Annotated in this window: 224 protein-coding genes and 1 tRNA gene (2 of these 225 only partly in view); 91 read left to right on the forward strand and 134 right to left on the reverse strand. The window is 32.5% G+C overall.

Translation table 11 applies throughout. The features are described from left to right. Window positions 1–211, forward strand: partial view of a bifunctional 5,10-methylenetetrahydrofolate dehydrogenase/5,10-methenyltetrahydrofolate cyclohydrolase gene (locus tag LG45_RS07760; RefSeq protein WP_035125902.1) — the 3' end only. Its footprint begins 674 nt before the window's first position; only the last 211 of its 885 coding nucleotides appear in the window; its start codon lies beyond the left edge, outside the window; it ends in the stop codon at window positions 209–211. Between the two features lies 1 nt (window position 212). Further along, window positions 213–710: a GNAT family N-acetyltransferase gene (locus tag LG45_RS07765; RefSeq protein WP_035125903.1), complete on the forward strand. Its 498-nt coding sequence runs from the start codon at window positions 213–215 to the stop codon at window positions 708–710. Here LG45_RS07765 and LG45_RS07770 read toward each other — a convergent pair whose 3' ends face one another. Continuing rightward, window positions 711–1250 (reverse strand): YceI family protein, encoded by a 540-nt coding sequence (locus LG45_RS07770; RefSeq protein ID WP_035125904.1) that lies wholly within the window; start codon window positions 1248–1250, stop codon window positions 711–713. Between the two features lie 34 nt (window positions 1251–1284). Next, a complete protein-coding gene (locus LG45_RS07775; protein ID WP_035125905.1) occupies window positions 1285–1647 on the reverse strand; it encodes a hypothetical protein in 363 nt (120 codons plus the stop codon). 78 nt (window positions 1648–1725) lie between these two features. Here LG45_RS07775 and LG45_RS07780 point away from each other — a divergent pair, with 78 nt between their 5' ends. The 4 genes from LG45_RS07780 to LG45_RS07795 all read left to right on the forward strand — a co-directional run bounded on the left by LG45_RS07780 (window position 1726) and on the right by LG45_RS07795 (window position 4343). Then, window positions 1726–2106 (forward strand): OB-fold protein, encoded by a 381-nt coding sequence (locus tag LG45_RS07780; RefSeq protein ID WP_035125907.1) that lies wholly within the window; start codon window positions 1726–1728, stop codon window positions 2104–2106. Continuing rightward, window positions 2106–2621: an ankyrin repeat domain-containing protein gene (locus LG45_RS07785; protein WP_240471839.1), complete on the forward strand. Its 516-nt coding sequence runs from the start codon at window positions 2106–2108 to the stop codon at window positions 2619–2621. The genes LG45_RS07780 and LG45_RS07785 overlap by 1 nt, the downstream gene beginning before the upstream one ends. Before the next feature lie 6 nt (window positions 2622–2627). Further along, window positions 2628–3407, forward strand: coding sequence for a T9SS type A sorting domain-containing protein (locus LG45_RS07790; protein ID WP_035125908.1), 780 nt, complete (start codon window positions 2628–2630; stop codon window positions 3405–3407). Between the two features lie 99 nt (window positions 3408–3506). Further along, the gene (locus LG45_RS07795; protein ID WP_035125910.1) at window positions 3507–4343 is read left to right on the forward strand and encodes a DUF5777 family beta-barrel protein; all 837 of its coding nucleotides are present in this window, start codon (window positions 3507–3509) and stop codon (window positions 4341–4343) included. 70 nt (window positions 4344–4413) lie between these two features. Here the strand turns inward: LG45_RS07795 and LG45_RS07800 are convergent, their stop codons facing one another. Beyond that, window positions 4414–5031, reverse strand: coding sequence for a hypothetical protein (locus LG45_RS07800; protein WP_035125912.1), 618 nt, complete (start codon window positions 5029–5031; stop codon window positions 4414–4416). 263 nt (window positions 5032–5294) lie between these two features. On the opposite strand from LG45_RS07800, the gene LG45_RS07805 reads away from it, so the two are divergent. After that, a complete protein-coding gene (locus tag LG45_RS07805) occupies window positions 5295–6485 on the forward strand; it encodes a M28 family peptidase (RefSeq protein ID WP_035125913.1) in 1191 nt (396 codons plus the stop codon). A gap of 82 nt (window positions 6486–6567) precedes the next feature. Here the strand turns inward: LG45_RS07805 and LG45_RS07810 are convergent, their stop codons facing one another. Next, complete coding sequence (locus LG45_RS07810) at window positions 6568–7764, reverse strand: pyridoxal phosphate-dependent aminotransferase (protein WP_035125914.1); 1197 nt, start codon at window positions 7762–7764, stop codon at window positions 6568–6570. Between the two features lie 105 nt (window positions 7765–7869). Between LG45_RS07810 and LG45_RS07815 the strand changes: the two genes are divergently transcribed. Further along, window positions 7870–9201, forward strand: a complete 1332-nt coding sequence (locus tag LG45_RS07815; protein WP_035125915.1) for an aspartyl protease family protein — start codon at window positions 7870–7872, stop codon at window positions 9199–9201. Window positions 9202–9231: 30 nt separating this feature from the next. On the opposite strand, the gene LG45_RS07820 is transcribed toward LG45_RS07815, so the two are convergent. Beyond that, a complete protein-coding gene (locus tag LG45_RS07820; RefSeq protein WP_035125916.1) occupies window positions 9232–9657 on the reverse strand; it encodes a DUF1573 domain-containing protein in 426 nt (141 codons plus the stop codon). Between the two features lie 141 nt (window positions 9658–9798). Here LG45_RS07820 and LG45_RS16700 point away from each other — a divergent pair, with 141 nt between their 5' ends. Then, a complete protein-coding gene (locus tag LG45_RS16700) occupies window positions 9799–9924 on the forward strand; it encodes a hypothetical protein (protein WP_255318229.1) in 126 nt (41 codons plus the stop codon). Between the two features lie 57 nt (window positions 9925–9981). After that, window positions 9982–12612, forward strand: a complete 2631-nt coding sequence (locus tag LG45_RS07825) for a valine--tRNA ligase (RefSeq protein ID WP_035125918.1) — start codon at window positions 9982–9984, stop codon at window positions 12610–12612. 39 nt (window positions 12613–12651) lie between these two features. Here the strand turns inward: LG45_RS07825 and LG45_RS07830 are convergent, their stop codons facing one another. From LG45_RS07830 to LG45_RS07840, 3 genes are read right to left on the reverse strand one after another with little or no spacing between them, the layout of a single operon-like run. Beyond that, a complete protein-coding gene (locus tag LG45_RS07830; protein WP_035125919.1) occupies window positions 12652–13044 on the reverse strand; it encodes a hypothetical protein in 393 nt (130 codons plus the stop codon). A gap of 8 nt (window positions 13045–13052) precedes the next feature. After that, window positions 13053–13496, reverse strand: a complete 444-nt coding sequence (locus tag LG45_RS07835) for a DUF1456 family protein (protein WP_035125921.1) — start codon at window positions 13494–13496, stop codon at window positions 13053–13055. 38 nt (window positions 13497–13534) lie between these two features. After that, entirely contained in the window at window positions 13535–14335 is an 801-nt protein-coding gene (locus tag LG45_RS07840; RefSeq protein WP_035125922.1) for an alpha/beta hydrolase, read from the reverse strand. Between the two features lie 60 nt (window positions 14336–14395). Between LG45_RS07840 and LG45_RS07845 the strand changes: the two genes are divergently transcribed. Further along, window positions 14396–14797 carry an excinuclease ABC subunit B gene (locus LG45_RS07845; RefSeq protein ID WP_035125925.1) on the forward strand — a complete coding sequence of 134 codons (402 nt, stop codon included), beginning with the start codon at window positions 14396–14398 and terminating at the stop codon, window positions 14795–14797. Between the two features lie 223 nt (window positions 14798–15020). Here the strand turns inward: LG45_RS07845 and LG45_RS07850 are convergent, their stop codons facing one another. From LG45_RS07850 to LG45_RS16075, 8 genes are all read right to left on the reverse strand, one after another. Next, complete coding sequence (locus LG45_RS07850; protein ID WP_035125927.1) at window positions 15021–15527, reverse strand: hypothetical protein; 507 nt, start codon at window positions 15525–15527, stop codon at window positions 15021–15023. Between the two features lie 2 nt (window positions 15528–15529). Continuing rightward, window positions 15530–16303: a hypothetical protein gene (locus LG45_RS07855; RefSeq protein ID WP_035125929.1), complete on the reverse strand. Its 774-nt coding sequence runs from the start codon at window positions 16301–16303 to the stop codon at window positions 15530–15532. Window positions 16304–16321: 18 nt separating this feature from the next. Further along, on the reverse strand, window positions 16322–16831 hold the full coding sequence (locus LG45_RS07860; RefSeq protein ID WP_035125930.1) for a hypothetical protein: 510 nt from the start codon (window positions 16829–16831) through the stop codon (window positions 16322–16324). A gap of 15 nt (window positions 16832–16846) precedes the next feature. Continuing rightward, entirely contained in the window at window positions 16847–17146 is a 300-nt protein-coding gene (locus LG45_RS07865) for a hypothetical protein (RefSeq protein WP_035125932.1), read from the reverse strand. 12 nt (window positions 17147–17158) lie between these two features. Beyond that, window positions 17159–18652 (reverse strand): hypothetical protein, encoded by a 1494-nt coding sequence (locus LG45_RS07870; RefSeq protein WP_035125933.1) that lies wholly within the window; start codon window positions 18650–18652, stop codon window positions 17159–17161. Between the two features lie 5 nt (window positions 18653–18657). Continuing rightward, complete coding sequence (locus LG45_RS07875; protein WP_035125934.1) at window positions 18658–19674, reverse strand: hypothetical protein; 1017 nt, start codon at window positions 19672–19674, stop codon at window positions 18658–18660. Window positions 19675–19702: 28 nt separating this feature from the next. Beyond that, window positions 19703–20302 (reverse strand): hypothetical protein, encoded by a 600-nt coding sequence (locus LG45_RS07880; protein ID WP_035125936.1) that lies wholly within the window; start codon window positions 20300–20302, stop codon window positions 19703–19705. A 139-nt stretch (window positions 20303–20441) separates the two neighbouring features. After that, complete coding sequence (locus LG45_RS16075) at window positions 20442–23201, reverse strand: response regulator (RefSeq protein ID WP_165570798.1); 2760 nt, start codon at window positions 23199–23201, stop codon at window positions 20442–20444. A gap of 288 nt (window positions 23202–23489) precedes the next feature. Here LG45_RS16075 and LG45_RS07890 point away from each other — a divergent pair, with 288 nt between their 5' ends. Beyond that, window positions 23490–23915: an Hsp20/alpha crystallin family protein gene (locus LG45_RS07890; RefSeq protein WP_035126716.1), complete on the forward strand. Its 426-nt coding sequence runs from the start codon at window positions 23490–23492 to the stop codon at window positions 23913–23915. Window positions 23916–23966: 51 nt separating this feature from the next. On the opposite strand, the gene uvrB is transcribed toward LG45_RS07890, so the two are convergent. Genes uvrB through LG45_RS07920 form a run of 6 tightly spaced genes read right to left on the reverse strand, consistent with a single transcriptional unit; the run spans window position 23967 to window position 33270 of the window. After that, on the reverse strand, window positions 23967–25955 hold the full coding sequence (uvrB, locus tag LG45_RS07895) for an excinuclease ABC subunit UvrB (RefSeq protein ID WP_035125938.1): 1989 nt from the start codon (window positions 25953–25955) through the stop codon (window positions 23967–23969). Between the two features lie 45 nt (window positions 25956–26000). Further along, window positions 26001–26954 carry a 23S rRNA (adenine(1618)-N(6))-methyltransferase RlmF gene (gene rlmF / locus LG45_RS07900; protein ID WP_035125940.1) on the reverse strand — a complete coding sequence of 318 codons (954 nt, stop codon included), beginning with the start codon at window positions 26952–26954 and terminating at the stop codon, window positions 26001–26003. Window positions 26955–27005: 51 nt separating this feature from the next. Beyond that, entirely contained in the window at window positions 27006–27668 is a 663-nt protein-coding gene (locus LG45_RS07905; RefSeq protein ID WP_035125941.1) for a thiamine diphosphokinase, read from the reverse strand. Window positions 27669–27670: 2 nt separating this feature from the next. Next, on the reverse strand, window positions 27671–30028 hold the full coding sequence (locus LG45_RS16080) for a T9SS type B sorting domain-containing protein (RefSeq protein ID WP_052087526.1): 2358 nt from the start codon (window positions 30026–30028) through the stop codon (window positions 27671–27673). A gap of 40 nt (window positions 30029–30068) precedes the next feature. After that, complete coding sequence (locus LG45_RS07915; RefSeq protein ID WP_035125943.1) at window positions 30069–30893, reverse strand: DUF4249 domain-containing protein; 825 nt, start codon at window positions 30891–30893, stop codon at window positions 30069–30071. 4 nt (window positions 30894–30897) lie between these two features. Next, window positions 30898–33270, reverse strand: coding sequence for a TonB-dependent receptor (locus LG45_RS07920; protein ID WP_035125944.1), 2373 nt, complete (start codon window positions 33268–33270; stop codon window positions 30898–30900). Between the two features lie 134 nt (window positions 33271–33404). Between LG45_RS07920 and LG45_RS16085 the strand changes: the two genes are divergently transcribed. Beyond that, entirely contained in the window at window positions 33405–34133 is a 729-nt protein-coding gene (locus tag LG45_RS16085; protein WP_052087527.1) for a hypothetical protein, read from the forward strand. 74 nt (window positions 34134–34207) lie between these two features. Here LG45_RS16085 and LG45_RS07930 read toward each other — a convergent pair whose 3' ends face one another. The 5 genes from LG45_RS07930 to LG45_RS07950 all read right to left on the reverse strand — a co-directional run bounded on the left by LG45_RS07930 (window position 34208) and on the right by LG45_RS07950 (window position 39911). After that, window positions 34208–36427 (reverse strand): NADP-dependent isocitrate dehydrogenase, encoded by a 2220-nt coding sequence (locus tag LG45_RS07930; protein WP_035125946.1) that lies wholly within the window; start codon window positions 36425–36427, stop codon window positions 34208–34210. A 260-nt stretch (window positions 36428–36687) separates the two neighbouring features. Further along, window positions 36688–37044 (reverse strand): 50S ribosomal protein L19, encoded by a 357-nt coding sequence (rplS, locus tag LG45_RS07935; protein ID WP_035125948.1) that lies wholly within the window; start codon window positions 37042–37044, stop codon window positions 36688–36690. Between the two features lie 125 nt (window positions 37045–37169). After that, window positions 37170–38102, reverse strand: coding sequence for a Gfo/Idh/MocA family oxidoreductase (locus LG45_RS07940; RefSeq protein WP_205620517.1), 933 nt, complete (start codon window positions 38100–38102; stop codon window positions 37170–37172). A gap of 85 nt (window positions 38103–38187) precedes the next feature. Beyond that, window positions 38188–38865, reverse strand: a complete 678-nt coding sequence (gene trmD / locus LG45_RS07945; RefSeq protein ID WP_035125950.1) for a tRNA (guanosine(37)-N1)-methyltransferase TrmD — start codon at window positions 38863–38865, stop codon at window positions 38188–38190. 245 nt (window positions 38866–39110) lie between these two features. Further along, window positions 39111–39911, reverse strand: coding sequence for a class I SAM-dependent methyltransferase (locus LG45_RS07950; protein ID WP_035125952.1), 801 nt, complete (start codon window positions 39909–39911; stop codon window positions 39111–39113). 132 nt (window positions 39912–40043) lie between these two features. On the opposite strand from LG45_RS07950, the gene LG45_RS07955 reads away from it, so the two are divergent. Next, the gene (locus LG45_RS07955; protein ID WP_035125955.1) at window positions 40044–41072 is read left to right on the forward strand and encodes a quinone-dependent dihydroorotate dehydrogenase; all 1029 of its coding nucleotides are present in this window, start codon (window positions 40044–40046) and stop codon (window positions 41070–41072) included. Window positions 41073–41111: 39 nt separating this feature from the next. Then, entirely contained in the window at window positions 41112–41975 is an 864-nt protein-coding gene (locus tag LG45_RS07960) for a hydroxymethylglutaryl-CoA lyase (RefSeq protein ID WP_035125957.1), read from the forward strand. Window positions 41976–42182: 207 nt separating this feature from the next. On the opposite strand, the gene LG45_RS07965 is transcribed toward LG45_RS07960, so the two are convergent. From LG45_RS07965 to LG45_RS07975, 3 genes are read right to left on the reverse strand one after another with little or no spacing between them, the layout of a single operon-like run. Beyond that, window positions 42183–44675 carry a cation-translocating P-type ATPase gene (locus tag LG45_RS07965; protein WP_035125958.1) on the reverse strand — a complete coding sequence of 831 codons (2493 nt, stop codon included), beginning with the start codon at window positions 44673–44675 and terminating at the stop codon, window positions 42183–42185. A 54-nt stretch (window positions 44676–44729) separates the two neighbouring features. Then, a complete protein-coding gene (locus tag LG45_RS07970) occupies window positions 44730–45422 on the reverse strand; it encodes a DUF3307 domain-containing protein (RefSeq protein WP_035125960.1) in 693 nt (230 codons plus the stop codon). Beyond that, window positions 45416–46114 (reverse strand): helix-turn-helix transcriptional regulator, encoded by a 699-nt coding sequence (locus LG45_RS07975; protein WP_035125961.1) that lies wholly within the window; start codon window positions 46112–46114, stop codon window positions 45416–45418. The genes LG45_RS07970 and LG45_RS07975 overlap by 7 nt, the downstream gene beginning before the upstream one ends. Before the next feature lie 220 nt (window positions 46115–46334). On the opposite strand from LG45_RS07975, the gene guaB reads away from it, so the two are divergent. Continuing rightward, on the forward strand, window positions 46335–47807 hold the full coding sequence (guaB, locus tag LG45_RS07980; RefSeq protein WP_035125963.1) for an IMP dehydrogenase: 1473 nt from the start codon (window positions 46335–46337) through the stop codon (window positions 47805–47807). A gap of 71 nt (window positions 47808–47878) precedes the next feature. On the opposite strand, the gene LG45_RS07985 is transcribed toward guaB, so the two are convergent. From LG45_RS07985 to LG45_RS07995, 3 genes are all read right to left on the reverse strand, one after another. Continuing rightward, complete coding sequence (locus tag LG45_RS07985) at window positions 47879–50113, reverse strand: monovalent cation:proton antiporter family protein (protein ID WP_035125964.1); 2235 nt, start codon at window positions 50111–50113, stop codon at window positions 47879–47881. An 88-nt stretch (window positions 50114–50201) separates the two neighbouring features. Further along, a complete protein-coding gene (gene purB, locus LG45_RS07990; RefSeq protein WP_035125966.1) occupies window positions 50202–51545 on the reverse strand; it encodes an adenylosuccinate lyase in 1344 nt (447 codons plus the stop codon). Between the two features lie 140 nt (window positions 51546–51685). Further along, entirely contained in the window at window positions 51686–52375 is a 690-nt protein-coding gene (locus LG45_RS07995) for an SIR2 family NAD-dependent protein deacylase (RefSeq protein WP_035125967.1), read from the reverse strand. A gap of 61 nt (window positions 52376–52436) precedes the next feature. Here LG45_RS07995 and LG45_RS08000 point away from each other — a divergent pair, with 61 nt between their 5' ends. Further along, window positions 52437–53099, forward strand: a complete 663-nt coding sequence (locus tag LG45_RS08000; protein WP_035125969.1) for a TrmH family RNA methyltransferase — start codon at window positions 52437–52439, stop codon at window positions 53097–53099. On the opposite strand, the gene LG45_RS08005 is transcribed toward LG45_RS08000, so the two are convergent. Both LG45_RS08005 and LG45_RS08010 read right to left on the reverse strand, forming a co-directional pair. Further along, a complete protein-coding gene (locus LG45_RS08005) occupies window positions 53089–53817 on the reverse strand; it encodes a lipoprotein (RefSeq protein WP_035126720.1) in 729 nt (242 codons plus the stop codon). The genes LG45_RS08000 and LG45_RS08005 overlap by 11 nt on opposite strands. A gap of 2 nt (window positions 53818–53819) precedes the next feature. Further along, window positions 53820–54299: a hypothetical protein gene (locus LG45_RS08010; protein WP_131494644.1), complete on the reverse strand. Its 480-nt coding sequence runs from the start codon at window positions 54297–54299 to the stop codon at window positions 53820–53822. Between the two features lie 170 nt (window positions 54300–54469). Here LG45_RS08010 and LG45_RS08015 point away from each other — a divergent pair, with 170 nt between their 5' ends. Further along, on the forward strand, window positions 54470–54898 hold the full coding sequence (locus LG45_RS08015) for a hypothetical protein (RefSeq protein ID WP_035125971.1): 429 nt from the start codon (window positions 54470–54472) through the stop codon (window positions 54896–54898). A gap of 52 nt (window positions 54899–54950) precedes the next feature. On the opposite strand, the gene LG45_RS08020 is transcribed toward LG45_RS08015, so the two are convergent. The 5 genes from LG45_RS08020 to crcB all read right to left on the reverse strand — a co-directional run bounded on the left by LG45_RS08020 (window position 54951) and on the right by crcB (window position 59504). After that, on the reverse strand, window positions 54951–56234 hold the full coding sequence (locus LG45_RS08020; protein ID WP_035126724.1) for a peptidylprolyl isomerase: 1284 nt from the start codon (window positions 56232–56234) through the stop codon (window positions 54951–54953). 20 nt (window positions 56235–56254) lie between these two features. Then, complete coding sequence (locus tag LG45_RS08025; protein WP_035125972.1) at window positions 56255–57406, reverse strand: peptidylprolyl isomerase; 1152 nt, start codon at window positions 57404–57406, stop codon at window positions 56255–56257. Window positions 57407–57424: 18 nt separating this feature from the next. Then, on the reverse strand, window positions 57425–57976 hold the full coding sequence (gene gldI, locus LG45_RS08030) for a gliding motility-associated peptidyl-prolyl isomerase GldI (RefSeq protein ID WP_035125973.1): 552 nt from the start codon (window positions 57974–57976) through the stop codon (window positions 57425–57427). 89 nt (window positions 57977–58065) lie between these two features. Then, on the reverse strand, window positions 58066–59070 hold the full coding sequence (locus LG45_RS08035; protein WP_035125975.1) for a DHH family phosphoesterase: 1005 nt from the start codon (window positions 59068–59070) through the stop codon (window positions 58066–58068). Between the two features lie 62 nt (window positions 59071–59132). Continuing rightward, window positions 59133–59504, reverse strand: a complete 372-nt coding sequence (crcB, locus tag LG45_RS08040) for a fluoride efflux transporter CrcB (protein ID WP_035125977.1) — start codon at window positions 59502–59504, stop codon at window positions 59133–59135. A gap of 207 nt (window positions 59505–59711) precedes the next feature. Here crcB and LG45_RS08045 point away from each other — a divergent pair, with 207 nt between their 5' ends. The 8 genes from LG45_RS08045 (at window position 59712) to proC (ending at window position 69426) form a co-directional block, all read left to right on the forward strand. Further along, window positions 59712–60173 (forward strand): hypothetical protein, encoded by a 462-nt coding sequence (locus tag LG45_RS08045; RefSeq protein ID WP_131494645.1) that lies wholly within the window; start codon window positions 59712–59714, stop codon window positions 60171–60173. Between the two features lie 205 nt (window positions 60174–60378). Next, complete coding sequence (guaA, locus tag LG45_RS08050) at window positions 60379–61908, forward strand: glutamine-hydrolyzing GMP synthase (RefSeq protein ID WP_035125979.1); 1530 nt, start codon at window positions 60379–60381, stop codon at window positions 61906–61908. A gap of 83 nt (window positions 61909–61991) precedes the next feature. Further along, window positions 61992–63929, forward strand: a complete 1938-nt coding sequence (locus tag LG45_RS08055; RefSeq protein ID WP_035125981.1) for a LysM peptidoglycan-binding domain-containing protein — start codon at window positions 61992–61994, stop codon at window positions 63927–63929. Continuing rightward, on the forward strand, window positions 63929–64333 hold the full coding sequence (locus LG45_RS08060; protein WP_035125982.1) for an OsmC family protein: 405 nt from the start codon (window positions 63929–63931) through the stop codon (window positions 64331–64333). Before LG45_RS08055 ends, LG45_RS08060 begins: the two co-directional genes overlap by 1 nt. 85 nt (window positions 64334–64418) lie before the next feature. Next, window positions 64419–64652, forward strand: coding sequence for a DUF3820 family protein (locus LG45_RS08065; RefSeq protein ID WP_035125984.1), 234 nt, complete (start codon window positions 64419–64421; stop codon window positions 64650–64652). Between the two features lie 185 nt (window positions 64653–64837). Next, the gene (locus tag LG45_RS08070; protein WP_035126726.1) at window positions 64838–66448 is read left to right on the forward strand and encodes a CTP synthase; all 1611 of its coding nucleotides are present in this window, start codon (window positions 64838–64840) and stop codon (window positions 66446–66448) included. Between the two features lie 207 nt (window positions 66449–66655). Then, entirely contained in the window at window positions 66656–68548 is a 1893-nt protein-coding gene (gene yidC, locus LG45_RS08075; RefSeq protein ID WP_035125985.1) for a membrane protein insertase YidC, read from the forward strand. Window positions 68549–68625: 77 nt separating this feature from the next. Next, window positions 68626–69426, forward strand: coding sequence for a pyrroline-5-carboxylate reductase (gene proC / locus LG45_RS08080; RefSeq protein WP_035125986.1), 801 nt, complete (start codon window positions 68626–68628; stop codon window positions 69424–69426). Between the two features lie 54 nt (window positions 69427–69480). Here proC and LG45_RS08085 read toward each other — a convergent pair whose 3' ends face one another. Then, window positions 69481–70458, reverse strand: a complete 978-nt coding sequence (locus LG45_RS08085) for a fasciclin domain-containing protein (protein ID WP_035125988.1) — start codon at window positions 70456–70458, stop codon at window positions 69481–69483. A 333-nt stretch (window positions 70459–70791) separates the two neighbouring features. Here LG45_RS08085 and LG45_RS08090 point away from each other — a divergent pair, with 333 nt between their 5' ends. The 5 genes from LG45_RS08090 (at window position 70792) to pafA (ending at window position 77119) form a co-directional block, all read left to right on the forward strand. Then, window positions 70792–71502, forward strand: coding sequence for a toxin-antitoxin system YwqK family antitoxin (locus LG45_RS08090; RefSeq protein ID WP_035125990.1), 711 nt, complete (start codon window positions 70792–70794; stop codon window positions 71500–71502). 105 nt (window positions 71503–71607) lie between these two features. Next, complete coding sequence (gene mnmA / locus LG45_RS08095) at window positions 71608–72798, forward strand: tRNA 2-thiouridine(34) synthase MnmA (RefSeq protein ID WP_035125992.1); 1191 nt, start codon at window positions 71608–71610, stop codon at window positions 72796–72798. 57 nt (window positions 72799–72855) lie between these two features. After that, window positions 72856–74481: a S8 family serine peptidase gene (locus LG45_RS08100; protein WP_035125994.1), complete on the forward strand. Its 1626-nt coding sequence runs from the start codon at window positions 72856–72858 to the stop codon at window positions 74479–74481. 23 nt (window positions 74482–74504) lie between these two features. Continuing rightward, window positions 74505–75443, forward strand: coding sequence for an NAD(P)H-dependent flavin oxidoreductase (locus LG45_RS08105; RefSeq protein ID WP_035125995.1), 939 nt, complete (start codon window positions 74505–74507; stop codon window positions 75441–75443). A 65-nt stretch (window positions 75444–75508) separates the two neighbouring features. Then, on the forward strand, window positions 75509–77119 hold the full coding sequence (pafA, locus tag LG45_RS08110) for an alkaline phosphatase PafA (RefSeq protein ID WP_035125997.1): 1611 nt from the start codon (window positions 75509–75511) through the stop codon (window positions 77117–77119). Between the two features lie 59 nt (window positions 77120–77178). Here the strand turns inward: pafA and lysA are convergent, their stop codons facing one another. After that, entirely contained in the window at window positions 77179–78384 is a 1206-nt protein-coding gene (gene lysA, locus LG45_RS08115; RefSeq protein WP_035125998.1) for a diaminopimelate decarboxylase, read from the reverse strand. A gap of 384 nt (window positions 78385–78768) precedes the next feature. On the opposite strand from lysA, the gene sucC reads away from it, so the two are divergent. Further along, window positions 78769–79962 carry an ADP-forming succinate--CoA ligase subunit beta gene (sucC, locus tag LG45_RS08120; RefSeq protein ID WP_035126000.1) on the forward strand — a complete coding sequence of 398 codons (1194 nt, stop codon included), beginning with the start codon at window positions 78769–78771 and terminating at the stop codon, window positions 79960–79962. Between the two features lie 57 nt (window positions 79963–80019). On the opposite strand, the gene LG45_RS16465 is transcribed toward sucC, so the two are convergent. Both LG45_RS16465 and LG45_RS08125 read right to left on the reverse strand, forming a co-directional pair. Next, window positions 80020–80187, reverse strand: coding sequence for a hypothetical protein (locus tag LG45_RS16465; RefSeq protein ID WP_165570799.1), 168 nt, complete (start codon window positions 80185–80187; stop codon window positions 80020–80022). Window positions 80188–80293: 106 nt separating this feature from the next. Beyond that, a complete protein-coding gene (locus LG45_RS08125) occupies window positions 80294–80869 on the reverse strand; it encodes a pentapeptide repeat-containing protein (protein WP_035126002.1) in 576 nt (191 codons plus the stop codon). A 110-nt stretch (window positions 80870–80979) separates the two neighbouring features. Between LG45_RS08125 and LG45_RS08130 the strand changes: the two genes are divergently transcribed. The 3 genes from LG45_RS08130 to LG45_RS08140 all read left to right on the forward strand — a co-directional run bounded on the left by LG45_RS08130 (window position 80980) and on the right by LG45_RS08140 (window position 84198). Continuing rightward, window positions 80980–81507, forward strand: coding sequence for an NUDIX hydrolase (locus LG45_RS08130; RefSeq protein ID WP_035126003.1), 528 nt, complete (start codon window positions 80980–80982; stop codon window positions 81505–81507). Window positions 81508–81579: 72 nt separating this feature from the next. Next, window positions 81580–82698, forward strand: a complete 1119-nt coding sequence (locus LG45_RS08135) for a vWA domain-containing protein (protein WP_035126005.1) — start codon at window positions 81580–81582, stop codon at window positions 82696–82698. A 42-nt stretch (window positions 82699–82740) separates the two neighbouring features. After that, a complete protein-coding gene (locus LG45_RS08140) occupies window positions 82741–84198 on the forward strand; it encodes a hypothetical protein (protein ID WP_035126011.1) in 1458 nt (485 codons plus the stop codon). 75 nt (window positions 84199–84273) lie between these two features. On the opposite strand, the gene LG45_RS08145 is transcribed toward LG45_RS08140, so the two are convergent. Then, window positions 84274–84765, reverse strand: a complete 492-nt coding sequence (locus tag LG45_RS08145) for a DUF2059 domain-containing protein (RefSeq protein ID WP_131494646.1) — start codon at window positions 84763–84765, stop codon at window positions 84274–84276. Between the two features lie 42 nt (window positions 84766–84807). Continuing rightward, the gene (locus LG45_RS08150) at window positions 84808–85569 is read right to left on the reverse strand and encodes an NYN domain-containing protein (RefSeq protein ID WP_035126013.1); all 762 of its coding nucleotides are present in this window, start codon (window positions 85567–85569) and stop codon (window positions 84808–84810) included. A 129-nt stretch (window positions 85570–85698) separates the two neighbouring features. Between LG45_RS08150 and LG45_RS08155 the strand changes: the two genes are divergently transcribed. Continuing rightward, entirely contained in the window at window positions 85699–86655 is a 957-nt protein-coding gene (locus LG45_RS08155) for an ion channel (protein ID WP_035126015.1), read from the forward strand. 1 nt (window position 86656) lies between these two features. On the opposite strand, the gene rluF is transcribed toward LG45_RS08155, so the two are convergent. The 4 genes from rluF to LG45_RS08175 all read right to left on the reverse strand — a co-directional run bounded on the left by rluF (window position 86657) and on the right by LG45_RS08175 (window position 90451). Then, window positions 86657–87472, reverse strand: a complete 816-nt coding sequence (gene rluF, locus LG45_RS08160) for a 23S rRNA pseudouridine(2604) synthase RluF (protein ID WP_035126016.1) — start codon at window positions 87470–87472, stop codon at window positions 86657–86659. Between the two features lie 167 nt (window positions 87473–87639). After that, window positions 87640–88479 (reverse strand): alpha/beta hydrolase, encoded by an 840-nt coding sequence (locus tag LG45_RS08165; protein ID WP_089046915.1) that lies wholly within the window; start codon window positions 88477–88479, stop codon window positions 87640–87642. A gap of 94 nt (window positions 88480–88573) precedes the next feature. Further along, window positions 88574–89353 carry a zinc ribbon domain-containing protein gene (locus LG45_RS08170; RefSeq protein WP_035126019.1) on the reverse strand — a complete coding sequence of 260 codons (780 nt, stop codon included), beginning with the start codon at window positions 89351–89353 and terminating at the stop codon, window positions 88574–88576. Between the two features lie 3 nt (window positions 89354–89356). Continuing rightward, complete coding sequence (locus LG45_RS08175; RefSeq protein ID WP_035126021.1) at window positions 89357–90451, reverse strand: Nif3-like dinuclear metal center hexameric protein; 1095 nt, start codon at window positions 90449–90451, stop codon at window positions 89357–89359. Between the two features lie 48 nt (window positions 90452–90499). On the opposite strand from LG45_RS08175, the gene lpxK reads away from it, so the two are divergent. The 3 genes from lpxK (at window position 90500) to LG45_RS08190 (ending at window position 96230) form a co-directional block, all read left to right on the forward strand. Further along, window positions 90500–91504: a tetraacyldisaccharide 4'-kinase gene (gene lpxK / locus LG45_RS08180; protein WP_035126023.1), complete on the forward strand. Its 1005-nt coding sequence runs from the start codon at window positions 90500–90502 to the stop codon at window positions 91502–91504. A 109-nt stretch (window positions 91505–91613) separates the two neighbouring features. Beyond that, a complete protein-coding gene (locus tag LG45_RS08185) occupies window positions 91614–95285 on the forward strand; it encodes a T9SS type A sorting domain-containing protein (protein ID WP_035126025.1) in 3672 nt (1223 codons plus the stop codon). 132 nt (window positions 95286–95417) lie between these two features. Then, window positions 95418–96230 carry a purine-nucleoside phosphorylase gene (locus tag LG45_RS08190; protein ID WP_035126027.1) on the forward strand — a complete coding sequence of 271 codons (813 nt, stop codon included), beginning with the start codon at window positions 95418–95420 and terminating at the stop codon, window positions 96228–96230. 3 nt (window positions 96231–96233) lie between these two features. On the opposite strand, the gene LG45_RS08195 is transcribed toward LG45_RS08190, so the two are convergent. The 10 genes from LG45_RS08195 to recF all read right to left on the reverse strand — a co-directional run bounded on the left by LG45_RS08195 (window position 96234) and on the right by recF (window position 107012). After that, on the reverse strand, window positions 96234–98408 hold the full coding sequence (locus tag LG45_RS08195; protein ID WP_035126029.1) for a tetratricopeptide repeat-containing hybrid sensor histidine kinase/response regulator: 2175 nt from the start codon (window positions 98406–98408) through the stop codon (window positions 96234–96236). A 42-nt stretch (window positions 98409–98450) separates the two neighbouring features. Then, on the reverse strand, window positions 98451–99440 hold the full coding sequence (gene gap, locus LG45_RS08200; RefSeq protein WP_035126030.1) for a type I glyceraldehyde-3-phosphate dehydrogenase: 990 nt from the start codon (window positions 99438–99440) through the stop codon (window positions 98451–98453). A 13-nt stretch (window positions 99441–99453) separates the two neighbouring features. Then, window positions 99454–100323, reverse strand: coding sequence for a lipoyl synthase (gene lipA, locus LG45_RS08205; protein ID WP_035126032.1), 870 nt, complete (start codon window positions 100321–100323; stop codon window positions 99454–99456). Between the two features lie 173 nt (window positions 100324–100496). Next, on the reverse strand, window positions 100497–101303 hold the full coding sequence (locus LG45_RS08210; RefSeq protein WP_035126033.1) for an energy transducer TonB: 807 nt from the start codon (window positions 101301–101303) through the stop codon (window positions 100497–100499). Between the two features lie 308 nt (window positions 101304–101611). Beyond that, window positions 101612–102163: an RNA polymerase sigma factor gene (locus LG45_RS08215; protein WP_035126035.1), complete on the reverse strand. Its 552-nt coding sequence runs from the start codon at window positions 102161–102163 to the stop codon at window positions 101612–101614. Continuing rightward, window positions 102154–103260 carry a glycosyltransferase gene (locus LG45_RS08220; protein WP_035126037.1) on the reverse strand — a complete coding sequence of 369 codons (1107 nt, stop codon included), beginning with the start codon at window positions 103258–103260 and terminating at the stop codon, window positions 102154–102156. Before LG45_RS08220 ends, LG45_RS08215 begins: the two co-directional genes overlap by 10 nt. A 114-nt stretch (window positions 103261–103374) precedes the next feature. After that, on the reverse strand, window positions 103375–104388 hold the full coding sequence (gene murB / locus LG45_RS08225) for a UDP-N-acetylmuramate dehydrogenase (RefSeq protein WP_035126039.1): 1014 nt from the start codon (window positions 104386–104388) through the stop codon (window positions 103375–103377). An 89-nt stretch (window positions 104389–104477) separates the two neighbouring features. Further along, the gene (locus LG45_RS08230) at window positions 104478–105152 is read right to left on the reverse strand and encodes a DUF2461 domain-containing protein (protein ID WP_035126041.1); all 675 of its coding nucleotides are present in this window, start codon (window positions 105150–105152) and stop codon (window positions 104478–104480) included. A 33-nt stretch (window positions 105153–105185) separates the two neighbouring features. After that, on the reverse strand, window positions 105186–105878 hold the full coding sequence (locus LG45_RS08235; protein ID WP_035126043.1) for a rhodanese-like domain-containing protein: 693 nt from the start codon (window positions 105876–105878) through the stop codon (window positions 105186–105188). Window positions 105879–105932: 54 nt separating this feature from the next. Beyond that, window positions 105933–107012, reverse strand: a complete 1080-nt coding sequence (recF, locus tag LG45_RS08240; protein WP_035126051.1) for a DNA replication/repair protein RecF — start codon at window positions 107010–107012, stop codon at window positions 105933–105935. Between the two features lie 142 nt (window positions 107013–107154). Here recF and LG45_RS08245 point away from each other — a divergent pair, with 142 nt between their 5' ends. The 6 genes from LG45_RS08245 to LG45_RS08270 all read left to right on the forward strand — a co-directional run bounded on the left by LG45_RS08245 (window position 107155) and on the right by LG45_RS08270 (window position 113337). Continuing rightward, on the forward strand, window positions 107155–107946 hold the full coding sequence (locus LG45_RS08245) for a tetratricopeptide repeat protein (RefSeq protein ID WP_035126053.1): 792 nt from the start codon (window positions 107155–107157) through the stop codon (window positions 107944–107946). Between the two features lie 93 nt (window positions 107947–108039). Continuing rightward, entirely contained in the window at window positions 108040–108537 is a 498-nt protein-coding gene (gene ribH, locus LG45_RS08250; protein ID WP_035126054.1) for a 6,7-dimethyl-8-ribityllumazine synthase, read from the forward strand. A 146-nt stretch (window positions 108538–108683) separates the two neighbouring features. Then, window positions 108684–110561 carry a DNA mismatch repair endonuclease MutL gene (gene mutL, locus LG45_RS08255; protein ID WP_035126056.1) on the forward strand — a complete coding sequence of 626 codons (1878 nt, stop codon included), beginning with the start codon at window positions 108684–108686 and terminating at the stop codon, window positions 110559–110561. Beyond that, the gene (locus LG45_RS08260) at window positions 110561–111364 is read left to right on the forward strand and encodes a rhomboid family intramembrane serine protease (protein WP_035126729.1); all 804 of its coding nucleotides are present in this window, start codon (window positions 110561–110563) and stop codon (window positions 111362–111364) included. Before mutL ends, LG45_RS08260 begins: the two co-directional genes overlap by 1 nt. A 1-nt stretch (window position 111365) precedes the next feature. Beyond that, window positions 111366–112232 carry a rhomboid family protein gene (locus LG45_RS08265; protein WP_035126057.1) on the forward strand — a complete coding sequence of 289 codons (867 nt, stop codon included), beginning with the start codon at window positions 111366–111368 and terminating at the stop codon, window positions 112230–112232. 55 nt (window positions 112233–112287) lie between these two features. Continuing rightward, window positions 112288–113337, forward strand: coding sequence for an endonuclease/exonuclease/phosphatase family protein (locus LG45_RS08270; protein ID WP_035126059.1), 1050 nt, complete (start codon window positions 112288–112290; stop codon window positions 113335–113337). A 1-nt stretch (window position 113338) separates the two neighbouring features. Here LG45_RS08270 and LG45_RS08275 read toward each other — a convergent pair whose 3' ends face one another. The 7 genes from LG45_RS08275 to LG45_RS08305 all read right to left on the reverse strand — a co-directional run bounded on the left by LG45_RS08275 (window position 113339) and on the right by LG45_RS08305 (window position 119760). Then, a complete protein-coding gene (locus tag LG45_RS08275) occupies window positions 113339–113953 on the reverse strand; it encodes a WbqC family protein (protein WP_035126060.1) in 615 nt (204 codons plus the stop codon). A 65-nt stretch (window positions 113954–114018) separates the two neighbouring features. Further along, window positions 114019–115599 (reverse strand): signal peptidase I, encoded by a 1581-nt coding sequence (gene lepB / locus LG45_RS08280; protein ID WP_035126061.1) that lies wholly within the window; start codon window positions 115597–115599, stop codon window positions 114019–114021. A 64-nt stretch (window positions 115600–115663) separates the two neighbouring features. Then, window positions 115664–116365, reverse strand: a complete 702-nt coding sequence (dapB, locus tag LG45_RS08285) for a 4-hydroxy-tetrahydrodipicolinate reductase (RefSeq protein ID WP_035126063.1) — start codon at window positions 116363–116365, stop codon at window positions 115664–115666. 57 nt (window positions 116366–116422) lie between these two features. Next, window positions 116423–116986 carry a DUF5683 domain-containing protein gene (locus LG45_RS08290; RefSeq protein ID WP_035126065.1) on the reverse strand — a complete coding sequence of 188 codons (564 nt, stop codon included), beginning with the start codon at window positions 116984–116986 and terminating at the stop codon, window positions 116423–116425. After that, window positions 116986–117885 (reverse strand): ParB/RepB/Spo0J family partition protein, encoded by a 900-nt coding sequence (locus tag LG45_RS08295; protein ID WP_035126067.1) that lies wholly within the window; start codon window positions 117883–117885, stop codon window positions 116986–116988. Before LG45_RS08295 ends, LG45_RS08290 begins: the two co-directional genes overlap by 1 nt. A gap of 3 nt (window positions 117886–117888) precedes the next feature. Next, window positions 117889–118656 (reverse strand): ParA family protein, encoded by a 768-nt coding sequence (locus tag LG45_RS08300; protein WP_035126068.1) that lies wholly within the window; start codon window positions 118654–118656, stop codon window positions 117889–117891. A gap of 222 nt (window positions 118657–118878) precedes the next feature. Next, window positions 118879–119760, reverse strand: a complete 882-nt coding sequence (locus LG45_RS08305) for an SDR family oxidoreductase (protein ID WP_035126070.1) — start codon at window positions 119758–119760, stop codon at window positions 118879–118881. A 148-nt stretch (window positions 119761–119908) separates the two neighbouring features. On the opposite strand from LG45_RS08305, the gene LG45_RS08310 reads away from it, so the two are divergent. Continuing rightward, window positions 119909–123100 carry a VIT domain-containing protein gene (locus tag LG45_RS08310; protein WP_035126072.1) on the forward strand — a complete coding sequence of 1064 codons (3192 nt, stop codon included), beginning with the start codon at window positions 119909–119911 and terminating at the stop codon, window positions 123098–123100. A gap of 274 nt (window positions 123101–123374) precedes the next feature. Here the strand turns inward: LG45_RS08310 and scpA are convergent, their stop codons facing one another. From scpA to LG45_RS08345, 7 genes are all read right to left on the reverse strand, one after another. After that, window positions 123375–125504, reverse strand: a complete 2130-nt coding sequence (gene scpA, locus LG45_RS08315) for a methylmalonyl-CoA mutase (protein WP_035126073.1) — start codon at window positions 125502–125504, stop codon at window positions 123375–123377. Window positions 125505–125506: 2 nt separating this feature from the next. Continuing rightward, window positions 125507–126883 (reverse strand): methylmalonyl-CoA mutase subunit beta, encoded by a 1377-nt coding sequence (locus LG45_RS08320; RefSeq protein ID WP_035126075.1) that lies wholly within the window; start codon window positions 126881–126883, stop codon window positions 125507–125509. A 247-nt stretch (window positions 126884–127130) separates the two neighbouring features. Then, window positions 127131–127484, reverse strand: coding sequence for an FtsB family cell division protein (locus LG45_RS08325; protein WP_035126076.1), 354 nt, complete (start codon window positions 127482–127484; stop codon window positions 127131–127133). Window positions 127485–127501: 17 nt separating this feature from the next. Beyond that, window positions 127502–128110: a uridine kinase gene (gene udk, locus LG45_RS08330; protein ID WP_035126078.1), complete on the reverse strand. Its 609-nt coding sequence runs from the start codon at window positions 128108–128110 to the stop codon at window positions 127502–127504. Window positions 128111–128190: 80 nt separating this feature from the next. Further along, window positions 128191–128955 carry a TIGR02757 family protein gene (locus LG45_RS08335; protein ID WP_035126079.1) on the reverse strand — a complete coding sequence of 255 codons (765 nt, stop codon included), beginning with the start codon at window positions 128953–128955 and terminating at the stop codon, window positions 128191–128193. Continuing rightward, window positions 128948–130645 carry an LIC_10190 family membrane protein gene (locus tag LG45_RS08340; RefSeq protein WP_035126081.1) on the reverse strand — a complete coding sequence of 566 codons (1698 nt, stop codon included), beginning with the start codon at window positions 130643–130645 and terminating at the stop codon, window positions 128948–128950. The genes LG45_RS08335 and LG45_RS08340 overlap by 8 nt, the downstream gene beginning before the upstream one ends. A 6-nt stretch (window positions 130646–130651) precedes the next feature. Next, complete coding sequence (locus LG45_RS08345; protein WP_035126083.1) at window positions 130652–131314, reverse strand: ABC transporter ATP-binding protein; 663 nt, start codon at window positions 131312–131314, stop codon at window positions 130652–130654. A 156-nt stretch (window positions 131315–131470) separates the two neighbouring features. Between LG45_RS08345 and folE the strand changes: the two genes are divergently transcribed. Both folE and LG45_RS08355 read left to right on the forward strand, forming a co-directional pair. Then, window positions 131471–132142 carry a GTP cyclohydrolase I FolE gene (gene folE / locus LG45_RS08350; RefSeq protein WP_035126085.1) on the forward strand — a complete coding sequence of 224 codons (672 nt, stop codon included), beginning with the start codon at window positions 131471–131473 and terminating at the stop codon, window positions 132140–132142. 47 nt (window positions 132143–132189) lie between these two features. Next, window positions 132190–132492: a hypothetical protein gene (locus LG45_RS08355; protein WP_035126086.1), complete on the forward strand. Its 303-nt coding sequence runs from the start codon at window positions 132190–132192 to the stop codon at window positions 132490–132492. Between the two features lie 29 nt (window positions 132493–132521). Here LG45_RS08355 and LG45_RS08360 read toward each other — a convergent pair whose 3' ends face one another. From LG45_RS08360 to LG45_RS08385, 6 genes are all read right to left on the reverse strand, one after another. After that, entirely contained in the window at window positions 132522–132836 is a 315-nt protein-coding gene (locus tag LG45_RS08360) for a DUF6787 family protein (protein WP_035126088.1), read from the reverse strand. 31 nt (window positions 132837–132867) lie between these two features. Beyond that, complete coding sequence (locus LG45_RS08365) at window positions 132868–133299, reverse strand: DUF6146 family protein (protein ID WP_035126090.1); 432 nt, start codon at window positions 133297–133299, stop codon at window positions 132868–132870. 119 nt (window positions 133300–133418) lie between these two features. Then, window positions 133419–133988 (reverse strand): hypothetical protein, encoded by a 570-nt coding sequence (locus tag LG45_RS08370; RefSeq protein ID WP_035126091.1) that lies wholly within the window; start codon window positions 133986–133988, stop codon window positions 133419–133421. A 137-nt stretch (window positions 133989–134125) separates the two neighbouring features. Beyond that, a complete protein-coding gene (locus LG45_RS08375; protein WP_035126093.1) occupies window positions 134126–135079 on the reverse strand; it encodes a D-2-hydroxyacid dehydrogenase in 954 nt (317 codons plus the stop codon). 56 nt (window positions 135080–135135) lie between these two features. Continuing rightward, window positions 135136–136227 (reverse strand): 3-phosphoserine/phosphohydroxythreonine transaminase, encoded by a 1092-nt coding sequence (gene serC, locus LG45_RS08380; protein WP_035126095.1) that lies wholly within the window; start codon window positions 136225–136227, stop codon window positions 135136–135138. Window positions 136228–136361: 134 nt separating this feature from the next. Continuing rightward, window positions 136362–137420, reverse strand: a complete 1059-nt coding sequence (locus LG45_RS08385; RefSeq protein ID WP_035126096.1) for an acyl-CoA reductase — start codon at window positions 137418–137420, stop codon at window positions 136362–136364. A gap of 115 nt (window positions 137421–137535) precedes the next feature. Here LG45_RS08385 and LG45_RS08390 point away from each other — a divergent pair, with 115 nt between their 5' ends. Next, on the forward strand, window positions 137536–137886 hold the full coding sequence (locus LG45_RS08390; protein ID WP_035126098.1) for a 4Fe-4S dicluster domain-containing protein: 351 nt from the start codon (window positions 137536–137538) through the stop codon (window positions 137884–137886). 159 nt (window positions 137887–138045) lie between these two features. Then, window positions 138046–139215, forward strand: a complete 1170-nt coding sequence (locus LG45_RS08395) for a hypothetical protein (protein ID WP_035126100.1) — start codon at window positions 138046–138048, stop codon at window positions 139213–139215. Between the two features lie 58 nt (window positions 139216–139273). On the opposite strand, the gene LG45_RS08400 is transcribed toward LG45_RS08395, so the two are convergent. Continuing rightward, a complete protein-coding gene (locus tag LG45_RS08400; RefSeq protein ID WP_035126101.1) occupies window positions 139274–139813 on the reverse strand; it encodes a hypothetical protein in 540 nt (179 codons plus the stop codon). Between the two features lie 222 nt (window positions 139814–140035). On the opposite strand from LG45_RS08400, the gene ychF reads away from it, so the two are divergent. From ychF to LG45_RS08425, 5 genes are all read left to right on the forward strand, one after another. Next, on the forward strand, window positions 140036–141130 hold the full coding sequence (gene ychF / locus LG45_RS08405; protein WP_035126731.1) for a redox-regulated ATPase YchF: 1095 nt from the start codon (window positions 140036–140038) through the stop codon (window positions 141128–141130). Between the two features lie 10 nt (window positions 141131–141140). Further along, window positions 141141–141794 carry a porin family protein gene (locus LG45_RS08410; RefSeq protein ID WP_035126102.1) on the forward strand — a complete coding sequence of 218 codons (654 nt, stop codon included), beginning with the start codon at window positions 141141–141143 and terminating at the stop codon, window positions 141792–141794. 167 nt (window positions 141795–141961) lie between these two features. Further along, window positions 141962–143821, forward strand: coding sequence for a DNA topoisomerase IV subunit B (locus tag LG45_RS08415; RefSeq protein WP_035126104.1), 1860 nt, complete (start codon window positions 141962–141964; stop codon window positions 143819–143821). A gap of 158 nt (window positions 143822–143979) precedes the next feature. Then, window positions 143980–144354, forward strand: coding sequence for a GxxExxY protein (locus tag LG45_RS08420; protein ID WP_035126732.1), 375 nt, complete (start codon window positions 143980–143982; stop codon window positions 144352–144354). A gap of 58 nt (window positions 144355–144412) precedes the next feature. After that, entirely contained in the window at window positions 144413–147124 is a 2712-nt protein-coding gene (locus LG45_RS08425; RefSeq protein WP_035126106.1) for a DNA gyrase/topoisomerase IV subunit A, read from the forward strand. Window positions 147125–147289: 165 nt separating this feature from the next. Here LG45_RS08425 and LG45_RS08430 read toward each other — a convergent pair whose 3' ends face one another. The 11 genes from LG45_RS08430 to LG45_RS08480 form a co-directional block, all read right to left on the reverse strand. Beyond that, complete coding sequence (locus LG45_RS08430) at window positions 147290–149074, reverse strand: cytochrome-c peroxidase (RefSeq protein ID WP_035126107.1); 1785 nt, start codon at window positions 149072–149074, stop codon at window positions 147290–147292. Between the two features lie 68 nt (window positions 149075–149142). Then, a complete protein-coding gene (locus LG45_RS08435; protein ID WP_035126109.1) occupies window positions 149143–150618 on the reverse strand; it encodes a PhoX family protein in 1476 nt (491 codons plus the stop codon). 322 nt (window positions 150619–150940) lie between these two features. After that, window positions 150941–151714, reverse strand: coding sequence for a TerC family protein (locus tag LG45_RS08440; RefSeq protein ID WP_035126111.1), 774 nt, complete (start codon window positions 151712–151714; stop codon window positions 150941–150943). A gap of 31 nt (window positions 151715–151745) precedes the next feature. After that, entirely contained in the window at window positions 151746–152132 is a 387-nt protein-coding gene (locus tag LG45_RS08445; protein ID WP_035126113.1) for a hypothetical protein, read from the reverse strand. Between the two features lie 11 nt (window positions 152133–152143). Further along, complete coding sequence (locus LG45_RS08450; RefSeq protein ID WP_035126115.1) at window positions 152144–152719, reverse strand: DUF1572 family protein; 576 nt, start codon at window positions 152717–152719, stop codon at window positions 152144–152146. Further along, window positions 152706–152933, reverse strand: coding sequence for a DUF6095 family protein (locus LG45_RS08455; RefSeq protein ID WP_035126117.1), 228 nt, complete (start codon window positions 152931–152933; stop codon window positions 152706–152708). The genes LG45_RS08450 and LG45_RS08455 overlap by 14 nt, the downstream gene beginning before the upstream one ends. Window positions 152934–152935: 2 nt before the next feature. Further along, on the reverse strand, window positions 152936–153391 hold the full coding sequence (locus LG45_RS08460) for a hypothetical protein (protein ID WP_035126119.1): 456 nt from the start codon (window positions 153389–153391) through the stop codon (window positions 152936–152938). Between the two features lie 36 nt (window positions 153392–153427). Continuing rightward, window positions 153428–154237, reverse strand: a complete 810-nt coding sequence (gene murQ / locus LG45_RS08465) for an N-acetylmuramic acid 6-phosphate etherase (protein WP_035126121.1) — start codon at window positions 154235–154237, stop codon at window positions 153428–153430. 5 nt (window positions 154238–154242) lie between these two features. After that, on the reverse strand, window positions 154243–154623 hold the full coding sequence (locus tag LG45_RS08470) for a PH domain-containing protein (RefSeq protein ID WP_035126128.1): 381 nt from the start codon (window positions 154621–154623) through the stop codon (window positions 154243–154245). Between the two features lie 51 nt (window positions 154624–154674). Beyond that, window positions 154675–155382, reverse strand: coding sequence for a ZIP family metal transporter (locus LG45_RS08475; protein ID WP_035126733.1), 708 nt, complete (start codon window positions 155380–155382; stop codon window positions 154675–154677). 91 nt (window positions 155383–155473) lie between these two features. After that, a complete protein-coding gene (locus LG45_RS08480; RefSeq protein WP_035126130.1) occupies window positions 155474–156217 on the reverse strand; it encodes a class I SAM-dependent methyltransferase in 744 nt (247 codons plus the stop codon). 132 nt (window positions 156218–156349) lie between these two features. On the opposite strand from LG45_RS08480, the gene LG45_RS08485 reads away from it, so the two are divergent. Together LG45_RS08485 and LG45_RS08490 are read left to right on the forward strand one after the other, a co-directional pair. Further along, a complete protein-coding gene (locus LG45_RS08485) occupies window positions 156350–157522 on the forward strand; it encodes a THUMP domain-containing class I SAM-dependent RNA methyltransferase (RefSeq protein ID WP_035126131.1) in 1173 nt (390 codons plus the stop codon). Between the two features lie 63 nt (window positions 157523–157585). After that, on the forward strand, window positions 157586–157819 hold the full coding sequence (locus tag LG45_RS08490; protein WP_035126133.1) for a hypothetical protein: 234 nt from the start codon (window positions 157586–157588) through the stop codon (window positions 157817–157819). A gap of 21 nt (window positions 157820–157840) precedes the next feature. On the opposite strand, the gene LG45_RS08495 is transcribed toward LG45_RS08490, so the two are convergent. Genes LG45_RS08495 through rlmD form a run of 4 tightly spaced genes read right to left on the reverse strand, consistent with a single transcriptional unit; the run spans window position 157841 to window position 160950 of the window. Then, complete coding sequence (locus tag LG45_RS08495) at window positions 157841–158197, reverse strand: four helix bundle protein (protein ID WP_035126135.1); 357 nt, start codon at window positions 158195–158197, stop codon at window positions 157841–157843. A 26-nt stretch (window positions 158198–158223) separates the two neighbouring features. Then, window positions 158224–158997: a DUF6048 family protein gene (locus LG45_RS08500; RefSeq protein ID WP_373862622.1), complete on the reverse strand. Its 774-nt coding sequence runs from the start codon at window positions 158995–158997 to the stop codon at window positions 158224–158226. Next, the gene (locus LG45_RS08505; protein ID WP_035126734.1) at window positions 158978–159481 is read right to left on the reverse strand and encodes a DUF6452 family protein; all 504 of its coding nucleotides are present in this window, start codon (window positions 159479–159481) and stop codon (window positions 158978–158980) included. The genes LG45_RS08500 and LG45_RS08505 overlap by 20 nt, the downstream gene beginning before the upstream one ends. Before the next feature lie 53 nt (window positions 159482–159534). Beyond that, on the reverse strand, window positions 159535–160950 hold the full coding sequence (rlmD, locus tag LG45_RS08510; protein ID WP_035126145.1) for a 23S rRNA (uracil(1939)-C(5))-methyltransferase RlmD: 1416 nt from the start codon (window positions 160948–160950) through the stop codon (window positions 159535–159537). A 131-nt stretch (window positions 160951–161081) separates the two neighbouring features. Between rlmD and LG45_RS08515 the strand changes: the two genes are divergently transcribed. The 6 genes from LG45_RS08515 to LG45_RS08540 all read left to right on the forward strand — a co-directional run bounded on the left by LG45_RS08515 (window position 161082) and on the right by LG45_RS08540 (window position 165756). Continuing rightward, a complete protein-coding gene (locus tag LG45_RS08515) occupies window positions 161082–161936 on the forward strand; it encodes a tetratricopeptide repeat protein (protein WP_131494647.1) in 855 nt (284 codons plus the stop codon). Beyond that, the gene (locus LG45_RS08520; protein WP_035126150.1) at window positions 161933–162478 is read left to right on the forward strand and encodes a DUF1697 domain-containing protein; all 546 of its coding nucleotides are present in this window, start codon (window positions 161933–161935) and stop codon (window positions 162476–162478) included. Before LG45_RS08515 ends, LG45_RS08520 begins: the two co-directional genes overlap by 4 nt. A 140-nt stretch (window positions 162479–162618) precedes the next feature. Beyond that, the gene (locus tag LG45_RS08525; protein ID WP_035126152.1) at window positions 162619–163029 is read left to right on the forward strand and encodes an OsmC family protein; all 411 of its coding nucleotides are present in this window, start codon (window positions 162619–162621) and stop codon (window positions 163027–163029) included. Between the two features lie 97 nt (window positions 163030–163126). Next, on the forward strand, window positions 163127–163828 hold the full coding sequence (locus tag LG45_RS08530) for a DUF1003 domain-containing protein (RefSeq protein ID WP_035126154.1): 702 nt from the start codon (window positions 163127–163129) through the stop codon (window positions 163826–163828). Window positions 163829–163963: 135 nt separating this feature from the next. Next, entirely contained in the window at window positions 163964–165244 is a 1281-nt protein-coding gene (gene rocD / locus LG45_RS08535) for an ornithine--oxo-acid transaminase (protein WP_035126163.1), read from the forward strand. A gap of 32 nt (window positions 165245–165276) precedes the next feature. Next, on the forward strand, window positions 165277–165756 hold the full coding sequence (locus LG45_RS08540) for a hypothetical protein (RefSeq protein WP_052087530.1): 480 nt from the start codon (window positions 165277–165279) through the stop codon (window positions 165754–165756). Between the two features lie 65 nt (window positions 165757–165821). On the opposite strand, the gene LG45_RS08545 is transcribed toward LG45_RS08540, so the two are convergent. Together LG45_RS08545 and LG45_RS08550 are read right to left on the reverse strand one after the other, a co-directional pair. Beyond that, entirely contained in the window at window positions 165822–166148 is a 327-nt protein-coding gene (locus LG45_RS08545) for a CCC motif membrane protein (RefSeq protein ID WP_035126166.1), read from the reverse strand. A gap of 21 nt (window positions 166149–166169) precedes the next feature. After that, window positions 166170–166445, reverse strand: coding sequence for a DUF2752 domain-containing protein (locus LG45_RS08550; protein WP_035126168.1), 276 nt, complete (start codon window positions 166443–166445; stop codon window positions 166170–166172). A gap of 96 nt (window positions 166446–166541) precedes the next feature. Between LG45_RS08550 and LG45_RS08555 the strand changes: the two genes are divergently transcribed. Together LG45_RS08555 and LG45_RS08560 are read left to right on the forward strand one after the other, a co-directional pair. After that, entirely contained in the window at window positions 166542–166724 is a 183-nt protein-coding gene (locus tag LG45_RS08555) for a hypothetical protein (protein ID WP_035126169.1), read from the forward strand. Further along, a complete protein-coding gene (locus tag LG45_RS08560) occupies window positions 166708–167271 on the forward strand; it encodes a Smr/MutS family protein (protein WP_035126171.1) in 564 nt (187 codons plus the stop codon). Before LG45_RS08555 ends, LG45_RS08560 begins: the two co-directional genes overlap by 17 nt. 74 nt (window positions 167272–167345) lie before the next feature. On the opposite strand, the gene LG45_RS08565 is transcribed toward LG45_RS08560, so the two are convergent. Further along, window positions 167346–168293 carry a hypothetical protein gene (locus LG45_RS08565; RefSeq protein ID WP_131494648.1) on the reverse strand — a complete coding sequence of 316 codons (948 nt, stop codon included), beginning with the start codon at window positions 168291–168293 and terminating at the stop codon, window positions 167346–167348. A gap of 88 nt (window positions 168294–168381) precedes the next feature. On the opposite strand from LG45_RS08565, the gene LG45_RS08570 reads away from it, so the two are divergent. Both LG45_RS08570 and katG read left to right on the forward strand, forming a co-directional pair. Further along, window positions 168382–169503 (forward strand): cysteine desulfurase family protein, encoded by a 1122-nt coding sequence (locus LG45_RS08570; RefSeq protein WP_035126174.1) that lies wholly within the window; start codon window positions 168382–168384, stop codon window positions 169501–169503. Window positions 169504–169637: 134 nt separating this feature from the next. Continuing rightward, entirely contained in the window at window positions 169638–171884 is a 2247-nt protein-coding gene (gene katG, locus LG45_RS08575) for a catalase/peroxidase HPI (RefSeq protein ID WP_035126175.1), read from the forward strand. A gap of 190 nt (window positions 171885–172074) precedes the next feature. On the opposite strand, the gene LG45_RS16400 is transcribed toward katG, so the two are convergent. The 6 genes from LG45_RS16400 to LG45_RS08605 all read right to left on the reverse strand — a co-directional run bounded on the left by LG45_RS16400 (window position 172075) and on the right by LG45_RS08605 (window position 175615). Further along, complete coding sequence (locus LG45_RS16400; protein ID WP_131494649.1) at window positions 172075–172323, reverse strand: hypothetical protein; 249 nt, start codon at window positions 172321–172323, stop codon at window positions 172075–172077. A 340-nt stretch (window positions 172324–172663) separates the two neighbouring features. Further along, window positions 172664–173545 carry a YwqG family protein gene (locus LG45_RS08585; protein WP_035126178.1) on the reverse strand — a complete coding sequence of 294 codons (882 nt, stop codon included), beginning with the start codon at window positions 173543–173545 and terminating at the stop codon, window positions 172664–172666. Between the two features lie 175 nt (window positions 173546–173720). Then, window positions 173721–174215 carry a hypothetical protein gene (locus LG45_RS08590; protein ID WP_131494650.1) on the reverse strand — a complete coding sequence of 165 codons (495 nt, stop codon included), beginning with the start codon at window positions 174213–174215 and terminating at the stop codon, window positions 173721–173723. Between the two features lie 58 nt (window positions 174216–174273). Next, on the reverse strand, window positions 174274–174429 hold the full coding sequence (locus LG45_RS16570) for a hypothetical protein (RefSeq protein ID WP_205620518.1): 156 nt from the start codon (window positions 174427–174429) through the stop codon (window positions 174274–174276). Window positions 174430–174731: 302 nt separating this feature from the next. Beyond that, complete coding sequence (locus LG45_RS08600) at window positions 174732–175127, reverse strand: hypothetical protein (RefSeq protein ID WP_035126182.1); 396 nt, start codon at window positions 175125–175127, stop codon at window positions 174732–174734. A 131-nt stretch (window positions 175128–175258) separates the two neighbouring features. Next, the gene (locus LG45_RS08605; protein WP_035126184.1) at window positions 175259–175615 is read right to left on the reverse strand and encodes a helix-turn-helix domain-containing protein; all 357 of its coding nucleotides are present in this window, start codon (window positions 175613–175615) and stop codon (window positions 175259–175261) included. 417 nt (window positions 175616–176032) lie between these two features. Here LG45_RS08605 and LG45_RS08610 point away from each other — a divergent pair, with 417 nt between their 5' ends. Beyond that, window positions 176033–176977 (forward strand): hypothetical protein, encoded by a 945-nt coding sequence (locus tag LG45_RS08610; RefSeq protein WP_035126186.1) that lies wholly within the window; start codon window positions 176033–176035, stop codon window positions 176975–176977. A 166-nt stretch (window positions 176978–177143) separates the two neighbouring features. Here the strand turns inward: LG45_RS08610 and LG45_RS08615 are convergent, their stop codons facing one another. The 7 genes from LG45_RS08615 to LG45_RS08645 all read right to left on the reverse strand — a co-directional run bounded on the left by LG45_RS08615 (window position 177144) and on the right by LG45_RS08645 (window position 182084). Beyond that, entirely contained in the window at window positions 177144–177641 is a 498-nt protein-coding gene (locus LG45_RS08615) for a YdeI/OmpD-associated family protein (protein WP_035126188.1), read from the reverse strand. A gap of 165 nt (window positions 177642–177806) precedes the next feature. Next, window positions 177807–178289, reverse strand: a complete 483-nt coding sequence (locus tag LG45_RS08620) for a hypothetical protein (RefSeq protein WP_131494651.1) — start codon at window positions 178287–178289, stop codon at window positions 177807–177809. A gap of 149 nt (window positions 178290–178438) precedes the next feature. Beyond that, a complete protein-coding gene (locus LG45_RS08625) occupies window positions 178439–179488 on the reverse strand; it encodes a ligand-binding sensor domain-containing protein (RefSeq protein ID WP_035126192.1) in 1050 nt (349 codons plus the stop codon). A gap of 302 nt (window positions 179489–179790) precedes the next feature. Beyond that, window positions 179791–180648 carry a CPBP family intramembrane glutamic endopeptidase gene (locus LG45_RS08630; RefSeq protein WP_035126194.1) on the reverse strand — a complete coding sequence of 286 codons (858 nt, stop codon included), beginning with the start codon at window positions 180646–180648 and terminating at the stop codon, window positions 179791–179793. A gap of 81 nt (window positions 180649–180729) precedes the next feature. Continuing rightward, window positions 180730–181029, reverse strand: a complete 300-nt coding sequence (locus LG45_RS08635) for a type II toxin-antitoxin system RelE/ParE family toxin (protein WP_035126196.1) — start codon at window positions 181027–181029, stop codon at window positions 180730–180732. Next, complete coding sequence (locus LG45_RS08640) at window positions 181022–181270, reverse strand: type II toxin-antitoxin system ParD family antitoxin (RefSeq protein ID WP_035126198.1); 249 nt, start codon at window positions 181268–181270, stop codon at window positions 181022–181024. Before LG45_RS08640 ends, LG45_RS08635 begins: the two co-directional genes overlap by 8 nt. Before the next feature lie 268 nt (window positions 181271–181538). Further along, entirely contained in the window at window positions 181539–182084 is a 546-nt protein-coding gene (locus LG45_RS08645; RefSeq protein WP_035126739.1) for a hypothetical protein, read from the reverse strand. Window positions 182085–182193: 109 nt separating this feature from the next. On the opposite strand from LG45_RS08645, the gene LG45_RS08650 reads away from it, so the two are divergent. Continuing rightward, window positions 182194–183084, forward strand: coding sequence for a winged helix-turn-helix domain-containing protein (locus LG45_RS08650; protein ID WP_035126199.1), 891 nt, complete (start codon window positions 182194–182196; stop codon window positions 183082–183084). 59 nt (window positions 183085–183143) lie between these two features. Here the strand turns inward: LG45_RS08650 and LG45_RS08655 are convergent, their stop codons facing one another. From LG45_RS08655 to truA, 8 genes are all read right to left on the reverse strand, one after another. Continuing rightward, window positions 183144–185384 (reverse strand): M20/M25/M40 family metallo-hydrolase, encoded by a 2241-nt coding sequence (locus tag LG45_RS08655; protein WP_240471840.1) that lies wholly within the window; start codon window positions 185382–185384, stop codon window positions 183144–183146. 83 nt (window positions 185385–185467) lie between these two features. Further along, window positions 185468–186031: a helix-turn-helix domain-containing protein gene (locus LG45_RS08660; RefSeq protein WP_035126201.1), complete on the reverse strand. Its 564-nt coding sequence runs from the start codon at window positions 186029–186031 to the stop codon at window positions 185468–185470. Window positions 186032–186299: 268 nt separating this feature from the next. Next, complete coding sequence (locus LG45_RS08665) at window positions 186300–187676, reverse strand: alpha-amylase family glycosyl hydrolase (protein WP_081932058.1); 1377 nt, start codon at window positions 187674–187676, stop codon at window positions 186300–186302. A gap of 98 nt (window positions 187677–187774) precedes the next feature. Continuing rightward, a complete protein-coding gene (lpdA, locus tag LG45_RS08670) occupies window positions 187775–189163 on the reverse strand; it encodes a dihydrolipoyl dehydrogenase (RefSeq protein WP_035126203.1) in 1389 nt (462 codons plus the stop codon). 140 nt (window positions 189164–189303) lie between these two features. Next, entirely contained in the window at window positions 189304–189813 is a 510-nt protein-coding gene (locus tag LG45_RS08675) for a hypothetical protein (RefSeq protein ID WP_035126205.1), read from the reverse strand. A 9-nt stretch (window positions 189814–189822) separates the two neighbouring features. Continuing rightward, window positions 189823–190461, reverse strand: a complete 639-nt coding sequence (locus LG45_RS08680; RefSeq protein ID WP_052087533.1) for a DUF2238 domain-containing protein — start codon at window positions 190459–190461, stop codon at window positions 189823–189825. Window positions 190462–190507: 46 nt separating this feature from the next. Continuing rightward, a complete protein-coding gene (locus LG45_RS08685; protein ID WP_035126208.1) occupies window positions 190508–192262 on the reverse strand; it encodes an ABC transporter ATP-binding protein in 1755 nt (584 codons plus the stop codon). A 7-nt stretch (window positions 192263–192269) separates the two neighbouring features. Further along, window positions 192270–193031, reverse strand: a complete 762-nt coding sequence (gene truA, locus LG45_RS08690; protein ID WP_035126210.1) for a tRNA pseudouridine(38-40) synthase TruA — start codon at window positions 193029–193031, stop codon at window positions 192270–192272. 161 nt (window positions 193032–193192) lie between these two features. Between truA and LG45_RS08695 the strand changes: the two genes are divergently transcribed. Further along, window positions 193193–193687: a metallophosphoesterase family protein gene (locus LG45_RS08695; RefSeq protein ID WP_035126211.1), complete on the forward strand. Its 495-nt coding sequence runs from the start codon at window positions 193193–193195 to the stop codon at window positions 193685–193687. 58 nt (window positions 193688–193745) lie between these two features. On the opposite strand, the gene LG45_RS08700 is transcribed toward LG45_RS08695, so the two are convergent. Further along, on the reverse strand, window positions 193746–194345 hold the full coding sequence (locus LG45_RS08700; RefSeq protein WP_035126213.1) for a hypothetical protein: 600 nt from the start codon (window positions 194343–194345) through the stop codon (window positions 193746–193748). Window positions 194346–194644: 299 nt separating this feature from the next. Then, complete coding sequence (locus LG45_RS08705; protein ID WP_035126215.1) at window positions 194645–195055, reverse strand: DUF4293 domain-containing protein; 411 nt, start codon at window positions 195053–195055, stop codon at window positions 194645–194647. 185 nt (window positions 195056–195240) lie between these two features. Here LG45_RS08705 and rho point away from each other — a divergent pair, with 185 nt between their 5' ends. After that, window positions 195241–197016, forward strand: coding sequence for a transcription termination factor Rho (gene rho, locus LG45_RS08710; protein WP_035126216.1), 1776 nt, complete (start codon window positions 195241–195243; stop codon window positions 197014–197016). A gap of 236 nt (window positions 197017–197252) precedes the next feature. Here rho and trxB read toward each other — a convergent pair whose 3' ends face one another. From trxB to LG45_RS08730, 4 genes are all read right to left on the reverse strand, one after another. Then, window positions 197253–198200 carry a thioredoxin-disulfide reductase gene (gene trxB / locus LG45_RS08715; protein WP_035126218.1) on the reverse strand — a complete coding sequence of 316 codons (948 nt, stop codon included), beginning with the start codon at window positions 198198–198200 and terminating at the stop codon, window positions 197253–197255. 144 nt (window positions 198201–198344) lie between these two features. Continuing rightward, a tRNA-Pro gene (locus LG45_RS08720) sits at window positions 198345–198419 on the reverse strand. 80 nt (window positions 198420–198499) lie between these two features. Further along, complete coding sequence (locus tag LG45_RS08725) at window positions 198500–199336, reverse strand: GIN domain-containing protein (RefSeq protein ID WP_035126220.1); 837 nt, start codon at window positions 199334–199336, stop codon at window positions 198500–198502. A 63-nt stretch (window positions 199337–199399) separates the two neighbouring features. Beyond that, window positions 199400–199852 (reverse strand): DUF4442 domain-containing protein, encoded by a 453-nt coding sequence (locus tag LG45_RS08730; RefSeq protein WP_035126222.1) that lies wholly within the window; start codon window positions 199850–199852, stop codon window positions 199400–199402. A gap of 198 nt (window positions 199853–200050) precedes the next feature. Here LG45_RS08730 and LG45_RS08735 point away from each other — a divergent pair, with 198 nt between their 5' ends. The 12 genes from LG45_RS08735 (at window position 200051) to LG45_RS08790 (ending at window position 211566) form a co-directional block, all read left to right on the forward strand. Then, on the forward strand, window positions 200051–200506 hold the full coding sequence (locus LG45_RS08735; protein WP_035126224.1) for a DUF4870 domain-containing protein: 456 nt from the start codon (window positions 200051–200053) through the stop codon (window positions 200504–200506). 94 nt (window positions 200507–200600) lie between these two features. Continuing rightward, a complete protein-coding gene (locus LG45_RS08740; RefSeq protein ID WP_035126226.1) occupies window positions 200601–200930 on the forward strand; it encodes a PadR family transcriptional regulator in 330 nt (109 codons plus the stop codon). Window positions 200931–200935: 5 nt separating this feature from the next. Next, on the forward strand, window positions 200936–202690 hold the full coding sequence (locus LG45_RS08745; protein ID WP_035126228.1) for a PspC domain-containing protein: 1755 nt from the start codon (window positions 200936–200938) through the stop codon (window positions 202688–202690). A 2-nt stretch (window positions 202691–202692) separates the two neighbouring features. Continuing rightward, window positions 202693–203424: a head GIN domain-containing protein gene (locus LG45_RS08750; RefSeq protein ID WP_035126230.1), complete on the forward strand. Its 732-nt coding sequence runs from the start codon at window positions 202693–202695 to the stop codon at window positions 203422–203424. A gap of 223 nt (window positions 203425–203647) precedes the next feature. Further along, complete coding sequence (locus tag LG45_RS08755) at window positions 203648–204553, forward strand: TIGR01777 family oxidoreductase (RefSeq protein WP_035126232.1); 906 nt, start codon at window positions 203648–203650, stop codon at window positions 204551–204553. A 530-nt stretch (window positions 204554–205083) separates the two neighbouring features. After that, window positions 205084–205650, forward strand: a complete 567-nt coding sequence (locus tag LG45_RS08760) for a nucleotide exchange factor GrpE (RefSeq protein ID WP_373862628.1) — start codon at window positions 205084–205086, stop codon at window positions 205648–205650. Window positions 205651–205706: 56 nt separating this feature from the next. Continuing rightward, window positions 205707–206813, forward strand: a complete 1107-nt coding sequence (dnaJ, locus tag LG45_RS08765; RefSeq protein ID WP_035126236.1) for a molecular chaperone DnaJ — start codon at window positions 205707–205709, stop codon at window positions 206811–206813. 162 nt (window positions 206814–206975) lie between these two features. Beyond that, window positions 206976–207896 (forward strand): ABC transporter ATP-binding protein, encoded by a 921-nt coding sequence (locus tag LG45_RS08770; RefSeq protein ID WP_035126238.1) that lies wholly within the window; start codon window positions 206976–206978, stop codon window positions 207894–207896. Then, window positions 207896–209200 carry an ABC transporter permease gene (locus LG45_RS08775; protein WP_035126240.1) on the forward strand — a complete coding sequence of 435 codons (1305 nt, stop codon included), beginning with the start codon at window positions 207896–207898 and terminating at the stop codon, window positions 209198–209200. Before LG45_RS08770 ends, LG45_RS08775 begins: the two co-directional genes overlap by 1 nt. Before the next feature lie 179 nt (window positions 209201–209379). Further along, window positions 209380–210543: a sigma-54-dependent transcriptional regulator gene (locus LG45_RS08780; RefSeq protein WP_035126242.1), complete on the forward strand. Its 1164-nt coding sequence runs from the start codon at window positions 209380–209382 to the stop codon at window positions 210541–210543. Between the two features lie 77 nt (window positions 210544–210620). Further along, window positions 210621–211241, forward strand: a complete 621-nt coding sequence (locus LG45_RS08785; protein WP_035126244.1) for a DEAD/DEAH box helicase — start codon at window positions 210621–210623, stop codon at window positions 211239–211241. Between the two features lie 109 nt (window positions 211242–211350). Then, window positions 211351–211566: a DUF2007 domain-containing protein gene (locus tag LG45_RS08790; RefSeq protein WP_035126246.1), complete on the forward strand. Its 216-nt coding sequence runs from the start codon at window positions 211351–211353 to the stop codon at window positions 211564–211566. Here LG45_RS08790 and LG45_RS08795 read toward each other — a convergent pair. Next, on the reverse strand, window positions 211561–212790 hold the full coding sequence (locus LG45_RS08795; protein ID WP_081932059.1) for an MFS transporter: 1230 nt from the start codon (window positions 212788–212790) through the stop codon (window positions 211561–211563). The genes LG45_RS08790 and LG45_RS08795 overlap by 6 nt on opposite strands. 196 nt (window positions 212791–212986) lie before the next feature. Between LG45_RS08795 and LG45_RS08800 the strand changes: the two genes are divergently transcribed. Continuing rightward, a complete protein-coding gene (locus tag LG45_RS08800; protein WP_035126248.1) occupies window positions 212987–214621 on the forward strand; it encodes an ABC-F family ATP-binding cassette domain-containing protein in 1635 nt (544 codons plus the stop codon). Window positions 214622–214680: 59 nt separating this feature from the next. Continuing rightward, entirely contained in the window at window positions 214681–215769 is a 1089-nt protein-coding gene (locus LG45_RS08805; RefSeq protein WP_035126250.1) for a sensor histidine kinase, read from the forward strand. 108 nt (window positions 215770–215877) lie between these two features. On the opposite strand, the gene LG45_RS08810 is transcribed toward LG45_RS08805, so the two are convergent. The 4 genes from LG45_RS08810 to LG45_RS08825 all read right to left on the reverse strand — a co-directional run bounded on the left by LG45_RS08810 (window position 215878) and on the right by LG45_RS08825 (window position 219488). Then, window positions 215878–216828, reverse strand: coding sequence for a hypothetical protein (locus LG45_RS08810; RefSeq protein WP_035126252.1), 951 nt, complete (start codon window positions 216826–216828; stop codon window positions 215878–215880). 2 nt (window positions 216829–216830) lie between these two features. Then, window positions 216831–217331, reverse strand: a complete 501-nt coding sequence (locus LG45_RS08815) for an RNA polymerase sigma factor (protein ID WP_035126254.1) — start codon at window positions 217329–217331, stop codon at window positions 216831–216833. A gap of 158 nt (window positions 217332–217489) precedes the next feature. Then, complete coding sequence (locus LG45_RS08820; protein WP_035126255.1) at window positions 217490–218491, reverse strand: LamG domain-containing protein; 1002 nt, start codon at window positions 218489–218491, stop codon at window positions 217490–217492. Between the two features lie 160 nt (window positions 218492–218651). Next, window positions 218652–219488 carry a DUF6929 family protein gene (locus tag LG45_RS08825; RefSeq protein ID WP_035126258.1) on the reverse strand — a complete coding sequence of 279 codons (837 nt, stop codon included), beginning with the start codon at window positions 219486–219488 and terminating at the stop codon, window positions 218652–218654. A 132-nt stretch (window positions 219489–219620) separates the two neighbouring features. Between LG45_RS08825 and LG45_RS08830 the strand changes: the two genes are divergently transcribed. The 3 genes from LG45_RS08830 to LG45_RS08840 all read left to right on the forward strand — a co-directional run bounded on the left by LG45_RS08830 (window position 219621) and on the right by LG45_RS08840 (window position 222222). Beyond that, entirely contained in the window at window positions 219621–220499 is an 879-nt protein-coding gene (locus LG45_RS08830) for a PPK2 family polyphosphate kinase (protein WP_035126260.1), read from the forward strand. Window positions 220500–220585: 86 nt separating this feature from the next. Then, entirely contained in the window at window positions 220586–221956 is a 1371-nt protein-coding gene (locus tag LG45_RS08835) for an MATE family efflux transporter (RefSeq protein ID WP_035126263.1), read from the forward strand. Window positions 221957–221994: 38 nt separating this feature from the next. Further along, window positions 221995–222222 carry a hypothetical protein gene (locus LG45_RS08840; RefSeq protein WP_035126265.1) on the forward strand — a complete coding sequence of 76 codons (228 nt, stop codon included), beginning with the start codon at window positions 221995–221997 and terminating at the stop codon, window positions 222220–222222. A gap of 4 nt (window positions 222223–222226) precedes the next feature. On the opposite strand, the gene meaB is transcribed toward LG45_RS08840, so the two are convergent. Beyond that, window positions 222227–223309, reverse strand: a complete 1083-nt coding sequence (gene meaB / locus LG45_RS08845) for a methylmalonyl Co-A mutase-associated GTPase MeaB (protein ID WP_035126268.1) — start codon at window positions 223307–223309, stop codon at window positions 222227–222229. 98 nt (window positions 223310–223407) lie between these two features. Between meaB and LG45_RS08850 the strand changes: the two genes are divergently transcribed. From LG45_RS08850 to LG45_RS08860, 3 genes are all read left to right on the forward strand, one after another. Then, window positions 223408–224316: an AEC family transporter gene (locus LG45_RS08850; RefSeq protein ID WP_035126270.1), complete on the forward strand. Its 909-nt coding sequence runs from the start codon at window positions 223408–223410 to the stop codon at window positions 224314–224316. A 239-nt stretch (window positions 224317–224555) separates the two neighbouring features. Next, window positions 224556–225959: an FAD-binding oxidoreductase gene (locus LG45_RS08855; RefSeq protein ID WP_035126272.1), complete on the forward strand. Its 1404-nt coding sequence runs from the start codon at window positions 224556–224558 to the stop codon at window positions 225957–225959. A gap of 83 nt (window positions 225960–226042) precedes the next feature. After that, window positions 226043–226516 carry an outer membrane beta-barrel protein gene (locus LG45_RS08860; RefSeq protein ID WP_165570800.1) on the forward strand — a complete coding sequence of 158 codons (474 nt, stop codon included), beginning with the start codon at window positions 226043–226045 and terminating at the stop codon, window positions 226514–226516. Window positions 226517–226585: 69 nt separating this feature from the next. Here LG45_RS08860 and LG45_RS08865 read toward each other — a convergent pair whose 3' ends face one another. Both LG45_RS08865 and secA read right to left on the reverse strand, forming a co-directional pair. After that, window positions 226586–227833: an OmpA family protein gene (locus LG45_RS08865; RefSeq protein WP_035126273.1), complete on the reverse strand. Its 1248-nt coding sequence runs from the start codon at window positions 227831–227833 to the stop codon at window positions 226586–226588. A 776-nt stretch (window positions 227834–228609) separates the two neighbouring features. Beyond that, window positions 228610–230686: the 3' portion of a preprotein translocase subunit SecA gene (gene secA / locus LG45_RS08870; RefSeq protein WP_035126275.1), read on the reverse strand. 1277 nt of this gene lie beyond the right edge of the window; only the last 2077 of its 3354 coding nucleotides appear in the window; its start codon lies beyond the right edge, outside the window — the gene reads right to left on this strand; the stop codon is at window positions 228610–228612.

Consider the following 230686-nt stretch of genomic DNA (forward strand, 5'->3'; position numbering starts at 1 on the left):
CGATGCTGTAATTATCGACGTTGGTATTACACGTGTTGTTGATGAAACTTCAGAAAAAGGATACCGAATTACAGGTGATGTAGATTTTGAAATGGTTTCTAAAAAAGCTTCTTTCATCACGCCAGTTCCAGGTGGAGTTGGACCAATGACAATCGCCATGTTGCTTAAAAACACACTTTTAGCAAGAGAACAAAAAAGATTAAAAAAATAAAATGACAATTTCAATTGCACAAAAAAGCCAACTCTCTATTATTAAGGAGTTGGCTTATACAATTTGGCCTGTTGCTTATGGAGAAATTCTTTCCAAAGAGCAGTTGGATTATATGTTGGATTTAATTTATAATATCGAGTCGCTTGAAAAACAAGTCGATAAAAATCACGTTTTCCTTTTGGTGGAAGATGATAATCAATTCATCGGATTTGCTTCATATGAATTAAATTTCGAAAATTCGAATAAAACTAAGATTCAAAAGTTATATGTTTTACCAGAAATTCAAGGTAAAGGAATTGGAAAACAGTTGATAAATTATATCAAACAAATTGCAATTGACAATAAAAATTTAGGACTCATTTTAAATGTAAATCGATTCAATAAAGCCAAAGAATTCTACCTAAAATATGGTTTCGAAATCACGAAGGAAATCAAAATCGACATAGGAAATGATTATATAATGGACGATTATGTGATGGAATTTAATTTTTTTAAATAATTATTTTAAAGTTCCTTCTAATTTTACATTTACCTTTTTAGAAACTTTTTTGCTCACCACACTCGGAATTGTAATATCAAAATCATCTGTATTTACAGTGAAATTGGATACTATAGAAACACCATTAGACGTTTTCTTGATAGAAGCTGTTATAGTAATATCTTTAGATTTTCCGTGAAGTTCTAACTTTCCTTTTACAGTATAACTTTTAGCATCTGAAGTCAATTTGGAATAATCGAAATTTTCAATCTTTCCTTTAAAAGTCGATTTTGGATATTTATCACTTTCAATGTAGTTTTCATTAAAGTGTTCTTCCATTAAAGCTACTTTAAATTTGAATCCTTTTACCAAAGCAAGCGAAGCAATTTCGCCAGTTTTTGTATTAATGATAATTGTTACACCATCATTTTTAGCTTTTATTTCTTCAAATGCCGGAACTGAAGCTTCAAATGCTATCGAACCGTTTTTAGTAACTATCTTATCTTGTGCAACTATAATCGAACTAGTAAGTAAGAAAACTGCAATTAGTATATTTTTCATGATATTTTATTTAAATTTTAAAAGTGTATTGCAATTATTCAGCCAAACCTTCGCTGTTCCACTGACTTATTAAATTAATTGAAGCTTGCGGTAATCTTGGTCCGCCCAATGGCATAGCACCGCTTGCTCCTTCATTTCTGGAAATTCGATCAATTAGTCCTCTGTTTAAAACCGCATCTCTAACATTTTCGTATGTTGTGAGAGACATTGGAGCACCATTCGTTGGTGTAGTTCCATGACATTGAATACAATTGTTGTCAATAATGTTTTTTACAGCAGATGTGTAAGTAATTTCATCAATTGGTTGTGAGTCAATTAAATCATCGGTACTGCTGTCGGTACAGCTTGTAAAAGATAGTACAAGTAATGCTAAAAAAGGTAAGATTCTGGTTTTCATCGATTTTTATTTAAATATGATTTAAATCATTTGTTAAAATTAAAAAAAAATTATTAGTTTTGGTTAATTATTATGAAAATGAAAAAAAAGTTATTAATTGTTTTAGTTGTTGTTGCTCTTTTTGGTTTTGCTGGTTATAAATATGTATACAAAGACCATCGTGATGTGAGCAGTGAAGAGGCTTCTTTTAAAATTACTTTAGCTGAATTAAAAGCAGATTTTGAAAAGAACGATATTATTGCAAACACTAAATACCTAGACAAAGCTATAGCTATTTACGGAGAAGTAACTAGTTTAGATTTAGCAACCAACGAAATTATTGTCGATTCTAATTTATCGGCAACAATAAAAGGTAAGGTAAATGTAAAAAAAGGAGATAAAGTAACAGTGAAAGGAAGATTTATTGGTTACGATGATTTGCTTGAAGAATATAAAATGGATGGTTGCGTAATTGAATAATGATGAAAAAACTTTTAGTAATTTTCTTATTGAATTCTTTTTTAAGCTTTGCTCAAGATAAAGACATTTTTACAATTGCAAGATCAGGAACTGTCGCAGAAGCCGAACTGTTTTTGAAAAATAATAACGAAGCAATTAACAAAGTAAACGAATACGGATTTTCACCATTAATTTTAGCTTGTTATAAAGGAAAATATGAGTTAGCTGAATTTTTTATAAATAACAAAGCTAATTTAGATTACGTTTCAGAAGAAGGAACAGCATTAATGGCAGCTACGGTAAAAGGTGATGTAAAATTAGCAGAATTATTATTAAGTAAAGGTGCAAATCCTAACTTAACCAATTTTGAAGGAATAACGGCATTAATGTATGCCTCGCAATTTAAAAACGAAGCGATTGTCAAATTACTATTACAATACAAAGCCGACAAAACGCTATTAGATAAACAAGGAAGAACGGCATTTGAGTTTGCTGTTTTTTCTAAAAACGAAAATATAATTAACCAATTAAAATAAAACGCTATGAAATTGAAAACTACTTTATTATTAACATTACTTAGTTTGGGTGCTTTTGCCCAAACAAAATCTACTGGGAATATTGCCTTATCGACGAATATGGCAGCGACACTTACTTTAAACAATACTACATCAACTGTCACGTTGACTTTATCTGGACCAAATGACAGATGGTTTGCATTGCAATTTGGTTCTTTTACGGGCGGTATGCAAGCAGGAACAGATGTTGTTTATTGGAACAATACTACTCTGGTAGATGCAAGACATATTGGTATTGGATCGGCACCTTCTGTTGATGCAATTAATAATTGGACTTTGGTATCAAATACGAATAATTCTCCTGCTTCTGGGCAAAGAACAGTAGTTTTTACTCGTCCTTTCAATACAGGTGATGCAAACGATTATACTTTTAATTATGCCGATGCTAATATTGATTTGGCATGGGCAAGGGCAGATACGCCAACTTTTGCAGTGACTGTATATCACGGCGGAGCAAACAGAGGTGTTTTGTTAAATACTGCAACAACTCTTGGAGTTGACAAATTCTCTTTAAACAACGCTCAAATATATCCTAATCCGTCTAATGGAGATTTTAATATTAAATCGGAAACCATTATCACTAAAGTTAACGTATATAGTCAAACAGGTGCTTTTGTAAAAACAGTTGAGGTAGAAAATAATGCTGATAATGCAGCAATCAATATCAAAGGTTTATCTACAGGAGTTTATCTAATTGAATTAGTTAACGACACAGAAAAATCTTGGAAGAAAATTATTGTAAACTAGGTTTAAAGTTTTACAGTTTTCCTAAAATTTATTAAACCGTGTTGTCTTTTTCAAAATGTAAGATAGCACGGTTTTTTATGTACAAATAATTATAAAAATATGAGAAAGATTTTAGTTTTGTTATTGTTTCCTTTTACGCTTTTTGCACAAGATGATTTATTAAAAGAAATCGATTCGGTTGCTACCAATGAAAGAGTAGAATCGGCTTTTAAAGGTTTGAAAATCGTCAATATTGAATCTACAAAATTGGCTGCCAAAGGCGATTTGTATTTTATTGTTTCCCACAGATTTGGTTCGGTTAAAGATGGTTTTGAAGGTTTCTTCGGATTGGACAATGCTGCAACGCAATTAAAGTTTGTTTACGGTGTAAACGATTGGCTTACAATTAGCGGAGCAAGAAGCGAAATAGTTTATGATTTTGCTGCCAAAGTAATGCTTCAACCACAAATAAAAGATGGATTTCCAGTTGCAATTGTCGGATTTTCAAGCTTTGGAATCAACAATACTTTAAAGGAAAGCAATTATCCAAACATGGAATTTGAAGATAGATTAATCTATGTTTCTCAATTGTTAGTTTCAAGAAAATTCAGTAATAAGTTCTCTTTAGAATTGGCTCCGACATATTTTCACGAGAATTTCGTAGAAGATGACAATCAAGAAAACAGCCAATTTGCAATAGGAATGGGCGGACGTTATAAACTTACTAATCGTTGGTCATTGAATGTTGATTATGCAGCTCATTTAAATCGTTCCGCAACATCAAGATTTAAAAATCCGTTATCAATTGGAGTGGATTTAGAAACTGGCGGACACGTTTTTCAAATGCATTTTAGTAGTTCGCAAGGAATCCACGAATCGGGTTTCTTAGGAAATACCACTGGTGATTGGACCAAAGGCGACGTTTTCTTCGGATTTAATTTGTTGAGAGTTTTCTAAAAATAAAAATCCTGCATTTTCTTTTCAGAATTTGCAGGATTAAAAAAAAACCTAATCAACCAATCAATCTTTATTTTTTGTCTTCTATTTTAGCTTTTGTACCATCAGCTTTATAGTAGTAGTAATCGTCGTTGCTGTTGTTGTAAGCATAAGCAGTGTTGTTTGTAGTTGGACCATAATAGTCGTTGGTAAACCCAGCGTTTCTTCTACCTTTTATACTTCCAATGGTGTCAACAATATCACCTCTTCTGTTGTAAACTATTCGCATACCACCAATTTGCGTAAGCGCAGCTCTGTTGTATCTCATGTAAACCGTTCCAATTCTGCTTACTCTATCTTGACTATCATAGTTGATGAAGGTATTTCCAACTCTTCTAACTCTACCAAAACTATCGTGTTCTATTAAAGTTCCGTAGTTTACAGGTCTATTGTTTCTTGCTACTTCGGTACTTCTTCTTCCAGCGCTTTTAAAGAAATAATCTCCTTGAGAATCATCAGGACGTGTGTTAAAGTCGAAATCTCCATTTGGAAAAACAAAGAACTCAATACCGCGTTCTACAAAAGATAATGGCTCATCGTTAAAGCTCGCTCTTGTTATTGTTCCTTCATCAGTACGTTTTAATTCTGATGCGTTCGCTACACTTCCAACTAGTAAAATGCTAGCTACTAATAATGTAATTTTTTTCATGATAATTAGAATTAATGTTTTGTACTTACTCTTTCGATTTTCAGTTTCTTCGACCAGATATTTTCTGATATTTGATACATTCCAAGATGTGTGCCAAAGCCAGTATAATGATTTGTCAACGATTTGTTAACGATTATTAAGTAGTTGAATTACATTTGATTACTATAAATTTTGAATAATTTAAAGTTTACTGTGTTTTATTATTAAGTAGTTATTTTTTTATATTTTTGTTGCCACAAATAAACCAAAATCAAAATTTTGTTATGAATTCTAATTCCAGAAGCACACTTTTATTTGCTTTTACACTTATAAGTTTCTTTACGGTTAAATCACAAACATTTATTCCGGCCTATCAAACAGTGGTGAATCAAACATCACAAACTAATATCACTACAAATCTTACCGAATTTGAAGCTTTAGGTATCAAACGAAGAGGAACTGCACCATTACAAAATACACTAAATTGGTTAAAAAATAAATACTTGAGTTACGGATATACAGCGAGTCAAATGCAAGAAGATTCTTTTACAAATGGAGCGTTTACTTGTAAAAATTTAATTCTAACTAAAGTCGGAACTTTATATCCAAACACCTACGTAATTGTTTGCGGTCACTATGATTCTGTTGTTGGAACAGGAACCAATGATAACGGAAGCGGTGTTGTTTCAATTCTTGAAGTTGCCAGATTATTACAAAATATTCCTACCGAATATTCTATAAAATTTATAAATTTTAGTGGTGAAGAAGATGGACTTGTTGGAAGTCAACATTATGTAGGTTCAGTCGTGAATTCTACAACACCAAAAATGGATATTAAATTGGTTTTTAATCTAGATGAAGTTGGTGGCGTTGCCGGAATGTTGAATAACAATATAACTTGTGAACGAGATACTGGTAGTCCAACTTCTAATAATGCAGCATCAAATACAATGACAAATCAATTGATTAATTGTGTCGGATTATATACTTCTTTAAATACTACATTATCGTATGCGTATGCTTCAGATTATATGCCATTTGAAGATAATAATGAAGTGATAACTGGTTTTTTTGAAACGAATGAAACGTCCCACCGACATACTGCAACCGATTTATTAGTAAATATGGATCCAGTTTATAATTTTAATGTAGCCAAAGCAGCTGTTGGAGCCACGATGCATTTTGCAGTAGCAAGTACTTCGACTTTAGAAATGGAAAGTTTCAATACCAATTTTCAAGTCAGTTTTTATCCAAATCCAACCAAAGAAATTCTAAATATTAGTAAAGGAAATATTCCAAGTCAAGATTACCAACTTTCAATAATTGATATTAATGGTAAAGTTGTTTTAAATAAAAAGTACGATAATGCAAAATATATCGAGCAAGTAAATGTTAGCTCACTTTCTAAAGGATTGTATTTATGCGTATTGAATTTTGATAATCAATCGGTTTCTAAAAAAATCTTGATAGACTAACTAATTTTAAACCTTATAGTATTCAAATAAAAATGCTTCCGTTTCTGGAAGCATTTTTTTATATAAATTATAAGTTTATATCTTATTTTGAATTATAAACTTTAATTGCTTCTTTTAGAATTTCTACAGAACGAACTAAATCCTCTTTTTTCAATACATAAGCAATTCTAACTTCGTTCAAACCTACATTTGGAGTTGAATAAAATCCTGCCGCAGGAGCAACCATTACCGTTTCGCCATTAAAATCATATGATTCTAACAACCATTGTGCAAAAGCATCTGCGTTGTCGATTGGCAATTGGGCAATACAGTAAAAAGCACCTTTTGGAGTAGCGACTTTTACACCTTCAATTTTTTGTAATTCAGCAATTAAAGTATCGCGTCGGTCTTTATATTCTTCAATAACTTCGTCAAAATAACTTTGTGGAGTTTCCAAAGCTGCTTCACTAGCAATTTGAGCAAATGTTGGCGGACTTAATCGCGCTTGTGCAAATTTCATTGCCGTTGCCATTACTTCTTTATTTTTAGAAACAATACAACCAATTCGAGCACCACACATACTGTATCTTTTAGAAACAGAATCAATCATAATGGCATTTTCCTCAATTCCAGGAACGTTCATTACCGAGTAGTGTTTTTCAGTTTCATCATAAATAAACTCACGATAAACTTCATCGGCAATCAAGAATAAATCATGTTTTTTTACAAGATTTGCCAATTGCTGAATCTCCTCTTGAGAATATAAATATCCAGTTGGATTTCCAGGATTACAAATTAAAATTGCCTTAGTTTTTGAAGTAATTAATTTTTCAAAATCTGAAATTGGAGGCAAAGCAAATCCAGTTTCAATGGTAGAAATTACTGGAACAACTTTTACGCCAGAAGCAGTTGAAAATCCGTTGTAATTAGCATAAAATGGCTCTGGAATAATAATTTCATCATCAACATCCATTGTACTTCCCATAGCAAAAAGTAATGCTTCAGAACCTCCAGTTGTAATGATAATATCGGCTACATCTATTGGTAAACCATGATTTTTATAATATTGTGATAGTTTTGTTCTATAGCTTTCAAAACCAGCCGAATGACTGTATTCCAATACTTTGATGTCAATATTTTTAACTGCGTTTATAGCAACTTCTGGCGTTTTAATATCGGGTTGACCAATATTTAAATGATATACTTTATGACCTTTTTTCTTAGCAATATCTGCATACGGAACCAATTTTCTAATTGGTGATTCCGGCATTTGCTTTCCTTTATTTGAAACTTTTGGCATGATTGAAAATTTAGTTGTGCAAATTTGCAATTTTTTTATCGTATTATTTGTTAAAAATACATTTTCACTTATTTTTTTTCTTATTTTTAATCAAATTCTAATTACATGAGATTAAAATTACTTTATGTTTTTATTTTAGTAGTAGTTCAAGATGTCTATTCTCAATCTAGATTCGAATTCGAAGACAACAAAAACAAAGTCACTATACCTTTTAAATTCATCAATAATTTAATCATAATATCTATAGAAGTAAATGGTATTCCGCTAAACTTCCTCTTGGATACAGGCGTAGAGGAATCTATTTTATTTAGTTTGGATGAAACAGATGAAATAAGTTTTGCTCAAGTAGAAAAAGTTAAGATTAAAGGTTTCGGAAAAAAAGAAGCTTTTGATGGCTATAAGTCTACTTTAAATGAAGTAAAAGCTAAAAGTTTCATTGATAAAAATCACACACTATATTTGGTTTTAGATCAAGATATTAATATTTCATCCAATGTTGGCGTACCAGTAAACGGAATCATTGGCTATCATTTTTTTAAAAATAATTTGGTAAAAATTGATTTTGAATCTCAAAAAATCACAATCTTCAAGAATCAAAAAAAACAACTAAAAAAAATCACAAAATCATTCGATAAAGTACCATTAACTCTAAATGATGGAAAACCTTATTTTACAGCATCAATTCAATTTGAAAAAAGTACAGAAGACCTTAAAGCTAAATTGCTTATCGATACCGGAAATAGTGACGCTGTTTGGCTTTTCAAAGAAAAAAATACTCAAATAAAAGTTCCAGAAATTAATGTAGACGATTACCTCGGTAGAGGTTTTAGTGGTGATGTTTTTGGGTGTCGAGGTAGAATTCCCAAATTTTCTATTAATGAAATCACTTTCAACTCGCCACTTATTGCCTTCCCAAATGCAGCTGAAACTACACAAATTGATGCAATAGAAAACCGTTTAGGTTCAGTTGGCTCCGAAATAATGAAACGATTTACCTTATATTTTGACTATCAAAATAGCTCTATGTATTTAAGAAAGAACGATTTTTTTAACGATGAATTTAATTTCAACATGTCTGGAATCGACTTACAACACGAAGGTTTGCAATGGGTTAAAGAAGCTTATGAAGATAAACCCGCAATAGCAAACAATTTGACAGATAGTAATGGAGATAAAATTGCTAGTAATCTTCAGTACAGATTCGAATTAAAACCTGTTTACATCGTTACCAACGTCAGAAAAAATTCACCAGCAGACTTATCCGGAATCCAAAAAGACGACATCATTGTAAAGGTTAATAATCGTCCAGGTTATAATTATTCATTACAAAAGCTCAATGAACTTTTAAAATCAGGTGATGGAAAAACCATCGAATTAATTGTTGACAGAAAAGGAAAACACCTCCGTTTTAAATTCCAACTAAAGAAAATTTTATAAAAAAACGCTCCTATTTGGAGCGTTTCAATATTATTGCATCGGACTTGTTTTCTTCTTCTCTAAAGGATTCACTTCTTGTTTTACAATAACTTCTCCTTTAATTTTCAATGAAACTCTTCCGCCTTCAACATTTGCAGCATTACTTTCTACAGTAATCGTTTTTCTAATCGGACCAGGATTCATATTATATTTCACCTCAATCTTGTCAGATTTTCCAGGCATAATCGGTTGTGTAGGTTTTGTCGGAACAGTACAACCACATGTAGATTGAACATTTGTAATAATCAACGGCTGATTTCCAGTGTTTGTAAATTCAAAAACACGAACTCCGTTATCTTGCTCCTTCGTAACAGTACCATAATCAATAGTATTGTCCTTTGCTTTAAATTCAATTTTGGCTTGAGCAAAACTCACAGCACTCACTAAAACAGAAACAAAAAGTATAATTTTTTTCATTTTTTCTAAATTTGTTATGGGTAAAAATACTTACTTTAAATTAATACACAAAAATTTAATTCTTAATTTTTTATAAAAGCACATAATAGTTACTTTTGCAGTAGTAATTACAAAAAGCATACCACGATTAATAAGAAGCGAATGGCTTGGGCATTATCAGCAATCCATTTTCCTGCTTTCCGCAATATCTTTTCCTTTTTAAAGAAAAAAGAAAAAGGATATTTGCTCCAATCAGGGCTAAATAGTAGTGGTATTGATTACTTGTAATCTAGTTTGAAACAACTTTGAACTAAAATAAACGATAAACATTTTTAAACGATATAAATGATTCCTGCACAATTCAACGCTAAAGAAGTAGAACAAAAATGGTACGACTACTGGATGAAAAACGATTATTTTACATCCAAACCCGACCATAGAACGCCGTATACCATAGTAATTCCACCACCAAACGTCACTGGAGTTTTACATATGGGACATATGTTGAATAACACTATTCAAGACGTATTAATTCGTCGTGCTCGTCTTAAAGGTTTCAACGCATGTTGGGTTCCAGGAACCGATCATGCTTCAATTGCAACCGAAGCCAAAGTTGTAGCCAAACTAAAAAGCGAAGGAATCAACAAAAACGATTTAACAAGAGAAGAATTTCTAAAACACGCTTGGGATTGGACCAATAAATACGGAGGAACAATTCTAGAACAACTTAAGCAATTAGGATGTTCTTGCGATTGGAGTCGTACAAAATTCACAATGGACGAAGATATGTCGGCGTCGGTAATTCACTCATTTGTAGATTTATACAACAAAGGATTGATTTATCGTGGTTACCGAATGGTAAATTGGGATCCAGAAGCGAAAACGACTTTGTCTGACGAAGAAGTTATATTTGAAGAACGTCAAGGAAAACTTTATTTCATCAACTATAAAATCGAAGGTTCAGAAGATTTCTTAACCGTTGCAACAACACGTCCAGAAACTATTTTTGGGGATACTGCAATTTGTATCAATCCTACTGATGAACGTTTCACACATTTAAAAGGTAAAAAAGCCATCATTCCAATATCTGGAAGAGTTATTCCTATTATTGAAGACGAATATGTAGATGTAGAATTCGGAACTGGTTGTTTAAAAGTTACACCAGCTCACGACATGAACGACAAAACATTAGGAGAAAAACACAACCTAGAAATCATCGATATTTTCAATGAAGATGCCACTTTAAATTCTTTCGGATTGCATTATCAAGGAAAAGACCGTTTTGTAGCTCGTGAAGAAATCGCAATCGAATTAGAAAATAATGGTTCGTTAGCTAAAACAGAAACACACCTTAATAAAGTAGGAACTTCAGAAAGAACCAAAGCCGTTATCGAACCTCGTTTGTCTGATCAATGGTTTTTGAGTATGGAAGAATTGGTAAAGCCAGCAATAAAAGCTGTTCTTGAAACCGAAGAAGTAAAATTATACCCAAGTCGTTTCAATAATACTTACAAACATTGGTTAGAAAACATTAGAGATTGGAACATTTCGCGTCAACTTTGGTGGGGACAACAAATTCCGGCTTATTTCTATGGCGATGGAAAAGAAGATTTTGTAGTTGCAAAAAACATTGAAGAAGCTTTAAAACTTGCTCAAGAAAAAACTTCCAACTTCCAACTTCAAGCTTCCGATTTAATACAAGATGCTGATGCGCTTGATACTTGGTTTTCTTCATGGTTATGGCCAATAGCCGTTTTTGGTGGAATTCTTGATCCTGAAAATGAAGATTACAAATACTATTATCCAACTAACGATTTGGTTACTGGTCCAGATATTTTATTCTTTTGGGTGGCTCGTATGATTATTGCAGGTTATGAATATGCTGGTGAAAAACCATTTACAAATGTATATTTAACAGGTTTAGTTCGTGATAAACAACGTCGTAAGATGTCTAAATCACTTGGAAATTCTCCTGAACCATTAGAATTAATAGAGAAATTTGGTGCCGATGGTGTTCGTGTTGGATTACTTTTAAGCGCTTCTGCAGGAAACGACATCATGTTCGACGAAGAATTGTGCAACCAAGGAAAAGCATTTTCTAACAAAATCTGGAATGCCTTTAAATTGATAAAAGGTTGGGAAGTTTCAGATGCAATTCCGCAACCAGAATCGTCTAAAGTGGCTATCGAATGGTATGAAACTAAGTTGCAAAGAACCTTAATTGAAATCGAAGAAAACTTTGATAAATATAGAATTTCAGATGCGTTAATGGCAATTTACAAATTGGTTTGGGACGATTTTTGTTCGTGGTTTTTAGAAATGATAAAACCGGCTTATCAACAACCAATTGATAAAGCTACGTTTGATAAAGCGATTGAAATGCTTGAAAATAATTTGAAATTATTACATCCATTTATGCCGTTTTTAACGGAAGAAATTTGGCAATATATTGCAGAACGAACTCCAGAGCAAGCTTTAATTGTTGGAGAATGGCCAGTTGCAAAATCGTATAACGAAAAGTTAATCAGCGATTTCGATTTTACAATTGAAGTAATTTCGGGAATTAGAACCATCAGAAAAGATAAAAACATTCCGATGAAAGATGCCATCGATTTGAAAGTGGTTAATAACGAAAAAACAGCAACTTACTTCGATTCTGTAATTATGAAATTAGGAAACATTACTTCATTAGAATATGTTTCAGATAAAGTAGACGGAGCGTTATCTTACAGAGTAAAATCGAATGAATATTTTATTCCAATTACTGGAAATATTGATGTTGAAGCAGAAATTGCTAAACTATCAGAAGAGTTGACTTATACAATTGGTTTCCTAAAATCGGTACAAGTAAAATTATCAAATGAGAAGTTTGTTGCCAATGCCAAACCAGAAATCATTGAAAACGAACGCAAAAAAGAAGCCGATGCGCTTGCTAAGATTGCAACAATCGAGCAAAGTATTGCAAGTTTGAAATAAAAATAAAAATCCCGAGTTAGTAAATTAACTCGGGATTTTTTAATTATCAAGAATTTTTTGTAAATCTCCTGTTAATTCCATTCCTTCAAACTTAGTAAAATAAGTCATTACATTTCCTTCAATTTTCAAGATTTTTACTGGCATTTCTTTTCCAGTCATGTTTTTCTTTAATCTTTTAGTACTTGGATTTATTATTTTTTTGTAAGTTAGTGTGTACTCACATTCAGAAATCCAATCGATGTAAAGATGGACTTCTTCTCCGGTTTCTTCATAGCGTTCAATCTGTAATTTTTCAGTTCGAATAACAATAATTCCAGATAAATTAGGATCTGTATATCTAAATTCGCCAGTTCTAAAATCAGTACAATCTAAATCTTGTGAAAAAGCAATAGAGGATGCAATCAAAAAAAATGTAACTAGATATTTGAGCATAGTTTTAATTATCCTTTAGGATTTTTACCATTTTTGTAGTTTACTTTTTCTACAATTTCAATTTTTTTAGTTGGCTTTTTATCTTTAAATTTTGGTTTAGCAGCAGTACTTTTCTTGAAATCACCTGCTTTAAATTCTTTCGGTGGAGCCGTAGCTTTTTCTGATTTTGTAAATTCTTTTGGGCGTGCTTCTTGCTTGTGAACGGCAATTACATCCATAGGTATTTTCGGATTTTCTTTTGTTCCACGCAAGTGAATTACCAATCCATTTAGGAAATTACGCAGTACTTGATCGCCACATTCTACATATTTAGGATGATCGGCATTGCGAAAGAAATTCCCAATTTCACCTTTAGACATTCTAAAATCTACCAACATTAAAATTTGTTCTATTTGGTCGTCACGAAGCATTAATGCTACACGTAGTTTCTTGAAAATATCGTTATTTGTCATTTTTTCTGTATTAAATATTTTGTTTTATTCTTCCAGCTTTAGAAAAGCCAAAGATACGCCTTTTTGAAACCTTCTCGCCATAATTTTTCATTGTGTTGTCCGCCTTCAACAATGATTTTTTTATTTAAATTTTTGCAATAACAACGTTTTGAATTTACTTGTGACTCCATATTATTTAAATCCCGCACCATATCATCATCGCCTTCCTTGTCGCCACACAATAAATATACTTTTGTTTTGAATGTTTCCGTTTTTTCCATCAATTCAAAAATTTCTTTTCTGTTGAACCAAAAAGCAGGTGAGAAGCAACCCACTTTACCAAATACTTTTGGATATTTTAAGGCACCATAAAACGAAACTAATCCGCCAAGAGAACTCCCAAAAAGAGCCGTATTAAAGGCGTTTGTTTTGGTTCTATACTTTTTATCAACATACGGCTTTAATGTTGAAACTATAAAATCTAAATAATTATCGGCATTTCCACCACCATATTTTTCATGTTTAAAAGGCGTCAATTCTTCCATTCGTTTTTCGCCTCCATGTTCAATTCCGATGACAATTACTTGAGCCGAAATACTATCAAGAGTTTCATCAATATTCCATTCGCCTACGTAAGAAGTTTTTGCATCAAATAAATTTTGAGCATCGTGCATGTAAATTACAGGAAATTTTTTATCAGAACTGGAGTAATTTTTAGGAAGGTAAACCCAGATTTTTTTAGTTGTTTTTAATTGAGGTGCATCAATTGTAAATGTTGAAACTTGCTTGCTAGCAGTACTTTGCTGCGCATTGGAACTCCAAAAAAACAAAATTGATAAAAGCGCTAAAATAAATTTCACGAGATTTAATTTTTAAATTTTAACAAAATTTAATATTTTAGCTGAAAATACTCCATTTTGATGAACACAAAGGAACAAAAAATTAGTTTATTATCAGACATGATTGCTTTTGCAATTGTTGATGGTGAATTGCACGAAAGAGAATATCTGTTTTTGTCTATAATTGCAGTGGAATTAGGCATAAATAAAGACGAATTGAACCAGCTTTTTCATGAAGAAAACCGTAGTGAAATTATCAAAAGTGATTTTGAACGAATTCAACAATTTTACAGATTGGCTTTATTGATGCATTGTGACGGCATACTTCATGAACGGGAGTTGAATAAAATTTATGAAATTGGAATCAACATGGGATTAAATCCGTTTGCAATGAAACGCGTTTTAAAAGCTATGGAACAATCGCCAACACGAATGGTTCATCCTGACTATTTACTCGAAGTTTTTCAAGAACAACTTAATTAATATAAAGAAAGGTTTGCTTTTTACAGCAAACCTTCATCTGGTATAAATATCTCGATATCTATTTTTTTTTAAATGTAGTTTTTTTAATTAATTTATTTTGGTTAATAATATTGAGTTCATAATCGCCTTTTTCCATTTGATTTATATTTAAATAAATTTTATTGGATGGTAATTGCTCAATTTTAGACTCATATTTAATTTTCTTTGGTGGCATTAGAAGTAGTTACATCTTTTTATAATAAATTGCTGTTTTATCTTTCAAAAAACAAGTTTTATCTCCAATTTTAACTAGAATTGTAGCTTTTGTTTCAGTTTCATCCTCTGGTTCTATTGCTGTAGAATTGGTATCAAATTCAAATTCATATAGATATACCGAACCATCATCAGCTTTTTCAAAATTTTGTTTTCTCATTGAGGTCATCGGTACCAATCGATGTCCTATCCAGTTGAGACTGAAAAATTTAATTGGGCAATTTTTTTTATTTTCAAAATCAATAAGTTGTAGTTTATATGTTCGTTTGGGTTTGATAGAATTGAGTTTTATAATTCTAATTTTGAAATCGATAGAATTGCAATCGCAAGTAGAATTGGTATTTGGAAGCACTTTAATACCTTTATTTATAGTTGCAGTTTGTGTGTTTTTTTGTGAAAATGAAAGTTGTGTTACTAGTAAAATGAGTAAAAATAGTGTGCTTTTTAGGTTTGATATTTTGATGCTATTTGCTTTCATAGTTATTGTTTCTTTAGATTTTTCATCATTTCTTCTACTGCTTGATCCATTCCTTCCATTTCTTCTTTTTTAAATTCAGATGCGTTGAAGTTTATGGCTACACCTTCAATTTTAGTAAGCGTAATGATATTTCCGTTGTTTTCGATACTTGTACTTAAAACAGTTTTTCCATCTATTTGATAAAATCCTAAACCTGCAAAACTCAATTGATTTTTGAATTGGTTTTTGCCCGAAATGCTGTTGTCGTTGAGATACACAATTACTTTGTCTTTTTCTGATGTTTTGGAGTTGTTGTAAGGATATCCAACAATATTTTGATTCGTGAATTTTTTAGATGGATTGCTGTCTTTCTTAAGTGTAACATTATCCATTTTAAAATCGTTTTTCGGATTTATTGGAATAGACATCACTGTTTTTTTACCTTTTCTATCTGTAGAATAAATATAATTTTTTAGTGAATGACTGTATACCATGAAGTTGAAGTTTTTATCATTTGGATTGAATGTTTCGCTTCCTTTTTTAGAATTTAGAACTCCAAAATAACCATGCTTTGTATTGAAATAAGTTGAGGTTTCAATGGTTTTTCCACTTTTGTCTTTCATAGTGTAAGTTAATTTTACATTGAAAAAAAGTTTTTGTTTCGTAGAAATTTCTTTCGGTTTGAACTTACTAAAAATTCCTTTCGAACCAAGAAGTGTGTCGATTTTTATTGGTTTTGTTTGTGCAAAATTAACGCAGCAAACCAGAGCCAAAATCATTGTAATTAATTTTTTCATGATTTTTAATTTTATAGATTATTCGATTCCTTCGTTGATGCAACGAATTCCTTTGGTTTCAATTTTTTCAAAGCGAATGTCTTTGAGAACGTAAGCATTCTTAACAAACTTGACTATCCTCTTTGATCCAGAAAACACAATTGCAACGATATTTTCGTTTGATTTTCCATTTTTCCTAGAACAATCATAAGTTCTTATTTCGTAATTTTTAGGAATAGAAATTACTTTTAGAACATCTATTATTCGATATTGGTCTGGGTTTGTTTTAATTTTTTTGCTCAGTAAAACAACAGCAGTTTTTCCTTTTCGAAAGACTTCAATTGATGATAAAAACGGACCCTCATTTGGATTTCCAATAACAATTCCTTGTTCGTATTTATAATTTTTTAGTGCTTCAATTTGATTTTCTGATGTATAAGTTTTTCCAATAATGGTTTTGAAATCTGCGGCCAATTTGCCTTGAGCGAGAGCTTTTTGCGTAATTAAAAACAAAGTAATAATTGCAATTACAAATAAATTTTTAATCATTTTGTTTTTTTTAGATTATTTTGGAGTTCTACCTGTATTGTTATTTCGTTCTCTTTCTTTTCTAATTCGTTCTCGCTTAGCTTGTTGACTATTTATGTCGCTATTTTTGTCTCTTTTTTGATTTTCTGTTTCCAATTTTTTGCAATCCAAGTAAGCTCTCATTATTTTTAATTGCTCCTTTTGTGTTTTTCCTTTCATTTCATCCTTTGGATATTTGCACTTTGAAGACGATGCTGGATTATCTGAAGCTTTTTTTTGACCAAAGCAAACCATCACATTAAGACTTAAAACAACTACGATTATTATTTTTTTCATATCTACTTTTATTTATTCAACTATAAATTTTTTGCTTCTGGAATCGCCAGTAAACATGTGAATTGGCGCGCCAACTCGATCAACTAAAATTTTTGACTGACCGTTTTTTGTAATTGTGATTTTTATTTTATCTACGTGCCAATTATCTGCAAACATTCCGCCACCGCCAGTGTGTCTAATTTCTACCTCTTTTATATCATTTATATCAATTTCTGTTGAGTTTGGAATCGCTTTAGTAACTGAATTTTCTGTAAAATTGTTCCACTTTGCAGTATCGTTTATATTGTTTAAACTTACAGTTTTACTAGAATTTTTGAAAGTTAATTTGATATTGACATTATTTCCGCTACCGCCTTCAAGATTATCACCACCAGTTCCAAAAACACAATTTAGAGAGGCATTTTTATTAGAATTTGATGTACTTGCAACGTTATTTTGTGCTGGGCAAAGTCCGTTTATTTTTAAGGATAATGATGTTCCGGTGGTGTTGTTACTGTCTCTGTTTTCATAAACAAATCGGTATAAATTCTCGTTTGAACCGCTGGGACTCATATAATTCATTGTGGCAGATTTCATTATTCCATCGACTTTAATTCTAGAAGTTATTGTTACTTTATTTAAATTCCAGTTGTCACCTACAATTGCAGTTATATTATTTGCAGAACCACCTTTTGGAATTCTACTGACTATGACTTCTTGAATGTCTTGGCAATTGACATCTGCTGGAAGATTAAGCGTAACTCTTCGGATGGAATTGTTTGGCCATTCGCGTCCTTCATTGGCATTTTCCTTTACTAAATCGGTTTTGTTTTTTATTTTTAAAGTAATTTTTACTCCTTCCATAAAATCTTTTGGGTCTAAATTATCGTTACCGGTTTTAAAATCGATGTCCAATTTATTATCTGATTTTGGAGTGACAAAAACCGATGGACTTTTAACAGGTTGTGCGACTTGGGTGACTTGAACTGATGACGTTGTAGCAACTGGTGAGAAAGTAAAAAGTGAACGATGTTGTGTATTGGTTTGATCACCACTAATTTTAAGATACGATTCTGGTCTAGTCAATTCTTCTTCAGATACTGTAAGTTTTGCATCGTAATCCTTATTTGAAACACTAGGTTGGATAAAATATTTCCCAGATGTATATTCTTTAATAATAAATGATTGTGTTTGAATTGATGCTAATGGTTTTTGATTTTCTAGATATAAAAATTCTAAAACACCTTTTCCGTTTGGTGTTAATTTATAAGTAATACATTTTTTTCGTTGTACCGATTGGATGTAATATAAATTATCTGAATTTCTAACCTTTTTTACATCCCAATATTGGTACTCGCAATAGGTGTTGGGTGCGCATGTTTCTTTTAACACAAATCCTTCAAAACCATTTAGCTGCATTGCTTTTTGATTTAAATCAAGTTTGATAATGTATCTTCCTGGAATGATTTGTGAGTGCATCAAACTTTGAAATCCTATAAAAAGAAAAAATATTTTTAAAATTTTCATAATAATTATTTTATTGATGAGTAGTCAACCAACCATTGAATTCGATCATCCATATTATTATCTTGCCATGTTATTGGTGCATCATGTGTACCTCGTTGTCCAGGAAATGTATTAATTCCATTTAGATGAATACCCATTCCTAACAAATGATGGTCAGAATTGTTAAATCGTAATGTGAAACCTCTGTATGCAAGTTGATACCAATTTGGAATTTGACCTTGCATTGCACTTTTAGAGCGACTTGTTCCGCTTACAGAACCATTTGCGATTATCCTAGAATTTGGTATATAAGCATATTGAATTGTTGCTACATATGGTCTTGCAGTGCTTTTATCATTTGACATGCCTTTTAAAATTCCATCAATAGTTAGTCCCGTTTCTATTATTGTTCCGAATGGTGCAATTGCTAATATACCTGTAGCTACTGGATCTACAACAGAACGATAATCTTCTCGTTGGTCGTCAATAAAACTTACTTGAGCCAATGCGTTATCTTGATCCATTTTAATAGACATTGTTCTTATATTATTATCTGTTCCTGCAAGTCTTTCAAATGAAAATCCAGAAATAACAAGAGTAGTATTGGCTGGTTTTGCCGGAAGCTGAATGTTAAATGTTCCTGACCCAGCAGCAGTAATTGTACCACCAGTTGCATCAGGAATATTTAACCATTTCGCCTCAACACGAAATGGATCATCACCATTCTGATCACTATATTTTGCGTTCATTGATCCTTGATCGTGTAAAATACCAATTGTTCTTACTTTGTGATCGCCATTGTTATACCAAAGACGGAAATCACTCAAAGCTGGAGCTGAAGAAATTTTTATATCTGATGCTGTAACCAGATATTCATTACTAGTTCCAGAGGCTCGTGACGTCGTAATCTCTTTTTTTGTAAAAGTTGACGTAAGTTTTGAATTTTTTGCTATTGTTGAAGTTTTTGGCGTTGTCAATTTTGGTGCTTGAGCTAAAATGATGTTTGCAAAAAATAAACATATAGCTAAAATAATTTTTTTCATGATATCAAGGTTTTAGAATTATTAAGTATTAAAGTTTTTCGATTACGATGTTGTCTATGTAAAATTCTGCTCCATCTTTTGTGACATCACTTGCCCATTTCGAATAAATAGTGACATTATCTATTGGGTTTTTATATTCAAATGATAAATATTCCCATTTGCATGTAGTTTGCGAGGTTACTACATTTTGTAAGGCATTATTTCCAGAATTAATTACTCCAAAGTTTACGTTTCCACGAATAACATAAACCCAACAACTGGCTTTAACGCCTTTGTTTTTAGGAAGTGGATTTTGAGCAAATCCCGAATGACCAATTGTACTTGTGATGTGCATTGCGTTTCCGCTTACTAAACTTTTTAATGGAGGTTTAGGAACATTACATTTATTATTCAAATTCACCACTTCCATAATCATACAAGAATTTTCTGTTGGATTATTTATCCATGCGCTCCAATTATTTGCTGGAGTTGCATCTGACCAATGATCTGATTTTGGAGTATGACAATATCCTTTTGGGTTGGGAACAGTTTTACTAATATCATCAAAATTTGAATTGATAATAATGTTTTGAGACTGCAATGCAAATGACACGAATGTTATTGCAATAGATAGAAGTAATCGTTTCATAATGGGATTTGTTTTTGATTGTTAAACAAGTCAAATGTCTAACAAACAAATTCTAATCATTATGAGTAATGTAACAACAGTTATGACTTATGTAACAAGAGGTTATAAGCCAGTGAAATCAATGGTTTTAATGCGTAAATTATTTATTTTCTGCATATTCTGTTGGAGTACAATGATACATTTCTTTAAAACATTTAGAGAAATAAGACACATCATTAAAGCCAACAGAGTAGGCAATTTCAGATATATTTCCGTTGCCTTTTTTAAGTAGTTCGGCAGCAATTTTTAATCGTTCATTTCTTAAAAATTCGGTCGATGTAACACCAAGAAGTGATTTTAGTTTTCGATGCAATTGCATTCTACTCATACCAACTTCTGCTGCAAAATCTTCTGAAGAAAACTCAGAATTGGAAATTTTTTTGTCTAAAATGACTTGAAGTTTTTTAATAAATTTCTCTTCTTGAGAGTTAATGACGATATCAATAGGACGCAAAACTAACTCTTGGCTGTAGCGAGTGTGTAGCTTTTTGCGTTCGGCAATTAATTGATTTACTGTCGATTTTACAATTTCATTATTAAATGGTTTGGTTAAAAAAGCATCTGCATAATTCTTCAATCCTTCTAGATGTGATTCTTGAGATGTTTTTGCTGTAAGTAAAACTACTGGTATAAATGAGGTTAATTCATTAGTTTTTATTTGTTTAGTAAATTCAAATCCATTCATTTTTGGCATCATAATATCAGAAATAATACAATCTGGAATTTCTTTTTGAGCTAATTTTAGTGCTTCCTCGCCATTTTTTGCTTCAAGAATTTGATAGTTATTTTTAAATATATCTTTTAGAATAGTTCTTATATCTGAATTATCATCGACAAGCAATAAAACCGGCATTTCTATTTCTTTATTAATAGCATTTTTATTGGTTATGTTAGTTGATTTTGAACTAATAACAACTGCATTTTCATTTGAAATTGATAAACGTAGTTTAACAATAAACGATAATTTATTGTTTACTAAAGTTGTTTCAATAGTTCCTTTGTATAAATCTACCAATTCTTTTACTAAAGCTAAACCAATTCCAACGCCTTGATTATTATCGTTTTTTTGATAAAATCGTTCGAATAATTTAGGTAAATCTTCCTTTTTTAAATCGCTTCCTGTGTTGGAAATTACTAATATTAAATTTGATTCTTCTGTAGAGGAATTAAATCCGATTGTCTCATTTTTACTCGAATATTTAAAGGCATTCGAAACTAAATTTGTCACAATTTTTTCGATGACATCTTTGTCAAATAAATGATTTATAGTGTTTTTTTGAATAGTTGAAATAAAATGCAATCCTTTATCTTTGGCTTCAAATTCAAAAGGCTCCATAATTGAATTTAAAAACGTACCAATATTTCCATCCTTTAAAATTAGCTTCAAATTGCCACTATCAATTTTAGAAAGTTGTAATAACTGATCTACTAATTCGAGCATTCTTGTTGAATTGGCATCTATTAATTGTAATTTATTTTTCTGATCTTCATCGGTAATTTCGTCTTGTAAGCTTTGAACTGGACTTTTTATCAGTGTTAACGGCGTTCTAAATTCGTGTGAAATATTAGCGAAAAAACGCGATTTTATAGAACTTAAATTTTCTAATATAATTTTTTCTTTAACAAGTTCAGACGACTTAATGTAAAGTGCATAACTGAAAAGTGAGATTTCAATTAAGGTTCCAATTAATATAGATACATTAGTTCTTACAAATAATTTTGAAAAATCTCTACTAAAATAAATTTCATCTAGATAGTCAAGAATTTCCTGTAAAATGTAAGAGCCAATTAGAAAAGAACTACCTATAAAAATGTATTTTATAAATTTAGTTTTTCTCTTTTTATATAATTGAAATACCATTAATAGTATAAAACTTAATGATAAAAATTTGAAAAAAGTAATAATAATTAGCGTTGATTCGTCAAATGTATATGGATTTGTGTAAAATGTTGTGGTTAGGAAAAGTAAATAGATAATTATTAATGAAAAGTATAATTTCATTACTCTATTTAAATTTACACTAACTGATTTTAAAACTGATTTCACAAAGAAGCCATAAAAAAGTATGGATAACATATATGAAACTTCTTTTACTAAATCGTAATGCAGCATTATTTTTGCAATAAAAGTATTTCTATTTCTATCAATAACTAGAAGGATAAATATAAATGTGCATAAAATATAAAGAGAATAATTTAAGTAACTTCGTGCTTTAGATCTATAAAACATTAATAAATTATAGAAAAAAAGAAGTAAAAGACTGCCAGAAAGAATTCCCAATAAAAATCTATTTTCTTGATAATAGCGATAGTTTTTTAAGGTCACAATGTTATAAATGTCTTTTGTAATTAGATTGAATTTAAAGATTAATTCAAATTTTAAATGTACTTCTTGATGAAGAATAATCGTTTTTTCTTCCAATGGCATTATTTTAAAGTTTAATGCATTAACCATTTCCTTTGAAAAAAGACTATCGGTATCTTGAACGTAACCAATCGTTTTTTTTAGGGTATCGTTTTTAGAAATTATATAGGAAGTTACTTCTTGCGAATTGGAAGTGTAGAATACAAAATCAAGAGTATCTTTTGTTTCATTTTTAATTTTTCCAATCAACCAGATATCTTTTGGGAGATTATCCACATCTTTTTTTTCACAACCACAGTATTTTTTTTGTAATTGGTTTTGAATTTTTAAGATCTTATTTGGTGTATAACTTTTATCACTTGTAAATAAATAAGAAAAGTGTTCTGTGATATCTTCGCCAACGTCATTAGAAGTTATATAAAAAGGGACAATTGAATCTTGTTGAGCAAATGAAAATGACGAGTAAATTAGAAAAAGGAAAACTAATTTTTTCATAACAAGAGATTTAGTAAGTAAAATTATACAATAATAGTCAATTATTACTTCCAAAAGTAAAACAATTGTAACATTTTCATGATACATAATTTGTTGCGAAATATAATAAATCTTCCAGCTTACGACTGAAAATTAGTCAGTTAACGAGTTGTTAAATCAGTCATTTTTTCATTTTTCACTTTTTTTTCTGTTAATAAAAATGTCAATTTGACTTAAATTTTACACTGGTATGTAATTTGTTTTTTAGGAAAACATAACTAAAAAATGTTTAATTTAAAATATATAATTATGAACTTAATTAAAAGAAACACAGTACCATTTCCATCAATTATCGATGAATTATTAAAGCCAGATTGGCTAGGCGGAATGCAAAATTTTAATGCAAATGTTCCAGCAGTAAACATCAAGGAAACCGACACAAGTTTTGCTATTGAATTAGCTGCGCCAGGAAAAAATAAGGAGGATTTCAATATCGAAATTGATCACAATGTACTAACTATTTCTTCTGAAAATAAATCTGAAAAAGAAGAAACTGAAGGAAAATATACTAGAAGAGAATTTAGTTATTCTTCCTTTAGAAGAGCATTCACTTTGCCAGACACTGTAAATACTGAGAACATTAATGCTAATTATGAAAATGGAGTTTTACACATTGCACTTCCAAAAAGAGAAGAAGCATTACCAAAACCAAAACGCCTAATTGAAATTGGTTAATTAATTTGTTGAATTGAATGAAAAGCGCAACCCAAAAAGTTGCGTTTTTTTTTATATTTTTTCTTGTAACGATTTAATTTCATCACGATATTTTGCAGCTTGCATAAAATCTAATTCTTTGGCTGCTTTTTCCATTGCTTTTTTAGCTTCACGAATTTTCTTTTCAATTTCTGGTTTGGTTAAGTACAAACTTTCTGGTTCGGCGGCTTTTAAAACTTGATTTTCATAATATTTTGTAGAAACCGAGTTGTTTCCTAACGCGCTTCCTAAACTTTTATTTAATGCTTTTGGTTCCAATCCATGTTTAGCGTTGTAAGCAGATTGTTTTTCTCTTCGATAATTAGTTTCGTCAATCGTTTTTTGCATCGAAGCAGTAATTTTATCGGCATATAAAATAGCTTTTCCGTTTACATTTCTTGCGGCACGACCAACTGTTTGCGTAAGCGATCGATGGCTTCTCAAAAATCCTTCTTTATCGGCATCCAAAATGGCAACCAAAGAAACTTCGGGTAAATCCAAACCTTCACGAAGTAAATTTACACCAATCAAAACATCAAACAATCCTTTTCTTAAATCTTGCATGATTTCTACTCGCTCCAAAGTATCAACATCAGAGTGAATGTAACGGCAACGAATGGAGACTTTCGTCAAATATTTTGTCAATTCTTCGGCCATTCTTTTTGTTAAAGTGGTTACTAGAACACGTTCGTCTAATTCGCATCGTACCTGAATTTCTTCGATTAAATCATCAATTTGATTTAAACTCGGACGCACTTCTATAATTGGATCTAATAATCCCGTTGGTCGAATAACTTGCTCGACATAAATTCCTTCTGATTTTTCCAATTCATAATCGGCTGGAGTTGCAGAAACATAAATAACTTGATTCTGCATGCCTTCAAATTCTTCAAATTTCAACGGACGATTGTCCATCGCTGCTGGAAGACGAAAACCATATTCAACCAAATTCTCTTTTCTACTTCTATCGCCACCATACATGGCATGAACTTGCGAAATCGTGACGTGACTTTCATCAACAACCATCAAGAAATCTTCTGGAAAATAATCTAACAAACAGAAAGGTCGCGTTCCTGGCAATCGTCTATCTAAATAACGCGAATAATTCTCAATTCCTGAGCAGTAACCGAGTTCACGAATCATTTCTAAATCGAAATTTGTTCGTTCTTCCAATCTTTTTGCTTCTAAATGTTTTCCTATTTCTTTAAAATAATCGACTTGTTTTACCAAATCTTGCTGAATATCCCAAATCGCTGCTTGCAAAACATCGGGTGAAGTCACAAACATATTGGCAGGATAAACGGTAAGTTTTTCATATTTTTCTAGAACTTTCGAACTTCTTGCATCGAAAGCTTCAATATCTTCGATTTCATCTCCAAAAAAATGAATTCTAAAAGGTTCATCGCCATAACTTGGAAAAATATCAACCGTATCACCTTTAATTCTAAAAGTTCCCGGAGTAAATTCGGCTTCGGTTCTTGAATATAAACTTTGAACCAATCGATGTAATAATTTAGTTCTAGAAATCACTTGATTTTTCTCCACCGTAACAACATTCTTTTGAAATTCAACAGGATTTCCAATTCCGTAAAGGCAGGAAACAGATGAAATTACAATGATGTCTCGACGACCAGAAAGTAGAGCAGAGGTTGTGCTTAAACGAAGTTTTTCAAGTTCTTCGTTAATAGATAAATCTTTTTCAATATAAGTTCCAGTAACAGGAATAAAGGCTTCGGGTTGATAATAATCGTAGTAAGAAACAAAATATTGCACCGAATTGTTTGGGAAAAACTGCTTAAATTCGGAGTATAATTGCGCTGCTAAAGTTTTGTTGTGTGCCAAAACTAGCGTCGGTTTTTCTACATTCTGAATTACATTGGCAACGGTAAATGTCTTTCCCGAACCAGTAACTCCTAATAAAGTTTGGTATTTTTCTCCATTGAGAATTCCGTTTGAAAGTTTTTCAATAGCTTGCGGCTGATCGCCTGTTGGTTTGTAATCGGATACGACTTGGAATTTCATTTTATAGCAAAAATTTCAGAAAAGCAAAGTTACAAAGATTGTCTTCTAATCAATGTTAAACTTCCATTCTTTCTGTTGCTTTTCGCTGAGAAAAGTCCAAGCTACAAAACGGCTTGTTTTTTGACCTTGAGCCATTTCGATAGTTTTTATTTCAACGGCTCCAACTTTATTTAAGGTTTTATAAATACTTTTTAGATTGTCCTTTTTAGAAACTAAAGTAGTGAACCAAAAAACCTGTAAAGGATATTTTACACTTTCATAAATCATTTGAGTAATAAAACCGATTTCGCCACCGCTGCACCAAAGTTCGGCATTGTGTCCGCTAAAATTTAATAATGGTTTAATGGATTTTTTGTCTTCTAGATTATTTACTTTTCTTAAAGATTGTTTTGTAGCTTCGTCTTGCGATGCATGAAATGGAGAATTACAAATTGTAAAAGCAAATTTATCTTCGGGTAAAATGATATTTTTAAAAATAAATCTTGGTTCAACTTGTAACTGTAAACTGATAGCATCAATCAATTTTGGGTTTTCTGAAATTATTTTTTTACAATTCTGAATCGCTTTTTCATCAATATCGGTTCCAACGAAACTCCATTGATAACTTTCATTTCCAATTATGGGATATATACAATTGGCACCAATTCCGATGTCTAAACCTACAACATTTTCTCCTTCTGGAATAGTTTCGTTGTTGGATTTGGCCAGTAAATCGGCTATGTAGTGAATATAATCTGCTCTTCCAGGAATTGGTGGACATAAATAGTTGGTTGGAATATCCCAATTTTGAATGTCATAATCTGATATTAAAATAGCTTTATTTAATGCTTTTACGGCATCAGGATTTGCAAAATCAATTGTTTCTGAATTGTGTTCATTAGTAAAAACAAATTGTTCTAACTCAGGAAAATTTGGAATTAATTTTTCAAAATTATATCTAAATCGGTGAGGATTTCTTGGATGTAATGTAGTTTTTTCGGAATTTATTTTGTTCTTCATTTTGTCATTTCTATATCAAATATATGAAAATCAATGAAGACTGCAAAGGTTTTAATCAAAACATTCCATCAGAATTAAATCGCCTTGCGAATGTTCGATTTTTACAATTCCGTCTTCTGTTACATGGTTGCTACTTCCAGTTCTGTAACCTATTGTAAGCTCTTCATTATTTAATGAATAAAATAGATTTTGAGTAGTAATTCCAGAAACTTTTCCAATAGGAATTAATGAAATAGGAGTGTTTTTAGTGTACCATTTTTCAAATTTATTGGGCAATAAAAAAATCGTAGAATGGTCGTCAAGTAGTACAATTTTGAGTTTGTTGCGATAACTTACAATATTTGTAATATTTGTAATGGTGTGATCGGCGCGTTTTCCTGTTGCCCAAACCACGTTTACCGCTTTATGACCTTTTTCAATAAGATAATCAAAAGCTTTTTCTAAATCGGTTTTGTCTTGATTTGGTGTATGAACAATTTCAAGCGGAAACTGCTTTTCTTTATAAATTTCGGGATTAAAATCGCCATCAAAATCGCCTAGTAAAACATCAATTTTAATGTCTAATTGCAAAACGCGTTCTATTGCATTGTCTAAAACAACTACGATTGGAGACCATTCTAGAAGTTGTCCGAGTAAATCAAAACTACACGAAGCTCCATTTGCAATAATTAATGCAGGTTCTTGATCGTCGCGAACAATGTGATGTGATGACATTATTATCTTTTTAAACTGAAATGACCTTTAAATTCTCTACCATCAATTAATTTTGCAGAGAACCAATAATCAGTAGCAGGCATTTGCAGTCCATTATAAGTTCCATCCCAACCTGAAGAATAGGGTTTGTGATAGTACAATAGCTTACCAAAGCGATCAAAAATTTTAAGATCTTTTAAAGTTTGAAAACTTCCAGTTATATTCCAGTTATCATTTGTTCCATCTCCATTCGGCGTAAAAAAATTAGGATATCCAATAACTGAAAATGTTGTGTATGCAATTCCACAATCGTTGGTATCTTTAACATAAATTATATGTTGTCCAGGAGTAATATTTTGAAAAACATTGCTTGATTGGTATGTTCCAAATTGATTGTCTAAAGCATAAATGTAATTTCCAAGACCTGTTGTGTCAACGATTAGACTATAATTACCTACATTTCCTTCAATTGTATAGTTTATTGTTGCGGTTTCAGAATTGGTAATTGTTATTGTTCTAATTGAAGAACATCCATTAACATTTGTTGCAGTAACTGTATATATTCCAGCAGCATTTACTTCTATTGATTCAGAAATTTCACCTGTTGACCAAATATAACTTAATGAATTTGAAGGATTTAGGTTTCCAGCTGACAAAGTGATGCTATCGGGATAATTATTTAAACAATAAAATGCGGATTCATCAGACTTTAAGTTTGGGTTATTATTAACAACTAGATTAAAATTTGTGATATCAAAACATTGGTCACTGCTAACAGGTTGAATTCGTGCATAAATTATTTGAGGATTTGAAATGTTTGTATAACTATCGAGAAGTTGATTTTCATTATTGAATGCATTATCATATGATGAAAAATAGGATACTTCATAATTTAATGACGATTGACTTCCTAATATTTCTAAGGTATTGTTTGAAAGTGTAAAGTTTGAAAACGAATCATTTCCACAAGAGACTAAATCTTGAGGTTGATTCGCAATTGGTGTTTCAACTATTGTAACATTTCTAGTGAAGGTCTTAGTTGATGAAGTGGTTTGTAATGTAAGAGTCACAGCATACGTACCAGCAGATGTAAATGAATGAGAAGGATTTTCAAGTGAAGATGTGTTTGAAGCAGATAAAGGATCTCCGAAATTCCAGTTAACAGAAACGATATTGTTGATTTCTGGAATTTCGAATTGGGTTGTACTTCCTTCACAAATGTTTGAATATCTGTATGAAATATCAAATAACGAAGTTATAAATGCAGGTAAGCCATAATAGCAACTTTTGGAACCAAGTGAGAAACCATTTGCATTAAACGCGCAACCAGAACCAGATATGTCTGGATTATTAATAACACCCAAATAATTGACATTATTTCGAGCAAGATATATTTTTTTGTTTGGCGCTAATTGAAGAGCTCCAAAAGTTCCATTAAAAACGTTGTCACTATAGAATTCATCTAATAACAGTAGTGAATTGTTAATTATAGTTTCATTTTGACTTTCAATATTTAATTGAAATAATTGTGATTTCGTATTTTCATTATCAATATTTGTTACGTAAAGTAAATTACTATCATTAGAAAATTCTACTCCATAAATTCCAATTCCAACATTGTCGTTTTCAAAACTTGTAGTGCTTATCAAACTGATAGCACCTGTTGTTGTATTAAAATTAAAAAGCTGAAGATTACTATTGTTTGCTTTTGAATTTGCACATGCTATAAATTTTCCATCAGGCGATGATTTTAAATAACCTAGAGTGTTTTGATTACTTCCATTTACAATTTCACCAACGCTAGATATTATTGGAGAATTTAATCCAGTAGAAGTTATTTTGTAGGCATAAAATTGATTGTTACCAAATTTATGTGATATGAGCCAATAATCATTTTCATTTGAATGTTTAACAACATTAATCTTTTCTAAAGTAGGTGTTAATATTGGTACATTTTTAGTTATTACATCACCATATTCATTATCAAGACTCATGTCTACAATACTGTAGTTTAGTCCATTAGGTTTAGCAAGTTCATCTACAGTAAAAATATAATAAAGTGTTGTGCTATTAGGGAAAGGAACAATAATTGCAGATTGTGTACTAGATGAATCTCCAAATAAACCAGTACCATTTGGCATTTCATCATGGTTTCTATTCCAAACAGTTATACCATCAGTATAAAATAATAACGTTCCAAAATCATTGCATAGTGTTGCACAACCTTCAAAGGTTTTCATTTTGCTATCAAGTAGTACAACTGGATTAGTTCCTAAGTTAAAGTTTATTCCAGCCTCATTTCCAAAATACCAAACACCAGCTGGACTTTGTGAAAAACTTAAATTACTGATGAAAATTAAAATTACTACTATTTGTTTCATAAAAAAATAATAACAAATATAGTTATAAAAAGTTTGTTATTTATTCAATTGTGTAATTTATGCCGTCAATTTCAGATAAATGAAAATAACCTAGAGGATGGTTTTCTTGATCTGTTTGATTTACAATATTTCCACGTAAAGTTGCTGGCGGAGTTGCAAAAGGGCTACCGCCGCTACTTCCAGCAATTGTTATAAGTTTATTCATGTAGTTAAAATAGCGTTCATCAACTCCTTGTAAGCTCATAAATAATTCATCATCAGATTCAAAATCTGCACTTCTATATAGCCCGAACATTTCATTTCCTTGAAAAAATTCATCTTCTACAACCCCATATTCAGGAAAAGTATTAATACTATTTTTAAATCCTATAAGGTAAAAATTATCTACCAATCCGTTATCTTGAAAAAAGAATTTTACTTGAGTTTCTTCTCCTTCAAATCCATCAACAACCGTTTGTTCGATACTTTCAATTACTGGAGTTGCCATTAATTTTTGAGTGGAAGTGTATGTATTTCCACCAACTTGAACGGTTAATACATAAGTTTCATTTATAACAGGGTTAAAATTGGAACAAATATATTCGCCAGTTGAAGGCGTTTCAATAAAATCAAAAACAGTATTTGAACTATCTGTAATAAAGACAATTGCGCCAGAAACAGGTGGAATTACATTACTAAAATAATCGGTAGTTGTTGTAAGTTTTATTTTTTGCTCATTGCCCGATGTTCCTTTCTGCCATTTAATAGAAGCATCAATTACTAATCTTGGAGCAGCTGTATCTAAATCGACATCAATAACATCTTCACAACTTGAAAATGAAATTGTAAAAAGGATTAAAGCTAAATATTGAATTATATTTTTCATATTATTAAAATTTAAAGTTATAAGAAACCGATGGAACTAATCCGAAAATTGATAATCGAAGCGCTTCATTATCACCTGAATCTTGATTTTGTCTAAAACTTATTGAAGCGGCATTTTTCCGACCATATAAATTGTAAATACTAAAAACCCATTCGCCTTTCCATTTTTTAGTTTCGCTTTGTTTTGGTGTTAAAGTGGCAGAAATATCTAAGTGATGGTATAATGGCAAATTGTTTTCATTACGTAAACCATAACTTGGAACAGTGATTCCTTGGTACTCATATTGTCCATTAGGATAAGTTACTGGTTGACCTGTTTGCAAAGTGAAATTGGCACCAAAATTCCATTTTTTATTCAGTTTGTAAGAACTGGTCACTGCCAAATTATGCATTTTATCATAAGCAGATCGATACCAATCACCATTATTAATTCCGGATTCTTCTGGAGTTCTACCCGGTGTTTTTTGCTCCGATCGTGACAAAGTATAAGCAATCCATCCGCTTAATTTACCTGTATTTTTTCTGAATAAAATTTCCAAACCATAAGATCTCATTTTTCCATTTAAAACCACTTGTTCGATGGCTTCATTGGCAATTAAATCGGCACCATCAATATAATCCATTCGGTTTTTAATGGTTTTATAAAAGCTTTCGATTTCTAACGAATAAGCGTCGTCTTTTAAATTTGCAAAATAACCAACAGCTACTTGATCTGCAATTTGCGGTTTTATGAAATTATCACTTGGTGTCCAAACGTCTAATGGAGTAGGCGAAGCAGTATTAGAAACCAATTGTAAATATTGAACCATTCTATTATAACTTGCTTTTACCGATTTATTGTCGCTAATTTCATAAGCAATCGCAAAACGTGGTTCAAAATTATTATAATCGGCTATAGTTTTATTTGAACCAAAATATTGAGTTCCAATTGGGTCAGCTTTTTCGTAAATTTCAAATTCGGTATTGTAGGTAACAGGTTGATTATTCGCATAAATATTTTGTGTAAATTTCCCTAATCTGTAAAATAAGCTATAACGTAAACCATATTCGATATTGATTTTATCAGTTACTTTTTGATCTAAACCAACATAAAAAGCTGGTTCGATGGCATATTTTCTTTCTAGTTGACGAAAATTTATCCCAGAATCACTTCTTGAAGGTTCAATTGTACCCGGATTGAATTCGTAATAATTGGCATTGGCACCATAATTCAATTTGATTTTATCCGATAAATAATATTTGAAATCATATTTTAAATTATAGTTTCTAATGCCAGAATCCCAATTGAATCCAACAAAATCCAGGTTTAATCCGTAGTAATAATCACTATAAATCATTGACAAATTTGAAAATAATTTATCAGAAAATAAGTGATTCCATCGAAGGTTTAAAGTGGAGTTTCCGTAGGTATTTACAAAGCTTTCATTTAAACTAAAAACATCTCTACCAAAATATCCAGAAAGATATAAACTGTTGTTTTTGTTGATTTTATAATTCAGTTTTGTATTCAAATCATAGAAATAAGCAGAATTTTCATTGTTGGATAATTTCAAAAATAAATGTGCATAAGAACCTCTTCCGGCGACAATGAACGAACCTTTATCTTTTACAATTGGACCTTCCGCTAAAAGTCGGCTTGAGATTAATCCGATGCCACCATTCATGTGAAAACTTTTACTGTTTCCGTCTTTTTGATAAATATCTAAAACCGAGGATGCACGTCCGCCAAATCGAGATGGAATTCCGCCTTTGTACAATTTTAAATCTTTTATAGCATCAGGATTAAAAACAGAGAAAAATCCGAAAAGATGGGATGAATTATAAATCGTTGCTTCGTCTAAAAGTATTAAATTTTGATCTGCTCCACCACCGCGAACATTAAATCCCGATTGACCTTCACCAGCATTGGTAACGCCTGGAAGAAATAAAATTGACTTTATAATATCAACTTCACCAAGAACTACTGGCATTTGTTTTATGGTAGCAATCGATAATTTATTGACACTCATTTCGGCTTTCTTGGTGTTGGTAGTATTTTTTTCGGTAATAATTACTTCTTCCAAAACTTCACCCGATTCCGATAATCCAAAGTTTTTCTTTATATTTTGAGTCAATGAGATTTTTTCATCAATAGTTTCATAACTCACATAACTAACGCTTAGTTCGTAGTCGCCTTTTGGCAATGTTATCGAATAAAATCCGTATTCATTGGTTATTGCAAATACTGATGTTCCTTTGACAATTACGTTTACTCCAATAAGTGTTTCGTTATTTTTTGTATCAGAAACTGTTCCACTAATGGTGAATTTTTCTTGAGCGAAAAGTACAGTTGTAGCGAAAAAAAGAAGAAAAGCGACAATAAGTTTGTTTAAAGGCATACTCTTTGATTTAGTTTTACAAATTTGACTATTATATTTTTAATTAGTTACACAACAAATGTTAATGTATGGTTAACTATAATTAGAATTTATGATGTTTTTAGATACTTTTACGCTTTGATTTTAAAATGATTATGAAACCACTATTTTTTTTAACGGTATTATTATTTTCTTTGAAAGGATTTTCTCAGTTTGAAAATTCCAAAAAGGGAATCAAATTTGCACCTGTAAAACAAAAAGAAGCGCCTTTAAAAAAATTAGATACTAAAACTACTCCAGCCGAAATAAAGTATGAATCTACTATAGAAAAAGAAGAAAAACTTTCAAAAAATTTCACTTTATTACCTAAGAAAGAGGAGCGAAGTATAATGGAAACAGATGATCCAACAATAAAACAATCATCTGAGTTTTACACGCAACAGCTTCAAAATCAAATGAAAAGGGAAGGAATCACCCAAGAGATTATGAATAGCGATATGTTTCTTGGTGAGTTTGTGGTTTATACTTCTCAAATTACAACTGCCTGTCGTGATTATGGCGCTATTGATGGAGATAATGTCCGAATTTGGGTAAATGGTGAAATTGTAGTTAAGAGTATTGACTTAAAATCGGGTTTCCAAAGGTATACTTTGAATTTGAAAGACGGATTAAATATCATTCATTTGCAAGCTTTAAATACAGGTGAATTTTTTCCAAATACAGGGCAATTTGTATTTTATGATGGAAATGATAAAATTGTAACCAACCAAAATTGGGGATTAAATCAAGGTTATAAAGCTGTTGTCCGAATTATAAAAGCCAAAGGTTTATCGGAATCGGACAAAGATAAAGATCAGGATACTGTTGAAGAAAAAGAGGAATAAACTCTTTAAAATAGAACTATTTAAAAAGCCTTATCAAATTAATGATAAGGCTTTTTTTATCTGTAAATCTTAAATTAATTTAATTGATCTAAAATTGAATTGAATGTTGTACTTGGTCGCATAGCTTTAAACATTAACTCTTGATTTGGTTTGTAGTAACCACCAATTTCTTGAGGTTTTCCTTGCGCACCAATCAACTCTGAATTGATTTTATCTTCATTTTCAGTCAATTGTTTTGCAATTGGTTCGAATGTAGCTTTCAATTCTAAATCTGTTGTTTGTGCAGCCAAAGCTTGTGCCCAATATAAAGTTAGGTAAAAATGTGAACCTCTGTTGTCAATACTTCCAATTTTTCTTGAAGGAGATTTATCTGTGTCTAAGAATTTTTCGGTAGCGGCATCCAATGTTTCCGATAAAACTAATGCTTTTTTATTATCAAAAACTTGACCTAAATGTTCCAATGAAACTCCAAGTGCTAAAAATTCTCCTAACGAATCCCAACGTAGATAACCTTCTTCAATAAATTGCTCGATGTGTTTTGGAGCCGATCCACCAGCACCAGTTTCAAACAATCCGCCACCATTCATTAAAGGAACGATTGATAACATTTTAGCCGATGTTCCCACTTCTAATATCGGAAATAAATCGGTTAAATAATCACGAAGTACGTTTCCAGTTACCGATATGGTATCTAAACCTGCAATAATTCTTTCTAAAGTAAAGTTAGTTGCTGCAACCGGATTTAAAATTCTGATATCTAAACCTGCTGTATCAAAATCTTTTAAATAAGTAGTCACTTTTTCAATCAATTGTCTGTCGTGTGCACGATTTTCATCCAACCAAAATACCGCTGGCGTATTTGATAATCTTGCTCTATTTACAGCAAGTTTTACCCAATCTTGAATCGGAGCATCTTTCGTTTGACACATTCTAAAAATATCTCCAGCTTCTACTTTTTGTTCCATTAAAACGGTTCCGTTTGCGTCGGTAACTTTTACAATTCCATCGGCATTTAATTGGAACGTTTTATCATGAGAACCATATTCTTCAGCTTTTTGAGCCATCAATCCAACATTTGGAACACTTCCCATAGTTACCGGATTAAATGCACCATGTTTTTTACAGAAATCAATTGTTGCAGTGTAAAGTCCTTCATAGCATCTGTCTGGAACAATAATTTTAGTGTCTTGACCTTTTCCTTCCTTATTCCACATTTGACCAGAAGTTCTTATCATCGCCGGAATTGATGCATCAATAATTACATCAGATGGAACGTGCAAATTGGTAATTCCTTTTTCAGAATTTACCATTGCAATCGCTGGACTAGTTTCATAAACTGCATTGATAGCAGCTTCAACTTCGGCTTGTTCTGGTCTTCCTGCAATTTTTGCATAAACATCACCCAAACCATTTTTAGTATCTATTCCTAATTCAGAAAATAGGGTAGCATATTTTTTAAAAACATCTTTGTAGAAAACATCAACCGCTGCACCAAAAATAATTGGATCAGAAACTTTCATCATCGTTGCTTTCATATGAATTGAAAATAAAACGCCTTTTGCTTTAGCATCAGCAATTTCTTTTGCAATAAATTCTTTAAATTTTGAAAGACTTAAAGCCGAACTATCAATGATTTCTCCTGCTTTTAAAGGTGTACTTGCTTTTAAAATTGTTGTTGTTCCGTTATTGTCAACAAATTCTATTTTAACATCGGTAGCTTCTTTTACAGTTACCGATGTTTCGCTTCCGTAAAAATCGCCACTTTCCATACTCGATACATGAGTTTTAGAATCTGATGACCATGCACCCATTGAATGCGGATGTTTTCTTGCATAATTTTTAACCGCTTTTGGAGCTCTTCTATCAGAGTTTCCTTCACGTAAAACTGGGTTTACAGCAGAACCTAAAACTTTAGCATATTTAGATTTCACCACTTTTTCCTCTTCAGTTTGTGCGTCTTCTGGAAAATCTGGAAGTGCATAACCTTTAGCTTGTAATTCGGCAATAGCTTCTTTCAATTGTGGAACTGATGCCGAAATGTTTGGTAATTTAATAATGTTTGCCTCTGGTGTATTAGCTAATGCACCAAGCTCCGACAAGGCATCACCAAGTTTTTGTTCTTCTTTTAGATATTCTGGGAAGTTTGCGATAATTCTTCCTGCAAGTGAGATATCTCTGTTTTCAACGTCAATATTGGCGATTGCTGCAAATGATTTAATAATTGGTAGTAATGAAAATGTGGCTAACATTGGCGCCTCATCAGTAATAGTGTAGATAATTTTAGACTTTGACATTTTTGTTGTTTGTTAATTTTATATCAAACGATGTTCTCGCTTGTTGTAGTTTAAGTTTATAAAAAATAATTTCGCGGATAGCAAAGATATGAAAATGAGATAATATAGATAATGATTTGCTACGAAATCGATTGAATTATTGATTTGTGATTTAAACGAATTTAAATTATGAATTTGATAATTTGAAGCTAACTTTTTTGCATAAAAAAAATCCTTTTGTTTTATCAAAAGGATTTTTAGTATTAACTTTAAAAAAAGAATTAGTTTTTGTATCTTCTTTCTTTGATTTTTGCTTTCTTACCAGTAAGTTCTCTAAAGTAGTAGATACGAGCTCTTCTAACTTTACCTCTTTGGTTTACTTCAACTTTTTGTAAAGCTGGCATGTTTACTGGGAAGATACGCTCTACACCAACTGCTCCAGACATTTTACGAATTGTGAAAGTTTCAGTTAATCCTGAACCTTTTCTTTGAATAACAACTCCTTTAAAAAACTGAGTTCTTGTTTTTTCACCCTCTTTAATTTCGTAGTAAACTGTGATTGTATCACCAGCTCCAAACGCAGGGAAATCTTTTTTTGTTGATAATTCGTTATTAACGAAATCTACTAAATTTGCCATTTTTAATGCTATTATGGTTTAAAACTTGAGCAACATTCACGGTTTTCGCCAGAGGTTAGTCAAATGTGGGTGCAAATGTAATTAATATTTAATAATTTACAATTAATAATGACAGTTTTTTTATATCAAATCAAAAGTTTTAATTGCTCTATAATTTGTTGATTATCAACTGAAAATGGTTGGTCATTTCTAATATCTTGATACAATTCTTCGAACAAACCATTAAAATTCCCTTTCATCGACGGAATAATTTTGGTTATCAATTCATTTTTATGGTTGTAATAAGTAAGTTTTCCTTCTTTATTAGGCTTTTCAATTCCAAAATTTTCAGCTATAGGAAGTAATCCTTCTATTAATTGATTTTCTTGTTCGTCACAAAATTCTTTTACAAAACTACCTTTTGTTCCGTGAACTATAATTCCGGGTTGGGCATCAGCAACAAGCATACTCGTGGTAATGAAAACATTAATTTTATTTTCAAATTCAATATGCATAAAAGCAAAATCATCTACTTGTGAGTTTTCACGATAACTGTTTTTATAACTGTAATGTTTCAAAGGTTTTCCAAATATAGAAATCGCTTGGTCTATTAAATGCGAACCCAAATCATACCAAATACCACTACTTGGCAACGGTTTTTCTTTAAAATCTTTTGCTCCAATTGCGGCACGATATCTATCAAATCGCAAATGAACTTCTATTATTTCACCAAGTTTTCCAGAATTAATAATTTCTTTGGTCGCCATAATATCGCTGCTCCAACGACGATTATGATATACAAAAACTTTGCGGTTTAATTGTTTAGCTAATTCTAATAATTCAGTAAATTCTTCTGGAGTTGTAGTAGCTGGTTTTTCTATAAGTACATGCTTTCCAGCGTCTAAAACCTTTTTTGCATAGTCAAAATGCGTATTATTTGGAGTGTTTACAACAATTAATTCAATTGTTTCATCAGATAATAATTCCGAAATATTCGAGTAACTTTTTATAGTTGGATAATCCAAATGTGCTTTCTTCTCATTGCGTTCTAAAACAGCATATAGATTAAAACCCTTCATGTGTTTCAAAAAACGGCGCATGAAAAACTTTTCCCGACATTCCGTAAGCCAACAAAGCAGTAACAATAGGTTTTTCCATGCTTATTTATTCTTCTAATAAATCTGGACGACGATTTTTAGTATGCTCATATGCCATATCTTCACGCCATTTATCAATTTTGGCAAAATGTCCGCTGGTCAAAACTTCAGGAACTTTCCAACCTTTATAATCTGCCGGACGAGTATAAATTGGTCCCGAAAGTAAATTGTCCTGAAAACTATCTGTCAACGCCGAAGTCTCATCGCTCAAAACTCCTGGAATCAATCGTATCAAAGCATCGGATAAAACCAAAGCACCAAGCTCACCGCCAGAAAGTACGTAATCGCCAATAGAAATTTCCTTTGTAATAAAATGATCACGAACACGCTGGTCAACACCTTTATAATGACCGCAAAGAATGATGATGTTTTCATACATCGACATTGAATTTGCCATTTTCTGATTCAAAGTTTCACCATCAGGCGTCATATAAATTACTTCATCATACTCACGTTCACTCTTTAAATGCGAAATACAATCGTCAATGGGTTGAACTGTCATCACCATTCCAGCGCCACCACCAAACGGATAATCGTCAACCGATTTTTGCTTGTTGGTCGTATAATCTCTCAAATTGTGAAAATGAACTTCCACCAATCCTTTATCAATAGCACGTTTCATAATCGATGCCTCAAACGGACTTCGCAATAACTCAGGTAATATCGTAATAATATCTATTCGCATATTTTTTCAATTCTAAAATGCAAAGTTACAAAGTTTCTAAGGTTTATTAGAAGCTATTTGCTTCGTCAGTTCGCTTTTTGAAGCTATTTCCAGCTATTCATTACAAGTCCTCGTTAAAAGCTGTGTTTTTCTAAGGTGTAAAAAGAGCTTCCGTTGGTCGCTTTTTTACACCAAGAAAAACTACAACTTTGTAACTCCGGGCTTTTCATTGCTGTCTGGGCTAGGATTTAGCGATAAATAGGCGTTTATTTTTTAGTAGCAACAATAGAAAAAACCATCGGAATTTTATTTTCTAAATGTTTAATTCTGAATTTGTTAGGTTCAAATTCTTCAGTTTCTTTAAAACAGTTGTAAGGAGAATAATCGTATTCGTTAAACGATTTTAGTTCTAATCCGCTATTTATCAACGCATTTAAAACTTCAGAAGTTGGATGATTCCAAGTAACAGTCTGCGCTTTAATATCCGCATATCTATCGGCGTAAGTTCCCGATTCATCTTCAATAATAGTGTCAACATTGAAATAATTATAATGAACTTCCTTAAAATAATCGTCAAACATCCAAACTACAGGATGAAATTCGGCAAAAACAAATTTCCCATCAGGTTTTAAAAAATGCGATACTACATTCGCCCATTTATCCAAATCGGGCAACCAACCAATTGTTCCATAACTTGTAAAAACAATATCAAATTTTTCGTCAAGATGATTCGTTAAATCATAAAGATCACAACAAATAAAACTAGTATCCAGGTTTAATTGTTGTGCAAATTCTTTCGCTTTTTCAATTGCTCTATCCGATAAATCAATTCCTGTTGCTTTCGCACCCATTCTAGAAAAAGTCATCGTATCTTGACCAAAATGACATTGCAAATGCAAAATTTTCTTTCCAGAAATGTCTCCTAATAATTCCAATTCAATAGATTGCAAAGTCGATTTTCCGTTAAGAAATCCTTCATTATCATAAAAATCAGATGCAATGTGAACATCTGTTTTATTGTTCCAAGTGGCTTTATTTATATTAAGGTAATCGTTTTGATTTTTCATATTTGAGGTAAATTAGTATAGATTCAAACTATTGTCTCTTACAAAACTAACAATTTTATTTCGCGAAATTTCACAAATTATAGACTTAACTAATTACTATTTTCTATTTTTGCACAACACAACTAAGCTACAATGTACAAATTACTAATTCGTCCGATACTTTTTTGGTATGATCCAGAAAAAGTGCATTATTTTACCTTTTCTTTAATTCGTTTTTTATCTAAAATACCTGGATTTTCGTCACTTTTCAAAGCGTTATATTTGGTAAACGACAAACGATTAGAAACAGAAGTTTTCGGATTAAAATTCCCAAATCCTGTAGGTTTAGCAGCAGGTTTCGACAAAAATGCAGTCTTATATAAAGAACTTTCCAACTTCGGTTTTGGGTTTATTGAAATCGGAACGCTAACACCAGTTGGTCAAGAAGGAAATCCCAAAAAGCGATTGTTTCGTTTAAAAGAAGATTCGGCAATCATCAACAGAATGGGTTTCAATAACGAAGGCGTTCAAGCTGCTGTGGAACGTTTGAAGAAAAATAAAAACGTTTTAATAGGCGGAAATATTGGGAAAAATAAGCTTACGCCAAATGAAAATGCTACGCAAGATTACGAAATTTGCTTCGAAGCACTTTTCGATTATGTCGATTATTTTGTTGTTAATGTAAGTTCTCCAAACACACCAAATCTTCGAGAACTTCAAGATAAAAAGCCGTTGACAGAACTGTTGCAAACGCTTCAAAATAAAAATCTAGCAAAGCCTAAGCAAAAACCAATTCTTCTAAAAATTGCACCCGATTTAACCGATTCGCAACTTTTAGATATTATAGATATTGTAAACGAAACCAAAATTGCAGGTGTAATTGCAACCAATACAACACTTTCAAGAGAAGATTTACAATCAGAAAACAAGTCAGAAATGGGCGGATTATCTGGTAAACCATTAGCCAATCGTTCTACAGAAGTAATCCGATTTTTATCTGAAAAAAGTAATAAATCGTTCCCAATTATTGGTGTTGGCGGAATCCATTCTGCTCAAGATGCCATCGAAAAACTAGAAGCTGGAGCCAGTTTGATTCAGCTTTATACAGGTTTTATTTACGAAGGACCACAATTGGTTAAAGACATTAATAAGGAAATATTAAAAGCTAAAATTGTAAAATAAGTTTTACGAAAACGATTTCTTTAGTATCTTTGGCTTACAATGGAAAAAATCAAAATCATAGAATGTCCACGCGATGCCATGCAAGGCATTAGGCCGTTTATTCCAACCGACCGAAAAGTAGATTATATTCAATCATTGCTTCGCGTAGGTTTTGATACCATTGATTTCGGGAGTTTTGTTTCGCCTAAAGCGATTCCGCAAATGGTCGATACTGCAGAGGTTTTAGCACAACTCGATTTGTCGCAAACAAACAGTAAATTACTAGCAATTATCGCCAATACTCAAGGCGCAGAATTGGCTTCAGTTCATAAAGAAATTCAATATTTGGGTTTTCCATTTTCTATTTCAGAAAATTTCCAAATGCGAAATACCCACAAAACTATTGCTGAAAGTTTGGTCACTTTACAAGAAATTTTAAACATTGCTGATAAATCCAATAAAGAAGTCGTAACCTATATTTCAATGGGTTTCGGAAATCCTTATGGCGATCCGTGGAACGTAGAAATTGTAGGCGAATGGACCGAAAAGTTGGCCAATATGGGTGTGAAAATTCTATCACTTTCAGATACTGTTGGAAGTTCAACTCCAGAAGTAATTGACTATTTATTTTCGAATTTAATTCCGAAATATCCAAACGTCGAATTTGGAGCTCATCTTCACACAACGCCAGACAAATGGCATGAAAAAATCGATGCTGCTTACAAAGCTGGTTGCCGACGTTATGATGGTGCCATTCAAGGTTTTGGCGGTTGTCCAATGGCAAAAGACGATTTAACAGGCAACATGCCAACCGAAAAAATGTTGTCTTATTTCACCCAACAAAAAGCCAACACCAACACAAGTCCAATGAGTTTTGAAAGCGCTTATAATGTGGCTTCTAGGTTATTTGGTGAGTTTCATTAAAAGCTATTTCCAGCTATCCATTCCAAGATTTTATCAACAATTCTTTTTTTGTAAGCACTAAAAAGAGCTTCCGTTGGTCGCTTTTTTAGCACTACAAAAAATAGAATTCTTCAATAAAATGCTTTCCATTACTATCTGGGCTATTTAGTAGTGTTCATTGTTTAGTATGCAGTGTTCAGTCTTTAAAAATTTGTGACTAACAATAAATCAACGTCTTTTAAAGATCTTATAAATTTCAATCCACATCACAGAAACAAAAGCAATTAAAATACTTAATCCTATCTGAGTGTAATCAACCATTTCAAACAAAAAGAATTTGGAGAAAACTGGCACAAAAAGTAGGAGCGAAGTAACTGCAATTGTAATCCCAATAATCAATAAAACCAAATTGTTTTTATACCGAATAGTAGTAAAAATCGAATAGTAAAACGAACGATTTTCCAACGTCAGAAAAATATTTGAAGCAATTAAGGTTAGAAAAATAGAAGTTCGCGTATACGTTTCTGAAAATCCTTTTTGAATGCAATATTGATACATAAACAACAATCCCAAAGTAATTACCAATCCTTGAATAATACTAATGGTAATCTCTTTAAAATTGAAAAAAGTATTCGTCAAAGGTCTTGGTTTTTCTAGCATCAAATTGCTTTCCATAGGTTCGTTTTCATAAATAATCGAGCAAGTCGGACCCATAATTATTTCCAAAAATATGATGTGAACTGGCGTAAAAATATTTGGATACATCCAGCCCAAAGCCAACGGAATAAATACCACCAAAATTATAGGAATGTGAATCGAAATAATGTATTGAATGGCCTTTTTCAAATTCACATAGATTTTTCTACCCATCGCAATAGCATCGGTCATTTTTGCAAAATCGTCGTCAATCAAAATTAAATTAGCAGCTTGTTTGGCAATTTCGGTTCCTTTTTTACCCATCGCAATTCCAATATGTGCCGATTTTAAAGCTGGTCCATCATTTACACCATCGCCAGTCATCGCCACAATTTGATTATTGTCTTTTAAAGCTTGAATAATTCTCAGCTTTGCTTCGGGAAACATTCTTGTAAAAATTGCAGTTTCCATCACTTTTACTTTTAATGTTGCTTCGTCCATTGCCATTAATTCATCACCATTCAACACTTTATCGGCATCTTTAAAACCTATTTGCTTTGCAATAGTTGTGGTAGTTTGTGCATTATCACCAGTTACAATTTTCACCTGAATTCCGGCTTTGTAAAACATTTCAAAAACTTCTTGAATATTAGCTTTTGGAGGATCGTAAAAAGCAACCAAACCTTTGAAAGCAAATTTAAATTCCTGCTGAGTCTTTGGATAATTAGTTCCAGAAAATTCGGTAACACCAACGCCCAAAACCCGATAACCTTCGTTAGCCATTTTTTCAATAGCAACTAATACTTGGTTCTTTTCGCTTTCAGATAAATGACTGACTGCTATTATTGCTTCTGGTGCGCCTTTGGTAGCAATGATTTTTTTACCTTTTGAATCTTCAAAAACATGCGTCATCATTGGCGGTTTCCCATCCAATGGATATTCGTGTACCAATTTAAAATTGAGTCTTTCGTCAACGGATTCTAATTTGGCGTAAGCTTCATGAATTGCAATCTCCATAGCGTCAAACGGAATTGGTTCGCTTGACCACATAGCATAATTTAAAACTTCTTCGGCTTCTGGATTGAGTTTTTCTTTGGTGTCAATAATAGCATCTGATTTGAAAAGGTACAATTGTGCCAAACTCATTTTGTTTTCGGTAATTGTTCCAGTTTTATCAGTGCAAATTACGGTAGCACTTCCTAAAGTTTCAACGGTTTTTGTTTGTTTGGTTATGATTCCCATTTTCATCAATCGCCATGCGCCAAGCGCCATAAACGAAGCAAAAGCAACCGGAATTTCTTCTGGAATAACACTCATGGCAATTGTTAACGCTTTCAATAAACTATCTAAAATACTATAAGATTGAAAATAATTTATTGCCCACACGATTGCGAAAATTACCAATCCAACAATAGACATTTTGGTAACAAAATTTGTAATCTGAATTTGTAACGGCGTTTTTTCTTCAGCAATGGTTTCAATACTTTTACCAATTTTACCAATTTGAGTTTGGTTTCCAATGGCTGTAACTTCGCAAATTGCTAATCCTGTGGCAACAATTGTTCCTTGAAAAACTTGCTTAATTTTGGATTCTTCATTCTTAAAAACCGATAATGATTCGCCAGTTAAAATAGCTTCGTTTACCGAAAAATCATTCGATTGAATTATGGTAGCATCGGCAGGAACAAACGTGCCTTCTTCCACTTGAATAAAATCGCCAAGTACAATTTCTTCACTCGGAATTTCTACTAATTCACCGTTTCTTATGACTTTGCTTTTAGGTTGGGATAATTTTTTGAGCGACTCAATAGCATTTCTACTTCGTGCTTCCTGAAAAAGCGAAATCGCTGCAACTAAAAAGATGGCAACCGTCATGAAAATTCCATCACCATAATCGCCAGAAATATAGTAAATACTTGCAGCAGCAACCAATAATAGAAACATTGGTTCTTTAATCATTTCTAGCAGTGACATCAAAAAATGATTTTTTTCTTGGTGTTCTAACGAGTTGGAACCGTTTTTATTTCTAGAGGAAATTACTTCTTCATTTGAAAGTCCTGCAATTTTATTTTGTTCTTTCGTCATCACTAAAAGTTTAGTTCAAACTAAAGATACGACTTTTTTTGAAGCTATTTATAATTAAAATTTATTAATTAGTAATCCAATCATCATCGCAATTCCAAAACTGAGCATGGTTCCAATTAAGACATATTCGGTTTTAATGGTGTCGGTATCTTTGTATCTTAAAATTGATTTTGCTGCGATTAAAAAGCCAACAACTTCCAATTTCCCGATGATTACGAAAGTTAAGACTAAAATCCGTTCCAAAATACCAATTAGTTTTCCAGCATTTTTAAGTTCTGCAGAAGTGTCAGAAATGCTTTCAATATTGCCAACAACAAGTGTTTCTCTGATAAAAATATTTGTTGGTTTTATACAAATTAAATAGCCTAAAATAATAACTAACCATTTTATAGAAAGAGGAACATCCCAAATTGTATTCGATTCGAAATAGCGATTAAAAATCCAAACAAAGAATAAAATGACTAACAGATGTAAAATTTGATCAATAAAAAATGCAAATCTACTCGTATTCAAACTTTTTTTCAAACCGTCAATTATATAATGAAGAATTGAAATTGCCAATCCACAAAAGAAAAAGTTGATGTCAAAAGATAAAATCCATGCACAAATAAAAGTAATTAATGCATGTTTCAATAAGAATTTGCTTTTAAAACCATTCTCGTTTTTTTCTTTTGAACTGGCATCCGTTTGAAAGAAATAATCACTCATTACATGAGCAATCACTTGAAGTATAAGTAGTTTTACCATATTTTACGCAATGCTAAAAATGTTGATTTAAAATAGGAAGTTGCTCGTTCAATAGCATTCCAACCTATGCTGCTTAATTGCTTATTTACTGTTGGTTGTTTTATGTTTAGTTTATTGGCTATTTCTTTTTCGCTATTTCCCAGTAAACGAAGATATAAAATTTCACATTGTTTTGCAGTAGCATTGTTTAATAAAACATCAAGCAAACCCAAAATACAATTTATGTTATCGTTTAATTTTTCGTCATTAGAATTAAAGAAAAGTGTATTTTTTATTACTATTCTTTCTTTGTTATATGTTGGTCGCTCTTCACTAATTTTTCTACCCGAATAATAAATTGCTTCACCATCAATGACCTCACTTACTTTATCGTACCTGCTTAATTCGCCGTAACCAAGAGCCAAGCGAATGCCATAATTTTTAAAGTATTTACTTCTTGAAGTTTCAATTTTTGAATCTATAAAAATTGATTTTATATAACATTTTATGACGATTGCAATGGTTAGAGCTTCTTGAGGGTTTTCTACAACCATTTCTAAATAATCACCTTTTATTATTCTTCCATAAATGGAAAAGTCCTTTTCTAAAAGTGAAATTAATGCTTTTAATTCCAACTCTAGAACTGATTTTTCTTCAGCGGTTAAGCTTGTTGAAGCAATGATATCGCCAGATAAAACTATTTTATTATTCATATAAACCTTTTTAAATAAAACAAATATATAGCTTTTTTTTGGTATAAATATATTTTATAGCTTTTTTAATGTATAAATATAGTTTATAGCTTTTTAAAGCTATATTTTAAAATATTTTTTTAGATTAAAAAGAATATTTATAAAACTAATCAGTATTAGGTATTTACTATTCACTTTTTCACTATATTTGCACGCAATTTAACTACAACTATAAATTGCAATGAAAGCACACACTTCCAAAATCGTTGGTGAAGGTTTAACCTATGACGATGTACTGCTAATCCCAAACTATTCTGAAGTTTTACCCCGCGAAGTTAATATACAATCGAAAATATCTAAAAATATTTCACTGAATGTTCCTATCGTTTCCGCAGCAATGGATACCGTTACCGAAAGTTCTATGGCAATTGCAATGGCACAAGAAGGCGGAATTGGTGTTTTACACAAAAACATGACAATTGAGCAACAAGCTGCAAAAGTTAGAAAAGTAAAACGTGCCGAAGCTGGAATGATTATCGATCCCGTAACTTTACCTTTAAATTCGACAGTTGGCGATGCTAAAATGTTGATGAAAGAACACGGAATTGGCGGAATTCCAATAGTGGATGAAAACGGAACTTTAAAAGGAATTGTAACCAATAGAGATTTGCGTTTTGAGAAAATCAATTCACGTTCTATTCTGGAAGTAATGACTTCTGAAAATCTAGTAACTGCAGCCGAAGGAACTACTTTGCAAGAAGCTGAAGGAATTTTACAACAAAATAAAATCGAAAAATTACCAGTAGTTGATTCCAATTATAAATTAGTTGGATTAATTACGTTTAGAGATATTACCAAATTAGCTCAGAAACCTGTAGCAAATAAAGACAAATTTGGACGTTTACGTGTAGCTGCTGCTCTTGGAGTTACTGCCGATGCTTTAGAAAGAGCCACTGCTTTAGTAAATGCAGGAGTTGATGCAGTAATAATTGATACGGCTCACGGACATACAAAAGGAGTTGTTGATGTTTTAAAAATCGTAAAAGCTAAATTTCCAAACCTTGATGTAATTGTAGGAAATATTGCTACTGCCGAAGCGGCTTTGTATTTAGTAGAAAATGGTGCCGATGGAGTAAAAGTCGGAATTGGTCCAGGTTCTATTTGTACTACAAGAGTTGTTGCTGGAGTTGGTTTTCCACAATTTTCAGCAGTTTTAGAAGTTGCTGCTGCGTTACGTGGAACTGGAGTTCCAGTAATTGCTGATGGAGGAATTCGTTATACAGGAGATATTCCAAAAGCGATTGCTGCTGGAGCTGATTGTGTGATGCTTGGTTCATTACTTGCAGGAACAAAAGAATCACCAGGAGAAACAATTATTTTTGAAGGAAGAAAATTCAAATCATATCGCGGAATGGGTTCTGTTGAAGCCATGCAAGAAGGTTCTAAAGACAGATATTTCCAAGATGTAGAAGACGATATTAAAAAATTAGTTCCAGAAGGAATTGTAGGTCGTGTTCCATACAAAGGTGAATTAAACGAAAGCATGCAACAATTTGTTGGTGGACTTCGTGCAGGAATGGGTTATTGTGGTGCAAAAGATATTCCAACATTACAAGAAACTGGAAGATTTGTGAGAATTACAGCAAGCGGAATTGGCGAAAGTCATCCTCATAATGTTACAATTACTAAGGAAGCTCCGAATTATTCTAGATAATTTTTTAGTAATAAAATAAAAAAAAACAAAAGGCATAAGAAATAAACTTATGCCTTTTTTATTTATTCAATTTACACTTTTAAAAATTCTGCAATTTTTTTTCTTTCACCAGCAATCCATAAAATGTCGCTGTCTTCTAAAATTAAATGCGATTCTGGATTTAAAATACGTTTTCCGTTTCGCTCAATGCCAACGATAATGCCGTGTGTTTTTTCTCTGATTTCTGATTCTCGAATGCTTTTTCCGATGCAAACTCGGTTTTTAAGTTCTAGTTTTTGCAAAATAATGTCAGATTGTTCCACTTCTTCCGGAACATCAATTTCGTTTTTATCTAAATAAATTTTGAATTCTTTCACTTGATCATCAGTTCCAATTACACTGATTTCATCACCCGGAAATAATCGTTCGGTTCTAATTGGAATATTTATTAATACATCACCTCTTCGTATAGAAGCAATATTAATTCCGAATTGTTCTCTTATCGATAATTCTTCTAATGTTTTTCCTGCCAAATTAGATTCTCTTGCAATTTCAAATTCAGCCATGTGCCCATCCCAAGGCGACAACGTATTTTGTCTTTTATTTTCTTTCTTGATTTCTCTATCATTGAAGTTGCTAATAAAATGACCTTCAATTTTATAGTAAATGGCATGAAGTTTTTTCGGGAATAAAATATAGGTTCCAATTGCAATTAAAAAAGCAAACGCAGCAACTCCAGACGAAAAAAATGTGTTTAAAATAAATCCGATATAAAATAGAGTTAAAGCAATTCTTAAAAGAACTAGCATAATTATTGGCCCTTGGTGTTTCTTTTCTTCCATTAAAATGGATACTTCATTCACGGCTACTCGTCTAAGTGAAAGTGCCCATAAAAAAGGAGATAGAATAACTAAAGTGATTAAAGCTGCAATTATATGCCCGAATTTAGAACCTTTTACCAAAGGCAAAATAAAATTTGACGAAAGTAAAATAATGGCAACAATAATTATAGAATGGATAACTACTTGAATTAAATAACTTTTCAAGACAATTTGCCAATTACTTTTCGATTTAATTTCTTCCGTATTAGCGCTGTAAAGTTGTATTCGTTTAACCCATTTTTTCGGTAATTTCTTTTCAATAAAACCCGAAAATGGAACGGCAAATTTCACCATAAAAGGTGTAGTAAATGTAGTTACTGCTGAAACAGCCACTACAATTGGATATAGAAAATCACTTGTAACTTTAAGCGTCGTTCCTAACGTTGCAATAATAAAAGAGAATTCTCCAATTTGCGATAAACTCATTCCGGTTTGGATGGATTGTTTGAGTGGTTGTCCCGATAATAATGCGCCAATTGTAGAACTTATTGATTGCCCAAAAATAACTACTAAAGTTAAAATGGCCACAGGAATTGCATACTCAACTAAAGTGTCTAGATTAATCAGCATTCCGACCGATACAAAGAAAACAGCTCCAAATAAATCTTTTACTGGTTTTACTAAATGTTCAATGTGTTCAGCTTGAGTGGTTTCGGCTATAATCGAACCCATTATAAATGCTCCAAGAGCTGGTGAAAATCCAACATTTGCAGCAAAAATAACCATTAGCAAACAAAGAGCTAATGATATAATAAGTATCATTTCATCGGTTAATAAATGTTTGGCTTTTTTTAGAAGGGTTGGAATAAAGAAGATTCCGACTACAAACCAAATCGTTAGAAAGAATATTAATTTTAAAACAGAAAACACCAACTCCATTCCTGAAAATTGCTGACTTACTGCAATTGTTGAAAGTAAAACCATCATTAAAATGGCAATAATATCTTGTACAATTAAAGAACCAATTACATTACCTGCGAATTTTTGTGATTTTACGCCGAGTTCATCAAAGGTTTTTAAGATAATTGTTGTCGAAGAAATGGATAAAATTACACCTAAAAAAATACTGTTCATTTTGTTCCAGTCCATCAATTGACCTACAAAATAACCAATGACTACCATTGTAATTATCTGTGTAAATGCTGTGATTGATGCAGTTCCGCCAACTTTCATGAGTTTTTTAAAACTGAATTCTAATCCCAAGCTGAATAGGAGAAAGATTACACCAATTTCTGCCCAAACTTCTACACTGTGAATGTCTTTTACCGTTGGAAAAAAATCAAATTGATTTCCAGCAAGAAATCCTGCAACCAAATAGCCTAAGACTAAAGGTTGTTTCAACATTCTAAAAAGTAAAACTGCAATTGCCGCAGTAATTAGGATCAAACCTAAATCGCTGATTAAATCGGGCAAATGAACATTAGTTGCAGCTAAAAAGTGTGGCATAAAATTGAATTTTTACTAAAATAACAAAAAATCTGCTTTTATCAAAATGACAAAAGCAGATTTAAAGAATTTATAACAAAAATTACAATTATATTCCCAAATAATTACTCGGAGTAATTTGCATCAATTCGGCTTTAATTTCATTAGAAACTTTTAACGTTTGAATAAAATTATGAATCGCTTCTTTATTGATAACTGTGTTAGTTCGAGTTAAATCTTTCAAAGCTTCATACGGATTTGGATAAGCTTCTCGACGTAAAATTGTTTGAATTGCTTCGGCTACAACTGCCCAATTTTTTTCTAAATCTTCGGCAAATTTAGCTTCGTTTAAAAGTAATTTGTTCAATCCTTTTAATGTCGCTTCAAATGCGATTAAGGTGTGACCAATTGGAACTCCAATATTTCTTAAAACCGTACTATCAGTTAAATCGCGCTGTAATCTTGAAATAGGTAATTTTGCAGATAGATGTTCGAAAATAGCATTGGCAATTCCTAAATTACCTTCAGAATTTTCAAAATCAATTGGATTTACTTTGTGTGGCATTGCCGACGATCCAATTTCTCCAGCTTTGATTTTTTGTTTGAAATATTCCATTGAAACATACGTCCAAATATCTCTGTCTAAGTCGATTAGGATGGTATTAATTCGTTTTAAAGCATCGAAAAAAGCTGCAAAATGATCGTAATGTTCTATTTGAGTTGTTGGAAATGAATGGTGTAATCCTAAAATTGATTCTACAAAATCAGTTCCGAATTTTTTCCAATCGGTGTTAGGATATGCAACGTGATGTGCATTGAAATTTCCTGTTGCGCCACCAAATTTTGCTGCAAACGGAATGTTAAACAACAAACGCATTTGTTCTTCTAAACGTTCTACAAAAACCAAAATTTCTTTGCCCAATCGAGTAGGAGAAGCAGGCTGACCGTGCGTTCTAGCCAATAAAGGAATGTCTTTCCATTCAACGCTTAACTCTTTTAATTTAGAAATTACAGCAATTAATCCAGGTAAATAGGCCTTTTCAAATGCGTCTTTTGTAGAAAGCGGAATGGCAGTATTGTTGATGTCTTGAGAAGTCAATCCGAAGTGAATGAACTCTTTATATTTGTCTAATCCTAATGCATCAAATTTGGTTTTAATGAAATATTCAACGGCTTTTACGTCGTGATTAGTCGTTTTTTCGGTTTCTTTTATCCAAAGTGCATCTTCCGTAGAAAAGTTGGCATAGATTTTACGTAAATCATCAAAGGTTGCTTTATTCACGCCAGAAAGTTGTGGTAAATCGGCTTCGCACAGCGCAATAAAATATTCAACTTCTACTAAAACTCTATATTTTATAAGTGCTTCTTCTGAAAAGAATTGTGATAAAGAAACGGTTTTGCTTCTATATCTTCCGTCAATTGGAGAAATAGCGTTTAATTCTGTTAGTTGCATTTTTGTTGTGTGTTTATTCTGAACTTGTTTCAGAAACTAGTTATTTTGAAGTTGCAAAAATAGTTAAACGATTTTAGAATACAGAATATAGAACAAAGAAAATAGACTATCCACAAAATCTATTTTCTATACTATATATTCTATACTCTTTTCATTAATATCTCTCTTAAAAATTGAACACCTTCTGTAGCATTCATCGGAATTATTTCAACTGGATTTGATAAATTTTTAATCGTTGCCGGATTTGGATCGATATAATAAATAGGAACATTTGGTAGTGTAAATTCTACCAAACCAGCTGCTGGATATACTTGTAATGAAGTTCCAATAACAGCAAAATAATCAGCTTGTTGCGTTATTACTAAAGCTTCTTCAAGTGCTGGAACATCTTCGCCAAACCATACAATATGTGGACGAAGCTGAAACCCATTGGCATCTAAATCGCCAGTTTTTAAATCGATTTTCCAATCGAGAATATTGTTTTTATCTATTATGCTACGAACTTTAAATAATTCACCATGAAGATGTAAAACCTTTGAACTTCCTGCTCGTTCGTGCAAATTATCTACGTTTTGAGTGATGATGTGAACGTCGAAATCATTTTCTAATTCGGCTAAAATTTTATGTCCTAAATTGGGTTGAACTTCATGCAGTTGTTTTCTTCTTTGGTTGTAAAAATCCAAAACTAATTCTTGATTTTTGCGCCAACCCTCAGGTGTTGCAACATCCATAACGTTATGACCTTCCCAAAGTCCGTCACTGTCTCGAAAAGTTTTGATACCGCTTTCTGCTGAAATTCCGGCACCAGTTAAAACAACTAATTTTTTCATTGTATTTAATTTCGATTTAAAGCTAGTCTTTTTTGTTATTTTTGCCAAAATTATTTTTCCAATGGTCGATTTAGATTACTTAGCGTTTTTAGAAAATATACTTACCGATAAAAGAAAGGAACGATTTCAACAGGTTTTGTCGAAAAGGACAAATCATTTTACTATTGCCATGGAAGATATTTTTCAGTTACACAATACAAGTGCGGTGATGCGCAGTTGCGAGGTTTTTGGAATTCAGCAACTCAATGTAATTGAAGAACGTTATACCAAATCTATCGATAAAGAAATTGCGATGGGTGCACAAAAATGGGTTGATGTAAATCGATTTAATAGTATTTCTGGTTGTATTTCGAGCATGAAAAGTAAAGGTTATCAAATAATTGCAACAACTCCGCATGAAAATGATTGTGATTTAGACGATTTTGATATTTCGAAACCATGTGCTTTATTTTTTGGAACAGAACGCGATGGATTATCAGAGGAAGTACTTCAAAATGCAGATGGATTTTTAAAAATTCCGATGGCTGGATTTACTGAAAGTTTGAATATTTCGGTTTCGGCAGCGATTATCATTCAGAATATTATGAGCCGATTGCATAAATCGGATATCAAATGGCAATTATCTGAAGAGGAAATTTTAGAAAAGCGATTACAATGGGCGAAAAATACCATTAAAGATATTAAACGAATTGAAGAAAGATACTATAGCGAAGTTAAAAAATAACTTCGCTTTTAAATTGAATATCGTTGATGTCGTCCGGATTTAGTTCGTATCGGTAAAGTCCGTTTTCTCCAATTGCATAGAACGTGTTTCCGTTGATAATAATATCAAAACAATTTTTGTCGATTGTATTCACCAAAATTGGTTCGATTGGATTTTGAATGTCAAATATTTTAATCACATCATCACAAACAAATAAATAATCATTGTAAAGACTTAGTCCTTTTGGATAGGTTAAATTTCTAGAATGAATTAATAGTGGATTATTGATGTCTGATGTATCATAAACTTGAAGCACATTTAAGTTGTTGCCACAAAACGTTCCTGAATGAAGTGTAACAAATGAATTCGTTGCATTAGCAACCACAGGATCGCAAGATGTAAAATGTTGAGCTTGTGATAAAAGAACTGGATTTTCGGGATTTTCAATCGAATAAATGAACATACCGTTTCTTGATCCAACAAATAAGTAGTTTTCAAAAGAGAATAATGTTTCAATATTAAAACCAATTTCAACTTCGTTTACGCTCACTGGTGTTGAAGGATTTAGCAAGGAAAAAACATTTAATTTGGAATTGTCCACACCATAAAGATAGTTTCCTTTGAGTGCAAAAATTGCTAATGAACCACCTTGACCATCTTTAGTTGAAGCGTTGTCTTGGTCATTCGAACAAGCAGAAATTACAAATGTTATAAGTAAAAAGTATATAATTTTTTTCATGATTAATTTGAGTTTGTCCAATCAATTACTACTTGGTTTTCTTTTGCCTTAGCAGTAAAACCATCAGGAGAGATTTTAGGTGGGAATGCGTTTTTAATTCTATTAGTAACAGTTATTGAATTGGTTAAAACACTATAATTTATACTCACTAAATCTGTTGCTTGATTAATGTATAAAATATTATTTCTTATAGCTACATCAGTTGCTCCAGGTATTTTGATGTAACCAATTGCAATAGGATTTGTTGGATTGGAATAATTGAAGACTTGAAATCCTTTATTTACATCATTAAGATACATTAATTGATCAATTATGTAAATTTTACCAGAATTTACAGAAGGTTTTGCAGGTTCAAGTTGAATTGAATTTTCAAAAGTAGAACGTTTTAAGTAAACTGGCTTAAAACTACTTTTGGGTTCAGGTTCGGTGAAAGAGATGCAACTTGAGGATAATGTGCTAACTGCTAATAGTAAAAAAATCATAATTTTATTCATAGTGTTTTTCTTTATTGGATGCTTTATTTTATAAATGGTTGCGTTACTAAATTGTTATCAAAATAATTTAAAAAAAATCCTACAGCAATAGTACAGTTTTTAAAAGCAGTTAAAGAATTATTTTAAAATAAAACTTACATTTGAAAAAATAAATTAAAATGATACTAAACCCAAAAAACGGAATAGATAAACTACTTTTTGGAATGCAACAAAAAGATGTAGAAGCTATTTATGGTAAGCCAGATAAGGAATTTAAAGACGATGATGAAAACGTAATTTATCTTTACAATAATGAAAAATTTAGGCTGACTTTTTACGAAGATGAAAATTTTAAATTAGGATATATTATTTCTTCTAATCCTGAATTGCTTTTATTTGATAAAAAAATTATCGGTAGAAATTGTATCGAATTAAAAGCCGAATTACCATTTAAATCTTGGGAAGTAGAAGATTTCGATTCAACAGAAAACCATTTTAACGAAAGTAATTGGTTGACATTGCAATCAGAATTCGGAATTGTGATTAGAGTTGAAATAGGAGCAATCATTAACGATAATGATGAATTGGAATGGAAATTTAAAAAATAAAAAAAAGGCGTAAAAAATAATTTTACGCCTTTTTTTATATCTTACTATTAAATTATTTTGGCATTGCTTCCAATAATTCCACTTCGAAAATAATGTTTGCATTTGGAGGAATAACGCCACCAGCACCACGTTCTCCATAACCAAGATTTGATGGAATAAATAAAGTTGCTTTATCTCCAAACGACATTAAATTTAGTCCTTCAATAAAACCTGGAATGAATTGGTATTTTCCAGCTTGAGCACCCATTGGTCTGTAACCACCTTGATTGGCTCTGTTTTGATCGAATTTTCCGAAAGTTTTATTTACTTCTTCGTAGCTACTGTCAAATAATGCTCCGTCTTCTAGATAACCTGCATAATGAATGTAAACATTTGTTCCATCTGCTGGTTTAACTCCAGTTCCTTTTTGTGTTATAACATACTGTAAACCAGAATCAGTTTTAATTGCTTTAGTTTTAACTGCATTTAAAGCACTAGCTTTTTCAGCCATAACTGTTCCAAATTTAGCAGCATAGTCCTTTCTTTTTTGCTCATCAATAACAAGTTGCTTTTTTCTATTTGCTTCGGCTTGTTCTAATTGCTTCTTTTTGTTTTCTGCATCAATTGCTGCTTGTTTTTTATCGTCTTCCGCTTTGTTGGCGAAATAATCTGCAAAAGTTTTAGCAGCATCAAATTTTGATGCTTCAGTTCCTTTTTTAGTGATTTTGATGGTGTTAATTACATCATTTTGCTCAATTGCATTTACAATATCCATTCCTGTTACAACAATTCCAAAAACGGTATGTTTTCCGTCAAGGTGTGGTGTAGCTTTATGAGTAATGAAAAATTGAGAACCATTAGTTCTAGGTCCAGCATTTGCCATAGACAAAATTCCACCACTGTGGTGTTTTAAATCGGTAAATTCATCTTTAAAAGCGTAACCTGGTCCACCAGAACCATTTCCGTCTGGATCACCACCTTGAATCATAAAATCTTTAATAACTCTGTGAAATTTAATTCCGTCATAGAATTTTTTTCCTTTGAATTTTTCAGCAACTTGAGAATTATTTCCTTCTGCTAAAGAAACAAAATTGGCAACTGTAACTGGCGCTTTTTTGTATTCTAATTGCACAACAATCTTACCTTTGTTAGTTTCAATTTCGGCAAATACACCTTCATTCGGATTTGCAACTGGCAATACTACCTGAGGTTTTACTTCAGAAACTGTAGCTTTTGCAACTGGTTTAGTAGCATTGGTTGTAGTTTTAACAGGAGCTTTTGTAACTACTTTTTTCTTTGTTTGAGCATTTACCATTGTTAATCCTAAGAAAAACAAACAAATAATTTTAAATTTCATTTTCATTGTTATTTGATTTATTATTTAATTCTATTATCTTCCATTGATTGAGGCGTAGTTCCTTTTAGCATTTCCACTTCAAAAATTATATTGGCATTTGGCGGAATCACATTTCCTGCACCATTTACTCCATATCCTAAATTAGATGGGATAAATAAAACAGCTTTGTCACCAACGCTCATTTTTGATAATCCTTCTTCAAAACCAGGAATCATAGCACCTTTCGAACCTATTGTAAAAGGCATTGGATTATAACCACCTTGAGCTTCTCTTTGAGCATTGTATTTTCCAAAAACTTTTGAAATTTCAATAAGGTTACTATCAAATAATGTTCCATCTTCTAAATAACCAGCGTAATTAAGTACTACTTGAGTTCCTTTGCTTAACTTTTTTCCGTCGCCTTTAGTAATTATTTTGTAGATTAAACCAGAAGGTAATTTTGTTCCAGAAGCTTTATTCTCTGCAAAAAAAGCTAATTTTTCACTAATCACTTTAGCATATTCTTCCTTATACTTTTTCTGATTTGCTGCTTCAGCTTCGGCTTGTTGCTTCTGATTTTTAGATTCTACTTTGAAATAATCACTGAAAACTTTCACAGCATCAAATTTCTTTGCATCTTCACCTTTAACAATAATTTTAACCGAATTGATAGCGTCGTCCTGAACAATTGCATTTACAACTTCCATTCCGTTTTCTACAACACGTCCAAAAATAGTGTGTAAACCGTCTAACCACGGAGTTTCTTTATGAGTAATAAAAAACTGACTGCTGTTTGTTCCTGGACCAGAATTTGCCATAGCCAATAATCCGCCTTTATCAAATTTTAAATCGGTGATTTCATCTTTAAATTTATAACCACAATCTCCAGAACCATTTCCTAAAGGATCACCACCTTGAATCATAAAATCGGCAATAACTCTATGGAATTTTAAACCATCAAATAGTGGTTTGTTTTTTAAATTTTCAGATACAAACGGATTTGTTCCTTCTGCAAGTGTAACAAAATTAGCGACTGTTACTGGTGCTTTTTTATAATCTAATTCTAATAAAATGGTTCCTTTAGAAGTTTCCATTTCGGCGTATAATCCATCTTTTAGATTGGCGTGATCATCTTTACAAGAAGTGAAAAGAGTTGCAGTTGCAACAATCAATAGGCATAATAATTTCTTCATTTTTTGTTTATTCTACTTTTAGTTTTTGTTTTCTGGTTTAAAATCATTTAATGTTACCGTGCAAATAATTGGTTCGTTGGTTCCTATTTTGTCATCATCACCATGATATCCAAAAGCCATGTGTGAAGGAAATAAAAAAGTAACTTTTTCAGTTTTATGCATCAATTTTATTCCATGACGCAAACCCATCATAATATTTTGTTTATCAACAAGATAATTTTGTGGTTTTAGTTCTTCTTTGGTATAAATTACATTTCCTTTTAAATCTTTTATTTCATAATCAAAGAAAGCAACATCTCCTTTTTTCGGGCGCAATGTATCGGTCTCGTTTTTAACTTCATAATGATACCAATATCCTTTTTGCGAAGCCAAATATTGAATTTTTGGATTACTTTTTATAATAGAATCAATCTGTGCTTCTTCATTCTTTACCAGTTTTTTATTGCGCTCAACCGATTCATTCATGAACTCACCAGACGAACGAGAAACTGGCATTCTAGCTTGTTGTTGCTTACAACTTACGAGTGCAAGAAGGGATAAAATAAGAAAGCTAATTTTTATATTTTTCATATGTAAATATTATTTGATTTTTGGAGCATATGTATCGCTAATTTCATTGGTGTTTGCAAGCAAACTCGTGTTTATGGCGATTTCATATATTAAATTGTAATTTTTGATACAATTTGTTCAAATTTTTTGATAGTATTTGCAAGAGAATCATTCGATTTTCCTCCAGCTGCATTAATGTGTCCGCCGCCATTAAAATGTTCTCTAGCAAATTGATTTACATCGAAATCTCCTTGTGAACGAAACGATATTTTAACGATATTTTCATCTCTGTGTTCGATAAAAATTGCTGTAAAAACAATGCCTTTTATCGTTAAGCCATAATTTACAATTCCTTCGGTGTCGCCTTTTACGTAGTTGAATTCGTCTAATTCTTTTTGAGATAACGAAATGTAAGATGTTTTCTTATCAAAAAACACTTTCATGTTTTGCAAAGCTCTTCCTAGTAATTGCAATCTCTCGTACGAATTATTATCGAAAAGTAAATTTGGAATTTCGGTATTTTCAACTCCCAATTCTATAAATTCTGCCACAATTCTATGCGTTGTTCCTGTTGTTTTTGGGAATCTAAATCCACCAGAATCCGTTAGAATTCCAGTGTAAAGACATGTTGCTATTGTTTTATCGATAAGTGATTTTTGATTTAGAAGTACGATGAAATTGTAAATCATTTCACACGTAGAACCAAAAGAGGTATCAGAATATGTGAAAGTTGCATACGAATCGGGTAATTGATGGTGATCAATCATAATCATTGGAACTGTCAGTTTGTTTAAAACTTGCTCCATTTCGCCAGTTCTGTGCAAAGCATTGAAATCTAAAGTGAAAACTAGTTCAGCATCGTTGAGAATTTTAGTGCAATTTGCTCTGTCATTTTCATAAACTAAAACTGTTTCCGAAGCTGGTAACCACGCTAGAAATTCAGGAAAATCGTTGGGCGCAATTACAACTGGCTGATGATTTAACTTTACTAAAAAATGGTATAATCCTAAAGTCGAACCCATTGCATCTCCGTCTGGACTGCGATGCGGAATAATAGCAATTTTCTTAGGTGTAGCCAATAATTCGGTTATGGCTTGAATGTCTTTTTCGTTCATAGGTTGCGAAAATACTAAAAATTAACACAAATAGTGCACAGATTAACACACATTTTTATGTTTTATTTAGAAACAAAAAGACCAAACCAAACAGCAAATAATCCAACTAGAATACTCAATCCAATGTAAGCAAAAGCTACTAACGAATTATTGTTCTGAAAAAGCGAATAATTTTCGTAACCAAAAGTTGAGAAAGTAGTAAATCCTCCACAAAAACCAGTGATTAAAAACCACTTCAAATTGCTGTTTGCCAGATTATTTTTTTCTAAAATACCAAGAAGTAATCCAATTAAAAAGCAACCCAAAATATTAGTAATAAAAGTTGCCAACGGAAAATGATTGGACCAATATTTATTTACCAAAACCGAAGTTAAATAACGTAAAACACTACCAATGGCGCCACCGATTGCTATGTAGAGAATTGTTTTGAGCATGATTTTAATTTGAATTCAAATGTAATGAAACAAGAATAATTAGTTATAAAAAATAGGAATTTAATTTTTTGAAAGATATTTTATTAGATTTGTTTTGTTGTCAATTACAGATACGTAGTTTTGTAAAGTTAAAATGTGAAAATAAAAATGGCAAGTAAAAAGTTTATTTAAGCGGTTAATTAAATGGTAATAGCATATGATAAAAATATGAAAGAAGACAAATATTTAATTGCAGTTGAGAACTTATTTAAAGCTATAGATATTGCAGTAAATTCACTACATAAATATCCACAGGAAAGATTAGGTGATGATTTTATTGATTTTTATAAAGGTCTAAAAAATAAAATTTTAAATCATGAAATAAAATTTAAGAATTTAAAAAGTCATAAATATAATATTGAAGCTGTTTTTACATATTTTCAAGAATGTTCTGGTCCTGATGTTGAGTACTTTTGGAAACAAATCAAGGATGCCAATTTACCCTTTACAAGGAAAAATAGATTACAAAAAATACTCAAACGTAAAAGAATCATTAATGCAATTGAATACGATTTTGTTACTGATATAATTGTTCCTTACCATCAAGAAGGAATGATAACGGAGGAAGAAGTGATTTTGCTTAATACTTATTTGGGGAATTTTGAGAATAGAAAAAAAAATAAAGTTTAAATTATTATTAGATTAGATTTTAGTTCTTTAAAATCCTAAACTTTATAAAAGACAAAACCTAATTAGCCCTGATTGCAGTGGCACGAAGTAGAGCGAAAAGCAGGAAAGGCGAATCCAAAAAATGCCCAAACCGTTCGCTCCAAAAAAAATCTACTATTTTCTAAATTCCATTTTTTATTTTCCATCATAAATAGTACTTTTGCGCATGCAACACAACGTACTTATTTTAGATTTCGGATCGCAATACACACAACTTATTGCACGCCGCGTTCGCGAATTAAATATATTCTGCGAAATTTTTCCTTACAACAATTATCCAACTGATTTATCGTCTTACAAAGCGGTTATCCTTGGTGGAAGTCCTTACTCGGTTCGCGCTGAAGATGCTTTGCAAATCGATTTATCGCACATTCGCGGCAAAATGCCTTTGCTTGCCGTGTGTTATGGTGCGCAATATTTGGCTCATTTTTCTGGTGGCGAAGTTGCAGCTTCTAACATTAGAGAATACGGAAGAGCGAATTTGTCTTATATTAAGGAAGACGAAGTTTTCTTTGAAAATGTAAATCTCAATTCACAGGTTTGGATGAGCCACAGTGACACCATTAAACATTTACCAACCAACGGTGTAAAACTGGCAAGCACTAACGACGTAGAAAATGCGGCTTACAAAATTGAAGGCGAAACTACTTATGCCATTCAGTTTCACCCAGAAGTTTATCATTCTACTGACGGAAAACAAATGCTTGAGAATTTCTTGGTAAAAATTGCCGAAGTTCCTCAAAATTTTACTCCGAATGCTTTTGTTGACGATTGCGTTAAGGATTTACAGGAAAAAGTTGGTAGTGATAAAGTAGTTTTAGGACTTTCGGGCGGTGTAGATTCTACCGTTGCAGCAGTTTTATTACACAAAGCAATTGGAACAAACCTATATTGTATCTTCGTGAATAACGGATTGTTACGTAAAAACGAATTTGAAAACGTTCTGGAACAATACAAAGGAATGGGATTAAATGTGAAAGGTGTTGATGCTTCGGCACGTTTTTTGGATGCATTAGCTGGAGTTGATGATCCAGAAACGAAACGTAAAATTATTGGTAATGCTTTTATCGAAGTTTTTGATGATGAAGCACACAAAATAGAAGACGTTACGTGGTTGGCACAAGGAACAATTTATCCTGATGTTATCGAATCAATTTCGGTTAAAGGTCCGAGTGCGACTATAAAATCACATCATAATGTTGGCGGATTACCCGATTTTATGAAGTTGAAAATTGTTGAACCACTTCGAATGTTGTTCAAAGATGAAGTGAGAAGAGTTGGAGCAACTTTGGGAATTGATCCTGAGTTATTAGGAAGACATCCGTTTCCTGGTCCGGGATTATCAATTAGAATATTAGGCGATATTACGCCAGAAAAAGTTCGTATTTTGCAAGAAGTAGATGCAGTTTTCATCAACGGATTGAAAGAACACGGATTATACGATAAAGTTTGGCAAGCAGGAGCGATTTTGCTTCCTGTAAATAGTGTAGGAGTAATGGGCGATGAGCGAACTTACGAAAAAGTAGTAGCACTTCGCGCAGTAGAATCTACCGATGGAATGACCGCTGATTGGGTACATTTACCGTATGAGTTTTTGATGAAAATCTCAAACGAAATTATCAATAAAGTGAAAGGTGTGAATAGAGTTGTATATGATATTAGCTCTAAACCACCAGCAACTATTGAGTGGGAATAAATAATTATGAATTTTAAATTGTGAATTCTAAATTATTCTGAAATCATTTAAAATTCACAATTTAAAATTTAAAATAAAAAAACATGTTGAAAAGGATAATTTGCATTTTAGTATTGGTTTTTTCGTGTTCGATTTTCGGGCAAAATGTGGTAAAACATACTGTTGTTGCTGGAGAGACAATTCAGGCAATTGCTCAAAAGTATAAAGTGACTCCTTATGATATTTATAAGTTAAATCCCGATTCACAAAGCGGAATTAAAGTCAACTCAGTTTTGTTGATTCCGAAAAGTGTTGGAAAAACTGAAGTAAAATCGGATACAAAACCATCACAGAAAGCTACTACAAAAACGCAAGTTGCCAAAACGCATGAAGTAAAGCCGAAGGAAACGTTGTACAGCATAACTAAATTGTACAATATAACTCAAGCTGAATTGGAAGCAAATAATCCTTTCCTAAAAACAGATGGTTTGCAACCAGGTCAGATTTTGGCGCTACAAAAAAATGCGATTGCAATAAAACCAGTTTTATCTTCAAACGGAACCGCAGTTCACGAAGTACAACCCAAAGAAACTAAATACGGAATTGCCACGAAATACGGAATGACTGTCGACGAATTGGAGAAATTAAATCCGGAAATCGTAGAAAATCTTCCTATTGGTTTTCAGTTGAAAGTTAAAAAGGGTAATTCGTTTGAAAAAGATTTCGTTAAAGATTTTGAAGCTAAACCACAAGTTTCAGCAATTTCTAAAGTAAATGTTCTTGATTATCAAGTAAAACAAGGCGAAACCATGTACAGTTTGACACGCCAATTTGGTTTGTCAGAAAGCGCTTTGACCAGTTTGAATCCCGAATTGAAAGAAGGTGTAAAAGAAGGAATGACTTTGAAAGTTCCTGCAAATGCTTCATTTTCTAAAGAGGTTAAAAATAATTTGAAAGATTTATCAAAATCTATTTCGAACAACAAAAGAAAAGAATTGGTTTTGTTTTTACCTTTTAATGCTTCTAAAATTCAAAATGACACTGTAACTTCTATTTCAGAACGACTTAAAAAAGATAAGTTTTTAAACATGACTTTAGATTTTTATTCGGGTGCAATGATGGCAATCGATTCGGCTAAAGTTTTAGGAATTAATATGGATGTTCGTATCATTGATTCACAAGAATCGATGTATAATACTTCGGCTGTCAATGTTATATCTAATGGAAATTTCAATAATACCGATGCCGTAATTGGTCCATTTTATCAAGTCAATGCCGAAAAAGTAGCCAGTATTTTAGAATCTAAGAATATTCCTGTGATTTCACCATTGTCGAAAGATGATGGAAAATCGTTTTCAAATTTATATCAATCTATGCCCAATTCTGATGCGGTAAAAAATGCCATGTTTGATTATATGCGAGCCAAAAACGGAAATATAATAGCAGTTATTGACCCCAAAAAGAATTCGATAAAAGAATACATTCAGAATTTTCAAAGCGACACAAAAATAGTTGGACTTACCGATAAATCTGGAATTATTGCCGATAGTATCAAGAAACATTTTGTAAAAGACAGAATGAATTTCGTAATTATGGCATCTGAAAAAACAGGTACTATTTTTACAATTACCAATACTTTGCAGAATGCTATGAAAGAGTATCAAGTGCAACTTGTAATTTTAGAAGAAAATGAAACGCTTGATTTTGAAGAAATTGCATTATCGCGATTAACAAAATTAAAAATGACCTATCCATCGGTTATAAAGGACAACGATTCGGAAGAAGCACTGCGTTTTGAAAGAGCTTACAGAAAGAAAAATAAAGTAGTTCCAAATCAATATGCCGTTCGCGGATTTGACGTAACCTTCGATACCATGCTTCGTTTGGCACAAGAAAAACCATTTGTGGAAACATTAGATTTAGCTTCAGAACAAGTAGAAAGTAAATTTGATTATGACAAAAAACTATCAGGTGGATTTACCAATAACGGAATTTACATTTTGTATTACGACACCGATTTAACTATAAAACAAGCACAATAATGCCAACTTCAAAAGTAACTTATTTAGGCGATTTGCGAACGTCATCCATCCATTTACAATCGGGAACTGAAATTATTTCTGATGCGCCAATTGATAACAATGGTAAAGGTGAAGCATTTTCTCCTACCGATACAGTTGCCAATGGTTTAGCGACGTGTATGTTAACCGTCATGGGAATCAAAGCGCGCGATTTAGAAGTAGATTTCTCTGGTTCAACCGCTGAAGTTACCAAAATTATGGGAACCGAACCAAGAAGAATTACCGAAATTCATGTTGCTTTCAATATGAATTTATTTGCTGATGAGAAAACAAAAACCATTCTAGAAAGAACAGCAATGACCTGTCCAGTTTTCTATAGTTTACATCCAGATATTAAGAAAGAAATTGTTTTTAATTGGAAGTAATATCCAAATAAAGAAAATAGAACATAGAATATAGATGTTCTAAAAAGTCTATATTCTATTCTCTTTAATCTATTTTCTTAAATAAATGGACGACCAACAAAAACTCCTCATAAAACTAGCCCACACCAAAATGCCTTTCGGAAAATACGAAGGTAAATACTTGATTGATTTACCCGAATATTATCTCGTATGGATTCACAATAACCGACTTCCAAATGGGCAACTGGGTGAACAATTAAAACTGGTTTATGAGCTTAAATTAAACGGCCTAGAAGAACTCATTCGTAATATTAAAAAGCAATACCCCAAACCTCTTTAGTTAAATTTCAAATTCCTCTAAATTCTAAATTTGGAACCAAATTATCATGTTGTTATATTTCAGTATTTACATATTGAAATATTTTCACATTGATTAATTAAATCGTACTTTTGCATCGTTTTTTACAACAACAACAAACAACACAACAATTACGGATAACTCAAAGTTGTCCTAAAAAAAAAACAATGAATCAAACGAAATACATTTTTGTTACTGGCGGTGTGACTTCTTCATTAGGTAAAGGAATCATCGCAGCATCTTTAGCAAAATTATTACAAGCACGCGGTTATAGAACTACAATCCAAAAATTTGATCCGTACATCAATGTCGATCCAGGAACTTTAAATCCTTACGAACACGGCGAATGTTACGTTACCGATGATGGAGCAGAAACTGATTTAGATTTAGGTCACTACGAACGATTCTTAAACGTTCCAACTTCGCAAGCCAACAACGTTACAACTGGTAGAGTGTATCTTTCCGTAATCGAAAAAGAACGTCGTGGTGAATTTTTAGGAAAAACGGTTCAAGTTGTTCCGCACATCACAAACGAGATTAAAGAACGAATGCAATTGCTAGGAAATTCTGGCAATTTTGATATAGTAATCACAGAAATTGGTGGAACAGTTGGTGATATCGAATCACTTCCTTACATCGAATCGGTACGTCAATTGGTTTGGGAATTAGGTGAAAATAACGGTATCGTAATTCACTTAACTTTAGTTCCATTTTTGGCTGCAGCCGGAGAATTAAAAACAAAACCTACACAACACTCGGTAAAAACTCTAATGGAAAGCGGTATCAAAGCCGATATTTTAGTATGCCGTACAGAACATGAATTATCAGACGAATTACGTCAGAAATTAGCGCTTTTCTGTAATGTAAAACGCGAAGCCGTTATTCAATCTATCGATGCTTCAACCATTTACGAAGTTCCAAATCTAATGCTTGAAGAAGGTTTAGATGTTGTAGCCTTAAAAAAATTAGACCTTCCTAAAAAAGCAGCACCCGATTTAAAAAATTGGAACACCTTTTTACATAGATTAAAAAACCCAAAACATTCGGTAAACATCGGATTAATCGGAAAATATGTTGAACTTCAAGATTCATACAAATCAATTCTTGAGGCTTTTATTCACGCAGGAGCAAATAATGAAACCAAGGTAAATGTAATCAGCATCCATTCAGAATACATTGATAGTGATAACGTTGCAGAAAAACTTTCGGGCGTAGACGGAATTCTAGTCGCACCAGGTTTTGGAGAAAGAGGAATCGAAGGAAAAATCGAAGCAGTTCGTTACGCACGTGAAAATAATTTACCGTTTTTCGGAATTTGTCTCGGAATGCAAATGGCAGTTATCGAATACTCTAGAAACGTTCTAGGCTTAAAAGATGCCAATTCGACCGAAATGAATGCCAGCACGGCCAATCCGGTTATCGATTTAATGGAAGACCAAAAAACCATCACCGATAAAGGCGGAACAATGCGTCTTGGTGCATGGAAATGCGATCTTAAAGAAGGTACATTAGCGCACAAAATTTACGGAAAAACTCAAATCGAAGAACGTCATCGTCACCGTTATGAGTACAATAATAAGTATGCAACACAGTTAGAAAATGCAGGTTTAATCAGCTCCGGAATCAATCCAGACACTGGTTTGGTAGAAATTGTAGAGATTAAAAACCACCCATTTTTCATTGGTGTTCAGTACCATCCAGAATACAAAAGTACCGTTGCCAATCCACAGCCAATTTTCGTTAGCTTTGTGGCCGCAATGGTGAAAAATAAAAAGTAGAAGGAGCGAATCAGTAGTAATTTTGGTAAACCATATTCCTGCTTTCCGCGTTACACGGTAACTGCTCCAATCAGGGCTAGCTTGCCAACAAAAGGTTACTAAAATAGAGTTTCATTAAAACTTTATTTTTAAAATTGAAACAAAACAGTCACAATCACGACTGATACAAGAACTGAAAATTATCCCATCAATTTTGGGAACTATATTATGGAAGAAAAAAAGTTTGACAAAAATTCGATTATCGGTTTCGCATTAATCTTCATTATTATAATGTGGATTTTTTACAACAATCAACAATCAGAACAAAAAAAATTAGAGGCTAAAGCGAAGCAAGAAAAAATAGACAAAGCCAATAAGAAAAAAGAAGTAGCAACTAAAGAGGTACTTTCTACTGTTGTTGATTCAACTGTTAGTGATACTGTAAAACTTCAAAAATTAGCTGGCGCATTGGGAAGTTTTGCTTATTCAGCAACTTTGCCATCTGCAAAAGAAGATTTTACAACAATAGAAAACGATTTGCTGAAACTTACCATTGCCAATAAAGGTGGATATATTTCTGAAGCGATTTTAAAAAACTACAAAAAATTCGAAAAAAATTCAGGACAATTAGTAGAGTTAATTAAAAATAACAATGCTAATTTTAACCTTGTACTTCAAACCAAAGACAACCGAGTTTTAAATACAAAAGATTTATTTTTTGAACCAACTTTAACTAAAAATGGAGAAGATCAAATTCTTTCTATGAAGTTAAAAGCTGGTGCCAACGAGTTTTTAGAATATAAATATGTTCTGAAAGCCAAAGATTATATGTTAGATTTTGACGTGCGTTCGCAAGGTTTAAGCAAAGTACTAAATTCATCGAAAACTGCCGATTTACAATGGGATTTAAAAACCTATCGTAATGAGAAAAGTATAGCTTATGAAAACCGTTACGCCGAAATTTATTTCGAAAACGACGACAAAGTAGATTATGCAGGAACAGGAAAACAGGAAGATGAAACGTTAGAAAAAGCAACATTTGTAGCTTACAAACAACACTTTTTTAGTTCGATTCTATTGTCTCAAACGCCAATTGAAAATGTAAAAATTAGCTCAACTGATTTAGTTCATAATGATAAAATAGATACTGTTTTTACAAAACAATTCAAATCAACATTGCCATTAGCCTTCAAAAATGGTGAGTTAGATTATAAAATGAATTGGTATTTAGGACCAACAGATTATAAAATTTTAAATACTTACGAGAAAAATATCGAAGACATCGTTCCATTAGGTTGGGGAATCTTCGGTTGGATAAATAAATTAATTTTCATTCCTCTTTTCGGATTCTTGAGTTCGTTTATGGGATTAGGAATTGCAATTATCGTTTTCACTATTTTAATAAAAATAGCGATGTCGCCAATTACTTTCAAATCATTCCTTTCTCAAGCTAAGATGAAAGTACTGCGTCCAGAAATTACAGAACTTGGAGAGAAATTCGCAAAAGATCCAATGAAGAAGCAACAAGAAACAATGAAATTATACAACAAAGCCGGAGTAAATCCAATGGCTGGTTGTATTCCTGCATTAATTCAGTTGCCATTTATGTATGCATCGTTTCAGTTTTTCCCATCAGCAATTGAGTTGAGACAAAAAGGATTCCTTTGGGCAGAAGATTTATCATCATTTGATCAAATTTTCAAATTACCTTTTAACATTCCATTATATGGAGATCACGTGAGTTTGTTCCCAATTTTGGCTGCAATTGCAATTTTCTTTTACATGAAAATGACTTCTGGAGATCAAGCGATGGCGCAACCACAGCAAGAAGGTATGCCCGATATGGCTAAAATCATGAAAATTATGATTTACCTTTCTCCGATTATGATGTTAATTTTCTTCAATAGTTACGGTTCAGGATTGAGTTTGTATAACTTTATTTCTAACTTAATTACTATCGGAATTATGTTAGTTATTAAAAAATATTTCATTGATAGCGACAAAATTCACGCAAAAATTCAAGAAAATAAAACAAAACCAAAAGCAGAAGGTAAATTCCAAAAGAAGATGAGAGAAATGATGGAACAAGCCGAAGAGCAAAAGAAATTGAATAAAAAATAAGATTTTAGTGTTCAATATAAAAGTTCTGTTTTTGAAGTTTAAATTTCAAATTCAGAACTTTTTTATTTTATTTGCATATGAAAGTATTGATTTTAGGTTACGGAAACATGGGGAAAACCTATGCAAATAGTTTTATAAGCTCAAGATTTATAAAACCAGAAGATATTTATTTACTAGTTCGTGATGTTTCTAAAGTTGTTCTTGAAAATGGAATACTTCAATCAAATTGTTACGAAAAGCCAGCACAAGACATTGGTAATTACGATATTCTAATTTTAGCTGTAAAACCCCAAGATTTTGAAAATTTAGCGCAATCGATAAAACCATTTCTGAAAGAAAATCAAATGGTACTTTCTGTAATGGCAGGTGTAAAAATTGCTAAAATCCAAAACGAATTAGGTTGTAAAAAAGTGGTGCGATCCATGCCAAATATTCCAACTCAAATCGGAATGGGAATGACCGTATTTACAGCATCATCTGAAGTTGATAGGAAAGAATTGTTCATTATTCAAAATCTAATAAATACCACAGGAAAATCAATTTATATAGAAGATGAGAATCTTTTAAACGTAGCAACAGCTGTGTCTGGAAGCGGTCCAGCGTATGTGTTTTTCTTCATGAATGCCATGATAAAAGCTGCAGTAGATTTAGGTTTCAATGAATCGGAAGCAGAATTGTTAGTTAATCAAACTTTTATGGGTTCGGTTGCAATTCAAAATAGTTACTCATTATCCAACGAAGATTGGATTAAAAAAGTAGCATCCAAAGGCGGAACTACTGAACAAGCTTTGAATGTTTTCAATTTAAAATCGGTCGAAGAAAATATCATCGAAGCTGTAAATGCTGCCAATAAACGAGCAATAGAATTGGGTTCATAAAAAAAAGCGCAACTTAAAAAAGTTACGCTTTTAATTTCCATAGCAATATTAATGTTAGTTAAATGCAGGTAGTAAAACTTTATCGATTGCATGTACAATACCATTTGAGCATTGAACATCAGTTAGGATAATATTTTTATTTACTGTAGAACCAGCGTCATCTATTGATGTACCAGTTATTGTAAATCCTTCACCTTGGACAGTTGGGATATTTCCTGTTGGAATTGCATTTGAACGAACATTTACTCCGCTTACAACATGATATGTTAAAACCTCAGTTTTCAAATCACTACTTAAACCAGTATACAATGCTAATGTTGCATCATCAAATGCTGTATTGACTGGAGCAAATACCGTAAAAGGAGCAAGTGTACCAGCTTGAGTGTTAGTTTGTTCTAAAGTAGATACTAGATTTTGGGCAACTAATAAACTTGTTAAAGTACTGAAATTTGCGTTTGCTTTAGCGTGATCAACAATATTTGGAATTTGAATAACTCTGTTCACAACATGAATTACACCATTACTTGCATCAACATCAGCAGTTGTTACAACAGCGCCTTTGTTGTTAATTCCACCATTTAAGGTTACAACATTCCCTGCTTTTTGAACATACATGCTAATTGTAGGTGAATTAGCAGCCGAACTAAAAGGAGAAAGTGTTGAAACGTAGGTTGAAGCTGGAATTGCAGAGCTCAAAATTTCACCACTTACAACATGATTTAATAAAATTGCTTTTAAAACATTTACGTCAACATTATTTACATTTACATTAGCACCAAGAGATGCAAAAAAAGTATTGAATGCCTCATTCGTTGGAGCAAAAACAGTAAATTGACTTGTTCCGTCTAGTGTAGACACTAAATCAGTTCTAGTTAATGCAGTTTCCAAGATTGAAAAATCTTCACCAGCTATAGCAATGTCAGCTATTGTTTGTGGTTGCGTAGAGTTGTTGTCATCATCATCACTACAAGATGTTGATAAAATTGCAATGAATGCAAATAGACCAAGAAATTTTAATTTGTTCATTTTCATAATAGTATGTTTTTTTTGTTTATTCAAAGATAACGAGTTTTGTTTAATGTAATTACATATACGTTAAACACTATAATACGATTTTTATAAAATTTAACTATTTTGTTTAACTTTTATAACTCGAATTGTTCTGTATACATTCCATAAATATTTATTTTGTTGTTTAACTACATCGTAATAGTGTTAAACAAAATAGTTGCTTTTTAATAAAAGTTTAACTTCTAAAACATAAAAAAAATCTTATAAATTTGGCATTCTCTAAATTTGGAACCATTTTTGCAACAATAAAATCATTCTATTTTAGTTATAAATACCATTAAATTAATCTCAATTATGAAATACCTATTATTATTTCTTTTATCTTTCAATTGTATTTTTGCTCAAGACGTTAACAAGTTAGACGATAAAGGTTTAAAACATGGTTTATGGAAAGGATCTTATCCAGATTCTAATCGTCCGAGGTATGAAGGTACATTCGAGCACGGCAAAGAAACTGGATTATTCAAATTTTTCGATGATACAAAATCAGGAACAGTAATTGCAACTCGTGAATTTAATCTTGCCGATAATTCGTGCTACACCATTTTTTACAATCAAAGAAAATATAAGGTAAGCGAAGGTAAGCTGGTTAACAAATTGTATGAAGGCGAATGGAAATACTATCATTTTGATTCTCCAGATATAATGACAACCGAATTGTATGTTAAAGGGAAATTAAACGGAGTTAGAAAAGTATATTTCAAAAGTAAACTTATTGCCGAAGAAGCAACGTACAAAAATGGTTTAAAGGACGGCGTTTATAAAAAGTACGCTGAAAATGGTGTTGTTATTGAAGAATGTAATTATAAAAACGGACTTCTAGAAGGACTTTCCATTTTTAGAAATGCAAAGAATGAAGTGGTTTCTAAAGGAAATTACAAGAAAGATAAAAAAGAAGGTATTTGGGAATTCAATAACAATGGCAAACTTACAACAGAAAATATGAGTAAGCCTAAGCAACGTAAATTTGAAAAGAAAGATCCTAAACCCGAACCTAAATATTAGTAAATAGATAAATCTTACCGAAGTATATGTTTTAGTGATTAAAGCATATACTTTTTTTTATTATTTGACGTAAATTTGCAAATTCAAATTAAAGAGGAATAAATAATGAAACGAGTTGTCGTTGGACTTTCTGGTGGTGTAGATTCGAGTGTTGCTGCTTATCTTTTAAAAGAACAAGGTTATGAGGTAATCGGACTTTTTATGAAGAATTGGCACGATGATTCAGTTACAATTTCTAATGAATGTCCGTGGCTTGAAGACAGCAACGACGCACTTTTAGTTGCCGAAAAATTAGGTATTCCTTTTCAAACGGTTGATTTAAGCGAACAATATAAAGACAAAATTGTCGATTATATGTTCAAAGAATACGAAAACGGAAGAACTCCAAACCCTGATGTTTTATGTAATCGTGAGATAAAATTTGATGTTTTCATGAAAATTGCATTATCCCTTGGTGCCGATTTTGTAGCCACAGGTCATTATTGCAGAAAAGGAGAAATTGATGTAGATGGAAAGCCAGTTTATCAATTACTTGCAGGGAAAGATGATAATAAAGATCAATCTTATTTTTTATGTCAGTTATCGCAAGAGCAATTAGCTAAATCATTGTTCCCAATTGGCGAATTAACAAAACCACAAGTTCGCGAAATCGCTACCAAAATGGAATTAGTAACTGCCGAAAAGAAAGATTCACAAGGTCTTTGCTTTATTGGTAAAGTACGTTTACCCGAATTTTTACAACAACAATTACAACCAAAAGAAGGTTTGATATATGAAATTCCTGCTAATAGCGAGATTTACAATCAAGAGAAACCAGTGTTCAGTTCACTCGAAGAGCAATTACAATTCGAATCAACTTCTATAGAATACAATCCACAATCGTCTGGGAAAGTAGTTGGAAAGCATCAAGGTGCACACTATTTTACCATCGGACAACGAAAAGGACTAAATGTTGGCGGTACAAAAGAAGCTCTTTTTATAATTGCAACCGATGTAAAAACCAACTCCATTTATACAGGACAAGGTGCAAATCATCCTGGATTATTTAAAAAAGCATTGCGTATTCAACCATCAGAAATTCATTGGATTCGTCAAGATTTAACACTTAATGATGGAGAATCTATGGAAGTTTTGGTTCGAATTCGTTACCGTCAAGAACTTCAAAAAGCAACGTTACATAAATTCCAATCGGGATTGTATGTTTCTTTTGAGTCACCTCAATCTGCTATAACCGAAGGTCAATTTGCTGCTTGGTATTTAAACGACGAATTAATTGGTTCGGGTGTAATTTCGTAAAATCAAACTTGGTGCTATTTTTTTTCGTAATTTTGATACAACCAAATTTTATTTGCTATGAAGAAAATATTATTTCTACTCATTTTTCTTGTATCAATTTCTTCTTTTTCACAAGAAGATGCTTGGGTTTATTTTACAGATAAACCGAATGCTGCTGCTTTTCTTGCAGATCCACTTACGATGTTAACACAAAGAGCATTAGATAGAAGAACTGCACAAGGAATCCCAGTAACAACTAATGATGTACCAATTCATCAACCTTACATTAACCAAATAACAGCGGCAACTGGAATTACAGTAAAAGCAAAATCTAAATGGTTAAATTGCCTTCACATCAGTGGAAGTGTTACAGATATTAACGCTTTGTCAAGTTTAACTTTTGTTGATCATATAGAATTTGCCAATCCATCTTTAAATACTTCTGGAAAAATTAAAAATCCAAACGTAAGTAATAAAGAACAAGTAATAAACAAACAAATGGATGTTGAAATTACATTCGCATACGGAACTTCTGCCAATCAAATTCAAATGCTTAACGGTCATCTTTTGCATCAAGCCAATTATACCGGAACAGGTAAAATAATTGCGGTATTGGATTCTGGATTTATAAATGTAAATTCTACACAACCATTCGAAAGATTGTTTACCAATAACTTAATTTTAGGTGGTTACAATTACGTAAGTCAATCTACAAATATATATTCGCTTCACAATCACGGAACTATGGTTTTATCTTGCATGGGCGGTTATACCGAAGGTCAATTAGTTGGAACGGCGCCAGATGCACAATATTATTTATTTGTTACAGAAGATATTGCTTCAGAAAATCCAGTAGAAGAAAGTTATTGGGTTGAAGCTGCCGAAGAAGCCGATCGATTAGGGGTAGATATTATTACTTCTTCACTAGGTTATTTTGGCTATGATAACCCAAGTTATAGTTATACTTACAGTGATTTAACAGGGAATTCTGCCTTTGCATCAAGAGGTGCAAATATCGCTTTCTCTAAAGGAATTATTGTTGTGGCAAGTGCTGGAAATTCTGGTGCAACTGCCAATCCATATATTGGAGTTCCAGCAGAAGCTACCAATGTTTTAGCAATTGGAGCTGTTCAAGCAAATGAAAATTATGCTGCTTTTAGTTCGATCGGACCATCGTTTGACGGAAGAGTTAAACCAGATGTTATGGCTCAGGGACAAAATGCGTATGTTGCAACCACCGCTGGAAGTATTACAGCTGCTAGCGGAACATCATTTTCCGGACCAATTATGGCAGGTATGATTGCTAGTTTTTGGCAAGCCGTTCCTTCCTTAACAAACCAGCAAGTTGTAAATTTAGTTAAGCAATCATCCGATAGGTTTAATCTTCCAACTTTTCAATATGGTTATGGAATTCCCGATTTTCAATTGGCTATTGCAAATGCCGCATTAGATGTAAATGAAGCAACTAGCAGTAATTTCGTGGTGTATCCAAATCCAACTAAAGGAACTATCTCATTTTCAATTCCTGACGGATTTTTAAATTCTAAAATTATGATTTATAATTCATTAGGTCAAATTGTTTTAGAGCAAAATATCAATCAGTCAAATCCAACTCTTTCGTTAGAAAATTTAAATTCGGGAGTCTATTTCTATAAAATCGCTTCCGCAAATACTACTCAGACTGGTAAAATAATTAAAAATTAAAACACGGATTTCTTTCGGAAAACATGAACAAAATTACTCAACTTTTCAACATACAATATCCAATTATTCAAGGCGGAATGATTTGGAATTCAGGATATAAATTAGCAAGTGCCGTTAGTAATTCTGGCGGATTAGGACTAATCGGAGCTGGTTCAATGTATCCAGAAGTTTTGAGAGAACACATCCAAAAATGTAAGAAAGCAACCGATAAACCTTTTGGTGTAAACGTTCCAATGTTGTATCCCAATATTGAGGAAATTATTCAAATAATTATTGAAGAAGGCGTTAAAATCGTATTCACATCAGCAGGAAATCCTAAAACTTGGACCTCGCATTTAAAAGCCAACGGAATTACAGTTGTTCATGTTGTGAGCAGTTCTAAATTTGCTTTAAAAGCTCAAGAAGCTGGAGTTGACGCAGTCGTTGCCGAAGGATTTGAAGCTGGCGGACACAATGGAAGAGAAGAAACTACAACATTAACTTTGATTCCGATGGTGCGAGAAAATATCACGATTCCATTAATTGCAGCTGGCGGAATTGCAACTGGTCGTGGCATGCTTGCAGCGATGATTCTCGGTGCCGATGGTGTTCAAATGGGAAGCCGATTTGCAGCATCAACCGAAAGTTCGGCACACGATGATTTCAAAAAAACAATAATTGAAACTGGCGAAGGTGACACACAAGTTACTTTGAAAGAACTGGCTCCTGTGCGATTAATAAAAAATAAATTTTATAATGACGTTCAAGAATTGTATTCTAAATGTCCGTCTAAAGAAGATTTAGAAAATTTATTAGGAAAACGAAGAGCAAAACGCGGCATGTTTGAAGGTGATTTAATCGAAGGCGAACTAGAAATTGGTCAAATTGCTGGATTAATTCACGATATAAAACCAGTTGAAACAATAATTTTCGAAATAATTTCCGAATTTAATTTGGCTAAAAAAGAAGCACTCACTTTATAAAATTCTTAAGATTTGCATCACATTGCTTTGAAATCTTATCCTTACTTTTGTCGAAATACTTTTAAATGAAAAAGATACTTTTAGTTACTGCGTTTGTAATTTTCTCAAACCTTCAAGCCCAAGAACGTCCAAAATTAGTTGTCGGAATTGTTGTAGATCAAATGAAAATGGAATACTTATACCGTTTTCAAAGTGATTTTACGGAGAATGGTTTTAAGCGATTGATGAATAGTGGTTTCACGTTTCATAATGCACATTATAACTATATGCCAACCTATACTGCGCCTGGTCATGCTTCGGTTTATACTGGAACGACGCCAACATTGCACGGAATTGTAAGCAATGAATGGTTCCACAGAACTTTAAAAAAAGACGTATATTGTACCGATGATGCTTCGGTTACAACATTGGTTCCTGGCACAGAAAGTGAAGGAAAAATGTCACCTAAAAATTTACAAAGCACTACAATTACCGATGAATTAAAATTATCTACGAACTTTAAAGGAAAGGTAATCGGAATTAGTATAAAAGATAGAGGTGCGATTTTACCTGCCGGACATTTTGCTGATTGGGCATTTTGGTATTGCAAAACTGGTGAGTTTATTTCGAGTTCATTTTATGGAGAAAAATTACCAACTTGGGTAACTGACTTTAATAACGAGAAAAATTATTTGGGTTACACCAATAAAGGTTGGGATTTACTAAAACCAAAAGAAACCTACAATGAAAGTCTAGCTGATGACAATCCTTATGAAGGAAAGTTGTACAAAAAGACGCCTTTTTTTCCTTACAATATGAAGGAAATGATTGATAATAATGATGCTGGCGTAATTAGAGTTAGTCCTTATGGAAATGATCTTTTAGCAGATTTCGCAAAGAAAGCCATCGAAAAAGAGCAACTTGGTAAAGATGAAATCACCGATTTTTTAGCATTAAGTTTTTCATCTACAGATTATATCGGGCATACTTTTGGACCAAGATCAATAGAAATTCAAGATACGTACTTGCGTCTAGATCAAAACATTGCGGACATTTTAAATTATTTAGATAAAACTATAGGTAAAGATAAATACTTAGTGTTTTTAACAGCCGATCACGCAGGAGCTGAAAATGTTACCTATTTAAAAGATAATAAATATCAAGTAAATAATATCAATTATAAAAACCTTGAAAGTGATTTGAAGGAGTTTTCTAAAGCTACTTTCGGCGAAGATTTGATATTGAATTATTCTAGTTATAATATCCATTACAATAAAGATATTTTAAAATCAAAAGGGTTGGAGTTGGAGAAAGTAAATAAAGCTTTCAAAGATTTTCTTTACACAAAAGAATATGTAAAACGCGTTTACACCGAGCAAGAAATTTTAGCTTCGTCTGGAAGTGATGTGATTTTGGATTTTATCGCAAAAGGTTATGATCCAACTCAAAATGGTGATTTACTTTTTGCTTACAAACCTGGTTACATGGAATATTCAGCAACTGGAACAACACACGGCTCGCCTTACAGTTATGATACGCACGTGCCGGTTATTTTCTATGGTTGGCATATTAAAAAAGGTACGTCACACGATAAAAAAGTAATTACTCAAATTGCGCCAACAGTTGCTCAATTGCTACAAATAACAATGCCAAATTCAACCGACAGTAAAGTTTTAACTGAGGTTTTTGAAAAATAAGAAACAAAAAAAATCCACTAATTATGTTAGTGGATTTTTTATTTATAATTGTCATCAATTTATACTTCAACCAATATCTGATTTTTAATTAAATCTTCAAAGGTTTCTCTTTTACTTATTAAGTGGCCTTTTCCATCTTTCCACAATACTTCTGCTGGTTTAAAACGTGAATTGTAGTTGGAAGCCATTGAGAAACAATACGCTCCAGCATTTTTAAAACTCAAAATATCGCCTTCTTTTATTTCAGAAATTCTTCTGTTGTTGGCAAACGTATCGGTTTCACAGATGTAACCTACAACGGTGTAAAAACGCTCTTTCCCTTTTGGATTAGAAATGTTTTCAATAGTATGTTGTGAACCATAAAGCATAGGACGAATTAAATGGTTGAAACCCGAATCGATTCCGGCGAAAACGGTTGAAGTGGTTTGTTTTACAACATTCACTTTGGCTAAGAAATATCCAGCTTGACTTACCAAAAACTTTCCTGGTTCGAAAGCTAATGTCAATTCGCGTCCGTATTCTTTTTCGAAAGCTAAAAATCTTTTTGATAATTTTTTTCCTAATTCTTCAATGTTGGTTTCGATATCGTCTTTTTTGTAAGGAACTTTAAATCCTGATCCAAAGTCTAAAAAGTCTAAATCTTTAAAGTTTTTAGCAGCGTCAAATAAAATTTCAGCAGCATACAAAAACACTTCAATATCTAAAATATCAGAACCAGTGTGCATGTGAATTCCATTTATATGCATTTTTGTATTTTCTACAATACGCAAAATATGAGGCAATTGATGTACAGAAATCCCGAATTTACTATCAATATGACCAACAGAAATATTAGCATTTCCACCAGCCATAACGTGTGGATTTATACGGATACAAACTGGAACTGTTGGATGTTTCGCTCCAAAATGTTCTAAGATAGAAAGATTGTCAATATTGATTTGAACACCTAATTTTGCTACTTCTTCAATTTCTTCAAATGAAACTCCATTTGGTGTGAAAATGATTTTTTCTGGAGAAAAACCAGCGTGTAAACCAAGTTGTACTTCTTGAATAGAAACAGTATCTAATCCTGAACCCAAGTTCTTCAACAACTTCAAGATCGAAATGTTTGATAAAGCCTTCATTGCATAATTTACGCGTAACTTTTCCACCTTGGAAAAAGCCGAAGTCAAACGATTGTACTGATTCTCGATAGTTGCTGCGTCATAAACGTACAGCGGATTGCCAAATTCCTCGGCAAGAGCTAGTAATTCTTTAGGTTGCATTTTTAAAATTTTTAGTGATTAAAGTTTAATTATTTTTTAAACTTTTATTATTGAATGATTTGCAAATATAGTAGATGTAAAAAGGTTTTGCAAAGCGTTTAACATTTCTACGAATTTGTCAATTATTTTTTGACTTTTATGTACTATCGATAATTTTTTAGCCCTGATGTTGCAATTGTTGGAGCTCTCCCGATTTTTATCGTGAAGCGACTTGCAACAGCAGGAAAATGGATTGCAAAAAATGCCCAAGCGATTCGCTCCTAATTTTTAAAACCCATGCTTAAAACTTTTAATAAATAAAGTTACTAAATTGATATACATTTCTTTTTGGTTTCGTTGAAATTAATTACTTTTGTGACACTTTAAAATCGACAAACTTTTATTATGGACATACACGAATATCAAGGAAAAGAAATATTAGCCAGTTATGGTGTAAAAATTCAACGTGGTTATGTGGCAAACAATCCGCAAGAAGCGGTTGCTGCTGCAAAACAATTGACTGCTGAAACAGGAACTGGATGGCACGTTATTAAAGCTCAAGTTCACGCAGGTGGAAGAGGAAAAGGTGGTGGCGTTAAGCTTGCTAAGAATTTGCAACAAGTTGAGGAATTGGCTGAGCAAATTATTGGAATGCAATTAATTACTCCGCAAACTAGTGCTGAAGGTAAAAAAGTACACAAAGTTTTAGTTGCTGAGGATGTTTATTATCCTGGTGAAAGTGAAACAAGTGAGTTTTATATGTCGGTTTTATTGAATAGAGCGACTGCAAAAAACATGATTGTTTATTCTACTGAAGGTGGAATGGATATTGAAGAAGTTGCTGAGCACACACCACATTTAATTTTCAACGAAGAAATTGATCCAAATGTTGGTTTACAAGGTTTTCAAGCTAGAAGAATTGCTTTTAATTTAGGTCTTTCTGGAAATGCTTTCAAAGAAATGGTTCAGTTTATTGATGCATTATACAAAGCTTATGTTGGATCAGATGCTTCGATGTTCGAAATTAATCCAGTTTTAAAAACTTCTGATAATAAAATTATTGCTGTTGATGCTAAAGTAAATCTTGATGATAATGCTTTATACCGTCACGCTGCATTAGCAGAATACAGAGACGTTCGTGAAGAAAATCCAATTGAAGTGGAAGCGAAAGCTGCAGGTTTAAATTATGTGGATCTTGATGGAACTGTTGGATGTATGGTTAATGGTGCTGGACTTGCAATGGCAACGATGGATTTGATTAAATATGCAGGTTTCGAACCAGCTAACTTCTTAGACGTTGGTGGAACTGCAGATGCAAAACGTGTGGAGTTGGCTTTTAGAATTATCTTGAAAGATCCAAACGTAAAAGCTATTTTGATTAACATTTTTGGTGGAATCGTTCGTTGCGACCGTGTTGCTCAAGGTGTTGTTGATGCTTACAAAAATATGGGTGATGCTATAAAAGTGCCAATCATTGTGAGATTACAAGGTACAAATGCTGAGATTGCTAAAGAATTAATTGATAATTCTGGTATGCCAATTTTATCTGCTGTACAATTTCAAGAAGCTGCAGATCAAGTTCAAAAAGCGCTTTCTTAATTAGATAGAAATTATTTTATATAGAAAATCCCGAGTGTAATACTCGGGATTTTTTTATTACAATTCTTCCGAATCTATTTCGTCTTTTAACGGAATCGATTTATCGTTCTTTTTTAAATATTTTTCATAATTTTTTTCGTCTTTTAAATTTCGTTTTATTAAAAAAGCGACTAAGGCAAGAGCAATTATAATAACACTTCCAACTATATACCAATTTATTTCCATAAGATTTAATTTTCACTAAAATACGAATTAAGTAAGTTCTATTTTGGCAAAGTATATTATCAAATTGAGTGAAAATTGTTAAAAAATAGTGATTACAACTTTTTACTTAGTGCTTCACCACAATATCATATTTTTCCAAAAGACCTTTTAATCCATCTTGCGAAAATATAGCTTTCTTAAGTTTGTTTTTATCTGGATCAATGGAGTAATCATAACTGGTGTAAAAATCGGTTTTGTTGGCAATAGTGTCAATAAATACTGCTTTTCGTAGATTGCAATTATCAAATAAAACTTCGGTTAAATCACTTGCCATGAAATCTACCGAAATCATACTACAATTGATAAACTGCATTTTTTTGAGTTTTAAAGCATAGAATTTCGCATAGTCCAGCAAGCAATCTTTAAAATGAAATTCATAAATAACTTGATCGGTCATGGCAAAATTTACATTGGTGAAATTACACTTTGTAAAAAACACGCCACGTAATGAAACATAATTAATTTTTGTGTCTTGAAAATTACAATCAAAAAAGTTGCAATCAATGAAAGTTACCGTTTGAAAAGTACACGTTCTAAAGTCGCAATTGTAAAAAACACAATTTTCAAATTCTTTAAATTTGGTATTGGAATCATCAAATGTTTGGTCTTTAAACTCTTGATCAAGAATATAATCTACGTGCATAATTTTATTTTAAGATGGTAAAACTACTAAAATATATCGGATGATTTGACTATAATTTCAGGCTAATTTCTACTATTTATAACTATTTTTACAAAATAAATCATGTCAAAATGGAATCTGATAACACCTCTTTTTTTAAATTTTGTCCCAATTGTAGTTCGCAAAATGTGTCGTATGTAAATAATTTCAAATTGCATTGCTACGACTGCGATTTTGTGTTGTATCATAACATTGCTGCGGCTGTCGCGGTAATTTTTACATTTGAAGATAAAATTCTTTTCACAGTAAGAAATGTCGATCCTGATAAAGGAAAATTAGATTTGCCAGGCGGATTTATAGACCCAAATGAAACTGCCGAAGAAGCTACTTGTCGAGAAATTAAAGAAGAATTAGGTTTAGCTATTTTAGCAGATAATTTGAAGTACATCACAACGGCACCAAATAATTATTTGTACAAAAATGTGCCCTACAGAACGATGGATATTTTCTACGAATGCAACCTTGAAGAAGATGCAATTTCGGTTAATGCCAAAGACGAAATTGAGGAATTGGTTTGGATAAAACGCAGTGAAATTGACCTTGATAAAATTGGATTTGTTTCTATTCGAAAAGTGATTGGTGACAAATATCTAAAATAGCGGAGTTACTTTAACTCAAAATTAGTATTCGTTTTGTTCGGTTTTAAAGTTTAAATAGTAATTTTATATGCTATGGAAAAGAACGTTAAAAAAGGATTTTTATTCAAGAACTACGAAGCGCCCAATCTTTCGCCATTTGATAAACTTTTTGAGATTTTCAAGGAGTTAATCACCCATACTTCAGGCGATTTTGACGAGGCAATAGATTGGCTAAGACAATTGGATGTTGAATACAAACTAACCGACGCCAATTACACTATCGATGATTTCATTGAAGATTTAAAGAAAAAAGGATACATCCGTGAAGAAATAAAACCCGACGGAACTTCGGGAACTGGAATCACTGCCAAAACCGAACGTGCCATACGTCAAGCGGCATTAGATCAAATTTTTGGAAATCTTAAAAAATCGGGAACAGGAAATCATAAAACAAAATATTCTGGAAACGGTGATGAAAAAACTGGTGAATTTCGAGAATATCATTTTGGTGATGGTTTAGAAAATATCTCGTTGACGGAAAGTTTGAAGAATGCTCAAATCAATAATGGCGTTGGCGAATTTCAGCTAACCGAGAATGATTTGGTGGTTGAAGATGCACAATTCAAAGCACAAATGAGTACCGTTTTGATGATTGATATCAGTCACAGTATGATTTTGTACGGCGAAGATCGAATTACTCCTGCTAAGAAAGTAGCCATGGCTTTGGCTGAATTAATCACAACTCGTTATCCAAAAGATACCATTGATATTTTGGTTTTCGGGAATGATGCATGGTCCATTTCAATTAAAGATTTACCGTATTTAAATGTTGGACCATATCATACTAATACAGTTGCTGGATTACAATTGGCAATGGATATTTTGCGTAGAAAACGAAATACCAACAAGCAAATTTTCATGATTACCGATGGAAAACCAAGTTGTGTTCGTGAAAAAGATGGAACTTATTATATGAATTCAAATGGTCTTGACGAATACATCGTTGAACAATGTTACAATCAAGCGGCACAAGCAAGAAAATTACATATTCCAATAACGACATTTATGATTGCGAATGATCCTTATTTGCAGAAATTCGTAAATCGATTTACCGAAGCCAATCAAGGAAAAGCGTTTTACACCGGATTGAAAGGTTTGGGTGAAATGATTTTTGAAGATTATGAAACGAATAGAAAGAAGAAGATTAAATAAGAGAATAGAATAAAGAAGCAAGAAAAAGAATATAGAGCTACTATGAAAGATATAAAAACATTAGGCGAATTAAAACAATCAGGATACGTTTCTAGAAGTATTAAGGACGAATTACGGGATAATTTAAGAATCAAAATAAAATCGGGAAAACCTGTTTTTGAAGGTGTTCACGGATTTGAAAATACGGTAATTCCCGAATTAGAACGTGCCATTTTATCACGCCATAATATCAATTTACTAGGATTGCGTGGTCAAGCGAAAACGCGTTTGGCAAGAAAAATGATTGAATTATTAGACGAATACATGCCCATTGTGGATGGTTCAGAAATTAATGATGATCCTTTAAATCCAATTTCGAGATTTGCAAAAGATTTAATTGCCGAAAAAGGCGATGCCACTCCAATAAAATGGATTCACAGAAACGAGCGTTTTTCAGAAAAGTTAGCTACGCCAGATGTAACAGTTGCTGATTTAATTGGCGATGTCGATCCGATAAAAGCGGCCAATTTAAAACTTTCGTATGCCGACGATCGAGTAATTCACTTTGGAATGATTCCGAGAGCGAATCGTTGCATCTTTGTCATCAATGAATTACCCGATTTACAAGCTAGAATTCAAGTAGCTTTATTTAATATTTTGCAAGAAGGTGATATTCAGATTCGTGGTTTTAAGGTTCGAATGGCTTTAGATATGCAATTTGTTTTCACTGCCAATCCTGAAGATTATACCAATCGCGGAAGTATTGTAACGCCATTAAAAGATAGAATTGGTTCGCAAATTTTGACACATTACCCAGAAACGGTTGCTATCGCAAGAACGATTACACATCAAGAAGCAAAGTTAGATAGTAAACAATCAGATTCTGTTCACGTTCCATCATTAGCGAAAGATTTATTGGAACAAATTAGTTTTGAAGCTCGTGAAAGTGAATATATTGATGCTAAAAGTGGAGTGAGTGCTAGAATGAGTATTACTGCTTATGAGAATTTATTGAGTACAGCCGAAAGAAGAGCTTTACTTTCTGGAAATGACAAAACTTCAGTTAGATTGTCTGATTTTATGGGAATTATTCCAGCCATTACTGGTAAAGTGGAATTGGTTTATGAAGGCGAACAAGAAGGTGCTGCTGTCGTTGCGCAATATTTAATAAGCGATGCCATTAAAACCTTTTTTCCAGCATTTTTTCCTAAAATTGAAAAGTTGGAACGCGATGCTGATGCAAGTCCTTATGCTAAAATATTAGAATGGTTTTTTGCAGAAACTGGATTTGAATTGCTTGATGATGCTTCTGATGAAGAATACAAAAATCAGTTGGATGCCATCAAACCATTGGAAGATTTAATTCAAAAATACCAACCCGAATATCCTTTCGAAGATAAGTATTTCTTGAAAGAATTTATACTTTGGGGTTTAGTAGAATTTGATAAACTTAGTAAAGATAGAGTAGAAGTAGGTTATCAATTTAAAGATTTGTACAGTAGTTACATCAATAAGTTGTAATAACTATTTTAAATAAAAATGTATTGATTTCTATAAAACGATAGCAATCAATACATTTTTTATTTCTTCTATTTATTATTTTTTTAATTGTTGTTTGTATATTTCAGTAATTTCTTCTGAAGCTTTTACTGATTTTATCATTAAAATCGGAAGTTTATCAGCCATTTTTTGTCCAGCAGAAGACTTGTAAAATTTTATAAGTTGGTTGATTTCTCTCAAGCTGAATTCATTTCTGTAAATCCAAATGGTGGCATTATCTAACCATTTTTTTCCGTTTCCAGATTTGAAAAAGGCTTCCATTTTATCTAATTCTTCCTTTGGTGCATTTTCCTTGCTGCGTTCTTCAGCGATTTTGTATTCTATGGCTTCGTTGATGTTAAATCCACCACGAATCTTTCTCAAATATTCAATTTTTCTAGAGAGTTTATCTTGCGGAACTGATGTTGTATCTATCTTAAAGTCTTTCATTTCTTTCGAAATTTTTTCAAAAATAGAAGTATCTTCTTTACTTTGAGAATGACTTAGAAATGTAAAAAGCGCAAAGAATAAAATTAAATAGTTTTTCATAATAACTTCAGTTTGATTATTACTTAATATCAATTTTTGACTTTATTTTCTTCTCACGTAAATGTGCTTAATATTGTTTTTTCCGCTGTCACGTTTGTCAATTTCAAATCGGTTCATACTTTCTATAAACGATAACATTTTAGAAAATCCGTAGTTTCTGGAATCGAAATCGGGTTTCTTTTTTAGCATTAAGTTTCCTAAATCGCCCAAGAATGCCCAACCGTTTTCGTCTTCCAAATCTTCAATACTATCAGAAAATAATTTGATTATTTTTGGATCAATTTTACTTATCGGATTGCTATTTTGAACTTTATTATTTTTGTTTGGTTTCGAATTAACATCTGACGGTTGCTCTACATCATGTTTCTTCAAAATTTCAATGTATATGAATTTATCACAAGCCGTTATAAATGGTGTTAGCGTTTTCTTTTCACCAATTCCGATCACTTTCATTCCAGCTTCGCGAAGTCGAGTAGCTAATCTAGTAAAATCAGAATCGCTCGAAACTATGCAAAATCCATCTACTTTTCCGGTATATAAAATATCCATTGCATCAATGATTAGTGCGCTATCACTCGCATTTTTTCCTGTAGAATAACTGTATTGTTGAATAGGTGTGATGGCATTTTCTAATAAAACATTTTTCCATCCAGAAACGGTTGGTTTAGTCCAATCGGCGTAAATACGTTTAAAAGTTGGCGTACCGTATTTTGCAATTTCTTCAAACATTTCCTTGACATTGGCATATGGCACGTTATCTGCATCTATTAAAACAGCTAATTTTAAATCTTTTTTGGTATCCATTCTCTTTTGTTTTTCTTTCTGAAACCAAATGTAGTTAAATTTACACAATTACAATTCTGTAAATCTTTAAATAAAAGGCAACTTATTTAAAAAAAATGGTATTTTTGAAACTCTAAACACTACGATTTAATGGCGTTTCTAAAAAATATAAATTCAAAGGCGAAAGCAATAAAAGATACCGGTTTCGGAACGAATTCATCAAGTTATGGTGGTCGTTTTGTAACTAAATCGGGTAATGCTAATGTACGAAAAACTGGAGTTAGTTTTATTGAAAGTATCAGTTGGTATCATACCATGTTGACTATTCCGAGATGGAAATTTTTCATTATTATTTTGTCATTTTATTTTCTTGTAAACCTTGTTTTTGCCTCAATTTATTATCTAATTGGTTCGGAACATCTAAACGGAATTGTAGCAGATAATGCAGTTGATAGATTTGGTCAAACTTTCTTTTTTAGTATTCAAACATACACTACTGTTGGTTATGGACATATTAGTCCGAGTGGCTTTCTTACTAGTTTTGTGGCATCGGTTGAAGCCTTGTTTGGGTTACTGAGTTTTGCCATTGCAACAGGTTTATTTTATGGTAGATTTAGTAAACCCAACGCGCATTTGTTGTTTTCTGAAAATGCAGTGATTGCTCCATTTCAAGGTGGAACGGCTTTGATGTTACGATTATCTCCATACAAAAACACCAATTTGAGTGATGCCGAAGCTCGAATGACATTGGGAATTCATGTGGAAGAAGGCGGAAAATTGGTAAACAAATTCTATCAATTGGATTTGGAATTTGATAAGGTAAATGCTTTAACTTTGAGTTGGACTTTGGTGCATCCAATAACAGAGAAAAGTCCTTTATATCAACTAAGTGAAGCGGATTTTAAAAATACTATTGGTGAGATAATTGTCTACGTAAAAGTCTTTGATGATATGTACAGTTCAACGGTTGTAAAACGTACTTCGTATACTTTTGATGAAGTGATTTATGGTGCTAAATTTTTACCGATGTTTACCAAAAGCACCGATGAAAATAAAACGCTTTTGCAAATTGACAAACTCAATCTTTTTGAAAAAGTGGATTTGTAATTTAGTTTTGATTGTTGTTATTTCGTGAAATTCTTGGTTTAGAATTGCTATAAAATTTAGAATTGTCTGACTTAATTGGTTTTGGCAAACTCGCTTCTTCGGTTTTACTGGAAGGTTCAATTAATTGGTTTAATTGCGTGATTTCGTCGTTAGTTAATTCTCTATATCTACCAACAGGAACATCGAGTGTGATGTTGATAATTCTTGTTCTTTTCAAGGCAGTAACTTCATAGTCAAGAAATTCACACATCCTACGAATTTGTCTGTTTAGACCTTGCGTTAAGATAATTCTGAAGACATTTTTGCTAATTTGTTCTACCTTACATTTTCTTGTAACGGTATCTAAAATTGGAATTCCATTAGCCATTCTTTCTATAAATCGATCGGTTATTGGTCGGTTTACGGTTACTATGTATTCTTTTTCGTGATTGTTTCTTGCTCGTAGAATTTTGTTTACAATATCGCCGTCATTGGTCATAAAAATTAATCCTTCACTGGCTTTATCTAATCGTCCAATTGGAAAAATACGTTCTGGATAATTGATGTAATCTACAATGTTGTCACGTACATCAAGATTTGTGGTGCATTCTATTCCAACTGGTTTATTGAAGGCAAGATACACACGTTTTTGGGTGTTTTCTCTCACTAGTTTTCCGTCAACGCGTACTTCGTCATTTGGGCTAATTTTTGTCCCCATTTCTGGAACGTTACCGTTTATAGTAACACGTCCTTGCTCAATAAGTTTGTCGGCTTCGCGACGTGAGCAAAAACCAGTTTCTGATAAAAATTTATTGATACGAGTGAGATTGTCTTCCATGATGCAAAAGTACTAATTTGTATTTAAAAACTATAGTTGTTTTTTTAAATGAAACCAAAAGGAAAAATGAATGGCTAAATAGCCCTGATTGAAAGGAAAAACTCCCGATTTTTATCGGGATTTTGGAATGAAAGCAGGAATAAGGTTTGTAGATAAAGCCCGAGCGATTACGCTTCTATAAATTGTACAATGGTTTGGTAAAGATAATTGTCGTGCATGCTGTGACCCAATCCTTTTGTTTCAATAAATTGGGCAGTTTTCCAGGACTTGGCTATTTTTTTTCCTTCTTCAAATAATACTACGGTATCTTCAACATCATGAGCAATTAGTCCCGGAATTGTCGTTTCTTTCAGATATTTTGAAGCTGAAAATTCATCAATTGTTAGGTTAAAACGTTTTTTTGTATAATCAATCAATGCCTTGTTTACACGTTGATTTAAACTTAACATTTTAATGTAATTTTTTAGAATAACGCTAAAATCGGATGGTGCGCCAAGTAGAATTATTTTCTCGAAATTGTGTTTGTAATGTGCTTGAAAATAAGCAATTGCATTTCCGCCAAGTGAATGACCGATGGCAACTATTGGGTTATATTGCTGCACAATTTTATCGATAAATTGAGCGTAAGTAGGTACGTTAAATTCTTTTCCGCTGCTTAATCCGTGAGCTGGACCGTCGATTGCGATTATGGTTTTACCAGTTTTGTTAAGATGACTAAGAAGTTTTTTCCAGCGTGAAGCATTGCTTTCCCAACCGTGAACTAATAAAATTACATCATCATTTCCTTGCCATGTGTAGGTTTGAAATTGATGTTCGTTAAAAGTATGAGTTTCGTGATTTGCTTTTTGAAGCGTTTTCGGAATTTTATCGGTTTTAATTCTACCTTTTCTTGGTTCGCTAAATAATTTGTATGCTAACGCAAATGATTTGTTGGGAGCGACATAACTTAAGATGTTGATGTATAAACCAATTGTCTTAGCTGTGATTGTAGTAACTACTTTTTTCAATTTTATTTTAATTTGATGGAAAATTAAGTAATTTTTGATTGATTGTTTTTAAAAAAGGCATAAAAAAATCCCGATAATTTCGGGATTTTTGATATTACATTTTTGCGAATATTTTTTCCATTTTTTCTCTTTCTTCATCTGCCAAAGCTGCATCAACTAAAATTCTTCCAGAGTGCTCATCGGTAATGATTTTCTTTCTTGAAGCAATTTCAACTTGAATTTGTGGTGGAATTGTAAAGAATGAACCAGCAGAAGCGCCACGTTCAATAGAAACAACTGCTAAACCGTTTCTTACACTTGTGCGAATTCTTTTGTAAGCCGCAATTAATCGATCTTCGATTTGTGCTTCATATTCTGCAGATTTCTCAGTCAAGAATGTTTCTTCTTTTTGAGTTTCTGACATGATATCGCTCAATTCAGCTTTTTTATGTTTTAAGTGAGTTGATTTTTGTTCTAATCTTTCTTTAGAGTTAGCTACAACTTCTTTTTTGTGCTCAATAGAAGCTTTCATTTCTTTAATTTGCTTTTCAGCAAGTTGAATTTCAAGTTCTTGAAACTCTACTTCTTTAGTTAAAGAGTTGAATTCTCTGTTGTTACGAACGTCTTTTTGTTGTTCTGTATATTTTTTTATAGCTGCTTGATGGTTTTCGATAGCTGCTTTTTTAGATTTAATGCTATCTTCAATAGTCACTAAATCGCTTTGTAATTTTTCTAAACGAGTAGTCAAACCAGCTACTTCATCTTCAAGATCTTCAACTTCTAAAGGCAATTCACCTCTTACGTTTCTAATTTCGTCAATTCTGGTATCGATAATTTGTAAATCGAAAAGCGCTCTTAATTTTTCTTCAACGCTCAATTCTTTTGTAGTAGCCATATTTTATAAGTACTTAACTGGATTTGTATTTTCTTCTGATAAAACGATTGCAAAATTAGTAATTTTTTCTTTAAGAAAATCAACAATATAATTTTTTGTATATCTTTCGCTTTCAAAGTGACCAATATCGGATATAAGTATTTGATTTTCAGATTCATAAAAGTTATGATATTTCAAATCGGCAGTTAAAAACACATCGGCTCCAGCTTGAATAGCATTTCTGATAGCATAGCTTCCGGAACCTCCTAAAACCGCGACTTTGCTGATTTTCTTGTTTAAAAAAGCACTATGTCGAATACCTCCGCATTGCATTTTGTCTTTAACAAAGGTAAGGAATTCAGTTTCAGACATTGGAGTTTCTAGCGAGCCAATCATTCCTAAACCAATATTTTGATGTTGATTTTGTAATTCATAAATCTCGTAAGCAACTTCTTCATAAACATGATTAGAGAACAATGCTTTTAAAATTTTAGACTGTAAATATTTTTCAAAGGTGACTTCGATTTTGATTTCATTCGTTTGCGTTAACTCACCTTTTGTTCCAATGACTGGATTACTATTTTCATTTCCTTGATAAGTTGAAAACCCAACAGAATTAAAACTACAATTGTCATAATTTCCGATGGTTCCAGCTCCAACTTCAAACAATGCATTTCTAACTTTATCTGCGTTTTCTGGTACGGTGTAGGTAATAAGTTTTTGGATAAAATTCTGCTTCGGTACTAATACTTTGGTATTTTTTAATCCTAATGCATCACAGAAAATTTTGTTAACACCATCCTTATGATTATCTAATGCAGTGTGAACAGCATAAATTGCAATATCATTTTTAATTGCTTTAATTACAGCTCGTTCTACATAGTTTTTTCCTGTTATTTTCTTTAATCCTGAAAATAAAATAGGATGGAAGCACACTACTAAATTACAATTTTTGGCAATTGCTTCATCGATTACATTTTCTAGAGCATCATGACAAACTAAAACGCCTGTTGCTTCATTATCTTGATTTCCAACTAATAATCCTACGTTGTCAAAATCTTCAGCATACGCCAAAGGAGCCATTTCTTCTAGGATTGTGAGAATTTGTTTTATTTTCATTTAAAAAATTATTTCATTTCAAAGATAAAAAAATGTTACTTTCGTACTATGATTATTTTAAGGTATTTACTTTTTCCTTTTGCGATTTTATACGGATGGATTACAAGCATTAGAAATTTTCTTTATGATAAAGGAATTTTGAAGTCCTATTCATTTGACATTCCAATTATTGCGGTTGGAAATCTTAGCGTAGGCGGAACGGGTAAAACGCCACAAATTGAATATTTAATTCGTTTGCTTTTGCCAAATTATAAAATTGCGACATTAAGTCGAGGATATAAACGAAAGTCTAAAGGTTATGTTCTAGCCGATATAAATTCAACAGCCGAAAATCTTGGAGATGAACCGTTTCAAATGCATCAAAAATTTCCCAGTATAAAGGTGGCAGTTGATGCAGATAGAAAAAACGGAATTGAAAATCTAATTAAACTTGATGACAAACCAGATGTCATTTTGCTTGATGATGCTTTTCAGCACAGAAAAGTAAAAGCTGGATTATATATTATGTTGTCTGCCTACGACGATATATTCTATGATGATTTTATGCTACCAACAGGAAATCTTCGAGAAAGTAGAAGTGGAGCAAAACGAGCCGATATAATTGTAATTACTAAATGTCCGAAGGATCTTTCTATTAGTGAACAAGAAAGAATTAAAGCTAAAATTAAATTTGAGGTTCCAATATTTTTCAGTTTTATAGATTATGACAACAATGTTTATGGTGAAAAGGAAACATTAGAAATAAGCGAAATTATTGATAAAGACAAATTGATAATTGCGGGAATTGCAAAACCCGAGCCATTTTTTAATTTTATTAGAAGAGAAAATGATACCGTTATGATTTTTTCTGATCATCATGATTTTTCTGAAAATGATATAAACACTATTAGGGAGAAATCTAATGGAAAAATTATTATTACAACAGAAAAAGACTATGTAAGATTAAAAACTCAAAATTTGAATAATCTTTATTATTTACCCATAAATAGTACTATTTTGACAGATGAGCAAACTTTTAATAGTTTGGTTATTGAATATTTCATTAGATTTTAACACAAAAAATAGGATTGTTTAGTTATTAATTAACATAAATTATGTTAATGATTTGTATAATAGAAATTCATTGATTAGATTTACAGCAACAAATAACTAAATTTATAATATGAAAAAAACTACTAAACATTTTTTTGGTAAAAGCATCTTGTTGCTCTTTTCCATACTTTTATCGAGTTTGTCCTACGGACAGTGTATCAATTCGACAGCCTATTTAACAGTGACTTCCGATAATTCTGGAACTGTTCAACAGATTGGAACTTGTACTTATTCTACTGAATACAATACTATTAATGGTCTTGTTGTTGGAGAAAATTATATTTTTACAGCTGCTTTAAATTCTGATGGTTCGCCGAGGTATGTTTCAATTACAAATGAAAGTAATGTTTCAATAACTCATGGAATGTCGCCATTAGTTGTTAATGCAATTACAGCAACAACAGTAAGGCTTCACGTTTCAAATGATGCAACTTGTGCTGGAGGAAGTATTTGTCATAATACTACAGTTCAATTTTTAGCAGATTGTCCTGCTCCAATTACTTTGGGAGCAAATACTTTAACAACAACAGGTGCAAATGTAACTTGGGTTCCAGTAGGAACAGAAACTGCTTGGGATATTCAATATGGAGTAACAGGATTTACATTAGGTTCTGGTACAATTGTAACAGATGTAACTGCTGCCAACTATTCACTTACAGGTTTAGCATCTGGTACTGTTCATCAATTTTATGTAAGAGCAAATTGCGCTACAGAAGATAGTTTATGGGCTGGTCCTTTTTCTTTTGCAACAGTTTGTTTGCCAGTTACTGAATTTTATGAAAGTTTTGATACAACTACTGCCTCATTTGGTGGTCCGCTGCCAATTTGCTGGAGTAAAGGAGGAAGTACTTCAAATGTATATTTACAAACGGGCAGTAATATTCCTATGAGTGCACCGAATTATCTTTATATGTTTTCTGATAGTGATGATTCAATTGAAACTTTTGCCAGCATGCCATTGGTTTCAAATTTACAAGCTAATACCCATAGATTAAGATTTACAGCTTTTTGTACAGTTGCAGATAGAGTTATTCAAGTTGGATATTTAACAGATCCTAATGATGTAGCAACTTATCAATATTTGGATGAGTTTTTAATGCCATCAAATCAAGTTGGTTCAGCGGCTCAGTTTGTTTTAGTGCCAGGAGCTTTGCCATCTGGAGTTCAAAGGTTAGTATTTAGAAATGTAACAGCTCCAGGAGAAACTGCAGGTATTTACATAGACGATGTTAGATGGGAATTAATTCCAACTTGTACTGAGCCAACAAATGTTTCAGTAAGTAATGTACTTGGTACATCAGCGTCAGTTGAATGGGTTGCTCCAACTCCTGCTCCTGCTGATGGATATGAATACTTTTTATCTACATCTAATACTGCCCCAACGGATGCTACTGTTGCTACAGGTACAGTTGCTGCTGGAGTTACGACTTTAAGTTTAACTACATTAACACCTGTAAGTGATTACTATATTTGGGTAAGATCTGTATGTTCATCTACTTCAAAAAGTGTTTGGACATTAACTTCAGCTTTTACTACTCCTTGTGCTTCTTTTGTACCATATTATTTAGAGAATTTTTCAACATTTGTCCCAAGTTGTTGGAGTAAATTTAATGATGGAGATGTTACAACAGGACCAACTGGTAATGAAAACACAGGAAGTTGGTTTAGTAGAAATTATTTAAATGGTTCTGGAAATAACGCAGCTGTAATTAATTTATATAGTAATTTCCCTAAAGGTTGGTTGGTTTCACCTGTATTTGATTTATCAGCAGGAGGTTATCAAGTGAAATATAATGTTGGTACTACTCAGTTTTTCTCAACAAATCCAATAAATGCGCCTGGAGTTATGGGAGCAGATGATTTTGTTTATTTCATGATGTCTACTGATGGTGGTACAACTTGGACTACCTTAGAAACGTACAGTGCTACAAATACGCCACCAAATGCAGGTTCAACAGCGATATTTAATGTTCCTACAGTGAATACAAATTCTGTAAAATTCGCATTTTATGGAACTGCTGGTAGCGTCTCAGACGGACCAGATTATGATTTCTTCGTTGATGATTTTATTGTTCAAACAGTTCCAGCAACAGCTCCTGCATGTGCAAGTAATGTTATTGCAACAATTAGCGCTGGTTGTGGAAATTTTCCAACAGTAATTTCATGGGATGCAACATCAGGTTCAGATGGTTATAAACTAAGTATTGGAACTACTCCAGGAGGAACAGATATTTTAAATGCTCAAGCTTTAACAGCATTAAATTATTCTTACACAGGTGCAATAAATGCTACGTATTATTACAAAGTTGTGCCATTTAATGCTATTGGAGATGCTGTAGGATGTGTAGAGCAATCATTTACAACTTCAGCAACAGGTTGTTATTGTACTTCTGTTCCAACATCTTTTGATGGAGATGGAATATCAAACGTTCAAATTGGAACGACAAATTTCCCAACTACTCCTATTTCATACTTTGATCATTCAGCAACAACTGTAACAATGAATCAAGGACTTAATAACAATGTTCAAATTACATTTGAAACAGGATTTACTTACGATACGAACATTTGGATAGATTTCAATAATGATTATGATTTTGAAGATGCAGGTGAATTAGTTCAAACTGGAATTACATCAACAAATATTAATCCTACAACTTTAGATGCTTCGTTTGTAATGCCTGCAACGGCTCCAATAGGTGTTTATAAAATGAGAATTGGTACTGCAGACGGAGGTCAATTTACGCCTAATCCTTGTTATTCTGGTTCTTGGGGTGTTACATTAGATTTTTCAGTTAATATTGTAGTTCCAAGCTGTACTCCTGCAGCTGTAGCTACATCTACTATAACACCAAATTGTGCTACTTCTCAGTATTCAATTGCTATCGATGTTACTTCTTTAGGAAGTGGTACGCCAGCAGTTTCTGATGGAACTACAACTTGGCCAATTACCGCAACTGGAATTATAAATGTTGGACCTTTCGCAAGTGGTTCATCAGTTGTATTAACCTTACTTCATGGATCAGATGCTACATGTAATCTTCCTTTAGGTACATTTACATATGTATGTCCTCCTGCAAATGATGATTGTTCTACAGCTGTAGCTTTAACAGTTGGTGGTGTATTTGCTAACAATGCAGTTGTTGGCACAACGTTTGGGGCTACAGATTCAACTCCGCCAGCACCTGGTTGTGCTTCATTTCAAGGTGGTGATGTTTGGTATTCTGTTGTAGTGCCTGCTTCAGGAAGTGTTACTTTAGAGACAAATGTGAACGGAACTAGTGTTTTAACAGATTCAGGTTTAGCTGTATACAGTGGCTCTTGTGCTTCATTAACTTTAGTAGAATGTGATGATGATGATTCTCTTAATGGTGCTATGTCATTAATTTCGTTAACAGGTCAAACACCTGGTGCAACATTATATGTTAATGTTTGGAGATATGGTGGTGGAACTGGTGATACATTTGCAGTTTCTGCTTATGATGCGTCATTAGGAAATGAAGCATTTGATTCATCAAGCTTTACATTCTATCCAAATCCTGTTAATGATGTATTGAATTTATCATACTCACAAAGTATCAATAAAGTTCAAGTTATAAATATTTTAGGACAAGAAGTTAAAACAGTAACAATGGATGCTAATCAAGCTCAAGTTGATATGTCTAATCTTCCAACTGGAACTTATTTAGTAAAAGTTACTTCAGACAGCCAAGTTAAAACTATAAAAGTTGTCAAAGAATAATTTTTAAGTAATTAATAAATACTAAAACCGTCTGTTAATTCAGACGGTTTTTTTTATTTCGTTTATTTTATTGTAGATGATTATTTATAGCTAAATTTGAATAGAAATATAATAATTAATATAGTCACAATTATGTGGGAAGAAGTTCAAGAAACCGTTAGTTTTATAAAAGATAAAACAAATTATTATCCTGAGTATGGTGTAATTTTAGGTTCAGGATTAGGCAATTTTACAGATGATATTGATATTGAATATAGTTTGCCCTATTCAGAAATTCCAAATTTTCCTGTTTCTACTGTGCAAGGTCATAAAGGTGCTTTAGTTTTTGGTACAATTGGTTCTAAAAAAGTTGTTGCTATGCAAGGTCGTTTTCATTATTATGAAGGTTATACTATGAAAGAAGTTACTTTTCCAGTTCGAGTTATGAAATATCTCGGTGTTTCAAAACTAATTGTTTCTAATGCTTCTGGTGGTGTTAATACAAATTATAAAGTTGGATCTATAGTATTGATTAAAGATCATATCAATATGATGCCAGAACATCCGCTGAGAGGAAAAAACGACGAACGTTTTGGACCAAGATTTGTAAATATGAGTGAACCCTACAGTAAAAATATGATTACCAAAGTAAGAGAAATTGCAGGCTCGTTAAATATAGAAGTACACGACGGAATTTATTTAGGATTGCAAGGACCAACATTTGAAACATTGGCTGAATACAAAATGGTTAAAAATATTGGTGCCGATTGTGTTGGAATGTCTACTGTTCCTGAAGTTATTGTGGCAAGACATATGGATCTTGAAACTTTTGGACTATCAGTAATTACTGATATGGGTGATGAAGAAAACATTGAAGACGTAAATCACTCTGAAGTTTTAAAAGCCGCACAAAAAGCAGAACCAGACGTTCGAATTTTAATTAAAGAATTAATACTAAACTACTAAATTCTATAAAGATTTTAAGTTATCGGCAATTATAGAATAGAAATTATCAGGCTCAAATGGTTTGGTAATTACATCAGTCATTCCATAAGAAAGTAACATTTCTCTATTTTCATTAAGTGAGATTGCAGTTAATGCTATTATTGGTGTTTTTTGATTGAACTCTCTGATTTTTTGTGTGGCAATTGTACCATTAATTCCTGGTAGATGAACATCCATTAAGATTAAATCAAATTCATGTTCTTCTTTCATTAATTCTACAGATTGCTCACCATTATCAACTATATGACAAGACATCCCTTTGTTCTCAAGCATCTTTTTAGTTATCATTTGATTGATTTTATTGTCTTCAACTAACAGAATCTTTTTATTTACAACAAGTGTTTTATCGAATATTTTTTCTGGTTTAAAGAGCGCGCTTTTTTCACCTACTTCAAAAGGTAAAGTGAATGAGAATGTAGTTCCTAAGCCTACTTTACTATTAAGTTCTATTACTCCTCCAAGTAATTCTATAAGTCGTTTTACAATAGACAGACCTAAACCGGTTCCTCCATATTTTCTATTAATTTCTATTGAGCCCTGAGAAAAACTATCAAAAATTTCTAATTGTTTATCATCTGGAATTCCAATTCCGTTATCGGATACTTTAAAGTGTATTTGAACTTTTTTACCCTCACTTGCAACCAATTTTGCGGATAAGTTTACATAACCATTTTTAGTAAATTTAAGTGAATTGTTAACTAAATTTATAAAAATTTGAGACAACTTTGTTGGATCGCATATAAGATTATTAGGAATAGTTTCGTCGATATCCAAAATAAAGTTGTTGTTATTTTCTTGAGCAATTTCTTTAAAAGAATTTTGAATATTTAAAAGCTGTACTTTTAAATCACAATTGATACTTTCTACAGGTACATTTTCAGATTCTATTCGATTAATTTCTAAAATATCATTAATAAAGGTCAGCAGGTAATTTCCCGAAAATTTCAATGAATTCAAATAGTTTATTTGACTAGCCTTAGGCTTTTCTTCTATCAATAAATGTGTAATTCCATTTATTGCATTAAGAGGTGTTCGCAGTTCATGGCTTACTGTGGATAAGAATTCTGCTCTTGCTTTTGAAGCTTTTTCTGCGTTTTCTTTAGCAATTTCAAGCTCTCTATTTTTTTCTTTTAATAAGGTGTTTGATTGTGTTCTTAGAATATTATTCTTGTATAAAGATAAACTCAAAAGTGATAAAATTGAGATCAATGCAATTGCTAAAATACTTATAAGTTTAGCGAAAATATTTGCTTTTTCTTGCGTTTTGTTCTCTTTATCAATTTGTTCAATTAATTTTAACTTTTCAGATTCTTTAAATGAAGCAAAATCTTCTAAACCTATTTTCTTATTATTTTGTGAATTGATACTATCCCTTAGTTTCAAATGTTGCTTTAATAAATCATGTGATTTTACTAAATTCATAGATTTTTCATAAGATTCGCTCAAGGCTAAAATGATATTTGACTTTTGCTCAATATCGATACTTTCTATTTTTAAAGCACGATTAAAATAATTAATTGCAAGGTTAAACCTTTTCTTATCTTGTTCAATTCTACCAATTTGGTAAAGTGCTTCTGATTTTGTTTTTTCCGATTCTTCAGAAGTAGAGTTAGAGATCACCGATTCAAATAGTGGCATAGCTAAATCAATTCTACCTTTTTCCTTTAGAACAATCCCTTTCTGAAGATTGAGCATTTCTTCAGCATTAGAAACTTTAATGTTTTTGTAAATAGTTGATGCAACATTAAAATTCTTTTCCGCCATTTTTATATTATTCTTCTGAATGTAACACACACCAAGCGAGTAATAGGCAAATGCTTGTTCAGAAGATTGTGGTAAAGTTGAATATATAGCAATGCTTTTAATTAATACGTCAATAGCATCATTATATTTTTTTAATTCTAAATAGACAATTCCAAGATTAGAATAACTATTTGCAATAGATTTTTGATTGTTAGTTTTTTTAGCATAGTCCAATGCTTTTTGAGAGTAATCGAGACAATTTCTGTAGTTATTTATATTCTTGTTAAATTTTACTAATTCGATATAATGACTTACACTATCTACTTTCTCAATTGGAATTCTTTGAGAAAATAAAAGTGTTGGAATAAGTAAAAGAAACAACAAATGATGTCTCATATTTGGGGTAAATGACAGATTTTGATTGTCTAAATTAGATAATTATTTTGATATTAAGTTGATTAAATCAATAATTCTAGACGAGTAACCTATTTCGTTGTCATACCAACCTACAACTTTTACCATTTTATCGATTACAGAGGTAAGTTGCGCATCAAATAAGCATGAATTTCTATTGCCAATTACATCTACAGATACAATAGGATCATTTGTATAATCAAGAATTCCTTTTAAATTTGTTTGAGAAGCTTTTAAGAACGCCAAATTAATTTCTTCAATAGTAACTTCACGTGATACATTAAAGGTAATATCAGTTAAAGAGCCATCTGGAACAGGAACCCGAATTCCACAACCTCCAATTTTACCATCCATTTCTGGAAAAATTTTGGTTAAAGCTTTTGCCGCTCCAGTTGTAGTTGGTACAATTGATTGACTTGCGCCACGAGCACGACGTAAATCCTTATGTGGTTGGTCGTGAAGACTTTGGTCTGTTGTGTAAGAGTGAACTGTGGTGATGTAAGCTTGTTGAATTCCACACAAATCGTTAATGACTTTCATCATTGGTGCCGCATTATTTGTGGTACAACTTGCATTAGAAATAATAGTTTCAGACCCATCAAGTATGTGTTCATTTACTCCAAGAACAACCGTCTTTATCTCAGGAACTTCTGATGGCGCTGATAGAATTACTTTTGTGGCTCCATTAAGAATATGCTTGTTTATTTCTTCAAATGATTTATATTTTCCGGTGCATTCTACAACAATGTCAATTCCATTCCAATTTAAATTTGAAATTTCTTTTTCGTGATAAAAAATGTAAGATTTTCCGTCAATAATTATATGATTTTCATCAAATGATACTAAATTGGGAAGTACACCGTGAATGCTATCGTACTTAATTAAGTGCGCCATCGTTTGATTATCGGCAATGTCATTAATTGCAATAACTTCTATTGTTGGATGATTAAGTAGTAATCTAAAGAGATTTCTTCCAATTCGACCAAATCCATTTATGGCTATTTTTGTTTTCAAATTTTGTAATTATTTAAAGAATATGCTTTGCAGCATGATAAGAAGAACGAACTAATGCGCCACTTTCTACATGACGAAATCCCATTTCTTTACCAATTTTTTCATATTTTTCAAATTGTTCTGGAGTGATGAATTCTTTTACTGGCAAATGTTTTTTACTTGGTTGTAAATATTGACCAATAGTAATAATATCAACATTTTGATTGCGGATATCTTGCATGGTTTCAATAACTTCTGCTTCGGTTTCGCCCAAACCTAGCATGATTCCCGACTTAGTTCTGCGAATTCCTTTTTCTTTCAAATATCTTAAAACTTCTAAGCTTTTATCATATTTGGCCTGAATTCTAACCTCACGAGTCAATCTACGAACAGTTTCCATGTTATGGGAAACAACTTCTGGATTGGCTTCAATAATTCGGTCGATGTTTCTTGTGTTTCCTTGAAAATCTGGAATTAGTGTTTCTAATGTAGTTTCTGGATTCATTCTTCTAATGGCTTCAACGGTTTCTAACCAAATGATTGAACCCATATCTTTTAAGTCATCACGGTCAACACTTGTAATAACGGCATGCTTGATGTTCATAATTTTTATAGAACGCGCCACTTTTTCTGGTTCGTCCCAATCTACGTTTTCTGGACGACCGGTTTTTACACCACAAAATCCACATGATCTCGTACAAATGTTTCCAAGAATCATAAAAGTTGCCGTTCCTTCACCCCAACATTCACCCATATTTGGGCAACTTCCTGAGGTACAAATGGTATTCAATTTATATTTGTCTACAAGACCGCGAAGTTCAGTATATTTTTGACCAATTGGCAATTTTACTTTCAACCATTTTGGTTTTCCTACAGGTAAATTATTTTCGGTAGCCGTTTCCATACATGCCTTTTTTTGAACTGCAAAGATACATAAAGTTGGATTAGGATTTTTAAAATACGAATTACAAATTTTTCTTAAAATTGAATTGTAGGCAATAAAAAAACCTGCTTAGTTTTTAGAACTAAACAGGTCACATTTATCAACTTATGGCATAAGTTAATCAAGAATTATCTTTAATTCATAAGAACTTTTATAGGTAAAGTATATTGGGTTCTCATTAATTGGCCTTTTATTTTACCAGGTTTCCATTTTGTGTTAATCGATTTTAGAACTCTAATGGCTTCTTTGTCTAAATTATATCCCGGATTTTTCAATACTTTTATGTCGGTCATTGTTCCATCTTTTTCAATAACAAATGAAACTATTACGCTTACAACTCGTTCTTCATCAAGTTCTGGAGTTACAAATTTTTCGCCCACTTGTTTTCTAAATCTATCAATTCCACCTGGAAATTCTGGTTGTTCGTCTAATGCAGCGGTTACTGTTGGACCTTCCGGAAGTTTTACTTCTGGGACAAAAGTTGTTCCTCCGCCGTTGCTTGGTTCTGGATTTGTGCCAGTTCCACCTGGAATTCCAGTTGGAGTATTGTTTGTTGGAAGATCTGCATTTGTTGGAACATCTGGTTCCGATTGATCTGTTGGTGCTGCAACATAGTTTTTATTTGTTGGAATTTCAACATCTGGAGCGCTACTTGCTGGTGGTTCAACTGTTTTAGGTTCATCTCTTTTTGGTTCTGTATAATTATCTACTTTGATAATTACATCTGTAGGTTCTTTAGGGGTAACCACAGGTTTTGCTCCAAATGAACTTAAAAATAATCCTACTCCAAATACTACCGTGATGAATGCAATGCCAGATATAAAGGCAAGTAATGTGGTTTTTGTGCTCTCTTGACGTAATTGGTAAGCGCCGTAAGCTTTGTTTTTGCCCTCGAATACAAGGTCAATCCACTTTTTTTCAAAGATACTTAAGTTTGACATAATCTATTTGTTTTAATTGTTAAGTATCGGTGTTACATAAGCTAGTTTTTTAGAAAACAGATTTTTTTAAAGTCTTTATTTTAATAACGCAAAGATTATTCCAATATTGTGTGATTTTTGTAAGAAAATGTAATTTATTGTAATGTATTGTTTGTAAATTGAAGTTAGAGATGAGTTTTTATGAATTTGCAGCTCTATTCAATGCAAATACTAGCTAACCCTGATAGAAGCAAACCGCCGTGCGGTGCGAATAGCAGGAAAATGGAAACCAAAATGAACCAAGCCATTCGTTTCTTAAAATAAATAATCTAACGTTTAGTTTGAATGATTTCTGCCAATAGTTTTTTGGCACGAAGGAGTTTGATTTTGACGTTGCTCAAAGGTTCTTCAAGTTGTTCGGCAATTTCTTGATAGCTCATTTCTTGAAAGTAGCGAAGTTGTATAACTTCTTGATAATGAGGCTTTAGTTCTTTGATGAATTGCAAAAGTTGCGATAAATTTTGTTCGGTAATCAATTCATCTTCTGCAGAAGGCGATGTGTCGGCAATGTTGTAGGCTTGTTGGTCTTCTTCGTCGGTGATTTCTACAAAAAGAGTCGATTTTTTTTTGCGAAGTAAATCAATATGCACGTTTTTGGCGATGGCAATTAACCATGTATTAAACTGAAATTCAGGATTGTAAGTGGTTAATTTGTCGAATGCTTTAGAGAAAGTCTCTATTGTGATATCTTCTGCATCGGTTTCATTTTCGGTACGTTTTAGCATAAATCCATAGACCTCGTTCCAGTAATGGTCGAGTAGGTAAGTGAAGGCAACTTGGTCGCCTTTCTTGGCTTTTTCTATGTACGGATTTATTTCCACTGAACTGGTTTTGAGAATGTATTGGTGATAAAAACGTTAAGTTGTGTGAAAATAATTATGATTTCGATAATTGGAAACCAGTACATTACGTCTTTTTCTTTTAATTTTCCAGCAGCAAACCCAAGTGATATCCATGCAAATAGATAACGGAAAGCTATCAAACTTAGTACAATAATCCATTGAAATTGAAACGCTAGAAGGATTATTGGTAAAAGGATGAACAATAATTGTGTGGCATAAAAAAGCGCCAATTGTGTTCTATCAGACGCTTTATAGTGTTTTGCTGTGGCAACATGACGTCTTTTTTGGGTAAACCAATCTTTGAAATTGGTTTTTGGTTTTGAATATGTGAAACTTTCTGGTGTGTAACAAACGGTTGTATTCTCAGAATTTGCAGCTTGATTGATGAACAAATCGTCGTCGCCCGAACGGATTTTCATGTGATCCATAAAACCACGAACTTTGAAAAATTCTTCGCGTTTGTATGCCATATTTCGACCAACGCCCATATAAGGTTTTCCTAATTTTGTCCAAGAAAAATATTGAGTTGCCGTTAATAATGTTTCGAAACGGATGATTTTATTTAGGAACGAATTTGAAATCTTTTCATAAGCACCATAACCCAAAACGATGCTTTTTTTCATAGTAAATTGGGCACTCATTTCCTTAATCCAATCGTTAGATTTTGGGTAGCAATCGGCATCGGTAAAAAGTAAGTATTCGTTTTTGGCAGCTTTGATACCTAATGTTAAAGCGAATTTTTTGTTGCCCCAAAAAGCTTCGTTGTTTTCTACTTTTACTAATTTGATGTTGGAATGTTGTTTTTCAAATACTTCAAAAATTTCTAATGTTTCATCACTTGAAGCATCATCAATAAGCACAATTTCAAAATCTGGATAATTTTGTTCTAATAATAATGGAAGGAAGGTTTTTACGTTTTCTTCTTCGTTTTTAGCGCACACAATTACCGAAATTGGAATTCTTTTTGGTGTAGAAGTTTGCGGTTTAGCAAAAGAAAATTTGCCAAAAAACACTACATAATATAGGAATTGAATAACTACAACAGCAATGAATAAACAAAGTAAAATTAGTAACATAATGGCTTTTTTGTCTTATTTAAAAACGATTGCAAAAGTATGAAATTCAATTTTAGATTTTAGATTTTAAACATTACATTTTTAAATTTAATATCTAAAATCTAAAATTTGATATTATATGACATTGACTTCCGCTTCAATTGCAATTCCGTATTTATCGTAAACCGTTTTTTGAACGTATTTTGATAAGTTTAAAATATCTTGTCCAGTAGCATTTCCATAATTTACTAATACTAACGCTTGGTTTTTGTGAACGCCAGCATCGTCTTTTCGATATCCTTTTAATCCAGAATGTTCAATTAGCCATCCAGCAGGAACTTTTACTTCGGTTGGTGAAACTTCAAAGAATTTTACTTCTGGAAATTTCTGCTGTACTTTTTCAAATAATTCCTTAGAAATAATCGGATTTTTAAAGAAACTGCCGCTATTTCCCAGCTCTTTTGGATCTGGTAATTTACTTTGACGAATGGCAATTACAGCATTGGAAACGTCCTTTAATGTTGGAGTTGTGACGTTTTGGTTTTCCAATTCTTTTGTAATGTCGCCATACGAAGTATTGATTTTATGATTGCGTTTTGTGAGTTTGAAAACTACAGATGTGATCACATATTTATCTTTTGCTTTTTGTTTGAAAATGCTTTCACGATAACCAAAATTACATTCTTCTTTTGTGAAAGTTTTCATTTCTTGTGATAGAATGTTCATCGCTTCGCACGAAACAAAAGTGTCTTTAATTTCGGTTCCGTAAGCTCCAATATTTTGAACTGGAGTTGTACCCACATTTCCCGGAATCAATGACATATTTTCTAATCCGCCAAAGTTTTGGTCGATAGTCCAAAGAACAAATTCGTGCCAATTTTCTCCAGCTTGACTTTCAACCCAAACAAAATCATCGTCTTCTTTTATGATTCGTTTCCCTTTTAAATCAATATGAATGACTAATGCATCTATATCTTGAGTCAACAACATATTACTACCGCCGCCAAGAATAAATTTTTTATCCGAAGCATGATTTTCTAAAATCGATTGTAATTCATCATTAGAATGAACCGCCACGAATTGTTTGGCTTTGGCTTCAATTCCAAATGTATTGAATTTTTTTAGGGAGAAATTTGTTTGAATTTGCATGAAAAATTACGAATTTGAAATTACGAATTACGATTCTAAAAACTGAAATTAAAAATTCGTAATTCGTAATTTTTAATTTTTAATTGATTTTATTCTTCTGTTTCTAAAGCTCGTCTCAAAAAGTCATTCATCGGTTTTAATGCGATTAATTTCTGAGCAATTTTTTTGCTAAAATCGGGTTCAGTGAATAATTTATCGTCAATTTTTTGTGATGCTGTGTAACTTTTTAGTTTTAAAAATTCAATCGCAGGATGATTTGCGTCGAAATCTTTTGGCGCTTTTTTGAGTGTATTATTTTCGTCGCGAGTCAATTCTTTAAATTCTTTTTTGAAGGTTTTATCAGAAACTATTTCTTCTAAATCATCGTGAAAAAACTCTATTTCTTTACGAATTAATTTCAATTCATTTGGCTCTGGACACCAAACTCCGCCAGCAATAAATGACATTCCTTTTTCGTAATGAATATAATATCCCGGACTATTTTTTTTATTTTTATTTTGTGTAAACCAAACGCCCATATTGGTTTTATAGGGTGATTTGTCTTTGCTAAAACGAATGTCGCGATTGATGCGAAACGTACAATTTTTAACTTCTAAAGGTTCTAATGTTGGATCCAAAAGTTTCATTTCTGCCAATATAGAAGCGATGTAGGAATGATAATCTTTCTTATAACTTTCGTAACGTTTTTTATTAGCATGCATCCACTCGGTGTTGTTGTTTGCGATTAAATCTGCTAAAAACTGAAGTGCTTCTTTTGTAATCATTTTTTTAAGTTTCTATAATCAAAAATCGTTAATTTACAGTTGTTTTCTCAAATCTTCCTCAGATAAATACCCCAAACTTCTCCAAGTTTCTTTACCGTTTTCATAGATTAATATAACAGGTAATTCATTCAATTTCATGGTTTCTAGCAAAGTTTTATTCTCATCTGCATCTAATCTAATTAAAGAAATTTTGCCTTTTAATTCGTCTTGCATTTTAGTTAAATACGGAGCCATTTTTTTGCAAGGTGCACACCATTTTGCCGAAAAATTAATGATTACTTTTTTATCTGCATTGATTAGTTTTTCAAATTCTGATGTATTCATTCCGGTTGGTTTTGCATTAGAATTGGCAGTTTTTTTACCTTGCCATTTCATAATTCCGCCTTCCAAATTATAGATTTCTTTGAAACCCAATTCGGCTAATTTATTGGCTGCTTGACCACTTCGTCCACCCACTTTGCAGTACACAAAAACTGGTTTCGATTTGTCTAATTTTTCAGCTTTTGCAACAAATTCATCGCCGTTCCAATTTACATTTGAAGCATTTTCTAGATGTTCAACAGCGTATTCTTCTGGAGTTCTAACGTCCAATAATTGCGGGTTTTTAGTGGTAGATAATTTGTCAGAATAGGTTTTACTGTCAATAGTTTCAATGGTTTTTGAAGTTTGACCTTGACAACTAACGAATAAAAAGGATACAATTAGTAAAGAAAGAATTTTTTTCATAATGTGTTTTTGATGCAAAATTAATTGAGTAAATTTAGAACAATGTAACAAATATTACAAACTAAATATTTTATAACTCTGATGCGTAGTTTTTACAATAGTTTCGGTACGTTCCGGATGCGTATCGGAAATAAATAATTGACCAAATTCGTCCTGGTTGACCATAGCCACAATTTTGCCAACTCGAGTTTCATCTAATTTATCGAAGATATCATCAAAAAGCAGAATAGGTTTCTCACCCGATTGTTTTTTGACAAATTCAAACTGAGCTAATTTCAACGCTATTAAAAATGATTTTTGTTGTCCTTGTGAACCAAATTTCTTGATTGGATAATCATCTATTTGAAACGACAAATCGTCTTTGTGAATTCCCACAGAAGTATATTGCAAAGCTCTGTCTTTGGCCAAATTTTGATCTAATAAAGTCAACATTTCTCCGTCAAATAAATGGCTTTCGTAAACCAATTGTACCTTTTCTGCAGAATCAGTAATGGCTTGATGGTGTTTGTTAAATATCGGAAGAAATTCTGCTATAAATTTTTTGCGTTTTTCAAATATATTCTGGCCAAATCCATTCAACTGCTCGTTGTAGATGGATAAAGTGTCGGTTTCAAAAACATGATTTAAAGCAAAATATTTTAAAAGCGCATTACGTTGACTTATGATTTTTTGATATTGAATCAACTCCTGCAAATAGGTTGAATCCAATTGCGAAATTACGGTATCAATAAATTTTCTGCGCGTTTCGCTTCCTTCAATAATCAAATCATTATCAGCAGGAGAAATAATCACTAACGGAATAAATCCAATATGATCTGAAAATTTATCGTATTGTTTTCCGTTTCGTTTCAGAATTTTCTTTTGACCTTTTTTGAAACTACTTATAATTTGTTCACTTCGATTTGCTTTTTCAAACTCGCCATCAATCACAAAAAACTCTTCATTATGTTTGATATTTTGAATCGCTAGCGGATTAAAATAGCTTTTTCCGTAAGACAAATGATAGATTGCATCGAGCACATTTGTCTTGCCGATGCCGTTTTTTCCAACAAAGCAATTGATTTTTGAATCAAATTCGAACGTTGCTTCCGAAAAATTTTTATAATTGAATAAAGAAATTTTTTTTAAAAACATTTGTAATGGCTTGAAAACACTGTATTCAGAGACTTTGTGAGTATTTTATTTTAAGTGGGTGCAAATTATTGAAAATTATCGACAAAATGACTTTCAAATTAGAATAAAAATTTTATTTTTGCGCACACTAAATTAAATTTAAATGGCAACTTATAATAAGAGAGGTTACAAAGCACCAAAAGAAAAAGAAGAAAAATTAGATAATAATTTTATTGAAGATGTAAATGTAGATGCTCAAGACAGCACAACTGCAAAAGCATTTGACGCTTTAGACGAAACAGCTTCAAGAACAGAGGATTTTGTTGCAAAAAACCAAAAATATATTTTAGGTGGATTGGGTTTAATTGCTGTTTTAACTTTAGGATATTTGTTATACCAAAGATTTGTTGCAGAACCTAACCAAGTTGATGCATCAAATGATATTTTTGTTACACAACAAAATTTCCAAAAAGCAGTTGATGCAGCTGAGCCAAAAACTCAAGATTCATTGTTTACTTTAGTTCTTAAAGGAGCAGATGGAAAACAAGGTGCTGTAGATATTGCAGACCAATATTCTGGAACTGATGCAGGAAACTTAGCTAACTATTATGCAGGTATTGCTTCATTAAACTTGAAAAAATACGATGATGCAATTAAATATTTAGAGAAATTTTCTTCTAAAGATACTTTTTTAAGTGCATTTGCTGTTGGTGCGATTGGTGATGCTTACTCACAAAAAAATGATGCTAAAAAAGCGTTAGATTTTTACGTAAAAGCTTCTCAAATGAATCCAAACGAATTAACATCTCCAAGATATTTATTAAAAGCAGGTCAAACTTCGTTAACATTAGGAAACAAAGCAGACGCATTAAAATATTTCACTGAAATTAAAGATAAATACGAAATGGCTCCAGAAGCTCAAGGTATTGATGCTTTAATTGGAATGGCTCAATAATTCCAATTACGAATTAAAAATTGCGAATTAAGAATTGTTATCAATTTTTGATTCGTTTTTTTTTTACAATTTATTTAAATTAAAATAGAAAAAATGGCTACAGCAAATAAAAACCTATCTCAATACGATAAAACTAAGTTACCCAATGCAAAAGACTTTCGATTTGGGATTGTTGTTTCTGAATGGAACGATCATGTAACCGAAGGTTTATATAATGGTGCCATTGCTGCACTTTTAGATTGTGGCGCTACTAAAGAAAATATTGTTCGTTGGAATGTTCCAGGAAGTTTCGAATTAGTTTACGGAGCGCAACGAATGATTGTGACTCAAGAAGTAGATGTTGTTATCACCATTGGTTGCGTAATTAAAGGAGAAACGATGCATTTCGAATTTGTTTGCGAAGGTGTAACACAAGGAATTAAAGATTTGAATGTTCAAACCGATGTTCCAGTTATTTTTTGTTTGTTAACTGATAATAACGAACAACAATCAATCGACAGAAGTGGTGGAATTCACGGAAATAAAGGAACTGAAGCCGCAATTGCAGCAATAAAAATGGCAGAATTAAGAAGAATTTCTGAAAATAAATAATCATAAACTAGTTTTATAAATATAAATTAGAAACCTACTTTTTTAAAGAGTAGGTTTTTTCTTTTTTAGTAAGTTGTTAACTATAATAACCGATTGTTTTTCCTTAATTTTGCTAACTTTGAAAAACCGATAACTTTAAACAAATAATGTCAAGCATCATTCAATTACTTCCTGATCACGTAGCCAACCAAATTGCAGCTGGAGAAGTTGTACAAAGGCCGGCATCGGTGGTGAAAGAGCTTTTGGAGAATGCTGTAGATGCAAAAGCAACTGACATTAAATTGATTATAAAAGACGCAGGAAAATCGTTAGTTCAAGTAATTGATAATGGTCAGGGAATGAGCGTTACTGATTCTCGTTTGTGTTTTGAAAGACATGCAACATCAAAAATCCGTCAAGCAGAAGATTTATTTTCGCTTCATACTAAAGGTTTTCGTGGTGAAGCTTTGGCTTCAATTGCCGCAATTGCTCATGTTGAAATGAAAACCAAGCAAGAGCAAGACGAATTAGGAACACATATTATAATTGAAGGAAGTAAGTTTGTTTCACAAGAACCTTCGGTTTTACCAAAAGGAACTTCGTTTGCTGTAAAGAATTTATTTTTTAATATTCCGGCGCGACGTAATTTTTTGAAATCGGAAACGGTTGAATTTCGACATATTGTTGATGAATTTCAACGTGTTGCATTAGCTCATCCATCAATATATTTCACAATGTACCACAACGGAAGTGAAATGTTTAATTTACCGAATTCCAATTTTCGTCAGCGAATTGTAAATATCTTTTCGGGTAAAACCAATGAGAAATTAGTTCCAATTCAAGAAGAAACCGAAATTGTAACGATAGAAGGATTTGTAGGAAAACCAGAATTTGCAAAGAAAAATAGAGGAGAACAATTCTTTTTTGTAAACGACCGATTTATAAAAAGCGGTTATTTGCATCATGCTGTGATGTCGGCGTATGAAGGTTTGTTGCCAAATGGTGCGCAACCAACTTATTTTATTTACTTAAATGTGCCACCAAACACTATTGATATCAATATTCATCCTACAAAAACCGAAATAAAATTTGATGACGAACATGCACTTTACGCCATTTTACGTTCGTCAATAAAACATAGTTTAGGACAGTTTAATGTGTCGCCAGTTTTAGATTTTGATAGAGATCCAAATTTGGACACACCATATCAGTATCAGAATAAAACTGCCGAATATCCAACTATTCAAGTTGATAGTACTTACAATCCGTTTTCAAATTCTAATGATAATGAATTTGCTACACAAAAACCAGCAAAGCAATTTTCAGGAGGATCTAATTTTAAAAATAACGAATTTGCTTCTGCCAATTGGGAAAGTTTATATGTTGGACTAAAACAAGATTCAAGTGAAGTAGAAAGTTTTTCTTTTGAAAATGATGAAGTTACCGCATCCTTATTTGATGAAAAAGAAGAGGAACAAACAATTAAAAGAACGTATCAAATTCACAAAAAATATATTGTAAGTCCAATTAAATCGGGAATGGTAATTATTGATCAAGGACGAGCACACCAACGTGTTTTGTACGAGCAATTTTTATCTAATATGACTGTGCATCAGGCTTCTAGTCAGCAGTTATTGTTTCCTTTGCAATTGCATTTTTCTAATAATGAGATGAAATTAATAGCCGAATTGCAACCGTCATTAGAAAACACCGGATTTATTTTTGAAGTTTTTGATAAAGATTCCATTCATTTTTCGGGAATTCCTGTCAATACTTCTGAGAGTCAAGTTTCTATGGTTTTGGAGCAATTAATAACCGATTTACAAGACGGAATACCAGACAGTAGTTTTAGTCAAAACGATACCATTGCAAAATCTATGGCCAAGAGTTTATCGGTTAAAACCGGAACTTATTTGACCGAGAAAGAACAAGAAAATTTAGTAAATAATCTTTTTGCTTGCAAAGAACCCAACGTTTCACCTTTTCAAAAACCAACTTTCATCACGATGCGTGTGGAAGATATTGACAAAAAATTTGCATTATGATGAATAACATCACACCTGTTGTAAAACAACTTTTGATTATTAATATTATCTTTTTTATCGGAAGTCAATTAGTTCCTGTTGCAGATAATTATTTTGCACTTTACTATTTTGAAAATCCAATGTTTAAATTTTGGCAACCACTAACTCATATGTTTATGCATGGAGGAATTTCGCATATTTTCTTTAATATGTTTGCATTATTCTCTTTTGGAAGTGCTTTAGAACATTTTTGGGGCGGAAAAAAATTCTTGTTTTTCTATATTTCATGTGGTTTAGGCGCAGCTTTATTGCATACGGCTGTAAATTATTTTCAAATTCATTCGTTGATGAATTCTGTATCGGAGCTTAACTTTTCTAAGTCGGAAATAACAACATTATTAAATTCAGATTTGAGAAATGTTTTTGATGATAATGGAAAAATGGTGGCTAGTAATTTTCAAGCTATTTTAGAAAGAGTAAATTGTACACAAGAACAATATAATGTAATTGAACAAGCTAATATTATTTCACGAACTCCTGCTGTTGGTGCTTCTGGTGCAATTTATGGACTTTTAGTTGCATTTGCATTTATGGTTCCAAATGCTGAACTATCTTTACTATTTATTCCAATTCCGATAAAAGCGAAATATTTTGTACCTGGAATTCTAGCGATAGATTTGTTTTTAGGTTTTAAAGGTAGCTCAATTTTTGGAGCTGGAAGCACAGGAATTGCCCATTTCGCACATATTGGCGGAGCATTAACAGGATTTATAATGATGTGGTTCTGGAGAAAAAATCAATTTAAACATAATCGCTGGAACTAAGATGAGTAAAATATTTGACGATATAAAATTGCAGTATAAAATTGGCGACATTACTAATAAAATAATTTATTGGAATGTTGGTTTGTTCCTATTGTCTTTGGTGCTTTTTTTTAAGTTTTCAGCATTCCGATTTGAATACCCATATTGGTTGTCACTTTCATCAAATCCTAACGACTTTTTAATTTTCCCTTGGACCTTTTTAACTTATGCTTTCCTTCATTCTGGATTTTGGCATCTGTTTTTTAATATGGTGATGCTTAATTTTTCTGGCCGATTGTTTCTAACTTTTTTCACCCAAAAACAGTTTCTCGGATTGTATATTTTAAGTGCTATTTTTGCAGGTTTAGCATTTGCAATAGCCTATTTATTAATGGGAATTAGCGCTCCAATTGTTGGTGCTTCGGCTGCAGTTTTGTCTATTTTAGTAGCAACAACAGCTTATCAACCATTGATGCAAATTAGATTGTTATTAATCGGTAATGTTAAGTTATGGCATCTTACTGCTGTAATTTTGATTTTAGATATTATGCAAATTCTAATTGAAAATACTGGCGGACATATTTCTCATATTGCTGGAGCAATTTTTGGTGTAATTTACATAAAGGTTTTGCAAAGCGGAACCGATTTAAGTAACATTGTAACTAACATCATCAATTTTTTTGTTAATTTGTTTCAACCAAGTAAATCTAATCCATTCAAAAAAGTTCATGTTAACCCAAAAAAAACCACCGTTAATGCACAAAGTAAAATTGTAGTAAAAGATAAAACGCAGCAGCAAATTGACGAAATTCTTGATAAAATTAGTCAGTCGGGTTATGATAGTTTGACTGCTCAAGAAAAAGAATTTCTGTTCAAAGCAGGGAAGTAAGTTTTCAGATTTTAGATAGCAGATTTTAGATAGCGGTCCTTCGTGGCAATGTATTATGAAGAAACTTTCAGTGTTTAACAAAGTGATGTATTTTTTCAATATAGTATTAACTGTATTGACTTTCATTGCTTATGTTTTACCTTTTTTAGCTCCAAAGTTTTTTCCATTTTTATCGGTTTTAACTTTGGTTTTACCATTGTTTCTAATAGTAAACGGATTATTTTTTATCTTTTGGATGTTACAATTAAAACGTCAGATGATTTTATCCGGAATTGTACTCGTGCTTGGAATTACCTTTGTAAACAAATTCTACAAATTTTCGACTAACGACCAAGCATTTGAAGAAAAAGACTTTGTTGTAATGAGTTATAACGTTAGATTGTTCAACCTTTTTCAGTGGATTGAACGCGAATCAGTGAAAGACGAAATGAAGGCATTTATTGATGAGCAAAATCCAGATATACTTTGTATTCAAGAATATTCTGAAACTGCTAATGTGGATTTACGTGTATACAAGCATAAGTTTATTTTTATGCAAGGCAATAAAATTAAAACGGGTCAAGCGATTTTTTCTAAGTTTCCAATAATTGATCAAGGAAATATTGAGTTTCCAGAATCGGATAATTTAATTGTATATGCCGATATTAGAAAAGGAAGTGATACTATTCGAGTTTACAACATGCACTTACAATCTATAAAAATTTCACCCGATGTAAGCGAAATGCAAGAACATGTTGAAACTATTGATCAGCAAAAATCGCAAATGGTTTTTAAACGAATTGGTGAAGCTTTTACCAAACAACAGTTGCAAGCGGAGATTTTAATGAAGCATAAAAAGGAATGTAACTATCCAATGATTATCTGCGGAGATATGAATAATAGCGCTTTTTCATACGTTTATAGAAGCATAAAAGGTAATTTGAACGATTGTTTTGAAGAAGCCGGAAAAGGATTTGGGGAAACCTACAATTTTAAATATTATCCTGCTAGAATTGATTATATTTTTGCCGATAAATCAATGAAAGTAAAGAGTTTTCAGAACTTTCCTCTATTTAAAAATTCCGATCATTATCCAATAGTGACGCGATTGATGATTGAAAAATAATCTATAATTTTTGATCTTTTAAATACTCCAAAGCATGTCTTCCTTCATTAAAAAGTAAATCTAAAATACTCAAGTTATTTATGAATCCAAATTTTTCTCCAAATACTTGTGTGTAACTTTCAAATTCCGAAGTGTCTTTTTTTCCGTTTGCCAAATGACGAAAATCTTCAAAATTGGTTGCTTCTTTAAAAAATTCTGCAGTTTCTTTATATTCTAATTTCAGTCCCAAACATTTTGAAATAATAGCCATTGCTTCAAAGTTTAAGTCGAGTAGAAACGTGTGCTGTTTTTCGAATATTGGGCGAATGTCATCTTCAAAATATTCAAAAAATGGCGAACTTCTATAAGCGGCATCAAGCGATTTGAAATGTTGTTTTTGCCAATCAAATGCAGTTTCGATTTTGATATCACGTGTTTTTTGATGTGCGTCTTTACTATGTTTTACTGGGATATTTAATAATTGTAATCCGTTTGGGCTGTATATGTACATTCGATTGCGATTGGTTTGTTTCTGGAAATTATCGTCCATTTCAAACGTAATCGTATCGGCATTTGCCATCGCAACAAAATGACTTATTGATGGGAAATAAGTAGGTTGAAGTAAGATATTGTTCATTATTTGATGTCTATGGATTGTAGTTTATAGTTGTAACAACCAACCATAAACTACAAACATTTAAACTATTTTTTATCAGCTTTGCGTTTTTTCCAGAAGTAATCGCCCACAAAATACAAAGCAAGTAATCCTAAAAACCATTTAAAATACGATTGAGGTTGACCTTCGCCACTTACTGTGGTGAATAAACGTTCCCATCGAATTTTATTCATAATTCCCTCGCCATTAGAATCGATACTCATCCAAATAAAAATTGGTTTTCCAACGATATGATCTTCTGGAGTATAACCAAAATAACGAGCATCTAATGAATTATGACGGTTGTCTCCCATCATCCAATAGTAGTTTTGTTTGAAAGTATAAGTTGTTGCAATCTTGTCATTTATATAAATGTCATTACCAACAACTTTTAATTTATTTCCTTCGTATTCATTAATAATTAGTTTGTAAAAAGGAAGAGATTCTTTAGTTAAAGCAACTGTTTTACCAGCTTCTGGAATGTATATGGGTCCATAATTATCACCACTCCATGCAACTTTATTTTCATCAGCACCATCGTGATGCTTACTTGGAAAAATTCCATTTTCACGACCTTTTCTAATATTTCTTTTTACAGAAGTAATTCCTGAAACAGTTTTTAATTTTTCAGCGTTTTCAAATGTAACTGCGCGAATGGTTAATGAATCTTTTTCTGCTGTTTCAAACCCATAACCATCAGTAATGTTTAAATCCTTGAAAACTCTATCAAAATCTGTTGTAGATTTTGGATCCATTGTTATTTTATAGGAATACTGAGGTTTTGCTCTTTCTGGTAAAATCAATTCTTTACCATTTATGAAAACAATTCCGTCTTTAATTTCTAGGCTATCACCAGGAATTCCAACGCAACGTTTTACATAATTAGTTTTTTTGTCAATCGGTTTATCGTATCTTTTATCTGCTGGAAGATACATGTGGAATAAGGTATCTCTAGGCCAGTTAAAAACTACAATATCATTATTTTTAATTTTTTCAAAACCGGGAAATCTAAAGTATGGCAATTGTGGCCAACTTAAATACGACTTGGTTTTTATAAGTGGTAATGTGTCATGAACCATTGGTGCTGCTACGGTTGTCATTGGTATTCTTGCTCCGTAATTTTGTTTACTAACAAAAAGAAAATCACCAATCAATAATGATTTTTCTAAAGATGATGATGGAATTACAAAAGGCTGGATGAAATAAGTATGCACAAATGTGGCTACAATTACTGCAAATAAAAGTGATCCAACCGTGTCGGCAGTTGCATTGGAAGGTTTCAAGCTTCGGTCTGCAATATGTTGAACATTTTGAGTATAATTAATATAATAGATGTAAAATCCTAAAGTTACTACACCTAAAATAGTATCTAAGGTAGATCTTCTTCCAAAACTTCTTAGCGTTTCAACCCAAACAATTGGAAACATTATCAAGTTGATAACCGGCATGAATAATAATAATGTCCACCAAGTAGGTCGGTTTATTATTTTCATTAATATAATTGAGTTATATACTGGAATTGCTGCTTCCCAAGCTTTTCTTCCAGCTTTTTCATATAATCTCCAAGTTCCCAAATAATGAATTAATTGAACTCCAAGAAAAAAGATAAACCATTGATAAATTGACATAGTTTTATTTGTTTAAGGTTTAAAAGTTTAAGGTTTAAAAGATTTATAACTTTAACTCTATTTATTATTTCAATTCCAAAACATCCTTCATAGTAAAAACGCCTTTTTTTCCAATCAACCATTCAGCGGCAATAATGGATCCAAAACCAAAACCGTCTCTACTGTGCGCTGTGTGTTTTATTTCTATTGTGTCTACTTCTGAGGTATAAAAAATAGAGTGAGTTCCAGGAACTGGATCTATTCTTTTTACATCAATGAAAACTTCATCCTCCGCGGGATTTTCAATAGACCAATTATTGTATTTTGTATGATTAATTATTCCGTTTGCCAATGAAATTGCTGTTCCGCTTGGTTTGTCTAATTTTTGTGTGTGATGAATTTCTTCCATCGAAACCAAATACTGATTGAATTTTGACATCATTTTTGCCAAATAATCATTCAGTTCAAAAAACAAATTTACACCTAAACTAAAATTAGAACCATAAATGAATGCAGCATTTTTTTCGTTACACAAAGCTACCATTTTATGATAATCTTCAAGCCAACCTGTTGTTCCAGAAACTACTGGAATTCCTCTATTAATGCATTCAGAAATATTTGTGGTAGCCGAATCAGGAACACTAAAATCTATTGCAACATCGGCATTTTCTAATCCATCAAATGTACTTGAACTCGATTTTCTTAAAACAATTTCATGACCTCTTTCTAAAGCAATTCTTTCGATTACTTTACCCATTTTTCCGTATCCAAGAAGTGCTATTTTCATATAAAGTATTGGTTGCGAATAGTGCTATTTTGTTACAAACGTTAGCGTTAAAAAAAACTAAAAGTTGTAAACGAATGTTATTCCAAGATTGTATTTGTAGTTAAGGTCATTCTGCTGAAAATCGGGTCTAACGCTTAAATCATCATTGACATTAAATTGCATAAGATGCGCATCAATATTGGCGTCAACAATATTTAATATATAAAGACCAGCCGTAACTAATAATGATAAATCTCGATTTTTTTGATAAAAACGTTGTCCTGCAATTAAACGATTGTTATCTAAATATTCTAGATTATCTGGCTGACCTAATAGCCTTTTCTTATACGCATCGCGGTATTCATGATATTTTTTGTTGTTCCATGAGTAAGAATAAATTCCAGTTCCCATTGCTGCATAAACTATTGGAATTTTCCAGTATTTTTTATTGTAAGCTTGTCCTAAACCAGGTAAAATAGCCGAATAAAAAGCTGCTTTGGAAGGTGCTAACGGATTTATTTTTGATTTTTTTATAGTATCTTTTGCTATTAAAACTTCGGTGACTTTTAAATCATTTTGAGCCAATAAAGTCGTGTTTCCTAAAAGGAAAACAACTAAGACTATGTAAATTGACTTAACCACTAACCGTTAATTAATTTTAAAATTCGATTAAAATCTTCTTCAGAATGGAACGGAATGGCAATTTTACCTTTACCATTTCCAGCGACTTTTACATCTACTTTTGCTCCGAAGAAATTGGTAAATGCTTTCTTTTGATCATCAGCAACCGAAAAAGAACTTGTTTTTTTAGCTTTTGCAGGTGCAGGTTTTAACCCGTCTTGATGTTTTTTAACCAATGCTTCCGTGTCACGAACAGATAAATTCTGACTTACAATTGTTTGATATATTTCCGATTGAACGTCTTGATCTTCAATAGTAATCATAGCACGACCGTGACCCATTGAGATAAAACCATCGCGAATTCCTGTTTGAATAATCGGATCTAACTTTAATAATCTTAAATAATTGGTAATTGTGGAACGTTTTTTTCCAACGCGTTCACTCATTTGCTCTTGCGTTAACTGAATTTCATCAATTAAACGTTGGTACGATAATGCAATTTCTATCGGATCTAAATCGTGACGCTGGATGTTCTCAACCAATGCCATTACTAAGGATTCATTATCATTAGCAATTCTAATATATGCTGGAACGGTTGTTAATCCTACTAATTTTGAAGCTCGCAAACGACGCTCTCCAGAAATTAATTGGTATTTGTTAAAGTCTAATTTTCTAACGGTAATAGGTTGAATAACACCAAGTTCTTTAATTGATGATGCTAATTCTTTTAGCGATTCTTCATTGAAATTAGTTCGAGGTTGAAACGGATTGATTTCGATGGCATCGATATCAACTTCTAATATATTACCAACAACTTTGTCAGCATTTTTATCATCTACCGATTTTATGTCGTTATCTGGATCTTTCAACAATGCAGACAATCCTCTTCCTAAAGCTTGTTTTTTTATTGCCTTTGTCATAAACTAGTTACTGTTTTTTTTAATAATTTCTTCTGCTAAGCTAAGATAATTGGTGGCACCTTTGCTAGTTGCGTCAAATGCAATGATGCTTTCGCCAAAACTTGGTGCTTCGCTTAGTTTTACATTTCGTTGAATAATCGTTTTAAAAACCATATCGTTAAAATGTTTCTGAACTTCTTCAACTACTTGATTAGAAAGGCGTAAACGCGAATCGTACATCGTTAAAAGCAATCCTTCTATATCTAAATTTGGATTGTGAATTTTTTGAACACTTTTAATGGTATTCAATAGCTTACCCAAACCTTCTAATGCAAAATATTCACACTGAATAGGAATTACCACAGAATCAGCTGCGGTTAAAGCATTTAGTGTTAATAATCCAAGTGATGGCGCACAATCGATTAGGATATAATCATATTTATCTTTAATGCTTTCCAAGGCTTGTTTTAGCATATACTCACGATTTTCTTTGTCAACCAATTCTATTTCGATAGCGACAAGATCAATATGAGCTGGTATAATATCTACGTTTGGCGACGATGAAGTTACAATAGCATCTTCCGGAATATTGCTGTGTTCTAGAATTTGGTATGTTCCAATTTCCACACTGTCAACATCAATGCCCAAACCCGAACTAGCATTTGCTTGCGGATCGGCATCAATTAGTAACACTTTTTTCTCTAAAACACCGAGTGATGCGGCTAAATTTACCGAAGTAGTTGTTTTTCCTACACCACCTTTCTGGTTGGCGATTGCAATGATTTTGCCCATTATTCTATTCAAGTTTTGAGTGGTAAAAATACGATTTATTATCGTTTATGAAAGTGTTATTTGTTAACAATGTTGTAAAATTTAGTATTCAGTATTCAGTTTTCGTTGTTCTGTACTTAATAGTCAGGGAAAAGTACATTTCTAATAAAAAAGTCAGAAAGAAAATTTCTAACTGACTTTTAAATTATAAAAATCTTCAAGATGCAATCTGCAATCTTAATACTATTTACTTCCTTTATTTTTTATCATTGCTTCGAGCATATCCCACATTTCTTGCGGAATTTTCTCTAAAATATTGAATTGACCTGCACCTTGAAGCCATTCGCCGCCGTCAATAGTAACGACTTCACCATTAATGTAGGCTGAAAAATCAGATACTAGGTAAGCAGCTAGATTGGCCAATTCTTGATGATCACCAACTCTTCGTAATGGAACTTTTTTTGACATATCAAATTTCTCTGCCAAATCGCCTGGTAACAATCTATCCCAAGCACCTTTTGTAGGAAATGGTCCAGGTGCGATGGCGTTCATTCTAATTCCGTATTTTGCCCATTCAACTGCTAGACTTCTTGTCATTGCAAGAACTCCAGCTTTAGCAGTCGCACTCGGTACAACATATCCAGAACCTGTCCAGGCATAAGTTGTAACAATATTTAAAACATTGCAATTGGTTTGTTTGGTTTCAATCCAATGTTTTCCAAAGGCTAATGTGCAATTTTTCGAACCTTTTAAAACGATGTCAATTATAGTATCAAATGCATTTGCAGATAATCTTTCGGTTGGAGAAATAAAATTTCCAGCAGCATTGTTAAGTAAAACATCGACCTTTCCAAAAGTTTTTAAAACTTCTGCAAGCATTGCTTCAACTTGTTCATAATGACGTACATCACATTGAATTGGCAAACATTTACTGCCAGTTTCTTTCTCTAATTCGGACGCTGTAGTTTTCAATTTTTCTATATCTCTTGATGAAATAGCAACATTTGCACCCAATTCTAGAAAATATTTTGTCATTGCTTTTCCAAGACCGCTTCCGCCGCCAGTAACCACAATTGTTTTGCCTTTTAACGCATCATCGCGAAGCATCTTTGCTGAAAAATCCATAGTAATTTTATTTGTTTTTCAAATATAATAAAAATAATTGTTATGCGTGCATAGTAAATAATTTTTTGTGATTCTTCCCAACCTTTTTATAAAAATTACGCTCTTTAATATTATACCGGTTTATTGACATAAATTAAAATTAAAATTCATGAAAAATATAATTCTTATTTCGTTTTTATTCTTTGGCAGTTTTGTTCAAGCCCAAAGTCCACAGTTGAATGTTAAGGGCAAAGATTCTTCGCTCGTCCGATTGAGTCAGCTAAAAGTTTCAGTGAAAGTGGTTGGCAATATTGCTTATACAACTACCGAAATGCATTTTTATAATGGAACCAACCGTCAAATGGAAGCCGAATTGATGTTTCCGCTTCCAGAAGGTGTTTCGGTTTCGCGTTATGCAATTGATATTAATGGTAAAATGCGCGAAGCAGTTCCTGTTAATAAAAATAAAGGTAAACAAGTTTTTGAAGCCATCGAGCACCGTCGTGTTGATCCAGGTTTACTTGAAAAAGTCGAAGGAAACAACTTTCGAACACGTATTTATCCGCTAATGCCCAAAAAAGAACGTATTGTAATTATTGGTTATGAGCAAGAACTATCCAATTTTGATGCTACGCATTTATCCTATCAAATGCTTACAACTTATCCCTATAGTCTAGATGTTTTTGAAATGAATATTGCAATTATTGGTGCAACTTCTTTACCAACAGTTATCAATCAAGAAGGTACGATTGCTTTAGAAAATATGAATCAGAATTATGTAGCGTCCATCAAGCGAAATCAGTATAAGCCTAAAGATAAATTAGTTATTACAATTCCTATTCGTGCTGATATTCCTAATGTTGTGGTACAATCGGTTAATAATCAGCATTATTTTTATGCAAATACTATTATCGAAAGCAAAAATATAAAAAAGAAAAATCCGAATTCAATTGCATTAATTTGGGATGTTTCTTTAAGTTGTAGAAAACGTGATTTGAAGAAAGAATTACAATTGTTGGAAGATTATTTTAAAGCATTAAGTTCAGTTGAAGTGACTTTATATTTTGCTGGTTATAATTTCGAAAAAAAGAATTCTTATTCAATTAAAAACGGAGATTGGAGCACTTTAAAATCTATTTTGGAGAGTGTAAAATATGATGGAGGAACTCGTTTTTCTAAAATCAAATTGCCTTCTCACGATGAATATTTATTTTTCACCGACGGATTATCTTCTTTAAGTTCAAATGTACTTTCGTTGACTAAAAGACCAGTTTACACCATAACTTCGATGGCGTCATCTGATTATGCTTTTCTGAATTTTAACGCAATTAAATCAGGCGGAAATTTCATCAATTTAAACCAATTAAATGGTTCTGATGCTTTGAATAAATTGCAATATCAAAATTTGAAGTTTCTAGGAATTAAAGAAAATTATTTGGTGACCGAAATGTATCCAATGATTGGAACACCAGTTTCTGGAAGCTTTAGTTTGGCTGGAATTTCATTAAAAGAAACCAACGAAGTTACGTTACAATTTGGTTACGATGAAACTCCAATTTTAGAAAAGACCATCACGATTGATGCTGCAAAACAAGCTTCTGAAGAAGTGAATATTGAAAAACTTTGGGCTCAAAAGAAGATTGCTTTTCTAGAAATTCAGTATAAAAAATATGCTGATGAAATTGAATTAATGGGAAAGAAATATGGAATTGTAACTCAAAATACTTCCTTAATTGTTCTCGAAAATTTACACGATTATATTCAGTACGAAATTATTCCACCTGCTGAATTACGAGAAGAATTTGATCGAATTATGAAACAACAAATAGAATCGGCAAAAGCCAAAAAATACAGCAATTGGGAGAATGTAGCACGATATTACGAGCAACTTACGGCTTGGTGGAAAAATGATGTTAAATACAGTATGCCAAAACCACTTCCTGTTACAAATGTTGCAAAAGTTGGAAATATTAGAGGCGTAGTTTCTGATAATTTGGGACCATTACCTGGTGCAACGGTTGTTATTAAAGGAACCAATCGTGGAGTTGCTACAGATTTTGATGGAAAATTTGCTATAAATGCTGCTCAAGGCGAAACATTGTTAATTGATTATATTGGATTTGAAAGAAAAGAGATTCGCATTGGCAGAAATTCTAATTATACCATTCGATTAAAAGAATCTAGTCAGCAATTGGATGAAATTGTTGTTACGGCTAACGGTATGGCTAAAAGTGAACGTAATGAAGATAAAGTGGTATTGGAAGAAGTAGTTGTTATGGGATTAGGTATTCAAAGGAAGAAAGGATCCGTAACTTCATCGATGCAAGTTGTTAGATCACAAGAACTAACGCAATCAGCAAATAAAAATATCGTTCAATCTTTAACAGGAAAAGTTGCTGGACTTAAAGTTTCTGGCGATGAAGAATTAGAATTCAATTATTCCTACAATGATAAAGTAAAAGTAAATTCTTGGAGTCCAGATCGCGTATATTTAAAAGTTTTGGATGGTGTTTCTATGGATAAAAAGTACGGTGCTTATCTGCAATTACGCGAAGATCAAATCAATAATCCGAGTTTTTATTTTGATGTTGCCAATCATTTTTATGCTGCTGGAGATAAAGAAAAGGCGTTGTTAATTTTAAGTAATATTGCCGATTTAGGACTTGAGAATCATCAATTATACAAATCATTAACCTATTTATTACGTCAATGGGAAGCTTATGATGATGCTTTACATACGGCAAATCAAGTGGCAATTTGGAGAGCACAAGAACCACAAGCGCATCGAGATTTGGGTTTGACATTAGAAGATAATAAACAATATCAAGCAGCTTTTGATGAAATGATTAAAGCACTAGAAGTAAATTATTTTGGTGAGATGAGCGGACAATATTCGGGTGTAGAAGATATTATTTTGATGGATATTAATAGAATGATTGCTGAACATAAATCAATTAATACCGATAAATTAGACAAAAAATATTTGAATAAAATGCCAGTTGATGTTCGAATAATTCTAAATTGGAATCAAATGGACACCGATATCGATTTGCATGTTGTAGAACCAACCAATGAAGAATGTTATTATGGTCATCGCGACACCCAAATTGGAGCGCGTTTTTCTAAAGATTTTACGCAAGGTTACGGACCAGAACAATATTTATTGCGTAATGCGGTTAAAGGAAAATATATTATAAAAACAAATTTCTTTGGCGAAAGTGCATTAACAGAAAACGGTCCAACCACAGTTATGGTAGAAATTTACACTACTAAAAATGGTAAAACCGAACGCACATTGCAAACGATTCAGTTAGGAACCGTTCGAGAAAACCAAAATTTGGCAGAAATAACAATAGATTAGTTAATTAGTTAGGTTAAATGAAGAAGCAGCTTTGAGAGAAATTTCAAGGCTGTTTTTTTTATTGAGCGAATGGCTCGGGCTTTATCTGCCATCCATTTTCCTGCTTTTCGTTGCAAGTCCCGAAAAAAATCGGGAGCTTTCCACTACAATCAGGGCTATTTGGATAACCATTTTAACTTTTGAAACTAAAAAAAACTCGTTAAAAAATACTTTTCAGTAAACTAAACTGCATTTTAATGTTACAGATTTTTAAAACTTGCTATTTTTTATGTGATTAATCCTCCAACAAAACCTCCAAAATACTAATAGCAGCTTCACTAATTTTAGTTCCAGGACCAAAAACAGCAACCGCGCCAGCATCAAAAAGGAACTGATAATCTTGAGCAGGAATTACACCACCAACAATTACCATGATATCTTCACGTCCGTATTTTTTAAGTTCTTCAATAACTTGTGGCACTAAAGTTTTGTGTCCAGCTGCAAGAGAAGAAACTCCAAGAATGTGAACATCATTTTCTACGGCTTGTTTCGCAGCTTCTTGTGGCGTTTGAAATAACGGTCCAATGTCTACGTCAAAACCTACGTCGGCATAACCTGTGGCAACTACTTTGGCACCACGATCGTGTCCGTCTTGTCCCATTTTAGCAATCATAATTCTAGGACGACGACCTTCTTTTTTGGCGAAGGCATCGGCTAGTTGTTTTGCTTTTTCAAAACTCTCGTCGTTTTTAATTTCTTTACTGTACACGCCGCTAAAACTTCTAATTTGTGCTTTATATCTTCCGAAAACTGCTTCCAAAGCATCACTGATTTCACCTAATGTGGCTCTATTTTTTGCAGCTTCTACTGCCAAATCTAATAAATTTCCATTAGAGTTTTTAGCACAATCAGTTAATTTTGCTAAACATTCTGCAACTTTGTTCTTATCGCGAGTGCTTTTTATTTGCGTCAAACGCTCAATTTGTTGCTTGCGCACCATATCGTTATCGACATCCAAAATTTGTAATGGATCTTCTTTTTCTAAACGGTATTTGTTAACACCAACAATAATATCTTGACTGCTGTCAATTCTGGCTTGTTTTCGAGCGGCAGCTTCTTCAATACGCAATTTCGGAATTCCAGCTTCGATGGCTTTGGTCATTCCGCCTAATTCTTCTACTTCTTCTATAAGTTTCCAAGCGTTTTGTGCAATTTCGTTGGTCAAACTTTCTAGATAATAACTTCCAGCCCAAGGATCAACGGTTTTGCAAATTTTGGTTTCTTCTTGTAAAAAGATTTGTGTATTTCTTGCAATTCTTGCAGAGAAATCGGTTGGTAATGCAATCGCTTCGTCCAAGGCGTTAGTGTGTAACGATTGTGTTCCTCCAAATGCTGCAGCTGCTGCTTCAATTGCAGTTCGAGCCACATTATTAAAAGGATCTTGTTCAGTTAAACTCCAACCCGATGTTTGACAATGTGTTCTCAAAGCCAATGATTTTTCGTCTTTCGGACTGAATTGTTTTAGCAATTTTGCCCACAACATTCTTCCAGCACGCATTTTGGCAATTTCCATAAAATGGTTCATTCCAATTGCCCAGAAAAAGGAAAGACGAGGAGCGAACTCATCGATTTTCATTCCTGTTGCTAAACCAGTGCGGATGTATTCTAAACCGTCGGCTAAAGTGTACGCCAACTCAATATCGGCGGTTGCTCCAGCTTCTTGCATGTGGTAACCCGAAATAGAAATCGAATTGAATTTCGGCATTTTTTTGCTCGTATATTCAAAAATATCAGCAATGATTTTCATCGAAGGCGTTGGCGGATAGATATAGGTATTTCTGACCATGAATTCCTTCAAAATATCGTTTTGAATGGTTCCCGAAAGTAATTCGGGCGCAACACCTTGTTCTTCGGCAGCAACAATATAAAATGCCATAATTGGTAAAACAGCACCATTCATAGTCATAGAAACCGACATTTCATCTAATGGAATTTGATCGAATAATATTTTCATATCTTCAACAGAATCTATGGCAACACCAGCTTTTCCAACGTCTCCAAAAACGCGTTCATGGTCGGAATCGTAACCTCTGTGTGTGGCTAAATCGAATGCTACCGAAAGCCCTTTTTGTCCAGCAGCAAGATTTCTTCTATAGAAAGCGTTACTTTCTTCGGCAGTTGAAAATCCGGCATATTGTCGCACTGTCCATGGACGACGAACGTACATTGTTGCATAAGGTCCGCGAAGATTGGGCGCAAAACCAGCACCAAAATCTAAATGTTCCAATCCTTGAATGTCTTCTTTGGAGTAGATTTTTTTTAAATCGATGTTTTCTGCGGTGTGGAAAGTTTGTTCCTCACTATTGGTATTTGTATTTTGACTTTTGGAATTTGTCAAAGTGATATGTTGGATGTCTTTTCTCATGGTTATGCTTCTTGAGATAAACGTTCTTGTTCTAATTTCTCAGCCAAACGTTTTTCAATAATTGGAACAATTAATGTTTTTCTCGGATTTTGTTTTACAAAAGGATACAATTCTAAATCGTGTTTCATTTTGTCATTTTTGTTAGGATATTTATTGGTTCCTAATAAAATTTCTTTTCCGCTGTCGAATAAATCTTGTTCTTTTTGAGCGCTTTCGCTGATTTTTTTCTGAATGTTTCCTTCTGATAATTGTTTTATAAATCCACCGTTTGCTTCAATATCTTTAAAAAGAAGTAAGGCTTTTTCTGCTAATTGTTTCGTCAGACTTTCAATATAATAAGCGCCATCGGCAGGATTATTTACTTTGTCAAAATAACTTTCATGTTTTAAAATTAGCAACTGATTTCGAGAAATTCTATCGCCAAATTCATTGTCTTTGTGATATAATGCATCGTAAGGTAAATTCGCAATTGCGTTTGCGCCACCGAGAATTGCAGACATGCATTCGGTTGTGGTGCGAAGCATGTTTACGTTGTAATCGTATAATGTTTTGTTGCGTTTGGTTGGAGTTGCAACGATATGACAATCCAGATTATGATTGTATTCTGATGCTAAAGTTGTGAATAATAAACGCAACGCACGAAGTTTTGCAATTTCAAAAAAGTAATTGGTTCCAACTGAAATTTCTATGGTTATAGGTTGATTTACAGCTGGAATTCTGTTGAAATATTCATTTGCATGTGCTATTGTGTAAGCTAATTGTTGCACAATATTGGCTCCAGCATTTTGGTAAATTTCTGAATTTATGTTTAGAAATGAACTTTGAGAAAATTTGGAAATCTGATTTAGTTTTTCAAAATCTTTTTCTGCGTTTTCAAACCAATTTCCGTCTTTGCAAAGTTGCCCAATTGGATCTAATTGAATGATGAAATTAGCATTGTTTTTTGTAGCAAACTCGTTTAATTTCTTAGCGAAATCGATTGAGAGAAATGGCAAATAAAAAGAATAAGTCACTTTTTCCAATGGAAGATTTTGCATTAAATTTTCTATAGAAATGGTATCATTTTCAATAGTAAATCGAATGCTTTCTGCGCCACGATTTAAGCTGTCTAATGCACGTTCATTGGATTTTTTAACGTCGTGAACGAAGATATTTTGCAGAATTGAGAACGCTTCTTTAGGAGTATTTATAGAAAAATTAGTAGTTGATTCATCCACTTCATCGCTGTGATAAAATGGTTTTACTTTGATGCCTTCTGGACTTTCCCAAACGAGAGTTTCGTTATAGTCGGCGCCTTTTAATTCGTACTGAATTTGTTGTTTCCAATGTTTGGAACTTACGGCTTCAAAATCGGAAAAAAGTGGGTTGTTTGTGCTCACAAGTAGATTGCTTTTTGATACTTCAAATTTAGACAAAAATTATCTTTTTGCAGCGATTTAAATTTGATTTTTTGCAAAATTGGTATATACTTTAACTTGGTCAAATTCTTTCATCGATAAATGATGATTTGTTTTTTTAGATGAATTTCTTTAGAACCGTAATATCTAGTTTAAAGATTACTGTTTAGCCCTGATTGAAGCAGTTACCGTGTAACGCGGAAAGCAGGAATAGGGTTGGTAGCAATGCCTACTGTTTCGCTTCGAACAAACTATCTTTTTCTCTATCTTCTTCAATGTCAATAATATATATGTCTTCGCTGTCTTTTTTCATGTAATATTTTTCGCGAGCATATCGTTCAGTTTGACCTGGATTATTGAGGTTTTTTATACTTTGTTCGTCTTTGGCAATTTCGTCTTGATAGTATCTTTTATTTTCTTCCAATTCGTTGATTTGTTGGTCTAGAATGCGGTGATCAAAATAGGAATAGTTGTCTAAAAATAACATCCAAACGATGAAAAATAGTAAAACCAAGGTGTATCGACTTCCTAAAAATTTAAGAAATGGATAGTTGCTAATAAGGTTTTGGAACCATTTTTTCATTTTCTAAAGATAGTAATTTATGTCAAACGTTGGTTGATTACGGCGCGAACTACGTCGATGGCAACCGTGTTGTATTTATCGTTGGGAATGATGATGTCGGCGAATGCTTTTGTAGGTTCGATGAACTGTTGGTGCATTGGTTTTAGTGTAGTTTGGTAACGGTTTAGCACTTCTTCCATATCTCTACCACGTTCTGCAATGTCACGTTTTAAACGACGAATTAAGCGTTCGTCTGAGTCGGCGTGAACGAAAACTTTGATATCAAACATGTCGCGAAGGTCTGGATTTGCTAGGATTAGAATGCCTTCTACAATCATCACTTTTCTTGGATGTGTGATAATTGTATCGTCGGTTCTGTTGTGTGTTACGAACGAATAAACTGGTTGCTCGATGGTTTTTTCGGCTTTTAGTTCTTTTAGATGTTGTACTAAAAGTTCGAAATCGATGGCGCGTGGATGATCAAAATTGATGTTGCTGCGTTCTTCATAACTCATTCCTACATTTTGTTTGTAGTAGGAATCTTGTGATATTATTCCGACTTCAGTTTCGGGTAATTCGTTCATAATCTGATGAACAACTGTTGTTTTTCCTGATCCTGTTCCGCCTGCAATTCCGATGATAAGCATGATTATTTGTTCTGTTTAGATTTGGACAAAAATAGATAAAAAAATACGAATTACGAATTAAAAATTACGAATTATCAATGTCAGAATTTTTCGAAAACACCTAATCCGAAAAGGGCAAAATCGTATTTTACTGGATCGTTTTGGTCAAGCTCGCGAAGATTTTTATCGAGTTCTGATAAAGCTTTTCCATCGTTTTGCTTTCTTGAAAGAAGTTCCAATTTTCGGGCTACATTGCCAGAATGAACATCTAATGGACAGGATAAAGCGGATGTTGGAATGGTTTTCCAGATGCCAAAGTCGACTCCTTTATTGTCGTTTCGAACCATCCAACGAAGAAACATATTGATTCTTTTGGCTGCTGAATTATTTAAAGGATCAGAAATGTGCTTTTGTGTTCGCGATTGGTGACTGATTTCAAAAAATGTTTTTTTGAATTCTGAAATGCTTTTTTGCATCGAATTAGTTTCGATATTTTTTGAAAATACAGTTTCCAATCCGTTGTGGTTTGTGTAAATGTGCTGTAATCCTTTTATAAATGTAGAAAAATCGCCACCATTGAAAGTTCTGTGAACGAAATTTTCTAATTTTTCTAAATCGTTTTCTGAATGTGACATGACAAAATCGTAAGGCGAATTTCCCATTAAATCCATCATTTTTTTGGAATTATTGATAATCATTTTGCGGTTTCCCCAAGCGATTGTAGCCGCAAGAAACCCAGATATTTCAATGTCTTCTTTTAGTGAAAATTGATGTGGAATTTGGATAGGATCACTTTCAATGAAATTCGGATTATTGTATAATTCCACTTTCTCATCAAGGAATTCTTTGAGTACTGATTTAGTCATTTGACGAAAGTTTTTTGGAGTAAAATCCGTCTTTTAAATCAGTAGTCGTTTGTTGTGGTAGTACTTGAAAATACTTCTCGAAATACTCAATTTGTGCTTTATTTACACTTGGTAAATCACCATTTCCAGAACCCCAAAAAAAGTAGTTGTTCGTTGGTGAATTGAATTTTAGATTACCTTTTTTAATAATTTCAAATGAAGTAGTCCACTTTGAATTGTTATGCGGATAAAGAACATTTGTAATAGAAAATCTACTGTTTTTGCTTATTAATTTGTTTTGAGTTAATGATTTATAACTTATTGGGAAAAATAATACTAAAACAATTAAAGCGATAGATAAATAATAGGAAGCAAAAATGAGTTTTTTATTGGCAAACCAGCAAGCAAAAATGAAGAAACTAAAAAACAGTGTTAAGTGAATGAAAAAGCGATATTGAGGCGATGTAAATAGTAGAATTAGTAATTGAAAAAGAATAACGAAATAGACTATCCAAACCGATTTTTTATTAAAATATTTAGAAATAAAGATTGGGCTGGCGGCCACAATTAGTATAGTTAGACCATTAAAAATTGCATTAATTTTGGACGATAAAAGCCATTTAATTGCAATTTGTGAAAAAGGTAATTGGTTCAATTCGCTTTCTGAAATGAAGTAATTATAACGCATTTGTTCTGAAAAGAAATAGCTAATTACATTTCTCGGAATGATGTGATTGTAATCCAATTCTAATCTTGTGAATGGAAATAATGGATATCCGGTTAACAAACTATTTTTAGCTATAAATAGAGATAAGAATAGCAATCCGAAGATGGTAATTGGAAGTAATTTAGGAGCAAATAATTTGAAATTATTGATTAATAAAATTATAGGAAGAATCAACAATGCAACAGATGTTACTTTGATAAATAGAGCAAATAATACTAAAAGTGTAATTAAATTAAATTTTTCAATTGTTGTGTTTTTGAAATTTTCGATAAAGTAAAAAAAGATGATAAACGTTAAAACGTAAATAGGAATATCTGGTGATGGTGCGCTGATAAACTGAAAGAAAAAGACATTTGCTAAAGGAAGCAATCCTATAATTAAATAGTTTTTATTTGTATTCGAAAAATATTCATTGAGTTTAAAAACAGCAAAAATATTTCCTAGAAGTAAACAAAATCCGCTTAAATCGTTGAAGTTTTTATATAGAAATGAGAAGTTAAAAGCACTTTGAGCAATATGCCAACCGCTAGTTTGTGCATAAAATATGTGCAAATTTCCTAAACCTTTTACAAATCCGTATTCGTTTAGCCATTTTATGGTTTGGATGTAATAAGACTCATTATCAATTACATACGGAATAGACGAACACTGTGCAATGATTAAAGTTGTGATTGCAAAAAAGAAGAACTTTAATGTTGCATTTAGATTTTTAAATTCATGAAAAAACGAATAGTATATCGATTTGATATCGGATTTAAATTTGAAAAAAATAGTCAAATTCAAAATTAGAAGAACGCTGTGAAATTCGATATTTATTCTTCCGAAAATTGCCCAAATACTTGCAAATAATGTTGCGGAAAGTAATCCAAGAAAAGTGGTTATAACAAAGTTATGATTTTTTACACCAACAATTTTATTTGTACAAAGACCAAGGTTAATTGTAATAAATAAAATATAAATCCATGATATAAACACTAACAGCATCGTTTATTATTTAGAAATTAATCCATCAACCATCACTAGTTTTCGGTCGGCCATATTGGCTAATTCTTCGTTGTGTGTAACAATCACAAAGGTTTGTCCGAATTCTTCTCGAAGTTGGAAAAATAATTTATGCAAATTTTCTGCCGATGTAGTATCTAAATTTCCTGATGGCTCATCTGCAAAAATAACCGCTGGCTTATTTATTAAAGCTCTTGCAACTGCAACTCGCTGTTGTTCTCCACCCGAAAGTTCGTTGGGTTTATGATCAATTCTGTGAGATAATCCTAAATATTCTATTAATCGTTTTGCTTCGATTTCGGTTTCTTTTTTTTCTTTTCCTGATATAAACGCTGGAATGCAAACATTTTCTAGAGCAGTAAATTCTGGTAATAATTGGTGAAACTGAAAAATAAATCCAAGATGTTCGTTTCTAAATTTTGAAATTAATTTATCATTCATTTTAAGAACTTCTTGTCCGTTGATGGTTAAAGTTGTTCCATTTTCATTTGATGGTTTGTCTAACGTTCCAAGTATTTGCAAAAGCGTTGTTTTTCCTGCTCCAGATGCACCAACAATAGAGACGATTTCTCCTTTTTTTATATGTAAATCAACACCTTTTAAGACCTGTAAACTATCGTAAAACTTATGAATATTTGTTGCTCTAATCATGCTTCAATTTTTCACAAAGTAACAAAGTATTTTGCTAAATAATGTCGTTATAGAAATTTTTTATCGTTCAATAAATTATAAATTAAAGTTAAAGCAAACTATTTGTTTAATTATTTCGTATTTTTGTTAAACAATATTAATCTCATAAAATTAGCCATGAACACACTAACTGAAAAAGAATTACAAGAATTGATTGGCGATAATCATCAAATGACATCGGCAGAAACACCTTTAAGAGCTGATGCTTTTGAAAAAACGGATGCAGAAAAAATGCAAACGATAGAAAAACACTTTCATATTATTATGGAAGAAATGGGATTGGATATGACGGACGACAGTCTCAGCGGAACGCCGCACCGAGTTGCTAAAATGTTTATTCAAGAAATTTTTTCGGGATTAAATCCTGCTAATAAACCTAAAATGTCTGTTTTTGAAAACAGTTATAATTACGACAAAATGTTGGTTGAAGCCAATATCAGTTTTAATTCTACTTGCGAACATCATTTTTTACCAATCGTTGGAAAAGCCCATATTGGTTATGTGTCTAGCGGAAAAGTAATTGGTTTATCTAAGTTAAATAGAATTGTAGATTATTATTCGCGTCGTCCACAAGTGCAAGAACGATTGATTATGCAAATTTTCAATGAATTAAAAACTGTGTTAGAGACCGATAATGTAATTGTGGTTATGGAAGCAACGCATTTGTGTGTTTCAAGTCGAGGAATTAAAGATGAGTCGAGTTATACTTCTACAATTCAATATGGTGGCGTTTTTAATGAGAAAGAAAATAGAAACGATTTCTTTAATTTAATGAAACAAGAAAAATAATTTGGCATTAGATTTGTATAATCATTTGTAAATAATAAATTTTTAAAATGATACTACAATCGGATGTTTTAACAAATGCAACTAACAAACAGCGTAACCTTTTTATAGGTATTGCATTTGATTTAATTGGTATGTTAACTTATTTAATTCCAATTTTTGGCGAAGTAGGTGATGTTATTTGGGCGCCAATTGCTGGATTTATGCTTTCGTATTTGTACAAAGGTTCGATTGGTAAAGTCAGTGGAGTTTTAGGATTTTTAGAGGAAATTTTACCTTTTAGTGATTTTATTCCAACATTTACACTTACTTGGATTTACACTTATGTAATTAAAAATCAAAACAATAATTAAAATTTAAAGGAACTTAACGGTTCCTTTTTTTATTTCTCAAAATAGTCTGCTATAAATCCGAGTTTCATACTTCTTAGCATTTTCTTTTCGAATGCCCAAAAGAACTTGAATTGCCCAAAAATAAATCCGAAGGAAACTAGTAAAATTTGGTAAACTGGAAAAATTAGAATAAAGTAAAGCGGATAATATATCCAACCTGAAACAGTATCTTTTGTAATTCCAATAAATTCTAAAATGGGTTTAGAAAGTAAAGCAGAAGTAGAACCAGTTACTGCAAAAACAACTAATATAACAACTACTTGCCAATTAGATGTGATGTTCCAGCGTTGTTTAAAATTACTCATTTGAAATTAATGTACTGCAAAATTACTCAAATTATGGTCTTGGAACAAATCCAGCAAGTCGTTGTTTGTTAGCTATTTGAAAATAAATAAAATAATTATATATCAAATAATTTACTTCATATCCATATTTTATTTGTGGATTATAATTTATTTGCATTTCATATAAATTACTATTGTATCGTTGTGGTTGTAATACTCTTGAATTCCATTCGGTTGCATAAATTCGGTTTCTATTCTCTAAAAAATTTTCATCATAATATCCTCTTGGTTTTGCCATACTATTAAGCCATGTACTAAATCCGATGTCAATAATTATAACTTCATATTCTAATTCTTCATTTGCAATTCTTATAGTATCAGATAATTTTGTTGTTTTTTCTGAAGTATTTGCAATTGATTTTGGTGCCGAAGAACAGCTAATCATGAATATTAAAATTAAAACTATGTAGATTAGATTCTTCATAAGATTTTTTATAAAGTTACTAAAAAATCAGAATAGTAGATTTAATTTTAAATTGGATTTAACAAAAAAAAAACACCCTAACGAATTAGAATGTTTTAGATTAATTTATTTTTCGAAAATTATTTTCCGCCAAACAGTTTTCCAAGTAATCCGCCTAATCCACCAGATTTTCCTGAAACTGCCGAAACTGCGTCGCTCATATCTACTTTACCATCAGCGTTTTGGTCTAGTCCAAATTGACCTCCGTATTTAGAAATGGCATCCATAATTCCGCCATTTGCTTGATTATCACCACCAGTTATTGCGCCAATAATATCATTAACATTGAAACTTGAATCGTTAGGATCTTTAGCTTTTCCTATTAGTGAACCTAAAATATTAGGAATCAAACTTCCAGCAACACCAGACGCAGCATCTGAACTTAATCCAAATTTTTCTCCTAAACTTCCAGATAATTTATCAGTAATTTGTTTTACAGCAGGATTTGATCCATCAGCCGCATTGTTTCCTTGAAAAAGTTCTGCTAAGTCTGAAATGTTTCCATTGGCGACCATTCCTTTTAAACTGTCAACAATAGAAGAGTTTGCCTCTTCTAAAACAGCTTGATTATTTTCGTTTGGAACTGCTGGATTGTTTACCACAGCATCGTTTCCAAATTGATTTACTAATTGTGTAAGTTGTTCAAACATAGGGTTTTGATTTTTAGTTATACACAAAGATATAAAACAATAAAATACGTTTTTCAGTTTGTAGTTTAAATTCTACAAAAAAATCCAAATCTAAATTACTTCAGATTTGGATTTAATATTTCTACAAAAAACAGGGTCTATTTTTTTAAAATTCCGATGATTTGTTCTGCTAGTTCTGTTCCAATTCTATCTTGTGCTTCAAGAGTTGCAGCACCAATATGTGGTGTTAGTGAAATTCTCGGATGCATCAAAATTTGAATCTCAGGAGTTGGTTCTTTTTCAAAAACATCCAATCCTGCAAATAAAACTTTGTCGTTATCTAAAGCTTCTATCAAAGCAACTTCATCAATAACACCACCACGTGCACAGTTTACAATTCCAACATTGTCTTTTAAAAGCGCAAATTCATCTTTTCCAATTACATAACCTTCTTGCGCCGGAACGTGTAAAGTTATAAAATCAGAATGCTTGAATAAATCCTCTAAAGGCTCTGTTATAATATCTACATTGATGAATTGTCCTGTGTAAAAATCAACTCTGATTTCGGCATTGCTAACAAATTTATCTGCTGCAATTACTTTCATTCCAAGTCCGAGTGCCATTTTTGCAACAGCTTGACCAATTCGTCCAAAACCAATAATTCCTAATGTTTTTCCACGAAGTTCTATGCCATTTGCGTAAGCTTTTTTCAATCCTTCAAAATTAGAATCGCCTTCAAGTGGCATATTTCTATTGGAATCATGTAAAAAACGAACTCCTGTAAATAGGTGTGCAAATACTAATTCGGCTACACTTTCGCTCGATGAAGCTGGCGTGTTTATAACGTGTTTGCCATTGGCACGAGCATATTCTACATCAATATTGTCCATTCCAACGCCGCCACGACCAATAACTTTTAAGCCTGGACAAGCATCAATAATATCTTGACGAACTTTGGTTGCACTTCGCACTAAAAGCACCGCAACATCATTTGTATTTATAAAATTGGCAACTTGCTCTTGAGCAACTTTGGTTGTAATTACTTCAAAACCACCTTTTTCTAAAGCTTTAATTCCACTTTTTGAAATTCCGTCGTTGGCTAATACTTTCATTTTTTTGTCATTGCGAGGAACGAAGCAATCTCATCCTCTAATTTATTAATTATTTTTTATGCTGTAATTACAGATTCGTTTACTGCAACTTCCAATTTTTTCATCACGTCAACTAAAACTTGAACGCTTTCTAACGGAAGTGCGTTGTACATTGAAGCGCGATATCCGCCAACAGAACGATGTCCTGGCAAGCCAGAAATTCCGGCGTCTTTCCACATTTTATCAAATATTGGAGCATGTGATTCATCGTTTAACAAGAACGTTGCATTCATGATACTTCTATCTTCAACGGCTGCAGTTCCTTTAAATAATGGATTTCTATCGATTTCAGCGTATAATAATTCGGCTTTAGCTTCATTGATTTTTTCAATTGCTGCAATTCCGCCAAGATTTTTTAACCATTGTAACGTTAAAAGCGATGCATAAACTGGAAAAACTGGTGGCGTATTATACATACTTTCGGCAGCAATATGCTTTTGATAATCTAACATACTCGGAATATATCTTCCCGATTTCCCAAGGATTTCTTCTTTTACAACTACCAATGTTGCTCCGGCTGGACCCATATTTTTTTGCGCACCAGCGTAGATTAAATCAAATTTTGAGAAATCTAAAGTTCTAGAAAAAATATCCGAACTCATATCACAAACAATTGGCACGTTTAGTTCTGGAAACGATTTCATTTGTGTTCCAAAAATAGTGTTGTTGCTTGTGCAATGAAAATACGATGCATCAGATGGAACTGAATAATCCTTCGGAATATGATTGTAATTTTGCTCTTTTGATGAACCAACTATTACTGTTTCACCAAAATGTTTTGCTTCTTTGATGGCGTTATTTGCCCATGTTCCAGTATCTAAATAGGCTGCTTTTCCATCAGATTTCATTAAATTATAGGGTACCATTAAAAATTCTAAACTTGCTCCACCATGAAGAAATAAGGCTTGATACCCTTTTCCTTCCAATCCTAAAAGTTCTAAAACCAATGTTCTAGCTTCGTCCATAACAGCAACAAAATCTTTGCTTCTGTGTGAAATTTCTAGAATTGATAAATCAGAATTATTAAAATTTAAAATGGCTTGAACCGATTTTTCGAATACTTCTTGTGGTAAAATGCAAGGTCCGGCGCTGTAGTTGTGTTTTTTCATTGTAAAATTAATGCAAATTTAAAGATGCAAATTTCGGAAATAGCTCACGAAAAAGCGGTTACAATATAGCAATAATTTAGCGATGTTATTAACGAAAACGTAATAGTTTATAACAATTTTTAAGAATATTTCAGTCAGATTTGCTGTAAAAAGGCGATAGTATCTACATTGTCCGCATAATCCCAAAGTTCTGGTTTTTGAGTTTTTCCGAATGGAATGCTATTGTTTACAAGGCCTTTAGAAACAATACACTGAATTTGTTCGGAATCATTTTCTAATTTTGATTTGATTTCTTCAAGGTTTTCATAAAATTCGTAAAAAACAGATGAAATAGGCGATGCGTAGCTCGAATCTTCCTTGATTGTTAAGAATTCGTTATCTAACAATTTGAAATTACTCATTAAGAAAACGGCTTTGTTGTAATCATAATTATTGGCGTATTTTTCATAATGAATGACATCGCCATACTTGAAAATCGCTTTGAAAAAAGTTTGAAAATCATACTCTTTCGGAACAAAAATTTTCGAGACATTTCTGCATCCTAATCCAAAATACCTAAAAATATCTTCGCCAAGATTTTCTAAATCCTCATGAGATTCGGTTCCATCTAAAACGGCAACTGAATTTCTATTTTTTCTAATGATACTTGGTTTGTCTTTGAAATAATATTCGAAATATCGTGCAGTATTATTACTACCAGTGGCAATTACAGCATCAAAATTTTCTAATTTCCCATCGGTAAAAGTGATGAATTCTTCTAAATTGGAATCAACTGAAATAAGATATTTGGCTAAAAATTTTATTAAATGTTGATCATTCGAAGATGTCTTTACCAAAACTTTATGTCCGGAAATTAAAACCGATAAAAAATCATGAAAACCAACTAATGGAATATTTCCTGCTAGAATTAATCCTACAGTTTTTGGAGTAACATTTGATAAATCATAATTTGAAAGCCACTGGTCAATATTCTCTTCCTTTAAAGCATCTGCCCACGATTGAACCGAAAAATAAACTTGCTCTGGAGTGAACCATCCGTTGTGAGACTGCGATAATTCAATTAAAGAAAGGAAGTCATTATAAAACAAATTGTTGTTTAAAACAGACTCTTTTTGTGTTGAGTTGTCTAAGGCAAATTGGCTTAAAAATTTTCCTAATTCAACAAAACATTTTTTTTTCTCGAATTGTAACATATGTTGCTTGTTTATGAATGGTTTTGATTGTAATTTTGCACAAAATTAAACAATTCATTTAGGATAGAAGTTTTTTTAAATCTAATATCTAAAAATTAATATCAAAAAGTAAAAAATGGCAATCATTATAACAGACGAATGTATCAATTGTGGTGCTTGTGAGCCAGAATGCCCGAACACTGCAATTTACGAAGGAGCAGACGATTGGAGATATAAAGACGGAACGAAATTAAAAGGAAAAGTAATTCTTCCTGATGGAACCGAAGTTGATTCTGACGCAGCACAAACTCCGATTTCTGATGATATTTATTATATTGTTCCAGGAAAATGTACTGAATGTAAAGGTTTTCATGAAGAACCTCAATGTGCTGCAGTTTGCCCTGTAGATTGTTGTGTGCCTGATGAAAATCACGTTGAAAGCGATGAAACACTTTTAAACAGACAATCGTTTTTACATAACGAATAATTTCTGTAGAGATTTGGTATCTAAACCTTTACAGAATCTAAGAATTTACTTCACTTAAAGTATTTTCCTTATTAATAAAAAGTAACGTTTGAATTAATTTCGTATTTTTTCCTAAATTTAATCAAAATATTATTTATTTTCGTTAAATATTTAGCGAATATGAAAAAAATCTTTGCGTTTCTTTTTTTGATTTTATCTTCTATTTCTTATTCTCAAAACGCTGAGATTGTATTAGTTTTAAAAGACGCCGATACCAAAGCTGTTATTGAAGATGCAACGGTTTTGGTTTTAAGAACTAAACAAGTAAATTTAAGTAATTCTGAAGGTAAAGTTTCCTTTGTTTTAAAAGGAATTTCGGGAATTCAAATTACGCATACTTCCTATCAAAGTGTTACCATAAGGTCATCCAATTTGAAAGAAAAAGAGAACGTTATTTACTTAAAAAATAATGTTACTAATCTTGATGAACTTATATTAACTAAACAACATCCACAAAAAATACTAGCCAATTTAATAGAAAATTCTACCAATAAATTATCTGTTCCAGCACGATTAAAAGTCTATTCCAGAGAGTTTTTTAAGCTCAACGGAGTTTGTTCTAATTATAATGACGGACTTATGAATTTTCAGTTATTTGGGAAACCCAAAAAGATTTCGTCAGCAATTTTAGTCGAGCAAAATCGATCGTATGGCTTAGTTAACGTAAATATCAGTAACGAACTTTTGGGCTACAATTTGAATGATATCATTGAGAACTATTACAATTTTAAATACCTATTACCATTATTACAACCAAGAGCCAAAAAGGAGTTTGATTTTTTAATAAAAGCTACATCAGAAAACGCCGATTATTACATCATGTTTGTAACGCCACTTGACACTGCCACCGGATTATTAGATGATTTTACAATTACTTACGACAGAAAAAAGAAAATTATAATTGAAGTAACTTCAGAAGTAACACCAGCGACGATTGTCAAATTAAAAGAACGAAAAGGTAATAATGTGAAAAATATTTATAAATCATTTTTTAAAACAATTTATCGATCGGATGCTTCTAATTATTATTTGTTGAGTTCAAGAGAAGAAATTGGTTTCGAACGAATTCAAAGAAATAATTCGACTGACATTCAAGTAAAAAACAGTTTTGTAACTACTAATTTCAGCACGCAAAACTTTTCCTATAAAGAAAGTGAAGTGTTTAAAGACAAAACATTGTTTAATAAAAAGAATGTAATTCTAAATAATTATTGGGAAATTTCAGGTTTAGCAGCAACTCCAGAAGAAGATGAAATAATTCTAAGTGTAGCTGATAGAGGTGAAGAATAAAAAAAGTTCCAACTGTATAAACAAATTGGAACTTTAAGATATATAGAGATTATGTTTTTTATTTCACAATTTCAAATTTCTCTCTTTTCATAGTATCCGATTTAGAATCGTAAGTTTCTAAAATGAAATTTCCATCAGTATCATAAAATCCTACAGCAACTTTATTATCATTTACATAAATGTAGTTATTGTTAGACGTTTTACGTAAAATCCCTTTCGATTTGCTATCAGGAGAAGTCAAAGTATAACCCGATTTGTCAGATTGCATTTGATATTTTTGTCCATCTAACATATAATAGGCTGAGTGGTCAACATTTACTTCTTGAACTTTTCCATCAATGCTGATTTCTGTAGTTTTTACTACATCAACTGGACTTGGAACTTGATTTATATTAATTGTATTAGGTTTTTCTTCACCTAATTCAATTTTTTGCACTTCTTTCGTGTCTTCTGTTTTAACTAATTTTCTTTCTCCTTGAGAATCTTTAATAGTTGTTATAGTAGTTTTAGTTTCCGATTTTACATTTTTTGGTGCTTGTGCAAAAGTGTTAGCAGAAAATGCAAAAACTGTAGCGAAAGTTAAAAGTATAGTTTTCATAATATAAATGTTTATTAATTAATACATTACAAATTTAGCAACGACTTAAATAATTTCTGTTACACAATTTTTATTATAATTTATACTATTTACATTGTTCTGTACTAAAGTCTTATCGATAATTTTAAATTATAACTTATATTTGCACACTTTTTAAAATAAAACGTACCGATGAAACGCTTTTGCGTTACATATCAACAAATAAAAAAATATCAAAAAGATATGAAAGCAGGAATTGTAGGATTACCAAACGTAGGAAAATCGACTTTATTTAATTGTTTATCAAATGCTAAAGCGCAAAGTGCTAACTTTCCGTTTTGTACAATTGAGCCCAATATTGGTGTGGTTAACGTACCCGATCCAAGAATTAATCGTCTTGAAGAATTGGTAAAACCACAAGCTGTTCAAATGGCAACTGTTGATATTGTTGATATTGCAGGATTGGTAAAAGGAGCAAGTAAAGGTGAAGGTTTAGGAAATCAATTTTTGGCAAACATTAGAGAATGTAACGCAATTATTCATGTTTTGCGTTGTTTTGATAACGATAACATTGTTCACGTTGACGGAAATGTAAACCCAATTCGCGATAAAGAAACGATTGATATTGAATTGCAATTAAAAGATTTAGAAACGGTTGAAAAGCGTTTAGAAAAAGTAAATCGTGCAGCTAAAACTGGTAACAAAGAAGCTCAAGTAGAAAAAGCACTTTTAGATAGAATTCGTGAAACATTATTGCAAGCAAAATCTGCAAGGACTGTGGAACCGCAAAATCAAGACGAAATCGAATTATTGGAAGATTTTCAATTAATTACAAACAAACCAGTATTGTATGTTTGTAATGTTGACGAAAATTCAGCAGTAAACGGAAACAAATACGTTGACCAAGTTCGTGAATTAGTAAAAGATGAAGATGCTGAAGTTATTATCCTTTCAGTTGGAGCAGAAGCCGATATCACCGAATTAGAAAGCTACGAAGAACGTCAAGTTTTTCTTGAAGATATGGGATTGACTGAACCAGGTTCGGCAGTTTTAATTCGTGCGGCTTACAAATTATTAAAACTTCAAACATATTTCACAGCAGGAGTTAAAGAAGTTCGTGCTTGGACAATTAACGTTGGTGATACAGCACCAAAAGCAGCAGGAGTAATCCACACCGATTTTGAAAAAGGATTTATCCGTGCCGAAGTTATTGCTTTCGATGATTATTCTTCTTTAGGTTCAGAAGCTAAAGCAAAAGAAGCAGGTAAACTAAGAGTAGAAGGTAAAGAATACATTGTTAAAGATGGTGATGTGATGCATTTTAGATTTAACGTTTAAAATAAATTTTATGAAAAAAATAGTTTTTATTTTATTATTTGAAATCTTCATTACTAGTAGTTGTTTTGCTCAAGATAATTTGAAGTTTGGACTTAATAGTGGATTGACCTATTCAAGTTTCCGTGGTAATCCAATGGTTGAAAATTTTGATGCTGGATTTGATTTTTTGGTGGGAGTTTCATTTGAATATCAATTAAAAGAGCGATTATCATTAGTTGCTAATGTAAATTACGATAGAAAATCATTAAATGATGAGCCATATATAGAATTTCAAAGTCCTGATGATCCAGCTTTTTATGAAAAAGTAAAAATTAAATTTAAGAATCAATTTATATCAATACCGATTATTTTGAAATATAAATTTGATAATAGTAAAAGCTTTTACATTAATGGTGGACCATTTTTGAGCTATTTGCTAAAATCAGAGCTTACTAATAATTATGACGATATAAATTCGGATTTTACAGATAACATGAAATCCTTTGATTTTGGTTTTGTTTTTGGTGTTGGAAAAACATTTAAATTGAAAAATAATAGTGAAATAAACATTGAAATAAGAGAAAATTTGGGTTTAGCAAATATAAGTGCATTACCTGTTGTTGGCGACGGTTCTATTAAGTCAAACTCTTTCAATCTAATATGTAATTATTCTTTTAAATTGTAAAAGGAATTATCTCACAAGAAAAACTGCTAAATTTTAGCAGTTTTTTTTTACATTAAAATGTATTTACATTAAAATAATTGTCAAAAACATTCTTAATAACTTTGATGAAAACCATTAAAAAATCTACTCAAAATGCACTATATTAGCTGAAATTCGATTTTTTAAAAATGGCAGACGAAACTAAATACGACGAAGACAATATACGCTCACTCGATTGGAAAGAACACATCAGAATGCGTCCCGGAATGTACATCGGGAAACTCGGTGATGGTTCGTCTCCAGATGACGGAATTTATATTTTACTAAAAGAAGTAATCGACAACTGCATCGACGAATTCGTTATGGGCGCAGGAAAAGTTATCGAAGTTACCATCAAAGATAAACTCGTAACTGTGCGAGATTATGGTCGTGGAATTCCTTTAGGAAAAGTAGTTGACGTAGTTTCCAAAATGAATACCGGAGGAAAATATGACTCGAAAGCGTTTAAAAAATCGGTTGGTTTAAATGGAGTTGGTACCAAAGCTGTGAATGCTTTATCCAATTATTTCCGTGTGGAATCGGTTCGTGATAACCAACAAAAAGCTGCCGAATTCTCTGAAGGAAATCTAACCATTGAAGAAGATGTAATTGAATCAACCAAGCGAAAAGGAACAAAAGTTGCCTTTATTGCAGATGAAGTTATTTTCAAAAACTATAAATACCGAAATGAGTACATCATCAAAATGCTCAAAAATTATTGTTATCTAAATCGCGGATTAACAATATATTTTAACGGTGAAAAATACCTTTCAGAATTTGGATTAAAAGATTTATTGGAAGAAACAATTACTGAAGAAGACATGCAATATCCAATCATTCATCTTGAAGGTGAAGATATTGAAATTGCATTAACGCACAGTAAATCACAATATTCAGAAGAATACCATTCGTTTGTAAACGGACAAAATACAACACAAGGTGGAACGCACTTAAACGCGTTTCGTGAAGCTATTGTAAAAACCATTCGTGAATATTACAACAAAGGTTTCGAAGCTTCAGATATTAGAAAATCAATAGTTTCAGCGGTTTCGATAAAAGTGGAAGAACCTGTTTTCGAAAGTCAAACTAAAACCAAATTAGGTTCTAACGATGTTGGTCCGAATGGTCCGACAGTTCGAACGTTTATTCATGATTTTATAACAACCAAACTCGATAATTTTCTACATAAAAATCCAGAAACAGCCGATTTACTTTTGCGTAAGATTTTACAAGCCGAACGCGAACGTAAAGAACTTTCCGGAATTAGAAAATTAGCTAAAGACCGAGCGAAGAAATCAAGTTTGCACAATAAAAAATTGCGTGATTGTCGTGTGCATTTAACCGATGCTAAAAATCCGAGAAGTTTAGAAAGCACGCTTTTTATTACGGAAGGAGATTCGGCTTCGGGTTCGATTACCAAAAGTCGTGATGTGAATACGCAAGCCGTTTTTAGTTTGCGAGGTAAGCCATTGAATTCTTACGGAATGTCGAAGAAAATTGTCTACGAAAACGAAGAGTTCAATTTGCTTCAAGCGGCATTGGATATTGAAGAAAGTATTGAAGATTTACGTTACAACAACATCGTAATTGCCACCGATGCCGATGTCGATGGAATGCACATTCGATTGTTACTGATTACTTTTTTCCTTCAATTTTTTCCAGAAATGATCAAAGAAGGGCATTTATATATTTTGCAAACGCCGTTATTCCGTGTTCGAAATAAAAAAGAAACTATTTATTGCTACTCAGATGAAGAACGTCGCGATGCAATAGAGAAATTAAAACCAAAACCAGAAATAACTCGATTTAAAGGATTAGGAGAGATTTCACCAGATGAATTCAAGCATTTTATTGGAGAAAGTATCCGTTTAGATCCAGTAATGTTAGACAAAGCCACATCAATAGAAACGTTGTTGGAATTTTACATGGGTAAAAATACACCAGATAGACAGATTTTCATCATCAATAATTTGAAAGTGGAATTGGATAAGGAATTGGTTGAGAAGTAAGTTGGTGGAGCACAAAGTTGCACAAGGTTTAGCACAAAGTCACACAAAAAAACGTTTTGAAACTTACTTTAAACTTTGAAAACAATTGCTCCAAAAAAAAATAAAAAAACATAGTGAAACTTGGTGAAAACTTTGAGTTACATAGTGCTACAAAAAATATGGTTGAAGAAAATGAAATAAGTAGAATTATTTTAGAATGTGCTTTTAAAGTTCACACCAAACTTGGTTCAGGTTTATTAGAAAAAGTTTATAGAGAATGTTTGGCTTTTGAACTTGGAAATTGTGGATTAGATGTTGAGCAAGAAAAGGCATTTCCAGTAATTTATGATGAGATAAAGTTTGATTGCGGTTACAGAGTTGACATAATTGTAAATAAAAAAGTCATAATTGAATTAAAAGTAGTTGAAGATTTTGCAATTGAACACACAGCTCAATGTTTAACTTATATGAGACTTTCAGATTGTAAATTAGGCTTGCTATTGAATTTTTATAAAAGATCATTGAAAGACGGAATTAAAAGATTGATTATATAAACATTGTGATACTTTGTGTAAAAACTTAGTGAAACTTTGTGCTACAAAAAAGGCATAAATGAAAGACGAAGAAGAAGATAACATTAACGAAGAAGAAACTAACGACGAGTTAGAATCAACCAACGACGAAATTGCTGACGAAGGCTTTGAGGACATAGTTTCTACAGGCAAAAATCACTTTTACGACAACGACGAAAATCCAGAAGATACCATTACCAAAGTTACAGGAATGTACAAAGATTGGTTTTTGGATTACGCTTCCTATGTAATTCTAGAACGTGCTGTTCCTGCAATTGAAGATGGGTTTAAACCAGTTCAACGTCGTATTATGCACTCGCTGAAAGAGTTGGATGATGGTCGTTATAATAAAGTAGCCAATGTTGTTGGTCACACAATGCAGTATCATCCTCACGGAGATGCTAGTATTGGTGACGCTATGGTGCAAATTGGTCAAAAAGAGTTGCTCATAGATTGTCAAGGAAACTGGGGAAATATTCTAACCGGCGATAGTGCTGCGGCTTCGAGATATATTGAGGCACGTTTGTCAAAATTTGCTTTAGAAGTTTTGTATTCTCCAAAAATCACCGATTGGGGAATGTCCTATGATGGTCGTCGCGCCGAACCCAACAATCTTCCGGTAAAATTCCCATTGCTTTTAGCTCAAGGTGCTGAAGGAATTGCGGTTGGTTTATCGACTAAAGTGTTGCCCCACAATTTCAACGAATTGATTGATGCTTCGATAAAAATTTTAAAAGGAAAACCGTTTACATTATACCCAGATTTTCAAACTGCCGGAATTGCAGATATTTCTAATTATAACGATGGACTTCGTGGCGGACGTGTTCGTGTTCGTGCCAAAATTTCGCAATTAGACAAGCAAACTCTGGTAATTACTCAAATTCCGTTTTCGACCAATACATCGACATTGATTGACAGTATTTTGAAAGCGAATGAGAAAGGTAAAATCAAAATCAAGAAAATTGAAGACAATACCGCTGCCGAAGTTGAGATTCTAATTCATTTATTTCCAGGAGTTTCTCCGGATAAAACGATTGATGCTTTGTACGCGTTTACAGCTTGCGAAAGCTCGATTGCGCCTTTGGGTTGTGTAATTGAAGATAACAAACCGTTGTTTATTGGAGTTTCTGCTATGTTGAAAATTTCGACCGAAAGAACGGTTGATTTATTGAAAAAAGAACTCGAAATTCAATTAGAAGAACTTAAAAATAAATGGCATTTCTCTACTTTAGAAAAGATTTTCATTCGTGAAGAAATGTATATAGATTTCAAATTGTATTCTGATAGAGAATCGCTTTATGAATACATGTACAAACGATTTGAACCATTTGCAAAGTCATTTGTACGTGACATTGAAGACGAAGATTTGCAAAAATTAACCCAAATTCCAATGATTCGTATTACGCGTTTTGACTCGGATAAAGCGGATGATTTTATTTCCAAATTGGAAGACGAAATGAAAGAAGTGCAACATCATTTAGATAATCTGATTGATTTTGCTATTGATTATTTTACCAGATTAAAAGAGAAATACGGAAAAGGTCGCGAGCGTCAAACAGAGTTAAGAAGTTTTGAAAATATTGAAGCTACCAAAGTGGTTTTAAGAAACACAAAATTATATGTAAACAAAGAAGAAGGTTTCTTTGGAACAGGTTTGAAAAAAGACGAATACGTTGCCGATTGTTCGGATATTGATGATGTTATCGTTTTCTTGCGCGATGGAAAAATGATGATTGCCAAAGTCGATGATAAGAAATTCGTTGGAAAAGATATTATCCACATTGCGGTTTTTGATAAAAATGATAAGCGAACCATTTACAATATGATTTATCGTGATGGTAAAAACGGTTCTACATTCATTAAACGTTTCAATGTATCGGGCGTGACTCGTGATAAATTTTACGATTTAACACAGGAAAAACCGGGATCGCAAACTTTATATTTCTCAGCAAATCCTAATGGTGAAGCTGAGGTTGTAACAATTTTATTACGTCAAGTTGGAAGTGTAAAAAAACTAAAATGGGATGTCGATTTCACCGATATTGCTATAAAAGGTCGTGCTTCTCGTGGAAATACGGTTACCAAATATCCAATTAAGAAAATTGAATTGAAAGAGAAAGGAATTTCTACTTTGCGTCCGAGAAAAGTTTGGTTTGACGATACAGTTCAAAGATTGAATGTTGATGGAAGAGGTGAGTTGTTGGGTGAATTTCGTCCAAATGATCGTTTGTTGATTATCAATCAAAGTGGAAAATTGAAAACCATTATTCCAGAGTTGACAACGCATTTTGACGAAGACATGATTGTTCTTGAAAAGTGGCATCCGAAAAAACCAATTTCTACTATTTATTATGATGGCGAGAAAGAACGCTATTTTGTAAAACGATTCTTAGTTGAAAACGAAAATAAAGAAGAAATTTTTATCACCGAACATGAAAAATCACAATTAGAAATTGTTTCAACCGATTGGCGGCCAGTTGCTGAGTTAATTTTTGCGAAAGTAAAAGGCGTTCAAAAAGAAAATCAAACGATAGATTTAGAACAGTTTATTGCTGTAAAAGGAATAAAAGCTTTGGGTAACCAATTGACAGCAGATAAATTGAAACAAGTAAATTTACTAGAATCATTACCATACGAAGAACCAGAAGAACCAGTTGCTGAAGAAATGGAAGTTTCTGGTGAAGACAATGTTTCCGACGATATTCAAACAGAATTGGATGAAGATGGACAGATAACGTTGAGTTTGGAGTAGCTAATTCCAGTCAATATTCTTAAATATTTTAACATCTATTCAATACAAATACTATCTAACCCTGATAGAAATGAAAATAAAAAATGCCTTGATTGTTTCAAGGCATTTTTTATTGTAATAGATAGCAGGAATAGGGATTATTGAAAATGCACAAGCCATTCGTTTCTAATTCTTGTTATCGGATAGCGTTTTCATGAAGGCAACAAGTGCTTTTTGTTCGGTTGAAGTTAAATTCAGAGCATCTGATGGTAAAGTTTGATTTTCTACGTTAATTCCTGTACCAATTCCGCCACCTTTATTGTAGAAATCTACTACTTCTTCGAGTGTTGTAAAAACTCCGTTATGCATGTATGGTGCGGTTTGAGCAATATTTCTTAGCGTAGGTGTTTTAAAAGCGTTCTTAAGTTGCGCCATTTTGTATTGCGTAAATCTACCCAAATCGGGACTGATAATTTTACCGTTTTTTACTTGTGGCGTACCTATAACTTCTTGCTCGGTTTTTTTGTAAATAGGAGGAACGGTTCCATTAAAAAGCGGAATGAAATGACATGTTGCGCATTTTGCTTTTCCTGCAAAGAGATTAAAACCAAGTTGCTCTTCGCTTGAAAGTGTAGTGGAAGTACCTTGAAAATGGGTGTCAAATTTAGAGTTGAATTTGTTTAACGAACGGATGTAACTTGCAATCGCATTTTGAAGTTGCCATTCTTGTACTTCGGTTTTTTGAGGAAAGGCTTTGTTAATTAGAGATCTATATTTTGGATTTTGACTTATTTTAGGCAAACTGTTTTTTAAGTCACCGTGCATTTCCTCTTTATTCTGAATAACATCTTTGCTTTGTTTTTCTAAATCGGTTTGGCGCATGTCCCAAAATTGTGCGTTTTGCAACGAAGCATAAGTAACTGTTGGCGTGTTTCTTGGAAGGCTTGTTCCAGTAAGTGATTGATTTGTTTTTAATCCATCGGTGAAGGCCTTTTCTGGATTGTGACAAGATGCACAACTTCTGTTTTGGTCTTTGGATAATGCGTTGTCGTAGAATAACATTTCACCTAATTTGGCTTTTTCTGCTGTATATTTATATTCATCAGACGGAATAAAAGCATTTACGTTGAACGTGTTTTTTGCAAAAAGTGAAGTTGCATTTGGGTTGATGGCGTTGTTCTTAATAACATTTGGAATGCTATTTTCTTTTTGAAATTGTACTAATTTTTCGCTAATTGGATTTAGATAAGTTTTGATAAACGTTGCTCTATCAAAAGTATTAAAATCGGAATTGGATTTGCAAAAGAGAACTGCTTTGTCAATTAATGATGTAATTTGACTTTCGGTTTTTGATTTCTTTGTATTTAATTTATATACCAAACTTTTCAAAGACAACAAACTAGCTTGCGTTTCTGGAATTGATTGTAAAGCAATAGGCGAGTCGAAACCTGTAATTCCTAGAGTTAAAATTCGGTATACTTCCATTTTTGTTGCGTCCAAAACATAATCCGGTGTTATGGTTATTGCTTTTAGATGTTCGCGTACTTGTGCTAAATTTCCTTTAAGTACGGCAATTTCTCTAAGTAATTCGGTTTTATTTTGGGTTTCATATTTAGGAAAAAGTAATTCTTCAATAACTTGAAATCCGTTGGGTGACAAAAATTTGTTTTCTTCTACTTCTAGTTCGTCTAGCGCAGGTCCATTTATAAATCGGGCTGGATCGGGTGTAAAATATTCTACAGCCCATTCTATTTTTTTGTAGGCTATTCGGGTTTTAGAAAACGCGTTGTGAATTTCGGTTTCGCTTTTATTTGAAGAAACAACTTTGCTTAATTGAGTTACTTGGTTCCTAACTTCTTCTACATTTGAAAGTAATTCGGCTTGAATTGTGATTGGGGTGTATTCTTTTTGGCATCCAAATAGTAAGAATGTTACAAGTAGCAGTGCAATTTTTGGTAATAATAATTTCATTTTAAGAATTTAATATAAAGTGAAAAAGCAACCCATTACAGGTTGCTTTTAAAGTATTGAGTGTCAAATTATCTTTGAACATTTCTTATGATTATCGTTTGACCACCTTCTTTGTTGGTGTTCAATCCGCTTCCATCCGCATTTAAAAAAGCATCTTTTTGCCAAGTATGTGGGTGAATGTTTACATAGAATGTTCCTGGAACTCCAATTACATCTGAGATATCTTCCATAGCACCATATTCCCAACTTCCGAAACGCATTTCACCAGATTGATTGTAAGTACTGTTCCATGTAGCATCAGTACGTTTGTGGTTCATTGTTAACCAAGGTACATTAGTTTTTGTTGAAATTTTGTATTGCCAAATGTAAGAATCGTGTTGAGCAGCAGTATAATAAGAATCTCCGTCTTCTTGTGTGTAAACATAGTTTTCTGTCACACAAATGTTATCTGGATTGATTATTCCAGTTCCAGGAGTTGCATCACCATTGATAACTAATTCTAATTTTCCAACTAACGGATTGTTGTTGTCTAAAACCAATTTATAAACTCTTCCCCACATTGTAAAACCTTCAACAGGCATGTTAGCACTTGCTTGACCTGTAGCTGTAAAATAGATTTCTCTATTGTTTTTCGCTGAACCTTTTCTATAATCTACGTCTTCAACTCTAGAAAAACGAATTGCTCCAAGCGAATTTACAGCCGTGTTAATAGCAGCACCAGTTAAGTTTTTAGCATTTGGAATTTCAACAAAAGAAACGTCAAATGAAGAACCAATGTTTATAGAAGTTTCTACCTGGTTGCCATCATTTCTTTTTAAAGCGTATAATTTTCCGTTAGATAAATCACCTACAGTTGTGCTCATGTACATAATTACTTGTCCTGCACTTGAATGTGAAGTTGCGTACGATTGATCTTCACCAATTAAAATTACAGTTTTTCCAGGATAGGCTACTTTAGGAAGTGGAACTGCGTTTTCCATACTTGCTTTTCCTAGTGCTGGCAAAACTCTATCTGTTCTAGATTTATCTGTTGTAGGACCAAATGGATCAATACCATGAACCATACTTTCTTCACCACTTTCTCCTGCTGTTAAAAACATTGGGCCAAAACCATTTAATTGTGGTGTTGCTAAAGTTGCAGAACATAAACGTGTTAAACCACCAACTGCGTCAACTATGTATTCACCTTTAATAGGCTTTAGTGCTTTATCAAAATAAACTCTTGAAACCGATTTTAAAATTTCGTGATTGGTAATCATTACATAACCATCACCAGCAGGATCTTTCATGAAACCAGCACCATCTGGTTGTGCACCAAATACAAAACTTGGCGATTGTGGTAAAACGTCTGGACTGCTTAATAACGAAGTGATTTCTAAATCTTCAAATCCTTCTTTTGCTACTGCCAATGGTGGAACAGAAGATGAGTAAGAGAAATCGATGTCTTGGTTTACACTTTTTCCGTCTTCATCATCTTGACAGCTTATTGTTGCAATAGATAGTAATGCTACTGCAATAACTTTTTGTAAATAATTCTGGTTCATAATAATTTGTTTTAAGTTTTTTATTTGAAGCCAAAATTATTGCAAGGAAATCGTAATCGTTTTAAGTGAAAATTTTCAATGCATCAAAAAAAGGTAAATTTCAGTTTAAGATAAGTTTAAGATGTAACTATTTTGTAAAATTATGATGAGTTAATTGCTTTAAAACGTCTTAAAAATTTTGAAATTCATTCAATACAAATACTACTTAACCCTGATAGGAATGAAAATAAAAAACCTTTCTGGTGTTCAGAAAGGTTTTTTTATTGTAATGGATAGCAGGAATACGGAAACCAAGAATTCCCGAGCGATTCGTTTCTACTATTTATTTTTTAGTTTTTCTCATTTTCATATTGATGAATTCTACTGCAAGCGAGAAGGAAATGGCAAAATATAAATAGCCTTTTGGCACGGCGCCAACATGTTGTCCAACTAATTCTGCATTAGATAGGTGCATGCTTTCTGTGATTAACATAAATCCGATTAGGATTAAAAATGCTAATCCTAGAATTTGAATAGAAGGATTTGCATTGACAAAATTTCCAACAGGAACTGCAAATAACATCATTACACCAACCGAAATTACAACGGCAGTAATCATGATAGTTAATGCGCCTTCGATTCCGTTTGTCATTCCAACAGCAGTTAAAATACTGTCTATTGAGAAAATTAAATCTATAAGTAAAATTTGAACAATAACATTGCTGAACGACTTGCCAGCAGAGGTTTTCATGTCTTTTTCTTCTTCACCTTTGTGGTCTACTTTTTCATGAATTTCTTTGGTGCTTTTGTAAATTAAAAATAAACCTCCAAGAAGTAAAATCATAGCCTGACCAGTAATTTCGGCAGAAAACCAACCTAAGTCAAAACTAAACCACGGTGCTTTCATTGCAATTAAAAGTGTTATTCCAAACAGCAATCCAATTCGCATAAACATGGCTAGAAATAAACCAATTCTTGTGGCTCTTTTTCTTTTTTCGGCAGGTAATTTTCCAGTAACAATTGATATAAAAATGATGTTGTCAATACCAAGAATAATCTCCAAAAAGGTTAGAGTTAAAAGTGCAATCCACGCATCTGGGTTTAAAAATACTTCCATTTCTTTAATTGGTTTTTAAAATCTTTATAAGTTAATTAATTTTTGTTACTGTTCCTTTTTGAGTTTTGGCATCGCCCACGAAAGAATATTCAAAGGTATAGGTTTTATCTTTAGTACTCAAAATTTTCATGGTAATTGCTTTTTTCTCTTGCATATTTTTGGGATGTGTTTTTTGTAAGATAAATTCGCAGTCACTCAACCATCTTACAGATGCTGTATCGGTTTTGCCATTATAGGTTTCTATTTGCAAACTATCGTTTCTTTCAAATGTTGACGTTTGTTTCTTGCCATCAATTTCTTGAGTAAATTCAAATTTTCCGGTTTTAAAATCAGTGCATTTGCGTTCTTGTTGGTAGCAAGACGTTAAAACTGTTAGAATAAGTATATTGTATAAAGTAAATTGTATTTTGAATTTCATTAGGATTTTTTTTATTGTAGTTTCTTTAATTCATCGTCAGTAAAATGCTTCAACGTTTTTTCTTTCGAAAATTTATCAGCATTATAACTTGTAGATTTATTTTTAGGAATGGACAAACTATTCCATTCATTAATTTTTAACATCTTGGCATAAAATACAATTTGACCAATATGATATGGATAATGTGCTAATTGCCTGTTTATGGCGTCTAATGCAGTTTGTCCTTCGTTTCTAATGTAAATTATTTTATCTAAATCTTCTGGTTTTAAATCATTTATAGTATTAAAAAAGCAATTCCAACCAGTGTTCCAAGTTTTTAAAAGTGCTTCGCGAGTTGTTGTGGATTCAACAAATTCGGCATCGCGATTGCGCCATTCTTTTTCACCATCTGTTGTTAAAAAATCAGTCCATCTAGAAAGCATATTTCCCGACATGTGATTTATAATCGTACTTATTGAGTTAGTATCTTCATTTGCAGAATAAAACAATTGATTCTCTTCTAATTGTTCCATGGCTTTTTCGGCAATCGTCTTGTAATAAAGCATTTGCTTTTTTACACTTTCTAAATAAGTATCATTTTTCATCATTAAAAACTGCTTTTACGATGGTATTTAATCCTATAAATGCAAGAACAACAGCTGTTATGCAAAGCAAACATCCAACAGATAAAACCACATAATGAAAATCATTTTTCTTATTCATAAAGGCGTTGTACATCACACTTGGTCCGATAAACATAAGTGGTAATGCGCCAAATAAATATTTTACGCCTTTAGATAAAAGTTCTTTGTTGGTTGCCATTGTTAGAATTTAAGCTGAATTCCGCCACCATTTTGGTTCACAACTATATTTAATTTAAGGTCATTATAACCTGTAGTTTTCAAACCTTCGTTATACATTTGAATTCCTTGACGCATTTTTTTATTCTTTCCAATCAAAACCGGAATAGAAACTCCAATTAATCCAGCGCCAATGTATGTTCCAGCACCAGGATATTTTTCATCGCTAACCAATCCTTTTACTAAATCACCAACTGTAAAAGCAACGCCAAGTCCAAGTAATAAAGTTCCGGTAGATTCTTTACTTTTTCCTTTTTTGAAAGTAGCCAAAGCTTGCGGATTTGCAGCCAATTTTTCTCTCACATCTCGGCTAGAAATTTGCGAATCATTCACAAAATAACGTCCACCTCGAATTTCAATTTCTTGCGAAAAAGAATAAGTTGAACATAAGATTACAAGTAAGAAAAGTATTTTTTTCATGATGGTATTTTTTAATTTTTTATAAAAGTAAGTATTTTACTTGAAATTTTCAACGGCTTTTCGAACGCTTCCAAATTCCTTCAACAATTGACTTGCTTTCTCATAATCAACAGGAATTTCGCTCATAATCATTTTTACGCCTCGATCAACTAATTTGTCATTACTCAATTGCATATCGACCATTTTGTTGCCTTTTACTTTCCCAAGCTGAATCATCGTTGCTGTTGAAATCATATTTAAAACTAATTTCTGAGCCGTTCCTGCTTTCATTCTAGAACTGCCAGTTACAAATTCGGGTCCAACCACAACCACAACTGGAAATTGGGCTGTTATTGCTAACGGACTTCCTTCATTGCAAGTTATACAACCAGTTGTAATATTATTTTCGTGACATTTTTCTAAACCAGCAATTACATAAGGTGTTGTACCTGATGCGGCAATACCAATCACAACGTCATTTTCCTTAATATTTTGTTCTTGTAAATCAATCCAAGCTTGAGTGGTATTGTCTTCGGCATTTTCAACCGCTTTTCTAATGGCGTTGTCACCACCAGCAATAATTCCGTTAACTAAATCAAATGGAACACCAAATGTTGGAGGACATTCTGAGGCATCAACAATTCCCAATCTACCCGAAGTTCCAGCGCCAATGTAGAAAAGTCGTCCACCAAGTTTCATTTTTTCAACAACTTTGGCAACTAGCAATTCTATTTGCGGCAACGCTTTTTCAACCGCTAACGGAACTGTTTTGTCTTCGTTATTAATATTAGACAACAATTCGGCAACCGACATTTTTTCTAAATGTTCGTATTTTGAGGATTGTTCGGTGGTTTTTGTGAAGTTCATGAGTTTTATTTTAAAACATGATGAGCCAAAACACTTTGTACATCATAAACATTAACACCTTTATTGAATTGTTTTACAATACTCGGATTTGCTTCGCTAGAAACCCAAATTTTCAATTCGGCTTCAAGGTCAAATGTTCCTGCAGTTTCTACACTAAATCGGGTAATACTTTTGTATAAAATCGATTTATATTCTACTTTGCTTCCAGTAATTCCTTGCTTTTCAATTAAAATCAATCTTTTGTTTGTGAAAATAAAAGTATCTCTTATTAATTTGAAACCCAATTCAATTTGCTCACCATCAATTAATAGTTTTCCGTAGTCTTTAAGTAAAGTTTCTGAGTTGACAGCACCAGCATTTCCAAGTAAGGCAGAAAATATTCCCATGATATTTTATTTTAGATTTAGTTTGTCAAATGTAAAAATAAAACTTCGGATTTACATAAAATAAGCCAAAACAATACCTAAAACTATAACGATTAATTTGGCCAAATTGAACTTATGACCTTCGCTACTTTCAAAAATGATAGTGGATGAAATGTGAAATAAAATACCAATTACAATTCCCGAAATTTCAGTGTAATAATTTGATAAAAAAGAAAGATTTTCGGCTGCAAAAGTACCTAACGGAGTCATGAATGCAAAAACCAACATGAAAAATAAAATAGCTTTTTTATTCAATTGTGCATTACTAAAGAAAGTAGTTAAGATAATCGCAATCGGAAAGTGGTGAATTGCAATGCCATACGCCAAATGATTGTGATTACTAATCGGCATTCCTTCAAGAAGCGCATGCAAACACAAACTAAAAAACAACAACCACGGAATGTGATTCATCGTATCGTGACCATGAACATGACCGTGTTCGGCACCTTTGGAGAAGTATTCGAGAATAATTTGGAACACAATTCCAATCATTATAAAAAGACCAATCATTCCATTACCATGATTATGTCCTTCGTGATCGTGAATGCTTGCTTCATAAACTTCAGGAAGCAAATGCATCACTGTTAGCGAAAGTAAAAAAGCACCACTAAAAGCTAATAGTAATTTTAAATTCTTCTTACTCTTCGGACGAAGAAATAAGGCAACTATAAAACCTATAATTACTGCAAATAAAGGTAAAATGTAAATTGAATAATTCATTATAAAATTATTTTTTGTCATTCTGAACTTGTTTCAGAATCTCAAGATAATTTATTAAGATTCTGAAACAAGTTCAGAATGACAGATGTAATTACTTAAAAATCATAATCAAACGTTCGCTGTCTTTTTTATGAAATTTCTTCAGTTTATAATCACCGAAAATATCCAATAAAAAGATTCCTGCAGTTTCCATCATTTGAGTAAAATCTTCCAAAGTCAATGCTTTTACTTTTTCGGTAAAATGAAACTTTTCGCCTTGATCTTCAAAGTCGATTTCTTTATAAATATGATTGTCAGCAACGTAACGTTTTATATGAAAATCAATTCCATCAACGGTTTTAATTTCAGCCGGAACTAAATTCGCAATCACCTGATTTACATTCATAAAATCAATTACAGCAAATCCATATTCTGTCAAACTATCTTTTATGGCAACTAATGTTTTCAAATTGTCTTCGTCATTTTCAAAATAACCAAAACTAGTAAACAAATTGAAAATAGCATCAAATTTATCTTCAAATGGTTCGCGCATGTCATGAACTTGAAAATGCAACGTATCATTAACATTTTTACTCGCTTCAGCAATACTGTTTTCAGATAAATCGGCACCAATAACATCAAATCCTAACTGGTTTAAATAAATAGAATGACGACCTTTTCCGCAAGCCAAATCAAGGACTTTTGCCTTTTCGGGTAAGTTTAAATAATGCGTTAAATTGTCCATGAAAATCTGTGCTTCACGGTAATTTCTATCTTTATAAAGAATGTGGTAGTATGGTGTATCAAACCAAGAGGCGAACCAGTTTATGGTTTTCAAATTTGTATTTTCTGACATTTATCTTTTCAAATGAATTCTTAGCGTGCAAATTTAGTGTATTTTTGCAGAAGTTATTCCAAGTTTGAAGTTTGATATTTTAGAATTAAGATTTATTTGGGATTTATTATTTGATTATTGGAATTTATATAGATGGAAAATTTTAAAATGATTGCCAAAACCTTCTTTGGTTTTGAAGAAATATTAGCTCAAGAATTACGTGTTTTGGGCGCACAAGATGTTGAAATTGGAACCAGAATGGTAAGTTTCAAAGGCGATAAAGGATTTATGTACAAAGCCAATTTGTCGTTGCGAACTGCTTTAAAAATCTTAAAACCAATTTATTATTTTAGAGCAAAAACCGATGCGTTATTATACAAAGGAATTCAAGGTATTGATTGGAGCAAATACCTAAATGCCAACCAAACGTTTGTAATTGACACCACAATTCATTCCGATTTTTTCAAACATTCACAATTTGTATCTCAAAAAGCAAAAGACGCTATTGTCGATCAATTTCGTGAAAAAACTGGCGTTCGTCCAAGTGTTGATAAAGATTTTCCCGATTTACGAATCAATATTCATATCGATAAAGACCAACTTTCTATTGCGTTAGATACATCTGGCGCATCGTTACACCAACGTGGTTATAAAACGGCTACCAATATTGCACCTATAAATGAAGTTCTAGCAGCAGGAATGCTATTGCTTGCAGGTTGGGAAGGAAAAACCGATTTTCTAGATCCAATGTGTGGCTCGGGAACTATTTTGGCCGAAGCTGCGATGATTGCTTGTAATATTCCGGCAAACATCAACAGAAAAGAATTTGCTTTCGAAAAATGGAATGATTGGGATAACGATTTATTCGATAATATTATTGATGCTTTAATGAAACGAACTCGCGAATTTCATTACACTATCAAAGGTTACGATAAAGCGCCAAGTGCTGTAGAAAAAGCTAAAGCAAATATTAAAAATGCCAATCTAGACGATTATGTAACAGTATCTCAACAAAATTTCTTTGATACTAAAAAAGAAACATCTGGACCTTTGCAAATGGTTTTCAATCCGCCATACGGTGAACGTTTGGATATTGATTTGGAGCGTTTTTATAGAGAAATGGGCGACACGATGAAGCAAAATTATCCTGGAACTCATGCTTGGTTTATTACAGCCAATCTTGATGCATTAAAATTCGTCGGATTAAAACCTTCAAGAAAAATCAAACTTTTTAACGGAAGTTTAGAAGCGCGATTAGTGAAATACGAAATGTACGAAGGAAGTAAAAGAACGAAATTTCAGAACAGAGAAGAGGAAGAAGAATAGTTTTCAGATGGCAGATTTCAGATTTCTACATCATACAATTTTACATTATACAATTTCAAAAAAATGAGTAAGAAGACAAAAGCATTCATTTATCAATTAATTTGTTTTGCAGTTTTATTTATTGCAGTACGTTTTTTAGTAGCAACTTATACAAATTTAACAGGATATTGGATTCCGTTAACGGCATTTGTTGTTGGAACCATTTTAGCACCAAGATTTCAAGCCATCAATACAAGAGATGGAGAAAAATTATTTATGAAATGGATTTTTCTTAAAGGGATTAAAGAGATAAAGTAATTACGAATTTAAAATTACGAATTACGAATGGTTTGCTCGTAATGTTTTTTGAATTGAACCAATAATTTTTAACAATTCTTCAGTATCATTCAAGAGACTTTTGTTTTCTTCATTGGTTAAGTAGTTTGTCTCTGTCAACAATCGAATCCAATAATGAGTCTCTCTAGCTTCTTTGTAAGCTATAGTTAGTTTTGCAAAGAAATCTTTTTCAGATTGACCGCCAATAGCTTCTTCAATGTTAGCACCAATTGATGTTCCAGAACGAAGTAATTGCTTGCTTAAGACGTATTCTTTTTTTTCGTCACACAGATATTGATATACTTTTACAATGCGCACTGCGAAAGCAAAACTTTTAACTTGAATAATATTTTCTTTCATCGTAATTCGTAATTTTTAATTCGTAATTACTTATTCTTCTTGCTGCTTTTCTTTTTCTTATTCTTATCTTCTTTTTTCTCTTTAGCTTTTACAGTTGCTTTGTAAAGTGGTAAAAAGTAAGAAACTGTGTAGTTGAAGCCAACACCAAAATCACCATCATAAGTTCTGTTGAAACCTGGAATATAAAGATTATCGAAATTATCTGGTTTTTTATTGGTGAATAATCGGTTGATTCTAAAACTAAAACCGACAAAAATATTATTAAAAACTTCAGCTTTTACTCCAGCTACAACTTCACCCCATTGTGCCGATAATCCACTAAATTTTTCTCCAGAAACGGTAATTGGTTCTTCTCCAAAATGCGGATTTGGGTTGTAAACCTGATAATCGTTCAATGTTTGTTTAAAAGAACTCACACCATATCGTAAACCTACATAAATCATGTTCTCCATTCCGAGCCAATTTTCATAGGCATTGTAATCGAAACCTGCTTTTATATAAGTTCCTTCGGTTGTAAAATTAAGTTGTGTGTCGTCAACGGTTTTGTTTTCGTTACCCAATTCTACGGCGATGTAATGTTTACGGGTTAATCGATAATCTCCAACTAATTCCAATCCGCGATAGTCTTTTTCGTAAAAAGAACGCGTTAATTTAAATAAATCGACACCAAAGCGAATGCCATAACGCTCTGTTTTGGGCGGAATAGAATCTTTTTTAGGCACTTCCTGTTTAGAAACTTCTTGTGCGATTCCTGAAAATGAAATCAGAACGACTACTAAACTAAAAATAGATCTTAACATGTGTTTCATTTTCGTTTTCAATAGCGTTAGTTTCAATGTTTATTCCTTTAATCCATTTCCCATCAGGAATTGTATTGTCTGAATCAATTATAGGATTGGTATCTCTCAGTGTAAAAACGTTTTTATATCCGCAAGCTCTCGAAACATAAACATTTTTTCCTGTGTAATTTATTTCAAAAAAGTCTTTGTTTTCTGTTGTTCCTCCAGAGTTTAATACAAAACTATATTTCGTAACTAAATCAGTTGTTCCTGTTTTTAGTGGTAATGCAATTTTACTAACACCATTAAAAACGTTTAAAGTATCGGTTTCACCTTCAGCATTTGCTTTTAAATTCACCACATTTTTTAATACTGTAGGATTTGCATCATCATAAAACTCTATAATCAATCGAGGAGTAGTTGGTGTGTTTGGATCACAAATGTCATCTTTCTCACAACCAGAAAACGCAAATCCGATAAACAACAATAAAAATATTTTTTTCATAATTTTTAATTTCAATCTAAATAAACTTCCATCTTCCATTTTCCATCTCCTAACTATTTCTTCTCCAAAAGTACAACATTTTCCACATGATGCGTCTGCGGAAACATATCTACAGGTCGCACACGAGTAACTTTATACATTTCGTCCATCAAAGCTAAATCTCTTGCTTGTGTAGCCGAGTTACAACTTACATACACAATTTTTGGAGCGCCAGTTTTTAATAACATTTCAACAACGTCTTTGTGCATTCCATCTCTTGGTGGATCGGTGATGATTACGTCTGGTTTACCGTGTTTTGCAATAAAATCGTCGTTGAAAACATTTTTCATATCTCCAACATAAAACTCACAATTGGTAATTTCATTGCGTTTCGCATTTTCTTTAGCATCGACAATCGCTTCTGGAACGGCTTCTACACCAATTACTTTTTTAGCTTTTTTAGAAACAAATTGCGCAATAGTTCCGGTTCCGGTATATAAATCATAAACCACTTCGTTTCCAGTTAATCCTGCGAAGTCTCTTGTGATTTTGTATAATTCGTAGGCTTGGTCTGAATTGGTTTGGTAGAATGATTTGGCGTTGATAGAAAATTTCAAACCTTCCATTTCTTCCAAAATATAATCTCTACCTTTATATAATTTGATATCTTGATCATATAACGTGTCGTTTGCCTTGCTATTAATTACATATTGCAACGACGTAATTTGCGGAAATTTTTCATGAATAAAATTCATCAACAACTCACGATTGGCTTTGTCGTTTTCAAAAAACTGAATCAAAACCATAATCTCGCCAGTCGAAGCGGTTCTTATCATTAACGTTCGCAACAAACCTTCATGATTTCTTGCATTGAAGAATGTCATATTATTGGCAACAGCAAATTCTTTAATCGAATTACGAATGTCGTTCGATGGATCTTCTTGCAAATGACATTTTTCAATATCCAGAATCTTGTCCCACATTCTAGGAATATGAAATCCAAGAGCTGGATTTTTACTCAACGATTGGTCTTCGCTTTTAATTTCGTTTTCGTTCAACCAACGTGTGTCTGAAAACCCGAATTCCATTTTATTTCTGTAAAACAATTGTTTTTCTGATCCTAAAATTGGTTCAAACGCTGGCAATTCAATTTTACCAATGCGTTTTAGGTTATTATACACTTCCTGATTTTTATAGAACAACTGTTGCTCATACTTCATGTTCTGCCATTTGCAACCGCCACACGCGCCAAAATGTTGGCATACAGGTTCAATTCTATTTTCAGAAAACGAATGAAATTTAATGGCTTTACCTTCAAAATACGACTTGCGTTTCTTTAAAGTTTGCACATCAACCACATCTCCAGGCACAACGTTTGGTATAAAAATTACTTGTCCTTCTGGCGCTTTAGCAACCGAAACACCTTTCGCACCAGCATCAAGCACGGTAACATTTTCAAATATAACTTTGTCTGTCTTCTTTTTTCCCATGAGGCAAAAATAATGTATTGGTTTGTTTTATTAGAATCTTTAAGAAAAAAATATAATTTACACGGCAATTCTTGTTAATTTTTGCAATGGTGGCTTTGGGAAATTTGTATATTTGGGGAAATAATCAGAATATGAAAAAGATAATTGCAGTAGTACTATTTTTCTTTAGTTTACATTTTTATGCCCAAGAAAACAGTTTGAAATTTGATAAAAAATTCTTTGAATGTGAGAACCAATGGGTAGCACTTAAAATGAATGATAAAGATCCAACCTACATGTTGGGTGTAATTTATTTTGATCCATACAAGGGATATGTTTTTAACACAATGAATGATTTCAAAATTGATGAGTCAAATATTTTTATACCAACCGAAGAACAAAATTCTACGAATATTATAAATGTTGTTAGTAATGTAAATCTAAGGTTCTCAACTATTCCTGAAGCAAAATATAAGGAGTTGAATATAGATAAATTGAATGAAATATTTAATACCATTCGATATGATGAAAATGATGCTGATGATTTAATTAAAAAAGGGTATCATCTAAACCATGTAGGAGCATCTGAAGTTGCAATTCCTATTTTAGAGAAAGCTGAAAAAATTAATCCTAAAGCTAACGGATTGTTGTTTGAATTAGGCTATGCCTATAACGCAACTAAGCAATATAAAAAAACCATAACTTTGTTGCATATTGGAATTTCAAAATTTGAAAGAAATAATTGGCTACTATATAAAGAACTTATATTCGCATTAGTTTTTGAAAAACAATTGGATAACGCCGAAGAAACTTTCAAGAATGGATTAAAAAATGTAAAAAACAAAACCAATGTTGCAGAATCGTCATATAATATTGCCTACGGATATTTTACAGAAAAAAACAAGAAAAAATTTGAAGAATGGTTTTCAATTACCAGCCAGCATTCAAATAATGAATCTCAATACATCAAGAATTTAGAGTTGATGAAAAAGGAGTTAAACAGATGAAACACCTAGCATTACTTCGAGGAATAAACGTCTCAGGACACAACATGATAAAGATGGAAGCGCTTAAAGCTGCGTTAGAAGCCATTGAGTTTACTAATGTGATTACTTACATCCAAAGCGGCAATGTGTTTGTAGAAACTGAGGAAGAAAGCAGTTTTGGCGTTGGTTTCAAAATCAAACAAGAAATCTTTAAAACATTTGGACACGAAGTTCCTGTGATTGTAATTGGTAAGAATGATTTGGAGTTGTGTTTTAAAAACAATCCGTTTCTAAAGCAAAAAGACGTTGATGCTAAAAAGTTGTACGTCGCTTTTATTTCAAAAGAATTATCAAGTTCCGCCATAAACGAATTAAAAATAAGCCAATTCAAACCCGACGAAGCCGTAATCGACGGCAACAGAATCTTCATAAAATATGACATCGGCGCCGGGAAAACACGTTTAGACCAAAAATACATCGAGAAAAAACTAAACGTTACTGCTACCATTAGAAATTGGAATACGGTTACGAAGTTGTTGGAAATGTATGAGGAGGAATTATAAATGTTTAAGAGTTTGAAAGTTGTTTGAAAAAAACATCCTAAAAGATAAAACCTATTCTTTTATTAAAAATAACAATAATTATATAACATTGAAGTCGGCATGATTTTTTAACTTTGATAAAAATTTAAAAACACCACATCATGAAAAGAAATGCAACAGCCCAATGGCAAGGTTCAGTAAAAGAAGGAAAAGGTTCTCTTACTACGCAAAGTACAACATTAAATAACACACAATATTCATTCAATTCACGTTTTGAAGAAGGAGTAGGAACTAATCCAGAAGAATTGATTGCTGCAGCGCACTCAGGTTGCTTCACAATGCAATTATCAGCATTTTTAACAGAAGGCGGATTTACAGTAGAAAACATCCAAACCAAATGTGAAATCAATTTTCTTAATGGTTCAATTGTGGGTTCGCACTTGACAGTTGAATCAAAAATCCCTGGAATTTCTGAAGAAGATTTTCAAGCTTTAGTAACAAAAGCCGAAAAAAACTGTCCGATTTCAAAATTATTAAATACCGAAATTACTTCAACAGCTACTTTAGTTTAATTGATTTAAAAAGTTAATAGAAACCTCATTTCTTTATTGAAGTGAGGTTTTTTTGTATTCAAAATAACGTAAATTAGCAAGAAATTAAAAATAGTTTATGAAAGATAAAGCAACATTTGTAAGTGAAATTTCGGGATTGGAATTTCCAGAGAAGGAACGCGTTTGGGGTGAAGCGATAAGAATGCCAATTCTGAATTTGATTAAAGAAGATTATCCCAAATTTGATAAAAGCAAATGCATAGCCGATAAAGAACTGAATATTTACCGAGAAAAATATATTTCTAAGTTTTTACAATCGGAAGTAGGTGAACTTTCTGATTTGCATAAAAATGTATTAAAATCACTGTCTGATGATAAATCCTTTGTATCTAAAGTAGAAGATGAAGTCGATAACAGAACTTTCGGTCAAGTTGTAGCCGACAAAGTAGCCGATTTTGGTGGAAGTTGGACGTTCATAATTTCGTTTTTTATCTTCATCATGATTTGGATTGCATCCAATGTTTACCTTCTTTTAAACAAAGGTTTTGATCCGTATCCGTTTATTTTATTGAATTTGATTTTGTCCTGTTTGGCTGCGCTTCAAGCTCCGGTTATCATGATGAGCCAAAACCGTCAAGAAGAAAAAGACCGCGAAAGAGCTAAAAAAGATTACATGATAAATCTAAAATCGGAACTCGAAATTAGAATGCTCGACGAAAAATTAGATCACTTAATCATGCACCAACAACAAGAGCTAATCGAAATTCAGAAAGTACAAATAGAAATGATGAATGATATTTTGGAAAAGATTCAAAAGTAGTTTCTAACAATCTAGTAATCTAAAAATCTAACAATCTTTTTTACTACTTTTGCTTCATGGATGATTTCTCTCCACAAGAAGGAATTGATATTTTAAAATAGCCCATTTGTGAGTTTGGGTCAAAAAAGAAAAATTATGTCAGTTTTAGAAAAAATCAGCTCTGAAGAAATTATTTCGTTAGAAAATAAATACGGAGCACACAATTATCATCCGCTACCAGTAGTTTTGAGTAGAGGTGAAGGCGTTTATGTTTGGGATGTTGAAGGTAAAAAGTATTACGATTTCCTTTCGGCTTACTCAGCAGTAAATCAAGGACATTGTCATCCAAAAATTATTGGTGCAATGGTGCAACAAGCACAAACATTAACGTTAACTTCTCGTGCTTTTTACAACGATAAATTAGGAGTTTACGAAGAATACATCACAAAATATTTCGGATTTGATAAAGTACTTCCAATGAATACTGGTGCAGAAGCGGTTGAAACTGCTTTGAAACTTTGTAGAAAATGGGCATACGAGAAAAAAGGAATTCACGAAAATGAAGCTCAAATAATTGTTTGCGACGGAAATTTCCACGGAAGAACTACAACTATCATTTCGTTCTCTAATGATGAAAATGCTAGAAAGAATTTCGGGCCGTATACAGCAGGATTTATAAAAATTCCTTACGACGACATCGAAGCGTTGGAAAACGTGCTTAAATCGTCTAAAAACATTGCAGGTTTTCTTGTGGAACCAATTCAAGGAGAAGCAGGAGTTTATACACCAGCAGAAGATTATTTGGCGAAAGCTAAAGCACTATGTGAAGCAAACAATGTTTTGTTTATTGCCGATGAGGTTCAAACCGGAATTGCAAGAACAGGTTCGATATTGGCAGTTTGCGGAAATTGTACTTGTGAAAATGCCTGCGAAAAACAATCGACTTACGTAGCTCCAGATATTTTAATTCTGGGGAAAGCCTTGTCTGGAGGAGCTTATCCAGTTTCGGCAGTTTTGGCGAATGATCACATTATGAATGTTATCAAGCCAGGTCAACACGGTTCTACTTTTGGTGGAAATCCTATTGCTGGTGCGGTTGCTATCGCAGCTTTGGACGTTGTTAATGATGAAAATCTATCTCAAAATGCACGTCGATTGGGTAAAATTTTCAGAGAAAAAATAGGAGAGTTTGTAAAAACTTCAAATATTACAACTTTAGTCCGCGGAAAAGGTCTTTTAAATGCAATTGTCATCAATGATACTGAAGAAAGTGACACGGCTTGGAATATTTGTATGGCTTTACGAGACAACGGATTATTAGCAAAACCAACCCACGGTAATATCATTCGTTTCGCTCCGCCATTAGTGATGAATGAAGAACAATTACTAGATTGTATCTCTATAATTATCAATACATTAAAACAATTTGAAAAGTAAATTTTAACCAACCAAAACCAAACAATTTTTTTATGGAAAACCAAACAAATTTAGAATTAAATGCTCAAGCAGAAGATGCGTTACGAGTAAGTGCCAAATGGTCGATGTTTCTTGCGATTATGGGTTTTATCGGAATTGCATTGATGATTATTGCTGCCATCTTCATGAGTTTTGCAATGTCAATGATTCCTGATGATCCTTACGCAGGACAAGGAAATCCTTATGGTGGTGCAAATCCATTTCTGGCAATGAAAGGATTTATATCAGTAATCTATTTCATTTTGGCAGCCATTTATTTTGTACCTGTTTATTATTTATTCAAATATGCTTCTGGGATGAAAGAAGCTTTGTCTATGCGAAGTTCTGATCGAGTTTCTGATGCTTTGGTATTCTTGAAATCGCACCACAAATTTTTAGGTATTATGATGATTGTTTTAATTTCATTATATATCTTAATTATTATTGGAATGGTAATTTACTTTGCATCAATGGCTGCATCAGGAGGAATGTAAATACAATGTTTATCAAATAAAAAATCCGTTTAGAACTTCTAAACGGATTTTTTGTTTTATTCGATTTACTTATTTTGCATTTGTCTAATCATTTCCATTAATTGTTCTTGCTGCTCAATATCTTTTCCAGTTGCTTTCATATAAATAGCATAAATTAATACACATACACTCAATCCTAAACTTACAAAGTTTACAATTTTCCAAGTGTTTAATGAACCAGGACTGTATTGTTCCGGATTTTCAGCTAAAAGTTTCTCTGATTTTCCTGCTAAGTAAATTCCAATTCCAGAAAGTATAACTCCGAGAAGTCCACTCGTGCAACAACAGCCAATAAAAGAAGTTAAGCCCAAAATCATTACGGCTTGTTCGTTAGGTAATTTTTGATTTTCCATAGATTAAGTATTGATTAGTTATTAGTTTAAAATTTTATAAATATAATTGATTAACATTATCACACCGTTAATTATCGCAAAATAAATAATGGCTTTATTATAGTTTCTAGTTTTATCAACGAAATGTAAAAATAGAATTATAAAAAAAATAATCAGGGTATAGATTGGAGGAAACATTTTAAAGGCACCTACAAAGTCACCTTGAAATAATAAATTAATGGCACGTTGCGTTCCACAACCCATACATTCAACTCCAAAAAGTTTTTTGTTCATGCAAGGCAACATATAATCTTCCATTTCTAATTTTTGATTTATTATACAATGCTACAAATAATTTTTAAAAGAACGATAACTGATTTAAGTTTTCTACATTTGAAATCTAAATTTTATAGCATGAAAAAGATTTTTATTCTAATTATGATTGTCGCTTTTTTGGTCGCTTTTTATGTTCCAAAAGGTGAGAAGTATAGTGTAATTGTAATGGCAATTGCAGTAGTGATTTTCATGTTTGGAATGATGAAATTAAGTTCAAAATTACCAAGTAAAAACGACGAAGAAGATGACGAAAACATTTAATATTGGCGATCAAGTTTCGGTGCTTGATGACGCAATTGATGGAGTAGTAGTAAAGGTTGAAAAAGACCAAATTACTATCGAAACAACTGATAAATTTTTGATGACCTATTTTGTCAACGAGTTGATTAAGATAAACAATACCAGTAATTTAGATTATTTTAACAAAAGTGATAGTTTAGATAAAAAAAATATCGATAATCAGCTTACGAGAAAGCAAATTGAACTCCAAAAAAAGCTGGAAAAGGTAGAACGTGGTGTTCCAGAATTTGATTTGCACATCGAAAAATTAGTCAAAAATAAATCGGGTTTAACCAATTATGACATTCTGACTTTACAGATGGATACGGCCAAAAGACACATCGAATTTGCGATCAGAAATCGCATTCCTAAAATCGTTTTTATACATGGTGTTGGCGAAGGTGTTTTGAAAGCCGAACTCAATTTTTTATTAAATAGATACGACTCGATTTCTTTTCAAGATGGCAATTATCAAAAGTATGGTTTGGGCGCAACCGAAGTATATTTTAAACAAAATACATCGCGCTAAAGCAAATTTGAAGTACAAAAAAACCTGTTTTACAAAGTAGTAAAACAGGTTTTTTTATGTCTTAAATTGAAAGTTTATTGAATAAAACTTCCATAAATATAATCATCTCCAAGGTAAAATTCACTTCCATTTCTGGTGAAAGTTACTTTTTTAAGATGTATTGTATGTAGAAATTGTGTACCTAGAGTAGTCGTTACAACTTCAATAATTCCACTAGTTGCCGTTACACCATCTTCTGCAATCCATATCTGACTTGCCGCTGGCGTAATTGGAGCTGGAGTTGTACAAAAATTATCCGACGTTAATCCTCCAGCGTTAAATAAAGTATAAGTTACCTTATTTGTTGCGCTAATTAAAGCGGTTTGCGTTCCAGATGCTGCAGGAAAAAACGTGTTATCAAGATTTAATACTAATGATTCACTTCCGCTAATATTGTAAACCGTATTACCTGAGCTACATTTTTCAACTTCATCATCAAATCCAAAAGGTAATGGAGTTACTGGCGTTACATAACTTCCAAATATATAGGTTTCAAAAAATTGTTCGCCAGTAGGCTTATCAAAGGTTACATTTTTAAAAACTATATTATGATTATAACCAGTAATTCTAGTCGCATTTCCAGAAGTTAATGAAGTATTTGGTACAACAACAGCTGTAGTTGTAATTTGTATTGTTCCCGATGTTGCTACCCATTGTTCAGTAACTGTTGGAGTTATAGGTTGAATCGTGGCACAAACATTATCTTCAGTTACTGTACCATTATAGGATCTGTAAATTACTTTGTTAGTTGTTGATATTACTATTTGTCTCGGATCATTAAGAGGTGTTACTTGATTTAAATACGATTCTGGTGGAATTTCTATTAATAGTATTTCATTTTCTTTAATTTTGTAAACAATATTATTTTCAGTGCAATTGTCAGCTGTAACATCTTCAAAATCGATAGTTTCAATAGTCAAATCGCCATCGTCACAACCGATTAAAAGAAACATAAAAGCAAATAATCCAATAATTTTTTTCATTTCAATAGAATTTGAAGCAAAAATAGAAATTTTACGCATTAATCATTCTATTTATCATTTAATTAACGAAGAGTTTTATATTTGCAAAATGAAAAAAATATACCTAGATAACGCAGCTACTACACCTTTACGACCAGAAGTTATAGAGGAAATGATGTTGGTTCTACAGGAAAACTACGGAAATCCTTCATCAACACATAGCTTTGGAAGAAGCGCAAAGACCATTTTAGAAACTTCTAGAAAATCAATTTCTAAAGTTTTAGGATGTGCTGCACAAGAACTGATTTTTACTTCAAATGCCACTGAAGCAACCAATTGGATTTTGAAAAGTGCCGTAAGAGATTTAAAAATTGAACGAATTATTACTAGTAAGATTGAGCATCACGCAACATTATACACAGTAAAATATTTGCAGAAACAATTCGGAATTGAAGTTGATTTTGTGAAAATTCTTCCAAATGGTGCAATCGATATTTCACATTTGGTTCAGTTATTGGGCAAAGGAAGTAAAACTATTGTCACTTTGATGCATGTCAATAACGAAATTGGAACTGTTTTAGATATCGAAAAAGTAGGTAGAATTTGCCATCAGCACAATGCCTTATTTCATTGTGATACAGTACAATCCATCGGGAAAACCGAATTTAATTTACACGAACTTCCAGTAGATTTTATCGTTGCAAGCGCTCACAAGTTTCACGGACCAAAAGGCGCCGGATTTGCTTATGTAAAAAAAGGAATTCTTTTGCAACCACTTTTTTACGGAGGCGAACAAGAGAAAGGATTGCGTGCCGGAACAGAAGCGGTGCATCAAATTGCAGGAATGGCAAAAGCTTTAGAGTTATGTTACCAAGATTTAGAATCGGAGCGTTTTTATATTTCTGATTTAAAAATGTACTGTCAGCAACAATTACAATTGAATTTTCCAGATATTAAAATCAACGGAGAAGATACTTTTTACAATATCTTAAATGTTTTATTACCTTTTTCAGAAGAAAAAACCGCTATGATTTTATTCAATTTAGATATGAAAGGCATTGCAGTTTCTAGAGGAAGTGCTTGCCAAAGCGGCAGTGTAAAGCCTTCACACGTTTTAGCCGAAATTGTTCCAGAGGAAGATTTGAAAAAACCAAGTCTGCGAATTTCGTTCAGTCATTACAATACTAAAGAAGAAATTGACGCTTTGATTGATGGTTTAAAAGGTATTTAAATTGTAATTCTTCATTATTTTTAATTTGAATAAATATTTATAAAGCTAGCAATAGTTTTTTTCTATTAAGATTTTCTTTTCGATAGTATTAATTTGGTAAATTCGTAAAAAGTTTATACTAATCAACGATACCCATGGAAAACAACAATCAAAACGGTTCTGGAAGCGAAACTAGTTACAACGTAAATAGTGGCGCAAAGTGTCCATTTTCAGGTACAGCAGCAAAACAAAGTGCTGGTAACGGAACGCAAAATAATGACTGGTGGCCAAATCAGTTAAAAGTAAATATTTTACGTCAGCATTCTAATTTGTCCAATCCTATGGATGAATCCTTTAACTATGCTGAAGAATTCAAAAGTCTAGATTTAAATGCTCTAAAAAGAGATATTTTCGATTTGATGACCACTTCACAAGATTGGTGGCCGGCAGATTATGGGCATTATGGTCCGTTTTTTATAAGAATGGCTTGGCACAGTGCTGGAACTTACAGAATTGCCGATGGTCGTGGTGGCGCAGGTGCAGGAACACAACGATTTGCTCCACTTAACAGCTGGCCAGATAACGCCAACTTAGATAAAGCACGTTTATTACTTTGGCCAATCAAACAAAAATACGGTAAGAAAATTTCTTGGGCAGATTTAATGGTTTTAGCAGGAAATTGCGCTTTGGAATCTATGGGTTTCAAAACCTTCGGATTTGCTGGTGGACGTGAAGACGTTTGGGAACCACAACAAGATATTTATTGGGGTTCTGAAGGCAAATGGCTAGACGACCAACGTTATACTGCCAACAGAGAATTAGAAAATCCTTTGGCTGCGGTTCAAATGGGATTGATTTATGTAAATCCAGAAGGACCAAACGGAACTCCAGATCCTTTAGCTTCTGCTCGTGATATTCGTGAAACGTTTGCTCGTATGGCAATGAATGATGAAGAAACGGTTGCACTTATTGCAGGCGGACATACTTTTGGTAAAACACACGGTGCTGCCGATCCAAGTCAGTATGTTGGTCCAGAACCAGCTGCGGCAGGAATTGAAGAGCAAAGTATGGGTTGGAAAAACAGTTTCGGAAGTGGAAATGGTGTTCACACCATCACTAGCGGATTAGAAGGTGCGTGGACAACAACTCCAGCACAATGGAGCAATAATTATTTTGAAAATTTATTTGGTTTCGAATGGGAATTGACTAAAAGTCCGGCTGGCGCACACCAGTGGAAACCAAAAGATGGAGCAGGAGCAGGAACGGTTCCAGATGCACACGATCCTTCGTTACGTCACGCTCCAACTATGTTAACTACTGATATCGCCTTACGAGTAGATCCAATATACGAACCAATTTCTAGACGCTTTCATGAAAATCCAGATCAATTGGCCGATGCCTTTGCTCGTGCTTGGTTCAAATTAACGCACCGTGATATGGGACCAATTGCTCGTTATTTAGGTCCAGAAGTGCCGCAAGAGGAATTAATTTGGCAAGATCCAGTTCCGGCAGTTAGTCATCAATTGGTTGATGGTAATGATGTCGCTCATTTAAAATCACAAATTTTAGCTTCAGGATTGAGTGTTTCACAATTGGTTGGAACCGCTTGGGCTTCGGCTTCTACTTTTAGAGGTTCAGACAAACGTGGTGGTGCTAATGGTGCGAGAGTTCGTTTGCTTCCACAAAGAAATTGGGATGTGAACAATCCAACGCAATTGGCTCATGTATTGAGTGTTTTAGAAGGAATTAAAGACGATTTTAATAGAAATTTTACTGGTGAAAAACAGGTTTCTATTGCCGATTTAATTGTTTTGGCTGGATGTGCAGGAGTTGAAAAAGCGGCCCAAAATGCTGGCTATTCTGTTTCAGTTCCTTTTACACCAGGAAGAACGGATGCTTCTCAAGAGCAAACGGATATCGAATCATTTGCTGTTTTAGAACCAGAAGCTGATGGTTTTAGAAATTACATGAAAACACAATATACGGTTTCGGCAGAAGAAATGCTGATTGACAAAGCACAATTACTGACGTTAACAGCACCAGAATTAACAGCTCTTTTAGGCGGAATGCGCGTTTTAAATGTAAATTTTGATCAATCTACTCACGGCGTATTTACGAATCGTCCTGAGACGTTGACGAATGATTTCTTTGTGAATTTATTAGATTTTGGAACGACTTGGAAAGCAAGTTCAAGTTCTCAAGATGTTTTTGAAGGTCGCGATCGCAAAACCGGACAAGTAAAATGGACCGGAACTAGAGTAGATTTAATTTTTGGTTCCAACTCAGAGCTTCGCGCTGTTGCCGAAGTATATGCTTGCAGCGATGCGCAAGAGAAATTCATAAACCACTTTGTTGCCGCTTGGAATAAAGTAATGAATTTAGACCGATTTGATTTAGTATAATTCTCTTTTTATATAGTTTTAAATTAGGAAAAGGCAGTCGTGAAGGCTGCCTTTTTTGTGGTTTATATGACACAAATCTTTGAAGTTTAAAAAAAAATAAACCTCCATTAAATTGCTTTAAAAGAGGTTGTTTTTTATAATTTACAATTTTTATTTTTAAAAAATGGTGGTTGTGCAACTGCTACGGCTGTTAGCAGTAGCTTTTATTTTTTTGAATAATTTTTTGGACATTTTCTTGCAGTTCTTTTTCAAAAATTTTAAAATTTAAAGTTTTCGAATTATCTTTTTTAACAATTTGTAGACAATCGAATTTATTTAAAAACCAAGTATTTTTCACATAGTTTAAACTCGTCAAATTTTGTATTTCAAATATAATTTTTTTTTCTTTCAAGAATTGATCAAAGTATTTCAATTCTATTATTTCGTTTTCTATGTTCAAACTTGATAAATACTTTTTTTTCTCTGAAAGTATTTCATAGAGCCACATTATAGCAAGAATTATTAGGATTTGAACAATATTATTTCTTCCAGTTATTAAATATTTGAAAACTGATGAAATGACAAAAATTAAAAGAAATAAATAGTAGTTGTCAAATAAAATTCGGTTCTTCATATCTACGATCTTTTTTAAAGTTACTACTAACGTTCCGGCGCTTGGCGAGGTTGCGAGCTACGGAACTAATTATTTTCTGTTAAAGATAAAATTTCTTGCGAAAAATAAACGTGAATTTACTACAAAATTAGCAATCTTGCCAAACGCCTGTTAGTGGCAGTATTTATTAGGAATTCTGAATTACAAACTTTGTGTTTTCAAAGTTTCCATTTTCTAAATCTTGCTTTTTTATTCCAAAATATATTCCGCCACTTGCTCCAAACTTACTAAATTCTGGGTTTTCATCTAACACATCAATTTGAAGTAAGAGAATAATTTCCTTTTCGTTTTTCTGAATTTCAGTTTTCTTTTTTTCGTCAATTTCATTTTCAAGATTATAGTTTTGGTTTGCCCACCAATAACTTACGTCACCTTGAACTGCATTTGCATTACCCAATATTTGATGTCCAACGTCTTGATTAGCACCAGTTATTTCACATATTAATTCGTTTGCTTCAAATAGTAGATTTTCATCTTCATCACTAAAGCCATTTTCAACAATTTGATAGTTTTGATAAGATGGTAATGAGTAATGTTCGCTAAATTTAATTATACATTCTTTGAATTTGGCTAAATCATTATAATTTATCGGGTAATCTTGAGTTTTTAAATTATCAAAGTTTTCATTGAAATATAAAACTTTATGGATTTTATTAAAAGGCTCAAATTGATAATCAGTTTGATTTGTTGAGAAGAAGAAATATAAAATTCCTTTTTTTGGTAATTTATTTTCAATATCAAACTTTATTTCTTCTAAATTGATTTGACCAATGAATGCAAAAGGAAAACCATTTAAGTTTGGCCATTCAGTTTCTTTAGGCAAATCTGGTAATCCACCAAATTTTGATTTGCCAATTTTTATTTTCTCTTTCGCAATTTTTGTTTTTATTGAAATAGTAGGCTTAAGCAATCTTAAAACTACATTAAAGTCAACTTCCCAGTTTAATTTTTTTAATTGCTTTTTAACTTTTTCATTTAAGTTTTTATCTCCAAAGATATTCCAATTCATAGATTTGTGGTTTTGCAGAATTTTCGTGTAATATTGCCACTAACGTTTGGCGGCTTGCAGAAGTTGCGGACTTCGAAACCGTTTTTTTTCTACTAAGATAGAATTTCTTACGAAAGAAATTTGTCAATTTTGCAAAATTCTCGCAATTTCTGCAAACCGCTGTTAACTGCTGGCTTTATTGATTTAATGAACTCCAATATATTCCCATTTGACCTCGATTTTCCATTTTTTGCTTTTCAATTTTCGGAAGTTTTGTTTCTTCTTTGTTCATTATTTTGGTTTTAAAATGTTCATAGTTATAATATTCTTTGAAAATATAATCCCAATCTTTATAATAATCAATCATCCAATTCAATTCAGAATCAAGAGAATTGTTTTTAATTCTTACGTTTATTTCTTTTACTATATTTTCTTCTGCATTTTTATCAAGTTCGTTTATTCCAGTTAAAAATGTAGGTTCAGAAAATGAAAACCAACTAATGAATAATCCTCTTTTCAACGCTTCAATATTTTCAACGCACAATTCTGCATATTTTTGGAAAATTAAGTTATATTCATTGGAAATTCCAAGTGCAATAATCTGATTTTGTTTTTCTTCAATTGTTCCATTTAATGAACAAACTTTATCATATAGTTGAATTTCTTTGTTTGCTAATTCTTCAATATTCATATTTTTCAATAATTTTTTAGAAACCATCAGTTAACAGATTATCTGCCATTTTTATTATTCAGTTAAACCAATGTAAACACATTTGTTCCATAAATATTTTATCTTCTATTGGAAACTCATCGCTTAGAACTGAGTCAATTCCACATTTTGGACAAACTGCTGTTTCACCACGATTATCATTTTCCTCAATCCATTCTTCAATTTCTGTCGGCAAAAAAGTTTTTAAGCAATAAAAGCAACCGCATAAATTACTTTTGCAAATTTCTTGTTTATGACAGGATGACCTTTTGTGGGCATTTTCTAAAAAATCCACTGAGTATTTGCTAATCGACATTTTTTGTTTATTTCGTTGTTTTTTAGAAGCTTGCAGTTAACGTCCTGTGGCTTTGCGACAGCTGCGAAAATTGGAACTGAGTCCTCTCGGCCGGACCAAACGAAGTTATGAAAAAAGAACGAAATTTTACAACAAAACCAGCAGTTGCTCAAAACCGCTGTTATAGCCAGTGTTACTTGACTTTAGTAGATTTTTTCAATTCCAAAAATATCAAAAAAATCAAAAACAAATTGATAAAACAACATTCCTAAAATCCCAGTCAAACTTACACTAATTAATATTACGTTTCGAATATCACGAAGTTTTTGATTTTCGTAAAGAAAACTCAACACAAACAAACCAAAAGGAAAAAACACCATAATCGACGGAATAACAAAACCTGTACTAAGTGCCCAAGCTTTTCCGACTAAAACATATCCCAAAACAATTAAAAAATATAATCCAAAACTAAGAGTGAAACCCAAAGTGAAATCTTTAAGATGAATTTGCTTTTTGACAATTTTAATTATTGACAAAATAATTGTCGTTACGGAAATTAAAAAAGCGAAAAGCAAAATTGGAAAGATTATAATTCCCATAACTTAATTTTTAGCAGAGATTTGAAAACATTGGCTATAACTTGTATATATAAGCCATAAATCACACATATCTACCCTTTATTCGGTGGCTTTGTGCCATAAATTGGCTATTTTATTCTTTTCCAAATATATTAAATATTATCTTCCTTTCGCAGTTCCTTTACAAATTCTTTCATGCGTTGGAGTTCGTTGGGTGTCATTTCTATTAACTCTTTTATCAGGTTCATTTCGGTTTGTTTTACCCATTCTTTTAGTGGCGTGTTGTCTAGGCTAGTGCTGTCTTTGGGTAGTTCTATGGCTAATAATTCTTTGGGTGTGCAGTTCAAATACGTGCAAAACTTATAGAGGTCGGCAAGGTCAATTGTCTTTTGGGTGCCGTTTAGTATTTTCTGCGCACGCGTTCTCGGGATTCCCATCTTTAATAACTGAAAATAAGGTCTCAAAATACCTTTTTGAAGGAACATTTCTTTCACTTGTAGTACAAACATAATTGCTTAATTTAATGATACAATAGTCAAATATACAAAAATTGTCGTTTGGCAACTCAAAATTGTTATTTAACAATCTAAAATTGTCATTTAGCGGTACAAAATTGTTATTTAGCAACCTATAATTGCTATATGACAACCCAAACTTGCTATCTGACAACTCATATTTGCTATCTGACAACCCATTATTGCTATCTGACAATCCAAACTTGTTATCTGACAATCCAAACTTGTTATTTGAAGACTAAAACAGCCAAAAAGTACTTTTAGAATGCCTGTTCACATCGCCAGACAGCCCTAAAACTCTACTAAAAGCATCCAAACTCGATGAAGAGTAAAGCGTGAAAATTTGTGCTTAAAAAATTTATTTTACAGAAAAAAGTGTGCTAAGTTTAATAAATTTTAAACTGTATAATTATGAATAACACGTTAGAAAACAAACTGAGTATGTATCAAAAAGTGCAAGGTTATTTAGGTCTTCACACTACAGAAACCGATGGTATCGCAGCTGTGGCAACGCTAAAAACCCAATTTGATACTAAAGTAAACGCCATTCTTACCCTGGCTGCATCTGCCAATGCCGACATCACTGGTTATACCGTAGACAAGCAGGTAAAACGCAACGACTTGAAGGCGAAAGTCCTTAAATTAAGTACGGCTGTTGTAGCGCATGCCGCCATGACCGACAATTTTAATTTGATTGAAAAGTGCGATGAAACACCATCGGCATTAGATGGTATGCGCGACAATGATTTTTACACCTATGCCAAACTGGTACTTACCGAAGCTACTCCGTTATTCTCAGCGCTAGTGCCTTTTGGTGTAACTGCAGACGATTTGACCGAAGCCACAACTGCTGCCACAACCTATTTAGAGAACATTCAGAATCCGCGTGTGCAAATCAATGAGCGAAGCCGTTCTTTGAGTGATATTGAAACGTTGTTTACCGACACCGACACATTTCTGACAGAGAAACTAGACAAGGTGATGAAGGTGTTTCTTGCTACCAACAACAGTTTATATGTTGGGTATGAAGGTGCAAGAGGTATAGACGAAACGCGAGGTAACATTGCACCCGATTATGAAAACACTGTCATGGCCACCACTACAACGCTTATTGTGTCGTTGCCGTATCTTGCCGGTAGAACGTTTGAGATTGAAAACACAGGTATAGTTCCTCTAACTTTTGCCTTGAGCGCTACAGCCGACACCTTAGAAGGTGCCATAGTAAGCTTGGAAGCAGGACAGTATGCTGTGCGAAAAACAACCAACTTAAACACCAACCCAGCCGCCGACAAACTCTATGTTTACAACGCCCATGCGCTAGTTCTTGGTTCGTTTAAAGTGTGGATTGTAGAATAAGTAAAAGTTGTTGTAATGTAAAAATGCCTTGAGAATTTCAAGGCATTTTTTTTAACAATAAGTCGGTTTTCATTTACTGCTTTTTTGTATTTGATTGAGTTTTGCTAATTTTTCAAATCTTTAATGAGTTAATCAATTTTAGAAATTCTATTTATTTCCTACTCATTCATGGTTTATCCCTGCCAATAAATCGTTCCTTTCCAAGTAAAAAGTTTATTGCTCTAACTATATTCTTTTCAATACTTTCTTCTGTTTTTAAATGCGATAAGTATTTTATAATCTCTAATTGAAGTGAAGGTCTTAGATTATCAAATATGCTTTTTGCTTCTTTGTTTTTTTCTAAAGCATCGATAAATTTTGGATGAATAGGAGTGAGCCTTTTTTCTGGATCAAAACTAATTTCAAAGCTGGCTGTTTGACCAACTTCTTTGTTAGCTGATTTTCGCATTGGAGTATTAAGATAAAGTCTCCAATGACCGCTGTATTTTATTAAGGTTTGTTGAAATTCATTTCCATCAATTTTAATTCTTACAGGAATTTTGCCTTTCTCTTTATTTGCTTGAATGAAAATAGTTTTTAAGGTTTCATCCGGAATATAAACGAATGGATTTATTCCTATAATTTCAATTTTAGCTAAAAATTTTTCAACCTTATTATCCTTCATTTATACAGAATATTTTTTATGATAACCTCTAACTTTTGGCGCTTGGCGACGTTGCCAATGAAAGCGAGCTGCGTTGTTTCGGTGAATATAAAACTTTTTCGTAAGTTTGAAAACTTCTTTCTGGATCCAAACCCGGCAACCTCGCTTAGCGTGTGTTATAAGCAGTTATCTACTTAATTGATATTCTCCCAAAACTGCTTTTCCAGCTTTCTTTTCAAATCTTTTACTAAAAGAAAACATATCCCAAAACCAAATTCTTTGAGCTATTCTCAATTCCATTTTTCGTTCGGTGATTTTACCATTTTCAATTTCGTCAAAGTGATAAGAATATCTATCCGGCAATATTACTGGCAATTGTCCAATTGTAAGCATTGAAACCATTAATGGTTGTCCGCAAGCAAAACTTTTTTCAAGCGGATATAATTTTATTTTTAAATCAGCTTTTGTACTATCCTCAACAATTACAAACAGTTCAGATTTGGATAATATTTTCAGCTCTTTTTTTAAAGATTTGTCAACAATATAAGCGCTACGTTTCGGATTCTTATTTTCAAGCTTTCTATATTCTTTTGGATAAATCTTATAGCAATAACAAGAACTGCAAAGTGCAGCTAAAAGAAACATGAATATGAGAAGAATGTTTTTCATAATTACTTATAACGTTCCGGCGCTTGGCGAGGTTGCGAGCTTCGGAACCGATTATTTTCTGTTAAAGATAAAAATTCTTGCGAAATGTAAACGTGAATTTACTACAAAATTCGCAATTGCTTGAAACGGCTGTTGTGCGTTCGTATTTATTATTTCCAAGGTCCTTTTGTCGTTACGTTTATGACTTCGCCACTCTGATTAATTCTGTATAATCCACCTGCTCCGCCTAACCATAAATTTCCTTTTCGGTCTTCCATCATTGCCATAATTGAAATTGGAACTTTGTAGTTTTTAAATGCTTTTCCATCATATTTATATACTCCATTTTTTACAGTGGCTATCCAAATAGTATCAGATTTGTCACTATAAATTTGGTACACATCTCCATCGTTAAATCCTGCTATTTCTGGAAATGAAATAATCTTATTACCTATCATTTTATTGACTCCACCTTTTCCAAATCTCTTTTTAGGATCAGGATCATCTCTTTCAGCAACTCTTGTTCCAATCCAAACATTTCCATCTTTGTCAAATTCAATTTGGGTCACGTTATTAGAATGCAGCCCATCTTTTTTCAGAAAATGAGTAAACGAATTTCCATCATATTTACAAACGCCATAACCGTCTCTTAGAAACCAGATATTACCCTTGGCATCTTCACTTATACCCATTATCCAATTTTTGGTATCTTCATTTATTTTGGTATCTACTTTTGGGAAAGGAATTGAAAAATGTCGAAACGATTTTCCATCAAATTTATAGACGCCATTCCAAGTGCCAACCCAAAAAACGTTCTTACTATCAATAAGTAAATTTGCAATCATATTGCTGTTAAAGTCGTCTCCCACTAAAAAATTCGTGAAATTGGTACCATCATATTTGGTTAAACCCTCGCCTGTATTTAACCAAAAGATACCATTTGAACCCTCTTTTATTGCAGTTACCCTATCTGATGGTAACCCATCTTTGGTTGTGAAATATTTTAATTTTTCACCATCATATCTTGCTATTCCATTTCCATTTGTTCCAAACCATAAATTTCCTTTGGAGTCTTCGAAAATATTGGTAACATATTCTCCAATTTGAGCTTCCATTTCTACTTTAACAGAATCACTTTTCTTAGTAGTGTTCACTTTCTTTTCTTGTGAGTTACAAGAAGTTGATAAGATCGATAAAATTATTAGTGTAATCAGTTTCATTATTTTCTGTTTTAATATGAGGTACAACAAGTATAAAGCCACTACTTTATAGCTCGTATACACACAATAATATTGGGATGCTTATCGCTACAGCCAATTCTTTTTCAAATAAATTAAATATTCTCCACCTTATGTAATTCCTTTACAAATTCTTTCATGCGTTGGAGTTGTTTGGGTGTCATTTCTATTAACTCTTTTATCAAGTTCATATCAGTTTGCTTTACCCATTTTTTTTGTACGTTATTGGATAATTAAGTATTATTGAAATAGGTTTTCTACTCAATCTCCGTAATCAATTTCGTTTAGTTAATTATAAGTTGAGAACGTTTTCTCCAAAAATAAAATGCAAAGCACAAACATATTATTGGTAGTACTATTCCAAATTCATCAATATAGTATTTTGTATTTCCTGTATACTTAGTAAGCGGCGTAAAAATCGATTGTATAAATAAATTATGGCTTGCATGAAGTATAACTCCGGTCCATAAACTATTTGATTTCAAACGAAACCAAGTAAATACAAAACTGATACTTATTATCATTACTGAAAAGCAGGTTAAACCATACCAGTATGGTGTTCCACTATTATAATCTGCAAAAATAAGGATTGGGAAATGCCAAACTGCCCATATTCCTCCCGATAGTAGTGCTGTTTGTGTATAATTAAATGTTTTAAAAAGTTCTGGTGCTAAAAAGCCACGCCAGCCAATTTCCTCACCTACGGCATTAGCCGCGCTACCTACTATACCAAATAATCCCATAAAAATAAAATAAAGAACGATGATAAGTCCAGAAGGTAATTTTGTCCATCCAAAGGATGTTGCAACTTCAGTCACGAAATCTTCGTTGTAAAATCCGCCCCAACCAAAAGACCAAATTAGGATATAGGTAATGAAAGCATATAATAAGGGAATTAAATAACTTCTTAATTGATATTTAGCTTTTCCCCATTGCCAACCCATTTCAGATATTTTTCTACCTAAAATAAGAGAAGTGAGTACTGCAGAAATTCCGGGACACCACATCAATCCGGTGACATACAAACCAAACCCACTTCCTAGTTTTCCTGTGTGAATAATCAAGAAATAAAATAGGGAACTTAATGCAAATGTTAGTACCAAGAAAGTAATTATCGGACGTTTTGTAAAGATATTTTTCATTATTGGTTTCGGTTTAATTTGTCAAAGTTTATTTTTAACTCTAAAATTCGCAATTGCGTGAAACGTCTGTTAGTGTGTGTATTACTCTTGAATTTTATTTTTCAAATCCATACGTGAATGTAAAAATCTCGTAATTTCAATTTCTTTTTCGCTTAGCTTTCTGTAAAATATAATATGTTGACCAGATTTATAACCAAAAATTTCTAAGCTAATCTCTTCATAGTTTTTTCCGTAGTCTTGATTCTCAGCTAGTGTTTTACAATCTTCAATAAGTTCATTATAATATTTATCAGCTTGATTTTCTGACCAAACTTCATATGTATAATCCCAAATCTTGGTTAAATCATCAACAGCTTTGTTGGTTATGATGTATTTAGCCATTTCTTTTATTGGCTTTTAAAGATTCAAGATGTTTTTTAGGATCAAAATCTTTTGCTGTACCACTTTCGATTCCTTCGTTTATAGCATTTTTAAGAGCAATAATTTTACTTTCTTCTTCTTCCAATAATCTTAATCCAGCCCTAATGACTTCACTTGCATTTTTAAATCTACCTTCTGAAACTCTACTATCGACAAAATCTTCAAAATAGGTTCCTAATGAAACTGATGTATTGCGTCCCATAATTTTATAATTTTTAGTAAAGTTACCAAAAATTGGTAATATTTAAAGAATAATTTATGATTTTTTGTGATTTAGAAGTAAAGTTAAAATTTGTATCTGTTTAAGATGATCTTCTTAAACGTCTAAATTTATTACGATTATCGCAACTATCAAGCTTTCTTAATTATGTAAAAAATCCGCTACAAAGTGAATCGTAACGGATTTTGTTTGAAAGATATAATTGAATTCTTCCTACTATATTGTACGAATACAAGTAGCAAGCAATTGGTTAACAACCGTCATTTTTGCTAAAGTCACGTTTAAAAAGCAACTTATTATTGTGCACAATAAAGTCGCCCGAAAGAATCAAATAGGGATGATTGTTTGAAAATCCTGCGCTGCGGCTTTTTATAATTAGTTTGTCGTTCACTTTCAGATTTTTTAAGGGTTCAAAATCCTTAACGCTAAATTGCATCATGTAGGTTTCTCCTTCAATAGTAACGATAAGCCATTTTGGACTTGATTTTGTAATGTCTCGCTGAAAAGTAGTAGAGATAATCACGGCTTCCATATAGCTGAAGTTTTTTATATGCTTCTTAATCTTCTCATGACTGGCATGTACTTTTTTGCCTTCTGGAGAAGTTTCCCATTCTTTGTACTTTACACCATCGGGTGAAGCTTCCCATTTTTTTCTTTGCTCTAAGTTGGCTTTGCTTTCGGCGATGGATAATGATTTTGGTGAAGGTTTAGTTTCGTTTTTACTTTCACAATTAGTAAATACAAATCCGATTACCACAACCAGCGGTAAAATCAGAAAATGGATTGTTTTTCTCATGTCGTTCATTTTTTAAAATTGATATTGCGAAATTAGTTTGATATTTTTCGGATGAAGTGATTTGGATTGTAAAAAAAAATGTAAACTTTGTAAATAAATACGTTACACTATGACTTTTAGTCGAAATCTCCTTTCTGGAAGTGGCAAATATCTGTTTGGGTTGGTACTACTTTTATTTGTCGCTACAATCTGTCTAGCTTTCAGTACGGAAGAAAGTGACGATTTTGATAGTTCTAGAAGAGAAATTTTATTGCGTAGAATTGGACATGAACTACTTTTACAATCGGGCGACAGTACATCAAGAGTGCTTCCTGTAAAAAAGATTTCTGATAATGAATATCAAATCAGTTTTGAGAAGGAACTTACTTTTCAAACCGATACATTAGTAAATATCACGCAGCGTTTGTTGGCCAACAATGCTTTTTCTCAAGATTATGTTGTTACTGTTTTAAACTGCGGCAAATCAAGTATTACCTACGGATATGCTATTTCCAAAAATAAAAAAGACGAAATTGTATCTTGTAAAGGAAGAAAGCAACCTACAGCGTGTTACATTATTACTATTAAATTTAAACCTAATGGTATTACTACAGCAAATACCAACTATTTTTTGGGTGGGTTGTCATTTTTAGCAGTTGTTGGTTTTGTTCTCTTGAAATCGGTTAAGCCACGAAAAGCCTTGCCTAAAGAGGAGAATAGTAAAACAATCGCTTTTGGATCGGTGTTATTTGATTCACAGAAACGACAACTAACAATAAATGATAAAACTATAGAGTTAACCGGAACTGAAACGCGATTGTTACTCATTTTTGCTCAATCTCCAAACGAGATTATAGAGCGAAGTCGTTTGCAAAAAGAGATTTGGGAAGACGATGGCGTTATTGTGGGAAGAAGTCTGGATATGTTCATCTCTAAACTTAGAAAAAAACTGGAGCTCGATCCGAATAGTACTATTGTTGTAGTTCGCGGCAAAGGATATAAGCTTGAGGTTGGTTGTTAAAATAAAAAATCCGTTACCAAATGAATCGTAACGGATTTAATTTTATGATTAAAAGCTTATTAAAACTTCACTGAAACAGTTTTAGTTTCGCCATTTCTTTTGAAAGTTACTGGAAGAACGTCACCAACATTCAGTTTCCCTAAACATTCCATGTAGGCATACACTTCTTTGATTTCGCAAGTTCCAATTTTTGTGATAATATCACCTTCTTTAATTCCGGCTACATCGGCAGGTCTTCCTTCGGTTACGCCATCAACGTGTAAGCCATCGCCATGATCTGTATAATCGGGCATAATTCCTAAAGTAACTTTGTATTTAGGTCGCGTTTTTGCCGCATTGGCTTTCGTTTTTGTAAATGGTAATTGCTCTTGATTACTGATTTCATTTGCAATTCGAGCCACATAATTTACAATGGCATTTACACCATAATAATTGATTTTTTCTTCGTCATCACTTGGTTTGTGGTAATCGCTATGTGTTCCTGTAAAGAAAAATAAAACAGGAATGTCCTTTAAATAAAACGAAGTATGATCGGATGGACCAACGCCACTTTCGTCTAGAGTGATATTAAATCCTGCAGGTTTGTTCTTTTCAACTATTTTACTGAATTCTGGAGATGTTCCAACGCCACCAACGGTCAATTCTTTTTTGGTAGTTTCCAATCGGCCAATCATGTCCATATTAATCATTGCCGATGCATTTGGATATAAAGTTTTGATGTTTTCGGCCATTTTTTTAGAACCAATTAATCCATCTTCTTCACCCGAAAATAAAGCAAAAATATAATTGGCTTTTTCTACTGTTTTGTTTTGCGATAAAATGCGCGCCAATTCTAAAACTCCTGCAACACCAGAGGCATTATCGTCGGCACCATTATGAATTTCACCTTTAGAATTTGGTTTGGTAGAATGGTTGTGTTCGTTCAATCCTAAATGGTCGTAATGTGCACCAATTATGATAGTTTTCGACGCTTTGTTGTCTAAAAATGCAATCACATTTCGACCAGTATTTTCCTTAACTTTCAAAGAATCGTTTGGATCAGTTTTTACTTTATAGGTAAATTCTTGAAGGTAACTATTTTTGTTGTAAGGTTGTAATCCGTAGCTTTTTAGTTGTTTCGATAAATAATCGGCAGCCACTTTTTCTTCTTTGGAACCTGTTAATCGTCCTTTTAATGCATCAGAAGATAAATAGGTGATGTGCTTTTTCAGATTTTTTTCATTAGCATATTCTGCATCGTCTGTTTCAACCCAATCCGCAATAAATACGTTGGTTTCTCTGGCTTTTTCTTGCTGGCGATTGCTAGAAAACACTAATTTTTTTCCGTCAGGAGAAAACATTGGAAACGCATTAAATTCGCTTTCAAAAGTGATTTGTCTCAAATTTTCTCCGTTTAAATCAATCATATACAATTGAAAATCGTAACCTCTTGTAGAATGATGATTGGATGAAAATATTATTTTTTTATCAGAAGGATGGAAGTATGGCGCCCAATTGGCTTTCCCCAAATTAGTAACTTGCTTTAAATTACTGCCGTCAACGTCGCACGTGTAGATTTCCATATTGGTTGGAGCCACTACGTTATCGGCTAATAATTCTTTGTATTCTTTAACTTCTTCATCCGTTTTTGGACGAGAAGAACGAAATACTAATTTTTTACTGTCGTGCGAAAAGAAACTTCCTCCATCATAACCCAATCCGGAAGTGATTTGTTTCACATTTGAACCATCAATATCCATTGTATAAAGTTCTAAATCACCCGAACGAATACTTGTAAAAGCAATTTTTTTTCCATCGGGAGAAACTACAGCTTCTGCATCATAACCTGGAGAATTGGTTAGTTTTTTAGTGATATTTCCTTGTAAATCGGCGATATAAATGTCAAAATCGGGATAAATTGCCCAAAGGTATTTTCCGTCACGAGGTTTTGGTGGCGCCGGACAAGCAACATTTCCTTCATGAGTAGAAGCGTAAATAATATGTTTTCCGTCTGGCATAAAGTAGGAGCAAGTAGTTCTTCCTTTACCAGTAGAAACCAATTTTAAGTTTTTAGAACTGATTTCTTTCTCTTGCAAATCGAGCATAAAAATTTGATCACAAGGAATTCCAAAAGCAGTATTGGAAACTTGTAGCGTCAAATTTTTACTATTCGGACTAAAATAGGCTTCGGCGTTGTCGCCACCATTTGTTAGTTTTGTGATGTTTTGTAAATTGCGTTCTTGAGCTAAAGAACTTGAAAATGAGAATAGTAGGCTTACTATTATAAAAGAAAAATACTTAGTTTTATGTAAGAGCATCATGTGTTTTTTTAATTTTAGCAAATATACTAAAAAACACATTTTTTTTAACATTGAATAGTTGTTAAATGTATGGACACTACTTACTATAAGTCTTCCAACATAATTCGTTTTTTATGTTTTTTAATCTTCTTAAAATAGGTTGGTGTAAATCCTGTGATTTTTTTAAATTGGTGTGATAAATGTGCTACACTGCTGTATTCCATTAGTAAACTAATTTCGGTAAGGCTTAATTCATCATACAAAAGCAATTCTTTTACTCTCTCAATTTTGTTGAGAATGATGTAGTTTGCGATCGTAGTTCCGGTGACTTCCGAAAATAGTGAAGCAAGATGATTGTAATTGTAATCTAATTTTTCGGCGATATAATCAGAATAGTTTGTGGTTGGATTTTTTTCTGAATAGTGAATCAATTCAATAATGGTAGTTTTTGTTTTTTCAATCAACAACGATTTTTTGTCGTCTATTAATTCGAGTCCTTTTTTTACAAGTCCTTTTCTTAATAGTTCTCTGTCTTCACCAGAAATATCTTTTTTAAGGTTTACTTCGCCTAATTCTACTGAAGTATATTTAAGTTTGAGTTTATCAAGTTCTTCTTTGACTGCAATTTTACAACGAAGCGAAACCATATATTTGATGTGTATTTTCATGAAATTAATTTTGAATTAACAATTGCAGTAAACAAATTAATAGTTGTATTTCATTTCATACAGAAGTAGTTCCTATTGTATTGTAAAGGTATTCATTTTTAAGCGGTGCAAATATAAATTTCGCAAAATTTAATTTGTTACACATTTCTTAGGTTATTTTACATATTTCCTTGATCGAGATAAAAAATCCGCTTTGTTTTCACAAAACGGATTGATTTATTTAATTACTATATTGTAGTTTGTATTTATAACTTCATATTATAAATGATTATTTCATCAAAACTAAATAACCCCAAGGATTTAAAGTCACAGAATCATCGCCTTTAAAAGTATAAGTTTGTCCTGAAAATAAATCTTTATACGTTCCTTGTTCATATTTGGAATTTAAAACAACGGTAACTTTTTCATCACTAAAATTGATTATTGGAATGATTTTATCTTGATTTTTTTCTCTTGAAAAAGAAACTATTTTATCCATTTTATCATTGTAAATTCTAACCATTGGTCCGCCATGTTCTCCATTCCAAAGTGCTTGATTTTTGTGTTTTAGTTCATTTAAAGTGGTGAATAATTGTCTGTGAGGATGTTCTTTCCATTCGATAGAATCTTTGTCAAAAAACTTCAATGATTTATTTAAACCTGCTTCTTGTCCGCTGTAAATCAAAGGCATTCCGTTGACAACATTTGTAAAAACTATTGCAGCTTCGAGTCCTTTACCGAAGTTTTTAAATGGTGTTCCATTCCAAGAATTCATATCATGATTATCGGTAAATGTCATTCGATAGCCGCCTTTTGGGAATGCTCCTTGGTCGTGCGCCATGTATTCTACCAAACCTCCAATGCCTTTATTGTTGGTCGTTGCATCTTTCATTTTGTCAAATAATGTCCAAGAATACGTCATGTCAAATGCTTTTTTGTGCATGTCTCTTGATTCCCATTCGGCTAACATAAATACAGGTTTGATTGCATCTAATTCCGCACGAACATTATCCCAAAAATCAACAGGTATAAATCCGGCAACATCACAACGGTAGCCATCAATATTGAAATCTTTAACCCAAAATTTCATGGCATCGGTCATGTATTTTCTCATTTCAGGATTTTCATAATCAAAATCTACCACATCATCCCAATCATACCAAGGTGTTGGTTGAAAATTACCATCTTTATTTTTAGTATACCAATCAGGATGCGTTTTAGTAAGTTCGTTATCCCAAGCCGAATGATTAGCAACCCAATCAATAACAACATACATTCCTAAACTGTGAATTTTATCAACTAAACGTTTGAAATCTTCTTTATTTCCATATTCAGGATTGATATCGTAATAATCTTTTACAGAATATTCACTGCCTAAAGTTCCTTTTCTATTTTTAACACCAATAGGATGAATTGGCATCAACCAAATAATATCAACGCCAAGTTTTTTTAATCGTGGTAGATGACTTTCAAAAGCTTTAAATGTTCCTTCATTCGTATATTGACGGACATTAACCTCATAGATTGTAGCATTCTTTGTCCAATCGGGATGTTTTAATTCTACATAAGGTTTTGGCAGATAACGATTGTCTGAGGTGTTATTTTCAGAATTTTTGCAACTATATAGTATTACAGATATTACAGATAAAAAGAATATTTTTCTCATTAGTAATGTTTTGATTTTCAAATATAAAAAAAATCCGTTTAGTTTTCACCAAACGGAATTTTATTAAAACTTCGTACTTTGTATTTCTAATATAGAACTTACAAGTGAATAACTTCATCATAAGCAGCGGCTACGGCTTCCATAACAGCTTCACTCATTGTTGGGTGTGGGTGAATTGATTTTAAGATTTCGTGTCCAGTAGTTTCTAGTTTTCTTGCTACAACTGCTTCTGCAATCATATCGGTTACACCAGCACCAATCATATGACAACCTAACCATTCACCATATTTTGCATCGAAAATTACTTTAACAAAACCATCGGCAGTTCCAGCAGCTTTTGCTTTCCCTGAAGCTGAGAATGGGAATTTACCAATTTTCAATTCGTATCCTTTTTCTTTAGCTTGTTTTTCGGTTAAACCAACAGAAGCAATTTCTGGAGTTGCATAAGTACAACCAGGAACGTTTCCGTAATCGATTGGGTCAACGTGTAAACCAGCTATTTTTTCAACACAATTAATTCCTTCAGCAGATGCAACGTGAGCTAATGCTTGACCTGGAGTTACATCACCAATTGCGTAATATCCTGGAACATTAGTTTGGTTGTATGCGTTTACTAAAATTTTATCTTTATCAGTTGCAATTCCAACTTCTTCAAGACCAATATTTTCAATATTTGTTTTAATTCCAACTGCAGAAAGTAAAATATCAGCTTCAAGAACTTCTTCACCTTTTGCCGTTTTAACGTAAGCTTTTACTCCATTTCCTGAAGTATCGATACGTTCTACAGAAGCATTTGTCATGATATTCACACCAGCTTTTTTCATAGAACGTTCCATTTGTTTTGAAATATCTTCGTCTTCAACCGGAACAATATTTGGCATGAATTCAACAATAGTAACATCAGTTCCCATTGAATTGTAAAAATGTGCAAATTCTACTCCAATCGCACCAGAACCAACAACAATCATTTTCTTTGGTTGAGTTGGCAACGTCATTGCTTGTCTGTATCCAATAACTTTTATACCATCTTGAGGAAGATTTGGTAATTCTCTTGAACGTGCACCAGTTGCAATAATAATGTGGTCTGCAGAATATTCTGTAACTTTTCCATCAGCAGCGGTTACATCTACTTTTTTACCTGGTTTTATTTTACCAAAGCCATCAATAACGTCGATTTTATTTTTTTTCATTAAGAATTGAACTCCTTTGCTCATTCCGTCTGCAACATCACGTGAACGTTTTACAACAGCAGAAAAATCTTTGTCAAATTCTTTGATGGTTAAACCATAATCTGAAGCATGCTTTAGGTAATCAAATACTTGAGCCGATTTTAAAAGTGCTTTTGTTGGAATACAACCCCAATTTAGGCAAATTCCACCAAGGCTTTCTTTTTCAATAACTGCTACTTTAAAGCCCAATTGAGAAGCACGGATTGCCGTAACATAACCGCCTGGACCACTTCCTAAAACAATAATATCGTATTTCATTTTTCTAGAGTTTATTTTTAATTTGTGAAAAATGCAATCGCAAAAGCTCGTGTCATTTTTCGTATGATTTCTTAATTAATTTTGATTGCAAATTTAGTAAAAAAGTTTAAAAGTTTAGAAGTTTATAAGGTTAAAAGTTCTTAACCTAATGATGCAATTAAATCTTCCACTTCTTTTTTTTGTTCGGCATATTTTATTTGCAATTCTGAATCTTCACCCATTCGATTGTAATAATCAAAAGCTTTCTTGGCGTATGATTTTTTTTGAAAATTGGAAACTTCCGGAATGTTTGGGAATATTTTTCTAAACAACATCTCATAATAAGCTTGCCATTCGCGTTCGTTTTTGTCCATAACAAATGGTTGTCTTGTTTTTTGACGTACATGAACCATTTCGTGAGCAATTAAGCAAATCATCAACGGTAGTGGAAATTGAAATGCATTTTCTGGAATTCGGATGATTTGTTGCTTGCCAAAATCGCCTTCGGTTGTAAGAACTATCATTGTTGGTACGGCTTTTTCTCTAAATTCAAAACCTTTTAAATAATGATCTTGCATGTTGAAATGTTGCAAAATCCAATTGGCTGCTTCTTTAGTTTTTCCTTGATTATGAAAGGAGGTTACTTTGGCTTTTACTTTTTTATAATTCATAAATCGAATCTATTTTGAAATCATTTTTTTTACAATAGAAACAATAGTTGTTGCCAAAATTGCGCCTAAAAATGCCAAGAAAATATCTTTTTGAGCATCCCAAATATCGCCTTGAGTTCCGAGATAAGCATCGCCTTGCGCTTTAAAAAATACATCGGCAACTGCCCATTCTATTAATTCGTAAAATCCGCTAATTGATAGTGTAATTTCGATTGGCAACGTCCAAGCAACCCACGATGGAAATTTTAACCATTTTAGAAACATTTCTCGCATTGGATACGCCAATAAAAATCCGAAACTGAAATGGACAATTCTATCGTAATGATTTCGAGATAAATCAAGCGCATCTTTTAACCAATATCCAAATGGATTTTCGGCATAGGTATATTTGGAACCATAAACGTGAAGACATAAATAAATGCATACCAACAAATAACTTAAATCGCTGAAAATAAATTTTTTATAAGTAAAAATCATAAAACCTAGAAATAGAAATACTAAGGTGTTTTCTAAAATCCAATTGGCTGTGTCGGTATTTCCAACATAGGAATTAATCCAATTGATCAGAAAAAATCCGATGAAAATTTTTAACCAAGTATTATTCTTTAAAGGAGTTCTTTCGTCGGAAATAGCGATTGTAAAAGCCATAGTTATATTTAATTTTCATCAAATATAAATAAAAACGTATTAGTTTTTAAATTGCTTCCGAAAATTGCGAATCGTATAGGTTTTTGTAGTAACCATCAGCTTTGTTAACTAATTCGTGATGCGTTCCAGATTCTACAATTTGACCTTTGTGCATAACGATGATTTTGTCAGCATTGACAATAGTTGCCAATCGATGTGCAATAACAATAGATGTTCTATCTTTAGTAATAGTTTCTGTAGCTCTTTGAATCAATTCTTCCGAATAAGTGTCGATAGACGAAGTGGCTTCATCCAAAATAAGAATACTCGGATTACTAACATAAGCGCGCAAAAAAGCAATCAATTGGCGTTGTCCAGACGATAACATTACGCCGCGTTCTTTCACATTATAATCATAACCTTTGGGCAAATTCATAATAAAATCGTGCACCCCAATTTTCTTGGCAGCTGCAATTACTTGTTCGCGTGAAATGGCATCATTATTTAAAGTGATATTGTTGTAAATGGTATCGGCAAAAAGAAAAACGTCTTGTAGAACAACTGCAATTTGAGTTCTTAAACTTGATAAAGTAAAGTCGTTAATATTTTGATTATCAATTGCTATTGTTCCTGAATCAATTTCGTAAAAACGATTTAACAAATTAATAATTGTTGATTTTCCTGCGCCAGTCGAACCAACAATGGCAATAGTTTCACCCGATTTTACTTCTAATGAAATGCCTTTTAAAACCTCTTCATCTTTAATATAACTGAATCGTACATCTTTAAAACTGATGTTTCCTGCAAAATGTTTGGCTTTAATTGTACCAGTTTGTTGTACATCTTCTTGTGTGTCTAAGATGTCAAAAACTCGGTTGGCAGCAATCATTCCCATTTGCATTTCGTTGAATTTATCTGCAATTTGACGCAACGGATTGAACAACATTCCGATGAACATCGTGTAGGAGAATAAATCTCCGAAAGTGGTGAATTTGTCTCCATCTAATATGTGAAAACCTCCATAAAGTACTACAAATCCTAATGTTAACGACGAAATGATATCGGCGATAGGGAAGAAAATTGAGTTGTACAAAATGGTTTTTATCCAGGCAACATTGTGTTTCTGATTGATTTCTTTAAATTTTTCATGCTCAATTTCTTCGCGATTAAAAAGTTGGACAATCTTCATTCCGGTAACTCGTTCTTGCACAAATGTGTTTAAATTTGCCACTTGATTTCGAACTTCTTCAAAAGCGACTTGCATTTTGCGTTGGAAAATTCTTGTGATGTAAACTAATATTGGCATTGCTGCAATTACAATCCACGTAAGTTTCCAGTTCATGTAAAACATGATGATTAAACAGGCTAACATTTTTAGCAAATCACTGATAATCATGAATAAACCTTGACTAAAAATTCTTGCAATTTGTTCTATATCCGAAACCGAACGCGTAACTAATTGACCAACTGGTGCGTTGTCGAAATATTTCATTCTGAAACTTAACATGTGTTTGAAAAGTTTCGTTCGAATGTCTTTAATGATGTTTTGACCTAAAAGATTGGCCCAAAAAACAAAGAAAAACTGAAAGATTCCTTCTAATAATAATACAATTCCCATCAAAGTAATGTAAAACAATAAACCGTTTTGATCGTGAGGTTTTATATAGTGGTCAATTGTTTGTTTCAATAAAAAAGGACGAAGTGATGCGAAAACGGCTAACAAAATCGCAGCCGCAATCACGCCATAAAAAACTGTTTTATAGGGTTTTGTGTATTTTAATATTCGTTTAAATAAACGTATGTCGAACGCTTTTGCTTTCATTTGTCTGTCAATCTGCAATCTGAGAACTGCTATCTGTTATATAAGGATATTCCACTTTCGTTAAATATAATCCGTGTGCCGGAACTGAAAATCCTGCTTTATTTCGATCTTTACTTTCAATGATTTGAATAAAGTCGTGCAAAGATATTTTTTCTAATCCAATATTTATCATTGTACCAACAATTGCTCGAACCATATTTCGCAAAAAACGATCTGCCGAAATTGTAAAAACCAATCTATCATTAACTCGAGTCCAATTGGCTTCAAAAATCGTGCAATTAAATGTGTTTACATCGGTATGCACTTTTGAAAAACACTCAAAATCAATGTAATTGAAAAGTATTTTACAAGCTTCATTCATTTTAGCAATATTCAACTCGTGCTGATTATACCAAGAATTGTCGCTTTCAAACACGTCTTTTTTGGTGTGAATGTAGTATTCATACGTTCGTTTAGTGGCGTCAAATCGGGCATGAGCTTGATCATGAACTTTATGAAAATCTAAAACGGCAATGTCTTTGGGTAAAAACGAATTGAGTTTATGACTTAAATAAGCAACATCAATTTCTAAATCATAATCAAAATGTGCAAACATTTGCTTGGCATGAACACCAGAATCAGTTCGGCCTGCGCCAACTAGTTCAATTTCGGTTTTCAATATTGTGGAAATTGCTTTGGTCAAAGTTTCTTGTACAGAAGTTGCGTTTGGCTGATATTGCCATCCGTGATAGTTGGTACCTTTGTAAGCAAATTCTAGAAAATATCTCAAAATTTAGTGTTCAGTGTTCAGTTGGCAGTGTTCAATTAGAAACTGCCTTGGCAAATTTACAAAGATTTTAATTGATAAAATGTCTAAAGTTTTCCTAAATAATTAACTTTGCCAATAAGCGATAAAATGAATGAGATTGCTTCGTTCCTCGCAATGACAATATGAAAAAAATCCTTTTACTATCCGATACTCACAGTCATATTGATGATACTATATTGAAATATGTAAACTTGGCAGATGAAGTTTGGCATGCTGGCGATATTGGTGATTTGGTTGTAACCGATACGTTAAAAAAGCTAAAACCACTTCGAGCCGTTTACGGTAACATCGACGATGACAAAGCCCGAATGGAATTTCCTTTAAATAACCGATTTATGTGTGAAGGAGTTGATGTTTGGATTACTCATATTGGCGGTTATCCCGGTAAATATAATCAAGCGGTTCGGGAGGAATTGAAAATGAATCCGCCAAAATTATTCATTTGTGGACATTCCCATATATTAAAGGTGCAATTTGATAAAAGTTTGAATTTACTTCACATGAATCCTGGTGCATGCGGCATTTATGGATTTCACCAAGTGCGAACGATGCTGCGATTTGAAATTGATGGTGATAAAATTCAGAGTTTAGAGATTGTTGAAATAGGGAAGAAGTAGTGTTTAGTTATCAGTTATTAGTTGTCAGTGCTCAGTCTTTAGTGTTCAGTGTTCAGATTTATAAAATTGTCATTTCGAAAACAAAAAAATGCGGAATTTTGTTCTTTTCATAGATTTTCTCTGGAGTTTCATTTGCAGCTACATCGCACCACGATGCAGAGCCATCTTTGTGATATTCAGGAGTTGTTAACAATAAGAAAATGAATGGTTTGTTAAATTGTAAATCGTTTTCTTTTACTGGAATTTCTTTTAAAATATAATCTTCAGCATATTTAGATTGCAACTTAAAGGTATGTTTTTTTGTGCTGTATCTGTTAAAGTACAAGCATAATTCGTAATTGCTTTTGGTTCTTTTTCCTAAAATATTAAATTGGAATGTACTTGAATCAATAATAGCATAATATTCGTTATTACTTTTATCTAAGCAGGTTGTATTAACCAATGCACCATTTTTGTACTCTTTTAAATTTATAATGTAATTTTTATTAACAAGATCTTTACTTGTTATTGAATTTTGAGAAAAGTTTATTCCTTCGAAACTTAAATAATTGGATATCATTTTTTTATCAGAAGGATTGTATTCTGATTTGAAGTTAAAATCTTGCGCGAAACATGATAATGAAAGGGAAAAGGCTATTATTATATATAAGTATTTCATATTTTAGTATTAAATTAATTTCAAATCTAATAAATATTTTTCAGATTTTATTTGTTAAATTTATAAATGGGTTGTTTAAAATCTGAAGTTCTAGCCCTGATTGCAATGGAAAGCTTTTTCTAAAAATAATTTAGTTTTTCTTATTTTTAAAAAGCGACCAAAGGAAGCTCTTTTAAAAATTTTAGAAAAACAGATTATTTTAGAAAAACTTGTAATGGAAAGCTGGATTGGCTTCTAACAAAAAAATCCCAAACTTTCGTTCGGGACTTTCTTCGCACTAATAAACTAAGTTTATAGGTTTATCTCAATCGGTCAACAGATTTTACGAGATCTTCATCCTTCTTGATAGCTTTGTTGGCCAAAACTAACATTACGATAGAAATGATGGGTAGAAACATCCCAATACCTTTCTCAGAAACTACAGGAGTTTCTCCAGATAAATTTAGTGAACGATAAACAAATAATCCTAATAAAATTAAATTTAATATCATATTCAATCTGTTGAAAACAAATTGTTGTTGTCTTTTCTTAAACGATATTATACTAATTAAGGCTAATGTTGTACTTAAACCAAACAAAGATGAGTAAACAATATTTCCCATGAAGTAATAGTCTTTACCGCCAATTTCCCACAATGGAAACACGAACGGAAGCACTCCCGAGATAATAAAAGCTACTGCTAAGTAAATTGTTTGAATTCGTTGTAACATTATTATGTATTTATACCGCAAAAATATATTTTCTTTTTTTAAAAAACTATTGCTTGAATGAAATTTATTCGTATTATTGCATAACAAATCCGTAAGTACTTCAAAAACACGGATGTTTCACTAGAAAATTTACCTCACATTTTGTATTGTCAATCAATTACCACAAAAAATATATAAAAACATTTATGTTTGATAGTTCTGCATTAAAAGGAATGAAGTTAACTGAACTTCAAGAAATTGCCAAATTGGCCAAAACCATAAAATTTAACGGTGTAAAAAAAGATGCTTTAATTGAGCAAATTTTGCAACATCAAGCGGCTACTGCTACTGAAAAATCTCAGGAAAAAGTAGTTGCACCGAAAGAAGAAAAAGCGAAAAGAGCTCGAATTGCTCCTGATGCTTCGCCTAAAATAGAAAAGAATTCTACGGATTTATTTTCTGAGGAAGTTGCAAATGTAGCTCAGCCAACAAGCGTTGCAGAAGAAGTTCCAGAAGTAAAAGAGGTTTCTGTAAAAGCTGAAAAGTTTCAAAAGAAGCCAAAATTTATAAAACCCGTAAAAGTAGCTTCAGAGGAACAACCTTCACAAGAAGCTCCACAAGAGGAAGTTGCAACAACAGAAACAGCTTCTGAAACTACAGAAGAAAATTCGGTTAAGCCTAAAAACCCAAATCAAAACCCGAATCAAAAGCATAAAAATCAGAATCAGAATCCAAATCAAAACCCAAACCAAAATCCGAACCAAAACGGTAATGGAAACGGAAATCCAAATCAAAACCCAAATCAAAACCCAAATCAAAAACATAAAAATCAAAAATCTAATAATTTTAGAGATGCCGATTATGAATTTGACGGAATTATAGAAAGTGAAGGCGTTCTAGAAATGATGCCTGATGGTTACGGATTTTTACGTTCATCAGATTACAATTATTTAGCATCGCCAGATGATATTTATTTGTCAACATCACAAATTCGTTTATTCGGATTAAAAACTGGTGATACTGTAAAAGGTGTTGTTCGTCCGCCGAAAGAAGGCGAGAAGTTCTTTCCTTTAGTTAGAGTTTTAAAAATCAATGGACACGATCCGCAAGTAGTTCGAGACAGAGTTTCATTCGAACACTTAACACCAATATTTCCTCAAGAAAAATTTAATATTGCTGGTAAACAAGCCAGTACTTCAACACGAATTATCGACTTGTTTTCACCAATAGGAAAAGGACAACGTGGAATGATTGTCGCACAACCAAAAACAGGTAAAACAATGTTGCTTAAAGACATTGCCAATGCCATTGCTGCCAATCATCCAGAAGTTTATTTAATCGTTTTATTGATTGACGAGCGTCCAGAAGAAGTTACCGATATGCAACGTAGCGTTCGTGGTGAAGTTATCGCATCAACATTCGATAGAGAACCAATGGAACACGTGAAAATTGCCAATATCGTTCTTGAAAAATCGAAACGATTGGTAGAATGTGGTCACGATGTAGTAATTCTTTTAGATTCAATTACGCGTTTGGCGAGAGCTTACAATACCGTTCAACCAGCATCAGGTAAAGTACTTTCTGGTGGAGTTGATGCCAATGCATTGCAAAAACCAAAACGTTTTTTCGGTGCTGCTCGTAACGTAGAAAACGGTGGTTCGTTGAGTATTATCGCAACTGCATTGACAGAAACTGGTTCTAAAATGGACGAAGTTATCTTCGAAGAATTTAAAGGAACAGGTAACATGGAGCTACAATTAGATAGAAAAATTGCTAACCGTAGAATTTTCCCAGCTATCGATTTAACGTCTTCAAGTACGCGTCGTGACGATTTATTATTAGATGAAAACACGCTAAAACGCATGTGGATTCTACGTAAATTCCTGGCCGATATGAATCCAGTAGAAGCCATGGATACCATTAACGATAAAATTAAAAAGACTCGAAATAACGAAGAGTTTCTTATTTCTATGAATGATTAGAAGCGAATGGCTTGGGCATTTTTTGCCATCCATTTTCCTGCTATCCATTACAATAAAAAATGTCCCGAAACAATCGGGACATTTTTTATTTTCATTACTATCAGGGCTAGTTAGTAATCTTTAAACACTAAATTCAGTTTTCAAAAGATATTATTAAAAAAAAAGCCATTCCAATAAAGGAACAGCTTTTATAATTTATTTAAAATAACTTTGTGACTTACAGTCTTAGTGTCAAATTACTCTTTAGCAGCCAAATACCTTTCAGCATCCAACGCAGCCATACAACCAGTTCCAGCAGCAGTAATTGCTTGTCTGTAAACGTGGTCAGCAGCATCACCACCAACAAATACTCCAGCTACATTAGTCTTAGCTGTTCCAGGAATATTTACAATATAACCAGTTTCGTCTAACGTTAGATAGTCTTTAAAAATATCAGTATTTGGTTTATGACCAATGGCTACGAAAAATCCAGTTGCAGGAATTTCAAGTTCTTCGTTGGTAGTTTTGTTTAAAGCTTTTACACTGGTTACAACTTGACTGTCACCCAGAACTTCAACCGTATCGTGGTTCATTAGAATTGTGATGTTTTCAGTATTTCTAACACGTTGTTCCATGATTTTAGAAGCTCTAAACTTCTCACTTCTCACTAACATTGTAACTTTTTTACACAATTTAGATAAATAATGTGCTTCTTCACAAGCAGAATCTCCTGCACCAACAATCACAACTTCCTGGTTTCTATAGAAAAATCCGTCGCAAACCGCACAAGCAGAAACGCCGCCACCCATATTTAAATAATGTTGCTCTGATGGTAAACCTAAATATTTAGCTGTTGCTCCAGTTGAAATAATCACGGTTTCGCAGTGAATTTCTTTAGTGTCATTAATCCATACTTTATGAATATCACCAGAGAAATCTACTTTTGTCGCCCAACCATCACGAACATCGGTTCCAAAACGTTTGGCTTGTTCTTCAATTCCAACCATCATTTGCGGACCAGTAATTCCTTCCGGATTTCCAGGCCAGTTTTCTACTTCATTAGTGGTTGTTAGTTGTCCACCAGGTTGTGTTCCTTGGTAAAGAACAGGATTCATATTAGCTCTAGCTGCATAAATTGCTGCTGTATATCCAGCTGGACCAGAACCTATTATAAGGCATTTTACTTTTTCTATTGTATCTGACATAGTATGTTTGTTTTTTAGAATTGCAAAGGTAAGTTTTTATTAAAATATTTTAATGTAAAGTACTTGACAAAAAACTATTTTAGTATAAATTTTAATTATTGAAAATAAAAAAAAAAGCTGAACTTTTTAAAGTTCAGCTTTTTGTCGGGGTGGCAGGATTCGAACCTGCGGCCTCCTGCTCCCAAAGCAGGCGCGATAACCGGGCTACGCTACACCCCGAAAATTGTTATATTTCCGAGTGCAAATATATAACAATAATCAACTTTTCAAAGAGTAATGAAATTATTTTTTACAAAATTTTATTTTGTTGGTTTTTTCATTAAAGCTGCATTGTCTACAAATCGTTTTAATTCAATTTTTTGGTCGCCATAAACTTCAACTTCTGATTTTCCTGAAGCTTCTAAAATTAAATTTTCAGTAACATTCAAACTTGCGTTTGTATAGGATTCTGTCAGTGCTTCTGTATTTCGTGAAGTTAGTTTTTTTCCAATAAATTTGGCATTGTTATCCAAACGTAGTTTTAAATGTTCTACTTCGCCTTCAATTTCGCTTTCCGATTTTTGATACATATCAAAGGTTAAATCGTTTGATGTTACTAGAGCTTTCAATTTTGCACTTTTACTTAATGTTACTATAGTTTTTTCGGCTTTAGAATTTAATTCAGCTCGCGATTTATCATCCATTATTAAAGTAAATTCGGTAGATTTTGAATTAACAAACAGTTTTGATGAATCGTAGGTTTTAAATGTTATTGCGTCTAATTCTATTTCAGATAATGCGGTAACAGTTGCTTCGTTTCTTGTAGTAACCGCAGTAAAATCATCTTTATAGGTAATTCTAATGCTCAATTTCTTGAATCCGAATGCATTTTTTAAAGTCGATATACGTAAAGTGGAGCCGTTTAAAACAATGTCGATTGCTTCGTGCAGATTATCATCGGCTTCAATTTCTAATCCACATTCAGTGCCTTTAGTTAGAATAACTTCAACGTTATCAAGAACTTCAAGTGAAGTGAAATCCTCAATTTTTTTTATTTCTGTGGTTACTATTTTAGATCCTTTTACTTTTTCTTTCTTTTGGGCAAAAGCAAGCGATGTTATAAAAAGCAGTGTAAATAGGAATATCGATTTTTTCATTTTAAATATTTATTAAGGTCAAAAATATAAAAATCAAAGTTAAAAGAATTATAAAATAATTTATTATTTGATGCGAACACTCCATTCAAAATCCATTTCAGACACTTGATCACCTTTTTCATCAATTCCTATTGATTTTAACCATAGTGTTACTCCATCGCCAGTTCCAATAGTTTTTTGGACTGCTTCCTCTATTAGATGACCATCGTTACACGTAAATGTTATGCGACCTTTAGCTTTTTTTGTAAAGTTTGCTTTGTTATTTGCAACTAGCATTGAAATGTTCTTACCACTTTTCTTTATTTGATACATCACTAAAGCTCCAGTTGTAAGTTCGGCAGCCATTGCTTGTACCGCGAAGTACATAGAATTAAACGGGTTTTGATTAAACCATCGGTGTTTAACAGTTGCTACGCATTTCTTGTCAGATATTTCTTTAACTCGTACGCCGCACCAAAATGCAGAAGGTAACTTAAAGAACAAAAAAGTATTCAATTTAGCTGGTGAAAATTCCATGAAGTATTGATTTTGTTGTAAATATACATAAAATACTATGCATAACGATAAAATACTGTTTGTTAAATAAATGTTAAATTTAAGTACTTTGTAATGCATAATACCTTTTTTTGATTGTATCTTTGTATAAGAAATTAATGGTCTATCTATAGTATTGTTAGTTTTGAGTTTTAATCATCAATCAAAAAACAAATAAAAATGACATCAGCTAACGAAAGAACAATTGCATCAGTGACACATTTGAGTTCCTTTGCTCAATACATTTTTCCATTAGGGAATTTTATTGCACCAATAATTATATGGAGTGCAAAGAAAAATGATTCTGAATTTGTAGATTTTAACGGAAAACAAATTTTGAATTTTCAGTTGAGTATTTTTACTTACAGTTTAATCTTGGTTGCAATATCATTACCATTATTGATTTATGGGTTTGTAGATTTATTAGGAACAAATATGTCTTTCAGTAATTTTGATATTGACTTTGATGGATTTCAAAATCAAAAAATTACAGCACTAATTGGAATTGCAATTGTATCATTTGTATTTCTAATTTTCCTAAAAATATTTGAATTCATATTAATTATAAACGCCGCAGTTAAAGCATCCAATGGTGAAAATTATAAATATCCACTCACAATACCTTTTTTTAAATAAAAGTTTCTATCATCAAAATCAATCATCAGAATCTGAACTAAATTCAGATTAAATCAAAAAATGAACAGTTTAATTAAAAAATCAAAATCGAATTATGAACATTGAAAACACAAAAGCCCAAATGCGAAAAGGTGTTTTAGAGTTCTGCATCTTATCGGTATTAAAAGAGAAAGAAGCATACACATCTGAAATATTAGACACTTTAAAAAACGCAAAATTGCTTGTAGTAGAGGGAACAGTTTATCCGCTATTGACAAGATTAAAAAATGACGGTTTGCTCAACTATCGTTGGGAAGAATCAACTTCAGGTCCACCAAGAAAATATTATGAGTTGACCGAATTAGGAAAAACATTTTTAAACGAATTAAACGGAACTTGGACAGAACTTTCTGACGCCGTGAACATCATAACCAATCAAAAATAACAATCATGAACAAAACAGTAAATATTAATATAGGTGGTTTATTTTTTCATATAGATGAAGATGCATACCAAAAGTTATCAAGATATTTTGATGCTATAAAACGTTCACTTTCAAATTCATCGGGTAAAGATGAAATCATGAAAGACATTGAAATGCGTGTTGCCGAACTTTTTACAGAAAGACAAAAAAGCGACAAACATGTTATCAATAATGTTGATGTTGATCAAGTGGTCACTGTAATGGGACAACCAGAAGATTATCGAATCGACGATGATGCTGAAACTCCTAAAAACGAACCGTTTTATGTTCCAAGAAAAAACAAAAAACTATATCGTGACAAAGATAGAGGTTTAATTGCAGGTGTATGCACAGGTTTAGGTCATTACACAGGAATTGATTCTGTTTGGATTAAAGTAATTTTTATATTATTTGCTTGTATAACTGTTGGTTGGGGTTTATTGGCTTATTTAATTCTTTGGATAGCTACTCCAAAGGCCATTACAACTTCTGAAAAATTAGAAATGACAGGCGAACCAGTTACGATTTCTAACATTGAAAAAAAAGTTAGAGAAGAATTTGAAAACGTTTCTGATAAAATAAAAAATGCAGACTATGATAAAATGGGAAACCAAATAAAGTCTGGAGCTGAAAGTGCTGGTACAAAGATTAGTTCTGCTTTTTCTTCTGTTTTTGGTGCTTTTGCAAAAGTTCTAGGCGCATTTATAGTGATTTTTTCATCCTTATCATTACTTGGGGTTTCTATTGCATCAATTGTTGCGATGTTCTCTGCATCGATGCCAGAAAACAAGTTAGTTGAATTTATTCAAACGCCACTCGGACTTGAAACACCGCTTTGGGCTCAAGGGATTTTGTTCTTTTTAGCAATGGGAATTCCGTTATTTTTCCTTCTAATTTTAGGGTTGAAATTATTGGTAACTAATTTAAAATCAATTGGAAATATTGCAAAATACAGTTTGTTAGCCATTTGGATAATTGCTGTTGGTATTTTAATCTCTTTAGGAATTAGCGAATTTAATCAATTGGCTTACTCAGGAAAAACAGTTCAAAAAGAAGTGGTGAATGTTCCAGCAACAGATACTTTAAGTGTGAAATTTGCTTACAATGATTTCTTCTCTAAAAATATTTACGACAGAGATGATATCAGAATTGTACAAGATTCTGCAGGAAACACAGTAATTTATTCTAATAATGTAACGTTGCATTTAAAAAGAACCGATAAAACTACACCATACATTCAAATTGAGAAAAAAGCGCAAGGAAAATCATTTGCAGAAGCGAATGAAAGAGCTCAAAAAATCAAATACAATTATAAAATCGTAGGGAACGAATTGATTTTAGATAACTATTTCTTAACCGATTCAAAAAACAAATTACGCGATCAAAGAGTAGAAGTTTACTTATATTTACCAAACGGAATTGTATACTATCCAAACGAAAATGTAGAACACTATTTAAGCGGAAATAACGCCGATTTCGATTACTATTATGGTCCAGAAGGATATAAATATAAAGTAAATAATACTGAATTGAAATGTTTGAATTGTCCTGAAGATGAAAACGAAATCAATGCAGATGTAGTAATTAATAATGATGGTGTTAAAATTACAAATGACAACGATACTATCAAAACCGTTTCTGTAAAAGTAAATGGTAAAGAAGTGATACAAACCACAAAAGGAAAAGAAGGTAGCGAAAGTTTAACGATAGGCAAAGACGGAATAATAATTAAATCCAATTAGTCATGATAAAGTTTATAATTTTATGTACAAAAGTTATAATTGTAGCAGTTGTAGCTTTACTTTTTTCTTCATGCAAACAAGTATTTGAAGGAATAAAAGGAAACGGAAATGTTCAAACTGAGCAACGAAAAATATCAGAACCATTTACTAAAATTTCTGTGAGTAGAGGTTTAGAAGTGATTGTGGAACAAGGCGATGTGGTAAAAGTAGAAGTTGAAGCTGATGAAAATTTGCTAAAACACATCACAACAAAAGTAGAAAACGGAACTTTAGTAATTTCATCTGACGAAAATATTTACAGCGCAGAGAAAGAAGTGGTAAGAGTGACAATGCCTACAATTGAAGGTTTAGAAACTACAAGTGGTTCCAATTTATCAAGTGCATCGGCATTAAAAGGATCAAAAATGTACGTAAAATCAAGTAGTGGAAGCGAAATAGATGTTACTGCAGAATTCGATACCATTTCAAGCGAATCAACTAGTGGAAGTAATATTACTTTGTCTGGAAAGGCATTAAAATTCACATCAGCATCATCAAGCGGAAGCGAAATCGAAGCTGGTAATCTTCTAGCTAACGAAGTGGTTTCTCAATCAACAAGCGGAAGCTCAACTAATGTTAATCCGCGAGTTTCATTGAATGCAAAAGCATCAAGCGGAAGTTCAATTGAATATACAAACACACCAAAGACGATTGTCAAAGAAGAAACTTCAGGCGGAAGCGTTTCCAGCCTTTAGAATTTATTTATAGTTTTAGTTGTACCGAAAATCCCAGCGAAAGTTGGGATTTTTTTTTTATTGCGAGGCGCAAAGAAATATCAATTATAATTCTTGTAATGCGTGTAAAATCTCATAAGAATAGTCAATAAAATCAATGCTGAAATAATTCAACAAAAGTTAAACCAATACCAATTAACTTCATTTTTAGATTCATAAATCGTAATTTTGAATAAAAAAAGAAATGAAAATTTTAATAACAGGCGCAACAGGTTTAATAGGAAACGAATTGACAAATTTGCTTTTGCAAAACAATCATACCGTTCACTATCTTACAACTTCGCCTCAAAAGATTCAAAATAAAACCAACTATCACGGATTTTTTTGGAATCCACAAGAAGGAAAAATCGACGAAAATTGCCTTGATGGAGTAGACACAATCGTGCATCTTGCTGGCGCATCAATCTCGAAACGTTGGACCAATTCCTATAAACAAGAACTTATAGAAAGCCGTGTTTTATCGGCGAATTTATTGTTCAATTTACTAAAAAAGGCACCACATCAAGTACAACATTATATTTCGGCATCGGGAACCGCAATTTATCCCGACAGTTATTCCAAAACCTACGACGAATCATCACCAGAAAAAGACGATACTTTCCTAGGTCATGTAGTTCAAAAATGGGAGGAAAGCGCCGATCAATTTAATTTACTAAATCTAAAAGTTACCAAACTTAGAACAGGTGTGGTTTTTTCTGACAAAGGAGGCGCGCTTCTTGAAATGATCAAACCAATAAAAATGTTCGTCGGGTCAGGTTTTGGCTCAGGAAAACAAATGCAATCCTGGATTCATTTACACGATATTGCCAACTTATATTATTTTGTAATTCAAAACCAAACTGAAGGAATAATCAATGCCGTAGCACCAGTTTCAATTACCAACCAAGACCTTACAAAAGAAATTGCTAAACAACTTAAGCGTCCATTATTTCTACCCAATGTGCCTCAGTTTGTAATGAAATTGATGCTTGGCGAAATGCATATTTTACTATTCAACAACAAAAATATTCTTCCAAAAAGAGCATTAGCTGAAGGATTTAAATTCCGTTACGAAACTGCTCAACAAGCACTTCAAGACTGCATAAAATAAAAAAAGTTCTAGTTTTTAGCTAGAACTTTTTTCAATTTGAATTAATAATATCTTTTGCCTTTCAGCCAATCGTAAACCTTTTATATTCCAAAAATAGTGTTTTCGAAATCGTAATAGTCTTAAAATTATATTAAATTTTTATTAAATTAATTTAAGTTTTAAAACATTCTCTTTTTTTCATGATAATTATTGAATTAAAATTATTTTTAAAAAATCAGGAGCATCACAGTAGGCATTTTAATAATCCATTTTCCTGCTTTCCATTGCAATTCCCGATGAAAAATCGGGAGATTTCCATTGCAATCAGGGCTAAATTCAATCTTTAGGTTACTAAATCCCGATTTTCAATAGACGTCTCTAGTTATCATCAAATGTAAACTTTGTGACCTTCGTGCCTTCTTCGTGCCTTCGTGGTAAAACACACGTGACAATTTGACATTTAATTACATTTGGCAGTACTTTTGCATTCAAAAATAGCAGATTAAAACAATCAAATGAATATCAAAAATATATTTAAAAATAAAAGCACTATGAGTACTGAAAATACTGATAAAGAAATTCTTGAGAATGAAAATGAAATCGCAAGTCAAGATGTTGAAAATCAAGAAAATAAAACTAATCCAGGCATAGAATCTGCAGACGAATTAACTGTAGAACAAAAACTAGAAGAAGATTTAGCTAACGAAAAAGATAAATTTTTACGTCTTTTTGCCGAATTTGAAAACTACAAAAGACGTACCACAAAAGAAAGAATTGACTTATTTAAAACTGCCAATCAAGAAGTGCTTCAAGCCATGTTGCCAGTTTTAGACGATTTTGACAGAGCAATGGTTGAAATTTCTAAATCAGAAGACGAATTGCTTTTAAAAGGTGTAGAACTAATTCACGAAAAACTAAAATCAACCTTAGTTTCGAAAGGATTAGAAGAAGTAGAAGTGCGCACAGGCGATGCTTTCAATGCAGATTTTGCCGAAGCAATCACTCAAATTCCAGCTCCATCAGACAATTTAAAAGGAAAAATAGTTGATGTTCTAGAAAGAGGATACAAACTTGGTGACAAAATTATTCGTTTCCCAAAAGTTGTAATCGGTCAATAATTATCTGTAGAAATGCGATTCATCGCGTTTAATCATAACATATTTATTTTTCAAAAATGAAAAAAGATTATTACGAAATATTAGGCATCACAAAATCAGCTTCCGAAGCCGAAATTAAAAAAGCCTACAGAAAAAAAGCAATCGAATTTCACCCAGATAAAAATCCAGGTGACGCGCAAGCCGAAGAAAACTTCAAGCAAGCAGCCGAAGCCTACGAAATTCTTAGCGATCCACAAAAGAAAGCTAAATACGATCAATATGGTCACCAAGCTTTTGATGGCGCAGGTGGTTTTGGCGGTGGTGGTCACATGAATATGGATGATATTTTCAGCCAATTTGGTGATATTTTTGGCGGAGGTTTTGGTGGTTTCGGTGGTAATTCTGGTGGTCAACGCCGTGTAAAAGGTAGTAATCTTCGTATTAAAGTAAAACTTACTTTAGAAGAAGTTGCTAATGGTGTTGAGAAAAAAGTTAAAGTAAAACGCAAAGTTCAAGCTAGCGGTGTAAAATATAAAACTTGTTCGGCTTGTAATGGTCAAGGTCAAGTTTTAAGAGTTACCAATACAATTTTAGGTAGAATGCAAACGGCAACTACATGTCCAACATGTGGCGGTTCTGGTCAAACAATTGAAAGCAAACCAATCAATGCCGACGCACAAGGAATGGTGGTAGAAGACGAAACCGTTTCTATCAAAATTCCAGCTGGAGTAGTAGACGGAATGCAGCTTAAAGTTTCAGGAAAAGGTAATGATGCACCAGGAAACGGAATTGCAGGTGATTTAATCGTTGCCATAGAAGAATTAGAACACGAATTTTTAAAACGTGAAGGTGAAAATCTTCACTACGATTTATATGTAAGCTTTCCAGAAGCAGCTTTAGGTGTTTCTAAAGACATCGAAGCAGTAAACGGAAAAGTAAGAATCAAACTCGAAGAAGGAATTCAATCGGGTAAAATTTTACGACTAAAAGGTAAGGGAATTCCGAGCTTAAATAGCTACGGAAGCGGTGATTTATTGGTTCACGTAAACGTCTGGACACCAAAAACTTTAACCAAAGAACAACGTCAATTCTTTGAAAAATCATTAACCGACGACAACTTTATTCCGCATCCAGAAAAGACCGATAAATCTTTTTTTGAAAAAGTTAAAGATATGTTTTCGTAATTATAAAATTATTTATACATTTGGATATTACTTGGAAACAAGTAATTTCTTTTTCATAGCAATTTTTCCCATCCTTGTGTCAAAATAAGGGTGGGTTTTTTTGTAACAAACACTTTCAAATCACTACTAATTCAGTACTTTTACACAAATTAATTTTCTTAAATGAGCAATATCCTAGAAGTTAAAAACGTCGTTAAACAATATGGTGATTACACTGCGCTAAACGAAGTTTCTCTTTCAGTTCCTAAAGGCAGCATTTACGGACTTCTAGGTCCAAATGGCGCAGGTAAAACGTCCTTAATTAGAATCATCAACCAAATCACAATGCCCGATAGCGGTCAAGTGATTCTTGATGGAGAACCTTTAAGACCAGAACATGTCGCCTTAATTGGCTATATGCCAGAAGAACGTGGATTGTACAAAACTATGAAAGTTGGCGAACAATGTTTGTATTTGGCGCAACTAAAAGGATTGTCTAAGCAAGATGCCAAAACGCAACTCGATTATTGGTTTGATAGACTAGAAATTCAGGGTTGGTGGAATAAAAAGATGCAAGAACTTTCCAAAGGAATGGCCCAAAAAGTACAATTTGTAGTAACTGTTTTACACAAACCAAAACTTTTAATTCTAGACGAACCTTTCTCAGGATTTGATCCAGTAAATGCCAATCTGATTAAAGATGAAATCATCGAATTAAACAAACAAGGAACTTCGGTAATTTTTTCCACTCATCGTATGGAAAGCGTTGAAGAAATGTGTGATTACATTGCGTTAATTCATAAATCCAATAAATTGATTGAAGGTAAATTAACTGATGTCAAAAAACAATTCAGAACTAATAGCTACGAAGTCGGAATTCTAAGCAACAATATCGAAGGTTTGATGTACGATTTATCACAGAAATTCACACTATCTCAAACTGATTTCAAATCACTTAACGACGAATTAAAATTAGAAATCAACCTTGGAACTGCAACACCAAACGAATTATTAAATACTTTACTTCAACGCGGACAAGTAACTCATTTTGTTGAGAAAATCCCAAGTGTAAACGATATTTTCATTAAAACTGTAACCGAATAATGAGTAAGTTAATTCTAATAATAAAAAGAGAATTCATTGCCAAAGTTCGCAATAAATCGTTCATAGTAATGACATTTCTTAGTCCGTTGTTATTCGTCGGAATCGGAGTTTTTGTTGGCTATTTAAGTCAAATGAAAGCCGATTTGAAAACCATAGCTATCCACGACGAAACCGGTAGATTTGTAAACGATTTTAAAAGCGATGAAGAATACAAATACTTAGATTTATCCAACGTAGATTTAAAAATTTTAAAAGACAGCATTATAAGCGAAAGCTACGAAGGACTTCTAATAATCCCAAAATCAGTAGATAATAAGTCGCTGCAAAAGAACATTCAGTACGTTTCTAACGACAGCCCAACTATCAATTTTATCGACGATGTACAAGATATAATTGCAAAAAAACTAACTAAAGAAAACTTCGACGCACAAGGTTTAGATACCTTAAAAATTAATAGTGCTAAAGCCAAAGTAGCCATAAATATTAAAAAACCAAACGGAGAAACAACGCTCGAAGGATTAAATCTTATCAAAACAATTGTTGGTGGCGCTTTTGGATATCTCATCATGATGTTTATCATTCTCTACGGAAACATGGTAATGCGAAGCGTTATCGAAGAGAAAACATCTCGTATTATCGAAGTCATCATTTCATCGGTAAAACCATTCCAATTAATGATGGGAAAAATCATCGGAACATCATTAGCAGGAATTCTACAATTCATAATTTGGGCCATTTTAGGACTATCTGCCATGTTCATTCTATCGGCGGTTTTCAATGTTCAAATGGGCGCAACTGCCGGAATGCAAGACCAATTAACTCAATCTGCACAAAGTGATTTATCCGGAAATATCCAAATAATAATCAAAGAACTTAAAGATTTACCAATCGCTACAATCCTAATTTCGTTCTTAGTATATTTCATTGGAGGTTACTTTCTTTACAGCTCATTTTACGCATCAATTGGCGCAGCAGTAGATAACGAAACCGATTCGCAACAATTCTTGCTTCCAATTATAATGCCTTTAATATTAGGAGTTTACATTGGTTTTTTTACGGTAATAAACGATCCGCACGGAACAGTTGCAACCGTCTTTTCAATGATTCCGCTCACATCACCAATCGTCATGATGATGCGAATTCCATTTGGCGTACCATGGTGGCAAATCGCAGTTTCAGTCACCATTTTGTTCTCAACATTCCTAGGCGTTGTCTGGTTTGCAGCCAAAATTTACCGCGTCGGAATATTAATGTACGGCAAAAAACCAACCTGGAAAGAATTATACAAATGGCTTAAATATTAAGGAGCGAATCGTTTGGGCTTTATCAGCAGTCCATGTTCCTGCTTTCCGCAATATCTTTTCCTTTTTAAAGAAAAAAGAAAAAGGATATTTGCTCCAATCAGGGCTAATTGAATAACAATTTTGAATTTTTGTGAACTTTGTGAAAAACTTTGCGAACTTTGCGGTTAAATAAAAAAACTATGTCCAAAATACTAATCATAGAAGACGAAGCATCTATCAGAAGAGTTTTAACCAAAATTCTTTCTGAAGAAAACGATACCTATCAAGTAGAAGAAGCCGAAGATGGCGTTCAAGGACTTGAAAAAATAAAAAATTCCGATTACGATTTGGTTCTTTGCGACATTAAAATGCCCAAAATGGACGGTGAAGAATTATTAGAAGCCGTAAAAAAAATCAAACCCGAAATTCCAATCGTAATGATTTCTGGTCACGGCGATATGGAAACAGCAATAAATACCATGCGTCTTGGTGCATTCGATTACATCTCAAAACCACCCGATTTGAATCGTCTTTTGAATACAGTTCGCAATGCTTTAGACAAAAAACAGTTGGTTGTTGAGAACAAAATTCTAAAGAAAAAAGTCAGCAAAAACTACGAAATGATTGGAACATCAGAGCCAATCGATCACATCAAACAGATGATTGAAAAAGTAGCACCAACCGACGCAAGAGTTTTAATCACAGGGCCAAACGGAACTGGAAAAGAGTTAGTTGCACATCAATTACACGAAAAAAGCGAACGTGCCGATTATCCGTTAATTGAAGTAAATTGTGCTGCAATTCCGTCAGAATTAATAGAAAGCGAATTGTTTGGTCACGTAAAAGGTGCCTTTACATCAGCAGTAAAAGACAGAGCAGGAAAATTTGAAGCTGCCGATGGCGGAACTATTTTTCTGGATGAAATTGGCGATATGAGTTTGGCTGCACAAGCCAAAGTGTTACGTGCTTTACAAGAAAGTTTGATTCAACGAGTTGGAGCAGATAAAGATATTAAAGTGAACGTTCGTGTCGTTGCAGCAACCAACAAAGATTTGAAAAACGAAATTGCCGAAGGTCGTTTTCGTGAAGATTTGTACCATAGATTAGCTGTAATTTTAATTAAAGTTCCAGCATTGAATGATAGACGAGATGACATACCTTTGCTAATTGAACATTTTGCTACAAAAATAGCCGAAGAACAAGGAAATGCACAAAAATCATTTTCTAAAGAAGCAACAAAATTATTACAAGAATACGATTGGACAGGAAACATCCGTGAATTAAGAAATGTAGTAGAACGCCTTATAATATTAGGAGGAAACGAAATTTCCGAAACAGATGTGAAATTGTTCGCAAGCAAATAATTAGGTGATGAGTAAATAGTAATTAGTGGAAAGTCAACGCTAATTACTATTCACTAATTACTATTTACTAGAAAAAAATGCAATTAAAAAAAATAAACCCAAACCTACAGCAAGCCTTAATTGAAAACAATTTACTTGAAGCCAATGAAATGCAACAAGAAACATTTTCTACCATAAAAAGCGGAAAAGATGCTGTAATTCAGTCGCCAACAGGATCAGGAAAAACTACAACTATTGTTTTAAATGTCATTCAGCGATTAGAAAAAACTCATGATGAAAGTACTCGTGCCTTAATCATTGTTGAAAACAAAGAGAAAGTTCTAGAAATGGAAGAACTCTTTTTAAAATATGGAAATTACACCGATTTAAGTATTTTTGGTTCGCACGACAAAGGAGATATTGATTATGATAAAAACATTATTTCGTTAGGATTAGACATTTTAATTGGAACTCCAAACAGAATCAATGCCTTATTTTCTTCGGCTGGATTTAATATGAATACGATAAAAATGTTTGTAGTTGATGACGCCGATATTCTTTTTAGAAACCGATTAGATGCGGTAATTTTGAGACTTTCTGCAAGTGTAGAAAAAACACAACGTATTTTCTTTTGCTCAGAAATTACAGAAAGAGTAGAAGTTTTGGCAGACAAAATCATGATTGAGCCAACTTTTTTCGAAATAGAAGATGAGGAATAGATTTCAGGTTTTAGATTTCAAATTTAATTTTTTCCACACAGTTTGTCATTCCGCAGGAATCGCACACAGTAAATTACAATAGTACATTATACAACAATACATCATAAAAATGGGTTTAATAAAAATATTTTCAGGAGAAGAAATTCTAGCAATTTCATTACAAGAAAAAATCGAAGCAATTGGCATTAATACGGTTATTAGAAATAACAATCAAGCTAATGTTTTACCAAGTATTCAAAGTGCAAAAGCAGCAGAATTATTCATCCAAGAAACTGATTTCGGGAAGGCTAATCCTGTAATTGAGGAGTTTAGATTGAGTTTATAGTTCTTTGAACATCTTTAATCTCAAAGTCAGCAGTGAAATAAAAACTCCAAAAACACCTATAAAAGCAAACGAATATTGTAAACTTGTCATTTCAGCAATGTAACCAATTACTGGCGGACCAATTAAAAATCCCATAAAACTGATACTTGAAACAATTGTCAATGCAATACTCGTTGGTACTGTTTTACTATTTCCTGCAGCATTAAAAACAATCGGTATTACATTCGAAACTCCAAATCCGACCATCATAAATGCTAAAGTACAAGCAATTAAATTCGGAAACAAAACTGCCATATACAATCCTGTCGAAATTACAAATCCGCTTACAATTAATACTTTTCTCGGTCCGAATTTTCCAACTAGAATGTCGCTTAAAAAACGTCCTATTGCCATTGTAACCATAAATGACGTATATCCTAAAACTACTAAAGAACCTGGAGCTTTTACAATTTCTTTGAAATAAACGCCACTCCAATCGAACATTATTCCTTCGCTTGCCATACAACAAAAACTTATTACACCAAGCCAAATAAGTGACTTATCTCGAACTTTAAAAAAGGAAACTTTTTCTTTTTCCTCCACTTTTTTAAGTGTGGTTTTCACCAAATATTTGTAATTTAATAAAACTAATAATGTAATAATTCCTAAAACAGTAACAAAATGCTGAAACGGACTTAAATTAAAATACAACATAATCAAAGCCAATAATGCACCAGAAAATCCAGCTAAACTCCACGAACCGTGAAACGAACCCATAATCGGTTTTTCGAATAATTGTTGTGTATAAACTCCTAGTGTATTGACCGCTATATTGCAAAAATTACCAAAAAATCCGAAGAGAAATAATCCTAAACCTAACTGCCAACTTTGTGTTGGTAATCCAAGTACGGTTAAGAAAAAGGCATAAGAAAGTAAACCTAAAATTGCAATTTTTCGGCTTCCATATTTGGATACAACCTTTCCAGACAATGGCATAGCAAGCAATTGACCAATTGGCAAAGCAAATAAAATGGTTCCCAAATCAGATTCGCTTAAATTCAAAGTCAGCTTTAAATCGGGAATTCTACTTGCCCAAGTTGCAAAACAAAATCCCATGCCAAAGAAAAATAATGCCGTAGCCAATCGAACTCGAATTAAGTACGAACTTTTAGCTTTTTTAAACGACTTTTTAATCTTTGCTTTGGGCAAAATTTTATTTAAAAAACTGTAGTCAATCAATGGCATCGGTTTCAAATTTTGAATTTAAAATTACAAAGTTAAAAGTAACTAATAGAATTCCATCAAATAGATAGTATTTTTTCAAAGTTTCCTATGTAATTGTCATATTAAAATTGACTAATTAATCTATCTTTGCACCTTCAAAAAAATATTTAGATAGAAGCATCTAACTTCGATCTTCCAACTTCCAACTTAAAGAAAAATGATTACAGTTAACGATATTTCCGTAAATTTTGGCGGAACCACTTTATTTAGTGAAGTTTCTTTTGCTATCAATGAAAACGACAAAATTGCCTTGATGGGTAAAAATGGTGCTGGAAAATCAACACTTTTAAAGATAATTGCAGGCGAAAGTAAACCATCAACAGGAAATGTTTCTACTCCAAAAGACGCAGTTGTTGCCTATTTACCGCAGCATTTATTAACTCAAGATGGTTCAACTGTAATGGAAGAAGCGTCGAAAGCATTTGGAGAAATCTTCCAAATGAAAGCTGAGATTGATGAAATTAATGAGCAATTAACCATCAGAACGGATTATGAAAGTGACGAGTACATGAAATTAATCGAACGAGTTTCTGACTTGAGCGAGAAATTTTATGCCATTGAAGAAATCAATTATGAAGCCGAAGTTGAAAAAATATTAGTCGGATTAGGATTTGATAGAGATGATTTTACACGTCAAACTTCAGAATTTTCTGGAGGTTGGAGAATGCGTATTGAATTGGCCAAAATTCTTTTACGCAAGCCCGATTTAATTCTTCTAGATGAGCCAACCAATCACATGGATATTGAAAGTATTCAATGGTTGGAGGATTTTTTAATCAATTCGGCGAAAGCGGTAGTTGTAATTTCACACGATAGAGCGTTTGTTGATAACATAACCAATCGTACTATTGAAGTTACAATGGGAAGAATTTATGACTATAAAGCCAAATATACTCATTACTTAGAACTAAGAAAAGATCGAAGAATTCATCAACAAAAAGCTTACGATGAGCAACAAAGAATGATTGCCGATAATCAGGCTTTCATTGATCGATTTAAAGGTACTTTTTCTAAAACTGATGCCGTGCAATCTCGTGTAAAAATGCTTGAAAAACTTGTTTTGGTTCAAGTTGACGAAGTAGATACATCAGCTTTGAAATTGAAATTTCCACCAGCAATTCGTTCAGGACAATATCCAGTAATTGTAAAAGATTTAGAAAAATCGTATGGTGATAAATTGATTTTTAAAGATGCCAATATTGTAATTGAACGTGGTGATAAAGTGGCATTTGTTGGTAAAAATGGGGAAGGAAAATCGACCATGATAAAAGCCATTATGAAAGAAATCGAAATCAATAGCGGTTCAGTAGAAGTTGGTCACAATGCTCAAATTGGATATTTTGCTCAAAATCAAGCCTCCTTATTAGACGAAAATGCAACTATTTTTGAAACTATCGATGATATTGCCGTTGGTGATGTTCGAACGCAAATAAAAAATATTTTAGGAGCATTTATGTTTCACGGTGATGATATTACTAAAAAAGTGAAAGTGCTTTCTGGTGGTGAAAAAACGCGTTTGGCAATGATAAAATTATTGTTAGAACCAGTCAATTTATTGATTCTCGATGAGCCATCAAATCACTTGGATATGAAAACCAAAGACATTATTAAAGATGCTTTACGTGATTTTGACGGAACTTTAATTTTGGTTTCGCACGATAGAGATTTCCTTGACGGATTGGCTACAAAAGTATTCGAATTTGGAAATAAACGCGTGAAAGAGCATTTTGAAGACATAAAAGGTTTCCTTGCTCATAAGAAAATGGAATCGCTTCGAGAAATAGAAAAATAATTTTATTAGAATCCAAAAATAATGAGTATTTTGTAATCCTAAAACAAGATTTCATTATCATGAATGATAGTAACGAATTACAAATTTCCAGATTTGAACTCCAAAAGGTAGCAGATTTCTTACCTTATCCTTTTATTATTGCCGAAGTTATAGATAATGTGCATTGGAATACCTACCTCAATGAAAAATTTTTGGAAGAGATTGGATATTCTTATGATGAAATTCCTACAATTGACAAATGGTACGAACATGCCTATCCAGATGACGAGTATAGGAAAAATGTCATAGCATCTTGGGAAATGAATGAAAAGCTATCGCAACAGGAAGGAACCATTTTTGTTAAAAAGCAATCGCTTGTTACGTGCAAAAATGGAGTTAAACGTTGGTATGAAATTAAAGCTTCTGTAATAAATAAAGTACATGTTGTTGCATTTGTAGATGTTGATAAAGAAATTGTTCTTCAAGAAAAATTGAAACGTATAAACGAAAATAACGAACGAATGTTGTCGGTATTAGGACACGATTTGCGCGGACCAATTTCTAATTTAACTTCAATTTCGGAAATGGCATCTAATAGTGAAATTTCTCAAACTGATTTTTTGAGTTTTATTTTATTAATTAATGAACGGTCCAATCAGGTTTTGGAAATGATAGACACAACCCTCAATTGGGCAAAATTAAATTTTAATGTTATAGCACAAAATGAAACTGAAATTCATTTTGAACCATTACTTTTCAATATTTTAGAAATTTATAAAAATGCTTATAAAGCTAAAAATATTACCGTTCAACTTTCATTAGAATCGTCAGAAAGGATTGTGTCTGATCGAGAAATTGTAACCATTATCATTAGAAATATTATTTCAAATGCAATTAAATTCACACCAGTAAACGGAACAATTTCTATTGAAACAGAAAAAAATATTTTGGTTATATCCGATACAGGAATAGGTATGTCAGAAGAAATGATTGGTAATATCTGGAATCATAATTACATTACCAATCGCGGTACAAATAACGAGAAAGGTATCGGAATGGGTTTACAATTGGTATTGCAATTAATAGAAAAAATAAATTGTAAGTTAAGTATTGAGAGTGAAATTAATAAAGGTACTTCTATAAGTTTGGCTTTTAATATTCCAAGCTAGTATTTTAAATAGTATTTTCAGATTACTTTTTTCAAATGTATAATACGATAAAACCTGATGTATCAATAATGATACATCGGGTTTTTTAATTAACAATAGTTGAGTTAATTATTGTTTCTTCGGAGCAGGCTTTCCGTTTTTTGTGGTTACAATTACAACGCCTTTTTTACCTTTTTCACCATAAATTGAAGTGGCTTTTTCGGGTTGTAAAACAGTGAATGATTCTATTTCTTGTTTGTTTAAAGGTGAATATGGACTTGTAGGATTTGGTCCAAACATTTCTAATTCAGTGTACTCAATTCCGTTGATGATGTATAAAGGTTCTTTTAATTCTACTAAAATATCAACGTCTTCATCAACTAAATCAGAAACTTTTTTATCGGTAATTTTATCATCGACTATTACTAACGGTTCAACTTTTTTAGCTTTTTGTTCCTTCTTTGCAACTGCATTTTTATTAGAAATTTCCATCTCATCAGCTTTTTGGGCTTCTTTATATTCAACACCGCGAGATTCAAATTTTGGACTTCCCATCCAAGTTCCAGAATTATTAGACGAAGCCGAATTTAAATAATGTTTACTTGGAGTAGATTCTGGTATTAAATCATTACTTAATTCTAAATAACCATTGTCAGATCTTTTTGTTTCTTCAACAGATTCTGCTACTGCAACAGTATTTGTTTTTTTTATTTGTTCTTCAAGAATTTCATCTGCGTTTTCTTTAATATTCGGATTAAGTTCCTCGCTTTGAACAAGTGCATTTTGGTTTTCTAATGTATTTTCAATAATTGGTTTAATAGAATCTTTGGTTACAACTTCATTTTGTGGAACCAAAATAACTTCATCCGATTTTATAAATTGATATCCAATAGAAAAAAATAATAGGATTGAAGCGGCAATCATTAATTTTTTCCAATTGTTGTTGTGCTTCTTTTCTACTTTGGTGTCGAGCTTTGCATCAATACGTGACCAAACTTTTTCCATTCCCGGAAAATCTTGGTTTTCTGCATTTTCGGCAGCCGATTTTATTTTGTTAAACAATGTATCTTTATTGTCCATGATTAATTCGATTTTTGATAATAATGATTGTTGACTAATTCTTTTAATTTGGTTTTAGCCACATTCAATTGTGATTTTGACGTTCCTTCCGATATTTTCAACATTTCTGCAATTTCTTTATGACCATAACCTTCAATTACAAATAAGTTAAAAATTGTTTTGCATCCATCAGGAATAAAATTGAGTAAATTGAGTAAATCTTCTTCTTCAAGATTGGTTTCTGGCAACGTTTCTGGCTGCAATTGAATACTCGCTTCTTCAATGTATATATTAAAATTTATTTTTCTTTTCAATTGATGAAGACATTGATTTACAGTTATTTTTCGTGCCCAAGCTTCAAAAGCTCCGAGTTCTTTGAGTTGTTCCATTTTTGTAAAAATAGTATAGAACGCATCGGCCAATACTTCCTCAATTTCTTCTTCCTTTTTTAAATACCGTTTGCAGGTGCGATACAACTTAGGCGACATGTATTCATAAACGTGTCGTTGCGCTTCGCGTTGCATTTTTCGGCAGTTAATTAATATGGTTTCGTTTATCACAATTAAAGGTCTTTATTGTATAGAGTACATTTTTTATAAAAAGGTTGGGAAGAGCAGAAAATAAATGTAAAAAAAAAGCTTACCATAACGATAAGCTTTTAATTATTAAGTGTAAAGATATTTTATTTTTTTAGAAATTTGACTTTCAAATCATTATTTATGATGGCAAGGTAAGTGCCTGATTGTAATTGATTAACGTTAATAGTTGGTTCTTGTGTTGGATCTAGATTTTTATCTAAAATTACTCTTCCATACAGATCTACTATTTTTATATTTTGAATTTCGGATATTCCTGAAAAATTTAAAATACTTGAAGTTGGGTTTGGATAAACTACACTTTTATTCTCATCAAATGCTGTTGTGATTAATGTAGCACTTCCCCAATTGGAAGAATTTCCTGTTAAAGCAAAGTTGGTTAATGTTCCGTTGGCGGTGGCTTTTTCGTCAATTAATGAGGTTAATCCTGGATTGCTTCCGTAAGGAATTCCTTGATTGAATTTGTAGTATAATTTTAAATTAGTTTCTCCTGATGGATTTGCAATTTCACCACTATTTGTGATAATTGTACTAATTTCGGAAGGAGATAGGCCTTTATTCCATAGACTTACTTCATCAATGTATCCATTGTGATACCAATTGAAAGTTTGAAATTGAACTAATCCAATTTTGAAAGTTGATGCATTTGATGCAGGAACAGAACCTGATGCAGCAACTGACCCAACTTCTGTTGTGCCATTATAAAGTTTTAAAGTTGAGCCATTGTAAACTAAGAAAAAATGACTCCATTGATTTAAAACTAATCCGTTGTAAGTAATTGAAAAAGCGGTTCCGCTTGAGTTTCTAAATCGGGCTTCTAATTGATTACTAGTTAGTTGAATTAGGTAGAAGTCAAAGTTAGTTTCGTTTCTATAACCTGCAAATCCGTCAAATAATGGATATCCAGAAGTTGTACTTTTCGGAAAAATTTTACACGACATTGAAATTGCTGTAGCATTAGGAAGAATGTTTTCGGAGCCAGAAACAGTAACATTGTCATTAACACCATCAAAATCGAGGTAGTTGTTTTGTGAAAAACTGGTGTTGCAAAAAGTAAATACTAAAAGAAAAAGTAGTTTTTGTTTCATAATTAAGTTGTTTTGATTCACTCAAATTTACATAATTATAATTAATTAACAATAAATTTATTATATAAAACAGAAATATCTAGTTTTATTGAAGTTCAGCTATTTTTTAGTATAACTTTTTAAGAATTAAATTATTTTGTAATAAGATTTTTACGAAATTTTATTTTATAGTAATTGCTAGCTTAAATATATTTGACTCTAAAACTTCGGTGTCATTGTCTTCGCATAAAAAAAACTCCATTTCATTACCCGATTTTTTTGAAAAAGTAATTCCTTCAAATTTATGAGTATCCGTTATTTTTTTAGTGAACTCTATTTTCATTGTTGTTGTGTCAATTCGTCCTATGATGCTGCCTAGAACTTCACCGTCGTCATAAGTTGATTCAGTATTTTCGGCTGTGGCGAGGAAATAAATTTTGTTTTCAATAAGAATAGCGTCGGTAAAACTGGTTCGACCGCCTTTTATTTTTGGAAGTTTGTATTCGTTTGCTAAAACTCTGAAATCATTAGTTAAATTCTCTCCATCAATTGTAAAAACTACATTTTTATTGGTTTTTCCGTTGCCACGATTGAATAAATACCACGACTGACCGTTATAAATTGCACCTTCAATATTAAAATCATCTGGAGTTATTTTACCAAAAGATTGCATTACCAAATACAAATCGGAAAGATCAGTAGTTGCAGTTACTTTTTTGGTTGTGGTATCGAATTGTACCATTTTATTACGATTTTCAGTTGAACCCGAACCAAAAATGTAAACATTATTTTCGAATTTTGTGATGGCTTCAAAATCGAGTTTCACTTTTTTAGGGGTATTTTCTTGTGGGTTTTCTATTAACGCGTGTTTTTCTAATTTTTGAGAATCAATGCGGTATTCATATAAGTACGAACTATTATCGCCAATAGCCAATATTGAATTGTCTTGATAAATTAATCCCGATGCTGAGCCAAGCCCAATGATTTTAAATAGTAGCGAAAGTTGAAATTTTTCCATAAGTTAGCAGATAAGTTTAGCCCAGATAGCAGCGGCATCCTTTTTCTTTTTTCTTTAAAAAGGAAAAGATAGAGCGTATAGCTGGAAATAGCTCCTCAAAAATAGTATTTTTACAATGATAAAACATAAATTATGAAATCAATTAACATAGAAGATTTTAAAGTTGTTGGGAAGATAAATTTATCGAAGTTGCCAACAAAATTGGATATTGACACCGATAGTGATCAGGAAGAAGAAGCGTTGGACAAAGTACAAGTGAAGTTGAGCAAGCGACAAGATGCGATGTATGCTCACAATAAATATGCGTTTTTAATTTGTTTACAAGGCATGGACACTAGCGGAAAGGACAGTTTGATTCGCGAAGTTTTTAAGGAATTTAATGCTCGTGGTGTTGTGGTTCATAGTTTTAAAACGCCCAATTCTAGCGAGTTGGAACACGATTATTTGTGGCGTCATTATTTGGCTTTGCCAGAAAAAGGAAAATTTGCTGTTTTCAATAGAACGCATTATGAAAATGTATTGGTAACACGAGTTCATCCAGAATATATTTTGTTTGAAAATTTACCCGGAATTGAAAAAGTAGAAGATATTACGCCACAGTTTTGGGAAGATCGATTTGAGCAAATTAACAATTTTGAAAAGCACATTTCTCAAAACGGAACTAAAATTTTGAAGTTTTATTTTCACATGAGTAAAGAAGAGCAACGCGAACGATTATTGAAGCGTTTGGAAAATCCTGAGGACAATTGGAAGTTTTCTACAGGCGACTTGAAAGAGCGTGAACGCTGGGATGATTACATGAAATATTACGAAGAAGCAATAAATAAAACGGCTAAAGAACACGCGCCTTGGTATATTGTTCCTGCTGATGATAAAGGTGTTGCGCGTTATATTGTAGCGAAAATTATTTGGGAAGAAATGCAAAAATTGACTGATATTACCGAACCAGAATTAGACCCGAAAGTGAAGGCAAATATTGAGGTTTATAGAGAACAGTTGAAGGGAAAATAGAACCAAATTTCACTATAAAGAATTCATAAAAATCTTGAAATTCGTGTGAACTTATCTATTATCTTTGCCAATTCAAAAAATGCACCGTGAACTTTTCTCAATATACAAAAGAATTTAGATACAATTTACACTTGGCTTACCCAGTAATTTTGGGTATGGTTGGTCATACTTTAATTGGAATTGTCGATAATATTATGGTTGGAAAGCTCGGCTCTACTGAGCTTGCTGCAGTTTCTTTAGGAAATAGTATGATATTTATTGCGATGTCTATTGGTATCGGATTTTCTACAGCAATTACACCAATGGTAGGTGAAGCCGATGCCGAAAATGACAACGGAAAAATTCGTTCGTTTTTTCATCACGGATTGTTTCTTTGTACGATTTTAGGATTTACATTATTCGGTGTTATTGTTTTAGCTAAGCCAATAATGGAGTTGTTGCACCAACCCAAAGACGTAATTGAATTGGCAAAACCTTATCTTGATTGGGTTGCCTTTTCTCTTGTTCCTTTAATAATTTATCAAGGTTATAAGCAATTTGCCGACGGACTTTCGATGACAAAATACTCGATGTATGCTATTGTCATGGCCAATGTTATTCACGTAATAATCAATTATTTTTTGATATACGGAATTTGGATTTTTCCTAAAATGGGAATTATTGGCGCTGCATTAGGAACGGTGATTTCTAGAATTATGATGGTGGCTTTTATGCACATTATTTTATCAAGACAAGAACGATTGAAGCAATACTTTAAAGGATTTAGTTTTGATGAAATTAAAAAAGAAGTCATCAAGAAAATTGTAAATATCGGTTTGCCATCGGCGATGCAAATGTTGTTTGAAGTAGTACTTTTTACAGCGGCAATTTGGTTGTGTGGTAACATCGGAAAAACAAGTCAAGCTGCTAATCAAATTGCACTGAGTTTGGCTTCAATGACGTTTATGTTCGCCATGGGATTGAGCGTTGTTTCGATGATTAGGGTAAGCAATCAAAAAGGGCTAAACGATTATAAAAACCTTGTAATTGTGGCACGTTCTATCTTTTTATTGGCGATTATTATCGAAATTATTTTCGCCGTTTTATTTGTTGCTTTTCATCAAATATTACCTCCATTATTCTTAGATATGAGTAATGAAATTCAGATGGTTGACAATCAAGAAGTCGTTATTATTGCAGCAAAATTACTTTTGGTGGCAGCAGTTTTCCAAATATCAGATGGAATTCAAGTAGTTGTTCTTGGTGCTTTACGTGGATTACAAGACGTGAAAATTCCGATGTATATTACTTTTGTCGCTTATTGGGTTATTGGTTTTCCAATTTCGTATTATCTTGGCGAGTATACCGAGTTGAAAGCAGTAGGCGTTTGGATCGGACTTTTAGCAGGATTATCAGCGGCAGCAATATTTTTGTATCTTCGCTTTCATTATTTGACAAAAAAACTTAATGAGAATTAAGGCTTTTCACTAATTACTAATCACTATTCACTAAAAATATGCAATTACCAAAATTTGTTTTAGCAGACAATTCCGATTTCCCTGATGATATTTTCATCATTCACCTTGATTTCCCTCGTTTTATTATCAATTTAAAAGACGATGAAGTTGAGTTTCTTGAAGATTTAGAAGGAGAAGACGAAACCGAATTAGAAAGCGAAATGGAACATTTAATTACACTTGCTGGAGAATTTTACGATAAAGAAATGGAAGGTTACGAAGAGTAATTTTCTATTTAAAATACTTTTCCAACAAACTTACAGCAGCTGCAAATGGTGACATTTCATCATTTTGCACTGCTTTTTTGTTTTGCTCAATCAATTCGATAATTTCTGGATGATTATAGAAATTCGATTTCAATTGCTCGTTAATCGTTTCCATCATCCAAAATTGATTTTGATCTTTTCTTTTTTCCTGAAAATAATGGTTTGATTTTGCCAATTCTAAATAATCAGAAATGGTATTCCAAACCTCATTAATTCCTTCTTTTGTATAAGAACTGCAGGTTGAAGCCGTTGGAATCCAGCCCGATTTTTTAGCTGGAAATAGGTGTAGAGCTCTATTGAATTCGGTTTTGGCTAGTTTTGCTTTATTGATATTATCACCATCAGCTTTGTTTATTACAATTGCATCGGCCATTTCCATAATACCACGTTTTATACCTTGCAATTCATCTCCTGCACCAGAAATTTTTAGTAATAAAAAGAAATCCACCATGCTGTGAACTGCGGTTTCGCTTTGTCCAACGCCAACAGTTTCAATAATTATGGTGTCAAATCCACAAGCTTCACATAGAATAATTGATTCACGTGTTTTTCTTGCAACGCCACCAAGTGTTTCTCCAGATGCCGATGGTCTAATAAACGCATTTTCATCTTTCACCAATTCTTCCATGCGGGTTTTATCACCAAGAATACTTCCATGCGAAATGGTACTACTTGGATCGACCGCGAGAACGGCTACTTTTTTCCCTAACGAAGTTAAATGCTTTCCAAAAGCTTCAATAAACGTACTTTTTCCAACACCTGGAACGCCAGTGATTCCTATTCTAACCGATTTATTTGCATTAGGTAAAACACCATTTATAACTTCATTGGCTTTCGATAAATGTTCTGGATTGGTGCTTTCTACCAAAGTTATAGCGCGACTCAAAGCCACTTTGTCATGTTTTAAAATTCCATCAATCAACTCTTTAGCCGACGGTTGTTTTTTCCGTAACTTTTGAATTTGTTGCACGGCATGAATGCTCAACGTATCAGGTTGATTGATACCGTCAATTTCTGAAAGTGCCGACTTTTTATCTGGTGTTTTCAAATGAAGATTTTACTTTGTGTAAAAATACAAAAATTGTAGTTAAATAGTACACACGTCAACTCCGTCTTTAACTACCTTTGCACTCTTTAATGCATAAAATGGAAAACATTATTCTTTTATTCTTATGTTTATTTTTGGGTTTGGCACTTCAAAAGGTGCCTCAATTCCCTAAAAATGCCTATCAAAGTCTAAATCAATATGTAATTTATGTTTCACTTCCAGCATTGGCATTTTATTACATTCCTAAAATTACAATTTCAATGTCGCTTTTGTATCCATTGGGAATTGCATGGCTCGGATTTGGCTTATCATTTCTATTCTTCTACACTTTAGGAACTTATTTAAAATGGTCAAAAAAACTAATTGGTTGCCTCATTTTAACTGGTGGATTAAGCAATACTTCCTTTGTAGGATTTCCAATTATTGAAGCTATTTATGGTCCAGAAGGTTTAAAAACAGCAATTATTGTAGATCAACCAGGTTCATTTGTAGTAGTTACAACATTGGGAATTTTGGTCGCAGCCAGTTTCTCAAGAGGCAACTTAAACACTTCAGAAATTCTAATGAAGATTCTTAAGTTTCCTCCATTTATAGCTTTTTCTATCGCCATTTTGTGTACTATTTTGTCAATGGATTTTCCAAGTTCATTGCAAAGTTCCTTTTTAAAAATAGGAAACACAGTTACTCCAGTTGCCTTAGTTGCCGTTGGATTACAATTAAAAATTGATGCAAGAAGTAAACATTGGTCTTTTTTGGCTTTGGGTTTATTCTTCAAACTATTAGTCATGCCCTTATTTTTCTTCATATTATATCGAATAATTTTTGGAGCAAAAGGTTTAGATATCGATGTCTCCATAATGGAATCGGCAATGGCGCCGATGATAACGGCTTCAATATTAGCCACAAATTACGGTTTGAAACCAAAATTAAGTAGCATGATGATTGGCATTGGAATTCCGCTTTCCTTTATTTCTCTCGCTTTTTGGTATTATATTTTAAAAATGTAGTACTAAAGTTTAGGAGCGAATCGCTTGCGCATTTTTTGTTTTCCATTTTCCTGCTACAAGAACTCGCTTCCCGATAAAAATCGGGAGAGCTCAAACAATTCTTGTATCAGGGCTAGACAGCATTTGTCTTTTGTAAAATCATCTTTTCAATAAAAAATTTATTTAAATATAGTTTCTAATCGATTATTACTTTTTACTAATCACATTTTTTTCTATTTTTACTTCTCAATTTATACAAAATGCAATTCAATCCAGAAGCACTACAAAAACTAATAAGAATAGTTGGAGAACAATTCGTTTTCACCGACGATGAAACCAGAAATCATTATGGTCACGACGAAACCGAAGATTATGTTTTTCCGCCAAGTGTTGTTGTAAAACCAGCCAATGCATTCGAAATTTCTGAAATTCTAAAACTAGCCAACGATTATAAAATTCCAACCACGCCAATAGGAGCAAGGACAGGTTTAAGCGGAGGAGCATTATCAATTTACAAAGGCATCGGTTTGTCGATGGAACGTCTCAATAAAATTATAGAAATTGATGAAAATAATTTGCAAATCACGACAGAACCAGCAGTAATTACTCAGGTTTTGCGTGAAGCTGTTGCAGAAAAAGGATTATTCTATCCTGTTGATCCAAGCAGTCAAGGAAGTTGTTGGATAGGAGGAAACGTAGCCGAAAATTCTGGTGGTGCAAGAGCTGTAAAATATGGTGTTACCAAAGATTATGTACTTAATTTAGAGGTCGTTTTACCCAACGGAGAAATCATTTGGACTGGTGCGAATACTCTGAAAAATTCAACTGGTTATAATTTAACGCAGTTAATGGTTGGAAGCGAAGGCACACTCGGAATTATAACAAAAATCGTTTTAAAATTATTGCCGCAGAATTCTCATAGCGTATTGATGTTGGTTCCGTTTTACAAGGCAAGTCAAGCTTGCGAAGCAGTTTCGGCAATTTTTAGAGATGGAATTGTACCAAGTGCTTTAGAATTTATGGAACGCGACGCCATCGATTGGACTTTGAAGTACCACGACGACATCAGTGTAAAAGTTAAAGACGAAGTTCAAGCGCATTTATTGATAGAAGTAGACGGAAATTATCCAGATATTTTGTTTTCTGAAGCCGAAAAAATAATGACAGTTTTGGAGCAGTTCGAAATTGACGAAGTATTATTTGCTGATACCGAAGACGAGAAAAATGCACTATGGAAAATGCGTCGTTCGGTAGCCGAAGCTGTAAAATCGAATTCTATTTATAAAGAAGAAGATACAGTTGTGCCACGATATGAATTGCCAAAACTATTAGAAGGAATAAAATCCATAGGAAATAAATACGGATTCAAATCGGTTTGTTATGGTCATGCCGGCGATGGAAATTTGCATGTAAATATTATAAAATCGGATATGTCAGATGATAATTGGCTAACACAAGTTCCACTTGGAATTCGCGAAATATTTGAACTGACTGTTGGTTTAAAAGGGACATTATCTGGAGAACACGGAATAGGTTTCGTACAAAAAAACTATATGGATATCGCTTTTACAAAAACACATTTAGAATTGATGGAAAGTATCAAACGTGTTTTTGATCCGAATAATATTTTAAATCCTGGTAAGATTTTTCCAGACGAATTGTAGAAAAATACGATTTTATACGTATTTCACCGTTGTTAAAAGTAAAATAGTTTTACATCATCATTAACCCACAAAATTTAAACATGATGAAAAAATTACTTTTTACAACATTCTTACTTGCCGGAACCTTTTTTTGTAATGCGCAAGAAACTAAATTCGGAGTGAAAGCCGGAGTTGATTTTGCTACAGCCAAAGTAAAATTTTTAGGAACAACAGCTACCTCATCAGAAACTGGCTTTTTTGTTGGAGGTTTTGCTAACATCGGAATTTCGGAACAATTTTCTGTACAGCCCGAAGTTTTGTATGTTGCAATTAAAGATTTCAACTTTTTGAGTGTACCAATTTTAGCTAAATATTCGGTTTCAAAAGAATTCGGAATTTTGGCTGGACCAAGTTTGAATTACTTCCTTGACGCAGAAGAAGACGAATTTAAAGTAAACATTGATTTTGGAGCTTCTTATGATGTTACAGAAGACATCGAAGTAAATGCAAAATACTCATTAGGAATGGGTGATGTGAGCATCAGCGGAATCTTTATTGGCGCAGGTTACAAGTTCTAAGATATAAAATAGTACAAAAAAAACCGCTGTAATTGCTACAGCGGTTTTCTATTATATTAAAACGTAAAATTATTTTACAGAGAAAGTAACTCTTCTTACAATTTGACGTGCAGCTTTAGAATCTTTGTTCACAGAAGCATCTTCACCGTTAGCAACAACAGTTAATCTTGAAGCGCTAATTCCTGAGTTAACAGCGATATTTTTAACTGCATCAGCTCTTCTTTGAGATAAAGCTTGGTTGTAACTTGCGTCACCAACTTCGTCAGCATATCCAATGATTTGAGCATTTGTAGAAGGATTTGCTTTTAGGTATTTCACTAAGAAATCAACTCCAGAAACTGAAGAACTTGTTGGTGTATCAGAATTAAAGTCAAAGTAAACATTTACATATCCACCGTTGATTAATTCTTCTATAGTACCATTTGACGCAACATTACCATTTTGTCCATAAGTTTTATCTAAATAGCTTTCTAATTCGTCTGGAACACCATTTTTGTTAACATCAACAGCTTGTCCTTTAGAATTAACAGCAACTCCAGTTGTAGTATTTTGCTCTAAATCGTATAAATCTGCAACACCATCTTTGTCGGTATCAACAAGACCAGTTTCGATAAAAGCAATTCTTTTTTCAAGTGCTTCAATTTCTTCTGTTTTATTTTCAAAATACCAGTCTGCATGTTTTTCGTTTTTACCTAAGTAAAAAGTCAAACCAACAGAAGCGTTCATTACAATTCCATCAATAGCACTAGTATTAACCTGACTCATTCCGTCAAAGTTGTGTTGTTGCTTACCGTTAGCAATTCCAGTAATATCACCAGTTAAAACAACATTATTGCTTAATTTTATTTGACCAGTTAATCCAAGAATTCCGTTACCCATGTAATCTTCACCTTCAAAACCGTTTTTAGATGTCAATTGAGAAGCACCAAATCCACCGTGTGCTAATAAACCAAATGTATTCGTCCAAGTTTCAAAATTTAAAACTCTACCAATATTTACAACTCCCTGCAAACTTGTTCTTAAATATGTACTTTCAAATGGAGCACTTGAGTTTCCGTCTTCAAATTTATCATATCCAAAATCTAATTTTACTCCAAATTTTGGGTTAAACATATATCTAACTCCTAAATCTGCGTGGAAAAGATTAAACGTTTTTGTATAATAACCAGAGCTCATAGTTCTCGTTGGTTTATTAACACCGCCATTTAATTCAATTGACCATTTGTCAAAACCTGATTCTTTTTCTTCTGTTTCTTGTGCATTAACGTTTGCAATAGAAATCATTAAAAAGGATAATAATAGTAAACACTTCTTCATAATTCTTTAATTTAATTAAACTCTTTCTCTCTTTTTTAGTAAAAATTTACTGCAAAGATAGAGGTTATGCTAATAGTTAGCTTACATCCTAACTTTAATATTATACATAATTGCCATGTTTGATTGGTAATATTTCTGGTAATTAAGAATTAAAAAATAGCATTGGTGGGTATTTTTGATTAAGATAGAATTATGTGCAATAAATAAGTACTAAATTAGGAATACTGATAAAAATTTAATTTAATCTATTTTTGTAGAATAAATGAAAAATAATGCTTTTTATCTATTTATTCTGTTGTTTAATCGATGTTTTTGCTTAAGAAAGTTTAATATATTCGAGGTTTTAGTTATTAAAATTTAAAAAAATCGACAGAAATAGGTCGAAATTTGTGATATAAGCAATAATTGTGTTTTTGAAAAAAGGTACTTATTTATAAACTAAGTCAATTTTATAAGTTTTATGTATAAAAAAAACGCTTATAATAGAATAAGCGCTCATTTTAATTAATCTCTCTTAGGAGTGTTTTTTTTAATTCGTTTTTCCTCTTTTTTTTCTTTTGCAGTTTTAAGAGGTTCTTTTTTTTCCGTTTTTTTTGCGTCTTGACTTTTTGCCATGATATCTTTTTTTTGAGTTAGTTAAATTTTAGTTTAGTAAATGTATGAAATAAAGTCATATAATAAAAAGTAAGTTGTAAATAAAAATCCCCAACTGCTTTCACAATTGAGGATATTATTTTTGAACTGCAATCTAAAAACTGCAAATCGTTGTTTAATTTTTATTCGTTAACCAAAACCCATTCGCCATTAGCTAGTAAACTTTCGGCTTTTTTGAATTTCATAGTTTCGGTTTTTCCAGTTGCAACTTGTTTAATAGTTACATTATCATTTCTGTTAATTTTTGGTTGGTCGCGAACGATAGTTTCTGTTACCTGACGTTGCTGTGTTTGTCCAGCTTCTCTATTTTGTTGTGCCAGTTCTTCGCTGTTGGCAATTTCACTTCTAGATTCGGTATAATTTTCTTTTTGGCGTACCTCATTTCTAGCGTCTTGAATGTTGTTTTGTTGTTGCGGTAAATCACCTTTAAATAAAAATGAAATCACTTCTTTGTTAACACCATCAAGCATTGTTCTAAATAATTTGAATGCTTCCAATTTGTAGATTAGTAACGGATCCTTTTGTTCGTGAACGGCTAATTGAACTGATTGTTTCAACTCGTCCATTTTACGTAAGTGTTTTTTCCAAGCTTCATCAACAATTGCTAAAGTGATGTTTTTTTCGAAATCGGCAACCAATTGTGCACCATTAGATTCGTAAGCTTTTTTCAAATCGGTAACCACGTTCAACGATTTAATTCCGTCTGTAAATGGAACTATAATTCGTTCAAATTTATTTCCTTCTTGCTCATAAACATTTGCAATAATAGGGAAGGCTTCACGCGCGCTTCTTTCGGTTTTTTCAGTGTAATACTGCATTGCTGCTTTGTATACTTTACCTGTAATTTCGGTTTCAGATAATTTAGAAAAATCACCTTCGGATATTGGAGAAGTGATAGAGAAATAACGGATTAATTCAAATTCGAAATTTTTAAAATCTCCAGATGCTTTGTTATCACTAACGATAACTTCGCAAGTGTCATACATCATGTTGGCAATATCTAATTTTAGACGTTCACCATGCAAAGCGTGACGACGACGTTTGTAAACTACTTCACGTTGAGCATTCATAACATCATCATATTCTAACAAACGTTTACGTGTTCCAAAGTTGTTTTCTTCTACTTTTTTCTGAGCTCTTTCAATAGATTTAGTCATCATAGAGTGTTGAATAACTTCACCTTCTTTCAATCCCATTCTGTCCATAACTTTGGCAACTCTATCTGAACCAAATAAACGCATTAAGTTATCTTCTAAAGAAACATAAAATTGCGAACTTCCTGGATCACCTTGACGACCAGCACGACCACGTAACTGACGGTCAACACGACGCGAATCGTGACGTTCTGTACCAATAATTGCTAATCCGCCAGCCGCTTTTACTTCTGGAGTTAGTTTGATATCGGTTCCACGACCAGCCATATTAGTTGCAATCGTTACAACACCAGGTTTTCCTGCTTCGGCAACAATTTCTGCTTCACTTTTGTGCATTTTAGCGTTCAACACGTTGTGATTAACACCGCGCATTTTTAACATTCGACTCAATAATTCTGAAATTTCAACCGAAGTTGTTCCAATTAAAACTGGTCTTCCAGCTGCTGAAAGTTGCGTTACATCTTCAATTACTGCATTGAATTTTTCACGAACCGAACGGTAAATTAAATCTTCTTTATCTTGACGAGCCATTCCTCTATTAGTCGGAATTTCAACAACGTCTAATTTATATATTTGCCATAACTCACCAGCTTCTGTTACTGCAGTTCCGGTCATACCTGCCAATTTACTGTACATACGGAAATAATTTTGCAATGTAATAGTAGCAAATGTTTGAGTTGCAGCTTCAATAGTAACATTTTCTTTTGCTTCAATAGCTTGGTGTAATCCATCAGAATAACGACGACCATCCATGATACGACCTGTTGATTCGTCTACAATCATCACTTTATTGTCCATGATTACATATTCTGTATCTTTTTCAAATATCGTGTAGGCTTTTAATAGCTGCGTAAGTGTATGAATTCGCTCTGACTTTACTGCAAAATCTTGAAATAATTTCTCTTTAGCTTCTGCTTCTTGATCTTTTTCAAGGTTTTGTTTTTCGATGTTTGCAATCTCTGTTCCAATATCTGGAAGAACGAAAAACGTATCGTCGGTATCTTGAGACAAGAATTTAATTCCGTTATCTGATAATTCTACTTGA

It is taken from the genome of Flavobacterium aquatile LMG 4008 = ATCC 11947, from assembly GCF_000757385.1.
In the GTDB taxonomy this organism is placed as follows: Bacteria; Bacteroidota; Bacteroidia; order Flavobacteriales; family Flavobacteriaceae; genus Flavobacterium; species Flavobacterium aquatile.

Excerpts from the sequence above, each read along its gene's own strand:
- LG45_RS07765 (WP_035125903.1), top strand. The coding sequence starts at position 213 with ATGACAATTTCAATTGCACAAAAAAGCCAACTCTCTATTATTAAGGAG.
- LG45_RS07770 (WP_035125904.1), bottom strand. The coding sequence starts at position 1,250 with ATGAAAAATATACTAATTGCAGTTTTCTTACTTACTAGTTCGATTATA.
- LG45_RS07775 (WP_035125905.1), bottom strand. The coding sequence starts at position 1,647 with ATGAAAACCAGAATCTTACCTTTTTTAGCATTACTTGTACTATCTTTT.
- LG45_RS07780 (WP_035125907.1), top strand. The coding sequence starts at position 1,726 with ATGAAAAAAAAGTTATTAATTGTTTTAGTTGTTGTTGCTCTTTTTGGT.
- LG45_RS07785 (WP_240471839.1), top strand. The coding sequence starts at position 2,106 with ATGATGAAAAAACTTTTAGTAATTTTCTTATTGAATTCTTTTTTAAGC.
- LG45_RS07790 (WP_035125908.1), top strand. The coding sequence starts at position 2,628 with ATGAAATTGAAAACTACTTTATTATTAACATTACTTAGTTTGGGTGCT.
- LG45_RS07795 (WP_035125910.1), top strand. The coding sequence starts at position 3,507 with ATGAGAAAGATTTTAGTTTTGTTATTGTTTCCTTTTACGCTTTTTGCA.
- LG45_RS07800 (WP_035125912.1), bottom strand. The coding sequence starts at position 5,031 with ATGAAAAAAATTACATTATTAGTAGCTAGCATTTTACTAGTTGGAAGT.
- LG45_RS07805 (WP_035125913.1), top strand. The coding sequence starts at position 5,295 with ATGAATTCTAATTCCAGAAGCACACTTTTATTTGCTTTTACACTTATA.
- LG45_RS07810 (WP_035125914.1), bottom strand. The coding sequence starts at position 7,764 with ATGCCAAAAGTTTCAAATAAAGGAAAGCAAATGCCGGAATCACCAATT.
- LG45_RS07815 (WP_035125915.1), top strand. The coding sequence starts at position 7,870 with ATGAGATTAAAATTACTTTATGTTTTTATTTTAGTAGTAGTTCAAGAT.
- LG45_RS07820 (WP_035125916.1), bottom strand. The coding sequence starts at position 9,657 with ATGAAAAAAATTATACTTTTTGTTTCTGTTTTAGTGAGTGCTGTGAGT.
- LG45_RS16700 (WP_255318229.1), top strand. The coding sequence starts at position 9,799 with ATGGCTTGGGCATTATCAGCAATCCATTTTCCTGCTTTCCGCAATATC.
- LG45_RS07825 (WP_035125918.1), top strand. The coding sequence starts at position 9,982 with ATGATTCCTGCACAATTCAACGCTAAAGAAGTAGAACAAAAATGGTAC.
- LG45_RS07830 (WP_035125919.1), bottom strand. The coding sequence starts at position 13,044 with ATGCTCAAATATCTAGTTACATTTTTTTTGATTGCATCCTCTATTGCT.
- LG45_RS07835 (WP_035125921.1), bottom strand. The coding sequence starts at position 13,496 with ATGACAAATAACGATATTTTCAAGAAACTACGTGTAGCATTAATGCTT.
- LG45_RS07845 (WP_035125925.1), top strand. The coding sequence starts at position 14,396 with ATGAACACAAAGGAACAAAAAATTAGTTTATTATCAGACATGATTGCT.
- LG45_RS07850 (WP_035125927.1), bottom strand. The coding sequence starts at position 15,527 with ATGAAAGCAAATAGCATCAAAATATCAAACCTAAAAAGCACACTATTT.
- LG45_RS07855 (WP_035125929.1), bottom strand. The coding sequence starts at position 16,303 with ATGAAAAAATTAATTACAATGATTTTGGCTCTGGTTTGCTGCGTTAAT.
- LG45_RS07860 (WP_035125930.1), bottom strand. The coding sequence starts at position 16,831 with ATGATTAAAAATTTATTTGTAATTGCAATTATTACTTTGTTTTTAATT.
- LG45_RS07865 (WP_035125932.1), bottom strand. The coding sequence starts at position 17,146 with ATGAAAAAAATAATAATCGTAGTTGTTTTAAGTCTTAATGTGATGGTT.
- LG45_RS07870 (WP_035125933.1), bottom strand. The coding sequence starts at position 18,652 with ATGAAAATTTTAAAAATATTTTTTCTTTTTATAGGATTTCAAAGTTTG.
- LG45_RS07875 (WP_035125934.1), bottom strand. The coding sequence starts at position 19,674 with ATGAAAAAAATTATTTTAGCTATATGTTTATTTTTTGCAAACATCATT.
- LG45_RS07880 (WP_035125936.1), bottom strand. The coding sequence starts at position 20,302 with ATGAAACGATTACTTCTATCTATTGCAATAACATTCGTGTCATTTGCA.
- LG45_RS16075 (WP_165570798.1), bottom strand. The coding sequence starts at position 23,201 with ATGAAAAAATTAGTTTTCCTTTTTCTAATTTACTCGTCATTTTCATTT.
- LG45_RS07890 (WP_035126716.1), top strand. The coding sequence starts at position 23,490 with ATGAACTTAATTAAAAGAAACACAGTACCATTTCCATCAATTATCGAT.
- uvrB (WP_035125938.1), bottom strand. The coding sequence starts at position 25,955 with ATGAAATTCCAAGTCGTATCCGATTACAAACCAACAGGCGATCAGCCG.
- rlmF (WP_035125940.1), bottom strand. The coding sequence starts at position 26,954 with ATGAAGAACAAAATAAATTCCGAAAAAACTACATTACATCCAAGAAAT.
- LG45_RS07905 (WP_035125941.1), bottom strand. The coding sequence starts at position 27,668 with ATGTCATCACATCACATTGTTCGCGACGATCAAGAACCTGCATTAATT.
- LG45_RS16080 (WP_052087526.1), bottom strand. The coding sequence starts at position 30,028 with ATGAAACAAATAGTAGTAATTTTAATTTTCATCAGTAATTTAAGTTTT.
- LG45_RS07915 (WP_035125943.1), bottom strand. The coding sequence starts at position 30,893 with ATGAAAAATATAATTCAATATTTAGCTTTAATCCTTTTTACAATTTCA.
- LG45_RS07920 (WP_035125944.1), bottom strand. The coding sequence starts at position 33,270 with ATGCCTTTAAACAAACTTATTGTCGCTTTTCTTCTTTTTTTCGCTACA.
- LG45_RS16085 (WP_052087527.1), top strand. The coding sequence starts at position 33,405 with ATGAAACCACTATTTTTTTTAACGGTATTATTATTTTCTTTGAAAGGA.
- LG45_RS07930 (WP_035125946.1), bottom strand. The coding sequence starts at position 36,427 with ATGTCAAAGTCTAAAATTATCTACACTATTACTGATGAGGCGCCAATG.
- rplS (WP_035125948.1), bottom strand. The coding sequence starts at position 37,044 with ATGGCAAATTTAGTAGATTTCGTTAATAACGAATTATCAACAAAAAAA.
- LG45_RS07940 (WP_205620517.1), bottom strand. The coding sequence starts at position 38,102 with ATGAAGGGTTTTAATCTATATGCTGTTTTAGAACGCAATGAGAAGAAA.
- trmD (WP_035125950.1), bottom strand. The coding sequence starts at position 38,865 with ATGCGAATAGATATTATTACGATATTACCTGAGTTATTGCGAAGTCCG.
- LG45_RS07950 (WP_035125952.1), bottom strand. The coding sequence starts at position 39,911 with ATGAAAAATCAAAACGATTACCTTAATATAAATAAAGCCACTTGGAAC.
- LG45_RS07955 (WP_035125955.1), top strand. The coding sequence starts at position 40,044 with ATGTACAAATTACTAATTCGTCCGATACTTTTTTGGTATGATCCAGAA.
- LG45_RS07960 (WP_035125957.1), top strand. The coding sequence starts at position 41,112 with ATGGAAAAAATCAAAATCATAGAATGTCCACGCGATGCCATGCAAGGC.
- LG45_RS07965 (WP_035125958.1), bottom strand. The coding sequence starts at position 44,675 with ATGACGAAAGAACAAAATAAAATTGCAGGACTTTCAAATGAAGAAGTA.
- LG45_RS07970 (WP_035125960.1), bottom strand. The coding sequence starts at position 45,422 with ATGGTAAAACTACTTATACTTCAAGTGATTGCTCATGTAATGAGTGAT.
- LG45_RS07975 (WP_035125961.1), bottom strand. The coding sequence starts at position 46,114 with ATGAATAATAAAATAGTTTTATCTGGCGATATCATTGCTTCAACAAGC.
- guaB (WP_035125963.1), top strand. The coding sequence starts at position 46,335 with ATGAAAGCACACACTTCCAAAATCGTTGGTGAAGGTTTAACCTATGAC.
- LG45_RS07985 (WP_035125964.1), bottom strand. The coding sequence starts at position 50,113 with ATGCCACACTTTTTAGCTGCAACTAATGTTCATTTGCCCGATTTAATC.
- purB (WP_035125966.1), bottom strand. The coding sequence starts at position 51,545 with ATGCAACTAACAGAATTAAACGCTATTTCTCCAATTGACGGAAGATAT.
- LG45_RS07995 (WP_035125967.1), bottom strand. The coding sequence starts at position 52,375 with ATGAAAAAATTAGTTGTTTTAACTGGTGCCGGAATTTCAGCAGAAAGC.
- LG45_RS08000 (WP_035125969.1), top strand. The coding sequence starts at position 52,437 with ATGGTCGATTTAGATTACTTAGCGTTTTTAGAAAATATACTTACCGAT.
- LG45_RS08005 (WP_035126720.1), bottom strand. The coding sequence starts at position 53,817 with ATGAAAAAAATTATATACTTTTTACTTATAACATTTGTAATTTCTGCT.
- LG45_RS08010 (WP_131494644.1), bottom strand. The coding sequence starts at position 54,299 with ATGATTTTTTTACTATTAGCAGTTAGCACATTATCCTCAAGTTGCATC.
- LG45_RS08015 (WP_035125971.1), top strand. The coding sequence starts at position 54,470 with ATGATACTAAACCCAAAAAACGGAATAGATAAACTACTTTTTGGAATG.
- LG45_RS08020 (WP_035126724.1), bottom strand. The coding sequence starts at position 56,234 with ATGAAATTTAAAATTATTTGTTTGTTTTTCTTAGGATTAACAATGGTA.
- LG45_RS08025 (WP_035125972.1), bottom strand. The coding sequence starts at position 57,406 with ATGAAGAAATTATTATGCCTATTGATTGTTGCAACTGCAACTCTTTTC.
- gldI (WP_035125973.1), bottom strand. The coding sequence starts at position 57,976 with ATGAAAAATATAAAAATTAGCTTTCTTATTTTATCCCTTCTTGCACTC.
- LG45_RS08035 (WP_035125975.1), bottom strand. The coding sequence starts at position 59,070 with ATGAACGAAAAAGACATTCAAGCCATAACCGAATTATTGGCTACACCT.
- crcB (WP_035125977.1), bottom strand. The coding sequence starts at position 59,504 with ATGCTCAAAACAATTCTCTACATAGCAATCGGTGGCGCCATTGGTAGT.
- LG45_RS08045 (WP_131494645.1), top strand. The coding sequence starts at position 59,712 with ATGAAAGAAGACAAATATTTAATTGCAGTTGAGAACTTATTTAAAGCT.
- guaA (WP_035125979.1), top strand. The coding sequence starts at position 60,379 with ATGCAACACAACGTACTTATTTTAGATTTCGGATCGCAATACACACAA.
- LG45_RS08055 (WP_035125981.1), top strand. The coding sequence starts at position 61,992 with ATGTTGAAAAGGATAATTTGCATTTTAGTATTGGTTTTTTCGTGTTCG.
- LG45_RS08060 (WP_035125982.1), top strand. The coding sequence starts at position 63,929 with ATGCCAACTTCAAAAGTAACTTATTTAGGCGATTTGCGAACGTCATCC.
- LG45_RS08065 (WP_035125984.1), top strand. The coding sequence starts at position 64,419 with ATGGACGACCAACAAAAACTCCTCATAAAACTAGCCCACACCAAAATG.
- LG45_RS08070 (WP_035126726.1), top strand. The coding sequence starts at position 64,838 with ATGAATCAAACGAAATACATTTTTGTTACTGGCGGTGTGACTTCTTCA.
- yidC (WP_035125985.1), top strand. The coding sequence starts at position 66,656 with ATGGAAGAAAAAAAGTTTGACAAAAATTCGATTATCGGTTTCGCATTA.
- proC (WP_035125986.1), top strand. The coding sequence starts at position 68,626 with ATGAAAGTATTGATTTTAGGTTACGGAAACATGGGGAAAACCTATGCA.
- LG45_RS08085 (WP_035125988.1), bottom strand. The coding sequence starts at position 70,458 with ATGAAAATGAACAAATTAAAATTTCTTGGTCTATTTGCATTCATTGCA.
- LG45_RS08090 (WP_035125990.1), top strand. The coding sequence starts at position 70,792 with ATGAAATACCTATTATTATTTCTTTTATCTTTCAATTGTATTTTTGCT.
- mnmA (WP_035125992.1), top strand. The coding sequence starts at position 71,608 with ATGAAACGAGTTGTCGTTGGACTTTCTGGTGGTGTAGATTCGAGTGTT.
- LG45_RS08100 (WP_035125994.1), top strand. The coding sequence starts at position 72,856 with ATGAAGAAAATATTATTTCTACTCATTTTTCTTGTATCAATTTCTTCT.
- LG45_RS08105 (WP_035125995.1), top strand. The coding sequence starts at position 74,505 with ATGAACAAAATTACTCAACTTTTCAACATACAATATCCAATTATTCAA.
- pafA (WP_035125997.1), top strand. The coding sequence starts at position 75,509 with ATGAAAAAGATACTTTTAGTTACTGCGTTTGTAATTTTCTCAAACCTT.
- lysA (WP_035125998.1), bottom strand. The coding sequence starts at position 78,384 with ATGCAACCTAAAGAATTACTAGCTCTTGCCGAGGAATTTGGCAATCCG.
- sucC (WP_035126000.1), top strand. The coding sequence starts at position 78,769 with ATGGACATACACGAATATCAAGGAAAAGAAATATTAGCCAGTTATGGT.
- LG45_RS16465 (WP_165570799.1), bottom strand. The coding sequence starts at position 80,187 with ATGGAAATAAATTGGTATATAGTTGGAAGTGTTATTATAATTGCTCTT.
- LG45_RS08125 (WP_035126002.1), bottom strand. The coding sequence starts at position 80,869 with ATGCACGTAGATTATATTCTTGATCAAGAGTTTAAAGACCAAACATTT.
- LG45_RS08130 (WP_035126003.1), top strand. The coding sequence starts at position 80,980 with ATGGAATCTGATAACACCTCTTTTTTTAAATTTTGTCCCAATTGTAGT.
- LG45_RS08135 (WP_035126005.1), top strand. The coding sequence starts at position 81,580 with ATGGAAAAGAACGTTAAAAAAGGATTTTTATTCAAGAACTACGAAGCG.
- LG45_RS08140 (WP_035126011.1), top strand. The coding sequence starts at position 82,741 with ATGAAAGATATAAAAACATTAGGCGAATTAAAACAATCAGGATACGTT.
- LG45_RS08145 (WP_131494646.1), bottom strand. The coding sequence starts at position 84,765 with ATGAAAAACTATTTAATTTTATTCTTTGCGCTTTTTACATTTCTAAGT.
- LG45_RS08150 (WP_035126013.1), bottom strand. The coding sequence starts at position 85,569 with ATGGATACCAAAAAAGATTTAAAATTAGCTGTTTTAATAGATGCAGAT.
- LG45_RS08155 (WP_035126015.1), top strand. The coding sequence starts at position 85,699 with ATGGCGTTTCTAAAAAATATAAATTCAAAGGCGAAAGCAATAAAAGAT.
- rluF (WP_035126016.1), bottom strand. The coding sequence starts at position 87,472 with ATGGAAGACAATCTCACTCGTATCAATAAATTTTTATCAGAAACTGGT.
- LG45_RS08170 (WP_035126019.1), bottom strand. The coding sequence starts at position 89,353 with ATGGCTACTACAAAAGAATTGAGCGTTGAAGAAAAATTAAGAGCGCTT.
- LG45_RS08175 (WP_035126021.1), bottom strand. The coding sequence starts at position 90,451 with ATGAAAATAAAACAAATTCTCACAATCCTAGAAGAAATGGCTCCTTTG.
- lpxK (WP_035126023.1), top strand. The coding sequence starts at position 90,500 with ATGATTATTTTAAGGTATTTACTTTTTCCTTTTGCGATTTTATACGGA.
- LG45_RS08185 (WP_035126025.1), top strand. The coding sequence starts at position 91,614 with ATGAAAAAAACTACTAAACATTTTTTTGGTAAAAGCATCTTGTTGCTC.
- LG45_RS08190 (WP_035126027.1), top strand. The coding sequence starts at position 95,418 with ATGTGGGAAGAAGTTCAAGAAACCGTTAGTTTTATAAAAGATAAAACA.
- LG45_RS08195 (WP_035126029.1), bottom strand. The coding sequence starts at position 98,408 with ATGAGACATCATTTGTTGTTTCTTTTACTTATTCCAACACTTTTATTT.
- lipA (WP_035126032.1), bottom strand. The coding sequence starts at position 100,323 with ATGGAAACGGCTACCGAAAATAATTTACCTGTAGGAAAACCAAAATGG.
- LG45_RS08210 (WP_035126033.1), bottom strand. The coding sequence starts at position 101,303 with ATGTCAAACTTAAGTATCTTTGAAAAAAAGTGGATTGACCTTGTATTC.
- LG45_RS08220 (WP_035126037.1), bottom strand. The coding sequence starts at position 103,260 with ATGTTACTAATTTTACTTTGTTTATTCATTGCTGTTGTAGTTATTCAA.
- murB (WP_035126039.1), bottom strand. The coding sequence starts at position 104,388 with ATGCAAATTCAAACAAATTTCTCCCTAAAAAAATTCAATACATTTGGA.
- LG45_RS08230 (WP_035126041.1), bottom strand. The coding sequence starts at position 105,152 with ATGATTACAAAAGAAGCACTTCAGTTTTTAGCAGATTTAATCGCAAAC.
- LG45_RS08235 (WP_035126043.1), bottom strand. The coding sequence starts at position 105,878 with ATGAAAAAAATTCTTTCTTTACTAATTGTATCCTTTTTATTCGTTAGT.
- recF (WP_035126051.1), bottom strand. The coding sequence starts at position 107,012 with ATGTTTTTAAAAAAAATTTCTTTATTCAATTATAAAAATTTTTCGGAA.
- LG45_RS08245 (WP_035126053.1), top strand. The coding sequence starts at position 107,155 with ATGGCAACTTATAATAAGAGAGGTTACAAAGCACCAAAAGAAAAAGAA.
- ribH (WP_035126054.1), top strand. The coding sequence starts at position 108,040 with ATGGCTACAGCAAATAAAAACCTATCTCAATACGATAAAACTAAGTTA.
- mutL (WP_035126056.1), top strand. The coding sequence starts at position 108,684 with ATGTCAAGCATCATTCAATTACTTCCTGATCACGTAGCCAACCAAATT.
- LG45_RS08260 (WP_035126729.1), top strand. The coding sequence starts at position 110,561 with ATGAATAACATCACACCTGTTGTAAAACAACTTTTGATTATTAATATT.
- LG45_RS08265 (WP_035126057.1), top strand. The coding sequence starts at position 111,366 with ATGAGTAAAATATTTGACGATATAAAATTGCAGTATAAAATTGGCGAC.
- LG45_RS08270 (WP_035126059.1), top strand. The coding sequence starts at position 112,288 with ATGAAGAAACTTTCAGTGTTTAACAAAGTGATGTATTTTTTCAATATA.
- LG45_RS08275 (WP_035126060.1), bottom strand. The coding sequence starts at position 113,953 with ATGAACAATATCTTACTTCAACCTACTTATTTCCCATCAATAAGTCAT.
- lepB (WP_035126061.1), bottom strand. The coding sequence starts at position 115,599 with ATGTCAATTTATCAATGGTTTATCTTTTTTCTTGGAGTTCAATTAATT.
- dapB (WP_035126063.1), bottom strand. The coding sequence starts at position 116,365 with ATGAAAATAGCACTTCTTGGATACGGAAAAATGGGTAAAGTAATCGAA.
- LG45_RS08295 (WP_035126067.1), bottom strand. The coding sequence starts at position 117,885 with ATGACAAAGGCAATAAAAAAACAAGCTTTAGGAAGAGGATTGTCTGCA.
- LG45_RS08300 (WP_035126068.1), bottom strand. The coding sequence starts at position 118,656 with ATGGGCAAAATCATTGCAATCGCCAACCAGAAAGGTGGTGTAGGAAAA.
- LG45_RS08305 (WP_035126070.1), bottom strand. The coding sequence starts at position 119,760 with ATGGATTTTTCAGCAAAGATGCTTCGCGATGATGCGTTAAAAGGCAAA.
- LG45_RS08310 (WP_035126072.1), top strand. The coding sequence starts at position 119,909 with ATGAAAAATATAATTCTTATTTCGTTTTTATTCTTTGGCAGTTTTGTT.
- scpA (WP_035126073.1), bottom strand. The coding sequence starts at position 125,504 with ATGAGAAAAGACATCCAACATATCACTTTGACAAATTCCAAAAGTCAA.
- LG45_RS08325 (WP_035126076.1), bottom strand. The coding sequence starts at position 127,484 with ATGAAAAAATGGTTCCAAAACCTTATTAGCAACTATCCATTTCTTAAA.
- udk (WP_035126078.1), bottom strand. The coding sequence starts at position 128,110 with ATGCTTATCATCGGAATTGCAGGCGGAACAGGATCAGGAAAAACAACA.
- LG45_RS08335 (WP_035126079.1), bottom strand. The coding sequence starts at position 128,955 with ATGACTAAATCAGTACTCAAAGAATTCCTTGATGAGAAAGTGGAATTA.
- LG45_RS08340 (WP_035126081.1), bottom strand. The coding sequence starts at position 130,645 with ATGCTGTTAGTGTTTATATCATGGATTTATATTTTATTTATTACAATT.
- LG45_RS08345 (WP_035126083.1), bottom strand. The coding sequence starts at position 131,314 with ATGATTAGAGCAACAAATATTCATAAGTTTTACGATAGTTTACAGGTC.
- folE (WP_035126085.1), top strand. The coding sequence starts at position 131,471 with ATGAACACACTAACTGAAAAAGAATTACAAGAATTGATTGGCGATAAT.
- LG45_RS08355 (WP_035126086.1), top strand. The coding sequence starts at position 132,190 with ATGATACTACAATCGGATGTTTTAACAAATGCAACTAACAAACAGCGT.
- LG45_RS08360 (WP_035126088.1), bottom strand. The coding sequence starts at position 132,836 with ATGAGTAATTTTAAACAACGCTGGAACATCACATCTAATTGGCAAGTA.
- LG45_RS08365 (WP_035126090.1), bottom strand. The coding sequence starts at position 133,299 with ATGAAGAATCTAATCTACATAGTTTTAATTTTAATATTCATGATTAGC.
- LG45_RS08370 (WP_035126091.1), bottom strand. The coding sequence starts at position 133,988 with ATGTTTGAACAACTTACACAATTAGTAAATCAATTTGGAAACGATGCT.
- LG45_RS08375 (WP_035126093.1), bottom strand. The coding sequence starts at position 135,079 with ATGAAAGTATTAGCCAACGACGGAATTTCAAAAAGTGGAATTAAAGCT.
- serC (WP_035126095.1), bottom strand. The coding sequence starts at position 136,227 with ATGAAAAAACACAACTACAGCGCCGGACCTTGCATTTTACCACAAGAA.
- LG45_RS08385 (WP_035126096.1), bottom strand. The coding sequence starts at position 137,420 with ATGTTACAATTCGAGAAAAAAAAATGTTTTGTTGAATTAGGAAAATTT.
- LG45_RS08390 (WP_035126098.1), top strand. The coding sequence starts at position 137,536 with ATGGCAATCATTATAACAGACGAATGTATCAATTGTGGTGCTTGTGAG.
- LG45_RS08395 (WP_035126100.1), top strand. The coding sequence starts at position 138,046 with ATGAAAAAAATCTTTGCGTTTCTTTTTTTGATTTTATCTTCTATTTCT.
- LG45_RS08400 (WP_035126101.1), bottom strand. The coding sequence starts at position 139,813 with ATGAAAACTATACTTTTAACTTTCGCTACAGTTTTTGCATTTTCTGCT.
- ychF (WP_035126731.1), top strand. The coding sequence starts at position 140,036 with ATGAAAGCAGGAATTGTAGGATTACCAAACGTAGGAAAATCGACTTTA.
- LG45_RS08410 (WP_035126102.1), top strand. The coding sequence starts at position 141,141 with ATGAAAAAAATAGTTTTTATTTTATTATTTGAAATCTTCATTACTAGT.
- LG45_RS08415 (WP_035126104.1), top strand. The coding sequence starts at position 141,962 with ATGGCAGACGAAACTAAATACGACGAAGACAATATACGCTCACTCGAT.
- LG45_RS08420 (WP_035126732.1), top strand. The coding sequence starts at position 143,980 with ATGGTTGAAGAAAATGAAATAAGTAGAATTATTTTAGAATGTGCTTTT.
- LG45_RS08425 (WP_035126106.1), top strand. The coding sequence starts at position 144,413 with ATGAAAGACGAAGAAGAAGATAACATTAACGAAGAAGAAACTAACGAC.
- LG45_RS08430 (WP_035126107.1), bottom strand. The coding sequence starts at position 149,074 with ATGAAATTATTATTACCAAAAATTGCACTGCTACTTGTAACATTCTTA.
- LG45_RS08435 (WP_035126109.1), bottom strand. The coding sequence starts at position 150,618 with ATGAACCAGAATTATTTACAAAAAGTTATTGCAGTAGCATTACTATCT.
- LG45_RS08440 (WP_035126111.1), bottom strand. The coding sequence starts at position 151,714 with ATGGAAGTATTTTTAAACCCAGATGCGTGGATTGCACTTTTAACTCTA.
- LG45_RS08445 (WP_035126113.1), bottom strand. The coding sequence starts at position 152,132 with ATGAAATTCAAAATACAATTTACTTTATACAATATACTTATTCTAACA.
- LG45_RS08450 (WP_035126115.1), bottom strand. The coding sequence starts at position 152,719 with ATGATGAAAAATGATACTTATTTAGAAAGTGTAAAAAAGCAAATGCTT.
- LG45_RS08455 (WP_035126117.1), bottom strand. The coding sequence starts at position 152,933 with ATGGCAACCAACAAAGAACTTTTATCTAAAGGCGTAAAATATTTATTT.
- LG45_RS08460 (WP_035126119.1), bottom strand. The coding sequence starts at position 153,391 with ATGAAAAAAATACTTTTCTTACTTGTAATCTTATGTTCAACTTATTCT.
- murQ (WP_035126121.1), bottom strand. The coding sequence starts at position 154,237 with ATGAACTTCACAAAAACCACCGAACAATCCTCAAAATACGAACATTTA.
- LG45_RS08470 (WP_035126128.1), bottom strand. The coding sequence starts at position 154,623 with ATGGGAATATTTTCTGCCTTACTTGGAAATGCTGGTGCTGTCAACTCA.
- LG45_RS08475 (WP_035126733.1), bottom strand. The coding sequence starts at position 155,382 with ATGAATTATTCAATTTACATTTTACCTTTATTTGCAGTAATTATAGGT.
- LG45_RS08480 (WP_035126130.1), bottom strand. The coding sequence starts at position 156,217 with ATGTCAGAAAATACAAATTTGAAAACCATAAACTGGTTCGCCTCTTGG.
- LG45_RS08485 (WP_035126131.1), top strand. The coding sequence starts at position 156,350 with ATGGAAAATTTTAAAATGATTGCCAAAACCTTCTTTGGTTTTGAAGAA.
- LG45_RS08490 (WP_035126133.1), top strand. The coding sequence starts at position 157,586 with ATGAGTAAGAAGACAAAAGCATTCATTTATCAATTAATTTGTTTTGCA.
- LG45_RS08495 (WP_035126135.1), bottom strand. The coding sequence starts at position 158,197 with ATGAAAGAAAATATTATTCAAGTTAAAAGTTTTGCTTTCGCAGTGCGC.
- LG45_RS08500 (WP_373862622.1), bottom strand. The coding sequence starts at position 158,997 with ATGTTAAGATCTATTTTTAGTTTAGTAGTCGTTCTGATTTCATTTTCA.
- LG45_RS08505 (WP_035126734.1), bottom strand. The coding sequence starts at position 159,481 with ATGAAAAAAATATTTTTATTGTTGTTTATCGGATTTGCGTTTTCTGGT.
- rlmD (WP_035126145.1), bottom strand. The coding sequence starts at position 160,950 with ATGGGAAAAAAGAAGACAGACAAAGTTATATTTGAAAATGTTACCGTG.
- LG45_RS08515 (WP_131494647.1), top strand. The coding sequence starts at position 161,082 with ATGAAAAAGATAATTGCAGTAGTACTATTTTTCTTTAGTTTACATTTT.
- LG45_RS08520 (WP_035126150.1), top strand. The coding sequence starts at position 161,933 with ATGAAACACCTAGCATTACTTCGAGGAATAAACGTCTCAGGACACAAC.
- LG45_RS08525 (WP_035126152.1), top strand. The coding sequence starts at position 162,619 with ATGAAAAGAAATGCAACAGCCCAATGGCAAGGTTCAGTAAAAGAAGGA.
- LG45_RS08530 (WP_035126154.1), top strand. The coding sequence starts at position 163,127 with ATGAAAGATAAAGCAACATTTGTAAGTGAAATTTCGGGATTGGAATTT.
- rocD (WP_035126163.1), top strand. The coding sequence starts at position 163,964 with ATGTCAGTTTTAGAAAAAATCAGCTCTGAAGAAATTATTTCGTTAGAA.
- LG45_RS08540 (WP_052087530.1), top strand. The coding sequence starts at position 165,277 with ATGGAAAACCAAACAAATTTAGAATTAAATGCTCAAGCAGAAGATGCG.
- LG45_RS08545 (WP_035126166.1), bottom strand. The coding sequence starts at position 166,148 with ATGGAAAATCAAAAATTACCTAACGAACAAGCCGTAATGATTTTGGGC.
- LG45_RS08550 (WP_035126168.1), bottom strand. The coding sequence starts at position 166,445 with ATGGAAGATTATATGTTGCCTTGCATGAACAAAAAACTTTTTGGAGTT.
- LG45_RS08555 (WP_035126169.1), top strand. The coding sequence starts at position 166,542 with ATGAAAAAGATTTTTATTCTAATTATGATTGTCGCTTTTTTGGTCGCT.
- LG45_RS08560 (WP_035126171.1), top strand. The coding sequence starts at position 166,708 with ATGACGAAAACATTTAATATTGGCGATCAAGTTTCGGTGCTTGATGAC.
- LG45_RS08565 (WP_131494648.1), bottom strand. The coding sequence starts at position 168,293 with ATGAAAAAAATTATTGGATTATTTGCTTTTATGTTTCTTTTAATCGGT.
- LG45_RS08570 (WP_035126174.1), top strand. The coding sequence starts at position 168,382 with ATGAAAAAAATATACCTAGATAACGCAGCTACTACACCTTTACGACCA.
- katG (WP_035126175.1), top strand. The coding sequence starts at position 169,638 with ATGGAAAACAACAATCAAAACGGTTCTGGAAGCGAAACTAGTTACAAC.
- LG45_RS08585 (WP_035126178.1), bottom strand. The coding sequence starts at position 173,545 with ATGAATTGGAATATCTTTGGAGATAAAAACTTAAATGAAAAAGTTAAA.
- LG45_RS08590 (WP_131494650.1), bottom strand. The coding sequence starts at position 174,215 with ATGAATATTGAAGAATTAGCAAACAAAGAAATTCAACTATATGATAAA.
- LG45_RS08600 (WP_035126182.1), bottom strand. The coding sequence starts at position 175,127 with ATGGGAATTATAATCTTTCCAATTTTGCTTTTCGCTTTTTTAATTTCC.
- LG45_RS08605 (WP_035126184.1), bottom strand. The coding sequence starts at position 175,615 with ATGTTTGTACTACAAGTGAAAGAAATGTTCCTTCAAAAAGGTATTTTG.
- LG45_RS08610 (WP_035126186.1), top strand. The coding sequence starts at position 176,033 with ATGAATAACACGTTAGAAAACAAACTGAGTATGTATCAAAAAGTGCAA.
- LG45_RS08615 (WP_035126188.1), bottom strand. The coding sequence starts at position 177,641 with ATGAAGGATAATAAGGTTGAAAAATTTTTAGCTAAAATTGAAATTATA.
- LG45_RS08620 (WP_131494651.1), bottom strand. The coding sequence starts at position 178,289 with ATGAAAAACATTCTTCTCATATTCATGTTTCTTTTAGCTGCACTTTGC.
- LG45_RS08625 (WP_035126192.1), bottom strand. The coding sequence starts at position 179,488 with ATGAAACTGATTACACTAATAATTTTATCGATCTTATCAACTTCTTGT.
- LG45_RS08630 (WP_035126194.1), bottom strand. The coding sequence starts at position 180,648 with ATGAAAAATATCTTTACAAAACGTCCGATAATTACTTTCTTGGTACTA.
- LG45_RS08635 (WP_035126196.1), bottom strand. The coding sequence starts at position 181,029 with ATGGCTAAATACATCATAACCAACAAAGCTGTTGATGATTTAACCAAG.
- LG45_RS08640 (WP_035126198.1), bottom strand. The coding sequence starts at position 181,270 with ATGGGACGCAATACATCAGTTTCATTAGGAACCTATTTTGAAGATTTT.
- LG45_RS08645 (WP_035126739.1), bottom strand. The coding sequence starts at position 182,084 with ATGAGAAAAACAATCCATTTTCTGATTTTACCGCTGGTTGTGGTAATC.
- LG45_RS08650 (WP_035126199.1), top strand. The coding sequence starts at position 182,194 with ATGACTTTTAGTCGAAATCTCCTTTCTGGAAGTGGCAAATATCTGTTT.
- LG45_RS08655 (WP_240471840.1), bottom strand. The coding sequence starts at position 185,384 with ATGATGCTCTTACATAAAACTAAGTATTTTTCTTTTATAATAGTAAGC.
- LG45_RS08660 (WP_035126201.1), bottom strand. The coding sequence starts at position 186,031 with ATGAAAATACACATCAAATATATGGTTTCGCTTCGTTGTAAAATTGCA.
- LG45_RS08665 (WP_081932058.1), bottom strand. The coding sequence starts at position 187,676 with ATGAGAAAAATATTCTTTTTATCTGTAATATCTGTAATACTATATAGT.
- lpdA (WP_035126203.1), bottom strand. The coding sequence starts at position 189,163 with ATGAAATACGATATTATTGTTTTAGGAAGTGGTCCAGGCGGTTATGTT.
- LG45_RS08675 (WP_035126205.1), bottom strand. The coding sequence starts at position 189,813 with ATGAATTATAAAAAAGTAAAAGCCAAAGTAACCTCCTTTCATAATCAA.
- LG45_RS08680 (WP_052087533.1), bottom strand. The coding sequence starts at position 190,461 with ATGGCTTTTACAATCGCTATTTCCGACGAAAGAACTCCTTTAAAGAAT.
- LG45_RS08685 (WP_035126208.1), bottom strand. The coding sequence starts at position 192,262 with ATGAAAGCAAAAGCGTTCGACATACGTTTATTTAAACGAATATTAAAA.
- LG45_RS08695 (WP_035126211.1), top strand. The coding sequence starts at position 193,193 with ATGAAAAAAATCCTTTTACTATCCGATACTCACAGTCATATTGATGAT.
- LG45_RS08700 (WP_035126213.1), bottom strand. The coding sequence starts at position 194,345 with ATGAAATACTTATATATAATAATAGCCTTTTCCCTTTCATTATCATGT.
- LG45_RS08705 (WP_035126215.1), bottom strand. The coding sequence starts at position 195,055 with ATGTTACAACGAATTCAAACAATTTACTTAGCAGTAGCTTTTATTATC.
- rho (WP_035126216.1), top strand. The coding sequence starts at position 195,241 with ATGTTTGATAGTTCTGCATTAAAAGGAATGAAGTTAACTGAACTTCAA.
- trxB (WP_035126218.1), bottom strand. The coding sequence starts at position 198,200 with ATGTCAGATACAATAGAAAAAGTAAAATGCCTTATAATAGGTTCTGGT.
- LG45_RS08725 (WP_035126220.1), bottom strand. The coding sequence starts at position 199,336 with ATGAAAAAATCGATATTCCTATTTACACTGCTTTTTATAACATCGCTT.
- LG45_RS08730 (WP_035126222.1), bottom strand. The coding sequence starts at position 199,852 with ATGGAATTTTCACCAGCTAAATTGAATACTTTTTTGTTCTTTAAGTTA.
- LG45_RS08735 (WP_035126224.1), top strand. The coding sequence starts at position 200,051 with ATGACATCAGCTAACGAAAGAACAATTGCATCAGTGACACATTTGAGT.
- LG45_RS08740 (WP_035126226.1), top strand. The coding sequence starts at position 200,601 with ATGAACATTGAAAACACAAAAGCCCAAATGCGAAAAGGTGTTTTAGAG.
- LG45_RS08745 (WP_035126228.1), top strand. The coding sequence starts at position 200,936 with ATGAACAAAACAGTAAATATTAATATAGGTGGTTTATTTTTTCATATA.
- LG45_RS08750 (WP_035126230.1), top strand. The coding sequence starts at position 202,693 with ATGATAAAGTTTATAATTTTATGTACAAAAGTTATAATTGTAGCAGTT.
- LG45_RS08755 (WP_035126232.1), top strand. The coding sequence starts at position 203,648 with ATGAAAATTTTAATAACAGGCGCAACAGGTTTAATAGGAAACGAATTG.
- LG45_RS08760 (WP_373862628.1), top strand. The coding sequence starts at position 205,084 with ATGAGTACTGAAAATACTGATAAAGAAATTCTTGAGAATGAAAATGAA.
- dnaJ (WP_035126236.1), top strand. The coding sequence starts at position 205,707 with ATGAAAAAAGATTATTACGAAATATTAGGCATCACAAAATCAGCTTCC.
- LG45_RS08770 (WP_035126238.1), top strand. The coding sequence starts at position 206,976 with ATGAGCAATATCCTAGAAGTTAAAAACGTCGTTAAACAATATGGTGAT.
- LG45_RS08775 (WP_035126240.1), top strand. The coding sequence starts at position 207,896 with ATGAGTAAGTTAATTCTAATAATAAAAAGAGAATTCATTGCCAAAGTT.
- LG45_RS08780 (WP_035126242.1), top strand. The coding sequence starts at position 209,380 with ATGTCCAAAATACTAATCATAGAAGACGAAGCATCTATCAGAAGAGTT.
- LG45_RS08785 (WP_035126244.1), top strand. The coding sequence starts at position 210,621 with ATGCAATTAAAAAAAATAAACCCAAACCTACAGCAAGCCTTAATTGAA.
- LG45_RS08790 (WP_035126246.1), top strand. The coding sequence starts at position 211,351 with ATGGGTTTAATAAAAATATTTTCAGGAGAAGAAATTCTAGCAATTTCA.
- LG45_RS08795 (WP_081932059.1), bottom strand. The coding sequence starts at position 212,790 with ATGCCATTGATTGACTACAGTTTTTTAAATAAAATTTTGCCCAAAGCA.
- LG45_RS08800 (WP_035126248.1), top strand. The coding sequence starts at position 212,987 with ATGATTACAGTTAACGATATTTCCGTAAATTTTGGCGGAACCACTTTA.
- LG45_RS08805 (WP_035126250.1), top strand. The coding sequence starts at position 214,681 with ATGAATGATAGTAACGAATTACAAATTTCCAGATTTGAACTCCAAAAG.
- LG45_RS08810 (WP_035126252.1), bottom strand. The coding sequence starts at position 216,828 with ATGGACAATAAAGATACATTGTTTAACAAAATAAAATCGGCTGCCGAA.
- LG45_RS08815 (WP_035126254.1), bottom strand. The coding sequence starts at position 217,331 with ATGCAACGCGAAGCGCAACGACACGTTTATGAATACATGTCGCCTAAG.
- LG45_RS08820 (WP_035126255.1), bottom strand. The coding sequence starts at position 218,491 with ATGAAACAAAAACTACTTTTTCTTTTAGTATTTACTTTTTGCAACACC.
- LG45_RS08825 (WP_035126258.1), bottom strand. The coding sequence starts at position 219,488 with ATGGAAAAATTTCAACTTTCGCTACTATTTAAAATCATTGGGCTTGGC.
- LG45_RS08830 (WP_035126260.1), top strand. The coding sequence starts at position 219,621 with ATGAAATCAATTAACATAGAAGATTTTAAAGTTGTTGGGAAGATAAAT.
- LG45_RS08840 (WP_035126265.1), top strand. The coding sequence starts at position 221,995 with ATGCAATTACCAAAATTTGTTTTAGCAGACAATTCCGATTTCCCTGAT.
- LG45_RS08850 (WP_035126270.1), top strand. The coding sequence starts at position 223,408 with ATGGAAAACATTATTCTTTTATTCTTATGTTTATTTTTGGGTTTGGCA.
- LG45_RS08855 (WP_035126272.1), top strand. The coding sequence starts at position 224,556 with ATGCAATTCAATCCAGAAGCACTACAAAAACTAATAAGAATAGTTGGA.
- LG45_RS08860 (WP_165570800.1), top strand. The coding sequence starts at position 226,043 with ATGAAAAAATTACTTTTTACAACATTCTTACTTGCCGGAACCTTTTTT.
- LG45_RS08865 (WP_035126273.1), bottom strand. The coding sequence starts at position 227,833 with ATGAAGAAGTGTTTACTATTATTATCCTTTTTAATGATTTCTATTGCA.